The sequence below is a fragment of the Thiomicrorhabdus indica genome, from assembly GCF_004293625.1.
GTDB lineage: Bacteria > Pseudomonadota > Gammaproteobacteria > Thiomicrospirales > Thiomicrospiraceae > Thiomicrorhabdus > Thiomicrorhabdus indica.
Genome location: NZ_CP033040.1, coordinates 2,242,672 through 2,473,357 on the forward strand (window position 1 = coordinate 2,242,672; position 230,686 = coordinate 2,473,357).

Below are 230,686 nucleotides of genomic sequence, written 5' to 3' on the forward strand. Positions count from 1 at the left end.
ACAGCCTGTACCGGCATCCGTTGTGACATGCTCACCCAAAATCAATGGCACAATGCGCTCATAGAACGGATGCTGCAGACGAATCAAATCAAACTGCTCACCACGACCATAAGCAATCACTTTGTACTTATCAAAGCCCCAACGATCCATGGCGTCTTTAATCATCGCTTCAGCTAAGAACAAACGTTCTGGACCATGTTCGCCCTCAACTTGTACCACAGAGTATTCAAGCTCGGGATTAATCGAGACAGCTTGGTTCGCCGGCAAAGTCCATGGCGTTGTCGTCCAAATCACTACCGAAAGAGGCCCTTCTCCAGTATGGTCTTCAACATGATGACAACGTTCAAAGAAAGCCGCTTCATCAACCACCTTGAATCGCACATCGATCGATTTAGAGCGCTTGTTTTCGTATTCGACTTCTGCTTCTGCCAAAGCCGAACGACCACCAACCGACCAATAAACCGGCTTGGTGCCTTTGACTAAGTGACCGTTTTCAATGATTTTTGCCAAAGCACGGATTTCATCAGCTTCAAATTTAAAGTCTTTAGTTAGGTAAGGTTTTTTCCAATCCGCCATCACACCTAAACGCTGGAAATCAGCCATTTGGCCATCAACCTGCTTTTGAGCATAATTACGACATTCTTGGCGAAATTCAGTCGCGCCAATTTTCTGGCCAACCTTGCCTTTTTTCTTTTCAACATTCAGCTCAATCGGCAAACCGTGACAATCCCAACCCGGTACAAACGGAGCATCAAAACCGCTCAACCCTTTGGATTTGACAATCATGTCTTTCAAGACCTTGTTGACCGCGTGACCAATGTGAATATTGCCGTTCGCATATGGAGGTCCGTCGTGCAAAATAAACTTTGGACGACCGGCCATATGCTCACGCACTGTTTGGTAAAGGTCATCACTTAACCACTGCTCAACCTGTTTCGGCTCACGGTTAGGTAGATTCCCTCGCATAGGGAAATCAGTCTCCGGAAGGTTCAAGGTCGGCTTGTAATCTTTTTGGTTGTTGTCTTTGCTCATGCAATAACTCTCTTCACAATTAGCGGTTAGACCGCGGCTCAAAGTTTGAAAAATTCTCTTGCTTTTATAGCATCTTGAGCAATTTGCGCCTGCAGTTGCTCAAGACCATTAAATTTCATTTCGGGGCGAATAAACTTTCGTAAAATCACATCAATATGGTGGCCATATAAATCTTCAGACCAATCAAACAAATGCACTTCAATTGATGGACGTATGCCATCCACAGTTGGGCGAAGTCCAAGATTCGCCACCGCCGGCCAAGGCTTATCCGCAATCCCTAAAACCTCTACAGCAAACACCCCATGGACCGGCATCTGAATACGTTTGGGGTTCAAGTTTAGTGTTGGAAAACCTATGGTTCGTCCTAACTTTTGACCATGAATCACTCGACCATTGAATGAAAAAGATCGGCCTATCAGGGTTTCAACCGCAGCTAAATCTGGTTTTGATAACTCTGCACGAACTCGAGTGCTACTGACTCGATTGCCATCAAAGACATGAGTGGGCATTTTAACCACGCTAAAGCCACTTTTTTCACCAAAGCTCTGTAAGAACGCAAAATCGCCACCACGTCCTTTTCCAAAATGGAAATCATCCCCAACAATCAAATGTTTGACATTAAAACCATCAATTAACACAGAGTGCACAAACTCACCGGCTGTTAGGCCCGCAAATTTTTCATTGAAACGCACACAGATCACATAGTCGATTTCAGTACGATCAAATGCCTGCAATTTTTCACGCAAATTCATTAGGCGTACTGGGGCTTTCTCAGGTGAAAAAAACTCAATCGGCAGAGGCTCAAACACCATCACGACACTGGGTAGATTTCGCGTTACAGCCTCATTATGCAAAGCGTTTAACACTTGTTGGTGCCCTAAATGCACGCCATCAAAGTTACCGATTGTTAGCACACACCCTTTAGCAAGCTTTGCTTGATGAATTGCTAGATTGTGAAGACCGCGAATCAGTTGCATGAATGTCAATAGTTGTTGTGAATAAAATCAAAAATTTAGCGCGAAATTATAGCGCAAATAGCGGTTACTCTGTGCAATTTCCAATACTGGATATTTCATTTGCAGTTAACGCACGAATTCCACCGGCCGGTAAACTTTTATCAAGCACAATATCACCTATTCGATAACGATGTAATTTCATAACACGGTTATCACATTTAGCAAACATTCGCTTAATTTGATGATATTTACCTTCACTTATAACTACTTTCGCAACATTTGTCTCTATAACCTCTAGTTTGGCCGGTTGCGTCCACTGCTGCTCGTATTCAAAATAGAAACCCTTTGCAAAATCATCAATATCGCTGAATTTGAGTGGTTTTTCTAAAGAAACCAAATAATGTTTATTGATTTTTTTCCTAGGTTCAGAAATGGCGCGAGACCAAGAGCTGTCATTGGTCAATAACATTAACCCTGAACTCGAACGGTCTAAACGCCCAGCATAATGTAATGTTTCTTTATGCGCGCAAAATTCGTCCGGTACGAAATCGATCACTGTTTGAAATTGTGTATCTACCGTCGCACTTAACACTCCGACCGGTTTATTTAACATCAAATAACACGCTTCAATTGAATTTAGCCGTTGGCCATTAATCTCAATTTGATCGAATTGAGACACCATTTGCTGTTTAGACACAGCCGGTTGACGATTAATTTGAATCGCCCCTTTTGCCAGCAATAACTGAACCTCTCGCATTGAGATTTGGGCATGATGCGCAATAAACCGATCAAGCCTAGAACGTTTTAACCTTCTCACAATTACGCCTTGCGAATAAACCGTTTAGGATTAAGGCCTAGCGCTAATAAAGCTGCGCCATAAACACAAATAGCACCAATGACAATCATCATTAACCAACCTAAACGCTGCCAAACGTCAAACTCTAACCATTCATATGAAAGCGGATCCAGCCAAATAATGAAAACAACCATTGCTAGGTTTGCCAATCCAATTTGAACACTTAGCTTGAACCAACCTGCTTGTGGTGCAAATACTTTTTGCTTGCGCAAATACCAAAACAACAACCCAGCATTCATAAAGGCAGAAATCGACGTTGCTGCGGCCAAACCAACGTGTGCAAATGGGCCAATTAATAACAAGTTAAACACCATATTCGCTACAAGAGCAACAATCGCAACTTTTACAGGGGTTTTCATGTCTTTTCGCGCATAGAAGGCTGGCGCGAGAATTTTGACCAAAATAAAACCAAGTAAACCAAATGAATAAGCCATTAAGCTCATGCTTGCCATATTTACATCATGATTGGTAAAGGCTCCGTAATGGAAAAGGCTCACAACTAAGGGCTGCGCCAAAACCAAAAGCCCAAGCATTGCCGGCACACCGATTAAAAACACCAAACGCAAAGCTGAATCTAAATCTTCCTGAAATCCTTGCCAGTTTTCGTTTGCTGCTTTTTTAGACAGCCCTGGTAACACAACTGTGGCCAAAGCGACTCCAAACACTCCAAGCGGAAACTCCATTAGGCGGTCAGAATAATATAACCAAGAAACAGATCCCGTCACCAAAAACGATGCAAGAATGGTATCGACCAATAAATTAATTTGTGCAACCGATACCCCAAATAACGCAGGAATCATTAAGCGTTTAACCTCACCAACGCCAGGATCAGTTTTACGTGTTGGATGCGGTAAGAGCCCGAGTTTATACAAAAATGGCAAATGAAACAGTAGCTGTACCACTCCTGCAACCAACACCCCCCAAGCTAACGCCATCACAGGAATTTCAAGCAGCGGTGAAACAAATACAGCAAAAGAAATCAGCACTAAATTCAAAAAAACAGGTGTAAAGGCTGGTACGGCAAATTGGCTATAGGTGTTCATAATCGCAGAAGAAAAAGCGACTAGAGAAATCAACAGCAAATAAGGAAAAGTAATGGCCAGCATATCAGAAGCAAGATTGAACTTTTCAGGGTCATCAATAAAACCCGGTGCAAACACCATCATCCAAAGTGAAGATCCAAAAACACCAAAAGCGGTTAGCAATAGCAAAATACCACCGAGTCGAAAAGCAATCGCATCAACCAGTTGCTTGACAGCTTCTTTTCCCCGTTTTTCTTTCGCCTCCGCCAACACTGGCACGAACGCCTGAGAAAAGGCACCTTCAGCAAACAATCGACGAAAGAAATTGGGAATTTTGAACGCAACGAAAAACGCATCGGCCCCCGCCGTCGCCCCAAAATATTTAGCGATAATCACATCACGCAAAAACCCTAAAATGCGTGAAATCATGGTCATGCTACCAACGGTTACTGCCGCTTTAATAATTCGTTTCAAGGAGGACACCCGACAAGAAAAAACATGATTTTAACAGAGATAATGACAAAGGTTACCGGCCGGTAAGATTTTAAACAGCAACATGAATGCAAAGCACTCAGTATATTTTGGGTATAAAAAAACCGAAGGCTTTGAAGACTCCGGTTTTGCTTACGCTAATTAAAGCTTGGCAATTATGCCATTGCTTTGATGCGAGCGTTGATGCGGCTTTTTGAACGAGCTGCTTTGTTCTTGTGGATGATGCCTTTACGCGCCATGCCATCTAATTTTGATTGGGCAACACGGAACAACTCATTTGCTTGTTCTTTGTTACCTTCTGCAATCGCTGCAAGAACTTTTTTAACTGCAGTACGCATATCAGAACGCATTGCTACGTTATGTTGACGATTTTTTTCGGCTTGACGTGCGCGCTTAGCGGCTTGTGCTGAGTTTGCCATTTTTAAAACTCCATGGTTTTACGTGTTAACGATCCGTAGACCTATCATTAACTATTTCTAATTAACACAACATCGATTCTATTCGTAAACAAAACTCGATGACTACTTGTGATTACATCCACTGAAAAAATTTCAGAGCGCGAATTATCGCAAAAAAAAGAAAACAAGTCAAGAATTTACGAACATCAAACAAGGATAAACCTTGATAAACCTTTAATAGGCCACTCAAAAAATTGATATTAACCAGATTCAATCAACTTTACACCTTAAAATCTCGAATTTAGAAGCTGTTATGCTTTATTCTTACTCATTCGTAATCAAACTTATATAAGACTGTTCATAAAATGCATATTTCACTTAGCGCACTTTTTGGATTCATTCTCGGTATCGGCTTATTTGCATCAGCAGTGTTCTTTAACACCGACAATTATTTGATGTTTTTCAGCCTTTCAAGCTTACTCATGGTAATAGGCGGAACCATTGCCGCAGCGATGATTTCCTATGATGGCCGCTATGTCGCACTCGCTTTTAAAGAGATCTTATCGACCATGGTCTCTTCCAAAGTCAATCCAGTAAAGCTGTATGAAGATGTCGGTGAACTCATTGATTGGTCAAAAATCATTCGTACCCAAGGACTGGTGAAACTTGAACGTATTATTGAACTGCCAGACGAAGAAACCAGCTTTTTGAATCAATCATTCGTTTTTTTGCTCTCGGGTTACAAGGGCGCACACTTATACAATCTTCTACAACACTCTCGTGAATCTATTTACGAGAGCAATATGCGTCCAGCCAAAGTCCTGTTAACGATGGCATCGACGGCACCGGCATTTGGTATGGTCGGAACGCTGGTGGGTTTAATCATTATGTTGAACTCAATGGAGGGCGATCCTTCCAAAATCGGTGGAGGCCTAGCGGTCGCACTGTTAACGACCCTTTACGGGGTTTTGATGGCTCAGCTGGTACTCAAACCGGCGGCTCGAAAACTGGAACACAAACAAGACTTGGAAGCGCAACGCAACCTGATTCTGACAGAAGGAATCGTCTTACTCTCGGAAGGTGCAACGCCACTGGTGATCCAAGACACAATGAATTCTTATCTCCACCCTAACTTCCAGTTCCGCAAAGTAGCAAAACACTAAAGAAGTCATGGGAGTCCTCAAATGAAGAACGAAATACCCGTTTATGATTACAAGCCGGTCGAGCTCAAAAAGCCTAAAGAAGAAAATGACGAGTGGATGATCACCTATGCAGATGCCATGACCTTAGTCTTGGGGTTCTTTGTTTTGATCCTATCCATGTCAATGATCAACCAAAATCGATTTGAAGAGGTCTCTGAAGCAATCAACCAGGGGCTATTAAAGAAAAAAGAGCAGACTGAAATCAGCCCTCTGAAAGATTTACGCGCCAACCTTTCAGAAACTTTATTGGAGTTTCAAGTTTTACCATCTGAGGCGATTGAAGCCGGTGAGAACTATCTCAAAATCGACCTTCCTGGAAATATCCTATTTAAAACAGGTTCTGCAGATTTGGGATTAAAATCCAGTGAACTCATCGCTGCAATTGCCAACGACATCAAAGATTTTCCACTTCCAGAATTTAATATCGAAATTGAAGGTCACACCGATGACATTCCAATCAGCACTGTACGCTTCCCTTCCAACTGGGAACTTTCATCTAGCCGTGCGATTAGTGTGCTGCGAGTCTTTCTTGAACAAAATGTGGATGGAAATCGCTTAAAAGCGATTGGCTATGCGGACACAAGACCTAAAGCCCCCAATACCGACAAAATCGGCAACCCCATTCCTGCCAACCAAAAACTTAACCGGCGGGTAGAAATTAAGGTTGCAAAAAATGTATAAGCATCAGAAATTAAAAAGAGAATGTTATAAAGACTAAAGACGTGGCAAATTAAAATTTGAAAATGAGATTTTTTGCATCAAGGTCGAGGCGGATAAAGACGACGTGTACAGTTAGTACACGAGTTTTTATCCAACAAAGAGATTGAGCAAAAAAGACATTTTCACTCACGGTGGTAGGGGTGGTTATTTATTACCGACCAGGCCCGATAGATTTGCTCTGCAACTAAAATTCTGACCATTGGATGGGGTAACGTGAGCTTAGAGAGCCCCCATTTCCATTGCGCTGAATCTATCAAAGACTGTTCCAAACCGTCTGGCCCTCCGACAACTAAGGCGATATCTTGACCGCCTGCCAACCAATCTTCCATTTTATTTGCCAGCCCTTTCGTCGTCACTTGTTGACCATGCTCATCCAAAACAATTAAACGGGCACCTTTCGGTATTGCATCAAGAATTTTTTTAGCTTCTTCGGCTTTCATTTTATCCACCGAGTTCGTTTTGCCTCGGTTCGCCATCGGCAACTCAATAATATTCAAACTACAAGCCTTGGGAAGACGCTTGGCATATTCGTTATAGCCTTCGCTCACCCATTTAGGCATTTTCTGACCAACCGTTATAAAGTGAATAATCATTAAGAAAAGCCTAAAAGGTACCGGCCGGTATTATTCTTCACCGGCTTTATTCAAACGCGAGGCTTTAGATTTGATATCCCAAAGCTTCTCTAGAGCATAATGGGCACGCGCCCCCTCGGTCAAAATATGGACAATCATATTCCCCAAATCAACCAAGACCCAATCAGGTTCTGGACCACCTTCAACGCCTAAAGGCGGCTCACCGGCATCCTTAAATGCCTTTTCAAGATGCGAACCGAGCGCACGCACATGAGTTGTTGAAGTCCCTGTACAGACAATCATGCGATCTGCAAACGAACTCACACCTTCAATATCTATGACCTGAATATCGCGACCTTTGCTGTCATCCAGTGTCTTAACTGCAAGTGCTTCTATTTGTGTTAAATCTAAACTCATTTAATTTCTAGTCTCCTAATGAATTTCTTAAATCTGTATCAGGTCTTATTCAGACTGATACAATTTTTTATTTTGAATATATTGTACAACGCTATAAGGCGTTAAATAATCTGCACTTAAACCAGTGGACAAATTTTGACGAATCAACGTCGAACTAATATCCAACTGGGTGACCGATAACTCCTGAATCTGACCGGCCGGTAAAGAATATTGTTTTACACATAAGTCCAACCAAAGCTGTTCTTCTTCAGTGGGTTCCTGCATACCTTGCGCGGTTGCAGAACTTAAAATCTCTTGACCGGGTCGATGCAAAACTAAAATATTTGCTAACTCTAGAATTCGCCGCCACTGATGCCATGAGCAAAACTTAGCAAACGCGTCCGTCCCCATCATTAAAACCAAAGAATCTTCTGCAAACTTCGGCTTTAAAACTTCAAGCGTTTGCACCATGTAGGAAGGCCCTCCATGATCAATTTCAATCGTATCAAGTAAGAACCCAGGTTGCGATTCAATCGCCATCCCAATCATTTCACAACGCTGTTGAGCAGAGACCTGCGGTTGACCTTTGTGCACCGGCTGATAACACGGAATAAAGCGAACCTGCGCTAGATTCAATCTCTGCTTTGCTTCCAGTGCCGGACGTAAATGCCCATAATGAATGGGGTCGAAAGTGCCACCATTGATACCGATTAGTCGCAAAACTTACCCTTATTGACGGATTGTGCCATCGCCTAAAACAATATACTTTTGCGATGTTAAGCCATGAAGACCAACCGGACCACGCGCATGGAACTTGTCAGTACTGATGCCAATTTCAGCACCCAAGCCATACTCAAATCCATCGGCAAATCGAGTTGAGGCATTCACCATTACTGAGCTTGAATCGACTTCAGCTAAGAAACGACGTGAGGTTGTGAAATTTTCAGTAATAATCGATTCGGTATGCCCTGAACTAAATTGAGCAATGTGATCCATCGCCTCATTCACATCAGCCACCACTTTAATTGATAAAATTGGTGCTAAATATTCCGTTGCCCAATCTTCTTCGGTCGCAGAAATAGCATCAATAATTTCACAGGTCTTAGCGCAGCCGCGTAACTCTACACCTTTTTCAGCATACAAGGTCGCCAGCTCCGGCAATATTTCTGCCGCACGAGAATCAGCAACCAACAAGGTTTCCATAGCGTTACACACTCCGTAACGGTGCGTCTTCGCATTCAAGGCAACATCAATTGCTTTTTTCTTGTCAGCGGCTTCATCAATATAGACATGACAAATACCATCCAAATGCTTAATAACTGGTACACGCGCACCGTCTGAAATCCGCTGAATCAAGCCTTTTCCGCCGCGCGGTATAATCACATCCACAAATTCCGGCATGGCAATTAAATGTCCAACCGCTTCACGATCGGTTGTCGCAACGACTTGCACAGCTGTCGTAGGCAGGTTTGCCTCTTCCAAACCTCTGGCAATACATTGAGCCAATGCGCGATTTGAATGTGCCGCTTCCGAGCCACCTCGTAAAATCGCCGCATTTCCAGACTTTAAACACAAAGCAGCCGCATCGACCGTCACATTTGGACGTGATTCATAAATGATTCCAACCACACCTAAAGGCACACGCATTTTGCCAATTTGAATACCCGATGGACGATAGGACATATCCGAAATCTCACCGACAGGGTCTTGCAAACCAGCAATTTGACGAAGACCTTCGGCCATGCCTGCAATCGCTTTATCTGTTAAGGCCAAACGATCTAGCATCGCATCACTCAAGCCATTTTCTTTACCGGCGGTTAAATCCTTTGCATTTTCTGTCTGCAAAAATTTGGCCTGAGTTTCAATTTGCTCTGCAATCGCCAATAAAGCAGAATTTTTCTGATTCGTATCTGCACGCAATAATTGACGCGAAGCAGCGCGCGCTTGCTGACCCAATTTCGTCATGTAGGATTGGACATTTTCAATACTCATACAGTGCTTCCTGTTCTTTTTTATCTATTTGCGGTCAATAAAGGTGATTGTGGTTGAGCGATTTTCACGACAATTTCCGATAACCCTAACCAAATTTCTGATTCATTTAACGTTTTTTCAATGCCTTTAATTCTTCGATCCACTTGCAAAGCCAACCTCAACGCCTGATTCCAAACCTCAACAGTTCCTCTATTCAACGCCTGTCGATAGTCGCTCTGCTGAGTTGACCAGATTCGCATTTGCTTACAGGCTTGAGCAAAACTCATTCGACTCGACAACTGCTGCAATTCAATTAACACACGCAACTCTTTCGTCAACAGCCAAAGTACAATCGGTGGTTCAATGCCTTCTTGTTGCAAACGAAACAAACGCTGTAAACTAGCATTTAGCTGACCTGCCAGCATCGATGACGACAGTGCAAACAATTGATAATGCGCTTGATCCTCGACTCTGTCGACAATATGTTGCGCCTCAACCTGAACCATTTGACCGGCCGGTGAATTTTCAGTGCTAAGCAATAATGAAAGCTTTATTAGCTCTTGATCTGCCGCCAGCAAGTTTCCTTCGGTGCGCTCCGCAAGAATATTTGCGGCTTCCTGCGAGAGCTGCAAGCCATTTGTCGCTGCGCGTTGATGAATCCAATTAGGCACTTCTTGAGCAGGAACCTGTTTGGCTTGAACGACCACACCACAACCTTCAATCGCTTGCACCCATTTGGATTTGATTTGCCGAGAATCGAGTTTGTCACACAAAACAATCAAACAAATCTCGGAGTTTGAGGCAGATTGTTCTGCCCAAAACTGAAAAAACGCACTGCCTTCTTTTCCAGGGTTACCTTTGGGCATATTCAGGACAATAAACCGTTGCTGAGCAAACAGAGACGAAGACTGAGATTCCATCTGTAATCCCATCCAATCAAAACCTTGCTCAACATCAAACACTTCTCCACGCTCGAAATCCAATTCCTGCAATCGTTGTTTTAACCCTTGCGTGGCATCTCTTAAAAAAAGCGGCTCTTCACCATACAACAGATAAACCGATTGCGGCTGAAACTGTGGAGATTGAAGTTGTCGAAGAAAAGCACTCGCAAGAATCAATTTATCGACCTTCAGGTGTATTTACAACAGTTGGACTTGGTGACTCAATTGCTGCATAGGCATTTAACCTTTGCACCAATTGCTCCGCAAGTTCCCAAGACATATCATCAAGAAAAGCTTGTTTCTCTGAATCAGAAGCCAGAAGAGCTTGTGGATTGACCTGACGATCTCGCTGTGTTGTTACCGTTCCAGAGGTCAAAACCTTTCCATGATGGTCAAACAACTGATAGGACTGCTTCAGCACCAAAATTTCCGCCGTTGTTGAACCCAACGCTGACTGTGCGGTTTGTCTTGATTGAAAGTTAACCGGTGGCACTTCTAACCAAACATTATCTGAATGATTTTCTTCAAATTTTTGACTTGCACTCTCTTTACTGTCAACTAACTGGTAATTGACTTCAAAAGCGTCCAATTGCAACAAAATCGCCTGACCTTGCTTTGACTGTGCAGCCGAAGCATGAATCAACAATCGATGGTTTTGCCAATAGTCATGAGCCTGTTGTGTGATCGCCTGAGAAATACCACTTTGGCCTTTTAGATGAAAACCACAACCAGATAAACCGATACTCAACGACAGAACCATTAACACTGGCAATTTCATCATGCGATTAACCTTAATTTAACCCTTAACAACCAAGTTCACCAAACGCCCTGGGACGTAGATTTCTTTGATCATATCTTTGCCTTCGGTAAACTTCAACACAGCTTCATCGGCTTTGGCGGTTGCTAAAATCGTCTCTTTGTCAGCATCGGCTGCGACTTCGATTTTACCTCGAAGCTTACCGTTAACTTGAACCATCAACTCAATTTCAGATTTGACCAAAGCGGACTCATCTACTTGCGGCCAAGTCACATCAACGACCAAACCTTCTTTACCTAGCGACTCCCAAAGTGATTGCGACATATGCGGTGTCATCGGAGAAAGCATTAATACCAAGATCTCAACCGCTTCTTGCATTACTGCACGATCCGAATCACCGGCCGGTTGAAATTTGCTCAAATCATTCAGCAACTCCATACAGGCTGCAATCGCAGTATTGAACGTCAAGCGTCGTCCCATGTCATCCGCCACTTTTTGAAGTGTTTGATGTAGTTTCATTCGCAATGCTTTCGCTTCTTTACTCAAACCGTCTGAACTCGTCGAAGCCGCAACTACATCATTTTCAAGATGACCATGAACTAAGCGCCATACACGGTTTACAAAGCGAGAGCACCCTTCCACACCCTTGTCTGACCATTCAAGCGTCTGCTCTGGTGGTGCAGCGAACATAATGTATAAACGTAAAGTATCCGCACCAAACTGATCAATTAGCGTTTGCGGATCAATACCGTTATTTTTCGACTTCGACATTTTAATAATGCCGCCATACTGAACCTCGGTACCGTCAGTCTTTAGCTTACCGCTAACCACCGCGCCTTTATCGTCCATGACAGGCTCAACATCCAGCGGTGAATACCACGTCTGCTTGCCTGACTCATCGGTGGTAAACCAGCTACTCGCCAATACCATCCCTTGCGTCAATAAGTTTTTGAACGGTTCATCGGTTGACACCAAACCTTCATCACGCATCAGCTTGTGGAAGAAACGCGCATAGAGTAGGTGCAAAATCGCGTGCTCAATTCCACCAATATATTGATCGACTGGCAGCCAATAATCGGCTTTGTCTTTATCCAACATTCCCTCTGTGAAAGCTTTTGAGGTGTAACGAGCGTAATACCAAGACGACTCAAAGAAAGTGTCAAAGGTATCGGTTTCACGCTTGGCACGACCACCACACTGCGGACAAGTGCAGTTTTTGAATTCATCCAATTTTGCCAAAGGTGACCCTGCGCCATCTGGCACTAAATCTTCTGGCAATTTAACAGGCAATTGATCTTCAGGAACCGGAAGCGCACCACAAGCTGGACAATAAATCACCGGAATTGGACATCCCCAATAACGCTGACGGGAAACCCCCCAATCACGCAAACGGTAATTGGTTTGTTTTTCACCCAAGCCTTTTTCACCCAACACTTTTGCCATTGCATTCAGCGCTTGACCCGATTTCAAACCATCAAATTCACCCGAATTAAACAACACACCTTTTTCAGTGAACGCCGCCTCAGACACATCCACTGATTCCTCGCCTTTTGGCAAAATAACCGGAGTAATCGGCAAGTCATATTTTTTGGCAAACTCAAAATCGCGCTGATCATGGGCTGGCACAGCCATCACCGCACCCGTTCCATAATTCATCAATACGAAATTAGCCGCCCAAACAGGTACGATTTCACCAGTAATCGGGTGTTTCACTCGCACACCAGTGTCACAACCTTTTTTCTCCATGGTTTCCATATCAGCTTCTGCCGTAGAGATATGCGAACACTCTTCAATAAACTGCGCTAAAGGTTCATTCTGAATCGATGCTTTATGTGCAACAGGATGGTTTGCTGCCACTGCAACATAACTCACACCCATTAAGGTATCTGGTCGTGTGGTATAAACATCCAGCGTTTGATTGTCTTTGCCTTCAATCGGGAAAGAGATTTGCAGACCAGTCGATTTACCAATCCAGTTTTTCTGCATGGTTTTAACCTGTTCTGGCCAACCTTCAAGCTGGTCAATGTCGTTCAACAACTCTTCCGCATAATCAGTAATTCGCAAGAACCACTGTGCAATTTCTTTTTTCTCAACCGGTGCGCCCGAACGCCACCCTTTGCCATCCACAACTTGTTCATTTGCCAACACGCACTGGTCAACAGGATCCCAATTCACTTCAGACAGTTTGCGATAAACCAAACCTTTTTCCATCAGCTTGGTAAATAACCACTGCTCCCATCGGTAGTATTCTGGGTGACAAGTCGCCACCTCTTTGTCCCAGTCAAAACCAAGCCCCAGAGATTTTAGTTGGTTACGCATGTAATCAATGTTCGAGTAGGTCCACTCCGCCGGTGCACGATTGTTTTGCATTGCTGCATTTTCAGCAGGTAGACCAAACGCATCCCACCCCATTGGTTGCAACACATTTTTGCCTTGCATACGCTGGAAGCGAGAAATTACATCACCAATGGTGTAATTACGAACATGCCCCATGTGTAACTTTCCACTTGGATAGGGAAACATCGACAGACAATAAAATTTTTCTTTACTGTCATCCTCTGTGGCAACAAAGGTTTTGTTCTCATCCCAAACTTGTTGAATGGCGGCTTCTAATTTTTTTGGTTCGTAGTGCATCTCTGCCATGGCGTTACGTTTAATCCTTTGTCAAGTTCCATGCAGTTTTTTACCGGCCGGTAAAACTTTAAACTTCATGTAAACTCGTTGCTGTCATTAAATAAATAAGTCCAGTATTATATTAGATATAGCACAATAAATTGGGAGAAAATCATGGCTGAAAATAAAATGTTAAAAGCCTATCGCACACTACTGAATCATGCCCGTGACCAAGCGATGATTGCTGAATACCGAACTTGGCAAGTTCTCGGACATGCCATTGAAAAAGCCGAACAAGCAGACCACGATCTAGCCGAACTGACCGATAAAGAGTTTGAGCAGGTACAAAAGGATGTGCATGCCGATGTCATACAATTGGCAGAATACCTAAATGATGTTGAGCAAGGTGTGCAAGAGTTTTTGGATATGGACTTACCTGTACTGGAGCAACTCTTGATTGATAAAGCAATGAGTCTGGCTGACCCAACCGACATTACAGTTTTGAGAATGCGAATTCTGGCAGCATTAGATGAAAACCACCCTATGTTTGAGCAGCAAAAACACTGAAAGCCGCTTCGCTAAAATAAAATAATAACCGCGCACAGATCATGCTAGATTGTTTTAAAAAGACTCTTTAAACTCGTCCATGAGTCGATCGTCACAGAACCTCCTTGTTCTGTGACGCTTTTTAAAACAACCATCAAAACCTCCAAAAACAATCGCGTTATTCAGGCCTATTTTTCACCCTCTGCAATCCCAAAAACAACACTGCAAAAATCAAAATCAGCACAAATGCAATTGGTAAACGCTGCCACTGAGCATAAGGCGTCATACCTTCATAAGGCTGAACCTTACCTCGTAAAACGTTTTCTTCATAAGGCTCAATTTTTTGTTTAATACGACCATCCACGCCGATAATGGCGGTATGTCCGGTATTGGTGGCACGGGCAAATTCACGCCCCAACTCCAAGGCTCTCATCTGAACATCCTGTAACTGCTGTGCCGGCTCAAAAGTGTAAGCAAACCAAGCATCATTTGACACCGTGACCATATACTTAGCCTGTGGCAAACGGTTGGCCAATTCTTCACCAAATGCCGTTTCAAAACAGATACTGACACCGGCCGGTTGTCCACCCAGATTCAATACTTGGCCTTTTTCTGTTCCGGCACTAAAAGTTGCGTAAGGAATATCAAACAACCCCGTTAAAAACTTTAAGGCATCATCAAACGGAAAATATTCGCTAAATGGCACTAAATGCTGTTTATGGTAGCGGTCTTCAGGATTTCCGACATTAATCAGTGCATTGAAATATTCATCACTGTCATTTTTGTCATCAATCACACCCAGCAGGACATCTTTATCAAGCAACTGCACATCTTTAATAAATGAATGAAGCGCGCCCTTTTCAACAATTGAGTAGTAAGCTGGCACTGCCGTTTCAGGCCAGACAATCACATCAGCATCCAAATTCAATTTGGTTTGAGTAATGTAGGTTTTCAAGGTTGGAATAAACTTATCTGCCAACCACTTTTCCTCTTGCGGAATATTTCCCTGCATCAGAGCGACATCAACTTTTGCACCGGCCGGTTGAACCCATTGAATTTGCTGAAGCCCTGCTCCACCCAACCAAACAAAACCCAGTAAAAAACTTGCCGATAACCACTGCTTATATTTTAGTAACGCCACTAAAATTCCGGCACTCATTGCCACAGCAAGACTCATACCCCATACCCCAAAAACCGGTGCATAACCATCCAGCCAAGTATGCAAATGACTATTGCCACTGAGTAAAAACGGGTAACCTCCAAAAACCGAACCTCGCAAAAGCTCCATTAGCACCCAGATAGCAGGAAAACCCAGAATCACTGCCAACAATGGTTTATGGCGAAACTTGGCGGCCAACCACCCCGCCAACGCAGTAAACAAAGATAAATAAATAATAAAAGCGAGTGTTAAGAAAATTGCAATCGGTAAAAACACATCGGCATAAATATAGATACTGGAAAACAGCCAACTCGTACCAAAACCAAACAAGCCTAAGCCAAACCAAAAACCGGTTTTGGCACTTTGCTTGGCCGTATTTTCACCTAGCCAAAGTGCAAACAAACCACCCAAGCTCAGCAGAATAATGGGAGAAAACTCAAAAGGCGCAAACGCAGTCACTGCCAAACCACCTAATACAAATGACGAAATCTGATTTCGATTTGGTTTAAACCATCCAATCATCCACTTAAAAACGGAAATTAACTTGGTCACACTTTGCCCTTTCTTTTGTTTTGACAAAAAAAAGCCAAGCATTTGCTTGGCTCTTATTTCACACAGCCGCCAGACTATACAGCCGCTTCATCCAATGGTTTTTGATCATCATTCGCTGACTCTAGCATATCTGCTTGAAGAGGGGAAACCTGAAATAAGTCGGCACGACGATCGGTTGCCTGCAACACCTTAATCAACCAGTTTTCGGCTTCAACCTCTTCCCCAACAATCGGCACATGGCCTAGAATGTTAGCGACATAGCCGCCTAAACTTTCACTATTACCGTCATCAACTTGCGTTTTGAAGAAATCATTAAACTGATCAAGTGGTGTAATCGCTTTTACCGCGTAAATCTCACCTGCTCGCTTTTTAATATTTTCATCATGATCATCATGCTCATCTTCAATATTCCCAACAATCTGTTCAAGAACATCTTCAATGGTAATCAAACCCGCCAATTCATCATATTCATCAATCACCAATGCCAAGTGATTGCGCCCTTCTTTAAATTCACGCAAAAGTACGTTCAGACGCTTACTTTCGGGAACAAAGTTTGGCTCACGGCAGATTGCACGCAAATCTTCCTTGGTTTTCACTTCGCCTTTGACTAATGAACGAAACAAATCCTTTGCAAGCAAGACCCCAACAATCTCCCCCTCATCCATCACCGGATAACGAGAATGAGACGTTTCCAACATCTCTTCCAAAATTTCATCCAACTCTTTGGACAAATCAATTAACACAATCTGCAAACGCGGTAGCATAATGTCTCGGACTCGCGCCTCAGAAACCTCCAAAACACCTTGAATCATCAATAAGGCATCGGAGTCAATCACCCCTTGTTCTTGGGCATTTTGCAATTTTTCAAGAATTTCTTCTCGGCCCTCCGGTTCATCTGAAAACACTTTACTCAGACGACTTATCCACGAAGGACCGTTACTACTGTCACTCATATTAATTTTGATTTCCTAATCAATAAATTTTTTTTAAAAGCTACCGGCCGGTTAATTTTTATACATTTCACCAATGGCTTAAACTTCGCTCAAACTTCATAAGGGTTATCAAACCCTAACTTTTGCATAATTTTTATTTCAAGCGCTTCCATTTCTTGCGCGTCTTTTTCTTCTATATGGTCATAACCTTGCAAATGCAAGGTGCCATGCACCATCATATGCGCCCAATGTGCTTCAAGCGATTTGTTTTGTTCTTTGGCTTCTCGCTCAACCACTGCCGCGCAAATCACCAAGTCACCTAAATACGGCAGCTCTTCACCAAGCTCAACTAATCCCATTGGCTGCTCAAATTCAAACGACAACACATTGGTGGGTGAATCCTTGCCGCGGTAATCGCGATTCAGCTCTTGGCTCTCAACCTCGTCCACCACCCGAACAGTCATCTCTACCACTTGGTATGCAAGTTCACCCTGCAAAGCGGCGCGCACCCATTTATGGCACTGTCCGACATCGGGAATAGATAGCGGTTCGATACCCCATTGCAAATCAACGCTTAACATGGAGAACTCCTTTTCACAACGGTGAAAATTTAAAGACATTTAGACTGGTAAAATTTGATTACTGATTCGTATTATCACGTTTTTTTGCGTCAATTTGCTTGGCTTTATTTCGGTCATACCGATCATAAGCGTGCACAATTTTTTGCACTAATGCATGACGAACCACGTCTTTGGCTTGATAAAAGGTGAAACCAATACCACTGACACCTTCTAAAACCTCAATCACATGGCGCAAACCTGACTTTTGAGAACGAGGTAAGTCACACTGAGTAATGTCGCCCGTGACCACCGCTGTCGAACCAAAACCAATTCGCGTCAAAAACATTTTCATTTGCTCGGTCGTCGTATTCTGAGCTTCATCCAGAATAATAAACGATTCATTTAAAGTACGACCACGCATAAATGCCAAAGGCGCGACTTCAATCACGTTCTTTTCTAACAATCGCTCAACCGTTTCAAAACCAAGCATTTCAAATAACGCATCAAAGAGTGGACGCAAATACGGGTCGACTTTTTGACTTAAATCGCCAGGCAGAAAACCGAGCTTTTCGCCGGCTTCCACCGCAGGGCGCGTCAGAATAATTCGACGCACCTTTTCACTTTCCAAGGCGGCAACTGCGCAGGCAACTGCTAAATAAGTCTTTCCTGTACCGGCCGGTCCAATCCCAAAATTAATATCGTGTGACTGGATTGAAGCAATATAACTGGCTTGATTCAAGTTGCGAGTTTTAATGGTTTTGCGACGTGTTTTGATTAACTGCTGTTCTTCACTCAATGCCTGCATTTCATCAAATCCAAGCTCATGCAAAACCAAATGCAATTTTTCAGGCGTTAGCGTCTCAAACTGTGTCTGTTCATACAAATCACGAATGACTTGTTCTGTTTTCACTAGACGTTCCGGCAAACCAGTGACAGAAACCGCGAATCCGCGAGTATTAATTTCTACGCCTAAACGCAATTCAACTTGACCTAAATGCTCATGATTCCAACCGCAAAGGTTTTGCAACCGCTCGTTGTCCTCTGGGAACAATTGAAATTCAATGCTTTGTAATGCCGTCAAAAAAACGCCTCATTGGAAATATAAAACAAAAACAAACCGGCCGGTAAGATTTTAAGAAAAACTTTACCGGCCGGTACAAAACAATAATAAACGAAATTATGATTTACGTGCTAGTTTGAAAAGTTTACAACGCATGAAACTGCGGTGCAACGAACTTATCTGCCTCGGGTGTCGCAACGATTTCACCTTTTAACGAGTTGGTATAAGCCTCAGTGATTTTGACATCAATAAATTGGCCAATTAAATCCGGCGAGCCTTCCACATTCACCACACGATTATTCTCAGTACGCCCAGCGATTTCTGTAAATGAATTACGCGACAAACGCTCTACCAAAATTCGTTGAATTGTGCCGACCATGCCCTCAGAAATCGCGGCGGTCTGTTTATTCAGTTGTTCTTGCAAGAAATACAAACGACGTTTTTTCTTCTCCATCGGCTCTTCATCCGGCAAAGACGCCGCTGGTGTTCCCGGACGCGCTGAGTAAATAAAACTGAATGAGCGATCGTAGTTTAATTCTTCCACCAATTTCAACGTTTCTTTGAAATCATCACAAGTTTCGCCGGGGAAGCCCACAATAAAGTCACCCGACAAACTCAAGTTCGGACGATGTTCACGAATTTTTCGAATCGTGGATTTATATTCCAACACCATGTGATTACGTTTCATTAGCGCCAAAACACGGTCCGCACCCGATTGAATCGGCAGATGCAAATGCGACACCAGCTCAGGAATTTCTGCATAACAATCAATAATGCTTTGCGTCATTTCATTTGGATGTGACGTTGTATAACGAATTCGGTCAATGCCATCAATCGTACGCATCGCATGCATTAACACCGCCAAGTCAGCAATATCGCCATCCGCCATTTCACCACGATACGCATTCACATTTTGCCCAAGCAGGTTAATTTCACGCACCCCTTGTGCTGCCAAAGAGCGAATTTCCGCCATGACATCTTCAAACGGACGACTAACCTCTTCACCGCGCGTGTATGGCACCACACAGAAGGTACAATACTTTGAGCAACCTTCCATAATTGACACCATTGCCGACACGCCATTGACTTCCGGCTCGGGCAAATTATCGAATTTCTCAATTTCAGGAAACGAGATGTCAATCACGGCTTTTTTCTTTTTAATCGAATCATCACCACGCACACGCAGCGCTTCATCAATCATTGCCGGTAAACGGTGCAAGGTTTGCGGGCCAAAAATCACATCGACCGCTGGCGCACGTTGACGAATCACATCGCCTTCTTGTGAGGCAACACAACCGCCCACACCAATAATGCGATTCGGCTTTTTCGCTTTCCATTTACGCCAACGACCGAGTTCAGAAAAGACTTTTTCTTGAGCTTTTTCACGCACTGAACAAGTGTTCATCAAGACCACGTCCGCGTCGTCTGGATTCTCGACCAACTCTAGACCATAGGTTTTTTGCAACAGACTCGCCATTTTATCCGAGTCATACTCATTCATCTGACAACCATAGGTAATCACATGAAGACCACCCGTGAATGGAGTCTCTGTCAAAGTGGTTTGCAACGCGTCCTGTGCCATCAAAGTCTTTCCCTGCTGAAAAAATGAAAACGAAATCAATCCCAATAAAACTAGATTAAAACGCTAGGTCAATGAAAAACCTAGACATTTTCTTAAAATTTCAAGGTCGCGTATTCTAACATAAAGCCGGAAAAAGAAACGATAAGAAATTTTAGACAATAAAAAACCCGCCGAAGCGGGTTAAAATTATAGAAGTTTAAGTATTGTGGAATTAAAGCTTTTTACACAGAACAATAACTGTACCATCAGCATATGCGGCATCAGCTTGGTTTTGGATATCACCAGTTTGTCCATCTCCGTCATCAAATTTAGTATCGATATTTAATGCATCTGAACCATCAATATTTCCAGCACAAATCGCTTTGTCAAAACCAGTATTAGTTCCTGCAGTATCATATGAAAAATATCCGTCTATAGCATGAGAAGGGTTTCCAGTTCCTGTTCCCGTTAAAAAACCTTCATCTCTTAAATCATCCCAAAACTGCGTTACTCCAGTACTATCGGTATTATCACTGCTCGTATCATCTGGATATGAACCAGTTCTATCTCTGTAAGCATAATAAGCTGCAGTAATATTCTCAAAATCAGAAGTAACAGATTTTACTTTCGAGTTTTCAATCAACTCTTGACCTTTAAGTACACCACCCAGTAGTAGACCGATAATGACCAGTACGATTGCGATTTCAACGAGCGTGAAACCTTTTTGTTTTTTCGCCAACGATTGAACGTTCGCTTTGAAATTGTTTCTCATAATATGACCCTTCTCATGAATTTACAGAAAAACACGTATGTGTGCTTTTCATAATAGCCATCTCAACCAGAAAAAACAGAGTAAATTTTTTTTACTCGATTTGATTTATTGATTTAACACATCTTTTATAGGGATACTCACTTCAAATAGAGATGTCTGATTTTCAGTATTTGATCGAAATGTCACCAAACCGTCTATCTGCTTGAGCAGCTCTCTTGCAAGAAACAACCCCAATCCCATGCCACTTTCACTATTCGTCCAAAACGGTTCAAACATCCGTTCTATCGGAACCTGCTGCAAACTTATCTCAGAACTTTCTATCTGAACACTGAGTTCATCAGCTTGTTTCTTCACCCGAATTTTCAGCACCTCACTCCCTGAACCATGATCACGAAAGTTATTTAGAATGTTTTTAAAAACTTCTAACATCAATTCACGAGGAAGATACACATTCGCTTCCCCTTTAATTTGTGCAGCCAGTGCATTCACCTTCACGATATCTAAAATCATCGACTCAATATTGATCCATTCATTCTGTAAAACTTGTGAAGGTTGATAGGTCTGCGATAAGGTACGTTTCGCTCTTTGTGCCATAAACGGCACTGAGGCTTTCAAGCGGTTCATTAATTTGTTACAAGCCTCTTCAGCTTCGATGGTTTGCACTTGATCTGAAAGCAATTGTAGGAACTGCGCAATGTTTTTAATCTCATGCTGAACAAACAATTGGTAGCGCTCAAGTCGTTTTTGAGAAATAAGAATTTGCGACTGTTTGAGCATTAAATCCTGCTCAAGAATATGCTGAAAAGTGATAAGAATAACGCGAGCAATACTTTCTGGTTGCTGTCCTGAATAAGACAAATAGGCACTCACCTTAAATTTCATGTCATCGACGGACGCAGTAAATGCATAAAGGTAAGTTTGGTCCAGTGTTGAGCCTTTGGAAATTTTAAAGGTTTCACCAAACCAGTTGACATTCGCTTCAAGCTCCAAGCAACCGGAACGGTTAAGAAGTGGCCAAGATTGATGAAAAAACTCCAAGGCATCTTGCTGGCAGTTTTCGTTAATTTTGTAGAGTTGCGAAATACTGTGTCTTAATTTAAGTGTTTGGTATCGAAAATAGAGCGCCAGAACAACCAAAACAATGCCTAACAGGAGAATGAGAAACCATCCCTCGGAAGAGAGAAATTCAATAGTGGCCTGTATCCATTCCATGCTAATCTGAGAAAGCCTCGTCATCTCGGTCAATGGAATACTTCTTGATTAAGTAGTACACATTTTCACGCTTTAAGCCGAGCAAACGAGCCGTTTCATGCACATTGAACTGGGTTTGCATCAAAACCTGTCTTACCAACTTCTCTTCTGCTGAATTTCTGACATGCTTAACGCCTTCGCCCAAGGACACATCAATTGAAACCTTGTGTAGTCCTTCTTGATCCTTAAGCTTTTCTTCTTGATCATAAAACAGACAGGCTCTTTTGACAGCTTGCAACAAACTCAGGTTATCTACCGGTTTTTCAAGAAAATCAAACGCGCCATGTTTAAGCGCCAAATAGGAGGTAGCCTCGACGTTTTGCCCCGTTAAAACAATCGTCTTAATTTTAGAAATATGACGGCTCAGCCAGTCCAAAACCGCCAATCCCTCATCAGGTGAATGCTCCGCTGGAGGCATTCCCATATCCAACACAACTACCTGAATATCGTTTTCAGACAAACACGCAAGCGCCTGCTCTCTTGAAGCTGCCTCCAAAATAGAACAACCTTCAGATTCTAAAGAAAAACCCAGCATGCTTCGCAATGCTGGGTCGTCATCCACAATTAAGCAGTTCATAAATTCTTAGTTGCCACATTCTTCCCACTTACAAGTTTGGCGACCACCAGATTCTGAAAAAATTATTAACTCGAAATTAACGATATTGGCCTTTTCCAGGTTAGTAAGCTCACCCCACGAAGCAATATTTTCGAGAACCAACGTATCAAATCCATCACCTCCATTGATTGCTTTATCCACGCGACCAGATTCAGGGTCTTCGGTCTTTCCTAGCCATAACACATCATCCCCAGGGCCAAGATCAACACCGATCAAACCTAAGTCTAGAGTTTCCGTAACAGTTCTCTCAAACGACTCTTCTTGAGAGTAAGGTGTCTTTGATTGAGCATAACTATTATTCGATAATGAAAGAATTATGATTCCTAGTGCGACCATTAACTTAGTCATGATTTCCTCCTCTTGAAAGATTAATCTTCAAAATAGTAAAGGCGTCTGTAAATATAAACTGTTTCATTACCATTCTCTTGAGGGTAGCCATCATCCAACACCCACCATTCTTGATTACCATTTCTGTTTATCTCTTCAGAACCTGGGCTATTTTCATTAAAATTTTCGATTGCCGTTTGGGCGTCGTTTTCACTGTCGTACTCAACGGGTTCTCCAACATCTTGTGGAGTAGAATCATTTACATCTGTGCTCATAGAAGACTCAGTACCGGAATAGTCTGCTTGAATCCAGACCTTGTCATCACCTTCCCCAGCAGTTAAAAGCTCATGTAGCTCTCCGCTAATAACAAACTTATCGTTACCTGTTCCTAAATCAACCTCGGAGAATGCATCATTAGCAATGTAGACACTGTCATCTCCTGCACCTGTATCAAGTGCTGCATTTGAGCCATAATCACTGATTATGCCAGTTTTGTTGTCATAGGTAAGGCCAGAAGACAAATCATTTCCTATCAAAACATAGTCATCCCCTTTGCCTAAATCCAAAGCAGTGGTTACGTTCTGATCCACGGCTATGACATCTTGATTTTTTTCATCATGGTCATCATCTCCAGCGTCACCCTGTAAAGCCTGATAGTCACCCTCATTTAACGAATAATTTCTAAAGGTAGGATCAGGGATCTCTTCTTGAAGAATTGTTTCGCCACCCGTGCCACCGACAAACTGGTTATACGTAATTTTTTGGGATAACACCCTTGACTTAATTTCATAGCCTGTGATGTACTCAATTAGATCATCAAACTGAGCACCATCGGCATCACTAATTATTTGTTGGTGATAATAGGCATCTCCATCGCAATTCTCATTCTCAGCACCGGAAAGTCCTGAACAATCAGGGGATGTTGTCACCATTGTTGAGTTGAAGTTTTCGCCATAAGCGACTAAAACTATAGAAGCCGTGCTTGTGACCAAATGCGCATCACTTGGTGTTCCTGAACAAGCTGTAGCTGATTCATTACAAATAAAATAGTTTCCACTACCATCATTATTATAGATAGGAGGGGTGGCTAAAGAGAAAAATGCACCATCGTCGTTTCTATTACAAAAGAAACTCGCTGAATCTGTTGCATCACAGACAGTCACACTATCCGTTGCTTCGGAATTTACAACATATCGAATGGGGTTATTCCAACCATCAAAAGTATCACTTTGGCTTAAACCAATATCAACAAATGGAACAAGACCAATAGACACAGAACATTCTGCACCAGGATTAGCAGTAACTCTATTCTCTAGTCCATCATTGTCAGCATCAGGGCAAGGAAGGTACTTATTTATTTGAGAAAATTTGAGCAACTGCTCTTTAATATTTGAAAGATTATTTTCAGATTCTTGCTGATATTTAACTTTTTGGAAACTGCTCAGTCCAGTAATCGTTCCCGCTACAATAATGCCAACTATCCCAAGAACAATAGAGATTTCAACGAGTGTAAACCCTTTAGATTTAGTATCACTTTTTCGCATTTTAAATCTCCTAAATCCTTTAAGGTTTATTATCGGCAATTATTTGCTCTATTGTGCTTAATTCACCTTCTTCATAGACCGTATCTCCAGGGAAATTGGGAACCTTGGGTGGTACATTGTATAAAGCACCCTGAATATTACTCACATCAACATTTTCAGATGTTTGAGTTGAAAAGTTAGCAAAATCAATATTTACCTTTCCATTCTCATCTAACTGTACGTTATAAGTTTTGTATTCATACCATGTGTTATCACTATCGTCATTTTCATCATAAAAAAAGAATTGGTCTTGATAATTCGGATCAGATTGTAGTTCTTCTTTTGTTTTTCCACTCTCCCCTAGAAGCATATTTATCCCATCATCCAAATCGACCAAGGTTCCATCTTCCGAATGACCATAAAGCTCTTGATCTACATCTGAATTAAAAGCCACAACAAATTGGTCTTGAGTTTCTATTCTTCCACCACTATATTCTGCCCCTTGCCCTTCATTTAAAGCATCTGCATCTTCCCATCCACCTGTCACCTCCATATCAAATGATACGGTAACCATACGACCTGCATTTTCAGCGCCAAAATCCAGAGCCCCTGACACCACATTCACCCCTATTTCAGATGCAAAGCGGTCATCATCACCACTCCCTCCTGCAATACCGACAGTATCACTCGCCAGGAGATTTTCCTCACCCTCAGGTTCGATAATAGTCACATTTTCGCTTCCTCCAATGTCTACAACTTGGGGGTCAAGTTCTGAGTCTAGCTGCTCTTTTAATTCATTGGCTGAAATAGATTTGATACGATCATCAAAAAATGAACTCGGATTATTCGAATAAATTAGTTGGAGAAAGCTAGTGTCTGTATCCTGGTTTTCATCTTCTTGGCTAGAACCACCAGAAATATCCTCTCCATCTTGGTTATAAGCCACCAAAACTGCAATCAAATTCCCGCCAACTAAGTCAGAAGAAGATGAAATATTTAGGTTTCCAACACCTTGATTACCGACACCAGGTAAAGGAAAAGTGGTTAAATCAAATTGAGGTGGTGCGTTATTGTTTAAGAAACAGGCAGATTTCTGAGGACAATCGCAAGGTGGCGATCCACAATTTAAAGGAGTTAATACATTGATACTATCTTGGTTTACAGCGTAATGAAATTTATTCCCCCAACTGTCGGAGACTTCAGCTAATGATAATTGAAGATCATTGAAAGGCACTCCACCGTTGTGTCCCTGGCAAGTGTTACCGTTACGATCTTCAAAACCATCATTATCTGTGTCTGGACACGGCAAGTATTTGTTCGTTTTTACAAAGCTTAAAAGAGACGATTTAACCAGTGAAAGACGATTGTCCGCTTCTTTCCAATACACATGTGTTTGCTGCTCTGAATATGAAAGTAATCCTCCTACTCCAATTATGCCCATAATTGCAAGGACAATAGAGAGCTCCAAAAGTGAAAACCCTAGTTGCGTACTTTTTTTCATTTTGTCTCCCCTAAAAATTTTCATGCCCCCTCCAAACAGTCGATATTGAATGACTCATTTGAGACTACGGAGATGGAACAGGCATATCTGGCAAGCCTTTTTCAGAACGAATAATAGCGTATTTAACATCGTAACCAGTAAGCCAAAATAATTGGTCATCAAATTCTTGGCCTGAAGAAATATTTCTTCGAGCCTGCCAGAAATAATCATCATTGTCAGTATTTTCTGTCTCTGAAGGGCTGCGAGGAGCATTGCCATTATCACCATAGCTCACTACCACGGCAATCGCTGCATGTTCAATAATGTCATCATTGGGTGTAGAGCCATCGCAACTCGCTGTAACATCATTACAGATAACAAAGTTACCATTGCCTCTTCGAGGCCCTCCTAGAACCCCAATAGGTGGCGTATTGAAATCGAATCCAGAATTTGGTGTAAAACGATTACTAAAGTAACTTGCAGATGCGTTTGGGTTGGCAATATCATCCAACCCTGCCGCCTCATTATCTGTATCTTGATTAACTGAATAATAAAGACCACTCCACCATTCATCTTTATCACTTATACCTAAATCTAAATAAGGCAAACCACCATAGTGTCGAACACAAGCTTGACTATTATCAGTATCATCATTTTTTCTATTTTCGCGCCCATCTGCAGGCGTATCTGTATCAGGGCATGGTAAAAAACCGTTGACCTGGACAAAGGTCAGCAACACCTGCCTCGCATCGTGCATTAAAAGCTTATTCACTTTATGGCTATCAAACTCTCTAATACTTGACTGAGATAGCTTAATACCGTAGAGAATCACGCCAAGAATAACAATGGCAATACTTAACTCTAATAGTGAGAACCCTCTTTGCTTCATGTTCAACCCAGTAATTTATTCACAAAAAAACTCATGCCAGTTTTGCCCATTAAAGTTATCTTCTAAAGCACTTAAGTCACAATCACCAATAAAATCAGCAGACCCCGCAATAAATGCACAGCGATTGAACCAATGATTAGCGTTATCCTTCACCCTATTCGATTCACACAAATCTGGAACATTATTCCCACCTCTATCAGGCAAATCATTATTATTATCATCGTCAGCTATGCCATCACCATCATCATCTTTGGTTACATCCTTACTAACTCGGCTTAATACTGCAGCTCTCCACTCTTCCAGTGTAATTGAAATGACATAATCATTAAAAACATCTGGTGCACCATCTTTTGTAAAAAAATTCTCATCATCGTCGGCATTACCTTGGTCAAGATAGTTGCTTTGCGAAAGAGAAGACCTGTTTTGTCCTACAAGTGGGTCACCCGCATAAAAAAGTACCATAACAATGTCATTTCGCCCATCCACAGTTAAATTTGCATTCGCTGGCGATATTGAATTAAGGGGCAAAAATCTATGTGTAGAAATTGAATTACTTGTTACAAATCTCGAATCGACTGAAAACCAATATAGATTAGAGTCTATTGGGTTATCAACAAATGTATAACGGTTGTCACTTGATTTAATTGGAACAATACCTGTTACAAAACCATCACTACTGCCACAATTATTAACAACACCTGCAATAGGAATGCCATCAATATCAAAGCCATCATTCGGTAAACCATTGCCGTTTTTATCCGGGCAAGGAAAATAGCCTATCCCAGGTATTTCATCGAAATCTGGACTGCCAGATATTTCAGAGTAATAAATTTCCGGTTGCATAACCGCAAATGTCAGCATTTTTTGTTTGATTTGGTGTAATTCTCGAATATGCATATTGTGCATTTGAATTTGCATATTCTGTGCTCTAAGCCCAGAAATCGTTCCAAACCAAACTGCTGCTCCAACGACAAGCATCATCATAATAAGCAACACTATAAAGCCGCGTTGTTTTGATTGATGTCCAATGTGCTTTTGCATTATTTTCAACAATACTTAATCTCCCTTACCCATTTATAAGGTTTATCCTGCACCACAGTTTTGATCATAATCGATTGAAATCACTAAAGCTTTTAAAATCTCATACCCTGAATCATTTGGGTTCACCAAAGTGCCCATTGCAACATCATAGCAAGAGTTTAAATCTTCATAATGACAGATATATTCAACGTTATTGATTTTTGCTGCAACTATCTGGAAACCTGAAAGCCCTGAATAGACGTCTTGCGATACCACAACCAAATCTGTCCCAGCCTTACCATCGATTGCCCCAACCGACCCCAAGACACCTAAAATATCATCACCGGCTTTCAAGCCAAAATTACCAGAAATTGTCATATCTTTTGTGACTAAGTAAGCATTATTACCGCTAGTACTGATGTTAAGCTGGTTGCTATTGGAAAGCTCTTCATTAACAATCATTTTGTAGCACCTCCAATCTGAACCTCTATCACCACCTAAATTCAATGTAAATTGATTTAACCGATCCAAAACTTGCTGTTTGATTTCATAGGCGGAGATGGTCACGATTTGGTCATCAAAGAAATCGGCAGCCTTATCTGAAAACATACCGCGCCAAAGCTTTCGCTCATTTGCCCCAGTATTTGTACAATTCATTGCTTCTCTTAAACTCAGAGTTTTTCCAGCACATGTGTCTAAAGCCAAATTAGCACCATTTTCATTAAACGCCACCAATACCGCTGGAATAGATTGCACTTCATAATCTGACGCGCTGGCGCACTTAGCCGAGTCGCGTTTACAAACGGTATAACTGTTACTGGTGTAGGTACTAAAGTCGGTTGAGGAAGTAACAGGAGTATCCAAACCAAAATAGGGTAATGAAATATCTGAATTTCCAACACTATGCACAATCGTTTGATTGGCAAAATAGCTTGCTTCGGTATTGCCTTGAGACTCTTGAGTGGTCGAGCCATCATTAGACGACATATCTGAAAGGCTATTCACATCCGCATTGACACCATAGGCAAATACATTGTGCCATTCATCACTACTATCGGCTTTACTTCGACCAATCTCACCATAAGGAACGAACCCTGTTGAAGCTGTGCAAGTTCCATCTGGCTCTCGGTCTTCCTTGCCATCATAATCGCCATCATCAAAACTATCTGGACACGGCATATGATAATTAACCGTTACATAATCCAATAACGCTCGCTTGGTCTGCTCAAGTTTGGCTTTGGTGCTATTTTGATAAGCGTTATCGATAAATGCATTATAAGAGGAGACACCCCCTCCAACAATAACGCCTAAAACCCCTAAAACAATGGAAATTTCAACCAGTGAGAAACCTGTTTGTCGTCTTTGCTTCATATAGATTCCAAAGTTAATACTGAGACGTCAACTATTTAAGTTTACTCCTTTAGTCTTTAAAAAAAAGTCAATTTACTTATTGAAGTCTGCCACTCTGAATTAATGCATTCTTAGCTTGATTCATATCAAACCAAAGAACATAGTCTTTATTTCGGCTAGGTTCATCGAAAACAAAACCGGTATCACCATCACAGTTTTCCTGCTCCGCAGTCGTCAAATCAGATTGGGAACAGGTCAATGCATAACTTCCCAAACCGTTTTCTCCCCATGAAATCACCGTCGCAATCGCACCTTCTTCGATGGGTTGAAAATTCGCATCTTGAATTTCAATGCCATAAGACACCTTTAAAGTTCCTACCGGCCGGGTAGAAAGATGGTAATAAGGAGGACGATTTTGAAAATCTGTGGGATGAGCCGATACATTATCCACACAAGTTTCATTGCACACCGAATCACAATTACTGGCTGAACTCGCTGATTTGCAATAAAACGTTTCTGTTTCTGGACATAACCAAAAATCGGTTAAATCCTCACTGCCACTACTCGCAAAAACGCTGGTCGGCTCACAAACTCGGTTGATATATGTCGAACTTTCCGTGCGTTGATGCACTCGGTAGTACCAAGGGTTGCCCCAAGCATCCGCTTCAGAAAAACCGAAATCTGCATAGGGCAAGCCACCTTCTCGATCTTTACAAGTTCCATTTGTGTTCCGACTTTCATGACCATCGCCATTCGTATCGGGACAAGGCAAAAACCCATTTATTCGAAGAAACAAGTGCATCGATTCTTCAAGTTGTAACATCAATAAGTCCTGACTAATTCGACCTTTCGCCTGTGTAGTTTGAGTCCAGACATTTGGCACTGCCATAAATATCAGCGAGATAATCACCATGGCAATACTCAAGTCCAAGAGTCCTAAACCTTTTTGTAATCCAAAACGATACTTCACTGACCCACCTTACTTAAATGTACAACTGGAAATCCAACTCTCAACGCCTGAACCAAAAGGATTGTATTCTGGCAAAGCGGGATTAGAATCATTAAACGACTTTGCCCAATGCTGCTCGGTACTCAAGCCTGTAAACTCGCCTTCACCTTTCCAGCGCATGGCTTCAATACATAACCTTCTCGCTATTAACAATTTCCATTCCTCCCATGTAATACCGACAATCAAGTCAGAATCGTCATTTGATTGCGACAGTGCAACAGGCGCACTCGGAGAGATAAAAAAACGATCACCATCTTGGTTTTCAGGGCTGAGACCGTTATTGCCCGCATCAATTAACAGGGCAATGTAGCCATCAGTGTTATCTAAACTTAATCCTAGAGGCGTTGAAGCACTCTCGATGGTGTCAACCGATAAAGGCGTGAAGTATTGGCTTGAACCTGTATTGTAGTAAGCGCTTTGATAGGCAAAACGCTCATCAACTACCAAATAATATTTAGCCGGTTTTCCAAAATACACAAACCGACTTTTAAACCGACTGGGTAAAAACCCCATGCATGGCGAAGTGCCATCGCAATTTTCACCACCCGAACTTAACTCAGGGTCGGGTACAAAACCGGTTGCATCTGGATTAGGGGCTAAGCTGTCATAAGGATTACCGCAACTGCTCTCTGTATTGAGCAAAAGGCCATCCCCGTCTAAATCCGGACACGGAAAGTATCCCAACGAAGGCATTTTACCGGCCGGTCTTAAGGTACTATCAGAGTTCGTTTGATAAATTTCTGGCTGTAGAACCGCAAACTGCATCAAACGCTGTTTGGCTAATTTCATTGCTAAAAAACGTTGATCAATCTGCTTGCTTTTAAATATTGAAATTAATGCTTGTTGCTGACTCCCCACCCACAACACAACCACAATTGCGACCGCTGAGACAAGCAGACTAGAAATAACACCCATTTGTTTTGATTTAAACACACTTTATACTCATTTAAAAAACACAAGTGCATCTATTTATAACAAATTTAATAAAAAACAATGGTTAAAAAGTTTTATCCAGCATAAAAAAAGCCCGAATACTCAAACAAGATTCGGGCTTCATTTATAAGCTAAATAGCGCTTTATATTATAAAAACTTATTTAATTGTAATCGGCTCAAGCTGCCAAATATCTTCGTTGTAATCTCTCATGGTTCTATCTGTAGAAAACACACCACTTCTGGCTGTATTAATAATACTTTTCTTAACCCATAACTCTCTATTTTGATAGAGTTCAGCGGCCTGTTCTTGTGCTTCAACATAACTATCAAAGTCTGCAAGTGTGACCCAAGCATCACTGGGTGACGTCATTGAGTGAATCACATCATCAAAAATACCCGGTTCAAACTGGTTAAAATGCCCAACCGTTAAGAGCTTCATGACTTCTTGTAAATTGAAACTTCGATCAATATAGCTTTGAGGGTGATAATGATGACGTAGTTCTTCAACTTCGTGTGTTTGCAAGCCAAATAAAAAGAAGTTTTCCTCACCGACTGCTTCTCGAATTTCAACATTTGCGCCATCAAGCGTTCCAATCGTGAGAGCACCATTCATCATGAACTTCATATTTCCGGTGCCTGATGCTTCTTTACCAGCCGTCGAAATCTGCTCTGATAAATCTGCTGCTGGGCAAATTCTCTCCATGACCGAAACTCGATAATTGGGATAAAACACGACTTTTAATTTATCTCCAACTTGCGGGTCATTATTGACAACATGTGCAACATTATTAATCAATTTAATCAGCTTTTTAGCCATTGCATAACCCGGAGCGGCCTTACCACCGAACAATACCACACGATTGGTCCAGTTTTCAGTGTCTCCACGCTTAATACGGGCGTAAAGATGGATTACATGCAGCACGTTTAGCAATTGGCGCTTATATTCATGGATGCGTTTCACCTGAACATCAAACAGAGACTCAATGTTCAAAGTAACCCCTGTATGTTCAAAAACCGCATCCGCCAAAACTTGTTTATTATGCTGTTTTACCTGATACCAGAGATCACGAAATACTTTATCGCTCGCAAGTGATTCAATCTTAGAAAGTTCATCTAAATGGGTCACCCATTGTTCGCCAATCTTGCCATTCAGCAACTCTCGTAATTTTGGGTTACAACCTGCTAACCATCGTCTTTGAGTGACACCGTTTGTTTTATTATTGAACTTATGCGGCCACAATTGATAAAAATCATTAAACAAGCCCTCTTTCAACAAATTCGAATGCAACCGAGCAACGCCATTCACAGAATGACTTCCTACAATTGCTAAATACGCCATACAGACATTGTTATGTTCATCAATAATAGACATACGTCTTTGTCGCTCCAAATCCGCTGGCCAACGCATAGAAACTTCGGACAGGAAGCGCGAATTGATTTCATAAATAATTTCTAATGGTCTAGGCAGGAGCTTTTTAAATAATTCCACAGGCCACTTTTCAAGGGCTTCCGGCAATAATGTATGGTTAGTGTAGGCCATCATCTTTGTGGTCATACGCCATGCATCATCCCACTGCATTTTTTCTCTGTCCACCAACAATCGCATAAGCTCTGCAACCGCTAAACTCGGATGGGTATCATTCAATTGAAAAGAATTAAAATCAGCAAAGTCATCCAAACTTCCATACTGACGTTTCCACTGATCCAATACATCTTGCAATGAAGCAGAAACCAAGAAATATTGCTGCTTTAAACGTAACTGCTTGCCATTTTCGCTGGAGTCGTTTGGATACAACACCATGGTGATGTTTTCTGCTTTCGCTTCTGCTTCAACCGCTTCCGTATAGGAACCTGCATTAAACTCACTTAAATTAAATCCGTCGGGTGAAGAGGCAGACCAAAGTCGCAGAGTATTCACCGTATGATTTTTATACCCAGGAATGGGCACATCATAAGGCACAGCCTCAATCATTTCGGCATCTTCCCAGTGCGCCGTCATTTGTTTGGTCTGCGGATCGACATACAAGCGTGACTCCCCTCCAAACTTCACAATTTGCGTATATTCAGCACGCTGCACCTCCCAAGGATAAGGGCCTTCTCCTAACCAATGATCAGGTTTTTCAACTTGATATCCCTCTTCTATCACCTGCCGGAACATGCCATATTCATAGCGAAGTCCATACCCCATTACCGGAAGCTGTAGCGTTGCGCAGGAATCCATAAAACAGGCAGCCAACCGGCCTAAACCACCATTTCCAAGACCTGCGTCTCGCTCTGCATGTTCAATTTCTTCTAGGTTCAACCCGAGCTCATACATCGCTTGCTGGGCTTCACTATCAATGCCCAGATTCAGTAGATTGTTCGTCAAAGAACGTCCAATCAAAAACTCCATAGATAAGTAATAGGCTTTTTTTGTTTTTTGACGATTGTAGGCTTCCCAAGTCTTTTTCCAATAAACCATTAAGCGGTCGCGCGTGGCATAAGACAAAGCTTTAAAAATATAGTATTTTTCGGAGGATAGATTTCGACCAATGGTATGACACAGATATTTCAGGAAATCCTCTTCAATATCTTCCACTGACATTCCCGTTGTAGAAAGTAGTTTTTCCACCATGGCTTGGCGTTTTTGTAAAACTTCGCTTGGAAGGGCATTCTGCACCTGACTCACGATTCTTCTCCCTGATAGACTTTTAAATACTGCTGCGCACTATTACGCCAATCGAAACTCTGTTGCATACCGATTTTCTGCAACTTTTGCCATGTGCGTTTTTTGGCAAACAAGGCTAAAGCAGAATGGACAGCTTCCTCAAACGCATAAGCAGCCGGTTCGTAAAATACAAAACCTGTTGCGAGATGATTGGCTAAATTCTCACTGGTCGCAGGAATGACTGAATCGGCTAAGCCGCCGGTAAAGTTTACAATTGGAGGTGTACCATACGCCAAACTGTATAACTGATTTAACCCACATGGTTCAAAGCGTGACGGCATTAAGAACATATCAGCCCCAGCTTCGACTTCATGGCCTAATTTTTCCGAGTAGCCAATGTAAGTCCAAATGCGTTTTGGGTAGTGCTGAGAATACTCCATCAACTTTTCTTCGAAGTATTTCTCTCCAGAACCGACAAAAATAAAGTTAGCATCCGTGTGCTTTAATAAGTTTGGCAAGGCTTCTAAAACAACATCGACCCCTTTTTGCCAAACCAAACGCCCGACAAACCCAAATAAGGGAGCTTCCAACCATCTATCAAAGTTTGCAGAAACCTCTTCCTCGTTCACATGGTTCAGAATCGAAAACTCCTCTAACAACTTTGCCTTATTTTTCTTTTTCGCAGAAACTCGGCCTTTTTCCACACTGTATTGGTGGGCAATAAACTCATCCACTTCAGGATTCCAAACCTGATCGTCAATTCCATTTAAAATACCAATCAAATGTCCCTTTTGGCTGCGCTCCTGCAAAATACCCTCAAAGCCATAAGCGTACTCATTCAAACAAATCTCTTTGGCATAGGTTGGACTGACCGTTGTTATTCGATCGGCATATATCAATCCCGACTTAAGCATTGAAAAATGCCCCCAAAATTCAACCCCATTCATATGCCACAGAGACCAAGGCAATTCCAGCTGTGCAAAGAGTGACTCTGGATAATTACCCGGATAAGCCATATTGTGAATCGTAAAAACCGTTCGTGGACGATCCTGTTCAAGGCTCAAAAGCGCATTGACCAACCCTGTTTGCCAATCATTGGTATGCACAACATCCGGTTGCCATTTCACACCAACACGCCCCATGGCAATTTCAGCGACAACTTTAGAAAAAACGGCAAAACGCTCACCGTTATCCCACCAGTCCGTTCCATCCTGTGCTAAATATGGATTACCCGGCCGGTCAAAAAGTTCAGGGATGTCTACCAACCAAATCGGAACACCAAGGGAAGGAAAACTTTTTGCTTTCACTTCCAAAACATCCGCCTGATAGTGACGACCACACCCGCCTACTTCGACACGAGCAATGTGTTTCGGGGATTTATCAGCCACTTTGTCCAACACAGCCCGATAGGCTGGCAAAATAATACGCACTTGATTTTTCAAAGCTTTTAAAGCTTTTGGAAGACTTCCACTAACATCCGCCAAGCCACCAGTTTTGATGAGCGGGTGCGCTTCTGAGGTCGCAAATAACACTTTCATAAGTTCATCATTCTTTTCAAATTAGTTCAAAGGCTTAGTCGGTAATCACTGTTCTAACATCAGCACAACAGACGCTAATGGCGGTAGAGAAAGCTCAATCGAATATGGCTGATTCATCCACGGCAACTCTTGAGCTTCAAAACATCCCTCTAGCAGCCACTCACTTCCATAAAATTGTTCATCATCACTATTAAAGACCACTTGATACCGGCCGGTAGAAGGTACTCCAATACGGTAATGTTCTCGAGGGATTTGCGTAAAGTTAAACACGCACACTAAATGTTGTTGCTCACTCCATCGAAGGAAGCTCAAGATGGATTGCTCATAGTCATGACAATCAATCCATTGAAAACCTTCGCTTATAAAATCCCTTTCATGCAGAGCTGGAAGTTCGCGATACAAATGATTTAGCCGGCGAGTACATAGCTGAACACCGCGATTTAAAGGCTGATCACACAAATGCCAATCTAAGGCTTTGGACTCTGACCACTCTTGCCATTGCGCAAACTCTGACCCCATGAATAACAACTTTTTACCGGGATGCAGCAACTGATAACTCAATAACAAACGCAAATTCGCTGCTCGCTGCCAATCATCTCCAGGCATTTTTTCAATCAACGAACCTTTTAAATGGACCACCTCATCATGCGATAACGGCAAAATAAAGTTTTCAGAATACGCATACATTTGACTAAAAGTGAGTTCACTATGATGGTATGCACGGAAGACCGTTTCTTTTGAGAAATACTCTAAAGTGTCATTCATCCACCCCATATTCCATTTCATGGAAAAGCCTAACCCCCCCATCCATGTTGGACGCGACACCATGGGCCATGAGGTCGATTCTTCAGCCATCACCGTTGCACCCGGGCATTGTGAATGAACTTCATGGTTGAGTTCTTTTAGGAAATCAATCGCTTCTAGGTTTTCACGACCGCCATATTTATTTGGTAGCCACTGCCCATCATCTCTCGAATAATCCAGATACAGCATGGAAGCGACCGCATCCACACGCAAACCATCAATGTGAAACTCTTTTAACCAGTAAAGCGCATTGGCAATCAAGAAATTTCGTACTTCATTGCGTCCAAAGTTGAAGATGTAAGTGCCCCAATCTTGGTGCTCACCCAAACGTGAGTCTTCATGTTCAAAGAGTGCTGAGCCATCAAATCGACCCAAGCCGAATTCATCTTTAGGAAAATGCGCAGGCACCCAATCCAAAAATACGCCAATATCATTCTGATGAAAGATATCGACAAAATAACGAAAATCATCTGGCGTTCCAAAACGGCTGGTCGGTGCAAAATAACCGGTGGTTTGATAACCCCAAGATTGATCTAAAGGGTGTTCAGTGATCGGTAACAATTCAATATGCGTATAGCCCATCCACTTAACATACTCGACCAAACGATGCGCAATCTCTGCATAATTCAAAAAGCGTCCATCATCCGTTCTCTGCCAAGACCCTAAATGCACTTCGTAAATATTAATTGGCGACTTTTGCCAGTCATAGCTCTGTTGCTTAGACTGCCAATTTTGATCTTGCCACTGATAACTTGTCTCATAAACCAAACACCCAGTGTCTGGCCGTTTTTCCATAGACTGTACGAAAGGATCAATTTTGGTAAACACTCGACCAGACTGCGCATTGCGAATCTCAAACTTGTAAAGATCGCCCGCCTGAAGCCCCGGAATAAAAATTTCCCAAACCCCTGAACCTCCTAAAACTCGCATCGGATGACGAAGGCCATGCCAACCATTAAAATCGCCCACCACTGAAACTCGCTCTGCCGCTGGTGCCCAAACCGAAAAACGCACACCAGAGATGCCATCAACCTTCATAGGTTTCGCCCCCAACATGTTGTAAGCATGCCAATGACGTCCTTCTGAAAACAAATGCGTATCCAGTTCACCAATTTGCGGGACAAAGCTATAAGGTGAAACGACCGAATGAACTTGTTCGTCACTCTCTTGCCACGCTACAGAAAAATGCGGGCCTAATATTTGTTTTTCAGCTTCTTCCAGAAAAACAATAAACAAATCACTGCCCTCAATGCGATGCAAATCGAATCGCGTCGCTTCATCCACCGGCAGCCAAGCTGCTTCAGCACTTGGTAACCAACAACGTACTACCCAAGCACTACCGCTCAGAGTCGCCAATTGATGCAATCCCAAAATACCGTAAGGGTCATGATGGCAACCTTGTGCTAAACGTTCAATGTCATGTCTCAATACCAATTGTTGCTCAACCAAACGCTCGACCATTGGCACCCATTTTTGATTTTTTGCTTTCACAGTGCTGCTCTTTTCATTATTTCCAGTTGTCGTGTTTTGACCGGCCGGTGAAGATAATTTTGAATCTTCTTGGGTGGTTTTCATGTTTTTTGAAGTCATTTTATTGCTGCCCATTTGATTCCTTTAACTGAAATACTCTCTGAAAAGGAGTGAAGTTTTTGGATGCTGATCTTTTTTGAAAGTCGTTGTTTGCTCAATTATGACCGGCCGGTGGATTGAATTAATGTCGCGATTTTGTCTGCAAGTTCCTCGGTAAGCTGCCCTTCTTGCAATTGCCAATTCCAGTTATTTTCAATAGTACCAGGAGTATTCATTCGTGATTCCGCCCCCAAAGCCAACCAATCCTGCATCGGTGCTATAAACCAATTGGGCACACTTTTCAGACCAGCCATAATCAATGGCCAAGGCATTTGCACATCCACACCCACTTGTTCCAATTCCTTGTGAGTACTTTCTAGCTGTGACCAAATCCAATTCTGAGCTCCAGGTTCTAAACTCTCAAACCACCCCATAGTCGTATCATTATCATGAGTTCCGCTGTAAACGACTGAATTTTCAACCTGTTCATCTAACGCATGCGGATTATCCGGCAAACCATTAAACCCAAATTGCAGAACCGCCATACCGGGTAAATCAAACGCTTCTTTTAATGCCACAACTTCCGGTGTAATAATTCCTAAATCTTCGGCAACAAGAGGCATATTTGGCATGGATTCTTGCAAACTCTGTAGCAACCGTTCTCCGGGAACCTTCTCCCATACACCATTCATTGCAGTCTCTTCATCCGCTTGAATTTCCCAGCTTGCCTCAAGGCCGCGGAAATGGTCAATTCGTAACACATCCAGTTGTGATAATGCATGCTCTATGCGCAAATGCCACCAAGAGAAATTATCTTTCTCCATTTTTTCCCAGTCATAATGCGGATTCCCCCAACGTTGACCTGTTTCGGAAAAATAATCGGGGGGTACTCCTGCAACGACGGTTGGATTTAAAGATTGGTCTAATTTGAAATTTTCAGGATTTGCCCACACATCCGCACTGTCATAAGCGATAAAAATTGGCATATCGCCAAATAGCGTAATGGCTTTTTGGTTCGCATAAGTTTTTAATGCTTGCCACAGGTGTGACAACCAAAATTGTTGTTGCTTAATTTCCAATAACTGAATTTGATGCGCAGCCTTGAAAATCTCTAAAGCACTTGAATCCCGATACTTATATGCCTCTGGCCACTCGTTCCAAGCGCGATGTTCAAAATGTTCACGCAGCGCCATAAACAATGCAAAATCCTCCAACCAATGCGGAGGCGAATTTAAATAAGTTTCAAAAGCGTCTGTTGACCCTTCAAACTCTTTTTCAAAATCCGATTTCCAACCGGCCGGTAAAAATCTCGGGTTCATTGCAAACGCTGAAAGCGCGCTGTAAGGCGATAAATCATCATGTGGAGCATTGAGTGGAAGCATTTGCCAAATTTTCAGCTGAGCTCTTTCCATCCAATCAATAAAACGCCAAGCGTTTTGATCCAAACAACCGGCGGTTTGACTGCTTTCTTGCGGCAAAGAGGTGATATGCAAAACCACACCCGCTTGACGCTGCTTGTATCCAAAATTCTTTGAAGTCGGAGGATTTGGCATTTTCTTAACCTTTTACCGTTATTAATTCAGGCGAATTTCACTAAGGAACCTCTGATTGAATCAAATTGAAATTCTGCGAGACTTCCAGCTCGCTTATTTTAGGCGTGGCGCGCCGACCTTAGTTATTCTAAGGTCAAGAGTCACAACGACAAAGAAGTGGGCTGGAAGCCTCACCCACAAGGGCTTAGCCAAATCTGCCATCTCTGCGTTATGAAGTTTTGCAAGGTCTAGACATTGCTGCAACTTCACGCCTTAACCTGACAAATTTGGCGTTGCCAGAAATTAATTTGATTCAATCAAAGGTTCCCTAAGCATTTCGACGCATAGTGCCACCGTTTTCAACCCCATGACCACCATGAGAAATCGGTTGATTCAAAGCCTCGGGAATTTCTACTTCAAGCAGTTGATAGAGTTTTTTAAGATGTGAACGATACAGGTGATCAAAGTCTTTAACACTTTGAGCATTGTTATAATCCCCAAACCACCAGAACCAATCCGAACCTTCACAAATCGCTAATTGATCAATAATCGCCTGCGACTTTTCTTCAGTAAATGTTTGCGTTGCCATAACTTTATCGAAGCTTTCTTTTGCTGCAACCAGCAAATCCCAGCCAAGATTTTTGTCTTTATCGCCCATCCAAGTTGAGAAAGAACCATAGACCCAACTACCGGCTTTTAACATGGGAAGCTCTCGCACTTTGCAACCATCCTCAATGGCCTGACTAAAGGTCGTCATTTCAATTCTTGGATGGTCACTTAATACATCATAAAAAGCCATTAAGAAATGATAAGCATTATCTGGATAGTATTCCCACGCATTTTCCCCGTCCAGAATCACACTTACGACATGCTGGTCAGCCTCTTCTCCCAAAAAGTTAGCAATATTCGTCATATTTTGAGCAAAGTTATTCGCCGCATCTTCGGCACGCCAGTCCTTGTATTGGAAACCGATTAAATCCGACATACCATCATCTCTAAAGAACAGTTTTGCATGAGCATCTTTATGCTTAAGAGGAGAATACAAAGCCTTTTTACTGTTAATCAAATGCGGATTAATTTGCGATGCTTCACATGAATGCCGCCAAACACCTTCACCGGAAGCCGTCCATTGCAAGTTATAATCATCTAACAGCTTCACAGCTTCAGAACTCAAAGCCCCTTCCGATAACCACACGCCTTTGGACTTTTGACCAAAATAATGCTCAAAAACTTCTTGGCCTTTTTCCAAGTGCCAACGAGCACGCTCCTCACCACCTGGGTAGGCAGGCGCTTGTGGCAAAGGGGCATTTGGCGTGGATTCATGCAAACTATTAAAGTCCAACATGAGCGGTACAATCGGGTGCCCATAAGGACTCATAGAAAGCTCAATTTGGCCACGATCCAATAACGCTTTGTAACGAGGAATAATATTACGAATCGCATCAAACAAAATTTCCATAACAAGACGGCGATCTTTCTTAGAAAAGTTTTTCTTTTTCTGCATTAACAATGTAATTCGGTGATCATCACGGCGTAAGCTGATTCCCATCCAAGCAAGGTGATACCACATCAACAAATCAATGAAGAACTGTTCGCTTAAATACGACAATTGAACACAATGCGATACATCGTTAACCAAATCACAGTTTTGCAGCAGTTCGACCATTTCATGAAAATACGGTAAGGCATGAATAATGGTTGGAGCATGCGCTTTTTGACATAGAATCGCAATTTCTTGGCGCTGAGACAGCTGGCCGGAAATCGGCTCAACGCCAGCGAGTAAGTTAAGCAAACGGTCTTGCATTGGCTGACCATTGTCCAACCACTCCTCAATCTGCTGAGCGTAGTCATCCAACTGTTCCAATAACACAGGGGCAAAATTGACAACCACTTTTGCCTCGGGACATTTTTCCAAATGCCAAACCATATCGGTGTAATCTTTTATGGCATGCAAATACACCCAAGGAAGGTGATATTCACCATCTTCACCATCACGATAATGTGGTTGATGCATGTGCCAACAGACCACTAACTTAACTTTTTTCTCACTCATAAACTCGCCTTACTCCATTACTCAACCATACACACATCAAAACTTATCGAGTAATGTGCAAACGCTGCCCGAACATGTCTGGTGTAACTAAGACAATGCCCGAAGATTCTTCAAGATAGAAACGCTCAGCATCCGCAACAGGATCTTCGCCAATTACTGTATTGGGAGGAATAATCGTACCTTTATCAATCACTGCATTTTGAATACGGCAATTTCTCCCCACATCAACCCGAGGCAACAACACCGAATCTTTAATAAGTGAATAACTATGGATTCGTGATCCACTTGAAATAATAGAACGCTTAATTCTCGCACCAGAAATAATACAACCACCAGATACTAAAGAGTCAATCGCTTCCCCTCTTCGTCCTTCATCATCAAAAATGAATTTTGCTGGTGGCATTTGAGCTTGGTAGGTCCAAATCGGCCAATCACGGTTATACAAATTCAGTTCGGGTTCAATCGAACATAGATCCAGATTCGCTTTCCAGAAAGACTCAACGGTTCCTACATCTCGCCAATAGAGCGGATTCTCTTCCTTATCGACAAATGGATAAGCTTGTACATACTGGCTATCAATAATCGAAGGAATAATATCTTTACCGAAGTCACGCGATGAATCAGGGTTATCCCGGTCCTCAATTAGTTTTTGAAATAGGAATTCCGTAGAAAATATATAAATGCCCATAGAAGCCAACGCCATATCAGGCTTACCTGGCATCGGGTCAGGATTTGCAGGCTTTTCAGTAAACTTGGTAATTTCTAAAGAATCGTCAACGGACATCACCCCAAAACCACGCGCTTCGTCTATTGGTACTTCAATACAACCGATTGTCACATCAGCTCCAGAGTTAGCGTGAGCAAGCAACATATTGCTGTAATCCATCGAATAAATATGATCCCCACCCAAAACCATTACATACTGAGGTGAGTGACGTCGCATAATATCCAAGTTCTGATAAAGTGCATCAGCGGTTCCCTGGTACCACTCTTTATCAATACGCTGTTGAGCCGGTAACAACTCTACAAATTCACCGACTTCATAACGCATAAAACTCCACGCACGCTGGATGTGTCGAATCAATGAATGTGACTTATATTGCGTTAAAACCCCAATTTTTCGAATCCCTGAATTCACGCAATTCGATAAGACGAAATCAATGATTCGATACTTACCACCAAACGGCACAGCCGGTTTCGCTCGCCAACGCGTCAAATCTTTTAAACGACTCCCTTCACCACCAGCTAAAACCAATGCAAGGGTATTACGAGTCAATTCGGTACTGGTTTTTGTTTCACAATAATATTTCATGGAAATCCTCTATATGAATCATCAGGCATCCAAACGCTTCTGCAAGCATTTTTTGAATGATACGAATGTCCAAAACCATTTCGTCGATGACAGACTAACAACTAAGTGCATATGCACCAAAAAATCTTTTTATTTAACCGGCCGGTAAATATTTAGCTTGTACTCAACCATTCACATTGTGCTCTCATTTCACGCCAAACCCAACGATAAAACTATCACCAGATAGTGTTTTGAATATTTCATTGTTGCCTGCGAGCAATCAAACCTAGCAAAAAACAACCCAGATAAAGACATTCTCTAACACCTACCTGAAAATTACGTAGAAAACTGCTTGAATACAAAACTATCTTATTGTCTACATTAAGACAATCGGAGAATGACAGTTTTATGAAAAGAAGATCGAAGAGCACCTCCGCAAAAACACGCACGTAATCCATCGTATCACCAAAGCTTCATTGGAAGTAGCTGAGAATCAAAGTTGCTTGCAAATCCATCATAAATTCGCTGAATACTTGAGAATAATCAAAAAAAGTAACATCAAAAACATTAACGCTTAAAATTGTGAGCCAATTCGTTTTTTAACACTGTACTTATGTCATATCAAACATAGCTTCCGGATCAAATTCATTCTTCTAATTTACTTATCTCTATTTTTATGACTTCAATTCATATTAAAATGACCTAAATTTTTACAAACTGACGATAAAAGCTTCAAATTCCAACTATGAAAGTGAATTACCAACAAACCGCAAAACGTGTATTCGATATTGAAGCGCAAGCACTCACTCATTTAAAAACGCTGCTTGACGATGACTTTAATAAATCCATTGACGCCATCCTGTCAACTCGGGGACGAGTTGTGATTTGTGGCATGGGGAAATCCGGCTTGATTGGTAAAAAAATCATGGCAACTCTAGCCAGCACTGGCACGCCGTGTTTTTTTATGCATCCCGGAGAAGCATTCCACGGTGATTTAGGCATGGTTTCGCCAGAAGATATTTTCTTGGCCTTATCTAATTCAGGAGAAACCGAAGAGGTCATCAAACTGTTACCTTTCTTAAAAGACAATAACAATATCGTCATTGCCATGACCGGCCGACCCAATTCAACACTCGCGGAAAACGCGCACTATCACTTAAACATCGCTGTCCCGCAAGAAGCCTGCCCTCACCAACTTGCCCCCACCGCCTCCACTACCGCAACCCTAGCAATGGGCGACGCATTGGCTGTAGCCTTAATGGAAGCACGAGAATTTCAACCGCAAGACTTTGCCCGCTTTCACCCAGGAGGAAGTTTAGGCAGAAAACTTCTCAGTCGCGTCAAACACGAAATGAAAACTGAAAACTTACCAAAAGTCTCAACCAATGCCAGTGCACAGGAAGTCATTCATACAATGACTGAAGGTCGATTAGGCCTTTGTATTGTAAATGAAGGTGAAGGCATTATTACCGACGGCGATTTACGTCGACAAATGGAGCAAGATTTTTCTGGCCTAGCCGCAAAAACCGCACAAGATTTAATGAGCCATGGACCGAAATTAATCTCACCGAATGCGCGTTTGAGTGAAGCTGAAATATTGATGAGTGACAATAAAATCACCAGTTTACTTGTTGGTGAAATGGGGAATATTCAGGGCGTGATTCAGATTTACGACTTGAAATAAATGCCTAAAATATAAACAACAGAATAATGAGCATCAACGTGCGAAGCATAATCTACAACACCCTCATTCACTCAGCTTTGCCGATTGTAGCTGGAATCAGTTGGCGGAAATGTCGTAAAGCCGCCCAAACTGAACCGCGCCTCGAACATTGTTTTGCGCAAAAATTTGGAAAGTTACCGGCCGGTATAAAACAAAATGGTGTTCTAATCCATGCGGTTTCTCTTGGGGAAACTCGTTCAGTTCTCCCTCTTATTTCAGAACTGCAAAACCTTTATCCAGATATGCCTTTAACCCTAACGAATGGTTCCGTTCGAGGCGCTAAACAGCTGGTCAAAACCCTACCGGCCGGTATTCAATATAGCTTCCTGCCGCTCGATTATCCATTTGCCGTTAAACGTTTTTTAAAACAACTGCAACCCAAGGTGGTTGTGATTATCGAAACCGAAATCTGGCCAAACCTCATTCAAGCGTGCCACGATTTAAACATTCCCATACTACTGGTAAATGCCCGGCTAAAACGCAGCTCAATGCAGAGCTATCAAAAATATGGCGGACAATGGCTTTGCGACAAATTAAATCAAATCGAAACCATAGCATGTCAATTCAAAGCGGATCACGACAACTTTGCTCGACTTGGTGTCAATACGAATAAACTGCAAACTATTGGAAACCTAAAATTTGATATATCAATCTCAGACCAATTACGCCAACAAACCAATGCTTGGAAAGCGCATCACAATGGCTTTATTTGGGTCGCAGCAAGTACGCATGAAGATGAAGAAGCGCTCATGCTTGAAGCACATAAAAAGCTTTTAGCCAAACAGCCAAATGCAGTATTAATTTTAGTTCCACGGCAAGCTGACCGTTTTATCGAAGTCGAACAAAGCTTACTAAGGGAAACATGGCATTATGAAAAACGCAGTGACTGGCAATCATTAGAACAGCATACACTAAGGCAAACGACTCAGGTTGTCCTTGCTGACAGCGTCGGAGAGATGCTTTTTTGGATGGGAATCAGTGATGCGGCTTTTATTGGTGGCTCAATGGTCAATTTCGGCGGACACAATATTCTTGAGCCTGCTGCTTGGCAAAAACCGGTTCTCTCAGGTCCGTACTACCAAAATCTAGAAGCGCTCTATCAGGTGTTTATTGATGAGAATGCGATTCAAATTTGCGACACTCCTGAAGGGCTAGCATCCCAGCTTATCGCTCTAACTGACGATAAAACAAATAGCAAATGGGGAGAAATAGCCTTCCAAACGTTTGAACAAAATACAGGCGCCTTGCAAAAGGTTTTGTCACTCCTCGAGCCTTATTTATCAATCACTACAACTCAATAAAACAGCTCGTAGAATACGTTCATCCAAACAAAAAAACCAAGCATTTGCTTGGTTCTTTTAAAAAATCGTCAGGCTTTTAAATCGGTCAGAAACGCAATCACAAACAACTCCTGTCCAATAAATACCGACTAGAAATACTCTGCTTAGTGCTTACTTTCATAGGCTTTATGTGAAAAATAAAGCGCCAACGCAACCAACATAATCGCCAACGCATAGTAGAGCAACTCTAATGGTTCCTGTGGTTTGAGGAAAATGGCTTGCTCAAAGAACATAACGATTAAAATCATCAAGATCACTTTCGCGAGCTTATCTTTTAAATCATCCAGTGAATTGATAATCAAAATCTTACTCGAAGTATTTCCACTGGCAGGCCCAATCTTAGAGATAAACAACTCATAAAGACCCAATGAGAAAATCAACATAATGGCACCTAATAAAAACCCGTCCACCGAGGCAACGACATGAGCCACTGTAAGAGCTTTTAACTCGACACGTCCAGCATCATCCAATGCATGATAATGCGATAAATGCGCAATCGTGTAATAGACGTCAATCGAGGTCATATAAAACAGTGCAAAAGCAGTCAATAAACTTGCCACCACTGCAATCAATACGACAAACCGACTGTTCCATAAAAAGTTTTCAAATACTTTTTCTGCCATCGAATTAGAACGTGCATCAACACAAGCATTTTTTACATCACCTTCCGATTGCTCTGAAAACTGATCACTCGCCTTCTTATTCACCTTTTCATCTATCTTCTCATTCGCCATAAACTTCTCCCTGAAAGTAACCGGCCGGTAGACTTTGCTTAAGCTTCTTTTTCTAACATTTCAATGGTCAAATTGTGGTTCGTGTAAATACACAAATCCGCGGCAATGTTTAAACCTTTTTCAACCACATCTTTTGCGCTCAAATCGGTATTATCCATCAAAGCTTTGGCAGCAGAATAGGCATAATTGCCACCAGACCCAATTGCAATGAAATCTTCCTGCGGCTCAATGACATCCCCTGTCCCAGAAATCAGCAACATGTTCTCTTGATCGGCGACCAACATCATCGCTTCAAGCTTTCGTAAAGCGCGATCCGTACGCCAATCTTTGGCCATTTCTACAGCGGCCCGCATTAGTTGTCCATTATGGGTTTGCAAGCGTGCTTCAAAACGCTCAAACAATGTAAACGCATCAGCGGTCGCTCCAGCAAACCCAGCCAAAACCTGACCGTTATATAAGCGACGTACTTTGCGCGCATTGCCTTTCATGACCACATGGCCAAGTGTCACCTGTCCATCACCACCAATGACCATTTGATTACCACGCTTTGCACACAAGATGGTTGTACCGCGAAAATTATTCATATTGCTAGAGTTTTCAGTTTGATTAGTCAAAACTTGGTCTCCTAAACCTGTGAATCGTATTTGGCGACTATTCTATAGCAAATAAGCAGTATATAAACTTCTGAAGATAAGATTTTCGAGCTCAATCGCCCATATAATTTATTTGAAATGGAACATTAGTACGAGAACCAAAGGTACTTACGAAAAGCGACATCCCAAAAATCAATCATAAACTTACTTCTTTGCTCTGGGATGAGCTGAATCATAAACTTTTGCTAAATGCTGCAAATCCAACTTGGTATAAATTTGTGTTGTAGATAAATTCGCATGGCCTAACATTTCCTGAACTGCACGAAGGTCGCCACTGGATTCGAGAACATGAGTCGCGCAGGCATGGCGTAAACGATGCGGAGACACTTTCGTTGGCAAACCGGCTTGCTGCGCTCGTTTATCCAAGCTTGCTTGAATTGAACGTACACCCAAACGATTTCCATAACGATTGACAAATAGCGCTTGTTCATCAGGCTTTGCATGCAGTGCTCTAATAGATAGCCAAACCTTAATAGCACTCTTTGCTTTCGAGCCCATCGGAGCCAAACGTTCTTTACTCCCTTTTCCGAAAACTTTAACCCAACCAGAATCGATCCCTTGAGCAACCGCAATCACATCCAGCTGAGCACATTCACTCACACGCAAGCCACCAGAGTAGAGCAATTCAAAAATCGCCTGATCTCGAATGTTCTGCCAATTATCCATTTGAGGAGCATCATTATTGGAAGCTTTGATAGAATTTTCCTGCTCGCCAATCGAGAGCAGTTTGGTCGTTTGGTCAACATCCAAACTTTTTGGCAAAGGGGCAGGCTGTTTCGGAGCTTTAACACTTTTGGCGACATTTCGACTGACAACACCATTTTCCAAGAAAAAATTCAGTGCACTTCTTAAACTGGACAATTCTCGCGATAGCGTTCGCGGATGCACGCCTTGCTGAGAACGGTGTGCGAGGTAATCTTTAATGTGTGTGGTTTGAATATTCGACCATTGATCAAACGCCTCAATAAAGTCATTGGATGGCATTTCCGTATCCTGACAATAACTAACCTGCCAAAACGCTAAGAAGGATTGCAAATCTCTCCGATAATTTTTAAGAGTATGTGCAGAGCGATTTAACGACTGTAAAGCTTTAGTAAAATCATCAATCGTCACAATCCTCTCCTTCAAACAAAATCAAACACTCTCAACAAATAAATGTGACAGTTTCGAGGTCACCATCTGCCCAATAAATTTCAAAAACAGGGTTTCAGTCCCAGAATACTTTAAATCAAGGCTTCCCAACGCCAACACTCCCCAAACCGAGCTTTCACCTAAAGGAATGACGCATACCGAGGCAATCGAATCGTGTTGATAAAACAATCCTTGTCGCCACGCCTCTTCAATCGCACCACAAAGAGGCCGATCTATTTTAAGAGTGGTCGCTAATGCATTTGCCCAACGTTGATTCAACCCCAATTGCTTTAAACCATCCAAACTTTTATGGGGCAAATCAAATGAGTGCAAAGAGGTTTCATCGACCGAAAACAATATCTGCATTTGCTGATAAATACAATCAATCGCTTCTTGGTCAGTTTGAGTTCGCATCAGAGCAGCACTGAACGCTTGGATCTTCTCAAAAATTTGCGTATTGGCCATGGCATGACCGATAAACTCATTTACTTGTGTCTCAAATAAGTCTGATTTAGAACGCAAAATGGCAAGTTGTCTCTCCAGTAAACTGACTGTTTGACCGGTTTGAGGATGTGATAAAAGCATTTCACTCAACAAAGCTTCTCGCCCCTCAAAAAAACGGGGATTATGTCGAAGGTATTCTTCAACTTGAACCTCGAAATCTATCAAGGCATGACCTGACAAATTTTCAATACTATTGGATTCTTCAACAACGACTTCACTGTTTGAGTTCGTCTCATTAACCATCATGTCACTCGAAGCACTAAGTTTGCTAAGTCTATTCATTTTCTAATTATTCTTTTTGGAGCATCTCGAAACTCAAAGGTGTCCGACAAACCTAATATAATTTCTATCACTTTAATAATTTTTAGACTTCAATCAGACCTTCAAACACACTTACCGCAGGGCCAGTCATCCACACCGGAGATTCGGGCTGACCGCTCCACTGGATGAGTAAATCTCCTCCAGGTAAATGAATCGTAACTGAGTCTTCAATTTTATTCCAAAGGCGCATCACCACCATTGCCGCACATGCACCTGTGCCACACGCCAAGGTCTCAGCAGCTCCACGTTCATACACTCTCAAAGCAATTTCTGTCGGCGATAATACTTGTGCAAAACCAACATTGACTCGCTCAGGAAAGCGCGCATGAGACTCCATTAACGGCCCTAAAACATCAACAGAAGCTTGTTGAATATCTTCAACTTCTAACACGACATGAGGGTTTCCCATTGATACGGCTCCAATCATCACCGTTTGCTCCTCAACTTGAAGCGCATAAGAATCTGCTTGTTTTTCAGCCGTAAAAGGTAGGGCTTCAGGCGCAAAGTTGGGCACTCCCATATTCACTCGAACACCGTCACCTTCAATATAAAGCACTATAATGCCTGAAGCCGTTTCCACGGTAATTTCAGTTTTATCCGTCAAGCCTTTATCAAACACGAATCGAGCGAAACAGCGAGCACCATTTCCACACTGCTGAACTTCGGAACCATCTGCATTAAAAATACGGTATCGAAAATCCACCTGAGACCGATCCGTTGACTCAACCACCAAAAGTTGATCGAAGCCAATGCCGAAGTTGCGATCAGACCAGCTCTGAATCTGCCCTACAGAATAATCGAATGGCTTTTGAGTTGCATCCACAACCATAAAATCATTCCCTAACCCCTGCATTTTTGTAAAAGCAAGTTTCGCCACGCCAATCTCCGTCATTCCATACTCTAAAACCGTTATTCTAGCAAACCCGATGAATGCTGTTATACAATCCGAAAAACCATTTTTACAGTCTATCTGACTGTTTACCGGCCGGTGAAAAAAGCCACTCTGTTTACTAGGGAACCTCTCTAAATAATGAAGAGTGCTTTTGCACCTGAAAACCGGCCTCAAAAGCGCCTTGAATCGTTTTATAATGCCCCCATTATTAAAAGCAGTCAGCATTTCTGGTTTCGTTCATTTGATTTTACCCCGACAAAACCCCACTAATTTGCTGGCGGCTACTCTATACAACTATTAAGGATTACACTCGCTATGATGACACCTAAAGAGATTGTTCACAGTCTAGACACTCACATTGTCGGTCAAAATGAAGCCAAACGTGCGGTAGCAATTGCCCTGCGTAATCGCTGGCGTCGTAGTCAATTAGCGGATGACCTAAAAACCGAAGTCACACCAAAAAATATTTTAATGATTGGTCCAACGGGGGTTGGTAAAACAGAAATTGCACGTCGTTTGGCAAAGCTCACCAATGCACCCTTCCTGAAAATCGAAGCGACTAAATTCACTGAAGTAGGCTATGTCGGTCGTGATGTTGATTCGATCATTCGTGACTTGGCCGAAACAGCGGTCAAACTCACTCGCGAACAAGCGATGAAATCGGTCAAACGCCAAGCCGAAGATCGCGCAGAAGAAAAGATTTTAGACATTCTGCTTCCACCTGCTCGTGGTCGTGAAACCGATAGTTACGACAATATGGCCGACACTCGTCAAAAATTCCGTAAACGTCTGCGCGAAGGCGATTTAGACGACAAAGAAATCGAAATTGATTTAAGCACCGCTCCGAGCCAAGTCGAAATCATGGCACCTCCAGGCATGGAAGAGATGACTCAACAGTTACAAGGCATGTTTGAAGGACTTGGGCAAGGACGCAAAGAAAAACGTAAACTGCCTATTAAAGATGCGATGAAAGCGTTAATTGATGATGAAGCTGCCGCCCTAGTGAATGAAGAAGACATCAAGTCCAAAGCGATTGAAAATGTCGAACAAAATGGCATTGTCTTTATTGACGAAATCGACAAGGTTGCTAAAAACGCTGATAATTCAAGCGGCAGTGTTTCTCGTGAAGGTGTACAACGTGATTTACTACCTCTTATTGAAGGCTGTACGATTTCCACCAAGTACGGCATGATTAAAACCGACCATGTTCTGTTTATTGCTTCGGGAGCTTTCCATTTAGCAAAACCTTCTGATTTGATTCCAGAACTTCAGGGGAGATTGCCAATTCGCGTCGAGCTGCAGTCGTTACGCGTTGAAGATTTTGTTCGGATCTTAACCGAACCAAAAGCCTCACTCGTCACACAAGCGTGCGCACTTTTGGAAACCGAAGGCGTCAAACTCGATTTTACACCGGCCGGTATTCAACGCTTGGCAGAAATCGCACACCAAGTGAATGAAGGAACCGAAAATATTGGTGCGCGCCGTTTGCATACCGTTATGGAACGCCTTCTTGAAGAAGTCTCTTTTGAAGCCTCTGACATGTCAGGTCAAACTTTGGAAATCAATGCCGAATTTGTAGAGCAGCGTCTAGGTGAACTTTCAATTAACCAAGATTTATCGCAATATATTCTGTAGAGTTTACCTACTATGAGCCATCCAAAACCGACAGACATAAAATTGCATCAAAAATCCCGCTATCTTGAGATTCATTTCGATAATGGCGAACACTTTGATTTAAGTTGCGAGTTCTTGCGCGTCTATTCTCAATCGGCAGAAGTCACTGGTCATGCCCCAGGACAAGAAGTTCTTCAAGTCGGCAAAGAAAACGTCAATATTGATGCCATTACCCCTGTCGGTAATTACGCGGTAAAATTGCATTTTGATGATGGACATGACACAGGGCTGTATACTTGGGAACGACTTTACGAGCTTGGCAAAAACCAGCATAAATTTTGGATGGACTATTTGCGTGAACTGATGCGCGCCGGTCACTCTCATCCCGAACTCGACGCACTAAAAAAGCCAAAATCTTAGAGAACTTTACATGAGTAAGAGATAGAGCATAAATTGAGAAAAAATTCTTTCTAGCTAGGCACCGAGTGCCCTTTAGGAATCACAATGCTAGGGAGAATTTTAGCCAATTTTGGTTATTTACGATCTCCTGTTTATACTCTTTGAATGCAAAGATCTCTTAATTAAGGAACCACTATGAACGACAAGAAATCCACAATCGACTTCGGTTTTAGCGAAGTCCCAGTCAGTGACAAAGTGAAACGCGTCAAAGGTGTTTTTGATTCAGTCGCCGGCAACTACGACATTATGAATGATGTAATGTCTATGGGAATTCACCGTTTATGGAAGCGTCAAACCATTGATTTAAGTGGTGTTCGTCCAGGCAATAAAGTCTTGGACTTAGCAGGTGGAACCGGTGATTTGACCAAAGCCTTTGCAAAACGCGTAGGCAAAGACGGTAAAGTCGTTCTGGCAGACATCAATGAATCTATGGTTCGCGTGGGTCGGGACCGTTTAATTGATGAAGGCATTGGAGGCAATGTTGAATACACTATTACCAATGCAGAAGCCCTAGCCTTTCCTGATAATACCTTCGACATTGCGACCATTGCATTTGGGTTGCGAAACGTTACTCACAAAGACGTCGCTTTAGCGGAACTCTGCCGAGTACTCAAACCCGGAGGACAGCTATTGGTGCTCGAATTCTCAAAAGTCACCAACCCTGCACTGTCCAAGTTGTACGATTTTTATTCATTCAATATTTTGCCGAAAATGGGTAAAGTCATTGCCAATGACGAAGCCAGCTATCAATATTTAGCCGAATCGATTCGCATGCACCCTGACCAAGAAACCCTGAAAAAAATGATGTTAGATGCCGGTTTTGATAAAGCAGAATATCTAAACTTCACCCAAGGGATTGTCGCATTGCACCGTGGCTGGAAATACTGAACCGAGTGAACACTCTGATTCCAAGCTAATGCATTAAAATCATTTGTGTCTAAGGAGAATCTTGTGACCGAATTTGAAGAACCATCGTTCAGTGCTTCCGAGACAATTCCTCGTGGACAAATTGCATTTGCTCAGCTCTTGGAAACACTCTTTAATAGCGCAAAAACATTTGATGCTTTTCAAGCCGCGGACCTTTTCTCATTAGCACCTTCTGTGATTGAGATTGAAGTCCAACCTGCGCCTTACAAAGCATTTATTTTAATTAATGAATCAAGCCTTACTGTTCAAAGTCAGCTGAATGGCCAAGCAGACTGCCAAATTAAAGCTGGCATTTCTAATTGGGCAAGCTTAAATAGTTTCATTGATGCGAGCGAGCACCCTGTAGAGATCGAATTTGAGCGTTTCGAAATTCAAGGAAACCATGAACTTGCTGAAAATTTTTTACGTGCATTGAATCTCATGGAACTGGACTGGGAAGAAAAACTCTCTCAGTACACAGGGGATTTAATCGCTCATCAAATTGGTCAAAAAACTCGCCAGTGGCACCGCTATAAAAAATCTACCGGCCGGCAAATAATCGAAATGTTTGAAGAATATCTAAAACATGAGCTTCGAATCGGTCCAAGCCGTTTAGAAATGCAGACTTGGCAAACTCAGCTAGAAGAACTTGAACAACAAACTCAAACGCTTTTACAGCGTGCAAAACGCCTAAAGCCGAAATAATGAAAATAAACAAACAGATGCAATAAACATCTGACAAAACAACCCTTACAACAAACGCCAACCTGATTTACTTGCTTCGAGCGCTTCTATGACGAATTCCTTAAAACAATTTTTCCGCCTTATTAAAATCAACAGAGTATTGAGCCACTACGAAATCGATAAGATGGTTCTGGCCAATACCAAATACGCTTGGCTGGTTTGGCTTAATCGCATTTTGCCATGGAACTGGAAACGTGCTTCACAACTTAACCGAGGTGAACGCATTCGCCTAGCACTTGAGGAACTAGGACCAATCTTTATTAAACTTGGTCAAGCACTGTCCACCCGAAAAGACTTACTCCCTCACGATATTGCAATTGAGCTCTCTAAACTCCAAGACGATTGCCCACCTTTTGATCAAGATCATTCACGAGAAATTATCGAGCAAGCACTCAAACAACCCATTGAAGAAGCTTATGCCGAATTTGATCCTGTCCCAATGGCATCTGCATCGATTGCGCAAGTTCATGCCGCAAAATTGCACAGTGGTACAGATGTAGTGGTGAAAGTCGTTCGGCCAGACATCAAACCGGTCATTGAGCAAGATGTTGCAATCATGTATGTTCTGGCTGGTCTTTTTGAAAAAGCCGTAAAAATTGCCAAACGTCTGCATCCGGTTGAAGTCGTCGCCGAATTTGAAAAAACCATCTTAGATGAACTGGATATGATTCGCGAAGCGGCAAATGCAGCACAGCTAAAGCGTAATTTTGACGGTTCTGACTTGCTTTATGTCCCCGAAATTTACTGGTCACACACTTCTGAACGCGTCATGACGATGGAAAGAATCTACGGAATTCGTATTTCAGAAACTGAAAAATTGATTGAAGCAGGAATCGATTTGACAGATTTATCGGCCAAAGGTGTGATTATTTTCTTCACTCAAGTTTTTCGTCACAACTTCTTCCATGCGGACATGCACCCTGGAAATATTTTTGTCCTGCCTGATGGTCGTTATGCGGCAATTGATTTCGGTATTATGGGAACCTTGGCACCGGAAGATCAGCGCTACCTAGCAGAAAACTTTCTAGCCTTCTTTAACCGCGACTATCTGCGCGTGTCAGAACTACACATTGAATCTGAATGGGTGCCAAAAGATACGCGTGTGAATGAGTTAGAATCGGCGATTCGCTCCGTCTGTGAACCAATTTGGGATCGCCCCTTAAAAGATATCTCTTTTGGGCTGGTTTTGATGCGACTTTTCCAAACCGCTCGTCGCTTTGGAATGGAGATTCAACCACAATTGGTTTTATTGCAAAAAACTCTACTGAACATCGAAGGTTTAGGTCGTCAATTGGATGACGAATTAGACCTTTGGGATACAGCAAAACCTTTCTTGGAAGACTGGATGCAAGATCGAGTTGGACCAAAAGGTCTCGCGAAAAACATTAAAACCAATCTTCCTTTCTGGATGGAGCAAGCCCCTACTATCCCGGGATTGGTTCACAGCACTTTACACAAACTCTCTCACCAAGGTTTAACGATTCAGTCAGAACAGATTCAACATTTGGAAGCTAAAATTGAAGAACAGAATCGTCAGCAGCGTAATCGAGCCTTTGCAGTTATCTTAGGGATTGCAGGTTTACTGATTTTTGACCAATTGTATTACAGTGACTGGCAAAACCTTGCGTATGTGGCTTGGGCATTCGCGACTTGGCTAGTCATAAAAAAATAACATTGGAATAAGCAATGAATCAGTTTTCTCAAAACTTAAAGATGCGTTTACAACCCAAACGAAATGGTTCATTGCCCAAATTTACTAACCACTTCGCCAACCGCACTTCCAAGTGGATAGTTACCTCTATTCTTTCTGTTTGTTTGCTGTCCATTGTTTTACTCACTGGTTGCACAACCCCTTACCCACTCAATATGAGCGAAGAGCAGTGGCAACAGCTTTCCAAAGATCAACAAACTCAATTACTTCTCGAAGAACAAAAGCATCGCGCCGAACAGGCCAAAGCGCAGCAAATTGCCGATAATCGAGCTCGAGAGTTACGCTTACAAGCTGAAATTTCTGAACAGAAACGCCTAGAGAAACTATATGCTAATCCAGAAAATGGCGGTGTCTTACGCGTGAATATTGAAGGGGGTCAATGGATTGAGCGCAAAAAAAACTATCGCATCCAAGCCGATACTTTCCGCATTGCACGCGGCGAAAAAAAGCAAATTGAGCTTTCTCTAGTAAATCCCAAAGGCTACACCTACCGTCGAAATGTTTGGGTGGAATACAGAATAGATGGCGATGCACTTTATCTCAAAGAACATCGTTATGATGACAATCAAATGACTCTGTTAAATCGAAATCAGTGGGCTTGTGGCGACTATTACCGCTCAACATTAAAAGACAGTTATCAAACCATTAAGGTTCAACTGTCGGTATTTGAAACCGGTTCTCGCCACAATTGTCATGGTCACTCGCCAAAGTTCCGTATTCCGCCCATGAGATAGTATGAAATAGTCCCTTCATTTTGTTTGCAAATTTTTCGAATAGAATTCAAACTTCATAACCAAAATAAAAACGAGGAGTCCTTGATGCGATTCAACCTATTCCAAACCGACATTTGGTCCACCGCCAATGCCATAAAAACAAAACTTTCAATGATCGGTTTAGTGGTGCTCACCAGTTTCTCATTGAATACGTCAGCCAATGAAATTCTTCCTCTTGCCGTTGATTTACAAAAAAGTGGCCAAGTGGCTGCCAAAAATAAAGTACCTGTGGTCATTTTCGCCACCGCGACATGGTGTAACTACTGTAAAAAACTTGAACAAAATATTCTTGAGCCGCTTTTGGAAACAACCGACATAGAAAAATATGCTGAATTCAGCCAGCTCGTTATGGATAAAAGCCACTGGAAAATGAAAGACTTCCAAGGTCGTGAAATCGAGATGAAAACTTTACCAGATAAATTAGGAGTAATTGTTGCACCAACCACCCTCTTTTTTGATGGGGAAGGCAATCAAATCGCTGAACCGATTATTGGACTTACACTTGAAGAGTTTTATCCGGGGAACTTAGAACGTGGGATTAACAATGCACTCAAAGCCCTAGGCAACCCGAAAAGACTGGATATCTACAAAATGGTAGAAGAGAGCAAAGTCGATTATCAAGCACGATAATCAGAAGTTCCTTTGCAAAACTGGTCAGCATTGATTTCAAGACTGATAACCTTTTCTAGTTCTAAAGCCTTTTGGCTATTTACAACTAATTTCTTCGCATTCTTGGCTCACTAAACAGCGGAGCCAAGAGTTGTACATCCTTATCGATATCCATTTTCAGAATCAATTCATCATACGAATCAATTGGCCGAACATCGACAATCGCACTATCTGATTTTGGCAAATAAGTCACCAAAGTGACATCATAGCGCTCAATGACTTTATCTAAATCGCGTGCGCGATGCACTTTCAAAATAAACGACCCGGTCAATACCGCATTATGACCGGTTTGACGATTTAGCATCACAGGCATAAACTCAACCGACTGTTTGATTAATGGCGCGCACTGCTGGGTTCCATACCACGGTTCAGACGTTTGATACACATACCAACCACCATGTCGTTCAAGCAAAGGCATTTTCATACCGGCCGGTAAATCCTCAGGCGCTTTCATGGCCGCGATTCTTAAAGGTTGTAATTTATAGGATTCAAAACCGGCCATTTTTTGGACCAACTGACAAGCTTGCGTGTAAGCCAACACTTGGCCTGTGTTGAATGCAAGGCCAAACGCAACCAAATACGGCAACCCGCGAGTGAATTTCATAATTTTTGTTTTTAACAACACAACTTGCTCACAATTTATGAGTATGTAAATTTTATGATTGTTTTTTAAGTTTTCAGGCGTTAACTCACTATCAGCTAACGCCAACTTTCCCCTTCGAAGTAAGTCCTAGTCCAACTTAGCGAAAGCCTCTGAATAGCGATGAGCTGTCCGAGCGAAGCGAGTTCGAAATCGCCAGAGGCTAAGCGCTAGTTGGACTGAACGAAACGAGCTGGGGCTGTTTTCTTTCTTGGCTCTTCGCCAAGTTCTTCGTGTGGTTCGTTTCTCGACTTACCCCTTCGGGCGTCAAGTTCTTTGTGTCTTTTGTCAGTACAAAGAAATGAACAAAAAACTGTTAGTAAGGCTTCAAACTTAACACTAAAATCAAAAGTGAAAATTGAACCTTACCAATCACATAATTTACTTACCCCAATTTATTTATTAAACCGACTTAAAAATCACAAAACGCGAACAGTTTACGGCATTCTCAATTGCTTCAAGTTACCGTTTAAAGTCATCTTCGCTTGCGTTGGTGAAATTTGTGGCAACAAATGTGCAAAATCCGGCATTTGCTCAGCAGATTTCGCATTAACGACAACCTCACCCTCATAATACCCAAAATCAGCCGTTTTCGGTTTCGCCTTTAACACGCCCTTCCCATTGATTTCCCAACCAGACTCTTGTCCTGAAATACTCCACTCAATCACCTGAGTCTCTTCATTGGGCATAAAAAAAGTAACCGTTAATGGCGGCATTGAGACCCCCATAGTCGACAAATTTTTCACCAACAAACGCCCATCAATTGCCGTCACCAAAGAACTTGGTGACCAACTCACCTCCATTTTCTTTGAAGTAACATCCGCTTGCACTTCAAAAGGAACTCTCGCGAAAGGAGCCAACCATGCCAGAAAATTTTTAACATCCATCTCAAACGAATGCGTTTTGAAATGAACTTGTTCCTGCATCCAAGAACGTTCAATTTCACCTTGCCACTGCCCAAACTGCGTTTGCCACTTTAAAACTGGAGAAAGTGAATTCAATAAACTTGCTGGTGATTGTTCCCACTTAAGACGACCTAGGTTCAATTCCTCAGACTGCTTATCAAGTGCCCAATTTAATTGCGTCTCACCTTCCCAAATTCCCCCTTGAGAAGATTCAAAGGATAAGTTTTTCAAATCAGGCGGAAGCAACTCTTCAGCCGAATTTAAAAGCGGTGAAATGGGCAAGTGCCAAATCACAGAAAATACAAAAACAAGGCTTAACGATAAAACCCAAAACCATTTAGGAAGAAGCCCAGGGCTTTTAGATGCATTGGATGATGATTGTTCGTTCATAAAAATACTGACCAATTAATAATTTCATTTTCGTTGCCTAAAGAGCCTCTGTTAGCTAAATCGAGTCAGACGCTTAGGCAAAACGCTTACCAACGTTGGAAGGCTAAAACTTATGGTGCACAGGTTATTTCTGCATCGATTTTTCCTCGCTCAAGCTGTTCCAATTCAAACTGATCTATCTGAACCCCTTTCGCTTCAATCGCTTGCAACCACTTAAACACTTTTACTGCATTTGCTGACTTTAAAGAAACTTTGACACCTTTTGCTGTACCTTTCATTTCTTTTAAAGCATTCTGTGTTTTATATACCGAAAGTTGCTGATTTAGAAATGCCATTAATTGGTTATTGTCCGAAAATTCAGATTTAGGAGCCTTTGGTGTGGATGCCATCGCATAAGATGAAGTTTTCCACTCTGGAATTTGTTCATTCAGCCATTGCCATTGAGTTTGGGCAAGCTGCAAACGTTGTTGCGCTTCGCGCTTTTGAAGCTGAATGGGTTCCCACACGGTGCTGTAGAGTATAAATAACAGCAAAAAAACAGCTAAAAACCCTAATAATTTTTGCTCTCGAGGCGCCAACTGCAACCAATATTGACCGGCCGGTGAAGTTAGAAACCTCTGCTGACCAATCATAATCAAACGAGCAATCTTAGCGAACATATAATTGCGCCTCCACTAGATTAGGTTGCACACTTTTGGTGACGATTGAGATCGGAAACTGCGCAAAACGCTGCTTTGCAATGGTCGATAAACGACTGATTTGTTGACTATTCGCAGCTTTCAAATCCAACATTAACTGATTCCTAGAAGCATTCCATTCTACTCGCGCGACTTGAACATTTGGTGTCATTGCTAGAAGTTCTTCGACAGCAGATAACCATTTCATTAAACTGACTGTTTGCTCAGCTTTAACTTGAGATTTTAAACGACTCATAGTCTGAGACTTGATATTCACCACACGTTTCGCGTCGGGGAACATCTGTTTAAAAAGCTCTTCACTTTTCTGCTGATAAACCATGGTTTTTTCATTCAGCTGTTGGGTTTGTTGCACAGTTTCAACAAGCAAGAGAATTAACCAAAATCCAATCAACATCACCGAAATTAAGCTGACTTTTAAGACACCAGAACTCTGTTGATGCGTTGCATAAACCCCTTGCAGCAAATTAACCGCTCGAAGTTTTAATTTTTCACCGGCCGGTAAAGAATCTAAATCACTCGTAAGCCATTCAGAGTCGCTGACAACCGCCATATCTTCAAAACGAATAGATCCTGCCAAGGATTCACTTTCAGTGTCTTCAATTTCTGAAGGCTCTTTACCGGTTTCAGAATGCTTAGCAAGCATTTTCGAAACGCTGATTTGCCAAAGCGATGCCCCCCAATCCAATGGACAAGCAAAGCCGCTAAATTCAGTGGCACGAACGAATAATCGAGTTATATTCTTATCGTGCTCAAGTTCGACTGGTTGACTAAAAACACCCTTTTGAGGTTCGCCTGAAAATTGCAAACGAAAACAATCTGCAAGCAACAATGCCTTTGAACACCCTAATGCTTTCAAAGCTTGTTGCCACAAACGCATTTGTTCATGCGAAACCAAAGCCACGTCAAACCGAACTGCAGGAGTTTGTCCTTCAAAGGTGGCTATTTTTTGTTTAGCGAAGGTCGCAATAAAATAGTCTTCGATAGGTAACGCAAGACTCGCCTCTAAAGCAAAAGGCAATGCTTTTTGGCAATCTGAGACGCGCTTTCCAGGGACATCTACCTGAGTCAATACCACTAATTCAGTTGGCACCCACATGGCTTGAATTTGTCGGATTTGAGAAGGGGAAACCCCGTTATCCATCAAAATTTGATGAACGGATTCAGGATTCAATTGCCAGTCATTAGCGGACACCAGAATCCTTTGCGAGTCTGCATCTAGCAGGTTTGCCTGCGCATCCAGCATCAACGATTTGATAGGCAAAATCTGACGGTCATTCACATTTGAGATCTGGGGTTGTTCGGTCATCTTATTACTCGTCGGCAAAGCCAATCCATCTTTGTACTAATTGCACCTCATTCGCACTGCGATAAAACAAGGCATGAATCAAGGTATTACGTGCTCTGCCATAATCCAAAACACTGGTTAATTGAAAAAATTCACTACTGACACTTAAAAAACCGGCCGGTAAATCTTTTTGAATTTCTTGCGCACTAAATCCTGTTTGAGTTTGTAAAAAGGTCATAAACTCATCCACGGTTTCTGCTGGTTGTTGCGCCCTTTGCTGAAGCCATGCAGAAGCAAGCTCCGGACTCATCCATTGAGCCAATGATTGCAACACAATCGATGTCGCCGTATTGATATTTACCGGCGTGATTTTTGGCAAGGTGGTTAATCCTGCGCTCATAATCTGTTGTGACTGCCAATCCAAACGATAAAACGTTGGAAAATTATAAAGCTCTGCAACCGTTACTAACGGCTGGTTCGCCGCTGAAAAACTCGGCACCTGCAACTGGTATTGATCGCTTTCCGCTCCTAAAGGCAACGGCTCATTATCCGCATCCACCCAATCAGTCACAACCTCGGAAAATCCCGGCCACGCTTCCATGGCTTGCATCCTTGCAGGCATCGTTGTCACTCCCATGGCCTCGGTTTCAACCCCAGTATTCGTATTCGCGTCTTCGTTTTCTTCTTCAGGTAACCCCGTTCCCACACCTTGCAGCATTAAAGCCGCTAAATTATCCGACCAAGCTTGATGATCGCCCCCTAGTTGCCAGTAGCGATTTAAAATGGCTTGCCACAATTTTTTTTGTGTTGAATCTTCCGCCAGCACATTATTTAAATTTAGCTTTGATTGCGCATCAATCATCAAGCCGCCAATCGTCCCTTCTTCAAAACTCACTGGTGGCAAAGGCTGTGCCCATAATTCTTGTAAATGGTCAGTTTTATTATCCTCAATATCCAATTTCAAGCCGGACATGACCCAATCTTCAAGTCCCCATTGCACACTTAATGCTTGAGCTTGATGCAACATCACGCCGCTGCGTTGAATTTGGCTGTGCTGAGACGAAAACATTTGCGCGCTCAAAATCGAAACGATTGCCACGACCATGAGAACCGTTAGCAGAGCAAAACCTGACTGCGATTTTTTGACTCTTCTCATCCTGAAAGAAACCGCTTGCATTGAATTCATTTTGAAGCCGCCTCAGCAAAAGGATTCGGTGGCAAGCCATCACCTTGTTGCGATTCAGACGCTTGACTAAAGTCAGCAATCACACCGTCCGTTCCTCTCAGCAAGCGTTTTAATTTTTCACCATTTACCAGCTGAATTTGAATTTCAACGGCTTTTGGCAAAACCTGTACCGCGAAAGTGGTTTGATTACTTGCATTCTGCAATGGCGGCCAACTGCTTTGCCATTGATTACTTTGATCTAAAAATCGCCACCCAACTTGAGAAACGGATTTCAAAATAGGCATCAAAGTTGGTTCCGTATCCCCCGCTCTATCCATCACCGGCCAAGTCAAGCGATACAAGGTATCGTCCTGAAATCGATAGCCAACTCTCAACAAGCCATTTCTTGAGTTCGGTGTCATAAAACCAGCTAGCCGAGAAAACTCTAACCCCATATCCGAACGAAAACTCATTGCAGGCAAAACACCGTTCAAACCATCATTAATCGCTCGTGGTGTCATCTGTACTATATCTTGCTCAATCCACCAAAGTGCTCGCTGCTGTTTTTGCATGGTTTTTTGGTGCGCGCTTACCTTCTGTTCGGTCGACACCATTGCTGCAATTGATTGATAAGCCAACACCGAAATCACTGCAGATACCGACATCGCGATCAACAATTCAATAAGGGTAAAACCTGACTGTTGTTTGCGCATGACTTCTCTCATCTACTGCGAACGAATAATCGATGCTAGACTTGCCGCCACCGAGTCTTCGTTGTCTGCCTTTACCACAACCCGCACTTGCTGATAATTAGGCATCAGTGACGGGGTCGACTCAAGCTCTATCTGCCACTGACGCCCAGATTGCGAAAGTTTTTTGGGAATTTCAGAACTGGGAAATAATTGCTTTTGTAGCAATACATCTTGTGCGACCCAAGTTGCAGCCACCTTTTGCGCCAAATTTCCTTGATTACTTGCTGTCATTCCTAGAGCGCGACTTAAAGCCGCAAGCGCGACAGCGGCGACAACCAAAGCAATTAAAACTTCGATTAATGTAAACCCAGCTTGGCCTTGGCAACGTATTTGTCGTATTTTTTTGACAAAAGCTTGCACGCCTAACTCGCCTCTTTTTGAGGGCGTTCGGAGTCGTCGAGAAATTCCAATATTCGATTCCATTCAACTTGACGAGAAATTTCTTGCTCCTTGTCTTCAACAATCAATTCAATTTTTCCAGCGGTAGCTTCACCACTTGGCCAAAACAGCCAACCTTCAGCCGGTAACTGCAAATAAGCGGGCGCTTTAACCTCAAGCTGCCAAGTCGGTTCAATATTTTCCGGCCATTCATAATCTGCAATTTTAGTTTGGGCACGCCATTCACCGGATGCCCACGACCAAACTTGCAGTCCTTTTTTATCAGGTGTCAGTAAATAAGGCTTCCCTTCAAACACAGCCAAGTCCGCGACATTCATTAATAAGCCACGCAACTTAGCCTGTTGAGAGCGCAATTCATCCGAACTACCAAAACGAAATGACTGAGTCATAGCTGATAACAAAATCGCCACAACCACCAATACCACCATCAATTCAATCAGGGTAAACCCCTTCTCAATTTTAACCGGCCGGTAACTTATCTCTAGAGTCATTAACGTTTTCTACCGGCCGGTTACTTTTTCCAGTTTCCAATAGTGGCATTCACACCTTCACCACCATCAACACCATCTGCCCCAAGCGTATATAAATCAAAATCACCATGCTCACCCGGTGAAACATACAGATACGGATTGCCCCAAGGATCCGATGGCAAATTATCCAGTAATGGTTTCCAATTCTTTGGTTCTGGGTCACCATCTGGCTTTGTTACCAACGCCTCTAAACCTTGATCGGTTGACGGAAACTGGTAATTATCCAACTTGTAAAGCTGCAACGCTGAGCTAATGGATTGGATGTCTTGTTTCGCTTTTACCAAGCGTGCCTCATCAGGTCGATCCATCAGTTTGGGTACGACAAAACCTGCCAACACCGCCAAAATCACCACCACAACCATTAACTCAATCAGCGTAAAACCAGATTGTTTGTTTGTTTTCACTTGTATCTTCATAAAACTTTCCATTTAGACATTTTCGTACAATATACCTGTAACAACTATTTTCTAGAGTCGCTTTAAACTCATCCTTAAGTCATTTATACCCATATGGGTGCCCGACGCTCTGGAAAATTGTTGTTACAGACATCAAAGAAACCTCTCTCATCGCAGGCACAACTAACCCACCATTTGATTCATTTCAAAAATCGGCAACATAATCGCTAAAACAATCGTCAAAACCACCGCGCCCATGACAATAATCAACAAGGGTTCAAGCAAACTGACCAAAGTCTGTGCCGCTTGCTCAACCGCCACCTCATAGTGCTGAGCACCTTTGAGTAACATGGTATGCAACTGCCCTTTTCCTTCTCCAGTTTTAACCAAGTTCAGCAATAATGGAGGAAAGAAACCCGCTTGCCGCATAGCTGAGTGGACACTTTCACCCTGTCGAATTTTTTCCACCATTTCATCAACCGCTTTTCGCATAGGAGCCAAAGTCATCACTTCGGCTGAAATCACCATCGACTCTCGGACAGCGACTCCACTATCCACTAAAACTCCAAGCGTTCTAGCCCATCTTGAGGTGGCGGAATAAATCAGGAATCGCTTGATACCTGGCGTACGCATTAACAATGCATGAATCTTAAAACGCATACTCGGTATTCTTAACATTATTTGCAAAATGACCCACAACCCAATCACACCGCCAATAATTAACCACCAATAAACTTGGACAAAATCGCTGGCTGACAATAACCCTTGCGTAAGTGGTGGAAGTTCTTGCTGCATATTGTCAAAAACGGTCACCACCTTAGGCACCACATAAACCATCAAGAAAAATACAATCGCCACGGCGACAACAATCATCAGAATCGGATAAATCAGTGCGGTTTTTAATTTTTTATTCAGATGATCACGTTGCTCCAAATTGTCTGCCAACCGTGACATGACGGCGGTTAAATGCCCACTCTCTTCGCCTGCTTGAATAATCGCAATATAGTCTTGTGGCACTGTGTAATCACTGCGCATCAACGCTTGCGCCAATCCATAACCTTCATTGACATTCTGATGAAGTCCGCTGATAAAACGCAGTACCGTTTTACTTTCTGCTTGCTCTGATAACGCTTTCAATGCTTGGTTCAGAGGTGTGCTGGCTTCCAGCAAGGTATAGAGCTCTCGAGTAAACAGTGAAACTTCACTCACCGCCAATTTCTTTTTAAATAAACTACGCCCAGAGGTTGCAGAAGAGTTTGACGATTTGTTCAGTGCTTGAATATCAAGTGCCGTCAGCCCTTTTTCACGCAATAGTTGCCGTAAATGCCGTTCGGACTCGCCATCTAAAACACCTTTAACGGTTTTACCTTGCGCGTTTAACGCTCGATATTCATAACTGGCCAAAAGCCTCTCCCAAAACCTTGTTAAATTTTTTCGAACGAATTAATGAGCGGTCACTCGAATCACTTCTTCAAGCGACGTTACTCCTTCAAGCACTGCTTGATAACCACGTTGCTGAAGTGATGGACTGTCCCTTCGGATATATTTTTCAATTTCCGATTCCGAAGCATTGGAATGAATCAATTCTCGAACCTTATCATCCACTAACAACAACTCATAAAGACCTAAACGGCCACTATAACCCGTTTGGTTACAATGCTCACAGCCGCATGGATGACCAATCGTTGCAGACTCAACTTGTAATAGATTTAACTCTGCTTCATCAGCAGGTTTGAATTGTGCACAATGCGGACATAAACGTCGAACTAGACGCTGAGCTAAAACACCGACTAAACTCGAAGAAAGCAAAAACGATTCAATTCCCATGTCTCGCATACGGGTAATGGCACCGACAGACGTATTGGTATGTAAAGTTGATAACACCAAGTGTCCAGTTAGAGAAGACTGAACCGCGATTTCAGCGGTTTCCAAATCACGAATTTCCCCAATCATCAAAACATCGGGGTCTTGTCTAAGCAAAGCACGTAACCCCGTGGCGAATGTCATACCTGCCTTGGTATTCACCTGAGTTTGGCTAATCCCATCAATGTTGTATTCAACGGGATCTTCAATGGTCATAATGTTGCGTTGAGCATCATTCAACAACCCCAATCCAGCATACAGCGTTGTTGTTTTCCCTGATCCTGTCGGCCCCGTCACCAAAAAAATTCCATGAGCTTTCGACAAGCACTTGCGAACCGAAATATCTAGATACTCCGGCAGCCCTAAATCTTTTAAGTTCAGTCTTTCTGAGCCTTTGTCCAATAAACGCATCACCACACGCTCACCATAGCTTGAAGGCATGGTCGAAACACGTAAATCCACCGCTCGGCCACCCAATTTCAAAGCAATACGACCATCTTGTGGAATCCGTTTTTCAGCAATATCGAGCTTAGCCATCACCTTAATCCGCGACACGAGCATTGAAGCCAAAGCTGGTTGAGGCCGTAAAACCGTTTTTAAAACCCCATCAACACGAAAACGAATCCTGAGTTGATTTTCATATGGCTCAATATGAATATCCGATGCGCTGGCTCGAATCGCTTCCGCCAATACCGCATTCAATAACTTGATAATCGGTGCATCGTCGGCGCTGTCTAATAAATCTTCCGGCTCACCCAATTCAGCCGCAACCGTTGCCAAGTCTTCAGTTTCAAGATTTTCAATTTGTGCAAAATCTTCAGAGCTTGCACTGCCATTAACACCATACACTGACTGGAGCGCTTTCTGCCACTGACTCTCATCAAGTTTTTCTAAAACCAGACCAGCCGGTAAAGATGGATTGGCGGAACTCGAATGCCAACGTGCCTGAACATCCATCAAGCTGAGAAAATTGGTTTGCTCGGTGTAACACAGAGTCCATCCGCCTTCCTTTTGCATGACTAACAATTGGTTATCGCGGGCAAAGCCAAAACTTAATTCAGAAATCACTACCGGTGATCTCCTCAAACGCTTGTAAAGACTTCTCAGCAGGGCTCATATTTGCTTTAGCTTCCGTCGTTTGTTTAATTTCCACCTCAACGGTTTTCGGTGTATGTAAAAGTGTTGCACCATGCTGTTGGAATTGTGGCAGAGTTGGTAACTCTGGTTTTAAACTTGGCTCACGATCTTTCAGAGGCGTATTTAAAATTCGCTGTTGTTGTTCAAACATATAGGTGTATTTCTGCTGACTGTAGTAGTTACTCATTGCATTGTCACGGACAATGATGGGACGCAAAAACACCATTAAATTAACTTTTTCACGTGAATTTTCGGTACTTCTGAAAAGGCGCCCTAAACCTGGAATATCTCCTAACCCAGGAACTTTGGATTCAACTTCAGTCTCTTTTTCATTAATCAAACCTCCCAGTACAACGACATTGCCATCACCAACAATCACACGCGTCTTGATTTGACGTTTAGAGGTTTGTAAATCAACCGCCTCACCTTTATCCAAGACATCAGACACTTCTTGATCGATATCCAAATAAATTTCATCACCTTCATTAATTTGAGGCTTAACCTTTAATTTGAGACCAACGCTTTGACGCTCAATCGTTGTAAATGGATTCGTGACAGAATTTGTCGTCGAGGTATAACTTCCTGTACTGAATGGCACTTCACGCCCTACTAAAATCTCAGCCTCTTCGTTATCAAGCGTCAAGATAGAAGGTGTCGCCAAAATATTCGATGCGGTATCTTTGCGCAAAGCCTGCAACAAGCCTGCCCATCCATGATTATTAGAATTGATATCACCAACACCAATATTAATTCCCGTCGTTAACGCACTTACGGCTGTCGCAGGATCACTTAAATTCGCAGCAATTGCCGGCAACGCACCGGAAAAACTCACAATCCCTGCCCCCGTATCACCAAGAGCTGCCCATTCAATACCAAGGTTGCCAACTCGGTCTTCAGAAATCTCGACAAATACGGCTTCAATCAGCACTTGAGCACGACGAACATCTAATTGTTTAATCACTTCTAACAAGTTTTGCGTCACTGCCTGAGGGGCACTAATCACCAAAGCATTCATGCGCTCATCCGCTTCAATACGAATCTGGTTTTTTAAGGTTTTCTGATCTAAATCTGATTGAGCCGGCGGTTGCTCTGCATTGGCATTTTCAGAATTCGCGGCCGAAGCGGATGTTTTTTTATCACTTGCGGTTAAGGGATTCGTTGCAGACTTTTGACCGGCCGGTAAACTCTTTGAATTTGAACTATTGTCAGACTGCATACTCAATAAAGCAGTATTTTCAGAAATCTTTTGCAAAACGGGTAATAACTCAGCCGCTTTGGCATAACGCAAATAGACTACTTTCAACTGACCATTTGCATTAACAGGAATATCTAATTCAGCAATCAATGCACGAATTTGTATGCGTTTTTGAGGATCGCCACTTAACACAATTCGATTCGAACGCTCATCAACACTGTATGAAACGCCTGAGCCATTATTTTTTCGAGGCAGGAGCGCTTTTAAGGTTTTCTCTATTTCTTTTGCCGGCGCATGCTCCACCTGAAGCACTTCAAACTCACTATTTAAGTCTTTATCAACGCGTGCCAACACAGATTTTATTCGCTGGATATTGGAAACCATATCCGTAACAATTAACTTATTACTGTCAGCCAAACCAACGAGATGCCCTTCACGTGCCACCATCGGCCGCAAAATCGCCACGAGCTTAGTCGCCTCAACATTATTGACATTGAGCACTTCAGTGACCCACTCTTCTCCATTATCACGTGCTTGACGATAGGGAATTTTATCTTTCGCTAAATTTGCTGGAACCACTTTGATGACATTGTCATTAGGAATTGCGACAAAACCATGCACATCTAAAACAGCCAGTAACGTTTCATAAAGCGCATCCGGCTCCATCGCCTCAGGCGCGATTAGCGTCACCTTGCCTTTCACTCGCGGATCAATAATAAAATTTCTTCCAGAAATTTTAGCAACGGCTTCAATGACCTTAGAAATATCCACATCTTGAAAATTTTGCGACATTTCGCCCGAAGAGGGAGTGGTTTCCGCTAGAAGCGTTGAGGGCATCGAAGCGGCAAAAGCCAGAGATACGCCAAGAATCAGGGCTTTAAGCTTAAAAGGTGAAAAACGATTTTGTGAAATTTGATACATAATGACTTCTATTAATTTTTTTGGATTCACTGAAAACCATCAGCTTAACAGCGTTAATTATCCATTTTTAGCTATTGTAAATTCACATCGATGGTTTGCAAACTTCCATTCCTATTAACGGTAAATTGTGCCTGCGACAATTTCATCATTGACTGCCACTTGCTCATATCACTCGCCAGCTCAGTGACTGATTGGCCATTTACTGCTGTCAAACGATCACCGGAACGAAAACCTAATGCTTCGAAAATTGCTTTTTCCGACCTAGGCCATAATTGCAATGCTTGAATTTTGCCATTTTTTTGAATCGTTCGAACCCGAACATATCGATTAATGGCTATAGGAGAGGTTTTTAACTTTTGACGTAAATTATCAAGTTTCAGCTTTTGATTTTGGGTCAGCCCTTTTGATGAATTTGAAGATAACGATTGAGAGTTTATTTTTACTTCAGGCAAAGTAAGTTTTTCCATAGCGCCTTGGTTATCAATAACAACATAACTGCCAAAAACACTATGAACTGTCACATTGTTTTCAATTTCTTCACCAATGGCCAAAACTAAAGTCTGACTTCCTTTTTGAATAATCGCCACCTGTCTATTTGGCGTGACCAAAGTTCCCTTCAATGTCAATTTAAGGCGCGTTTTCTTTAAGTCACCTTGTTCAACGATTGGTTTTGCATTAACAACTCCCTCCGCTGAAACCATTACTTGTTTTCCAAAAAGAGTACCTTGCAAACTCTGCATTTGGGAAGTCTCGGACATAAGCGATTTTTCTAGTTGAGGTACGCTCAAAGAAAAGTCCTCGGATTGGCTTTGCCATAGCTGCATTGAAATTTTCACCGCTAACCAAACCAATACAAAAACCAACCCAACATTAAACCAGCGTATCATCTGAACAGCATTTATATTTAATCGACTCACTAAACCTTCCCAATTTGTCTCGAGCGACACTATAAAGACTAATAGTTTATAGAAAATGAAACTTTTATCACAACTAAATGAAATGATCAGAAAAAGATAGGATAAGACGAGAGAAGTGCTTTTTAGATACGTTTATAGAAACAAAAAAGCCCGAAACGCTATGTTCGGGCTTTAAAAATATGGTGGCTACACCGAACCAGGAAAAGACGATATAACCAATTGATAACTAATAACTTTTATAAAATAAAAAAACAAAGTACCGTCAAAAATACCGTCAGTAACTAATAGTAAAGATCCTCCAGTTGTTCTTGCATTTTTCTACCATCATCTTCATGAAATAATTTAAAAATTTTTTCAAAAACCAACTTAAGCCCTGACCAGTCGTATTCACTTATCAAAGAATTATCTAGCTTACAGCGGTTTAGTTTTTCTTTGAATTTTTTCTGAATCTCATCCTTATGTGTCATTTCCCCTTGATATTCTTGTAAGCCTGCATCCAATCCTGTCCACTTAACAGGATATAGACTACCATCATCGCTTTTTAAGCAATCAGCACCAAGGTACGGCTCGATACTTCCAGAAAGACCGTTTACATCCATGCTTACCATTCCAGTGGGACCAAGCGTTGGGTAATCTTCAAGCACTGGTAAATTCGGAAGATTGATGATTTTTATATTCTTCGAAATACTAGCCTTCGCAAGCCCCCTTAAAGCAGACCTCGCAGCAGTATCATTATCAAAAACAGCAATGATTTTATTAACAATCCCTGCCCCTGAAAATGTTTTAACCATATTTGCTAGGCTACCTGCGCCACCACCGACCTTTGCTCCATCAAAATCTATAAATGAAAAATAATCAGCAAGGTGTGGATAGAGAATACTTAAAGATTCAGATAAAACATAGGTATCAAACTTTCCTTCAGTGAGGATAATGCACCTACCTTTCTGGTAAAGATCTCGATAGAAAAGGTTGAAAGCATGCTCAACCAAGTCATCTTCTTCATTCAAATATTCACTTAATATCAACTCAGTAACATCATAGATAACCTCATGATCTTCAGGAACCACTTCTAGTACAAGTCTTAGAGGAATATTGAAATCAAACTCTGGAAAACCATACCAATCCTCTTTCAACATATATCTCATTAAGCCATCATAGCTACCTTCATCAATATCAAATTTACTTTTACCACTTTGGTACAACACCTGTAAGTTTGAAATCCACTTCTCTGAAGTCATTTCCCGAAGAATATCTATATTTTTTTGCAGATATGGACGGGGATTGTCATCTTCTTCTATCCATCGCTCGTAAGTAGAAATATTTTGTTCTAAAACGCTGTGAAAAAGTTCTTTAGAGTTATGTAATGAATACCCGATAAGATCTAGACGATCTCTTAATTCACTGACAGAAATAGAATAGTAAACTACATTGAACGTTTCTCCATCTTCTAGATAATCCTTCACTCTAGAAAGCCTTTTAGGGAGATTTTCTGAATTAGCAGGAACTGTTTTTCTATCAGACTCCCTAAATAATTGCATAATTTCAGGACTTACATCGTTTTTGGATGCCCCTATATAAAAGTCATTGACCCAACACTCTGCATAGCTACCCATTCTCTTGAAGACCCTTTATTTGTATAGCTGCTCTTTAAACAGTTCATGAAAATTTTCAATTTTATCCCTTACTTTATAGATGAAATCAATATCATTTTTTACTGTTTCAATATCAACTTTTTTGTATGTTTCAAAAATACCTTTCTTACTTGCTTTGGTTTTTACTGAAACAAGCTTATTTTCCTTTGAGCCTATCCAGTCTGCATGAGCATATCCATTTCTTCTTTTCGCACACTCAAACAATAACTTTTCATTCTCAATTAACTCTTCCCGTAAAGGAACTCCACTACAACATTCAAGAGCTTGGCCATATAGATTAATTAATGTTCTACATTTTTGGCTATACTGCATTTCTGCTAAAAACACCTGTATACGGTCATCCTGATATGGATCATGTGTCATCAAATCAGCTATCGCAAATGAAACTATATTTTCCAATGAATTGAAGAAAATAATTATCCAACCAATATGACTAGATACTTCCTCCAAATACTCTCGCAACTCACCCTCTTCCAAAAACTCAAAATTTTCGGAAGCTTTCAGCCTATCACAAACAATTTCATTCATAATTTTCAACGCCATTAATCATATTCAAATAGTATAAATACCAATACATCCTACAATAACACAAACTCTATGATTCCATAGCTTGGGGCAAGCGGGGCAGGTCAGTGTTTATAGGGGTTTCGGCTGCCCCAAGCATTTATCACAAAAAATAAAAAATCAGTCATCAGATTCCCCTAGCAGCTCCCCTAAAATTGCATACATTCTCGGGCGCTTTTTCGTCGAATTTGAAGGAAGCTTGCAATCAAAACGATCTGCATCATGTTTCAAGAAGCCTTTCTCTCGCAACTCTGATAAAGCCGTCTTGTAGCAGATTCCTTTACAGACCTCATTCTTAAACGTTTCCGGATAGATGTAATAAACATCTTGGCGGTTTTCATAATGCTTAAAGCCCGCTTTATCCCGAATCACGGTATTGAAGACAGGCTGACTAGATAAGGGCTGAGAACCGGTTTGAAGAGCCTCAAAACGACTATCTTCATTACGCTCAATAAAGCTTTTAACCTGATTCAACGCCTCCTCTGTTTCAGTATTTCCGGAGCCTCTATCTTCTAGCCATGAATTAAAACATTCAGCAATCGCTTTAATTGCATCCTCTGGCTCCCAAGAGACTAAACCAAACTCACTGGCTAATTCACCAGCCGCAGCAACAAGAGCAAACCGAGAAAGAACCCTAGAAACCTGACTATCATTTTCGGCTTGAATTCTATTTTTGAACTCGTCAAAAAAGAACTTTGCCCGCTCCTTATTTCGAGAATGGTTTTCAATATATTTTTCGATAAATGCCATTCCTAGCGAGCCATGATGATATTCCGCCTTGTCTTTTAAATGATCTGCTAACTCACTACCACTCGGAAATTCATGTAAGTTTTCAAATACCCCGAATTTCCCGGTATCTGCCGGAATATTTGCAATCTGGAGAGTTTGACCATCTTTCGGGCTTTTTCCGATACTTTGCATTATTGAACGAAGGTCAATTTCCCCATTAGACAAGAACAAAAGTCTCCACGTTTTGGTTTCTCGATTTTCAAAACCTTTATTACTTCGCTCTTTACCGGTACCGTTCGCCAACATATAAACGATGTTATCCATCTCATACTTATTGGCTTCCCCAATCTCGTCCAGAATCAAAGTATTGTCGTTATGGATTAGGGCAATTTGCTCTAAAGCATTACCGGTAGATCGCCAAGTTTTAAACCGGCTTCGATCACCCCAAACACTTACCGCAACATGGTTAATGGTACTCTTACCAATTGATGAACCACCAACCACATGAAAACCACCTCCGGGTACATTCAAATCCTTCAATAAGGTTCCGGCTAACGACAACGAAACAGCAAAGATTAACATCTTGAACATTTAGGTTTTTGACTTGAACATCAGTTAAGGGCAAGGCTAGGCTTCTTTATTGAAAAGGGTTATAGCGATTTTTGACGGTATTGAACAAAAATTAAATTTCAATACCGTCAATTTTGTGATGATGTCAACAGATTAAGTGAGATTACGTGAGACTCTAAAACGACCAGGAAGCCTTTAAACACGTTATTTTAGGCATAAAAAAAGCCGTCATAAGACAGCTTAATTTAGAAATATGGTGGCTACACCGAGATTCGAACTTGGGACCCCATCATTATGAGTGATGTGCTCTAACCAGCTGAGCTATGTAGCCAAAATGTGGTGCGTATTATAAGCATTGTTTGAATGCTGTCAATACTAATTTTATAAGTTTCTTAAAGTTTTTAGCTTTAGGTATTTCAATGCATTTAAGAAAGATACCGGCCGGTAATATTTGATAAAAAAGCACTAACCAAGTTTGTGTTTTTCTGGAAAATTCAGAACAACAAAACAGTTAAGCTTTTAAACAAATTTTATTTGAGCCTAAGATAAATTTTCAAAGGCAAAGCTGTTAAATGAAAGCGTACAACGAGTACGCGTCCATTTAACAATGCAGGACTTGGAAATTTAGCAACGGCTGAATTGAAATTTTAGACGTTAAAGCGGAAATGCATCACATCGCCATCTTGAACGATGTATTCTTTCCCCTCTAAACGCTGCTTACCAGCAGCTTTGGCGCCCGAGTCACCCTTATGCTCAATATAATCATCATAAGCAGTGACTTCAGCACGGATAAAGCCTTTTTCAAAATCTGTATGAATTACGCCAGCTGCTTGTGGCGCTGTCGCGCCTTTTTTCACAGTCCATGCGCGAACTTCTTTCACGCCGGCCGTAAAGTAAGTTTGCAAGCCTAATAATTCATAAGCGGCACGAATCACACGGTTTAGACCAGGTTCTTCTTGACCCATTTCCTCAAGGAAATCGACTTTATCTTCATCATCCAACTCAGCAATTTCAGATTCAATGGCTGCACAAACAGGAACAACAACGGCACCCTGTTCTTCAGCGATTTCACGGACTTTGTCTAGAAGAGGATTATTTTCAAATCCATCTTCATTCACATTGGCGATATACATCATTGGCTTAATGGTCAAAAGCTGCAAGTCACGAAGCAGCATTTTTTCGTCATCCGTCAATTCAACCAAACGAATCAATTTACCGCCTTTGATTTCTTCCAAAACACGCTCGTAAAGTGCCTGACGCGCTTGGGCTTCTTTATTTCCAGATTTACCCAGCTTAGCTTGTTTTTGAGCATTTTTTTCCAGAGACTCAGAGTCTGCCAAAACCAGTTCCATATTGATAATTTCAATATCCGAAATCGGATCAACCTTCCCCGCAACATGGACGATATCATCGTTCTCAAAACAACGTACGACCTGAACAATGGCATCCGTTTCACGAATGTTTTGTAGAAACTTATTCCCTAACCCTTCCCCTTTGGAAGCCCCTTCAACCAAACCAGCGATATCCATAAAATCAACTGTTGCTGAAAGAACACGCTCTGGATTCACGATTTCTGCTAGCGCATCCTCACGAGGGTCAGGAACCGCCACCACTCCAACATTTGGATCAATTGTACAAAATGGGTAGTTCGCCGATTCAATTCCGGCATTCGTTAATGCATTAAAAAGAGTTGATTTACCAACATTTGGCAGTCCAACGATACCGCATTTAATTCCCATCGAAGTCTCCTTAATCAGGGGTGGGTAAGAGAAAATTTAAGATTTGGTGTGCAGAATCATCATCGCTTTTTCGATGTCGCCTACTGCAAGTTCTGGAATGATTTTCGATGCTCGATAACAAGCATCATCAATGTCTTGACGGTCAGTTTTTGAAGGCGCTTTAAGCACATAATCGACGACTTGGTCACGATGCCCTGGATGATCTATGCCTATACGCAGACGCAAAAACTCTTTTCCCATGGCCGCAATCGTATCGCGCAGCCCATTATGACCACCATGACCACCGCCTTTTTTCAATTTTGCCACACCGACGGGCAAATCCAGCTCGTCATGCACCACTAAAATCGATTCAACAGGGATTTTATAGAATTTGGCTAGGGCAGAAATCGATTGTCCACTGCGATTCATAAACGTCGCAGGTTTTAACAACCAAACATCTAAACCGTTACTTTGAACTCGCGCCGCTTGACCCAAGAATTTGGTTTCTGGACGAAATACTGCACCGTATTGGCGAGCTACTTCGTCCACAAACCAAAAACCAGCGTTATGTCGGGTTAAATCATATTTGTCGCCCGGATTTCCAAGACCGACAATTAATTTAATCTTTGACATAAACGCTGGCTCTTTAGTTTAAGCAATTAAAGGCTTATTAACCTTTACGCTTAGGCTTACCGATGTTTACAACCGCTTGGTCGTAGTCAGTGTTACCGTGCGTCAGAGCTGTAATCACAACACCTTCAGGCATTGTTAGCTCAGAAAGACGCATTGAAGTACCTGCTTCCATTGCTGAAACATCTACATTGATTGATGCTGGAAGATCTTTTGCCAAACAACGAACTTCGATAGTTGGTTGTAGGAAAGACATTAGGCCACCCATTTTCACACCTGGTGCTGTCGACTTACCAGTGAATACTAATGGAACTTTCTTAGTAATCATGTTGCTTTCGCCAGCGCGCTGAAGATCGATGTGCGCAACTTCGTTGCTTGCTGGGTGACGTTGCATATCTTTTACAACGACTTGCTCAGAATCACCACCATTAACATCAACTGTGATAACACTGTTATACATATCATTGTTGTCAAATGCGTGAGCGATGAAGTTTGCATCAAATGCAACTGAAACCGCTGCTTTATCTGCACCGTAAATGATTGCTGGTACTTTACCCGCACGACGAAGGCGGCGGCTCGCACCTTTCCCTTCTTCCGAACGGATTTCTGCTGTCCAATTTAGACCCATTGTTCTTCTCCAAGATTGATAGTTATATTAGTGAAACTATCGATTAATAAAACCCACATTCGCGACCAAATATGAGCAGAGCGCGGATTATACTAAAAATTAAAAATAATTCCACTGAATTTTCAACCGGTTAGCCAGTTACATCATTGACATGATTCACCACCGGCCGGTAAGGTTTTACTAATGCCTAGAAACGCAAAACCCCAGACTAAGCTGGGGTTTTGTTTAGAGCGGTTATTATTACTTCAATGCTCCATTAAAGCGGTAACCGACTCTTCCAAGTTAATACGGCGGATGGTTTCACCCAGAAGATCTGACACAGAAACTCTGCGGATTTTCTTACAGGCTCTGGCATCGGCTGATTCTGGAATAGAATCTGTTACAACCAACTCTTTTAACACGGAGTTATTGATGTTTTCAACCGCCGGCCCAGAGAGTACTGCGTGAATTACATAAGCTGACACACTTTTCGCTCCACGATCCATCAAAGCTTTGGCTGCTTTGCACAAAGTACCCGCCGTATCGACCATATCATCGATGATAATGCAGTCGCGCCCTTCGATTTCACCGATAATATTCATTACCTGTGCAACATTCGCTTTTGGCCGGCGCTTATCAATAATAGCCATATCGGCATCAATCGCTTTGGCCACGGCACGCGCACGAACAACCCCTCCCATATCAGGAGAGACAATGGTTACATTTTCCAACTGCTGAGTTTTATTCATATCTTCAACCAACAAAGGTGAACCATAAATATTATCAACTGGAATGTTAAAGAAACCTTGAATTTGGTCGGCATGCAAATCAACTGTCACAACACGATCTGCACCCGCTTGGGTAATCATATCAGCGGATAAACGAGCCGTAATTGGAACGCGAGCCGAATGAGGTCTGCGATCTTGACGGGCAAAACCATAATAGGGGATAACAGCGGTAATACGACCTGCAGAAGCACGTTTGAGCGCATCAATCATGACCAACATTTCCATCAAATTGACGGCTGGTTCTGGTGTACAGGTGGGCTGTAAAACATAAACATCTTGTCCACGAACAGACTCTTTGATTTCAACCATAATTTCGCCATCGCTAAAACGACCGACATCGGCTTTACCAAGAGGAATATCTAAATAAGTGGAAATCTTTTCTGCAAGACTGACATTTGCGTTTCCCGCAAAAATCATGACATTTTTAGTCGCCATTAAAGGGCTCCTGTTGAAGACAAAATGATTTGGGGAATTCGAGAGGTAGATAATGGCAGGGATGGCAGGATTCGAACCTGCGGTACACTGGATCAAAACCAGATGCCTTACCACTTGGCCACATCCCTGTATATCTGCGTCGTTGAAGACAGGTGCGTATTATCCAGACTTTGAAATGCTTCGCAACCCTTTTTTAAAAAAAATTTAAAAAATTCTTCGAGATTACCTTTCTTCTCATCCAAGCAAGCAATTAGCAATGTATTTAACGAATTAGAAACACTTAAATTCCATTAAATAGTAGTACCTTAAACACGCATTTTTTAACACAGAAGTTAATCGTCTAAAAAGCCAGCCGGTACAAATTGCTTAAGCTTGGCAACGGATTCCCAATTTTTAAACTGATTATAGTACGTCTTCCAAAGTTTTTCCGCTTGATCCGTTTGGTTATTTTTTAAGTAAGCCTGAATAAGATGTGCAAACACCTCTTCATCCGCCTCAATATCAAACGCTGATTCTAAATATTCAACCGCTTTGGCATAATCTTGCAACTGATAATACAGCCACCCCATACTATCTAAAATAAAGTAGTTGTTCGGTTCAAGCTCAAGCGCTCGACTTAGAAGCACTTTCGCTTTATCGAGTTTTTGCTGGCGCTCTACATAAAAATATCCCAAACCGTTTAACGCTTCAACATTGTTCTCATTGAGTTCAAGAACCTTTAAAAGGATTGACTCATACTCTTCAAATTCACCAAAATTGAAATGTATATAAGACTTTGCCAACATGACTGGTGTATTACTCGGCTCAATTAGCAAAACCTGATCATAAATATCCAAGGCTTCTTGATATTTCTCTTGGTAACTTTTAAAAATTGCTTTAGCCCGCAACCGCTTGACTTTATTCTGCGGCAAATCAACTGAAATCTTTTCTAATTCCGCGTACGCTTGATCTATATCTCCTTGAGCAAAGAAAATCTCCGCTCGATGCAATAACGCATCCACTTGGAAAGTCGTTGTCACAACCTGACTAAAACTCTGCAACGCCTCATCAAAACGCTTCAACTCTTGCAAGCTAATCCCTTGGTAGTAATGAGAAATCGCTTTATAGCCTTTCTCATCCAGTAATGGTTGTAAATTCTGGATTGCTTTTTCGAATTGATTTTGTTCAATTTGTAACAGAGCAAGCGATAGCCTAGCTTTATGAGCTTCAGGCAGCTTTTCCAAAATCATCTTATAACGAGTTTCAGCGCCTGCATAATCTTCAGCCAAGACTTGCAAGCGCGCCATTCGCTCTTGAACGACAAAATCATCTGGAAAAGACTCTAAATAGCGACCTAAATCCTCGATCCCCACCTGAGTCTTAGAATTATCAACATACAACTTGGCCAATAGTTGGTAAATTTGAGGCTTTTGCTCTTTTTCAACTAACTTGCTAGCTTCCTGCAAAGCCTCCATTGCAAAGTCCGGCATATTATGAGTTGCAGCAACCATTGCCAACCCCAAATGTCCCGACCAAACATCCGGATGCATTTGCACAATCTTTTCAAAGAAAACCAAGCCGGCATCCACAGGTGCCGAAGCAGCTACTCGGCGAGAAGTCACCAATAAATCTTGTTCCATAGGTAATTCAGAGAGCGTCTGATAAGTATCCCACTCTTGCAACGCCTGTTCGACCTTACCTTCCTGCAAACTCAAAATAAATGCAGCTCGCCATGCCAAATCAGCGGAAGGCTCAAGCTCTTTCCATAAATCCGTTGCTTTTCGAATTTTTTCGACGTCGTAGGTCGCCATGGAAACTTCAAACGCTCGTTTAACTAACTTAGTATCAGAAGTATCTTTTGCCAATCCATAAAGCAATTCAAAGGCTGACTCATAACTTCCTCGTCGAAGTAAGATTTCTGCTTGTAGAATTTTCAACATTTGGGCAGAGTTGAGTCGATTATCAGCAATTGCATTGTATGCAGGCACGGGTTCTTCGTTTTCATTCTCCGCTTCTGACGTTTTAAGGTTTTGCGTATTCTGAGCCGCTGGATTTGAACTTAATGAGATATTAGGAGAATTCTTCGTCACTTCACTCGGTTCAATTGGACCCGTTACTACAGGATTTGAGCAGCCCTGCATAAATAATAAGACAGCAACCCATAAACCTTTTTTAACAAAGTTGTGGGATGGACGTTGAATTTCTGTCTCTGTGGTCATTCGGCTCATTGATTTACTCATTATTAATAACTGATAACTTTCAAAATACTAACACTATTTGTTAAATGCACACAATTGAATAGCTTGAGTTACCCATAAACGTCAGAGTGTTTTATAACTTCCCCTGCCTGAAAAAGGCTTTCAAACCCAACAAAATTTATAAAAGCGTCATTTTTTGAACTCAAAGAGAGCTTTGCACGAGTAAGAGATAAAGCATAAATTGAGAAAAAATTTTGTTGAACTAGGCAAAAAGTGCAGGGAATAGCCAGCTATTCTCAAGCTTTTTAACAAAGCTCGACAAGATTTTAGCCAATTTTGGTTATTTATTATTTCGTGCAAAGCTCTCTCAAAGCATGACAATTTATTTACCGGCCGGTGAAAAACACGGGAAAACTTGCAATTACCCTAATTATTTAGCATTATTACGCTCCTTTGATTGCAGATTTATTGCAGCTTTACGAGACCGAACTAAAGTTATTTTGTATGAAGCTAATTACGCTTGGTGTTAATCACGAAACGGCCCCCGTTGACATCCGTGAAAAAGTTTCATTTTCACCTGAACAGTCAAAACAAGCCTCTGTTGAGCTAAAAAAACAGGGGTTGGCCAATGAATGCATTATCCTCTCGACCTGCAATCGCACTGAAATCTATGTCACTCTTAAAGAGTCACAAAGCTCTGAACAGGTTGCTAATGACGATCAACCGTCCATCGTGACCATTGAACGCTGGTTAGAAAAATTCTTTGATATCGACCCTAAAACCCTGACGCCCTATCTGTATCGCCATCAAGAACTTGATGCCGTCAAGCATATTATGCGAGTGGCCAGTGGTTTAAATTCGCTGATTTTGGGTGAGCCGCAAATTTTTGGACAAATCAAAGACGCTTATAATCTTGCACACAAAAATGGCCACATAAATCAGTCTCTCGATACGCTTTTCCAGCATATTTTCAAGACGGTCAAACAAGTTCGCACCGATACAGCCATTGGCAACAGCCCGGTTTCAGTGGCCTTTGCGGCAGTCGCACTCTCAAAACAGTTCTTTGGTGATTTATCCGAGCAAACCGCTCTGCTTTTAGGGGCTGGAGAAACCATTGAACTGGTCGCTCGCCATTTAAAAGAAAGTAATATTGGTAAATTGATTATCGCCAACCGTACATTGGAAAAAGCCCATAATCTTGCAGAAACTTTAGCCGGTTACGGCATTCAACTGGAAGAAGTTGATGACCACTTGCATGAAGCCGATATTGTTATTGGCTCAACTGGCGCACCGCATGCGATCTTAAAACGCGATCAAGTTAAGCAAGCGTTGAAAAAAAGAAAATATCGCCCAATGTTTATGGTCGACATTGCCGTTCCACGTGACATTGAATCCAGCATCAACCAACTTGACAGCGTTTATTTGTACACCGTTGACGACTTACAAGAAATCATCGAAAGCAATAAACAATCGCGCCAAACGGCTGCACTGGAAGCAGAAGAAATTATTGACGTCCAAGCCAGTAACTTTATGGCACAGCAGCTGGCAATGGATCAAGTCAAACCTATTATCAAAAACTACCGTCAGCAATCCATGGAAATCAAGCAACAAGCACTTGAACACGCATTGCACCAGCTTGAACAAGGCAATGATCCTGAAAATGTTGTCAAATTGTTGGCGAACCAACTGACTAACCGCTTGCTTCACACCCCTACTTCTCAGCTCAAACAAGCTGGCATTGATAATAACAAAGGGTTGATTGAAGCCTCTGAACACCTCCTGATTTGTCGTGACCACCAAGCTTGCAAAGTCAAGCCTTAGCGTCTCTTGCAGTCACTATTCCCTAATTTTTAAGAGAGCCTTTTCGTGAAAGAATCTATCCGTTTAAAACTCGACAACCTTGTGGAACGCTTGGAAGAGCTGAATCACCTGATTTCCGATCCTGAAGTCATTTCAGATCAAAAGAAATTCACCGCATTGACTCGTGAGCACGCGCAACTAACCCCGGTGGTTGAAAACTATCAATCGTTTATTGAAACCGAGGCCGACTTGGAAGAAGCCGATGAAATGCTACGTTCCGGTGATGCAGATATGGCAGAAATGGCCAAAGAAGAGCTACCTGAACTCAAAGCTGCTTTAGAAAACTTTGAGCTCGAACTGCAAAAAATGTTGCTGCCAAAAGATCCTCGTGATGACAGCAATATTTTCTTGGAAATCCGTGCCGGAACCGGTGGAGATGAAGCTGCGATTTTTGCAGGTGATCTATTCAAAATGTATTCACGCTATGCAGAAAACATGAAATGGCAAGTCGAAGTGATTAACTCCAACGAAGGTGAGCATGGTGGTTACAAAGAAATCATCGCGCGTATTATTGGTGCCGGTGCCTACTCTCGTTTGAAATTTGAATCCGGCGCACACCGCGTGCAACGTGTTCCAGCAACCGAAACACAAGGTCGAGTACACACATCAGCCGCAACCGTGGTCATTATGGCCGAGGCACCCGAAGTTGAAGAGGTTGAATTAAATCCTGCTGATTTGAAAGTTGATACCTTCCGCGCCTCTGGTGCCGGCGGTCAGCACGTTAACAAAACCGACTCCGCGATTCGTATCACTCATATTCCAACTGGCACTGTCGTTGAATGTCAGGATGAGCGTTCACAGCACAAGAACCGCGCACGAGCAATGTCATTACTTGCAGCTCGCATTATGGATGCCAAACAACAAGTTCATGATGCCGCGATTGCACAAGAGCGTAAAAGCTTAGTCGGAACCGGTGACCGCTCAGACAGAATTCGAACCTACAACTACCCACAGGGTCGAGTCACCGATCACCGTATTAATTTGACGCTTTACAAGCTTGACGATGTCATGAACGGTGGTTTGAACCATGTTGTTGATCCGCTGATTCAAGAACATCAGGCTGAGCAATTGGCAGCATTGAATTCTGGTCAATAAATACCGTATGGCTAGCTTTTGAGAGGGTCTAATGGATAGTTCAGTCACAGCAACCACTCAAGGTTACACCATTGAACAGGTCATACAACTGGCAACGGATGCTCTATTTGGCCTGTCGGATTCACCCAAACTTGATGCGGAGCTATTACTTTGTCATGTTTTAGAGTGTGAGCGAAGCTACTTATATACTTGGCCGGAAAAAATTCTTGGCAACGATCAAGTCCTTGCGTTTCGTGAACTGTTGCAAAAACGCCAACAAGGCCACCCAATTGCCCACCTAATTGGCGAACGTGAGTTTTGGGGACTTCCGTTAAAGGTCACGCCTGACACCTTGATTCCACGACCAGATACTGAAGTCCTAATTGAGACCGCTTTAACTTTATTACCGGCCGGTCAAAATACTAACCTTAGAATCTTAGATTTAGGCACTGGAACTGGCGCCATTGCATTAGCATTGAAAAGCGAACGACCAAACGCTCAAGTCAGTGCCGTTGATTTCTCTGAAGACGCATTAAACATTGCAAAAATCAATAGCCAAAACCTGAATTTACCCATTCAAACCCTTCATAGCAGTTGGTTTCAAAGCTTACCGGCCGGCGAATACTTTGATTTAATTGCCAGCAATCCGCCCTATATTGAAGAAAACGATAAACACTTGACCCAAGGCGATGTTCGATTTGAACCGATCACTGCTTTAACCTCTGGTGTAGACGGTTTAGAGGACATTCGGCTAATCACAAAACAGTCGATTGATTATCTACTACCAGATGGTTGGTTAATTTTGGAACATGGCTACAATCAAGGTGAAGCCGTGCGAGAAATTCTTGCTGAAAATGGCTATCAAACTGTCGAAACACGCCAAGACTATGGTGGAAACGATCGCGTCACCTTTGGGCAAAAGAACGTTACTTAAGGAAAAGATAATGAAACCCGAACTGAATGATGAAGAACTCTCACGCTATAGCCGACAAATCCTGTTGTCTGAAATTGATTATGAAGGTCAATTAAAGCTGGCCAATTCACATGCAGTGGTTTTTGGATTAGGTGGATTAGGCTCCCCTGCTTCTCTGTATCTTGCTGCCGCTGGAATTGGCAAACTCACATTAATCGATTTTGATGAAGTCGACGACTCCAACCTACAACGTCAAATCGTTCATCGAGAAGCCAATATCGGTGAGTTAAAAGTTGAATCGGCAAAATCCAATCTTGCCAAGCTCAATCGTTTTATTGAAATTGAAACTGTCGGAAAAACACTAGAAGAACAAGAAATTGAAGCGCTTGTCTCATCTGCCGATGTGGTACTGGATTGCACGGATAATTTTGCCACACGATTCATGCTCAATCGGGTTTGCTTTAAAACCCAAAAACCACTCGTTTCAGGGGCAGCCATTCGCTGGGAAGGGCAATTGAGCACTTATGATTTTCGTCAGGAGAGTTCACCTTGCTATCAATGCCTCTATCCAAATGAAGGCGGTGAAGAATTAACTTGCTCACGAAATGGTGTCTTGAGTCCTGTGGTTGGCATGGTCGGCTCCATGCAAGCAGTTGAAGCGATTAAAGCCCTGCTTAATTTACCCACTTTAACCGGTAAACTGATGATTATCGATGCTTATAGCATGATGATTCGTACATTGAATTTAAAGAAAGACCCTGAGTGTACGCATTGTAGCCAATAAACCCAAATAAGCTTTACCGGCCGGTAAGAATAATTATTGCCCAGGCTGTTGGCGTGGAATCAAAGTCTGATTGCTCGTCGTCAATGGCTCTGATACACCTTGCTGAGATTTATCAACTTCGATAATGACTCGACGATTTAAAGAACGTCCATAAGGCGTATCGTTCGGTGCCACAGCCTCGTTATCCGCCTTTCCAATAATGCTAATCAAACTCTTGTCCACATCCATGTAGATAAAGGTTCTGGCAACCGTTCCAGCACGAGCAGCGGAAAGTTCCCAGTTTGAAGGAAACTGGAAATTGTTAATAGGCACGTTATCTGTGTAACCCGTGATCGTCATAAGTTGTCCACGCCCGACCAATGTCATAGCCAGCTTTTCTAACTCCTCACGAACATCGTCGTTAATCGATGCCCGACCACTTTCAAAAAAACTATCGGATTTTAGAGTAATAATAATCTTTTCGTCGGTTTCCTGAATATCAATGTCTTTTGGGTTCAGTTCTTTCAGAGATTCTTGAATTTCATCCAGAGTGACCGGCGGTTTAAGGTCAATCGGATTAATTACATCCGTCCCTTGGGTCTCACCTTGATTCTCAGCCTCATTAATCATGACGCTATCACCTTGCCCCAACACATTATCAACAAAAGCTTTACGCTGTTCAGGCTCAACAATCGCAATTAACCACATGACCAAGAAAAACACCATTAAAACGGTCATTAAATCCGCTAAGGCAATTTTCCAAGAACCTCCGTGCGCCCCTCCTTCATCATGTTCATGGTATCGACGACCCATAATTTTTCCCAAATAACTTAAAGATAACCGGCCGGTAAATATTCTTTCAAGAACTTCTCCCTAAAAGCATCCAGCCGTAAAGGTAAATCAACCAATTTCATCGCGCTCAAGGCAATATTCCGGTGGTAAAGACTGTCGTCCAATTTCCACCGCTAGACTTGGCGAAACACCATTGGCGTAAGCACTGATAAATTCTGCCGTGACTTCCATTAACATGCGATCTTGTCGAATCATAATTTCAACCGCATGCACAAACGGCGCTAAAACAGCAAACGCCATAAAAACCCCTGTCAAAGTTCCAACTAATGCAGCACCAATCGCTTTACCGATTGCAGCAATATCCATATCACCGCCCAGTAACTCCATAGTTAAGATAACCCCCATTACCGCAGCGACAATCCCGAAACCGGGTAACCAATCTGCGACTTTACCTACCGCCTTTGGCACTTCCGACATGGATTGAGTCGTAGCGCCAATTTGGTTGTAAAGATGGTCTTTAAAGTTTTGGTTCTCTGGTGGGTTCAACAAAAGATAGTTGAAATTATCAACAATAAACTTGGTTAAATCCTTATGCTTCATGACCCGAGAATAGTGCATAAAAATTGGACTTGCTTCAGGTTCAAGCAAGTGCTTTTCAAGGGCCAATATTCCAGATGAACGTGACAAACGTGCCAATTCCTCAAGTAGTCCCAAGGTCTCTTGATACAAACGTTTATTGACTCGATCACCCGAAAAATAGCGTCCCAAAAAATAAAATGTACGCTTCCAAACAACCACTGGGGTAGACGCCAAAAAAGTGCCCAGTGCAATTCCAAGGATGACCACCAATTCTGACGGATGCCATAGAGAGAGAAGATTGCCTCCCATCAGCACAAAACCGCCAAGGAAGCTGAGCATAATAATAATAATTCCGACTGGCTTAGCAATCATAAGTGTTACTCTGCAGTTAAATAATTGATTCTTGAGTAAGGCTTAAGCATTATTTATACCAGTTTATGGACGACACACGATTCTCAAACTATTCGCTAACTTCAATTGCAATGACTTTTTTCAAGGTTCTTGGTAGCACAATGCCTTTGTTTGCTCTGCGACTAAAAGCTTCTTCAATTGCAGTTGGCCCAAATTGCTTTTCGTACTTTTCAGTTTTCAGTGTCAATTTTTGACCAGGTGTAAACGCAAACACCGCATTAAGCTCAACGCCTTTAGGCATTTGAATCAGTTTATTGCCTTTACCTTTCGCAAGCACCGGCAATTCGCTGACAGGAAACACCAACATTCTTGGTTCAGAGGTTACGACCACAACCCATTGCTCATCCTCAGTTTTCGAGTCAACTTTTGGCGCAGGTAACACGCGAACATTTTTCAACCCGGCAACTTTGGGCAAACTGATAATCGCTTTTCCTGATTTGCTTTTTGAATTCAGACTTTCTAGCTCGCACACAAAACCAAAACCAGCAGAAGAACACAAAATGACTTTGTCAGTCGGCGCACCCAGTAAAACTTGCGTGAAATGGCTTTGACTATCGGGATTTAACCGGCCGGTTAATGGCTCACCATGCGACCGTGCAGATGGCAAACTGTGTGCAGGCAAACTATACGCACGACCTGTACTATCAATGAAGGCGGCATTTTGTCGACTATGCCCAATTGCTTGCGACAAGAATTGATCACCGGATTTATACCCGAGAAAAGCACCATCAATATCATGACCTTTTGCAGCACGCACCCAACCATTTTCTGACAATACAACCGTCACCGGTTCAGATGGCAATAAGTCTTGCTCACTCATGGCTGTGGCAACTCTTGCCTCAATCAAAGGTGACTTACGGTCATCACCAAATTCTTTCGCATCGGCTAACAGTTCTTTTTTCACCAATGTTTTCAAGCGAGCAGCAGATCCCAGAATTTTTTCAAGCCTGTCACGCTCCGCAGCAAGCTCTTCCTGCTCGGATTTAATTTTCATCTCTTCAAGTTTTGCCAAATGGCGCAGCTTTAATTCCAACACCGCTTCCGCTTGAATATCGGTCAAACCAAAACGCGCCATTAATACCGGTTTGGGCTTATCCTCTTCTCGGATAATCGCAATCACTTCATCAATATTCAAGAAGGCAATCAGCATCCCTTCTAAAATATGCAAACGCGCCAATACCTTGTCTAAGCGATACTGCAAACGTGCACGAACCGTTTCAGTACGATAGCTCAACCACTCACTGAGTATCATTTTTAAATTTTTAACTTGCGGTCGGCCATTTAAACCAATGACATTAAAGTTTCCGCGATAACTTTTTTCCAAATCCGTTGTCGCAAATAGATGCAACATGGTTGCTTCCACATCAACACGTTTCGAGCGAAGCTCAATGACCAAACGCACAGGGTTTTCATGATCGGATTCATCTCGCAAATCCACGACCATAGGCAATTTTTTATTGCGCATTTGCGTGGCAATCTGCTCTAAAACTTTTGCACCTGAAACCTGATACGGCAACGCTTCAACCACGACATTCACGCCATCTTCCACTTGATAAGCCGCCCTTTGACGAATCGAGCCATTGCCAGTGGTATAGAGTTTTTTCATCTCCTCTGGCGTAGAAATAATATGCGCTTGATTTGGATAATCAGGAGCTGGCATATACTCCATAAGTTCTTCTACGGTCGCCTTAGGATTTTGTAACAACTCCACACAAGCATTCACCACTTCACGTAAATTATGCGGTGGAATATCGGTGGCCATCCCAACCGCAATTCCAGAAGTTCCATTCAATAACACATGTGGAACACGCGCCGGTAAAACACTCGGTTCTTTTAAAGAGCCGTCGAAATTTGGTACCCAGTCCACCGTACCTTGCGAGGTTTCTTCAAGAAGTAATTGACTGAATTTTGACAAGCGAGCTTCGGTGTAACGCATGGCAGCAAATGATTTCGGATCGTCTAGAGACCCCCAGTTTCCTTGCCCATCAACCAAAGGATAACGAAATGAGAAGTCTTGAGCCATTAGCACCATGGCTTCATAACAAGCTGAATCACCATGAGGATGGAATTTACCCAAAACATCCCCTACGGTTCTAGCGGATTTTTTATGTTTGGAAGTCGCTTTTAGTCCAAGCTCAGACATCGCATAAATAATTCGACGTTGTACCGGCTTTAAACCATCGCCAATATGAGGCAAAGCTCTGTCTAAAATGACATACATCGCATAATCGAGATAGGCTTTTTCGGCAAACTCGGCAACACTGCGTTGTTCCACCCCTTCATAATTCAATGTCAAATTACTCACGCTCGGTTCTCTCCAACCAATTTCTTGAAACAATGTTATTCAATAAAAATTACTTTCCCATACCAGCAAGCACTTTAAAAAGACGCCATAAATCCTTCTCTGAAGGCTTTTATACCCGAATGGGTGCTGCGCAGACCATCTTGGTCTGAAATCTTTTTACAAGTGCGTATTGGTAGCGGACTGCATATTATGAACCAACGTTAATCGCTCATTTTGCCAACCGCGCAAGAGACAAATGACTTGGCTTTTGCGCCAGCGGCTTTTAGGCCTTCCACGGTGCCGGACTCAGGATAGCCCATTTTTAATAAAGTCTGCGCAATCTTTTCTCGAACAGAACCCTCTGGCTTAATATTGGGCGCTAAACTCAGTCTTACACAACCTGCTTCAACATCCACAGTGACAGTTTCAACTTCATCCATCGCTTCCAATTGCTTGCGAATACCGTTTGCACAACCACCACATTTAATATTTTCAACTTGAAATTCCATGGTCTCTCCCTCATCTTTTTAAAGGCTTAGCTCGATTGACTATTCTATAACGATTAGAATGTCAGATTCCATTAACAACCCTAATGAAGGCGCGCAATGTCAGAATTACAACAGTCATATCGCCACCTCCCCAAGCACTTTTATTCAGATGTTCTTCCTGAACCGGCGATAGACAGCCGTCTAATTGATCTTAACCCAGACATTATCGAGACGTTAAATCTGACATGGGATGAAAAAACCCTGCATGAGATGACCGCAGGCAAACTGACATCGAAACAGCCGCAACCCATTGCACAGAAATATACCGGACATCAATTTGGTTATTACAACCCCGACCTTGGCGATGGGAGAGGCATGTTATTGGGCGACATTCAAACCGATACCGGCCGGTATGATTTGCATTTAAAAGGCGCAGGGCAAACGCCATACTCCCGCCGAGGCGACGGTCGCGCAGTTTTGCGCTCATCGGTCCGAGAGTATCTGATTGGCGAAGCCTTACATTATTTAGATGTTCCAAGCTCTCGTTGCTTAAGCTTATGCCACAGCCCTGAACCTGTTCGACGTGAACGTTTTGAAGACCGCGCCACTTACATTCGTGTGGCAAAAACACACATCCGCTTTGGGCATTTTGAATGGTTAGCGGAACTTGGCTCTCGACAAGACTTTTACAAGCTAGCAGATTTTGTCATTGAAAGCGTCTACCCTCAATTACAAAGTTTACCGGCCGGTGACAAATATGTGGAATTACTCAAAACAATCGTTGCAAACACCGCCAAGCTCATCGCAAAATGGCAAGCGGTCGGTTTCTGTCACGGCGTGATGAACTCAGACAATATGTCCGTGGCCGGCGAAACCTTTGATTTTGGACCTTTCGCGTTTTTGGACGACTTTCAAATTCACTACATCTGCAACCATTCCGATACCGAAGGTCGCTACGCCTACAGTCAGCAACCCAATATTGGTTTATGGAACTGCCAAGTTCTAGCGCAAGCCTTTTTAACGATCATCGATCAAAAACATATTCAGCCAATTTTGGATACCTATGTCACCACTTACAACCAAACTTATTTAAATCATATGGGCGCAAAATTCGGCTTAGACCAAATTCAAGAAACTCAACGAGAATTCATTGGAAACAGCTTAATTCTGATGGATCAAAGCCAAATCGATTTTCACCAATTCTTTCACAAGCTGTCACGACTAAATCCTTCTAACCCTGAAAGTTTTTATCAATTTGTCGGACATTCAAAAGCATGGCGTAATTGGTGCGCTGAATATCTTGAACATGCTCAGGAAAATCCGCATGCAGACTCACTCAAACAGTCAAACTTAATTCGTACTCAAACAGCAAAATTTGTTTTACGTAATGGCATTTTGCAACGCATTATTGAACAATGCGAAAAAGGCGACTATGAGCTGTTAAAACAGACCCGAGAATGGCTAAAAACACCTTTCGAACCGGCCGGTGAATTAGTCGAACATTTCCCCGAATTTTTGCAGCCGCCTGCCGGAAATGAAAAAGCAATTGCATTAAGCTGCTCATCCTAGGGTCTGTTGACAATTCAGACTTGACTCTGTTGCTGCTTAAAAATGCAGCAATCACGACGCTCAGAGCGCCGTTTAGTGCGGCACATCCCTGTGCCTTACCCCTTCGGGGCTTACGCTTAAAAACGCTCCAAGCGTTTTTTTGGTTATTCCAAATAAGCGATGAGCAACAAAGAGTGCGACATTTTTAAGCGCAACCCGTAGGGCTCAAGCCATTTTTCTCGACTTACCCCTTCGGGCGTCGAGTTCTACGTTTGCCCCAGCAGTGTTAGAAATTCGCTCAAATAGAATAACTACAAGGTGAATTGGCTTTAGCCAAGAGAAGGCACTCTGGGGTGTTCCACGCTCTTTCTGCCTTGCTGGAACGAAAAATGGTTTGAGCAGAGCCTAATTATGAATTTTCAACAGACCCTAGAAGATGAGCGAAAAATTTCTTAAGGCAAAACAACTTCCTAGCATTTCTAATGCTAAACACGGGGGAGTTTTTTGCCAAGCCTATAAAGAAAACATACACTTAAAAAATCGAATACGGACAGGCGAATTTACCAAGAAAATTTTGGACGCACAGCATGCAACATCATCCAACAGAATTTAAGTTGAAACACCTTATCAGTGCATTGATTATCGCTCTAATCAGCGTCAGCCTGCTGTGCAGATATTCAGCTCTTTAACACTTCACTACCAACTTGATAAGAAAACTCAACTCGAAAACCTGCTCAAATATGAACAATCATCCATCCCAAACCTGTCACCGGCCGAACTCAAAAAACACCTGCACAACCAATGGCAAATCTTTCAACTCTCCTACCCCGCTACCGAATTAGCCATTGTCGAATTTTCTGACTCTGGTTCCAAAGTTATTTTTTCAAGTTTCCAAAACACCCCACAATCGCACCAAAGCTCTCTAAACGAACGAATTTTGCAACTTAGCGAAAAAAGATTGCTAGAAACGCCAAAAGATCAAGACTCAAGCATAGTCGAGTTTCTGAACCAACAGTGGCAAAGTTTTTTAGACAGTGAACAATTTCATTTGCAATCATTTATGCCTGAGAACGGTTGGTATCTTGCTAGCTATCAGCCACACAACTGGCTACCCCCATTTGCTCAAAAAAGTCTATCGACAACTCTTACAATTTTAGCAATCACCATTACTATGATTGCTTTCGCATTTTTCTTTAGTCTGCAAAAAACCACAAAACGGCTCAACAGCACTCAAGAGCGCTATCAACAATTTCTTAATCAAAATCTCGACTGGGTTTGGGAAACGGATACCCAAGGCATCATTATTTACAGCAGTGATCACAGCTTTAACCTGCTCGGAATCGATGCCAACCGACTCCTTGGTATTAGCCTTTTTTCATTGATTGAACAAACATACCACCCAGAAGAGATAAAAAAATTACGACACTCACTGACCCAAACAGACCCTTTTTTCAATCTGGAATTTGCGCTAAAACATTCGTCAAAGAAACGTGTCTATGGCGTATTTTACGGCCAACCTTTTTTTGACAATCATAATCAGCTTCTGGGTTTTCGTGGGACGTGTCGCAACATTAGCGCTTATAAAAAACGACAAAATGCGTTGATTGAACAGTTAAATTTTGATCCTGTCACGCAATTACCTAATCGAGTTTACTTAATGAACAGCCTAAATCGGCTCTATCAATCAAAGGTTGTAGGACAACACTACGCCTTGATATTACTCGACTTAAACGGCTTACAGGAAGTCAATGATTTTCATGGCCATCGGTACAGCACATTGGCACTGCACTTAAGTGCCGAACGCATTCGAAAAGCCGTCGCACAGAAAAATTTAGTCTGCCATCTGAACGGAACCGAATTTGCAGTTTTGATTCGCACCCCTCACGCCACCAAAAAATCCATCACCGCTCAAATGGAACTTTTGGCGGAAGAACTTATCTATGAACTTGAGCAAACAATGATTTTCGAAGAGCACAGCATCATGCTCAAGGCCAATATCGGTATTGCACTTATCCCAGAAAACGGTAACCAAGCACCTAAAATTTTATCGAGTGCAAACCAAGCGCTCTATGAGTCGAAACAAACTGGGTATGGTCGTTATCAATTTGCCTCGACCGATCCGACAAATTATGAACAAGCACACTACAAAACTGCGGAACAACTCAAAACTGCGCTGGAAAAAAACCAGTTCAAGGTGAAATATCAACTTCAAGTAAATACTTTGCAACAAAAAATCATAGGACTTGAAGCATTACTTCGTTGGCAGGATCCAGATACCCAAAAATCATACCGGCCGGTGAATTTATTCACATTGCTGAAGAAATGAATCAAATTATCGATCTCGATATGTGGATGCTTAAACACGTTTTTGATGATGGGCAACAACTTATCAGCCAGCTGCGATTACATCCACAAGAAACTGACAACCTGCCAACAATCGTAATAAACCTATCCAGTGATACATTGATTTCAGAGCGATTGAAACCGACCTTGCAACAACTTATAAAAACCACGGATTTTCCGGTTCAAAAACTGAGATTCGAGATATCTGAAAACCAACTGGTTCGTCATGCGAATAAAGCAGCCTGTGCCATCAACGAGCTATCTAAAATGGGCATTAAGTTTAGCATTGACCAATTTGGAACAGGCTGGTCAAACCTCTCTTATTTGCAATCACTTCCAATCAGCTTCATTAAAATCGACAAAAGCAACATCTCAGACATTGCCAATAATCCACAGAGTATGAAACTGACAAAAACACTCATCCAAATGGCTCATTCGCTGCAAATTGAAGTGATTGCCGAAGGCGTAGAATGTGATTCGCAAAAACACTTATTACAACAAAATGGTTGTATTTTCATGCAAGGCTACTTATTCTCGGATATTATAAGCTTGAGAAAAGTCCAATCTATCATCGAGCACAATCTAAATGACCAACCAATCCCTAACTGAAAAACGCTGTTCAGAACGCGTGTTAATTCGCCGGCCGGTGAAGTTCACTCCCTTAAAGCATACTGATGCAAGTGATCGCCGTTTGTCACCAAACGACACTCTTGAACATCAACAATGGAATAGTGCGAATTTAATTGATTTATCTGACTGCGGTATGGGACTCATATGCGACCGCGTAGCTCAACCCAACGAGTGTTGGCTTATCTCTCTGACCTTACCTACATACGATAATGATTCACCTCTGATTCTAAGAGCCAAAGTAATTCGTAGCGAAAAAATTCGTCAGCAATACCTTATCGGATTGGAAATGCTTCATCCAAGTGCTCACGATTTAATCGTCATTCATGATTTTTTTCGTTACCACCAACGTTTTTTTGCCTAAAATACCCCTAATGATGCGGTGTTCATCACCACACTCACCTTTCAAATCACGAATGAGAATCAACTATGCGGGTAAAAACTGACCGACGGGTCACATTAATTGGTAAAAACGGCCAAGCAAAAGCTCAGATGGTAGACATCTCAACCGATGGGGCTGGTGTATTAACCCCTCGAGGTGCAAAAGTCGGTACAGAACTTGAACTCGTGTTTGAAATTCCGACCGCAGAATATTTCCAAACGTTGAAGATTCTCGGTACAGTGACACATCGCCACCATGCCGAACAAGGCATTTACCTTGAACTGACTTTTGACGATTTATCGTTTCAAGAAGAGCGCTACATTCGAGAGTTCGTGGATTATAAAAACCGCCTTCATGCAATGGGAAAACGTTCCTACGGATCACCCTACTAAAACAGAGAATACAATTATGGATTGCTCTGAAAATCTATTTCATACAAATAGAACCGTATCTCTCAAGTAATGCTTGCATACCTTTTAGAGAGAATTGGTAATCATGTTTTCCCAATTTCCGGTGTTCAAAGCTGACCTGAATCACTTGCCCTTGCGAAAACTGATTCAACATTTCACGATACCCTTCATTCATTAAACGCAGTGCTTTTTGCGCACCTTCCGAGCTCATTTCAATTCGTAGCTTATTGGAGATTTCATCCGCATTTAGAGTCGGTTTAAGCACGGCTTGCAAACCTGAAACAGGTTGCGTTTTGAGACCTTTAACCGAATAAGAAGCCGACATGAACTTCGGTGTTTCGCTTAAAATTTCATCATCAAATAACAAAACTTGAAAGACAGGGAATGGCGACATCGTGGAGCAACCCAATCCAAAATAAGCGGCTTTATCAACCATCTTGGTAAACGCCTCCAACTCCATCACATCGCCATACATGTCGTTATACAAACTTATGTGATAATCTCCGAGCACTTCCGTTCGATCGGCTGCATGCACCGTGTAAACATTCGAAACCAATAAGCTTGATAATACGATGACAGAGTTTTTTAAAATCGCCGAAAAGAATTTACCGGCCGGTACAAAATTCATAAACGTCCTTTTTTGTCCATTTTGAACAGATGGTAGTTAAGCTTTATGATTGAACAGGAATAAAAATCCAATTCAAACCTGACTCAAATCTGCCAAATCCCCTTTTTCCTCAAGCCACTGCTTACGGTCACCGGAACGTTTTTTCGCGAGTAACATGTCCATCACCTCCAACACTTCAACCGCTTTATTGGCATCAGACTGAACCGCACTCTCCAGCGTTGCAAACCCTTCTTCCTCTTCAGCCAAAGGTTTAGGGGGTGATTTAGGGGTTGGTTCAGATAAATCTAAATGCGCTTGTATGTCCTCTTGATTCAACTCAAAGTCTGAATCTGGAACATTCACTTCTGGTAATTCTTCACCGGCCGGTAAGATTTGATCCGGCTGAATTTCTTGTTCAGCATTCATCTGCAACTGAACCAAACGACGACTTTCCGGCAACATGGTTGTTTCTCGCAATTGCGCAGGATTCATTTCACCCAATCCTTTGAAACGCGTCACTTGGATTTTCCCCTGCAATTTTTCCGCCGAAATTCGATCTAAAATCCCTTGGCGTTCAGCCTCATCCAATGCATAAAACACTCGTTTGCCTACATCCACTCGATATAACGGTGGCATAGCGACATAGATGTGACCTTGCTCAATGAGCTTTGGAAAGTGGCGAACAAACAACGCACAAATCAGTGTTGCAATGTGCAAACCATCGGAGTCTGCATCCGCCAAAATACAGATTTTTCCATAACGCAATCCGGTTAAATCATCCGATCCTGGGTCAACACCGATCGCGACCGAAATATCATGAATTTCTTGTGAACCCAACACTTGGCCAGAATCCACTTCCCAAGTGTTCAAAATCTTGCCGCGTAGCGGCATAATCGCCTGAAAATTTTTATCGCGCGCTTGTTTAGCCGACCCACCGGCTGAATCCCCTTCTACTAAAAACAACTCAGTCATCGCCAAATCGGTTTCGGTACAATCCGCTAATTTTCCGGGTAATGCTGGCCCAGAGGTAATTTTTTTACGCGTCACTTTCTTCGCTTTTTTCGAGCGGTTACTGGCGTTTTGAATCACTAAATCGGCGATCTTCTCGGCCACATCGGTATGTTGATTAAGCCACAAGCTCAACGCATCCTTGACCACTCCAGAAATAAACGGTACACACTCTCGTGACGATAAACGCTCTTTGGTTTGCCCTGCGAATTGCGGTTCACGTAATTTAGCTGACAACACAAATGCAACGTTCAACCACGCATCTTCCGGTGTAATTTTGACACCTCGCGGCAACAAGTTACGGAATTCACAAAATTCTCTTATTGCCTCTGTGACACCGGCACGCAATCCATTTACATGGGTTCCACCCTGCGGAGTGGGAATTAAATTCACATAGCTTTCTTGTAAGCCTTCACCCGGCTCCTGCAGCCAAGTAATCGCCCATGAAACGGCTTCATTTTCAGATTGCGACTCACCAATAAAACCGTCTTCCGGCAAACGTTCTCGTTCGGCTAGGGCATCATTCAAATAATCTTGAAGACCATTTTCATAGCACCACTCTTCTTTGGCTTTTGATTTTTCATCAATAAAGGTGATTTTAAGCCCAGGACTTAACACTGCTTTCGCTCTTAAAAGGTGTTTAAGCGGATTCAGAGCAAACTTAACGGAATCAAAAAATTTGGCGTCCGGCCAGAAACGAACAATGGTTCCAGTGTTTTTCTTGCCCACCTTGCCAGTGATTTCCAGTGACGAATCCAAGTCGCCATTTGCAAAAGCAATATGGTGCAATTTTGCATCGCGTTTAATTTCAATATCGACTTTCAGCGATAATGCATTAACCACGGAAATCCCTACACCATGCAAACCACCAGAAAATGCATAGCTTTTATTGGAGAACTTCCCACCTGCATGCAAGCGAGTCATAATGACTTCGACCCCAGAAACGCCTTCTTCTGGGTGGATATCGACCGGCATACCTCGCCCGTTGTCTTGCACACTCATCGAACCATCGTCGTGATGTGTCACAATAATCTGCGATGCAAAGCCAGCCAAGGCTTCATCCACACTATTATCAATCACTTCCTGCGCCAAATGGTTTGGACGCGTCGTATCGGTATACATTCCCGGACGTTTTCGAACAGGGTCTAAACCGGTTAAGACTTCAATTTCGGCAGCATTATAGTTTTCACTCAAAGCTTGGGCTCCTCAGTGCTAAAATAGCATATTGACTATCGCGATAAAGGTTTGGCAACTCGTGGCAGATAAACGTGAAAATGAAATTTTATTTTCCGCTGCCTATTTCCAAGCCAAAACCTAAAAAATCATACCATAGATTTCTGTTACAAAAATTCAAACCGTAGACAAACAATGAGCAATCCTATTCAGCTTGAACCCTCTTGGCTAAAGGTTCTTCAACCACAGTTTAACCTTGAATATATGCAACGATTAAAAGCTTATTTAGTTGCCGAAAAAAACGCTGGCAAACAGATTTTACCGGCCGGTAAACTTTGGTTTAATGCATTGAACTCCACGCCACTTCAATCAGTAAAAGTGGTGATTATTGGACAAGATCCTTACCCCAACCCCACCCATCCACATGGACTGTGTTTTAGCGTCCAGCCAGATGTAAAACCCTTACCAAAATCACTCATCAATATTAACCAAGAGTTATTGGAAGACGTTGGTGTCGATAATTCGCACACAGGGTATTTGCAGCCATGGGCAGAACAGGGTGTGTTGTTACTCAATGCGGTTTTAACGGTTGAAGCCGGCAAATCAAACTCCCATCAAAATATGGGTTGGGAACAATTTACCGACGAAGTCATTAAGCAGGTCAATCAACATTGCGACCATTGCGTATTTATTTTATGGGGAGCTTACGCCCAGAAGAAAGGTAAACAAATTGATGCCTCGCGCCACTTGGTTATTAAAAGTCCGCACCCATCGCCCTTATCGGCTTATCGCGGCTTTTTTGGTAGCAAGCCATTTTCCAAAACCAATGACTATCTGATGGCACATGGCAAAACCCCAATCAATTGGCAGTTGCCCTAAGGAATCTCTGATTGAATCAAATAGTTGCGAATAAACTTTATAAGAAGTTTATTGCTGAGCGCCCACTCCCCCTTCGAAGTGAGTTTTATTTCGAGCTTGGTGAAAGCTTCTGAATAGCGATTAAGTTGTTTCTAGACTTACCCTCTAAGAGGCGTCTAGTTCTTCGTTTGAGTGTAACGAGTTCGAAATCGCCAGATGGTGAACCTAGCGAGATAAAACGAAACGAGAGGGGCCAGCTTTCTTTCTTGGCTAGACACCAAGTTCTTTGTTTGATTCGTTTCTCGACTTACCCCTTCGGGCGTCGAGTTCTTTGTGTCTTTTGTCAGCACAAAGAAATGAACAAAAAACTGTTAGTAAGACTTCAAACTTAACACTAAAATCAAAAGTGAAAATTGAACCTTACCAATCACATAATTTACTTACCCGAATTTAACTTCAAATATTCTGTGCTTCCTGAAACCCAGCACTAATTAAAATCTCTACCCGTCGGTTAAGGTTCTTATTTTCCGCTGACGAATTGACCACCACAGGGTGATATTCGCCCATCCCCATGATTGAAAACTGCTCTGGCTGCAACCCACTATTGGTATAAAGTGCCTGCATCACCGCTTGAGCTCGCATAGCGCTTAAAAACCAGTTATTGCGCAACGGAGACAAAGGATCAACCGGATCATTATCGGTGTGACCTTCAATAATAACCTCCGACAACCACTCAAAGCCATTTTGCTTGGCTTTGGCGATGACCTTTGAAGGTTCTGCATTTTCACGAGCTTGTAAAATCGGCGTATCAGAAAGCAGTCTTCCCACTTCATTTAATTGGCTACTTAACAATTCAGTCGGTTGATAACTGGCCGACTCAAATGCCAGCGGATTTTGTATACGCAATAAAATACCTTGAGGCACTCTCGTCACATCAAGCAATGATAGATTCTGTAAGGAAACGTTACTTTGCAAGTACAAGTAGGATTGGTCAATTTGGCGTTCTGACCATTTTTGCAACTGATTAATCTCTGCCTTATTAACGACAATAATCATAATAAAAAAAGTAATCAGCAACGTGACCATGTCTGCAAACGCAAGCATCCATCCTTTTTTGGCACGGCTACGAGCACTCATAACTCGCCTCGTGCAATGACAGAATCATCTGAAATTGTGGATGGTGCTGGCGCTTTCAATACCTCAAAGCCGACCGGTTTAATGACTGGGGTAATATAAATTTCAATACGACGGTTTTGAGGGGCATTGGCATCACTTAGTGCGGGTTTAAAACCACCATAGCCCGCAATCGAAAACTGTGCACGTGGCATTAAACTATGCGTTTGTAAATAGCGCATGACAGCAAACGCGCGAAAACTACTCAATTCAACATTGTCTTTAAAGCGAGCATTTTTAGCCATGGGTCGCGCATCCGTATGACCAGCCACACGGATTTGCATCGTCAAAAATTTATTCTTTTTCTGTAAACGTTTACTCAAGTTCTGACGAATAGCATTGTCATCATTCAACTTTAGGTGCTGCAAAAGCCCTGCCACTTGCAATAAATAAGGAACAAAATCGGGATGGATTTTGGCTTGCGCAGAATCGAATTGAAGAATTTCCTGATTGTGTAATAACTGCGTATCAAAACTCAACCGTACGCCATGATTCAAAGTATTTTCAATACGTAACCAAGGCAAATCGTAGCTCGTCTTATACGCCTCAGATTCCATGTAAATATTTTTAACAAGCTTTTGATACAGCCGCTTATCATCAGAAAATTCCAATTCAACCAACAAAACACTCAGCAAGAAAAAAGCTAACAGCCCGCTAAATAAAGAAATGTAAATAATCAGCCAAGATTTCTTGGCACTGTGACTGGAATCACTTGCTCCAGATGCTCGCATTAAGCGTTTTAAGATGGATGAATGATGTTCACCAGAAACCAATTCTGTACCGGCCGGTAAACCTTTCTCGGACAGAACAGGATGGTTGTCATTGGTTTCAGAAGACAAATGCATATGATCAGCCAGAAGTCATTACGTTATGCTTTGATTTACCGCCTTTTCAATGATTTCCTCTTCAAGATAATCATTCAAATAAGACAATAAACGCTCACGAACCAATAAAGTCGATTCTTGCTGTTTAATCGCCATCACCGCTTCAATAATCATCTCGTTCTGCAACATTTCTGCATCACTTAAAATTCGAAGCTTGCCTGCGATAGGTAAAAACAATAAATTGGCAAAAAGAACACCGTAAAAGGTCGTAACTAGCGCCAAACCCATTCCCGTTAACAAACCGCCTAAGAGCTCGGTTGAATCCGAACCATAAGGAGAAGAGTCACCTCCACCAACCTGAACGGTCATCATCATAATCAACCCCATCACCGTGCCCAGCATTCCGAATGCAGGTGCATAGGTGGCGAGGTTTTCAAAGGCTTCTTGGCAGGTTTGATGTCGAAGGCGAGTTTGCAGTAGACGGGAAATTAGTTTTTGCTTTAGTTGGTCTTTGTCGCGATAAATTAGCATTTCGGTCATGGCAAAACGCAAAAAGCGGTTATCCACCATCTCGAGTTCTTTTTCGAGCGCTAAAACCCCTTTGTTTTTGGCGGTATGGCTGTAACTAACAAGATCGTCAATAAGCTCATCCGGCGTGACCGGTTCGTCTCGAAGCGTTTTAACAAAACCATGAAAAACACATAAAACTTGTTTAAAAGGATAATTGATAAGTAAGGCTGCAAGAGAGCCACCCAGCACGATCGCAAGTGCTTGAGGATTGAAAAAAGCGTCAATCAATTGCTGACTTTCAAAGTCATAAATTCCGCTTCCAATCATAATAAGACCGAGAATCAGTCCCAGCATTGTCGCAAGTTTACTCATGGTATCAGTGCTCGTTTTTTGACAGATACCAGTTTAAAGCAAAGCTTACGCCAATTGTAGTAACAAAATGTACTGGATATTTGTATGGGTTGATTTAACTATAAATTCGCTACACAAAGTCAAAATCTTCTCATCTAGCGCGAAGAACTCACTTTATCATCCGGCTTTATATCTGGAAGCGATTTTTGGAACCACTGTTCAATTTTCTGATTCAGCTCCGCAACACTCAGTTGCTCAAGTTCATCTGACTCAATCGGTTCGCGAATAAAAACTTCAATCGTCCCCGGCTTTTTAATAAAGCTGTTTTTCGACCAGTATTTCCCGGCATTGTGCGTCACAATATAAACAGGAACTTTTGCCTTCAGCGCCAACATGGAACCACCCACATTGATTTTTCCAAGCTCATTGGTTGGCATTCGAGTCCCTTCAGGAAAAACCACCACCCAATCTTCCCCATGCAAACGCTCAACACCCTCTTTCAGCATTTGGTTTAAAGCTTTTCGACCTGCAGAACGATCAATTGCAATCGGATTCAAAAGCTTCATTCCCCAGCCAAAAAAAGGAATACTTAATAACTCACGTTTTAAGACATAGGCTTGTCTTGGAAAAATCTTTTGGAATGCAAGGGTTTCCCAAGCCGATTCATGACGGGCTAAAATCAAGCTTGGTTTGCTGGGGTCAACTTTATCAAGTCCATGAATTTTGTATTTCACACCGCATGTGACACGTAACCACCAAATACAGAATTTAGCCCAATAATGCATAAATTGGTAGCGTGTTTTTACGGGAAACGGACGTGTCAGTTGCCCGAGAACTGAGAAAAGGAGCATTGAACTAATTTGTCCAGTTGCAAATAACAACGAGCGAATAAAGTAAATTATTTGCATAATAAATGGTCAACCAATTGAGCTAAATTTTCAAATACAGGTACACTTTCAAGAAACTCTGGCTGAGCTTGCAGAGTTTTCATACCTTTTCCTGTTTTCACTAAATAGGGATGCATGCCATGGTTTCTGGCAGCCTGCAAATCTCCAAGCGTATCTCCAACCATAGGTTTGCCTTCAAGCGATACATTTAATGCTTTCTCTATCGACTGCAACATACCAGTATTCGGTTTTCTAGAGGGCGAGTTGTCATTGGACAAGTAGGGAGAGAAGCTAATCCAATCAACACCTTCACTGCCTAACTCTCTCAAACCCATTCGCATTTTTAAGTGCATCGCGCTTAAAGTTGCTCGCGAGTAATAACCTCTACGAATACCCGATTGATTGGTCGCAACAGCAACTCTCCACCCTGCCGATTTTAAACGCGCGATTGCCTCCAAACTGCCATCAACCGGAATCCATTCATCGGCCGATTTAATAAAGGCGTCGGAATCGTAATTAATCACGCCATCGCGATCTAAAACAATAATTTTTTCATTCATATTTTATAGACTTAAAAAATCGAACAAGCTTTCATTTGAACCGGCCGGTAAACTTTTTAAAAAGAATCATTTGGCATGAACGACCCGAGTCGAGCGACTCTCGAACGAATTTACAACGCAAGGGTACAAGCCATGTTTTTAAAATAGTTTACTGGCCGGTTTTTCGCTTTTTCTTAAGATCAAAACAAAAAAATTCCCGCGTTTGCGGGAATTCTTAAAACCAATCAATGTTACGACAAACGCGAAATATCCGCGACTTGCAAGAACAATTGATAAATTTGATTCAATAAGGCTAAACGGTTATTTTTCACTTTTTCATCCTCTGCCATGACCATCACATTATCGAAGAAGTCATCGACTTGTGGTCGAATGGTTGCCAGCGAAGCCATTGCCGCTTGATAGTTATGCTCTGCAATCTGCTCGCTGACACTCTCACGCAAGTTTTCCAGGGCGCTCCACAAAGCGGTTTCTGAATCACCTTCAAACAGTCCCGTATCAACTGTTTCAGCAATCACACCATCGACTTTTTTCAGTAGGTTTGCAATGCGCTTATTAGCCGCAGATAAACTTTCCGCTGCATCCATTTGCGCAAAATAAGCCACCGCGGCAATACGCTGAGAAAAGTCAATCGGATGCGCTGGACGACACACACGAACAGCTTCAAACTGCTCGGCTGAAATCCCTTGATCAGCATAGTAAGCTTTCAAACGACTGATAATGAAGTCGTAAATTTCATCAATAAGAATCTCATTTTCAGTAGCACCTTTTTTTGTAACAGTAGCCGTTCCGCTTGTTCCCGAACGTTGCGAACTTTGATATTCAAGATGGAGCTTCCAACTTTCGGTAATCAATTGACGCAAATCTAAATCGAGTTTTTGCTCAATCATAATACGCAGCATACCCAAGGCCGCACGACGCAATGCAAATGGATCTTTATCGCCAGTTGGGATTTGACCGATACCATAAATACCCGTGATAGTGTCTAGCTTGTCAGCAATCGCTAAAGCCTGAGCAACGCCACCGGCCGGTAAATCATCCCCAGCAAAACGTGGTTGATATTGTGCGGACAAAGCTTCGGAAACTTGAGTATCTTCGCCCATTTCGGTTGCATAATAACGCCCCATAATACCTTGCAAATCAGGGAATTCACCGACCATTTCACTCATCAAGTCACATTTCGACAATCGCGCAGCTCTTTCACACAACGCTGATTCAACGCCCAATCCTCGACCAATTTTCACAGTCAGTGTTTCTAAGCGCTGAACTTTATCGAACAAGGTTCCTAACTTTTGCTGGAAAACAACCGTTTTTAAGCGGTTCAAGAAGTCATCTAAAGGATGCTTGCGATCTTGATCCCAGAAGAACTTCGCATCCGACAAACGAGGACGAATCACACGTTCATTTCCATCTTTCACCGATGCTGGATTTGAGCTTTCAATGTTTGAAATAGTAATAAATTTGGCCATTAATTTGCCATTGGCGTCCAACATGTGGAAATACTTCTGATGACCTTTCATCGCTGAAATCAATGCTTCAGATGGAACGCTCAGGAAGATTTCATCGAAGTCGCCTACAACAGCTTGCGGCCACTCATTCAAGGCTGTGACTTCATCCAACAAATCTTCATCAATTTGTGCCACGCCACCGTGTTCTTTGGCAGCAATTTCAACTTGCTGGCGAATCATATCGGCACGCGTTGAAAAGTCTGCTTGGACATAGCCTTGAGTACAAAGCGTATTGATATAGTCACCAGGATTCGCAATCGTGATTTTTTGAGGCGCATGGAAACGATGTCCTTGCGTGGTGTTTGAGGTTTGATGTCCAAGAATCGTCGCAGGAATCACATCAGAATCTGCCAACATCACCGCCCAATGCACAGGTCGCACAAATTCAACGTCTGACGCTCCCCAGCGCATACGCTTCGGAATCGGCAATTTTGCAAGAGACTGGGACACAATCGCCGGCAGTAATTCTTTGGCATCTTGCCCTGCTTGTTCCATGAAATACACCATCCAAGTGCCTTTCGGTGTTTCTTGCTCAGACAGTTCAGCAACCGTTACGCCACAACCACGAGCAAAACCTTCCACAGCTTTGGTTGGATTTCCGTCGGCATCAAAGGCGGCTTTTTTGGCTGGGCCCTTTCGCTCAACCGTTTTATCGGCTTGTTTCGCTTGCAGCTCTTGAACACGAACGGCTAGACGGCGTGGAGAAGCATAAAGACTCACTTCACCATAGCTTAATTCTGCATCAGCAAGACCCGCTTCAATGCCTGACCCAAAAGCTTCAGACAGTTTTTTCAGTGCCTTTGGAGGCAATTCTTCCGTTCCAATTTCGACTAGAAAATCAAATGTCGCACTCATTATTTTGCCTCCTGCGTAGATTTCACCAATGGGAAGCCTAATGCTTCACGCCCTTCGAAATAAGCTTCAGCAATTTGGCGAGCCATCGTACGAACACGACCAATAAAACGCGCACGTTCCGTCACAGAAATCGCATGACGGGCATCCAACATATTGAATGCATGAGAGGCTTTCAGTACTTGTTCATAAGCAGGTAAAGGCAATTTATCTTCAACTAACTTAGCGAAGATTTCTTCGCACTCATCGAAGGTGCGGAATAATTTTTCAGTATCGGCTTTTTCAAAGTTGTATCGTGACATTTCCACTTCATTTTGATGAAAAACATCTCCATAAGTGACTTTACCTTCTGGGCCGTCTACCCATGTCAAATCGTAAACGGAGTTGACCCCTTGCAAATACATTGCAATTCGTTCAAGGCCATAAGTGATTTCTCCCGTTACTGGTCGGCACTCCAAACCACCCACTTGTTGGAAGTAAGTGAACTGTGTCACTTCCATGCCATTCATCCAAACTTCCCAACCCAATCCCCAAGCACCGAGCGTTGGTGATTCCCAGTTATCTTCGACAAAACGAATATCATGCTCTAACGGGTCAATACCCAAAGCACGTAACGAATCTAAATACAGCTCTTGAATATTATCTGGCGAAGGTTTTAACATCACCTGGAATTGATAATAATGCTGAAGACGGTTCGGGTTTTCACCATAACGCCCGTCCGTTGGACGGCGACACGGTTGTACATAAGCAGCACGCCAAGGCTCAGGGCCAATTGAACGTAAGAATGTTGATGGGTGAAAAGTTCCTGCACCCATTTCGTTATCGTAAGGCTGCATGACCACACAGCCATGACTCGCCCAGAAAGCTTGCAAGGTTTGAATAAGCCCTTGGAAGGTATTGATATCTGTTGCTGCTTGTGCCGACACCGAAAAACCCCTTAGTGTTATTACAATGCACCGAGTGCATTCGTTTAAAATTGTAGATTTTGAAAATCGCAAAATTATAACGTATTTTGACGCTGGCTTTTGAATCGTTTAATGTAACTTTCGACTTGATTAAGTCCATTTGAAATTCACGCAAGACTTAAGGAAAACCTATGGAACTTGAACAACTTGAAAACCAGTGTCAAGAACACCTTAATGCCTTTGGTTTAAAGTGCCCAATGCCAGTCATTAAGTTGCAGCAAACCGCTCGTAAACTTGAAAAAAACGCAATTATTTCGATTGATTTTGACGACCCGGCCGGGGCTAAAGATATCGCAAATTGGGCAAAAGTAAACAAGCACCAGATTGAAAGTCTAATCGATTTGGAAAAAGGCCAACGTATTTACATGAGTGTGTTAGCAAATAAAGTCACCAAATAGCTTCCCATAAAGGTTTGAGCATTTAAAACCACCGCCCCAAGCGTTATAATTAAACTAATGTTCATACGCAAAATGCAAAGTTGCTGAAATTATGAAAAAACTTGTTCGTTCACGCCCTTTTCCATGGATGGCTAAATGGGTTGCCGTTCCATCGATAGCTCTTTGTTCGGCTTTCCTTATTAGCCTGCCGAGCAATTCGGACGCGAATCTGCCTATTGAGCCAATTAGAACCTCAATGCCTTTGCCTGCACCGAATGCTCTTCTCAGTCTTGAGAACGGGTCTATCAACACCGCACAAAACAAACAAAAAAATGCTCCTATCTCAGTAGAAATCAAAAAAAATGATTCTCTTAGCACCGCTTTAGATCGAGTAGGAATCACGAAACAAGTCATTCACAAATTAGCAACCAGTGAAAACAGCAAGCTGATTACATTTATTAAACCAGGTGATACGCTGAAAGTCTGGCTTGATAGCGACGGACAGCTGGAAAAAATCCATTATCCAAAATCGGCACTCACCACCGTTGAGGTGGTCAAAACTGATTTAGGCTTTCATATCCACAAACAAGTCAAAGATGTTGAAGTTCGAACAGTTGTAACACATGGTGAAATACTTGGTGCATTTTATCCTGCGGCAGAGCGTGCTGGCTTAAGCCCGAAAAGTATTATGGAATTAGCCGACATGTTGGCTTGGGATGTTGACTTTGCGCGTGAACTTCGAGGGGGCGATCGCTTTAAAGTCATTTATGAAAAACGCTACCTGAATGGTGAATACATTGGTGATGGTGACATTCTTGCTGCACAAATCACTACGGATAATGGCCAACAAATTCACAATGGTTTTGTGTTGCGTGAAAATGGTGAAATCATCGGCTATTACGATGAGAAAGGTAACAACCTGAAAAAAGCCTTTTTAAAAGCGCCAATGGATACCGTTCGCATTACCTCTCGTTTCAACCCAAAACGTTTGCACCCGATTTTTGGGGTTAAGAGACCTCATCGTGGAGTCGATTATGGTGCCAAAACTGGCACACCCATTCGAGTGACCGGAAATGGCCAAGTCACCTATCGTGGTTGGAGAGGCGGCTATGGTAAAGCGATTAAAGTTCGTCACACTAACGGCTATGAAACCTTCTATGCCCATATGTCCAAATATGGCAAGTTCAAAAAAGGCCAAATGGTGAAGCAAGGGCAAATCATTGGGTATGTGGGCAGTACCGGAAACTCTACCGGCCCCCACCTTCACTACGAATTCCGTATTAACGGTAAACATGTTGACCCACTGAAGCTTAAATTCCCAGCTGCAGGACCAATTGATGCCAAATATCGCGATCAATTTATGCAAACGTCTAGCTTTTTGTTGTCACAGCTGGATCGAATCAGCACAAATGAACAGTTAGTTCAGAACTTTGAGTAATCGGGTTTGACCACAAATACAGAACTCTATATTGGCCTCATGTCCGGCACCAGTGTTGATGCGGTTGACGCAGCACTGGTCGCTTTCAATGAAGCAGACTCTACGCCCAACTTTCTTGCTTTATATTCTCACCCTATTCCTGAAAACTTGAAAAAAAATCTGTTGGCTTGCAATCAACAAAACACACTTTCACTGGATACGTTTTGCCAGTTACAAGTTTCTACCGGCCGGTTATTTTCTGAAACCGCTCAACAACTTTTAAAACAGGAATCTTTACAGGCGCGTGACATTAAAGCCATTGGTTCGCATGGACAAACAATTTTTCATGCTCCCGGCATTGGCATGAGCCTGCAAATTGGTCACCCTGCAATTATCGCAAAACAGACTGGAATCACGACTGTTGCAGATTGTCGGATTGATGACATGGCTTTAGGCGGCCAAGGAGCCCCTTTTGCGCCTGCTTTTCATCAGTCTCTATTTTCTGAACCGTATCAAAACTCAGTGGCTGTCAATATTGGTGGTATTGCCAATATCAGTTTAATACCGGCCGGTGACTCTCAAGAAGCGCTACTGGGGTTTGATACAGGGCCTGGAAACTGTTTAATCGATGAAGCGTGTCAGCGTTTTTTTAATCAACCATATGATATCAATGGCAAACTAGCTGAATCAGGAAAAGTTCATAGAGAACTATTAGAGAAACTATTTACTGATGACTATTTTAAATATCCTGCGCCCAAAAGTACCGGCCGGGATAAATTTAACTGGCAATGGTTAAATCAGTTTGAAATAGACACAATCGAACCAAGTCATCTATTGGCAACGCTGACAGAACTCACAGCCATCACCATTGCAGAGGCAATTTCAACAAAAAAAGATTACTCAAAAGGCAATATTTGGGTTTGCGGCGGTGGTGCTTACAACCAATATTTAATGCAACGTCTGCAAGCACATTTACCCAATGCAAATGTTCAAAGCTCAAGCAAGAAAAAGATTAATCCAGTCGCTATTGAAGGAATGTTATTCGCTTGGTTGGCAAAACAACGATTAGAACACCGGCCGGTAAATTTAAAAGACGTGACTGGCGCCACAAGGAATGCGATTTTAGGAGGCGTTTGGCAACCCTAAGAAACAAGAACTGGGTAATGAATGGAATAACTTGTTTTCAAAAGCGTCGCAAGCCGAAAATGGCTGCGCCGAGCTCTCAAAGATCAACCAATAATGTGTTTTAAGAGTATCTTTTGAAAATCTGTTGTCGTCTTTAAAATGTGGATACTCCTACCCACGCTCATCCATTGGCAAATAGCATGCCGAGCCTTTCCCTTTATAGATTTGTGTCGGACGGAAAATACGATTGTTTTGTAATTGCTCACGCCAATGCGCCATCCAACCAGCGGAACGAGCCACGGCAAAAATCGGCGTAAACAGACCTGGATCAAAGCCCATCTCTTTATACAAAATACCCGAATAGAAATCGACATTTGGATAAACGCCTTTGTGTCCAAGAAGTTCTTCGCACACTTTTTCCACTTCCAAAGCTGTGGCAAAAGAAGCGCTTAATTTTTCAGATTTTCCTTCCAGCATTTTGCTGGATAACTTTTGCAAAATATTGGCACGAGGATCTTTTGTTTTGTACTCTCGATGCCCCATTCCCCAAATCACTTTCTTATCAGCCAAACGGCTTTCAATATAAGGGCGTGCATTTTCAGGCGAACCGATTTCATCCAGCATCTCAATCACTTTTTGGTTCGCTCCACCATGAAGCGGTCCTGAAAGCGACGCAATCGCTGAAGCAATCACAGAACAAGGGTTTGCAAGAGTTGAACCAGTGACCATAGTGGTAAAAGTCGATGCATTAATCGTATGCTCAGCGTGCAAAATCAAAATCGCATCCAACAAACGAGCCCAATCTTTATCAGGCTCCTCACCATTCAACATATACAAAAAGTTCTCAGCATAAGTTAAATCTTTGCGCGGCTCAATCGGGTCGAAACCGTTGCGCATGTGTTCCCACATAGCAACTAGAGTTCCCATGTGTGCGATGATTTTTACCGTTACATCATTAATGTAGTCTTGGTTTTCTGTTCCGCCTTTCATATATTCAGTACTTGGATAGAAACTTGCAAGACTGGCAACCACAACTTGCAACATGTGCATTGGATGAGTAGTTGACGGTAGGTTTTTCATGATTTCACGAATATTAAACTTCACACGACGATTTTCACGCATGTGTTGCTCAAAACGTTCCAGTTCATCAGCAGTTGGCAGTTCTCCGAACAACAATAACAATGTTGTTTCTTCAAACGATGAATGTTCCGCTAGCTCCTGAATGTCGTAGCCTCGATAAGTCAAAATGCCTTTCTGACCATCGATGTATGAAATCTGAGATTCCGTTGCCGGAACGCCCGCTAAACCTGGTATGTATTGCATAAGTTGCCCTGAATTTTTGAGTGCTTTAAACGCTGAACGAAGAGCCACAGCCACAAGTCGTCGTGGCATTTGGGTTTTCAATCACAAATCGAGCCCCCTGCAAATCTTCTAAATAATCAATTTTTGCACCCACTAAATATTGAAAGCTCATTGAGTCCACAAGCAATGTGACACCATCTTTGGTGACCACTGTGTCATCTTCTGCTTGCGATTCATCAAAGGTGAAACCGTAAGAGAAACCGGAACAGCCACCACCCGTAATATATACGCGTAATTTTAAATTCGGGTTTTGTTCGTCTTCTATTAAGCCGCTGACTTTTGCCGCAGCTGCTTCTGTAAAATCCAATGGTGTTGGGATATCAGACATGTTTAATGTTCCTCTTTTTGGGTATCAATGCAGTTTTTATAGATTACTGCTATTAGATTGAGTCCCCATATTTTCCACAATGAAGCCGCATAAACGTTAATTATAACAAAATTCAATAAACTTGACTGAGTGCAAGAATTTCTTAAACTCAAATACGATTTTAAACATTAGATTATGGTAACAATGCGACTTGATTCAAGCCCATAGTTTCATCAAGGCCACACATAATATTCATATTTTGAATGGCTTGTCCTGCTGCCCCTTTCACCAAATTATCAATCACGGATGTCACCACCACTTGGTCGGAGTTTTTTGGACGATAAATGGCAATACGGCACATATTTGAACCTTTAACCATGCGAGTCTCAGGGAGACTACCGGCCGGCATGACATCCACAAACGGTTCATCTGCATAAGCTTGCTCGTAAAGCGCCTGCAACTGTTCCTGAGACTGGTCACTGGTCATAGTGGCATAAATGGTATTTTCCATCCCACGCACCATCGGAATTAAATGCGGCACAAAGGTTAATCCCACCTCTTGTCCGCTTAATTCTTCGAGCTTTTCTTTCATCTCTGGTTGATGGCGATGTCCAGCAACCCCATAAGCTTTGAAGCTTTCCGACATCTCCGCCCCCAGCATCGCCACATTTGCACCACGTCCAGCGCCGGACACACCGGATTTACCATCCACAATGATTCGACTGGCATCGATTAAATTGTTTTTTAACAGCGGCAACAATCCCAATAAAGTACTTGTCGGATAACATCCTGGGTTGGCGACAATTTGAGCCTTTTGGATTTTTTCACGGTAATACTCAGGCAACCCAAAGGCCACTTTCTCAAAAAGCTTCGCCTGAGTATGCTCCATGCCATAGTAACTTGACCAGACATCCAAGTCTTCAATACGGAAATCCGCTGCTAAATCGATTACCTTCACACCTGCATCAGTCAACTCTTCAGCCATGCTCATGGCCACGCCATGTGGCGTGGCAAAAAACACTACATCACAAGTTTTCAACTTTTCTGCATCCGGCACTGAGTAACGCAAATCATAATGACCACGTAAATTGGGAAACATGTCTGCCAAAGCCACACCTTCTTCAGAACGCGAGGTAATCATCGTCACTTCAGCTTGAGGATGATTTGCAAGGATGCGTAACAACTCCACTCCGGTGTAACCTGTTCCGCCGACAATTCCAATTTTTACTGCATTGTGTGTTTGACCCATTGTTTCTCTCTTCTAGATTGCAACATGTGCTTAATACATAATATTTCAACTATTGTAATGCTTGACAGAAAATGAATCTAGGGACAATCATTGCTTGCAAGCGAAAGCGTTACCGGCCGGTGATATTCTTACCATTTCATTCAGGTTATGGATGGCTCTTTGGGTCAAAACTATAGGCGCTGTGGGTTTGGCTTTTAGAGACTTAAAAAGCATGAACGGCGATATCAGAGGATGAAATGTATGATGCATTCATCAATCTTATACTTGATCAGCGAAAGCGACATTCAATATTTTTCCATAAAGTTTGCTTGTCACCACTCATCAACCGGACTACCCTAAAGTGAATCATTGCTTGGAGGCTAATGCTATGAAATACTCACTGAAAGATTTTGATGTCACCGATGAAAAACTCTTTTTAAATCGTCGTCAATTTATTCGAGCAGGAGTTGCAGCAGGCCTATCGCTCTCTGCTTTCCCCACTCTGGCAGCACTGAATTTCAGTGCAAACCCAAATTACCAACCCAATTTAAAGCTTACCGATTCTGAGCACGCACTTAATTACAACAATTTTTACGAGCTGGGAACGGACAAATCAGATCCTCCTCGTTATGCACATTTACTCAAAACCGATAACTGGAAAGTTCGTGTTGAAGGTCTTTGCGCAAAACCACAAATTTTTGACATGGACGACTTATTAAAAATTGAACAAGAAGAGCGAGTTTATCGGTTCCGCTGCGTTGAAGGTTGGTCGATGGTCGTACCTTGGATTGGATTCCCGTTGAGCAAACTGCTGAACAAGGTTCAACCTGATTCAAGTGCAAAATATGTTGAATTTATCAGTATTCTTGATCGTGAAAACCTACCAGGGCAAAAATTCAATGTACTCAATTGGCCTTATCGCGAAGGACTGCGTATGGATGAGGCAATGCATCCACTCACACTTATGGCAACCGGACTTTATGGGAAAGAACTAGAAAATCAAAACGGTGCGCCAATTCGTCTAGTGGTGCCTTGGAAATATGGCTTTAAAAGTGCCAAATCGATTGTCACCATTCGCTTAACCGATAAAATGCCGACCTCCAGTTGGATGGAATCCGCACCAAGCGAGTATGGCTTCTACTCAAACGTCAATCCAAATGTGCCGCACCCACGCTGGTCACAAGCAAAGGAACGCCCTCTCGGATCTTTTTTCAAAAAGAAAACTCTCATCTTCAATGGCTATGCTGATGACGTGGCTGGACTGTATAAAGGTATGGACTTGAAGCAGTACTACTAGGATTACTTATGTCTGTTTCCATTCGAATTGTGATTTTCAGTTTCATTTGTGCGCTACCGGCCGGTTATCTTGTGCAGTCTTTGTTGACAGGTAATTTAGGGGCAAATCCTGCGGAAACACTGATTCATTTTACTGGCGACTGGACAATTTATTTTCTGCTACTCACTCTGAGCATTTCGCCTATCCAAGCCTTGTTAAAACCTAAATGGCCAATACCAATGCACTTAATTAGGCGTATTTTTGGGTTAAGTGCTATGGCCTATGCCATTTTACATCTAAGCAGCTACTTCACCTTTGATATGGTGTTTGATATCCAAGCAACGATTGAAGACATTTATGAACGACCGTTTATTTTATTGGGCTTTGTCGCATTTATTTTATTGATTCCGCTGACAATCACTTCAACGCAAGGTTGGCAGCGACGACTAAAGAAACGATGGCAACAGTTACACAAATTGGTCTACCCAATCACTCTATTTGGAATTATCCATTACATTATGCTGGTCAAGGCTGATTTATTATTACCGCTACTTTATCTAAGTATTTTTGGCCTGCTCATGCTTGCCAGAGAAGCCATAAAACTAAAGCACCGACGTTAAAATTTACCGGCCGGTAGAACTTATACCACAAGGAATCTATGCCTTATAAACACGCACATTCCTAGAAAAAACAGTTATAGATCGCCGCGCTTTGCTCGCGATGACTCAAACGGCGAGTGTCATTGCGAACCCTTTAAGGGTGAAGCAAGGGTGTAGCAAGGGTGAAGCAATCCAGAATAATCAGACCAGAAAATGACTACCCAGAGGAACGATCAAGCCTCGGCTTTTTTCCGAAATTGATCTTTGGTTTGCAATTCAGGCTCATGCACCAGCAAAGCACTGTGACCTTTCTGCCAAACCGGACGATTTTTCATCACGGCTTTAAAATAATCACTTTCCAAGTGTTTATTCAGCCAAGTTTTTAATGCCGGATAATTCGCTGATTGCCACCAAATTTTATCCACATGCGCAAACTGCCGAATAAATGGAAAAATGGCTAAATCCACAACTGATAACTCTTCGCCCAAAAGATAACTTGAAGACTGCAAAGCTAATTCCAATTTTTGTAAAAATACTTCACCCTTCTGACGGGCTTGTTTATTCTCAATCTCTGGAAAATCATCCGGATATTTGTAGGCATCTAAATGCCCTTTAAACTCAAAATCATTTTGTTGAAGCCAGTGGTTAATTTGATCTTTTTGACCGGCCGGTAACAAATCGGACTCCCTTAACGCCCACTGCATAATCTCCCAACTTTCATCAATCACTTTACCGGCCGGTAGATTTTCACTCTCTGGTAAAACCAATACAGGAACGGTTCCTTTAGGGGACGCTTGCAACATTGGTTCAGGTTTATCCCAAAAGACAATTTCTCTCTGCTCAACTTTAACGCCTGAAAAATAAATCGCCAAACGCGATCGCATGGCATAAGGACAACGACGATAGGAATATAAAATTGGATAAATCATTTTTTTCAATTCTTCTAGACATAAAAAAAAGACCGCCATTTTAGGCGGTCTTAAAAGTTTGTAAGTGAGTATTGAAGATAACCTAGATAACTAACTGTCAATGTCTAAATTATCATCACTTAACAAGTTATCAATAATATCTTGGTCACTATGTGCTCCACCATTGGTCAAATCCACACCTTCAAAGACAATCGTTTGTTTCGCAACAGCACCTGCTGCCCCATCAGGACTGATTTCTAGCGTTGTGTTACCAGTTCCACTATCATAGCTAAACTCAAGATATTCGGTTAAATCTGCACCCGCTGCCTCTTCTCCTTCCAAAAGGTCAGCAATATCCAGACGATCGCCAGAAGAACCGACTTCAAAGTCTGTAATGGTATCGGTACCGTTATCTCCAGCACGGTAAACAAAGGTATCTGAACCGGAACCACCGGTTAGAGTGTCATCGCCAGCACCACCGTATAGTCGGTCATTTCCACTTTCACCATCTAACGTATCATCCCCACCTTGGTCTGATCGAGTGACAAGCTGATCAAGATTACTTCTCAAGAAGTCCATAATTTCTTGATCTGATGGATTTGCAGATCCAGTATCTGCTGACACGGCATCAAGAACACCATCCCATCCTTCGTTTTCATGTCCTTGAATTTCAGGTGCATCACCAAAGATAATGTCGTCACCATAACCACCGGATAATACATCGTCTCCAACGTCATCAGGGTTGACCACGGTGCTTCCACCAGTTAAAGCAGCGTCTAACTCATCTGCAGTATGAATGATTGTAGGAACACCTTTATCTACATCAATCGAGGAGTTTTGAACAATATTATCAATATAAGCCCAGTCTTCTCCACCTCTTACATTCTCAACCTCAAATACTAATTGGTAATCACCCGTAACTGAAACCGCACTCGTTGAAATCGTAGTTCCATTGGAATCTGATCGAGTACCTGAGTCAATCACTGAGCCGTCAGAAACGGAAATCAATGACCATTTGAAGTAATCGTCAGATCCAAAATTATCTGTAGAATACTCAAACGTAATCCAATCATTAGCATTCATCGTGATAACTTTACTAGTCGCTTTGGAAGCTAAACTTGGGTCATGAGAAATATCTCCAATTACAAGATCTTTGTAGTAATCACTGATATACCCTTCTGAATTCGAATCACCTGAGAAAGTCCAATCACTTTCAGTATCCAAAGGCTCATCTGAGCCGCTAAAGTCGGCCAACTCAATTGTGGTATCAAAGGATTCTGTTCCAACCACATCGGTGTTATCAAATAGCGCCAATGTATCTTCAGAAACACCACTGCCAATACCAATCGCATGGACTTCTGAAATGGCTGATAATCCTTGGAAACCATCCACTGATTCCAAAATTACTTCATCAGTTGTATCACTACCATTACCACCACCGTTATAAAGGGTTGGATCACCATCGGTTAGGAAGTAGGTCAAATTATCATAACCATTTGATTGACTTGACAACCAATTTTCAGCCGCTTCAAAGCCAGCTTCATAGTTGGTACCGCCATCAGCATCAAAACCATCAATCGTCGATTTAATTTGATTTAATTGACCATTATTCAAGTCTTGAAGATTCGCAACATTCACCTCTGTTGAAGCACTTCCAGCGAAGGTCACTATCTGCAAATTAATATGGCCATCATGATCAGCAAGTTTATCAACAAAGCTTTTTAGCGAACTTTCAAGCAAATCCATTCTTGAACTCATACTTCCTGAAGTGTCTGCAATAATCGAAATATTGTAGTCTCCGGCAGGATTCACAACCGTATTGTTACCGCCTTTATCCCCAACGATAATGTCATCGAAAGTATCCGAACCGACTGTGTCACTGGTATTTTCTTTCACAATCAAGCTATCATCAAAGGTTAATGGAACTTGTGGATCAGGATCTACTGAATTAATTTCAACATTAATTGTTCCTGTGATCGAATCGCCATCGCCATCAACCGCATCAACGGTAAATTCAAGTTCTTGACCGGGTGCAGCGATTAAATCAATCGTTTCAAGACTTGTGATTTTAAGGTCAGCAGGACTCTCCACAACCGTCAATTTAACCGCTGTAAAGTCACTAGGCGCTTGAATTGAAATATCACCATTATTTTCTGCTGAAACAGATCCAGTGGCACCAGTAACAAGCGTTGATCCATTATAGAACTCGTAATTAAATGTGCCGCCTTGTGGCGCTTTTAACCCAAAGATTAATTGATCCACACCAGATTGAGAGTCATCGAAAGTAAATGTCAAAGCCTCACCCACAGCAAGACTGTTCGCATCACCTGCAATACCATTATTACTTGGATTGACTAAATCATTTATTCCACTTGCTGAAACACTAATACCTGTATAACCGTCATAAGTTTCAGATGGTGAGCCAGCGTTGGTATTATCAAATGCCATTTCATAAACAGTTTCTCCAGCATCCGCTTTCAATAACGTAAACTCATAATCTCCATCTTCTTCAAGGCTCAAAGTAAAGACATCATCAGTGCCATCATTTGCAGTCAGAGTTACCGTTCCGTCAGAAGCCGTCGAAGAGCTATAAGTCACCCCTTCAGGAGCCGTTCCACCTAAAGAGATATTACCCCATTCGTCTGCACCAGATAAGAATCCAGCATTAGTATCAGAGTCTGAATCACCATCAACATTATCAACCGTTAATTTCGTGAAGCTACCTGCTTCTGGTAAATCATCCGTGATGTCAACATACACCGTTTGGGTGACACTATTACCATCACTATCACTGACAACAATATCGACACTTGCGCCGTTATCTTTGAAGTCAGAGGTTACTTCATGATCATAAGCCGCGGTTTGGGTAAAGCTGACTTGCCCATTCGCATCAACAGAGAAACTACCAAAATTTGGATCGGTATGTCCTGCAGCAATCGCATAGCTATAACTACCGGAACCACCACTTGGCACCACAGAAGTCGTAAACACATTGTCTGCTAAATCTGGCGTTACCATGGAAGCATCATCTGCCAAAATATCGCTGGCCGAAGCGCTTAGGCCACTTTCCCCAAGAGTAATGGTTAAAGTCGTGGTTGAGGTATCACCATCAACATCTTTAATGGTGTACACAAATGTATCACTACCTGGAGATGAGTTTGCTTCCGCATGGTAATCATAAGAACCATCTGCATAGAGTGTTAAGTCCCCTTTTGCCCCAGCAATGCTTGAACCTACATTACCATTCACAATGGCGACACTTGTATCGCCCGTTGAATCGGCAACAATCCCTGTAATAGTTGGGATGCCATAATCATCACCACCGCTGGTATCGTTTGCCAACACACCTTGAGCAGCATCAACCTCCAATAAAGCGCCTTCAATAACACTATTACTGTCTAAAGTGGCTTCAGGTGAATCATCTGTGATGTCAACATTCACTGTTTGCGTAACACTACGACCATAGCTATCACTGACAACAATATCGACACTTGCGCCGTTATCTTTGAAGTCAGAAGTGATTTCATGATCATAGGCGGCAGTTTGTGTGAAAGACACTTGTCCATTCGCATCTACCGAGAAGTGTCCAAAACTTGGGTCAACATGAGTTGATGCAATTGCATAGCTATAGCCACCAGAGCCACCACTTGGCATGACATTTGTCGTAAACACATTGTCGGACGAATCAGGAGTAACCATAGAGACATCGTCTGCCAAAATATCTTCAGCAGATGCTGATAATGGTTCATTTCCATCATCTTCAAATCCAGCCGTAGCACTTGAAACGAGAATATCGCCATTAGTTGAGTTTGAAATATTACCGCTGAAAGCTTCATAGCCTTCTGGTAGCTCATCATTAATAGGCAATAATTCAACCGTTGCTGAATCTGCTCCAGTTAATCGCACAGTCCATCCATTATTCATAAAGTCTTGAATCTCAGAGGGACTTGTTAACCAATTTGTGCCGTTGGCATCAACAATTTTGACTTGTTCAATATCTTCAGGCTCTAAACTTTCGCCTTGATTTGAACCAAGTGTGAAACGTACTTCGCTGTCATCAGAACTAGCATCCACATTTGAACGGCTAATGGTAAAAAGCACCACATCTTCTGGAGCACTCGGAGGTTCAATTGAGGATTGCTCAGCATATTCTTCATTAGGGAAGTAATCATTCCCTAGAATCACTGGTTCCCAAGCGTGATTATCGGTTGCAACAATTTGAATACCAATATTTTGTTCAGGATAAGTAATGGTTAATGACGACACATCCAAATCGCCTTCTGCATCGCTCACGGTGTAGTTAATAACGGCATCGCCTTCAAATCCACCGGCCGGTGTAAAAGTAATATTACCGTCTGCATCATAACCGACAGTACCTGAACCCGATTGCAAGGTCGCTCCAACCAAAGATAAACCACCATCGGCACCGGAACTATCGTTTCCTAATACATTGTAGGTAATCGTTTGGTTTTGATTCGCCGTTGTGCTGTCAGCTAGTGCGACTGGTCCATCATCATTAATTTGAATATTCAATGCTGAGGCAGCAACATCTCCATCACTATCGGTCACCTCAACACTAAAGGCTTCTGGGTACTGGTCACCAGCTCCCACAGCACTTGGATCAGTATGAGGTGCGTTATCATTTAATTCATAACTCCAGCTATAACTACCAGACGCATCCACCGCAACAGATAAATCACCATAGACACCCGAAACAGTTCCTCCAGCGGTCATATCTTGGCCAGCGACAATCAAGCTTGCAACTGTATCACCACCTGTATCAATACCAAAGGTACCCGTAGTCATTGTGCTTCCACCACCAGAACCATCAGGTAAGGCACTCTCGCTGACAACACCCGATGCACCTAAAACAACAGGCTCACTGTCAGGCGCCACAGTTAAAGTTAGAATCGCTTCATCAGGGTCACCTTCTGCATCTTGCATCACATAACTAATGACGACTTCACCTTCAAAACCTGGAACAGGTGTAAAGCTGACATCACCATTCGCGTCATATTCAATCTGACCAGCATCTGCAGTTTCTAATTCGGCAGAAACCAAGGTTTTACCACCATCTGCACCGCTTAAATCATTATCTAAGACATTCACCGTTACACTGCTGTCTTCAGGAACATCGCCAGTATCATTCACCGCAATAGGACCATCGTCATTGATTTGGATGTCTAAACTTGACGTCACACTATCCCCATCACTGTCCTGTAATTCGAACGTAAATGTTTCACCAAGATATTGATCAGCTGAACCAATCGCAGTAGGATCTGTGTGAGGGGCATTTTGATCTAATGTGTACTCCCAAGTGTATGCATTTTCACCACTACGTATAACGGTTAAAACACCATAATCCCCAACAACGCTACCACCAAAAGTAACATCTTTACCATCGACTATAACCGTAGCAACACTGTCATTTCCGGTTTCAATTGGCACCGAGCCAGAAGTCGTTAAAGTTCCTCCACCGGTTCCATCTGGCAAAGCACTTTCATCCACTACCGCAGCAGTTGGAATAATCTCAAAAGTAGGCACACTGTCTGGATCGACCGTTAATAAAACTGTCGCAGTGGAAACATCACCATCAATATCGGTGATGCTATAAAGAAAACTATCTTCACCTTCAAAGCCAGGGTTAGGTTGATAGCTAAAAGAACCATCGGCGTTCACCGTTGCAACCCCACCGGAGGGTTCAGAAACTAAATTCCAAATATTACCGCCATCTTCACTAGGGTCATCATTTAAGGCCAAGCTTCCTGAAATCAGAGTATCTTCTGGAACTTGGAAAGCATCATCCACTGCGAGAGGTTGGTCATCTACCAGCGCATCATTAACAGCTTCTTCAAAAACTGCTTCTGTGTAATTAGCATTGTCATAAGTTGCAGGGTCAACTGTTTCAACCACACGAGTCAAAATAGGCACGCCACCCTCTTCGCTATATTCTTGTCCTTCCTGATCTGAAATATCACGAATTTCTAGACTCATGGCACCGCCTGCTTCAGCGCCACCACCGGCAGCAGGGGCTTCTACTTGATCAAGCAAATCCCCATCAGGATTATTTAAGTCTGCAAGAATCTCTTCTAAGGACTGATCTTGGATTGCATTCGCCACACTATTTTCTGATTCAAGAATTTCTTCATGCAAAGCTAACACTTGATTCTGTGCAACATCAACGTTCTGACCGTTCACCAATTGAATAACAATGGTTCCGTTTCCAGTCTGAATCTGATCTCCGGCATACAACTCGTCCGACACATTCACAAGTCGAGCATTACCTTGCGGGTCTCGAACCACCACTTCACCATCTACTTGGATAATACGTGCAATTAAAGTAGCCATGACAACACCTCCTAACAAGTGCTTATTACTCTTACCTACTATGCTACGCCCATCTCAGAAAAGTAAAATACACCTAAGTATTAAAGCGTATAAATATAATTTAATAGGGGTTATAAAAATAATTTACCGGCCGGTAAATAACCAAACAACTGTCATCTCCTCAATCAGAATGATAGTCATATTGCAGAATTTACATTCAATGACCACAAACAAAAATGAGTACATTATTACTCAAAAAATCTCATAAACACTCTATTATGAGTAAATAATTTCACATTTAATACAACACACCCTTTAAAATGAGTAAATATATACCCAGAAGAGACTCCGTATGAAAATCACTCTACAAGTGTTCCATAACCAAAAATGGCATGATGCTGCAGAGCTCAAAGCAGATACACCATCCCAGAATGTTTCTCTTGATTACCTCAAGCCTTACAAAATTGACTTCTTATTTGAACGATTAGAAACCGCTTGCTCAGTGAATTATCCTGTAGAAATTTTTCAGACCTATCAAAAACAAGGATGGTTTGGTTTTATTGAAGATATTCTACCGGCCGGTTCAAGTCGACGATATTGGATTCGACGTTTAGGGTTGGAAGGTGTTGCAAGATGGAAACAAGATATCATTTTGTTACAACAGGCAACCATAGCTCCTATTGGAAACCTCAGAGTGAAAGAAGCTGTTCCGGAAAAATTTGCAGATGACCTTCAAGAGCGTCGCTTTTCAGTTTCTGATGTCGTTGAACATAACATTGACTTTTTGGAATATGCTCAAGAAATGGGTGCCATGAGTGGTGGTGCAACGGGTGCTGCAGGCGAAGCTCCAAAATTACTTGTTCGTCGCAATGGCGAATCTGTTTGGATTGATACCTACCAAGACAACTTAACCAATTTAGATCAACACTACTTAGTCAAATTTCCCCGTGGCAAAGGACTCTTACGAGATCAGCAAATCCTTGAAGCTGAGTATGCCTATATTAAAGAACTCAATCGTCTGGGGTTTTCTGCCATTGATGCCTCAAAAACCCATTTACAAAAACAAGGCGATCAGATTTCACTCTGGTTACCGCGTTTTGATGTGTCTTATGACAAGGGTTACGTTGAGCACTATGGATTAGAGTCAATGTATTCCATATTAGAAAAACCGGCCGGTAGCTTATTGAATCATTTTGACGTTATACAATCCATTTGTGAAAAACTGCAAGAACTAAACGGTTTTAATGCCAATGAATTTACCAAAGAATGGGTCAAGCGAGACTTTTTAAATGTGATGTTTGCCAACAGTGACAATCATGGACGAAATCATGCTTTCCTGAAAAAGCATGGAAAAATTGAGCTTGCCCCAATTTATGACTTTGCTCCCATGAAAGCAGATTTAGAACAAATTGTCCGCTCAATCAAATGGGGAAGACCCTATGAATCCGGTGGTGACTTTGATTGGAAGGGCATCACACAGCAACTGAAAGAACATATTCAACCAACCGAACTATGGCAGGAGTTGCAAGCCTTAGCAGCCGAGTTAGTAGGCTTGAAAGAACGCTTGTTAGACTATGGAGTGAATGCCGAATTTTTAGAAATTCCCGTGTTAGGTATGAATTCCATTGAATCAAGACTGTCCAAATGGGAGTTATTATGACCAACCGTAAAAAGCTGAAGGATAATCAAAAACAAAAGCCACCAGAAGATTCCGTCGAAAACCACGAAACCTTGATGTTAAAAGCCTTACAGGACGTTTGGCAAGGAACAAAAACCGAAGGTGAACTTCTATGTTTTCTGCGAAAAAATGTCTTACAAATGAATCAAGAGCGCTATGCCAATCTGGTGGGTATCAGTCGAAAAACTCTTTCAAATATTGAAAATGGCAAAATCCAAGCAAATACCAAAGTACTCAATCAAGCCTTCAAACCACTTGGTCTTAAAGTCGGATTGATTCCGCGATTTGACAACCACTGGACTAAAATTATGCAGGCGATGAGCTCTCACAAAGAGATCCTCTAGCATTCGATCAAGTTTTTACCGGCCGGTAAACTTTTAAACAGGCAATAAAAAACCCTCGGACAACATTGTTATCCGAGGGTTTGTTTAGGCAAGATTAACGTCTAAGCTTATTCAGATTAGATTAGTTATCTTGATGTGGTTGATTAAGGTTTGCTTCCATAATCGCTTGCTCTTCCGCAGAAGGCATACCTGAAGAGTCAGGTGCCGAATTAGAATCAGTATCTGGCGTTGAACCAGAACTTGCAGCTGGTGCAGACTCTGAGTCATCATCAGATGCAGGCAACTCAACCGTTTGCTCATCATCGGATAGAACATCATCCTCTGTAATCGGCTCAGCAGTTGAGCTGTCTGAATCATCTGAGGATTCTTCACCATCGGTCGATGAATCTGCCAGATTATCAAAGTGCAACTCAGGCTCTGCTTCACCTTCATGAATAAAGCCTGCTAGATCAACTTCTAGCGCACCTTCACCTTCGGTATTCGAAGAATCATCAGAGCCATCTGATTCATTAGCATCAGAGTCAGAATCACCTTCCTCTGATTCGTCAATGACTTCATCAGAAGATTCTGTCGAATCATTGCTTTCAGAACGGTCATCATCAGCATCCTTTTCAGATGCTTCAGAATCGTCTTCAACATCCGACGTCATCGCTTCATCTGTTTCAGGTGTTTCTTCAGACTCTTCAGTCGTATCTACATCACCATCCGTGTCATCCGTTCCAACTTCAGAATCATCTGGTTCATCAGCAGCGACGTCACCGGTCTGCTCAGAATCCTCAGCATTATCCTCCGCTGTTGCAGACCCTTCAGCGGTTGAAGCAGCCGTTGTGGTTTGCTGCTGAGTTGAATCCTCTGAATTTTCATCAACTGAATCTTCAGCCTCTGCATCAGTTTCCTCTGCAGCTTCTTCAGTCTCGTCACCTTCAACAACTTCTTCTGAAGCTAATTCCTCGGTTTCCTCAACTGTATCTCCTGCAATTAGAGCTTCAAGCTCTTCAAGCGACATACCAAAGTCGATTTCATCGAAAGTAATCAATGCATCAGAACCAATGTCGTCCGAATTAAATTCAGCGACTAAGGTATCGCCAGCAAATAGCTGAATCACGTCACCTTCATCATAAGTAAAGGCACCATTTTCCATGACCCCAGACATGCCTGAAGAAGTTTGGTAACTCAAGCCATCAATCGCTTCAATCGCTAAAGTTGCCGTAACGATTGAATCATCCACATGCGCGTCAAACTCTGTTTGGCCACCGTAGGTTTCCAACATGGTTTTAACATGCGCCATCGCCTCTTCTTCAGTGACATAAGTTTCACCAGCCGCTTGGATCGCTGCTTTCAAGTCTGCTTCCGAAATTGAACGAAGATCAATATTCGAACCTGCAAACTTCGCGTGAACTTCTGGCGTAATCGTAATTGAGTACTCAGGATCCGCAACCTGATCAAGTGACTGTAGGAATACCGCCATGTTTTCAACATATTCGTTATTCAAGTCAGAACGATCTACATTGGCAAGGTCTTGCAAGAACACCTGACCTTCAGCTAAATCATTCGCAGCCGCAGTACCAATGACCACATCTCCGACCATAAAGGTCACCGAGTCTCCTTCAACATAGCTGAAGCTACCATTTGCATCAGTCAAGCCTGACACTCCAGAAGTCGTCACATAAGCTAGACCTTCTACAATACCGTCAACGAGTTGAGCGGTCACAGTATTTTCATGACCTGTAGTTGTTTCAGTTGCCGTTACAGAAATGGTAATGGCATCCAATGCAGCTTGAGTAAGTTGTGAAGTTGATGCCAATTTCACATCTGAAGCCGCTACTCCACCGGTTAATTCAACTGTGAAGGTTCCATCACCGTTATCAGTGACTCCAGTTCCTGTCACTGTCACACCGTTTGGCAAGTCACTAACCGTTACATCACTTAAGGTTTCTGAATCTGTATCTGTCAAAGAAGCACTCAAATCTAGCTCGTAACTATAGGTATTCACCGTCTGTGTCACTTCAGCACTAAAGTCAGAGACTTTGAAGTATCCACTAGTGCTTACAACTTTTACTGCATCAAAGTTTGAGCCAGCTGGAGCAGTGTAGTCATAAGATCCATTCCGATTTAATGTGATAGTGTCAACAACAGTTGCTCCATCCAGTATCTGAATATATCCAGAACCATTTGAATCCCACCAACCGTTATCTTCAAAATTAGAAATCTTCAGTGTAAAACTCAATGCATCATCACCCAAAGAGTAAGTTTTAGTTGATGACCAACCACCTATGTCGGAAGTTGAACTATCACTGACTGTTTCAACAGTTTGCGTTGAACTCACCGACTCTGAGGCAACTAAAGACTCACCATCCAAATTAGGTGCTGACGCAGTGGTATCCAATGCCGTGACATCAATATTCACATTAAAGGAGGCTGTATCGCCATCTGCATCGGAAACATTCACCGAGAAGACTTTCGCCGTTGTTCCTTCTGCAAACTCACCCGATTGTGCACTGTAAGAATATTCACCTGTGACAAAATCAAACATCAATGTGCCTTGACCATCAAGTTCAACCCCTTCAACAGGGAAATTGCCGCTGGTATAGGTAGTACCGTAGACTTCAATACTATCAATGGTAACTTCGTTGGTACCTGAATAGTTATCCGAAACATCACCACTCACAGACACTGTCGCGGTATTCGTCAATGTTTGAGCCAATTGAGTTTCATCTGACACCATAATTGGATCAACACCATCCTCAACTTGGATGTGCTCAAGATACTCATCCGACACATTTGAACCAATACCGACAACGTGAAGCGTATCTACATTGGATTCGATGAAATCTTTCCAATCCAAAATAGTTGAGTCTTGGTCACTATCTACATCACTAGAGTTTGAATTTGGATTTCCATCTGATAAGAAATAACCAATAGTTTGATCAGCGCCTTTTCCTGTAAAGTCAATCGTTTCTGTTTCATTCACCGCATCTTTATAATCAGTACCACCAGTGTTAATGTTTACAGGTGTTCCTGATGCGGTTAAACCACTTCCATTTAACTCAAGAGAGTTAATGTAAGCAATGGCATCATTTGCAGTCATCCATCCAATGTTATCGGCATTATCACCAAACAATGTCACATTAACTTCTGTAACACCCATAGATTGATACGATTGAATCGTTGAAACCAATGATTCCTGAGCAATCTCAAAACGTGTTTTATCAGTTCCAGATACACCAGAATCCATCGATCCAGAAACATCAAGGGTAATAATCAAGTTGGTATCAACACCACCAACCGTTAAGCTCACGCCTTCATCTTGAGCGGTAACTTCGCCATTTTCTGTAGTCAAGCATAGATTCCCACTAACAGCATCACCATCGGCATCCATAACGGTATAGGTAATGTTTTCAGTCACATCTGCACTCACGGCATCTTCTGGCATAAATGAATATGAACCATCCTGATTAATCGTAATCTCACCCGCATTTGTATCAAATGTCGCAGAAGTTGTTGAACTATCAAACGTTACAGTCTGACCGTTATAAGTCACTGAGTACAATTCTGGGTTTTCAATTCCATCAGCACCAAACGAATCGTTCGTTAAAACATTTCCATCAATCGTGTTAGGTGTTGTCGTAACGGTTGAATCTAGAGAATCAGACAAATCATCAATATCATCAAGAATAATGACATTGTCATCACTGCCATCATTCGTTGATTGCGTCTCACCTGTTGACCAAGCAATAGGTTCAAGCTCACTAATATCACTGCTGCTCAATCCGTTATAGCCAATTGCATAAGACTCATCAAAACCATTGTTTGTTAAGAAATTAATCCAGTCCGTTTCTTCAGATGAAACAATACCATCCGAACCAGTTCCATTATCATCTGTAGGCTCTCCATCAGATACAAACATCGCTATAAGCTTTCCACCACCTGCTGGAGGTGTCGAAAAATTATCTGTAACCGTTTGCAGCGCGGCATCATAATCTGTCCACCCACTGCTAGTTAGATTGTCAACCTGAGTCAAAGCAGCATCAAGATCGGTATACCAACCACCGTTAGAACCTGAACTATGGAAAGCCCCATTTGAAGCAAAACTGGTCAAGAAAACAGAATGCACAGCACCACTATTAAATAAACCCGTTAAACCTGTATGAATAGTATCTAAATCAGAAGAGCTTACACTTCCTGATGTATCAATCATTAGAACCAAATCTGCGCCAAGCGTAGAGGATTGCCCGCCTCCTGTTTCAAGACCAACAACACACTCATCTTGAACGACTGGCATATCATCATCAATTGACAACGTGAATGAGCTATTTCCAGAAATACCTGAAGAGTCTGCAACCTGAACATCAATGGTTAAGTCGATGTTGTTTTCATTCATCGCTGATGGATGTTGGACCGCCTGTAACAATTCAACTTCATAGCTCACTTGACCGTTAACTGTATCTACTGCTCCTAAGTCAATCGTGAACACATGACTTGATGCATCAGATGCATCTGAACCAGTATAGGCTACCAACTTGCTCGAAGACGCATCCCAAGTGGTTGAAACAGACTCTCCGCTTGAGGTCGTTAAACCATTTAAGTTAGCAATTGATAAACTAATTGGGTCAGTTGAAGCCAGTGTATTACCGGCCGGTAATACATAAGAAATTGTGCCCATTGTAACCTGAGCATCATCACCAACCGCTGAATCAGCGTTACCAGTCGCTAAATCATCTTCATCCACCATCGCATCATTCGAAACATTAACACCGATGTCATTGTCTGTAATCGCTGTCTCAACCGAGTTGTTCGCCGTGTCGATGCGCACATCTTCAAGACCACCATTGCCGCTAATCGAGTCAATCGTGATTGTGAACGATTCACTGGTTTCAAAAATGTTGTCGTCAATCGTGTCAATCTTGAAGCTCTCACTCGGAGTCGCTCCTGCTGGGATAATCGTGCTGCCAACACCTGTGAAGTCCGTGCCATCAACCGCCACACCACTGTAGGTGAAGTTCACCGTGATCGGTGCCGTGGTCGTTTGCGTCACACTCACTGTGTATTCCGCTGTCGTTTCACCTTCTACAACGGTCGCAGGTCCTTCAATGCTCACATACGCGGTTTGATCATCTGGCGTTGTCGGGACTGGCTCATCCGTAATCGCTGTGTCGACCGAGTTGTTCGCCGTGTCGATACGTACATCTTCAAGACCACCATTGCCGGTAATCGAATCAATCGTGATTGTGAACGATTCACTGGTTTCAAAAATGTTGTCGTCAATCGTGTCAATCGTGAAGCTGTCACTCGGAGTCGCTCCCGCTGGGATAATCGTGCTGCCAACACCTGTGAAGTCCGTGCCATCAACCGCCACACCACTGTAGGTGAAGTTCACCGTGATCGGTGCCGTGGTCGTTTGCGTCACACTCACTGTGTATTCCGCTGTCGTTTCACCTTCTACAACGGTCGCAGGTCCTTCAATGCTCACATACGCGGTTTGATCATCTGGCGTTGTCGGGACTGGCTCATCTGTAATCGCTGTCTCAACCGAGTTGTTCGCCGTGTCGATACGTACATCTTCAAGACCACCATTGCCGGTAATCGAATCAATCGTGATTGTGAACGATTCACTGGTTTCAAAAATGTTGTCGTCAATCGTGTCAATCGTGAAGCTGTCACTCGGAGTCGCTCCCGCTGGGATAATCGTGCTGCCAACACCTGTGAAGTCCGTGCCATCAACCGCCACACCACTGTAGGTGAAGTTCACCGTGATCGGTGCCGTGGTCGTTTGCGTCACACTCACTGTGTATTCCGCTGTCGTTTCACCTTCTACAACGGTCGCAGGTCCTTCAATGCTCACATACGCGGTTTGATCATCTGGCGTTGTCGGGACTGGCTCATCTGTAATCGCTGTCTCAACCGAGTTGTTCGCCGTGTCGATACGTACATCTTCAAGACCACCATTGCCGGTAATCGAATCAATCGTGATTGTGAACGATTCACTGGTTTCAAAAATGTTGTCGTCAATCGTGTCAATCGTGAAGCTGTCACTCGGAGTCGCTCCCGCTGGGATAATCGTGCTGCCAACACCTGTGAAGTCCGTGCCATCAACCGCCACACCACTGTAGGTGAAGTTCACCGTGATCGGTGCCGTGGTCGTTTGCGTCACACTCACTGTGTATTCCGCTGTCGTTTCACCTTCTACAACGGTCGCAGGTCCTTCAATGCTCACATACGCGGTTTGATCATCTGGCGTTGTCGGGACTGGCTCATCTGTAATCGCTGTCTCAACCGAGTTGTTCGCCGTGTCGATACGTACATCTTCAAGACCACCATTGCCGGTAATCGAATCAATCGTGATTGTGAACGATTCACTGGTTTCAAAAATGTTGTCGTCAATCGTGTCAATCGTGAAGCTGTCACTCGGAGTCGCTCCCGCTGGGATAATCGTGCTGCCAACACCTGTGAAGTCCGTGCCATCAACCGCCACACCACTGTAGGTGAAGTTCACCGTGATCGGTGCCGTGGTCGTTTGCGTCACACTCACTGTGTATTCCGCTGTCGTTTCACCTTCTACAACGGTCGCAGGTCCTTCAATGCTCACATACGCGGTTTGATCATCTGGCGTTGTCGGGACTGGCTCATCTGTAATCGCTGTCTCAACCGAGTTGTTCGCCGTGTCGATACGTACATCTTCAAGACCACCATTGCCGGTAATCGAATCAATCGTGATTGTGAACGATTCACTGGTTTCAAAAATGTTGTCGTCAATCGTGTCAATCTTGAAGCTCTCACTCGGAGTCGCTCCTGCTGGAATGTCAACACTGCCCACTCCGGTGAAGTCCGTGCCATCAACCGCCACACCACTGTAGGTGAAGTTCACCGTGATCGGTGCCGTGGTCGTTTGTGTCACACTGACTGTGTATTCCGCTGTCGTTTCACCTTCTACAACGGTCGCAGGTCCTTCAATGCTCACATACGCGGTTTGATCATCTGGCGTTGTCGGGACTGGCTCATCCGTAATCGCTGTGTCGACCGAGTTGTTCGCCGTGTCGATACGTACATCTTCAAGACCACCATTGCCGGTAATCGAATCAATCGTGATTGTGAACGATTCACTGGTTTCAAAAATGTTGTCGTCAATCGTGTCAATCGTGAAGCTGTCACTCGGAGTCGCTCCCGCTGGGATAATCGTGCTGCCAACACCTGTGAAGTCCGTGCCATCAACCGCCACACCACTGTAGGTGAAGTTCACCGTGATCGGTGCCGTGGTCGTTTGCGTCACACTCACTGTGTATTCCGCTGTCGTTTCACCTTCTACAACGGTCGCAGGTCCTTCAATGCTCACATACGCGGTTTGATCATCTGGCGTTGTCGGGACTGGCTCATCTGTAATCGCTGTCTCAACCGAGTTGTTCGCCGTGTCGATACGTACATCTTCAAGACCACCATTGCCGGTAATCGAATCAATCGTGATTGTGAACGATTCACTGGTTTCAAAAATGTTGTCGTCAATCGTGTCAATCTTGAAGCTCTCACTCGGAGTCGCTCCTGCTGGAATGTCAACACTGCCCACTCCGGTGAAGTCCGTGCCATCAACCGCCACACCACTGTAGGTGAAGTTCACCGTGATCGGTGCCGTGGTCGTTTGTGTCACACTGACTGTGTATTCCGCTGTCGTTTCACCTTCTACAACGGTCGCAGGTCCTTCAATGCTCACATACGCGGTTTGATCATCTGGCGTTGTCGGGACTGGCTCATCCGTAATCGCTGTGTCGACCGAGTTGTTCGCCGTGTCGATACGTACATCTTCAAGACCACCATTGCCGGTAATCGAATCAATCGTGATTGTGAACGATTCACTGGTTTCAAAAATGTTGTCGTCAATCGTGTCAATCGTGAAGCTGTCACTCGGAGTCGCTCCCGCTGGGATAATCGTGCTGCCAACACCTGTGAAGTCCGTGCCATCAACCGCCACACCACTGTAGGTGAAGTTCACCGTGATCGGTGCCGTGGTCGTTTGCGTCACACTCACTGTGTATTCCGCTGTCGTTTCACCTTCTACAACGGTCGCAGGTCCTTCAATGCTCACATACGCGGTTTGATCATCTGGCGTTGTCGGGACTGGCTCATCTGTAATCGCTGTCTCAACCGAGTTGTTCGCCGTGTCGATACGTACATCTTCAAGACCACCATTGCCGGTAATCGAATCAATCGTGATTGTGAACGATTCACTGGTTTCAAAAATGTTGTCGTCAATCGTGTCAATCTTGAAGCTCTCACTCGGAGTCGCTCCTGCTGGAATGTCAACACTGCCCACTCCGGTGAAGTCCGTGCCATCAACCGCCACACCACTGTAGGTGAAGTTCACCGTGATCGGTGCCGTGGTCGTTTGTGTCACACTGACTGTGTATTCCGCTGTCGTTTCACCTTCTACAACGGTCGCAGGTCCTTCAATGCTCACATACGCGGTTTGATCATCTGGCGTTGTCGGGACTGGCTCATCTGTAATCGCTGTCTCAACCGAGTTGTTCGCCGTGTCGATACGTACATCTTCAAGACCACCATTGCCGGTAATCGAATCAATCGTGATTGTGAACGATTCACTGGTTTCAAAAATGTTGTCGTCAATCGTGTCAATCTTGAAGCTCTCACTCGGAGTCGCTCCTGCTGGAATGTCAACACTGCCCACTCCGGTGAAGTCCGTGCCATCAACCGCCACACCACTGTAGGTGAAGTTCACCGTGATCGGTGCCGTGGTCGTTTGTGTCACACTGACTGTGTATTCCGCTGTCGTTTCACCTTCTACAACGGTCGCAGGTCCTTCAATGCTCACATACGCGGTTTGATCATCTGGCGTTGTCGGGACTGGCTCATCCGTAATCGCTGTGTCGACCGAGTTGTTCGCCGTGTCGATACGTACATCTTCAAGACCACCATTGCCGGTAATCGAATCAATCGTGATTGTGAACGATTCACTGGTTTCAAAAATGTTGTCGTCAATCGTGTCAATCGTGAAGCTGTCACTCGGAGTCGCTCCCGCTGGGATAATCGTGCTGCCAACACCTGTGAAGTCCGTGCCATCAACCGCCACACCACTGTAGGTGAAGTTCACCGTGATCGGTGCCGTGGTCGTTTGCGTCACACTCACTGTGTATTCCGCTGTCGTTTCACCTTCTACAACGGTCGCAGGTCCTTCAATGCTCACATACGCGGTTTGATCATCTGGCGTTGTCGGGACTGGCTCATCTGTAATCGCTGTCTCAACCGAGTTGTTCGCCGTGTCGATACGTACATCTTCAAGACCACCATTGCCGGTAATCGAATCAATCGTGATTGTGAACGATTCACTGGTTTCAAAAATGTTGTCGTCAATCGTGTCAATCGTGAAGCTGTCACTCGGAGTCGCTCCCGCTGGGATAATCGTGCTGCCAACACCTGTGAAGTCCGTGCCATCAACCGCCACACCACTGTAGGTGAAGTTCACCGTGATCGGTGCCGTGGTCGTTTGCGTCACACTCACTGTGTATTCCGCTGTCGTTTCACCTTCTACAACGGTCGCAGGTCCTTCAATGCTCACATACGCGGTTTGATCATCTGGCGTTGTCGGGACTGGCTCATCTGTAATCGCTGTCTCAACCGAGTTGTTCGCCGTGTCGATACGTACATCTTCAAGACCACCATTGCCGGTAATCGAATCAATCGTGATTGTGAACGATTCACTGGTTTCAAAAATGTTGTCGTCAATCGTGTCAATCGTGAAGCTGTCACTCGGAGTCGCTCCTGCTGGAATGTCAACACTGCCCACTCCGGTGAAGTCCGTGCCATCAACCGCCACACCACTGTAGGTGAAGTTCACCGTGATCGGTGCCGTGGTCGTTTGCGTCACACTCACTGTGTATTCCGCTGTCGTTTCACCTTCTACAACGGTCGCAGGTCCTTCAATGCTCACATACGCGGTTTGATCATCTGGCGTTGTCGGGACTGGCTCATCTGTAATCGCTGTCTCAACCGAGTTGTTCGCCGTGTCGATACGTACATCTTCAAGACCACCATTGCCGGTAATCGAATCAATCGTGATTGTGAACGATTCACTGGTTTCAAAAATGTTGTCGTCAATCGTGTCAATCTTGAAGCTCTCACTCGGAGTCGCTCCTGCTGGAATGTCAACACTGCCCACTCCGGTGAAGTCCGTGCCATCAACCGCCACACCACTGTAGGTGAAGTTCACCGTGATCGGTGCCGTGGTCGTTTGTGTCACACTGACTGTGTATTCCGCTGTCGTTTCACCTTCTACAACGGTCGCAGGTCCTTCAATGCTCACATACGCGGTTTGATCATCTGGCGTTGTCGGGACTGGCTCATCCGTAATCGCTGTGTCGACCGAGTTGTTCGCCGTGTCGATACGTACATCTTCAAGACCACCATTGCCGGTAATCGAATCAATCGTGATTGTGAACGATTCACTGGTTTCAAAAATGTTGTCGTCAATCGTGTCAATCGTGAAGCTGTCACTCGGAGTCGCTCCCGCTGGGATAATCGTGCTGCCAACACCTGTGAAGTCCGTGCCATCAACCGCCACACCACTGTAGGTGAAGTTCACCGTGATCGGTGCCGTGGTCGTTTGCGTCACACTCACTGTGTATTCCGCTGTCGTTTCACCTTCTACAACGGTCGCAGGTCCTTCAATGCTCACATACGCGGTTTGATCATCTGGCGTTGTCGGGACTGGCTCATCTGTAATCGCTGTCTCAACCGAGTTGTTCGCCGTGTCGATACGTACATCTTCAAGACCACCATTGCCGGTAATCGAATCAATCGTGATTGTGAACGATTCACTGGTTTCAAAAATGTTGTCGTCAATCGTGTCAATCGTGAAGCTGTCACTCGGAGTCGCTCCCGCTGGGATAATCGTGCTGCCAACACCTGTGAAGTCCGTGCCATCAACCGCCACACCACTGTAGGTGAAGTTCACCGTGATCGGTGCCGTGGTCGTTTGCGTCACACTCACTGTGTATTCCGCTGTCGTTTCACCTTCTACAACGGTCGCAGGTCCATCAATGCTCACATACGCGGTTTGATCATCTGGCGTTGTCGGGACTGGCTCATCTGTAATCGCTGTCTCAACCGAGTTGTTCGCCGTGTCGATACGTACATCTTCAAGACCACCATTGCCGGTAATCGAATCAATCGTGATTGTGAACGATTCACTGGTTTCAAAAATGTTGTCGTCAATCGTGTCAATCGTGAAGCTGTCACTCGGAGTCGCTCCCGCTGGGATAATCGTGCTGCCAACACCTGTGAAGTCCGTGCCATCAACCGCCACACCACTGTAGGTGAAGTTCACCGTGATCGGTGCCGTGGTCGTTTGCGTCACACTCACTGTGTATTCCGCTGTCGTTTCACCTTCTACAACGGTCGCAGGTCCATCAATGCTCACATACGCGGTTTGATCATCTGGCGTTGTCGGGACTGGCTCATCTGTAATAGTTGAGTCGACACTGTTCGCTGTCGCATCCGCTTCGATGTTCTCGAAGTTGCTATCCGTGATGTCACCAATCGTAATCGTGAAATCTTCTACGCCTTCCGCTAAGGCATCGTCAAGCGTGTCTAACGTGAATGTCGTGCTGTCACTGCCCGCTGGGATCGTGACGCTGGCAACACCTGTAAAGTCCGTGCCATCAACTGCTGTTCCTGAGTAGGTCAACTCGACGGTCACTGACGTGCCATCCGCTGGAATCGCTTGGGACAGACTGACTGTGTAATCCGTTGAGGTCTCACCTTCTACGATGTCTTGCTCGCCACTGATTGACACAAGTACCGTGTCTGGAATACCGAATATTGGAGGTTCACCAGAAGGTTGTTCAGAAGGGTTTTCTGTCGGAACCTCGGCTGTCGCATCCATAATAGTAGTTACTACTGTTCCACTATAGTCCACACTTTGGTAATCCGAAGCATTGCTAAATGAGTCATTTTCAAGACCCATCGTAAACTGCTCACCATTATCTGCTAAAGCATCGTCGTTCGCATCAATCGTGAACGCCGTTCCAACGGTCACAGTAATAGTAGAGGCTGAATTATAGTCACCGGTGCTCGCATCACCACGTGTCGCATCATCACCTTGTGCACCAACATTGACAGTTACCAAGCCACTTGGCTGACTTGCAAGAGGAATCAAATTACCATTTTCGTCATAAGCAAGAACAATATATTCTCCAGTCTCGCTTAGACCTAGAATATCGCCAGTTTCACCAATAGTAGTCACTTGGGCAGTAATCGGCTCACCAGTTTGAGCGTCATATCCAATCACAGCGTGAAGTTGCAATTCAATAGGGTCTGCCAATGGTGGAGGTGTCGGCTGAGGTGGCTCTGTAGGTTCTGGTGTAGGTTCCTCTGTCGGAGGCTGAGTTGGTTCTGGCGTCGGTGCTTCAGTCGGTGCTTCAGTCGGTGCTTCAGTCGGTGCTTCAGTCGGTGCTTCAGTCGGCGCTTCGGTTGGCGCTTCGGTTGGCGCTTCGGTTGGCGCTTCGGTTGGCGCTTCGGTTGGGGCTTCGGTTGGGGCTTCGGTTGGCGCTAACGTAGCAGGCTCTGCTTCTAGTGCAACCTGTTGAGCACCTTCTTCTTGAGGAATCAGTTCTTGCTCTTCAAATGCAGCATTATCAAAAGTTACTGGATCGACCGTTTCAACAACACGAGATAGAATTGGGACTCCGCCTTCCTCTTGAGTTTCCTGCCCTGCTTGATCGTCAAGATCACGAACTTCTAAGCTCATCGAGCCACCATCTCCAGCAGCGGCGCCTCCCGCAGCAGTCGCTTCTAAATTATCAAGTAAGTCACCATCCTGACTATTTAATGCGGCTAGAATATCTTCCAAAGTTGCATCAGCTGTTTGATTCGTGATGTCAGACTCATCTGTTGCGGCTAAGACTTTCTCATCTAGGACAATTGACTGGTTATCTTTTATTGTTAACAAATGTTCATTTGTAAATTGGATTTGCAAACTTCCCCGGCCGGTATCAACCTTATCTCCCATAAATAGTGGTTGCCCAGCATCAACTAAGCGCTTACTTCCATCCGCTGAAGTGATAACAACTTGCCCTTCGACTTGCAGAATACGACCGATCATTTGTTCCATAACAGACTCCAATTCAATTGAGAATTTAAAACTTTTAACATGGAATACTATAAAGTGGTGAAATTGAAAAACATCGTACTAAGGTACGAAACATTTGTATTTTTGTGGAAATTATCAATTCCAACTTTTGTTGCATTTCGTAAGACAAAACATGAAAAAAGTATGAGTAAGTATTTTTACTGCGCTATGATTTACTTATCAAATTCATCAATAAAGCAAGCACTGAAAGCACCATAAAAAACTTAATTTTCTACTTGGCTAAGATAAGTTTTTATATTGTTTTCCAACAAAACAACTTGCTTAATTTTTTTTAGTTTGGAGTTCGTTATGACCAATTTTTTCAAAAAAACAAAACTCGCTGTAGCGATTGCATTAATATCTGGTAGCGCATTTGCTCAAGCGCCAGAATCCAATATAGACCAAGTATTAAAAATGGCTATCGAAAAGAATCCTGAAGTCCAAGCTTCATGGCACAACTTCTTATCCTCTGGTCAAGAAGCAAAAAATGTTGCCGCAAGCAGTGATGCAACTGTCGATTTTTTTGCAGACTACAGCGCTAATTACAGCAATACAACAACGCTCGACAACACTTATCAAGGCCCAAGCGCACGATTATCTGCCTCAAAGATGCTTTGGGACGGTGACCGTATTGCTAACCAAGCACAATCATTTAAAAACACCGAATTGGTACGTTATTTTGAACTAATGGATTCGGTTGAAAATACCGCGTTAGAAGCTTACATTGCCTACCAAGACGTATTACGTTATCGAGAATTAGCTGGCTTGGCTCAGAAAAGTTACAACAGCCACCTAGAGGTGTATGACAAAATAGCAGAAGGTGTTGAAACCGGATTTACTCGCCGTGCGGATTTAGAACAAATCAATGGTCGTTTAGCTCTGGCTGAATCAAACTTACTCACTGAAAAAGCCAATCTACATGATGTCAGCGCACGTTTTTTACGAATTGTTGGTGAAGTCCCTGCAAAAGAATTAAAAAATGCTGATTTAAATACTGAAACTTTACCAAATTCTTTTGATGAAGTTATGAACTACGCTTACGACCACAACCCAAGCTTCCACGCAGCAATTCGCGACATTGAAGCAAAACTTTCGCAAGTTCAAGCTGCACGTTCAGAGGATAGCGGACGCCTAGATTTGACGGGGTCTTATAACATTCAAACTTATAATGACACTACAGGTGAAGATAATTTAGATAACTTACATACTGCAGAACGTGACGCAAAAGTGGCTCTAGAATTCCGTTACAACTTATACAATGGTGACCGAAACTCTACTGCTATTGAAAAAGCGCAGGAAGATATGAACCGCTCTGAATACATTCGTGACAAAGAATGTGTCGATATGCGCCAAACATTGCAAATTTCTTACAACGACGTAAAAAAAATCACCGAGCAGTTACCAATTTTAAACCAGCACAGAAACTCTTCTGATCGAGTTCGAGTCGCATTCAATGACCAGTTCTCAATCAATCAACGTTCACTTCTTGATTTACTTGATACTGAAATTGAATTCTTCCAATCTAGTCGCGCATATGCAAATGCTCATTATGACCGCAATGTTTCTGTCGCTAAAACACTTGCTGAAATGGGTAAATTGTTAAGCACATTACAACTTTCTCGTGGAAACATGCCAAACCTAAGTGACTTAGGCGCTGAGAAAATGGACGTCACACCAGAAATGATGTGTCCAATTACTGCCATCCCAGAAATGGACTTAGGCATTACGGACCCAAAGCCTATTGAAGTCGCTGAAGCTATGCCTCCTAAATTTGTTGCTCCTGCACAAGATAATATGGAAGGAAATACTTACCGTTTGGAAATTTTATTCAAATTTAATTCATCTGAAATTGATCACCAATATGACAATGACATCGCCGAATTAGCGAAGTTCATGACCGAGCACCCTGACACCCTGGTTGAAGTCCGTGGTCACGCCTCACTGGAGGGTCCAGAAGTTTACAACCAATGGCTGTCCGAACGTCGCGCAAAAGCTGTAGTTAACACCCTAGTCAAGGATCACAATATTGATCCAGCACGCTTAAGCAGCATTGGTTTTGGAGAAACTCAGCCCCTTATCAATGGGATGACTCAGGAAGCTCACCAAGCTAACCGTCGAATTGAAACCAATATTAAAAACAAATAGTTTGCATCCTTCTAGGTAAAAGTATTGTGACAAAGAAAAGCCCTACAACTTTTGTTGTAAGGCTTTTTTCTTATACAAATCCAAGAAGATTAAGTACTACAGGTAACTTTAGGAAAAAACCTAAAAAAGTTGATAAAGATTCATTTTTTTACATTGTTTCAATCATGAATAAGATTAAACTGAGTTCTTAATACTTTTTAAAAAACAAAGAATAAAACAAGTGCTAGAGCAAATTTTAAATTCACAAACAGAAAAATCTCAAAATCACAATGACGATGCATTAGTTGAATGTTTGTTAATTATTTCTCGACATCACAATCAAGAAATTTCCAGAGAAAGCCTAACATCAGGTTTGCCGCTCGTTGATGGAAAACTCACCCCTTCTCTTGTACATCGCGCATCAAAGCGTCTTCAAATGAGTTCCCAACTTCAGCAGCGTAAATTAAGTCAAATCAACCTCAATCTCTTACCTGCTATTCTCATTTTAAAAGCAGATGCCGATTCGACCGAGCAGGCTTGCGTCCTACAATCAATTGATAGATCACGAAATTTAGCCCAAGTGACCTACCCTGACTTACCTGACAGCCTTGTGGAAGTTTCACTTGATGAATTACAAGGCAACTATCAAGGTACTGTCATCTATATTCGCCCTGAATTTAAGTTTGACAGTCGTACTAACAAAATTGAGAAAAACTCCCTGCATTGGTTCTGGGGTGTCATTCGAGATAACCGCCATCTTTATCGAGACATATTGATAGCTTCAATTTTTATTAACCTATTTGCAATTGCAATGCCGCTATTTGTCATGAATGTGTACGATCGTGTTGTACCAAATCATGCAACCGAAACACTATGGATTCTAGCTGCCGGAATTGTAATCGTGCTTATTGCAGAATTATCCCTTAGGTTATTGCGCAACTGGTTCATTGATTTGGGTGCTAACCGAGCAGATGTAAGACTTTCATCAGCCATTATGGAAAAAGTCCTAGGCATGAAAATGACAGACCGTCCAAATTCATCTGGTTCATTTGTTTCCAATGTTCAATCATTCGAGTCAATTCGAAGCTTTATTGGCTCCCTGACCGTTGTAGCCTTGGTTGACCTACCATTTGTATTATTGTTCACGACAATTGTGGCTCTAATTCAACCCATTATGGCTTTACCTATTTTAATTGGGGGCTTTCTTATTTTGAGCTACGCCTTTTTTGCCCAAAATAAAATGCATGAATTATCGCTTGATGCAATGCAAGCTGGTTCAATGCGCAATGCCACACTTTATGAAGGTGTCTCCAATCTAGAAACGTTGAAAAGCTTTAATGTTGAGAGCAAAACGCAATCGGACTGGGAAAAATCCACAATTTTCTTAACGCGTAATGCCGCTAAAATGCGAATGATTTCAGCATCCATTACACAAGGTGCTCACTGGATGCAGCACCTTGTGGGAATCATGGTGATTATTCTAGGTGTCTATTCCATTATTGAAGGTAATATCTCTCAAGGTGCGTTGATCGCTGCCTACATGCTGAGCTCACGTGCCATGGGTCCTATTGGCCAAACAGCTGGATTGTTGTCGCAATACCACTACGCCGCAACCGCCTATCAGTCTCTTGAAGAAATCATGAGTAAAGAAAGTGAGCGGCCGGTAGAAAAGACTTGGATTGCCCCACCACTTGTTCGTGGTGAAATAGAGTTTCAAAATGTCTGTTTCAAATACCCAAATGATGAACGCATGGCATTGAAAGACGTCAGTTTTAAAATCAAAGCCGGTGAACATATTGCAATTCTTGGGCGCAACGGTTCTGGAAAAACCACACTAGAAAAACTTATCCTTGGTCTTTATCAACCAGAATCCGGCCATATTTTGATTGATGGCGTGGATTTGCGTCACTTCGACCCTGCACAGTTACGTCGAAATATCGGCTACATGCCCCAAGACATCAGCCTTTTCTACGGGACACTCAAAGACAATATTACTGTTGCATCCCCTTCCGCAACAGATGAGAACATTCTTAAAGCCACTAGTTTAAGCGGCTTGGACACATTTATCAGATCTCATCCAGCCGGTTTCGACATGCCTGTAGGTGAGCGGGGACAACTTTTATCCGGTGGGCAAAAACAATCCGTTGCCTTAGCTCGCTCTATAATCAATGATCCACCCATTCTGTTATTTGATGAACCTACTGGCTCTTTAGATTTTTCGAGCGAATCACAGTTCATTAAACAAATGGATGAAGCAACCCAAGGCAAAACATTAGTCACAATCACACACCGTACACCACTACTAAAATTAGTGGAAAGAATTATCGTTATGGATAACGGAAAAATCGTTGCCAATGGTCCAAAAGAAACCGTTCTGGAAGCCTTGAAGAAAGGGCGTGTTGGGAGTGTTAGCTAATGAGTCAGCATAAACAAACAACAGAAGAAGCGATGTTCAAAAAAGTTGGCGAAGTGTCCAACCAATTTGATCGAGTTGAAAAAGGTCTATTAGGTAAGTTATTTTCTAAAGGTGCACCTCCCGCCGCACAAAAGGACTGGGTGGTGGATGCGGAATGGGCAAGAATTCAGCAGCATCCCATTCGTGCCAAACGCCTACTTTATGTAGTAGTCCTGACAATTATCGCACTTATTATCTGGTCGGCTTATGCGCCTCTAGATGAGATTACTCGAGGCTCTGGAAAAGTCATTCCATCGCAAAAACTGCAAACAGTCCAATCTTTAGATGGTGGTATCGTCCAAGAAATTCTAGTGGAAGAAGGTCAAGAAGTTAGTCGCGGCGACTTATTATTACGCATTGACGCTACACGCTCACGCTCATCTTTCCAAGAAAATATTACGCAAGCACTCTCCCTTCAAGCTGAAATCATACGCCTGAAATCGTTGATTAATGAACAACCTCTAAATTTCCCTACACACCTTGTAGAGGAAGCGCCTGAAGTTGTCGATCGGCAACGTCAACTTTATTACTCAAACTTAAGACAGCGAGATGAAGAAGCCAACATTCTCGAATCTCAGCTGTTCCAACGTGAACAAGCACTTTTAGAGGGAATAGCTGCACGCAACCAACACAGAAAAAACATTAGCCTACTCAAACAGGAACTCGACGCTGTAAAACCGCTTTTAAACTCTGGTGCAGTCTCTAAAGTGGAAATCTTCCGCCTTGAACGTGAATTGAATGCATTACGCGGCGATTTAGCTCAAACCAACGCTTTAATTGAGCGCAGTCGTGGTGCGATTAACGAAGCGCAAAACAAAATTGACGAGCTCAAAGCAAGCACCATGACTAAATGGCAAGAACAACTTTCAGAGTCATCAACCAAGCTATCAGCCCTTCAGCAAGCTGCTAAAGGTTTAAAAGACCGAGTGAAGCAAACCGATATTCGCTCTCCAACAAAAGGGACCGTTCAAAGACTTCTGGCAAATACAGAAGGGGGAGTATTATCTCCAGGGCAAGCAATTTTGGAAATTATCCCTACCGATGATGTTTTGATTGTTGAGGCTAAAGTCGCGCCAAAAGACATTGCATTCATACGCTTTGGCCAGCCAGCAATGATTAAATTCAGTGCCTATGATTTTTCAATCTATGGAGGAGCTGAAGCAATGGTGATTAATATCAGCCCTGACTCCATCACCGACGAAAATAATGAAACCTACTATTTGGTTAAATTAAAAACCGATGCGAATAAACTGAATCCGCAAATCAAAGTTATTCCGGGAATGACCGCTCAAGCAGACATTATCACCGGAAAAAAAACCGTCTTAGAATATTTACTAAAACCCCTACTCAGAGCTTCATCACAAGCAATGACAGAACGCTAAAGAGCAAACTATGTTAGTAATTACTCAACCTGAATTTCACACCTCCGTTTGGCAAGCTGCACTTCCAAGTGCGGAAGTGATAGAGAATACATCCTTATCCCATAATAAAGAAGCTCGCATTAAGCTATTTGCTTCAAAGGAACTGGTATTATTGCTCAGCAATATTCCTGGCTGGGAAGAGTTAATGTCAGAACTTCGACAAAGCAAAACACCTTGGATCATTCTTAGTAGAAACACCTCAAAAGAAGAGTTTCGTAAAATTGTTGCCGCTGGCGCCCGTGGCTACCTTGATGCACTCAGCCATCCAGAATCTATAAAAACAGCAGTCAAAAGTGTTGAATCAGGCGCTTTGTGGATACCCGAACCTTATATGAGCCAGCTGGTACAATCCATTTCCCAAAAGTTGCCACAAATTAAAGAGCCCGATCTGTCAGAGCTGTCGCCAAAAGAGATTAAGGTTGCAGAATTGATTTCAACAGGCACTTCAAATAAAGAAATTGCGGAAATGCTTAATGTCACAGAAAGAACCATTAAGTCTCACTTAACGCAAATTTACGCCAAACTTAACATTCGTGATAGGATGCAACTCATGCTTTATATGCAAGGTCACCCCATTACTGCAGAACACGCTTAAGATTTTTCGGAAAAAGTTATGTATATTAAACGAGACACGGACCACAAAATTGCTGCCATCAGCCTTGAACAACTTCCAGAGTTTGATGAAATTTTAGATGATAATGCCGAAGAAATTTTTGAGTTTCTCAAGCGCTCTCCGCAAATTGCAAGACACCCTTATATTATGAAAACGCTAGACACGCTTGAAAAAGCCAAAGAATCACTTGCTAAATCGGATGAAGAGTTTATTCGTGTTCTAGAGGATGTAATTGACCTATTAACGGAAAAAGGGTTTATTCAATTCACTGAACTACCGGAAAAAGCTCAAGAAAAGCTCATGACACGTCAAACAATTCGGGCAAAAACCAACAAGCTGGATTTGGTGGAAGAAGAAGATGATTCGCTCAGTTTGCCATAGTGATCGCGAGTAAAATTTAACCTTTTTTCGAAATAAGATACCGGCCGGTAACATTATTTATGTTTACCGGCCGGTTTTGTTTTGCAAGCTTCTATTAAGAGTCTTTTGTCACGATAATGGCTAGCAAATCTACTTAACCGCAGGCCCCGTCACCCCATCAAAACCTAAATAAGGCAATTCAGAAATCATCGCTTCCTCTCTCACACCCTCGGCAATCACTTTTAAACCAATTGAGTGACCTAAACCACAAAGAGAACGAACAAAACCATTCGTCTGCGCATCTTGATTTTGGAGATTTTGCGTAAGTGCTGCATCCAATTTTAAATAATCCAAACCAATCTCTTGTAGACTTGGCAAGCTGCTGAAACTTGCTCCTGCACGATCAATACCAACCTGACAACCAAGCCCCTTAACGGTTTTAGAGAAGTCGATAAATTGATTCACCGCTTCCAAAACCGATTTTTCAGGCACCTCAATCCAAATTTTTGGACAGACATCAAGAGCAGACTGCAACGTTTCAACAATTTGCTCACGAATCTCAAAATTTTGAAGCGATTCGACGGAAAGATTAATTGCAACCTCAGAAACTTCGCCTTTTTGAGATTCAAGTTGCAGTTTCTCAACCACATTCTTAACTAACAACAAATCAAACAAAGGTAATAATCCTAAACGCTTAGCCCACGGTAAAAAGAAACTCGCGGCATGAGTCTTTCCATCAACTTGAATACGCATCATCGCTTCATGATGGATTAGGTTATTTTCACAATCTTTAACTGGGTAGAATTGCGGTTGAACCGAGTTTAAATTAATTACGGTCTCCAATAGTTCACGCCAACCTTGAACATTATCAGGTGCCTGAGCAGTTTCTTGAACCGCTTCCATTTCACGAAAAACAATTTCATAACTCCGCTGCAGTTCAGACTCTGCCAAAAGACCATCGATCTGTTGCAAAATTCGACCACGCCCTTCTGAATGCGGAAACTGTAATGCCGCTGCTGGCAAATGGAGAGACTCTAATTCAGGATGCTGGTTTGAAAAAATTTCCAAACGCTTCTCTAATGTTTTTAAAAAATCGTCAATATTCGTAAAGTTTGCAAGCAGAACCGTAAAATCTCTTCCGTTCAACCGAGCTAAGTAGGCCTCAGAAAAATTGCTTGAGAATTCTTCGGTAATGGACTGCAAGTGTGCAGTGAATTCTTTAAGTAATTTATCCGTTGGCTGGTGTCCAAGTTGTTGATTGATTTTACTCAAATCATCGAATCGTAGCATCACCAGAACATGACGTCCTTCTTGTTCGTGATTATTAAGCAATGCATCAAATTGATTCATAAAGTACTGGCGGTTAGCTAATCCTGTCAACTCATCATGTTGCGTTTTAAAACGCAAAACTTCTAAACGACGACTTTCTTTTTCTAACATCTCCTTAACACGCTGAGTCATGCTATTCATCGCTTTAACCACTTTTTTGAACTCTAAAGTTCTGGGGACTTCTGAAGTCACAAAACGACGCGATTGAATTGCCTCTGCTTGCTCTACAACATCATCCAATGGACGTGTTAAAACTCTCAATACCCAAGTTCCTAAAACACCAAGAACAATGGTTGCTACTAAAAACCAAACAAAGAACTGCCATGTAGTTTTCCAGAGCGCTTGATAAGCGAAGCGATCATCACTCTCGACATACAAAACCCCATATTGTTGCCAACCATTTTGAACTTGAGCAACGCCCTCATGAACGTTAAGCGATACCAAACCAGCAAACCACTCTGGATAAGACTTTTCGATCATTTCAGATTCATATTTTTTTGAAACCCGCATTTCACCATTCGGATCAATTAACGAAATGCGTTTATAGTTACCTGTGTCAAACTGGGCAGAAACTAATAACTCGACCGTGACGGGATCTTTATCCATTTGGCTCAAAACTAACGCAAGCGAACTGGCATTATCATTATTCTTTAGACTAAGTTGCTCTTGGTAATACGATTTTGCACTCAAGCTAGAAATCGTAAAACTACTAACAAACACCAAAATCATGAGCCCGGAAACTGCAAGCCATAACTGTTTAACCAAAGACATGAGTGACTACTCCTAATTAATCATTTCGTGGTGATGTTTTCACCTTCTACTGCAATGAAATCCCTTCTCTTGCAGTTTGTTCAAGAATTTTTTGCCATTTCGACAAACGAGCCGTTGGCTTTGAGGTAGAGCGCACATTCAAGCCAGCCCAAAGTCCTTGGCTATTAAAACTAAATACGGGTTTTAAATCATTTCGCATCGAAGCTTTCTGAACCAAAGACACTAAACTGTCTAAAATTAGCGGCTCTGCATTAGGCGTTGCATAGTAGCCAAGAACCATATGCGCTTCAAAAATCGGGCTTCTTGGCCCACCCATTTGGGCTTTAACATAGATTAGACGTAATTTTCTGTCTTCAATTCCTGCTAAACGAAGTGTAATGTACTTGGCAATCGCATAATCTTCGCAATCCCCTGTTCCTCTTGCTAATGTCTCAGCTAAAGGTGCCCAATAATCCTTTACACCATAATTTTTTTGATCAATTCGATAACGTAGAAATTCATCAAAAAAGCGATTCACATACTTTAATTTATCAACCTCGTCAGGCATGGCCTTAACTTGTTGCAGCATTCGCTCCCAACTTTGAGCATTTCTCACCGCGGACGATCCATACTGACGATTTACTTCTGCAAAAAATATTGACCAATTTACCCCAGGAGCAGCTAAACTCCAGTTGGCTGTCCACAAAGAAATCGCCGTCACTCCTAACAAAATCAGGATGATTCTCTGCAAACGAACAAAAAATACTTTTGAAGTAATTGCCACCACGAAATTGAATCTCAGAAATAAAATTTACAAACGAATTCGCGTGAAAATTCGAACCCTATTACCTAAAAACACTTAACTTTATGAGGTCAATCATACCGAAACTTTGGGATTTTTGTAAAAACTCCATAGTCAATTTACTTTAAAAAACACCATCTTCTAAGTAATTTTATAATGCATAACATTCATTATAGTTATTAAATAAAATATAAAAATTCAATATTAGTAAACAGATTCATTTTAGAACTAATGCAATAGCTTAAAAAACGGCTCAATATCTATTGAAATTATATGTAGCAAAAAATCTGTGGCTATGACACAATTAAACTTGTAAACAGATTTCAACCTTATTTAAATAGGGACAATCTGGGTGTTTAAGGTAACAATACAGTGTTAATTTAGAGAGTATTTCAAACTCCACAACACATTCTAAAGACCTTAAATTAGAAGTAAATTCAAACTAAAAAAGCAGTCAATTTACTTCATGACCAATAAATTAAATGGTCGATAACTGTCATTAGGGGGAAAATATGACATTTAACGAACGCGTAAAGCAGTACATTGAGTACAAAGGCATTATCAAACACCGTGTTGCAGAAGTAGCCGGCATCACTCCAAGTGCTTTCTTCCGTTTTCTAAACGGTACAAACACAATGAAATCTTCAAACATCGAAAAAATCAACGAAGTATGGCCTGAAATGGTGGCCTACGCATTCCGTATTGATCCAGACATCGCAAAACGCTCACGAAAACTTAAAATTTGTGATGCGGACTACCGCGAAGACGATTAATAAACGACTGCCTTAAACACCTAAAAACACTTTAAGCCCGATTTAGTCGGGCTTTTTTATGCCCACTCGCATATAAAAATATTGCCTCCGCCCAAAACATGCTTTCTAACCAATTCAAGTTCCCTTTTCAGTAAAACACTTGAGCTTTTATACAAAACCTATACAATCGACAAAAATAAAATCAATAACCGGAGCCGCTATGTATTATCACGGACGTAGCCATTTTGAGCATGGCGAATCAACTGCAACAGGAATTCTAATCACAAACCTTGGAACCCCTGATGCGCCAACCAAACAAGCACTAAAACCCTACTTGAAAGAATTCTTGGAAGATCCTCGTGTTGTTGAACCACCACCAGCTCGATGGTTATGGAAACTTATCCTGAATGGCATCATTTTGAATACCCGGCCGGCGAAATCTGCCGAAGCTTATGAAACCGTCTGGAACTCAGAAGGCGAAGGGGCACCACTTCTGAGAATTACTGAACGCCAACTTGCCGCCATTGAAGAACGAGTTCGCCCTCACTTTAGTGGCCGTGTGGAATTTGCTTTAGGTATGCGATATGGCAACCCTTCCATTGCATCGGCTTTACGAGAGCTTCATGAAAAAGGCTGCCAAAGAATCTTAGTATTGCCTCTTTATCCTCAATATGCAGGAGCCACCACTGCATCAACGCTAGATGCCGTCTCTGCAGAACTGCAAACTTGGCGCTGGGTACCGGAACTACGATTTGTTCGTAACTACCATCGCCACCCTGGCTACATTAAAGCTTTAGCCAATAGTATTCGTGAATATCAAGCAGAACACGGCAAACCTGAATTACTCGTCATGTCATATCACGGTGTGCCACAACGCTATTTAGATAATGGCGATCCTTATCACTGTGAGTGCCACATCACGTCTCGATTAGTTGCTGATGAACTTGGGCTAAACAAAGATGAATATCGAGTGACCTTCCAATCTTTATTCGGAAAAGAAGAGTGGATTAAACCATATACCGATGCAACGATGAAAGCTCTTCCAACAGAGGAAGGGATTAAAAATGTGCAAGTCATTTGCCCTGGATTCTCTGCTGACTGTTTGGAGACTATTGAAGAAATTGGGGAAGAAAACCGCGAATACTTTGAAGAGCATGGTGGCGAAAGTTTTGGCTATATTAAATGCCTGAACGACCGAGCGGATCATGCAGACGCATTGGCTGATTTAATTTTGCAGCATACGCAAGGTTGGTATGAAAGAGAAGGCTTTGATGCACAAGCAGACGAAGCTGAACGCGCGACAGTGAAAGCCAATGCCAAAGCCCTCGGGTGTCCTTATTGAAAGACTCACTTAGAAAAGAACGGCAAGACCAATAAAAAACACACCGGCCGGTTTATTTTTACCGGCCGGTGTTTTTCTATAACGTTTCTTTAGCTTAACGATATGCCGTTGTTTTGGAACGCAATGCTAGCTCTGAAGGATATGGATGGATTATCCACTGGGTTTCCAAATACTCAGAGCCATAGTGATTAATAAACTGCTCCAAAAGTTTCATAACACTGATAAATGGCACAATCCCTTTTCGAAACTCTTCCAATGTTTCAGTAAACAACTGCTTTTCTGCTGGCGTCACCTGATCTTTAAAATAGCCATACATATGCTGCATCACATTGACCATTTTGCCTTTAGACGCTCTCTCCTGTAACAAAATATTGAGTGCTTTTTCATAAGCCTCAAGCTGTTCTGTCAAATTCTCTTTTGTCGTCTTAGCAACGATTTTGCCCATTTCACGATATAGCTGCTCATCTTTGGAAAGCAACAAATACTTATGATCACGGTGAAACTCCTGAAACGCTTTGATTTTCGGCGCCTCATTCATCTGCTCTACAAACTCTCGCCAACGCGCTTTGGTAAACAAGTTCAACATGAAATTTTCCCGCAACCACGCATCTTGCAAACGACCTTCTTCTTCCACAAACAAATTTGGAATGCGTTGCTGTAAATTTTTAGTAAACAACCCTTGATCCATTGGATCTTGAGAACCAAACCATTCTCCCGTCGGACGGTAAACTTTAATTCGTTCCAAACCACAGCTTGGAGAGCGAGATTTCACCACCGCGCCATCTAAATTTTGTTTTTCCAGAAAGTCGATTTTTTTATCTGTATAGGATTGCAAGCCTTCCGTGTAATCGGTTCCGGATTTAGGCCCAATGACTCGAATTTGATTTTCAACATCCACCAGTCGAATCGTTTCACGTGGAGTTCCCATTACAGCCGCCTCAGGACAAAAGCGGAAAAAATCCGCATATTTCGACAACTCATATCGCACAAAATCATACTGTGCGTGCCCACCGTTATAACGGCATTCAGACCCATATAAACAATCGGATAAAGCGATACGTAAACGCGGAAATTCAGGCTTTTTCATTCTTTTCTCTCACTTTCTACCGGTAGGTAACCATTAATTTTGCATTGAGTTATTTACAACCACTTTCAGAAATTTTTTTTATGACAAACGAACATCCTCATAAGGCATTCAACTTAGGCCAAACGCACACCACCATCCACAGGTAAACTTACTCCTGTTACATAATCATTATTCATCAATGATTGAATAGCTTGCCAAATCACGACAGCCCCAGGCTCATGCGGCAAAAGTTGTTCGTTTAAGCGTTTGGAACGATAAGCCTGAGAATCATCAGGATGAAACATCAACAACCCTGGAGCAATACTATTCACCTTAACTTTTGGCGCAACCTGAATCGCAAAGCTTTTAGTTAAATTTTCCAATCCTGCCTTAGTCGATAAATACGCTGAGTATTGCCCACTTCCCATAGTCACTCGACTATCTGTTAAATGAACAATGTCAGATTTCTCTTCGGAGCAAGAATATAACAACGGCTTAAACGCAAAATTTAAATACCAAGGCACTTGTTGGTGTAATGTCACCATCTGTTCGAATAATTCAGGTGTTTTTGTGACTCGCTCATCATCCGCCCATATAGATGCATTATGAACAAGTAATCTCAAGCTTTTAACCTGTTTCAGAAACGCTTGAACAAACTGAAAGAGTTCATCTTTATCTGTTAAATCGACTTGAAACACTAAAGCGCCTAAATTTTTTAATCGCTTAATTTCTGGACATTGGGTGCGATACGTCACTATCACCGGATAATCTGTTCGGGTTAAAAACTTTTCTGCCAAAAACAATCCCACTCTTCGGGACGCGCCAGTAATCAATACCGCATTTTCTAACATTGAAAATTCCTTTAAAACGACGATTTAACCAAAGCAACTGTACACATTATTATACAAACCCTATACAATAGAGTTTAATGATTTTTAAGATCATGACTTTGCCAAAGTCTGAATTGTTGAGGTAATTATGAATATTTGCATCCTCGGTGGAACCGGCCTCGTCGGACAAGCCTTAAAACAACAACTTTCTAAGCAACACAAAGTTAACACTTATGGCAGAAGTGCCTTTGACTCTGAAGACACTCTACTGCAAAGCATTCGTGGAGCACAACTGATTATTTTTTTAAGCGGTGCAAATATTGGCCAACGCTGGAATAAAACCTACAAACAAGAACTCTGGGATAGCCGTGTCAAAACAGCCAAAATGCTCAGTACCGCAATTAAAAAATTGGAAACACCGCCTCAACGCATCTTCAGCGCCTCTGCCATTGGCTTTTATCCAGAGAACCATTGCGACCAGCCTCTAGATGAAAACGATACACAACCAGGAACAGGATTTTTAGCCGACTTATCACTTGCTTGGGAAGATGCTGCCAAAACTTTTTGCCCTTCAGACAAGCTCGTAATCACCCGTTTTGGTGTCGTGCTCGATAAATCTCAAGGCGCACTTTCAAAGATGTTGCCGGCTTTCAAATTAGGCCTAGGCGGTCCAGTCGCTGGCGGTAATCAATGTTTTAGCTGGGTCCATATTGATGACTTAGTCAACGCTTTTGAATTTCTAATCGCCAACCGAAAATTACAAGGGGTATTCAATATAACCTCACCCAATCCACTGACACAGCACAACTTTGCAAAAGCCCTTGCAAATACCCTTAACCGGCCATGTTTTTTACCACTACCGCTCTGGCAACTCAAACTCATGTTTGGGGAAGGAGCACAAGTTCTAACCCACAGCTCAGCTGTAGTACCAACTCGACTGCAAGAGCAGGGATTCCAATTCCTCTATCCAAATGCAACGCAAGCCCTACAAAACTTACTCAAAACATGAAAAAAATCTTAACCTATGAGAATTGTCTCCTATAGAGGCCAATTATTTTTTATAATATTCGGCTTCTAAATTTATAGAGACTTTGCTCAGAAATGGAAAATCGAAATCTTGATGTGGCTATTGTCGGTGGCGGAATCAGTGGTTCAGCACTTGCTTACATGCTTTCAAAATATTCAGATGTTAAAACCATCGGCATTCTTGAAAAGTATGAAACTCTGTCCCCTCTCAACTCCAATGCACGTGCAAACAGCCAGACACTTCACTGTGGTGACATCGAGACTAACTACACTCTTGAAAAAGCCAAGTTGGTGAAAAAACAAGCCAACATGGTGGTTCATTTCGCCGACCAAGTTGAAAAAAATGATTTTCTCTATAAATTCCCCAAAATGATTCTAGCCGTTGGCGACGAAGAGTGCGAACGCCTTGAAAAACGTCATCATGATTTTGCTGAAGACTTCCCTTACATGGAACTCTGGGATGCCGACAAAATTGCTGAAGTTGAACCCGCAGTTGCGTTAAAAGACGGAAAACCGCGTCCAGAAAAAATCTTAGCCTCCGGTTGCACGAATGAATACTCCGCCGTCAACTACGGCAATATGTCTAAGGCTTTAATTGCTGAAGCCCGCAAAGGTTCGGCTAATTTAAAAGTTTCTCTAAGCACCAAAGTCCAAAACATCCGTAAAACGGTCGAAGGTTATGAGTTAGATACCAACCAAGGTACCTTCAAAGCAAAATTTGTGGTGGTTTCTGCTGGGGGGCATAGTTTATTACTGGCCAACCAAGTGGGCTATGGTTTAGACATGTCCATTTTGCCTATGGCAGGAAGTTTCTACTACGTACCAAAAATGCTCAATGGTAAGGTTTATACCATGCAAAACGACAAACTGCCTTTTGCTGCATTACACGGAGACCCTGATCTAGTCGAACTGAGCAAAACACGTATTGGACCTACCGCTTTGGTACTTCCAAAATTAGAACGTTACACCGGTGGAACCTATCTCGATTTCTGGAAATCTCTCAAACTTGATCGCAAAGTCATTAAAGTTTTCTGGGATTTAATGAAAGACAAAACCATTCGTAACTATATTTTCCGTAACTTTGCTTTTGAAATCCCATGGTTACGCAGACGCCTTTTTGCTAAAGATGTTCAAAAGTTTTTACCTGATGTAAAACCGCAAGATTTGGAATATGCATCTGGCATTGGCGGTCTTCGCCCACAAGTCATTGACAAAACCACCATGCAATTGAAACTTGGTGAAGCGAGCATTGTGCCTGAAAATGAAAACCTAATTTTCAATATGACCCCCTCACCTGGAGCAACCACTTGTTTAGGAAACGCCTATCGCGATGCCAAAATAGTCTGTGAGAGATTAGGAGTCCCTATTAAACGCCAAAAGATTGTCGATGATTTACTCGGTGGAGAAGACCTCCCCGACTAAATCCTGTTAGAACATTCCATTCAACTCAAAGAGCACCGGCCGGTTACAAAAGGAATTCTTTGAGTTGTAAACAAAAGAGTTTATATGGCAGATATTTCATCTACGTCAGTACAAAAACCGCTCATCCTAACCGCGTCTCGTCCAAAATCAAAAGAAACCTCTTCAAAGAATCCCATACCAACCTATTTAATAACCGGCTTACTTGGCAGCGGCAAAACAACCACCCTCTTAGAACTGCTCAAGCAAAAACCCAAAAATGAAATCTGGGGCATCTTAATCAATGAATTTGGTGAAATCAGTCTTGATGACAAGCTACTGCAAGCAGCTGAAATTCAAAATGTCATTATCACCACCGTTCAAGGCGGTTGCATTTGTTGCACTGCAGGCCATCAGCTCAGCCAAGCTATTCAAAACTTTATCAACCAACAGAAACAACTTGATAAACTCTGGATTGAACCGACTGGTTTAGGGCACCCGGCCGGTATAATTGACACCTTAAACCAGACACCGCAAGTTCAATTAAGAACCACTTTAGCCACATTAACGCCAAAACAATTAACACCAGAACGCTGGCAAAAATCTGCCGTCATGCGCGATATTGCGAATTTGAGTGATATTATCTTGCTCACCCAGACAGACCTTGCCTCAAAAGAAGAGGTACAACAAGCTCTGAAAATCGTTGAACAGCTCTACCCAAAAAAAACTAAAGTTTGGTACAGCTATGATGCACTCAATTTACAAACCTTGATTGAGTTGCCGCCTATTGCATTTAAAATTCGCGAAAGTTCACATTTGGACCAACCCTTACAGACTCTCCAACTACATTCAAACCACCATCAACTTCAAAACATTTCGGTGCAACTTAGTGCCCGCTCAAAACAAATACTTGCTCTTGGACTCTCTTTTGACAGCAGAACTCAATTCAATCGCGTGCAACTTAAAAACTTTTTTAACCAACACTCAGAACAACTTATTCGAGCGAAAGGATTGGTTCGAACAGGAAAGAACTGGCAACTTTTACAATGGCAAGGATCACAACTTTCCCTCTCAGATTTTGCGTGGCGACAAGATAGTCGAATTGAACTACTGCTCAATCCAGAAGTCAGCTCACCTTTCTATCTAACCTCTGAAACAGAGCCCTCAACGCTTGAAAACAAAACACACACCAATCATTCGGAAAACGAATTACCGGCCGGTATTCTTTCTTTACTGAAATCATTTTTAGATTGCATACATTCTTGATAGTAAATACCTATTAACAAAATTGAATATTACTGCATTGCATGCAAAAAAGTTTGATAAACTCGGTTGCTATTTTAAAAATTGCAAAGTCGGCCAGCGCCTAAAGAATTCTTTTTTAGTTTCTTAAGGCTCATAAACGCCCTCTTTTACAAAGTCGAAGGAAATTGCATGACAAAGAACATGCCCGATATCGCTTGTCAGCCGCACCAAGGCCCACAAGGAAAACTCAACTGGGTCGGAATGAGCGGCATTGAACTGCCAGTTTTAGTCCAACAAGGAACGGATAAATCTCAAACCGTTCGCCTATCCTCACTCACCCAAGCCTATGTCAATCTAAATGATCCATTAAGCAAAGGCATTCATATGTCGCGCTTATATCTTTTATTGGATCAAATGGCGACTCAAGAAGCTTTAACACCTAAACGCGTTGAAGAAATTTTAAGTAAATTCATTGAGTCTCATGTTGATCTAAGCACTAACGCATTTGTTGAATTCAAATTTGACTACTATGAACGCCGTAACTCATTGAAAAGCTCAAACAGTGGTTGGAAACATTACCCTACAACCATTCGTGGTGAAATGCGAGAGGGTGAATTCAGCTGTGAAGTATCCATTGAAGTGCCTTATTCATCAACATGCCCATGTTCAGCCGCACTGTCTCGTCAATTGATTCAGGAAGCTTTCCAAGCCCAATTTGATGGCAAGCAGGTTAACTACGATGAGGTCATGCAATGGCTTGGTACACCAGAAGGCATTTGTGCTACGCCACACAGCCAACGTTCGTATGCTCAAGTAAAGGTTAAAGTTAACAATCAAGACACCTTGGTTTTATCTGATCTCATTAATGACATCGAAAATGCTTTACAAACACCTGTTCAAGCCGCCGTTAAACGGGAAGATGAACAGGAATTTGCACGCTTGAATGCATCAAATCTAATGTTCTGCGAGGATGCCTCACGTCGTCTGCAAACAGCATTAGATGAACGAGATCATTACTTAGACTTCTGGGTACGTGTAAACCACCTTGAAAGTTTACACCCTCACGATGCTGTGGCGATTGTTACCAAAGGCATAGACGGAGGTTATTCCGACGAACCGAACTTCATGGATCCCATGAAATAGTCTTTGGTGATATAAACCTCATCCGGTCATAAAAAACTTTCATTGAATTTGCATAAACTCAGTGAAAGACTCAGACAAAATAAAGGCTCTAAGATTATTTAGTCGACTCTGAATAATCTTAGAGCTTTTTTTATTCTTAAGTAACACTCTGGAAGTCTTTATGTTGTCACTAAACCATTTCCTTGTCTTCAAGTTTCAAATACTGTTCACAATCGTTTTCTTCAGTCTTCTCACAACACCTTTCTCACTTCAAGCGGGACAAGAGAGTGATTTTGAAAATAGCCACTGGCCGAAAGACGCTTGGTTTTTAGAATATGAATATGATGACTTCAGTGATGAAATTGAGTTCGCGAATCTTATTTATTTACCGCAAGACTTCTTAACCGAAAAAGCTTTTTTACTTAGATGCCAACCTTACTTCACCAATGTCAATGTCGCATTTTTAGAGGATGAAAGCACAATCCAAGAAGACGGTAAATATCATAATGACTCCAAGAAATACGCAAAACACGGTTTTGTTTACGATGAAAAACGACCTATTCGCTTGGCAGTCAATGACAAAACCTATCAGGATCAAGTGAGCGTTGGCGGCCAAAACCGAAACCTTTCAAAATGGCTAAAGCCGCTAAACCAAACCTTACCGGCCGGTTCTTTGCAGATGCGATTTTTTAGTAGCATCGTCTATGACAATATTCCAGAATTCACCAGCAATCGGAACAATGATTTAAGCCGCGCTTTTCACCAAGCCATTAACAAAGGACTCAAAGAAAATAGCAATATCAACTTTCGTTTAGATATGCCAAACAATATTACTCATGAATTTAAATTAAACCTCCAGCGCCTAAAAGCGTTTGCACCACCTGAAGTACTTGAATTTTGCTTTACCGGAAGAAAATTACGAGAAGACTGAATGAAATAAAACAGCCCTCCAATATGCTAAGTATTATCCAATCGATCTCTGTTCATCGCTTCATAAACATCAAAAATGGTTATGGCCATCGCCGCGAGTACAGGGCCGAAGAATAATCCAATCACGCCAAAGTGAATCAAACCTGCAAAGGTTGATAAAACCGTAATCAAGGTATGGTTGGCAACGGCTAAGTCCTGCCCAGCTGACCCTAAATTTTTGCTTAAATATTGAATCATGACCGGCCGGGCAATATTGTCGATTAAGAAACCCGTCACAACAACACCCCAAACTACCACCACAATCGCACTGGCCACCTCACCTTGCAAAAAAAGATAAGCAACCATCGGAATCCAAACCAGTGCTGCACCGACAATGGGAATAAAAGAAGTCACAGCGATGGCCATACCAATAAACATCCCCGGCAATCCTAAAAACCAAGCCAAAATTGCAAACGACAAACCTTGTAACACCGCGATTCCTAGGACACTAAGCGTCAAAATATTCGACAAACTTGAGAAGCGATTCATAATCATCTGATCAAAACGGTTCTCTAAAGGCGAAAGCAGCTTTATATGTTTGGCAATCGCATGACCGTCTCGATAAAAGAAAAACAATGCAAAGAGTGATAAGCCAATAAAGGCAATAAACGATGACGTTGTACCTAACACACCCTGCAACAATACCAATGTCGCTTTTTGAATGAATGCTAAAATACTAGCAGAGTGAGATTTCAACTGTTCCAAAGCATTCGCTTGCGCTGACTCGCTAATTGGCAAATAAGCTAAAGCCTCTCGATTTAACTCCAATAGGCTTTCCGTGTTTTGCTGTGCTAACCATGCTTGAGCCTGAGAATAAAAATGGCCTAGTTGTAAACTGGCCTCCACCAACAAATAACTTACAGGCGCCAATACCACAACAAACACAATCGAACTCATAACTCCAGCAGCCGAGGTTTTCCCACCTTGAAACCGCACCAAAAGTTTTTGGTAGTAAGGATAGCTGGCAGTTGCTAAAATCATCGCAAAAAATAGCGCTTCCAAAAATGGCTGGAACAACCAAATGAGACCGACAATGGCTAATAATAGAAGAATAATCAAAAACCCTTCTTCAAAGGCTCGCTTCTTTCTCACAAGCTTTCTCCTTTAATTTGAATGGCAACAGTTTACCGAATCTAACAATGAATAGTACTTATGAATACTGATATATCCGAAATCATTATCCGTCCAAGCGGCTCCTTGCAAATACTCTCCCACCAAGAAGCTTATCAGCTGTGTGATATGGGTGAACTCGGTCTAAATGAATTATTGCGTCAATGCACTTTAGCGGTTTTAAACACTGGAGCAAAAGAAGATAACGGTCTAGCACTGCTCAATAAATACAAAGACTTTAAGATCGAAGTCGGTGTTAAAGGCCGTGGTGTACAACTCACCTTATCCAATGCTCCGCGCCATGCATTTGTCGACAACCAACTGATTGAAGGATTAAAAGAGCATCTATTTTCAGTGATTCGTGACTTACTTTACGCACGCAACGACATTCTCGAAAAGGGGCAGTTTGATTTAAACACCTCAGCCGGCATAACCAATGCAATTTTCCATATCGCTCGCAATGCGGATTTGTTTCACTTAAACAGCATCCCTAATATTGTCGTCTGCTGGGGCGGTCATTCGATTCCCGAAAGTGAATATCAATACTCGAAACATTTAGGCTATGAACTCGGTCTGCGTGGCTTGGATATTTGTACCGGCTGCGGTCCCGGTGTCATGAAAGGTCCAATGAAAGGCGCACTTCTTGGTCATGGCAAGCAACGCATTAAAACAGGGCGTTATATCGGCATTTCTGAACCAGGTATTATTGCTGCTGAAGCGCCAAACGGCTTCGTAACCGAGCTATGCATTATGCCGGACATTGAAAAGCGCCTGGAAGCATTTGTTCGCTTAGGCCATGGCATTATTATTCTTCCGGGTGGCGCTGGCACCATGGAAGAATTGCTTTATTTGTTGAGCATTCGTCTTCATCCTGAAAATCAAGAACTTCCCATGCCAGTGATTCTAAGTGGCGGTCACGACAGTCGTGATTACTTCAATGCAATCACGGAGTTTTTGTGCGACACCATTGGTACCGTTGCATGTGACCATCTCGAAGTCATGGTTGAGCACCCACGAGATATTGCCACACGAATGAAAAGCGCCATGGAAGAAATTCGTCTAGACCGAAAGCGCAGCAGTGATGCTTATTACTTCAACTGGCGACTCAAATTGGAACTCGACCAACAAACGCCGTTTATTCCAACGCATGAATCCATGAGCGGACTTAACTTAAGCCGAGACCAACCACCGCACATCCTAGCAAGCCAACTGCGAAAAGCATTTTCAGGCATTGTTGCAGGGAACGTCAAAGCCGAAGGAATCCGTCAAATTGAACAATTCGGCCCATTCGAGCTAAGCGGTGATCCGCAAATTATGCAAGCGATGGATAAACTGCTGAACGCGTTTATTGAACAAAAACGCATGAAACTCGATAGCAGTGACTACAACCCTTGTTATAAGATAAAGCATTAGATCTTTAGGGTCTGTTGACAATTCATATTTGACTCTGTTGCGGCATAAAAATTCGGTAGTCTAGGCATTTATGCCCTTTGGGTACTCATTGTGCCGCTTAGTCACTCTAAGCAAGCGATGAGTAACAACGAATACTGGATTTTACGCTGTTCAACCTCTTTGTTCGCTTGTCGATAACCGTCCATGGCTATCGGCACCTGTTCAAGAAAGTACGAATAAACCTTTTACAACGCTATCTACTGAAATTTTCTCTCATAAAGATTTAAAATAATTCCACCGGCCGGTAAATTTTTAAAATTAACCGGCCGGTATCCGATTCCTAGCAAAATGAACTCAGCCCATGACATTTGAAGAACTACACCTTGACTCAGAACTCCTTGCCGCGATTGAACATCTTGGCTTTAAAAAGCCAACGCCGATTCAAGAAGCGGCTATACCGGTCATGCTTGAGCGCCAAGACGTTTTAGCTGGCGCTGCAACAGGAACAGGAAAAACTGCGGCATTTGTTTTGCCTGCGCTGCAGTTTCTTTTGGACGAACCACGCCCTGCGAAACATCCACGAGTTTTGATTTTATCGCCAACACGTGAACTTGCTTTCCAAACTCACAAAGTCATCAAACAGTTAGGGCATTTTTGCGAGATTCCTTCAACAATTATCACCGGCGGTTTTAATTACGCTGAACAGGTGCAAAAACTCAAAGCCCCTTGCGATATTTTGACGGCGACTCCGGGGCGCTTGACTAAACTTATGGCAGAAGAAGCGCTGAACTTATCCGATGTTGAAATGGTCATTATCGATGAAGCAGATCGCATGCTGGATATGGGTCAAGGCCCCACTGTATTATCCTTACTTGAGGCCATTCCAGAAGATTTCCAAGCAGGCCTTTTCTCTGCCACCCTTTCAGGAAGTGGTGTGCGTAAGTTTGCCGAAGACATTTTGGACAATGCAGAAGAGATTCAAATCAACCCACCTAACCAACAGTCAGAAAAAGTTGAACAATATATCTATTTGGCAAATGACAAGGAACACAAACAGCAACTTCTTCTTGAACTATTGAAAGATGATAGCTGTCAAAGTGCGGTAGTTTTCTCCAACAAGAAAGACAAAGCAGTGGAAATCACCGATTGGCTGCGTTCACAGGACGTGAATGCGGATGTGCTCCATGGCGATTTTATTCAGGCAGTCCGTCTGGAAAAAATGAACAAATTCAAAAGTGGCAGAATTAAAATTCTTGTCGCAACGGATGTTGCAGCACGTGGATTGGATATGACTCATATTACACATGTCATTAACTTTGATATTCCGCTACGAGGTGACATTTATATTCACCGCATTGGCCGAACGGGTCGTGGTCACAATGTGGGCGTGGCTATGAGCTTATGTGAACGTCATGAAATTCAAAACCTACAACGGATTGAATATCACCTTAACCAAAAATTACCTCACGCCAAGATAAAAGGCTTAGAACCTAACTTTAGCATTAAAGACGCACTGAAAAAACAGGCAAAAAACGCTAAGAAATCTAAAAAGACCAAGAAGAAAAAAGCTAAAAAATAAGCTTTACTCTGTTTAGAAACCAGCTTAACGTCAACAGACCCTAAGCTGGTTAGCTCCGACAAACTTTATCAAGCCTCTCCTGAACTTTTCTGTTCTTCTTTTGGTAACTTCGACAAATCATCAAAATAATAATGTGCCATACCAATCACACCTAACACAGGCATAAATAAACCTGCGAGTGGAAAGTTACTCAACAAAAACAGACTTCCCAGAAAGTTCGTTGGCGCCCAATTGGTCATACCTTTGGTTTCTTCAAAACGCGCCTGAGGCAAAATCACCTGACCGACATCCAAAATCACCGAATAACGGAAAAATAGGAAACCAAGCAACCAGAACCAAACAATATTCACCACCGGAATAAACAACATTGGAATTGTCACTAAAAATAACAATAACATCAGCAAACCAAACTTGAGCAGCTTCCAAAGCATATCAAGAGTTGATCCATGCCCCACATAATCCAGACCGGGGTAATGTTTATCTCGCACCACTTTAACTAAAGAATCGGTCATAAAACCGGTAATAATCATTGCAAATAGAAGTACCAAATAACTTCCTAAAAGCACACCCAAAACACCGGCAACCACAGCGGCTAAAAAGCCGATAATCCACAACAAAACCCCACCCACAAATGGAATTGCACCAATCGTTGATTCAGCCGCTGTCTGCCATTCGTCAAACTGCATCACAAGAGGGTTTTGTGTGACCACATCACTGAAAATCAAAAAACCAAAAATTCCATAGCCCATTAAAGAGACCATAACAATCGCAGCGGCGAATGGAATAAATAATCGCCATAAAATAGCCGGTTCCTTTATATCACTCAGCGTCTTTAACCATAAATCAAACACAGACTTCTCCAAATAAAATCTAACAAAAAAGCACGTAAACCGAAATTTACGTGCTTTAAAACATTACCGGCCGGTAAAAACTTCTCTCAAAACATTTATCATTTTTTTCAAAAGACGCTATCAACCCATCCTTGGGAGCTCTCTTACACCATCCTGGTGTTCGAAGCTTTTGAAAAAATAAATGCTTTGTGTCGCCAACTACTTCATCCAAATCGACTTAATATTCGTAAACTCACGAATTCCTTGCGCAGATAATTCTCGGCCATACCCAGAATTTTTAATCCCTCCAAACGGCATTCTTGGATCAGAAAAAGAAATACTGTTCACAAATGTCGCACCGGACTCCATTCCCCGAGCCATGGTTTCGGCCGTAGCCATATCCGTTGTAAAGATTGAACCGCCCAATCCAAAATCAACGCCATTCGCGATGCCTAATGCATGAGCTGGCTCTGATGATTTCAAAACAACAGCGACAGGGCCAAACAATTCTTCACTGAATGCTGGCATATTCGATGTAACATCTGTCAAGATGGTTGGCGCATAGTAGCAACCTTCGCGGTCTAACTGATAACCGCCAGTGACAATTTTCGCCCCAAGCTCCACAGACCTCATGACCTGATCATGCAATTCATCCAATAAATCTTGGCGCGCCATCGGTGCAAGCGTAGTCGATTTCTCCATAGGATTTCCTGCCACGAAATGCGACTCAACGGCTTCTTTAAACATTTCAATAAATTTGTCGGCTTGCATCTGATCGACAATAAAGCGTTTAGAGGCAATACAACTTTGGCCCATATTCTGAAAACGCCCTTTGACCGCAGCATCCACCGCCTCACGGAAATTAGCATCCTCTAAAACAATAAACGCATCTGAACCACCCAATTCTAAAACCGTTTTCTTAAGTTCAGATCCGGCAATCGCAGCCACTTTACGCCCTGCATTTTCAGAACCGGTCAAAGCAACACCGCGTACCATTTTGTGGCGAATCACCTGCTCAACCTTATCCGAGCCAATCATTAAATTCGAGAAAGTATGATCGGGGAATCCCGACTTACGAAAAACTTCTTCAATCGCCAAAGCACACTGAGGAACATTGGATGCATGTTTAAGCAAAGCGGTATTCCCAGCAAGCAATGCAGGCACCGCAAAACGGAAAACTTGCCAAAAAGGAAAATTCCATGGCATCACACCCAAAATGACTCCCAGCGGCAAATACGCCACATAGCTTTTGGATGCATCGGTTTCAATCATTTCATCCGCTAAATGAGAAGGTCCATTTTCTGCGTAATATTCACAAAGCCATGCTGATTTTTCGATTTCTGCCAAAGCTTCCCGATGGGTTTTACCCATTTCTAGAGTGATCAACTCAGCCAAAATTTCAGCATCATCACGTAGCGTATCCGCTGCACGTTTGATTAATAAACAACGGTCCTCAATGGGCGTTAACTTTCCCCAATCAGCAAACATATAACCGGCTTGAGTGATGACATAATCAACCGTTTCATCATCCCACGTTTCAAACTCTGCCAACAGTTCATTCGTAGCAGGATTAATAGATTGCATCATTGACATTTAATTCTCCTAAACCCTATCAAAAGAGCGAAGCATAGTGGTAATTATCGATTAAACAGTAAACGTTGTCCCGGTGTAAAGTCGGCAAACTCTCCCATGTAGTATTTCAACTCCCCGGAAACAATTGTACCAATCACACTATTGGTAAACTTATGGCCTTCCCATGGTGACCAACCGCACTTGTAAAGCACCTCGTCTTTTTTATCAACATGCGGCTTGTTCAGATCAACTAAGACTAAATCTGCCCAATAACCTTCACGGATATATCCGCGCTCTTCAATTTCAAACAGGTCTGCCACATTGTGCGCCATTTTCTCAACCACTTGTTCAAGTGTGAACACTCCCTGATCAACCAAATCCAACAACACATTCAGTGATTTTTGCACCTGAGGCAAACCGGCAGGTGCCGAAAAATATGGATTGTGTTTTTCTGCTTCCAAGTGCGGTGCATGATCCGTTGCTACCACATCAATTCGTCCATCAATCAATGCTTGTCGCACTGCATCTCGATCTTTTTGCGTTTTGATTGCTGGGTTACATTTAATGAAATGTCCTTTGCTTTCATAATCCGCGTCCGAGAACCAAAGATGGTGCGTACAAGCCTCTGCCGTAATTTTTTTACCTTTTACTGGACCCGGTTCAAACAGTTCTAACTCATCCGCCGTCGTAATGTGCAAAATATGCAAACGCGCCCCCGTTTCCTTAGCGAGTTTTACCGCCATGGAAGAAGACTTATAACAGGCTTCATGGAAACGAATCTTAGGATGTTCACCGGCCGGTATATCTTCACCAAACTTCTCTTTCCATTGCGCTTCACGTTCTTTAATCATCGGCGTATCTTCGCAGTGCGTCGCAATAATTGTTGGGCTGTGTGTAAAAATACCGCGTAACGCTTCTTCTTGGTCAACCAACATATTTCCTGTGGAAGATCCCATAAACACTTTCACACCACAGACATTACGAGGATTGACTTTTTTAATCTCTTCAACGTTATCGTTGGTTCCACCAAAATAGAAAGAATAGTTCGCCCAAGATTTTTTTGCCCCAATCGCATATTTTTCTTCCAACAAGTCGATTGTGACAGTAGGAGGCTTCACATTTGGCATCTCCATAAATGTCGTGGTGCCACCTGCAACCGCCGCTTTAGATTCTGTTGCAATATCCGCTTTATCAGTTAAACCTGGCTCACGAAAATGCACCTGATCATCAATAAACCCTGGCAACAAATGTAAACCGCTGGCATCAATGACTTGCTCCACCTGCGCATCAATGACGTCAGCAATCTTCGCAATACGACCATTTTCGACGAGTACGTCCGTGATTTTACTTTCACCTTCATTCACCATCGTAGCGCGTTTGATTAAAATTGATGTCGGTGCTTTTGCCATAAGTGCTTCCTCTGTCGTAAAAGTGTCAACCGTTGGTTGTTTACCGGCCGGTAAAGAAATTGGGTCTGAGCATTGTCAACGTTGACTTTACTCTATTGATAAATTTCAGCTTTATTGGCTTCATAAAATTCATTTAAACAGAGTCTAGTTTGTGAGTTGTCAACACGCTCTAGAGATTACTCGTTTTTAGGGAAACTCTCAAGCCTAATCAGCGCCCACGACTCTTTTATAGCCTTGACAATAGCTACTTATTTAAACGCCTTTAAACACACAGGAGTTTAATAACTTTTGCTTTATTCCACTCAACGAATCACTCATAATGATGAAAAGTAGACAATCAAATGCAATCTGGAATTTTCTTTTGTGGAAAAGCTCGCTATGATGTTTGCATGTTTTTTTTCAAGGCTTCCCCATTTGTTTTTATGTTTGTTCAACTAAGATTTTTTTTCCTATCAGTTTTGACCGTATTGCTCGTAGCGCCTTCTTCCTCTTGGAGCGATGCGTCGATTGCAAGCAACCTACCACAAAAACCGGGAAACGAAGCATCTAAAATCTGCGCATACATCGCCTCCTACGCTCCTGGCTATGAATGGCAAGACAGACTGGAAAAGTCACTGAAAAAAACCTTAAAAAACCATTGTACGATCAAAACTCATTACATGAACTCTAAAAAACTCTCGAGTTTTGAGCAATTAAAAGCCGCTGGTGATAAAGCTAAAGACTTTATTGAGAACATTAATCCTAGTCTCGTCATTGTTTCCGATGACAATGCAGTGCAATACGTTTTAAAAGAACATTACCGTAACATCACAACGTCATTTGTATTTTGTGGGGTCAACAATAGCGGTGGCAACTACGGATTACCTTATCGTAATACCACCGGCATGATTGAAACCTCCCCTTATCGCAACCTTTTCCAAATCTTATTCCGTGAATATCCTGGGAAAAGCCATATTGCCTACTTAACGACTACAGGAACCACTGCGGCAAAAAACATTGCAGAATTCCACAGCCTCATTAAAGAGCTTCAATTACCCAAAAGCTCTGCCTATCGCGTGCAATCCGAAGAAGACTGGAAACAGATTTTTACAAAATTGCAAAATGACCCAACAGTCGATTTTATTATTTTGGGGAATAACGCAGCTTTCCCTCAATGGAATCGAAAAGAAAATATTGAATGGGTAAAAACACATACCCGAAAAGTCACTGCTGCCACCCAGAAATGGATGATGGATTATGCAGCCATCGGCTATACTAAAGTTCCAGAAGAGCAAGGTGAATGGGCAGGATTGACTGCCGTTGAAATTTTAAAAGGGGTTCCCATTCAATACTTATCCGTCGTGCCGAACCAGAAATTTACCTTTTGGAAAAATGAATCTTTAATCCAAGAGCTGGAACCCCCACTCTCTGGAAGCCTTCTTAAACAAGCTCGTAGCTTCCAACCTCCGTCAAGTGCAACCCAAGAAGAGAAAGGTTTGCATCCATGAAACAGCGTCACCAACTTGACAAGTTATCACTGGGAGACTTAAGCCTTAACGGATTTGCTTTTTTGGGGATCTTCTTTAGTTTTATCGTTTTTTTCGCCCTCCAAATCTATTGGCAGTATAACGAAGCCAAACTCAACTTTGTTGAAAACACACACCTTCTTGAAAAGCGTTTTTTGTTAGAAGAGCAAAGCACTGAAACATTAATCAAGGCACTGGCACACTATTACTCTAGCCAAGTGGTTAAATCAGACAGTGACTTTAGCCACTTTGCGCAAAGCCTAATCCCACAACACCCCTATATAGATGCATTTGGAATTGCAAAAAAACTTAAAGATAGCGATCTGAATGCGTTTATCCAACAGCAACATAATCGAGGCTATGAATCATTTAGAATTCAAAACAAGCAACTCTTCCAAGAATCATCCACGAATTTCACCAACGACTATTTAGCCGTCACACAAGTATTACCCATGAGTCCGCAGCACTCCGTTTATTTGGGGGAAGATTTATTTAGTTTGCCAACCTTGCAGCATGAGTTTGCAAATCAAGTCGAACAGAACAGCATGGGACTCTACTGGTTAAGAGCCCTAATGACTGACCAACAACTGGTGTTACTCAACCACCCGATTTACACGACACCGCCAAGCAGTCTGACTGCTGAAGAGCGTGCGGAAAATGTCATTGGTAGCGTCTTCTTGTTTTTCAACATTTCACCGTTTATCGAACAAGCTGCTAACTCAGAAATTGCTTTTTTAGAGTCAATCGATTTACGAATTGACCATCACCCACTAAAACATTACTGGCCGATTTACCGCGATCTTTCTCACCTCTCCACTGAAGATCGAAGCCTCATCGATTCATTGATTTTCAATTTTTTTGACAATTTTCATTTCACAAATGAAATCAGTATTTCAGCGTTGCGCGATACCATCCGTTTAAAAATCGTCGCAAACTGGGATCAAAACGCATTAGATGTGATTTCTGCCACCTTATGGGGAGCAATCGGTGGGTTGCTATTCTTATTACTGAATTTCGTCATTAGCGTGTTTGGAACTTACACGAAACGCTTATTCAAAATGCAATCACGCCTAGAAGAAATTTTGCATACGTCACATGATGCGGTGATTATCACCAATAAATCAGGTGAGATTCTAAGTTGGAACCCTCGCTGCGAAGAACTGTTTGGCTATCACTATGACGAAATGATCGGTCAGTCACTGATTCAACTTTTTACACAGCTTTCAGAAAATAACCTACAAGACCCAGTAGAGCAAAAACTGCTTAAATTATTTTCAAAAGATTCACCGGCCGGTAAAGCTTTAACATTCAATGAAAAATTATTGGAACTTTACCTGCTCAATCGGGACAAAAAACGTATTCTGGTTGAGATTTCTTACTCGATTTTATCCGTCAATGATACCGAAGAGATCAGTCTATTTATCCAAGACATCACCTATCAAAGACAAACGGAATCTGAAATCAAGCAGTTGGCGTATTACGACCCTCTGACAAACCTAGAAAACCGGGTTCTATTTAAACAGAATTTTGAAAGTCTATTAAATCGCCCAAACACACCCGATTTTAGCGTGTACTTTATTGACTTGGATGGCTTCAAACAGATCAACGATACCCTTGGTCACAGCATTGGTGATGAGCTATTAAAAGTGATTGCTCGAAGAATCGTCAACACGATTCAAGGCGCACATTGTCCACATCATATCTGCAGGTTTGGTGGCGACGAATTCATTATCTTAATTGAAACCGCAGACGACAACCTCACTAAAGTACTCCTTGAACGCCTGTTGTTGAAAATACAACGCATGATTCGCATCGATGGCAATGAAATGCAAGTCAGTGCCAGTATTGGTGTCACCTTCTACCCTGAGCATGGTAAAGATATGGACACCCTTCTTCGTCATGCAGATACCGCCATGTATGAAGCCAAAGGGCTAGGAAAAAACACTTATTCAATTTATCAAAACGAGATGACCGAACAACTTTCTCGCCGCTTATTACTTGAAAAACACCTGAGACTGGCACTGGAATACAATGAATTCAGTCTAGTCTATCAGCCGCAGATGGATTTAGAATCCGGCCAAATAATTGGTGTTGAAGCATTAATTCGTTGGAACAACCAATCGCTCGGCTTTATCAGTCCTGACCAATTTATTCCGATTGCTGAGGAGAGCCGAATGATTATTGAAATCGGCGACTGGGTGGTCGACACCTGCATTCAGCAACTCATCAAGTGGCAACACACGCAAATGGATGGTCTCCACATCGCTATTAACGTCAGTAGCGTTCAGTTCAACTTCGCAGGATTTGTCGATGGCGTTTATGACAAAATGCGCAAAGCCGGACTGCCTTCAAAATTGCTTGAAATCGAATTGACCGAACGCACAGTTATGGACAATGCCGATGAAAATGTCGAACGCTTTAACGATATTCGTAACCAAGGATTTGGTTTATCGGTGGATGACTTTGGGACCGGCTATTCATCACTGAGTTATTTAAAACGATTCCCTCTAAGCATTTTGAAAATCGATAAAAGCTTTGTAGACGGTTTGCCAACCGATGATGACGATATTAGTATTGCCACGGCAATTTTGAATTTAGCTCATAGTTTAAACATCAATGTTGTCGCTGAAGGCGTTGAAACCATTGAACAACTGCTATTCTTAAAAGAGGCAAAATGTAACTATGCACAAGGCTACTTTATTAGCCGCCCACTTCCTGCCAAAGACTTTGAGGCTTGGCTTGAGCAGAAAACGCGCTGCTTCTATCAATCAGAAGAATTCCATCTCGCCCTGAAAAAAATTACCTCTTCAGAAATTGAAGGATTTGAAGCTAAGACAGCACTTACCAAAACGGATTTATCATCCGATGCGTAATGGACAAAAATACAACCCCTTTTTTTGGATGCTATATTTACTGATACGCTTTTATCAACTATTTATTAGCCCAGTTATTGGCCCTCGTTGCCGTTTCTATCCAACCTGTTCAAGCTACACGATTGAAGCCTTGAAAACCCACGGAGTGATTTGCGGCAGTTGGCTAGCCATTAAGCGGATAAGTTCTTGCCACCCAGGCAATCCAGGAGGCGTAGATCCAGTCCCAGAATGCGGTTGTCATTGCAAATCACACCGGCCGGTAGAAAGTTCAGATTCCAACTCTAAGAATCTCCCCTCTCATACCAGCAAAGATGAAGACTGACATCTAAAATTCATAATCAGCCTTTTCAAACACGCTAAACTAATATAATTAGTCGATTCTGAATAACTCGTTTAATTTATGGCAAAGCCAGTTTTTATACTCAACAAGGCAGAATGCAGAAATGCTATCTAGATAACATAAGGCATTCTAACGCAGTGGAGTGAAAACTGGCGCAGCCCCTTCGAGTGGGCGTTTAAGCAGATATTCTCGTTGTTGTGAATCTCAATAATGGAATAACCATTATCTTCAATCCACGCCTAGAGCCTATCTGCTTAAACATCCCACATAAATCTAAAACAGTTATTCAGAGTCGACTATTTAGTTAACCAATTAAAAGGTCGTGAAAACGGCCTTTCTCATATCAGAAAAACATTCTTCAAACAGGAACTTTCATGAACGACTCATCTGCACCTGATGCACTCGACTATCCTAAGTTTATCAACCGTGAACGCAGCCTTTTAGAGTTTAACCGACGCGTTCTCGCACAAGCCAAACGTGATGATATTCCTCTTTTGGAGAGGTTAAAATACCTGTGTATTTCAAGTTCTAATATGGATGAATTTTTTGAGGTCCGTCTGGCTAGTTTGTATGAAATGAGTCACGAACCCAATATGAGAACCAAACCGGATAACGCCAATCCAAATGAGGTTATTGATGAACTTTCAGATGTCGCACACAACATAGTGCAAGATCAATATGCGACTTTGAACCATATTTTAGTACCCGAACTGCAAAAGGAAGGCATCCGTTTTTTACGTCGAACACACTGGAATGACACGCAAAAAAGCTGGATTAACCAATTTTTTAAAGAGTCGCTGCAACCTGTTTTCAGCGCAGTCGGTCTCGACCCATCTCACCCATTCCCTCGCGTACTCAATAAAAGTTTGAACTTTATTGTCTCACTTGAAGGCAAAGATGCCTTTGGTCGATCCAATGGGTTAGCGATTGTGCCAGTCCCTCGCTCTCTACCTCGTATTATCAAGCTTCCCGACCATGCAACCGATGGTGACAACGATTTTGTTTTCTTATCATCGATTCTTCATGCTCACGTATCGGAGCTTTTCCCAGGGATGACTGTTACAGGGTGTTACCAATTCCGTTTGACTCGTAACACAAACCTATTTATCGATGAAGAAGAAGTCGAAGACATTATGAGTGCACTTCGAGGAGAACTATCAAGTCGTGATTACGGTGGAGCGATTCGTTTAGAAGTCGCAGACAACTGCCCTCCACATTTGGTCGAATACTTACTAGACCGTTTCCAACTGACTCGCCGAGCGTTATATCAAGTTCACGGGCCGGTAAATTTACATCGATTGAATGCAGTGCCTGATATGGCACAACGTCCTGACTTGCAATTTGAACCTTTTACGCCGAAAAAACTGTCTAAAAAGCTACCTCCTACAAAGGCATTTAAACTGTTTACCCGTCAAAAGAAAACAGACAGTATTTTTGAACAGATTGCCGCCAAAGATATTCTGTTACACCACCCTTATGACTCTTTTGCTCCGGTCATTAATTTCCTTAAGCAAGCCGCCAAGGATCCTGAGGTTTTAGCTATTCGCATGACGCTTTACCGCACAGGTGAAAAATCGGACATTATCAAAGCGTTGGAACGCGCAGCACAAAATGGTAAAGAAGTCACCGCAGTGGTTGAACTTCGTGCTCGTTTTGACGAAGACAATAACATTACCCAAGCCATGAAACTGCAGGAAGCTGGTGCCCATGTGGTTTACGGAGTGGTTGGCTATAAAACCCATGCCAAGATGATTCATGTCGTTCGTCGAGAAGCTGGAAAGATCAAATTCTACACGCACCTTGGGACAGGAAACTATCATCACATCACCACACGTTTCTATACTGATTTTGGTCTATTGACCGCGAATCAAACCATTGGAGAAGATGTATCCAAAGTTTTTCAGCAGTTGACAAGTTTGGGCGACACCAAAGGCCTGAGCAAATTACTGCAATCACCTTTCACATTGCAAAGTGGAATGGTCGAGCGCATTCAAAGAGAAGCAGACAATGCACGCAAAGGTTTACCGGCCCGTATTATTGCCAAAATGAATGGTTTAGAAGAAGAAGGTGTTATTGAAGCCCTTTATGAAGCTTCCCAAGCAGGTGTCAAAATTGATTTAATCATTCGAGGAATATGCAGTCTTCGTCCTGGAGTACCTGGATTGTCTGAAAACATTACCGTCACCTCAATTATTGGTCGCTTTTTAGAGCATCATCGAATTTACTATTTTGCCAATCATGGCAAAGATCCAGAACTGTTCTGCTCAAGTGCCGACTGGATGCGTCGTAACCTATTCTCACGTGTAGAGACTTGCTTCCCAGTACTTGATCACGAATGTTTCCAACAAGTTTACACTGAAGGTTTGGTCATTTATCTAGAAGATAATATCGGTGCCTGGCAATTACAGCCAGATGGTTGCTATAAATCCGTTAAAGAACTTAATCCAAACCTCCCGGACTTTTCCTCACAGCAGAGCTTAATCGATAAATACAACGCAAATTAGGTCGTTCCAGTACTCTGGCAAAGTTTTTTTGCCGGAGTCTGCAAAAAACTCTGTCAACTTTATACGTAACATTGCGAGTATTTTTACTCGAAATCCTGTTTTCAGACAAAAAATCAGGTTTCCTCACACAGAAAAAGCAAAAAAAGCGCTAAACTTAGCGACCATTAATTTTGCCTTTCATGAATGGAATGCGGTTTATGCCCAATACACAGACTTCAACCATAACGTCCGATACCCTTCAGACATCCTTTGCACTTTCACCTGAATCCATTGGAATCAGTCCTAAAGAAGATGCGTTCTATGCAGCGATAGATTTAGGCTCCAATAGCTTTCACATGATTGTGGCTCGACAAACTCACGGGCAAGTGCAAATAGTCGATAAACACAAGGAAATGGTTCGTTTACGGGCCGGCCTCGATTCAAAAAACAATCTCACCGTGAGTGCTTTTGAACATGGCATTGCCTGCCTAGAACGTTTTGGCCAACGCATAAAAGATATTCCGGCTGAAAATATTCGTGCCGTAGGTACCAACACTTTGCGAAATGCAAAAAACAGCAGAGAGTTCCTTGCTCAAGCAAGAAAAGCGCTCGGCCACAGCATTCAAATTATTGCCGGCCAAGAAGAGGCTCGTCTAATTTATCTAGGGGTTGCTCATGGCTTACCAAAAAGTGATGAACAACGCCTAGTCATGGATATTGGCGGTGGCAGTACCGAATACATTATCGGTAAAGGCATTCAAAACAGTCATTTGACCTCGACCGAAATGGGTTGCGTATCCATGACTCAAGCATTTTTTGATAATGACCAAATCACGCTTGAGAAAATGGCTGACGCCATTACCAAATGTCGTCAAATTCTTCGCCCCCATGTTCAGCAACTCAAGCAACAGAGCTGGGATTGCGCTTTCGGCGCCTCAGGAACCATTAAAGCTATTGGTCAAATCTTGGAACAGAATCAATGGAGTGAAGGTGGCATTACATTTACCGGCCTGCAAAAGCTCACAGATAAGCTGATTGCCGCTGGCGGCTGTGAAACCGCCAAAATAGAAGGATTAAAAGACGAGCGAAAACCGGTTTTAGCCGGAGGTTTAGCAATTTTAATGGCAACTTTTATGGAACTTGAAATTGATGTCATGCAAGTTTCTGCCAACGCTCTACGCGAAGGTTTGATTTACGACACACTTGGTCGACTCTATGCCGATGATGCGCGTAATAGTAGCGTACGAGCTTTGCAAAAATGGATGCGAGTGGACGAAGCGCATGGTGAACAGGTTGCGCAAACCGCCCTTTCGCTTTTTAAACAATCTCATAATGTTTGGCGCCTGCATGGTTCGGACTATAACTTTGCGCAGTTGCTCACTTGGGCAAGTCAGCTTTACGAATGTGGTAAAGCAATCAGCTATAAACGCTACCGCCATCACAGTGCCTATTTAATTTACCAATCAGAACTAGCCGGTTTCGACCAGCAAGAGAAACAAATTCTTAGCCTGTTGACGCTTCATCATCGCGGTAAATTCAATCGAAATTTATTCTCAGAATTTGACGAAGAACTGGCTCAACAACTGACCTATTTGACGTTGATTTTGCGTCTTGCCACACGAATTCATCGAGGTCGAGACCAAAACACACCAGAGCCAACACTCGTGATTATGGATAATGACCAGATTCACCTTGAATTTGAAAATAATTGGCTGGAAGAACATCCTCTCAGTCGATTGGATTTAGAAACCGAAGCCAAAAACTTGGCTGATGCAGGATTTGAGCTAACTCTGTGTTAAAAGCAGGACTCTATTCATGAGGTTTATTCATACTGTTCGCTTTGCGATGGCCTTTCATGGTTATCGCAAAGCGTGTAGTACGAATAAACTAATACAACCTTTTACCTAAGCGGGCTAATACACATCCATTTGAATACGCTTTTCTCTGCGCATTTGTTGCCAGTAATTCTCGGCTTCCGTTTCTGTCAAATTGAGCTTTTCAGCAAACCATTCTTGCCATAAGGCTTGCACCGCCACCGCCATTTTATCTTGGCTGCCACACAAATAAACAAGTGCACCCTGTTGCCAACTTTCCCAAACTTTATCGGCATTTTGCTTGAGCACATCTTGCACATACGCTTTTGGTTCCACTCTGGAAAATGCAAAATCGACGTTTAAAAACCCCTTATTTTTCCAAGCATTCAATTTTTCACAATGCAAGCATGTTTTTTCTGGATCTGTTTCACCAAAAAACAGCCAATTGTCGGTTGCTTGGTTGGCAACACGCTGTTCCATAAACCCTAGAAATGGCGCTAAACCTGTGCCACTAGCAATCATAATAATCGGAGAATCCTTACCGGCCGGTAACTTAAAGGTAGGATTAGATTTAATATCAATCGTCAAAACTTTACCGGCCGGTTGATTCGCCAACCAATTCGACACAACCCCTAAACGAGTCCGTCCAGAAGATTGATATTCAACGCGGCGATACAGAAGTCTTAACGGTGACAGTGATGAAGCAACGTCGTGAGTATTGGCACTCGCTATCGAGTAATAACGGGGAGCCAAAGGTGAAAGCAACTGCAAAAAGTCAGCACCCAAACGTTGTATTTCTGGAATATCTTCAAGTAAATCAACTACATCTTTTCCTTGCGCATAGTCCATCATCGCTGCACGATCTGACCAGCGATCCAACCCAATCTGAAACTGGCGTTGCAGTTTATTGAGAATCGCAGGGTTAAGTTGTGTAATTTCTAAACTCTCGACTAAAGCTTTACCGGCCGGTAAGTTTCCAAAACGTTTCAGCTCCACCTCGGCTTTGGAATCAATCTTCAATAAGGCTAAAACTTTCTCAACCAAACTATCAGGATTTAAGCCTGAAACCAACGCCCAATCACCTGGTTGATAATCAAATGCATGAGTCTCATTTAATGGAACCAACTCAATTGAAAAAATATCTTTGTCCGCTTGCGGCGTGAGTTGTTGATTCGATTGAATTTTGGCGAGAACAGCTGTCATAACAACATCCAACAAATTTAAGTATCGCTATGCTACCAAAATTTAGGAAATGAATACTTTGAAAGAGTGACAAACTTATGACAGCAAGCTGAGTTAACACAGCTTGCAATAGAGGAAATGAGGCAATAATAGCAAAACTACTGAAAGGACGTCTTAGGCACCCATCATGCGCTGCAAGAGTGTTGACGCTAAAGGCGATAACGCGACCAAAGTCACTGCTGAAGCCAGACCTGCAATAATCCCCACAGCGGCATTTTGTAAAACCGGCCCTCGATTAATATCCAAAGCACTCATCTGCTTTTCCATCGCAGAAAAAATCTTTACTTGCTTATTCATCAAACCATTTAGCGTGTGAATTTGCTTAAAGAGAAGTTGTTGCTCTTTTTCAATTTCAGAACGTGACTGCAAAGATTGCACTTTCACCTGTTGCAATTGACGATTTAAATCGCCCATAGTTGCATCCATCTGCTTAACGAGGCTTTGTAAAGATTCTTTATCTTGCTGAACCCACTCCAGTTCAGACGGCACAAAACTTTGACGAGGCATATCATTCATCATATCGTCATCAATATCCATATCACGGTGATAACCTCCTGATCTGGACGTTTGCGCGGAACCTCGTTTTAATGCCTGTTCCAACAAAGACCCCTGACTTCCACCCATTCGACTTTTTGATGCCAATGGTTCAACAGTTCTTAAATCAATCGCCATAACAAATTCCTCTTTATTTGCCCTAAGTTTCGTCTCTGCTGAGTCAAAATTTCCAACAGTTCAAATTTATTTGAGAGGGTTAAAACAGAATCTGTGCCAACTATTCACTTCCTCTTAATTTTTCCAAAAACCTTATGCAAGCTCACCCTTAAAAATCATAAGTTGGTACAATAAGCCACAATTTGTATCCGAACATTAAAAGAGACAGACAGCCTAAATGAAATACATTGGAGCCCATGTTTCAGCTGCCGGAGGAGTCGAAAACGCCCCCATCCGCGCTCACGAAATCGGTGCGACGGCCTTCGCACTCTTTACCAAAAATCAACGGCAATGGAAAGCCAAACCCCTCACCGATAAAAGCATTCGTGAATTTAAAGCCAACTGTCAAAAATTTGGCTTTGGGCCCGATCAAATCCTACCCCATGACAGCTACTTGATTAATCTTGGGCATCCAGAGCCAGAAAAACGTCAAAAATCCTTAGATGCTTTTATTGATGAACTGGAACGCTGTGAATTACTTGGTATTAGACGTTTAAATTTTCACCCAGGCAGCCATCTAAGGGAAATTTCTGAAACGGATTGCTTGGACTACATCGCTGAATCCATTAATGAAGCCCTTCAACAAACAAACGATGTGATCGCTGTACTCGAAAATACCGCTGGGCAAGGTTCTAACCTTGGTCATCGTCATGAACAGTTGGCACACATCATAGAAAAAGTAGAAGATAAATCTCGAATTGGTGTCTGCTTTGATACCTGTCACGCTTATGCCGGTGGTTATGACTTAAAAAACGACTACGAGGGCGTAATGCAAGATTTCAGCGATGTCATTGGTTTTAAATACCTACAAGGTATGCATTTAAATGACTCCAAAGCAACGTTAGGTCAAAGAGTTGATCGCCACCATAGCCTTGGCGAAGGTGAAATCGGCTGGCAATGTTTTGAAAAAATCATGCAAGACCCTCGCATCGATAATATCCCCCTGACGTTAGAAACCATAGAACCAAACATCTGGCCAGAAGAGATTGCTCAGCTTAAAACCTTTGCAGGAATCAGTTCGACTTAAATGCTTCAACATCTCAATATCATTAAGTCCTGTCAAAAGCACGCATGTCGCTATTGGCTATGAATTATTTCCTTAAGGAACCTCTGATTGAATCGAAGAATTTGACGAACAGTTTTAATTTTCTGAAGCGCCAGATTAAAAAGATTAATTGCTAGAATTCTGCACAAAGATTAACATTAACCGACTTGTAAAAAGGATCCCTCAACCAATGGATAAAAATCAATTTATCGATTTCGTCATGAATACCGGCGTTTTAAAGCTTGGCGAATTCACTCTAAAATCTGGTCGAAAAAGCCCATATTTTTTCAACGCAGGTTTGTTTAATACCGGACAAGAAATGGCCACCCTTTCACAAGGTTATGCCGGCGCCATTGCCAACTCTGGCATTGAATTTGACGTCCTATTTGGTCCAGCTTATAAAGGCATTCCGCTAGCGGCAACCACAGCGGTCTCACTTGCTCGTGACTTTGACTTGGATACACCTTATGCTTTCAATCGCAAAGAAGCAAAAGATCACGGTGAAGGTGGAAACATTGTTGGTGCACCACTGACGGGTAAAGTGCTGATTATTGATGATGTCATCACAGCTGGTACGGCAATTCGCGAAGCCATTGATATAATCACCTCAAATGGCGCAGAGCCAGCCGGAGTAGTAATCGCTCTGGACCGTATGGAAAAAGGTCAAAATGAACTGTCTGCCATTCAAGAAGTCGAAAAAGAATATGGTATTCCAGTGGTTTCAATTATTGATTTAAATGACATTATCGCTTACCTCGAGAAAAGTGATGAAGGTACTCGTTATTTAGACGCAATGAAAAGCTACCGTTCTGAGTACGGAATTGGTTAACTATTGACCGGCCGGTGAATAATCGGCCGTAAATTTATGAGGATCTTGCCTTGACGCATAAATTACGCGAATTGATTTTGCTCCGTCATGCGAAATCGGATTGGAAAGATGAGGACCATTCGGATATTGAACGGCCAATTTCATCCAAAGGAAAAAAGCAAGCGTCCAAAGTCGCCAAATGGCTTCAAGACAATGCACTAACCCCCGATTTAATTCTAGTTTCCCCTGCGAAGCGTGCGCAACAGACCTTTCGAAGAATCTGCAAAGAATGCCCTTCTGAATTTCAGACTCTTGATGAACTCTATTTAGCAGAACTCGACACTCTAAAACAAGTACTGGCAAACATCGACAATGTTCACCGAGTAATGATTATTGGCCACAATCCAGGCTTGGAACAGTTATACCGTTTTTTACTCCACCAAGATCCCAATCATGATACACAACTTTTCCCGACTGCTTCCATTGCGCATTTTATCCTTCCGGGTAGCTGGCAAAATTTAGAATCGGGTGACGGAAAGCTCCAGCAATTTATTCGCCCTAAAGATATTTCTCAGAAATGAATGTTTGGCTCTTTCCCATAGAAAACCTATTTATTAACAAGTTTTTAAAGTACTTTAAAATTTAAGCACTTTAGTAATCTATGCTACTATTTACGCGTATTTAATCATCCATATCCACAACATCAAATTGATGTTTTGTCTTAATATTTGAGGGGAACTTATGAAAAAGACATTTCTACCAATGGTCGCGATGGCGACACTTTCTGTAGCGGCATTCAACACACAAGCTGCTGATATTCCATCGGCAGGTTCAACCGCTTATGTCATCGATAAAGATGGCGATGTGGTTCGTGACCGCTGGGGTCGTTGTGTTCGTTCAATTGACTGGACTGTTGAAACATCCATTGATGCGTGCGAAGGTCGTACACCTAAGCCAGCACCAGTAGTTGCAGCCCCAGAACCAAAACCAATGCCGGTTATCGCACCAAAAGCACCTGTTGCAGAGCCAGCAGTTGTTCCAAATGTACCGGTTCAATTCCGAGGATTCTTTGATACTGATTCTTCTGAGCTAAAACCAGCCGCATTTGGTGACCTTGATACTTATGCAGACTACCTAAACCAAATGAACGACGCGTCTGTGAAAGTGACTGGTCATACAGATAGCCGTGGTGCTGAAAGTTATAACCAAAAACTATCTGAGCGTCGTGCAATGGCTGTCAAAAGTTACCTTGAAGAAAAAGGCATTGCCTCTGACCGTATCAATGCAAATGGTTCCGGTGAAACTCAACCTATTGCGAGCAACAAAACTGCAGAAGGTCGCGCTGAAAACCGCCGCGTAGAGGTTGAAATTGTTAAATAAGTAACGATTTCAAAACCTTTTAAGAGGTTGAAATCATTAAGCAATTAATGATTCCAAAACCTTTTAAGAAGCTGAATTTGTTTAGTTAACAAGCTTACTTCAATAAAAAAACCGCCTATTAGGCGGTTTTTTTATTCACATGGGATATCTATATTTACCGGCCGGTATACATCTTTTTATAGACTAACTCATTGCTTTTAACATCAAACTCACTCCAACCAAAATTGTCACAATTTCAAAGGCGCGTTTGACTAACTTATTTCCTTTAACAATGGCAAAGTGAGCACCAAGATAGCCGCCAATCAGAGAACCTAAAATCAACGCTGGCAACCAAGACCATTCTATTTCACCTAAAATCCCTAGAGTCAGAGCTCCTGATCCATTCCAAAAAATACCCACCAAAACCAAAGTGTAAGCAACGGCTGATTTGTAGTCTAAGCCAAACCAACGGACTAACCAAAGCGTCACAAACAAACCTGTGCCAGAGGTTAAAGAACCGTTTAATCCACCAATGACAAATAACACTAAACCACCCAATAGATAACCTCTGAGATCGCGGTTAGCCGCTTCAGTTATCTGTCCAAGCCCAGGTTTAAACCAAGAATACAAGCCGAGACCCAAAGTGAGTAAACCTAAAAGCCCCTGTGACACTCGATCATCCACTTGAAGAATAATGCTAGCGCCTAATACAACACCGGGCAATCCCATTGCCAATATAAAAGCCGAAAACTTCCAATCCAGTGTGGAAGACTTCATATGTCGAGCAGTGGCGCCAAGCCCTAAAAACACACTGGCAACTTTATGAGTTGCAAGCGCCACGCCAAATGGCAAGCCTAAAAACAACAGTGCCGGTAATTGCAACAGCCCTGCTCCACCACCCGCTAATGCCGAAAATAGATTAGCCACAAGAGAAATGACAAACAGTAAAAACTGATCAAAAAAATCCATTCATATCCTCAAAAACGCCTTTTCATTAGAATAAGTCGCCTTAAAATAAAAAAGGCACAGAGTTACGACAACCCCATGCCTTACACACCACTTTCTTTTTTAAGAAAATTTAGTCCGCTTTTGATTCCTGATGAACATGCACATCCATTTGAGGATAAGGAATTGAAATTCCTTCAGCATCAAATGCCGCTTTGACTTTTTCATTCATTTCCCACTTAACCTTCCAGTAATCACCAGATTTCACCCATGGTCGAACAATGAAATCAATACTGCTGGCACCCAATTCACCCAGTGCAATCACTGGCTCAGGTTCAGGAAGAATACGATCATCTTCTGCGACTAAACGCTGCAAAATTTCTTTGGCTTTTTTAATGTCATCGTCATAACCGATTCCAAAAACCATATCGACACGACGAGTTTCACGCGCAGAGTAGTTGGTAATTGAATCACTGTAAATGGAACCATTTGGCACAATGATTTCCTTGTTATCGCCAGTGCGGAACGTTGAACTGAAGATATTGATGGATTCCACTACACCCATAACACCGCCAGCTTCGACAAAATCACCACTTTTAAACGGTTTAAAGACTAACAGCATTACGCCAGCCGCAAAGTTCTGCATGGAACCCTGTAAAGCCAAACCAATTGCTAAACCAGCCGCACCAATCAATGCAACCAGAGATGTGGTGTCAACGCCTAATTGATCTAACGAAGCGACAATGACAAACAGTAATAAAATCGCACTGAGAATAGAGGTCACAAAATTGACCAACATTTCGTCCATTTTCCCAGAACGTTTCATCAGCTTTTTGACAAGTCCAACTACGAGTCGAACCACCATACGACCGACAATAAAAATAACGATGGCCAAAGAGATATTGATTCCCCAAGGAATCACATAATCATTCACCATCTGAGCTAAATCCAATTCCATTTACTATTCCTCTAATAAAATATAAGACACTAAAATAATTACTCAAAAGCCATGGAAAGGCAATAATTTTTAGACTCGCAAACGGTTTTATTCTGCAGTAATCAATGTCCCGACACCTTCATCGGTAAAGACTTCCAACATCACCGCATGTTCCACACGACCATCAACAATATGCGCGGCTTGCACACCGCACTCAACCGCATCTAGCGCACATCGAATTTTTGGCAACATCCCACCATAAATCGTTCCATCCGCGATTAAGGCATCAACACTTTGCGCGTTCAGACCCGTTAGCAATTCACCTTCTTTGTTTAATAAACCAGGCGTGTTCGTTAACAACATAAGCTTTTCAGCATTTAAAGCTTCGGCTACCTTTCCTGCAACTAAATCAGCATTGATATTGTAAGAATGACCATCTTTACCAACACCTACCGGTGCAATCACAGGAATAAAGTCATCTGAAATGAGCATTTCAATGACCTTGGTGTTGATCTTATCCACTTCACCCACATGACCAATATCAATAATTTCATCTTTTGACGCTTCAGGATCGGTTGGTTTCAAATGCAATTTCTTCGCGGAAATTAAATTACCGTCTTTCCCTGTCAAGCCAACAGAGTTTCCACCATGTTGATGAATCAGGTTCACGATTTCTTTATTGACCAATCCCCCTAATACCATTTCCACAATGTCCATGGTTTCAGTATCGGTGACGCGCATCCCTTGAATAAATTCTGATTCTTTACCAACACGCTCCAACAGGTTTCCAATTTGCGGCCCACCACCATGAACGACTACTGGGTTCATACCGACAAGTTTCATCAAAACAATATCTCGTGCAAAACCGGCTTTCAGTTTTTCATCGGTCATAGCGTTACCGCCATATTTCACCACAATCGTTTTACCTGAAAAACGTTGAATATAAGGCAAAGCCTCAGCTAATACGGACGCAATATTAGTAGCCTGTTCTTTATTTAAATTCATGGTCTGTTGTACTCGCATTGCTTAATCTCTAAAGTTGTTAAATTGCAACGGCATATCAATCTCTTCATTGCCACGCAAAAGCTGCATCACCGCCTGTAAATCATCACGTTTTTTCCCCGTGACACGCACACTTTCGCCTTGAATTTGCGCTTGTACCTTAAGCTTACTGTCTTTAATCAATTTGACAATTTTTTTGGCAATTGGCGCATCCAAACCTTCACGTAGGACAATATCTTGTTTCGCAGACTTTAACTGAACATTTGGATCTTTTTCCTCAACGCACTTAATATCAATACCGCGACGATTGGCTTTTTGAATCAAAATCTCAAACATCTGTTTCAACTGAAAATCTGATTCCGTACTCATTGTCACCGTAGTGTCATTCAACGTAAATTCAGACCCAGTCCCTTTAAAATCGTAGCGCGTCGTCACTTCCTTATTCGCTTGATCCACAGCATTCTGCAACTCATGCTTATCCAATTCCGACACAATATCAAAAGACGGCATTTGACCTCCAAATCAATTAAAATTCACAAACTCTTAATTCTATCACGAAGCCAAAACCTATGAGCCAACCGTTGCATCTACCAATTTCCAAAACCGCTGCCCAAATCGCTCCTTTTCGCGTTATGAAAATTCTTGGACAAGCCAAAGCACTTGAAACTCAAGGCCGCGACATCATTCACATGGAAATTGGCGAACCGGATTTTGCCTCTTTGCCTTGCGTGCATCAGGCCGCCATGCAAGCGGCTGAAAAAGGCATTACCCATTACACGCCAACTTTAGGTTTACCGGCGCTTCGAGAAAAACTCTCCGAGTTTTATCAAAACTTTTACAACGCAAAGATACCGGCCGGTAGAGTTGTGATTACCCCAGGTTCTTCTTCCGCATTACAACTTGTTTTGACCGCGATATTAAATCCAAACGATACCGTCTTAATGCCAGACCCTACCTACCCCTGTAATCGCCAATTTGTGGAGCTTCTACAAGCCAATGTAGAATCAATTCCGGTCGATGTGACCACCAATTACCAGTTGACCACCCAGCTTTTGGAAAAGCATTGGCAGCCCCACATCAAAGCGGTCATGGTCGCCAGTCCTGCGAATCCAACCGGCACTCTCATTGAGCAAGAAGAACTACTCAAAATGGCAAATTTCTTAGCTGAGAAAAATTGCTATTTTATTGTCGATGAAATCTATCAAGGTTTGGTTTATGACCGGCCGGCAGAGAGTATCTTGGGGCATGAAAAAACACCTGAAAATATCATTGTCATAAATTCTTTTTCCAAGTTTTTCGGAATGACAGGTTGGCGTTTAGGCTGGACAATCGCGCCAGCCCATTTAATCGACATTCTGGATCGACTTGGGCAGAATTTATATCTATCCGCGCCCACTCCTTCGCAATATGGTGCGCTCGCTGTTTTGGAACCCGAAGCATTAAGCGAGCTTGAAACCCGCCGGCAAACTTTTCAACACCGACGTGACCGTTTAATTTCAGCCATGCAAAACGCCGGTTTTAAGCTCAAAACTTTACCGGCCGGTGCCTTTTATATTTATTGGGATGTGTCTGCATTCACGGATGACTCCGAACAATTCTGTGCAGAACTTCTCGAACAAACCGGTGTCGCGATTACGCCCGGAACAGACTTTGGCAAATCTGGAGGCAAAACTCACGTTCGTCTAGCCTACACCAATAATCGAATTGAAGAAGCGGTCGAACGAATTGCACAGTTTACAAAACAACTTTCATAAAATACCGGCCGGTACAAAACAGTTTTTCTGCCGGCCGGTCAAGTTTCATGCGCGAGCATAATTTGCCCACTTATCACGCTGGCGTTTTTTGTACCATTCGTGATTCAGCAGCAACATAACGGGAAATGGAATCAGTAACAAAAGATATTCCAACGGCACAGTTGCCGTATTAAAAACGGTTTGTACCGGTGGTGCATACAAAATCAACAGCACAAAAAACACCTCAGTGCCAACACCAAACCAAATCATCTTGTTGGTGCCTTGCAAATTCCACAGAGAATCTTCCCAAGAACGCAATGTGAAAACATTCGCCATCTGACAAGTAATCGCGCCCAACAAAGTCATGGTCATCGCTTGTCGATGATATTCATCCGAAATATCCAAATCCCCATATTCCCAACCTGTGAGAAATAAAAAGCCGAGGAAGGCAAACATCGCGGCTCCAGCCTCAAACATTCCATTCATAAAATAACCACGCTTAAAGACTTCTCTATCTAAAATCTTTTCATCTTTGCCGACAGGTGGTCTTTTCATAATGTGTTTTTCAGGTTTTTCAGATCCTAACCCGAGACCAGGCAACTGGTCAGTCCCCAAGTCAATCAACAGAATTTGAATCACCGATAGCGGTAATGGAATCTTTAAGAAAAACGACAATATATAGGGAACAATTTCTGGGACATTAGAGCTCAGAATATAAGTCGTCAATTTCTTAATATTGAAATAAACCGTACGCCCCTCTTCGACAGCCGCCACAATCGATTTGAAGTTATCATCCAACAGTATCATGTCACCAGATTCTTTCGCCACATCGGTTCCAGACCCCATTGCAATGCCAATATCCGCCTTCTTCAGAGCAGGCGAATCATTCACGCCATCGCCAGTCATGGCAACGACCTCACCATTGTCCTGCAATAATTGCGCAATCCGCAGTTTTTGAGCAGAGGCCATTCGAGCAAACAACAAATGTTTGTCTCTAAGTTTGCCTCGCAATTGATCATCACCAAGATGATCTAGATCATGCCCCGTTAAAACCTCATCGATTTTCAAACCAACTTTTTCGCCAATTGCACGAGCAGTAATCGGGTTATCACCGGTAATCATCATGACGCGAATATGTGCCGAGTAACACTGTGCCACCGCTTCTTTGACGCCATTTCGCGGAGGGTCCATTAAACCAAGTAGACCAACAAACACTAAATCATTTTCACCATCACCGACTTTTGTGGCAATGGCCAAAACTCGATACGCTTGTGCTGCCATTTTTTCATTTTGACGGTTAATCTCTGCAATTTTGTCTGAATCCAACGGTTGAAGGCCACTGTCGCCTTGCCAGTGATTACACAAGGGCAAGACCGCCTCTAAAGCCCCTTTTACCGCTAAGCTTTCCTTATATTCACCGGCCGGTTTAACTAACGTGGACATCATTTTCCGCTCAGAGGAAAACGCGTACTCTTTCACCTTTTCCCAATCACCAAATTCTGCCTGTGCTTTTTGTGCAGCAACCAATAGTGCAATCTCGGTTGGGTCGCCAAATGAGGTTTTCGCTTTGTAATCAACTTGAGCATGGGTATTGATCGCTGCCAGTTGCAACACCCTTTGCAAAGTTGGAAAGGTCGTACTTTTCGATTCATGCGGTGATCGCCCCGGCTCTCCGGTAAATTGCCACTCGCCATCTTCATAATAGCCTTTTCCCGTAACCGAACAGCCGCAGCCATTGGGTAACCAAGCCGTTTGCACGGTCATTTCGTTTTGGGTCAAGGTTCCCGTCTTATCCGAGCAAATGACGGTGGCCGAACCCAAAGTTTCCACCGAGTTCAGGTTTTTAATCAAGGCTTGGCGACGCGCCATTCGCTGAGAAGCTAAAGACAGAGATAAGGTAATGGTCGGCAAGAGCCCTTCTGGAACATTTGCGACAATTAACGACAGTGCAAAAATCGCAGAAATTAATAACCCTCGATCTGAGAACCAACCCAATAAAAAGAAAACAACCCCGGCACCTAACGCCAATAAGGTCAGAATCTTGGTCATGTGCTTAATTTCTTTTTCGATCGGCGTTTCAGTTTTTCCAACCTCAGCGGTCATACGAGCAATTTTACCGAACTCAGTTGCTTCTCCTGTGGCAACCACCACCGCTAGACCATTCCCATTGGTAATCGCGGCACCGGCAAATACCATATTTTTGGCATCCAATTCACGGGTCGCATCACCATGGTTCAAATTTCGCAATGACGGCGTGGATTCACCATTCAGAACCGAAAGATTTAAATACAAATCATTCGATTCGAACAAAATCGCATCGGCTGCCACTTTATCGCCTTCACTCAAAATCAGAATATCACCCGGCACCACATCGCGCGCATCAATGGTCATTGTCTCGCCATCTCGCAAAACCATCGCTTCCGATTTAACTAGTTTTAATAAGGCCTCCATCGCTTTGTCGGCTTTAAACTTTTGCCAGAACGTGAAGGTTGCATTGATAAAAACCGCAGCGAATACCGCATATGCGAGGATGTCATTACCCTCTCCGGGTTGAAAATAGTGCGCTACCAGTGCTAACAGCCCTGCGACTTCCAGCAAAATAGGGAAAAAACTGATGTATTCTTTGAGATATTCAATTCGGTAATCTTTCTTTTTCGTCTGTGCAATTTGGTTGGGACCAAAGTCGCGTAAACGACGGTCAATTTCGCCATTATGCAACCCTTTCGGAGAGCTTTTGACCTCTGCAAAGACTTTTTCAATGGGCTGCTTAAATAACATTGCTCACCCCTTCCATGGATAGAAAACAATTGAATTGACGCTGCAGTGATCACCTATATCAGCGAGTTGCCTAGTGGGATAAACCCCAGAACGGATGACCAATAAGTCCATATTATTTTCGACAACATAGCGCTGTAATCCTTCTGCTCCCATCGGCTTTATCGCATTAATCACTTCAATATTTTCTTCTGAAATGCCCGCCATAATTGCTAGCTGCATAAAGGGGGCAGCCAGATATTTGAGCCCCGACTTGGTCGTCGCCTTGGCAAACCCTTTTTCCGAAGCCAGATAAATTCGACCATAACCGTCGCTATGCTTTAGCAGTCCTAACCAAAGAACAAACGTATGTGGATTGATTTGCTCTTTAGACACCAACATCAACCGGCCGGTACTTTTTACATGGGCGACATTTTTGATTTTCACCACTGCAATATCGGTCTCGATATCGGATTTAATAATATTTTCGCTGAATGAACGCAATTTGGAGTCTTGGCGTGTTGCACAAAATAGAGTGTCAACCGCGTAGAGTTGGCAAAAGTGTTGAAGCTGCTCAATGACATCGCCTTGCAACTCAATAAACTCAAACTCTACATTATGTGCTTCAGCAATTTCATGCAAACTTTCAACTGATTTTTGAACGCGTTCCTTTGATTCTTTACCGTTGTCTATAAATAGTGCCGTAAATGGCAAATTGACAGATTGGGCATAAGAGATCGCGTAGTAACTTGCTGACTCAGACAGCAAGGAACCATTAATCATGGAAACAACTTTCATCGTAACTCCAAAAAGCTCAATAAGAATACGTCTAAAAATAGCACTTAAACAAAAAACATACTAGTAAAAAAATCGTACAAATACGTAATGAAAAAAGAATTCATCGGGAGTGCGAAACAGACAAGAAAAGTTTGTGAATTCGCGAAGCGCGTATCTTGATTTCGATTATGTTGTTAGACATTAAATCGTTTTTTCAAAAAAAATATTTTTTTATGTCTAGATTCGTAAAATCAAATGGATATTCTATCTAACTGAACAAGCAAAAATACCTAGACGACTTTTTAGCTTATTTCATAACGATTGATTAGGGAACCTCTGATCGAATCAGAGTTTCTTTAGACTTCCAAGGGGAAAACCTGTGCTGGATAAACTGACACGCCACACGCAAGTGGTCGAGATCATCGGCGATATTATTAAGGTTAAAGCAGAAAATATTGCCTATGGCGACTTGGCCGTTGTCGAAAACCATGATGGCGAGCAATCCTTGGCCCAAGTTATTCGCCTAGAAGGCGATGTGGTTTCTATGCAGGTTTTCTCAGGTGCTCGAGGTCTATCAACCAAAGCACAAGTTCAATTTCTAGGCCACCCAATGCAGGCAACCTATTCACCCAATATTCTCGGCCGAGTATTTGGTGGCTCAGGAAAGGTTCTCGACAACGGACCATCCCTAAAGGCTGATCCTCAAGTTGATATAGGTGGGCCAACAGTCAACCCTGTTAAACGCGTTTTGCCAAGCAAAATGGTGCATACCAATATCCCAATGATTGATATGTTCAACAGCTTAGTGGAAAGTCAGAAGATTCCAATCTTTTCCATCGCCGGAGAACCCTATAACCAATTGCTGGCTCGTATCGGCATTCAGGCCGAAGCCGATATTGTAGTCTTTGCCGGTTTGGGTTTGATTTACGACGACTACCACTTTTTCCGAAAAACATTTGAAGACGAAGGTGTTTTTGCTCGAACCGTAATGTTTGTCAACCAAGCTTCCGACCCGATTGTAGAACGTCTATTGGTTCCGGATATGGCCTTGAAAGTGGCTGAACGCTTTGCGGTGGAAGAAGGCAAACGCGTATTGGTTTTAATGACCGATATGACCGCCTACGCCGACGCCATGAAAGAAATCGGTATTGCGATGGAATATGTTCCATCCAACCGAGGGTATCTGGGGGATTTATATTCACAGCTAGCCGTGCGCTATGAACGCGCTTGCGACTATCAAGGGGCTGGATCTGTGACCATTTTGACGGTCACCACCATGCCGGGGAATGATGTGACGCATCCAGTGCCAGACAATACCGGTTACATCACCGAAGGCCAGTTCTATTTGCATGACGGCATGCTCGATCCCTTTGGTTCGCTGTCACGCCTGAAACAGCAAGTCATCGGTAAGGTTACTCGTGAAGACCATTCTCAGCTAATGAATACCATGATCCGCTTTTACTCCAATGCCAAAGAGGCCGAGAAAAAACGCGCAATGGCGTTTGAGCTATCTGACTTCGATGAACGATGCTTGCAATTTGGAGAGCTCTTTACCGCTCATTTTATGGATATTGATGTGTCCTTACCGTTGAATGACGCGCTCGATCTTGGCTGGGAAATTCTTGCAGAGTGCTTCTCTCGCAATGAGTTATTAATGAAAGACGCTTTAATCGATAAATATTTCCCGGCCGGTAAAGAACCGGAAGCGCAACCGACCTTCGACAAAACTGGAACCAGCTGATTATGGCAGCGAAGATTGCACTCAATAAAACGGCATTAAAGCAATCCCGAGACAAGCTGGGAATGTATAAACGCTACCTGCCGTCTTTGGACTTAAAGCGCCAACAGCTGATGTTAGAGTTACAAAAAGCGCGCGCCGAAAAAGAGTCTTACATGCAGAAAATCGACAACCGACTTACTCAGGCAGAAGATTGGATTGGGCTGCTTGCGAACACCGATATTCAAGTCAATGGTTTAGTAAAAGTCACTGGCATTGATGAAAGTGAGCAAAATTTGCTCGGCGTCACCCTGCCGTTATACCTAGACACACATTTTTCGGTGGAAAGTTACTCTATGCTAGCAACGCCTTATTGGGTGGATGCGCTTATCAAAACCTTAAAAGAAGTCGCAATTCTTCGTGCCAAAGCAGCAATCAGCGCAAAAAGAACCGCCATACTGGAAGAAGCGGTTCGAAAAATCACTCAACGCGTGAACTTATTTGAAAAGCGCCTAATTCCTGAGACCAATAGCGATATACGCAAAATCAAAATTTTCTTGGACGATTCGGACCGTGCCTCAGTGATTCGTGCCAAATTTGCCAAGAAAAAAACTCTCAGCCGGATCGGATCGGGGGCTTAAGATGTCCATTGTTCGCCTCAATAAAGTGACAATTATGGGTCCTTTAGCTCAACGAAGAGAAGCCTTAGAAGAACTTCAGGAACTAGGTTGCATGCACCTACTTGATCTAAATCCTGAGCAAAAAGATGACATCCCCGTTTTTATCTCTAAAGAAGCTCGCGAGGCTTATCGTTACCTCAATAATTGTCCTTCAAAACTGCGCCAAAACCATGATGAGAAAAATTTTCAGTTTGATGTCGTACAAACTGAAACTTTAGAGATCAAAAAACGCATTCACGAATTGGAAAACGAGCAAGAGTTTCTTCGCAAAAGAATCAAAGAATTAATGCCTTGGGGCGAATTTTTGTTACAGCCTTACCAGGAACTCGAGGATCGACGCTTCTGGTTTTATATTGTCCCCCATTACAAAATGGATGAACTGGAAGACAGAGAAGAACCTTGGCAAGTGGTCTTTAAAGACAATCGTTTCAGTTATGTCGTGGTCATTGCTCGCGAAGAACCCATCAAAATGCCGGTTCCCCGAACACATGCTGGTTATGTGCCCTTATCCGAACTACAAGACCGTTTTGACGCCAACGAAGTCGAACTCGAAGAACTTTTTTGGCAAAGGGTCGGCCTAACTCGTTGGATTGACCAGTTCGGCAAACGGATTGATGCTGCCGATGACAGGGCCTCACTCGCTTTGGCAGAACAGATGACCCAAGAACAAGGCGAAGTGTTTATTGTTCAGGGCTGGGCACCGGTAGATCAAGAAGACGCGCTCAAAGCGTTGGCTAGCCAAAAATGCTTAGCGGTTCACCAAGTCAAAGCTAGCATAAAAGACCGCCCTCCGACACTCATGAAAAACAACGAGACTCTATCGGCCGGAGAGGACATGGTGAATTTCTATTCCACGCCTGCGTACTCGCAATGGGATCCATCAGGAATTCTCTTTGTTTCTTTCACGCTATTTTTCTCCATGATTATTGCCGATGCCGGCTATGGCTTGATTTTCGGGTTAATGTTACTGCTCTATTGGCGCCCACTATCGCGTGGCAAATCCTCACGTTTTAAATACCTGTTTGCCGCGCTGGTGACAGGAACCATTGTTTATGGCGTTTTGGTTGGAAGTTATTTTGGTCACTCCCCTAGCGAAGAGAGTTTTTGGCACCATTTACAAATACTTAACATGAACGATCATAGTCAGATGATGGCGTTTTCAATTATTTTGGGAATCAGCCATTTGATTTTGGCAAATGCCATGCAGTTCTGGCAAAACCGAGATCGAGAAAGTGCCAAGGCCAACCTAGGTTGGATTGCAATCTTTACCGGCGGGGTGTTAGTTTGGCAAGAAATCAACGCAGGCTTTGCTGTCATGGGCTTGGGCGGATTGGTGATTCTGTGGTTTAGCAGTCCGGATAACAGTCCTTTGAAGCGATTACTGGGCGGCTTGATGGCTCTGACCAATGTCTCACAGGCATTTTCCGATGTCCTCAGTTATTTACGTCTGTTTGCTCTTGGCTTAGCTAGCGCACAATTGGCGATTACCTTTAATAACTTGGCAGCCGATGTCATGCAAAGCATGCCGGGTATCGGCATATTCTTCGCAATTTTAATTTACATTCTGGGACACGGACTCAACCTAATTCTAGCGATCATGAGTGGTGTGGTGCATGGATTGCGTTTGAATGTGATCGAATTTTTTAACTGGGGACTGAAAGACGAAGGTTACCCTTTTCAACCTTTTATTAAACGTGAGGTAAAACAATGGAAGCGATCATCATCACCCTAGGGTGGATAGGAATTTATGCGCCGATGGCGCTCGGCGCCATCGGTAGTATTATCGGCTGTGCTCGCGCAGGTCAAGCGGCTTGTGGCGCCCTACTTGATACCGAAACCGGACACGGCCGGTTCATCGGGGTCTCGGCCATGCCATCCTCACAGACTATTTACGGTATCGTCATTATGTTTACCTTAGAGCGCGCAGTCAGTGTTGATAATGCTCCAGGGCTGTTTGCAGTGGGTGTTCTTTCCGGCTTTGCTTTGCTTTGGAGTGGAATGCGTCAAGGTGACGCTTGTGCTTCGGCAATTCATGTGAGTAAAAGCAAGCCTGAAGTCTTCGGTCTATCGATTGCACCTGCAGCGATTGTTGAAGGTTTTGCGGTATTTGCTTTCATCTTCGCCCTGGTATTAAGTGGCGGTATTCCGGCGTAATCTGTGCGTAATTTGCTTAACATGCCCAATAGCTTGAGGAGCTAGTCCATGTCCAATGAACAACTATCTTCTGGCGTACAAGACCTTGTTGATCGCCTCAGAGAAAAAGGCATCGAAGAAGGTCAACGTCGTGCAGAAGAAATTTCCGGCAACGCCAAAAAAGAAGCCCATGAAATCATTCATGCAGCAAAGCAAGAAGCTGAACAGATTCTTAATAAAGCACGTCACGAAAAAGAACAACTGGAGAAATCCGGGCGCGATGCCATGAACCTCGCGGCTCGAGATGCTATTCTGGAACTCAAAGAAACTTTGTCTCACCAGTTCAGCGAACAGGTTCACGGTTTAGTCTCTCACCATTTAAGAGATGAAGCCCTGCTACAACGAATGATTCTGGAAATTGCCGGCAAAGCTCGTCCGTCAGAAGCCTCGGGGAAAATGGAATTGCTATTGCCCGAAGACGTGGTTGGACTGAAAGAATTACGCCTGCATCCAGAAAACGTACAGGAAGGCACCTTAAGCTATTTTGTCTTATCCGTATCGGCCGAGCTGTTGCGTGAAGGGGTTACCATTGACACTCATGATGGTGATGGTATTCGTATTCGACTGGTAGAAGAAGATATTGAAATTGATCTGAGCACCCAAGCGATTACCAATCTGTTTTTGGAACATTTACTTCCACGCTTCCGAGCGCTGTTAGAAGGAAGCATCAAGTGACCAATAACGTCGTTTTTAAAGTCGTATTCAGACTAGCATGAAATAGGTCCAACTATGCCAAGCCATCAATACTTCACACTGATTTCCAGTTTGCCAAAATTACCGGCTCGCTTTGATGTGCGCAATTATGAACCCATAAACAAGCTACGCTTAGAGCAAAGATTGCAGATGCTTGAACCTGAGGATGCTAAAACGCTAGCGGCATTACAAGATTTTTTCCATTGGGAACACCACCCTCAACAGCATAACGATGAGGAAGTGGTGGAGGTTCTCAACAAATTTTTAAAAGAAACCAACCATCCATTTTCGGAAAACTTAGTCATGCATATGATGAATGTTCGGTTTATCAATGCGGCTTTACGCCTACGCCACGAAAAGAAACCCATGCCACCTTTAGTCAACAGTTGGTGGCATAGACACATTGTTCGTCACTGGGATCAAACAGATTTAGGTATGTCAGCTCGCTATCCTTGGATTAATGAACTGCACAGCCTGATTGAAGCGAATAATGTCAAAGCCGTACACCACAAAATGGTCGACATCCTCTGGCAGCATCTACTGAAAGAATCATTAAATTATACTTTCAGCTTTGAGGCGGTCATTATTTACAACGCCCGTTGGCATCTAATTCACGGCTGGCAAAAACAGAACGCCGAGCAAGGCAAAACCCAATTTAACTTATTTTTAGAAGAGGCCTTAGGTAATCATGTCTAAACAAATCAGTCCTTTTGCCAAAGTCACCGGCGTCAATGGCAATATCGTTACCATTGAACATCCTCATGGCCACTTGATGAAAAACGAAGTCGCTTATGTGCATGTCGGTGACGAAGCGTTAAAAGCAGAAGTGCTGCGTATCCGAGGCAAAACGGCCGATTTGCAAGTCTACGAAGAAACCGCAGGCGTGCAAGTCGGTGACAAAGTCGAACTCACAAACGAACTGCTTTCTGCTGAACTTGGCCCGGGGCTTTTGGGTAAAGTTTATGATGGTCTACAAAACCCTTTACACTCTGTGGCTGGCTCTCACGGCTTTTTCCTTCCTCGCGGTAAATATCTGGATGCACTCGACAACGTACACAAATGGGCGTTTAATCCGTTAGTTCGCTCCGGCGAAAAAGTCATTGCTAGCCAACCGATTGGTACAGTTCAAGAAGGTCGATTTACTCATAAAATCATGGTGCCTTTCAATCTAAAAGGCGAAGCGGAAATCACTTGGATTCAAGGCGGCAGTTTCAGTATTGATGAACCAATTGCTCGCATTCGTGACCAAAAAGGTCATGAAGAAGTCATTACCTTAAAACAGAAATGGCCAGTGCGAATCCCAATTCCTGAAAAACTCATCGAAAAACGCATTGCGGAACGAAAGTTCCCCGATGAACCGCTTGTGACCACTTTGCGTTTGATTGACACCTTCTTCCCGATTGCCAAAGGCGGAACCGCTTGTATTCCAGGGCCTTTCGGTGCAGGTAAAACCGTATTACAAAGCTTGATCTCGCGCTATTCATCAGCAGACATCGTGATTGTCGTCGCTTGTGGTGAACGCGCCGGTGAAGTCGTCGAAACCATTGAAACCTTTGCAGAAATGAAAGACCCGAAAGGCGAAGGCACTCTGATGGAACGCACCATCGTTATCTGTAACACCTCGTCGATGCCAGTTGCGGCGCGAGAAGCTTCAATCTATATGGGCGTGACCTTGGCAGAATACTACCGTCAAATGGGTTATGACACTCTGGTACTGGCGGATTCCACTTCTCGTTGGGCACAAGCCATGCGCGAAACCTCTGGTCGTCTGGAAGAAATCCCGGGAGAAGAAGCTTTCCCGGCTTATCTGGATTCGGCGATTAAGAATATCTACGAGCGTGCAGGCGTAGTGGAAACGTTTGATAAGCAAAAAGGCAGTTTAACTTTAATTGGTACAGTTTCACCGGCCGGTGGAAACTTTGAAGAACCAGTGACGCAATCAACGTTAAGCACGGTAAAAACGTTCCTTGGTTTGTCTTATGCCCGTGCTTATAAACGCTACTACCCAGCGATTGATCCGCTGATTTCATGGTCTCGTTACAGTTTGCAGCTAAAAGATTACTTTGATGAGCATATAGACCCAAACTGGACCAACAGCATTGAGCAAGTTCGCGAAATTCTGGTCAAAGCCGAGGGGATTGAACAGATGATGCAAGTGACCGGTGAAGAAGGGATTACTGAAAATGATTTTGTGCTGTTCCAGAAAGCCAAAATGCTGGATTTGGTCTATCTGCAACAAGATGCATTTGATCCGGTGGATGTCTCGGTTGACCTCAAACGCCAGCAAGAAAACTTCCTGCTATTGAAAAAAATCGTCGATACGGATTTTGAGTTTAATGAAAAATCTGACGCTAGTCAGTTTTTCACACGCATGACCGGTATCTTTAAAAATATGAACTACTCGGTCTATAACTCGGGCGAATATAACAAACACCTCAATGAAATTAATAAGATGATTGAAGCTTATTAAAGCCTATTAAAGTCTATTAACGGATTCCCACGCTTCTGCGTGGGAATCCATAAGCTTGTGCCAACCGATGATTGAAACTCTACCGGCCGGTAGCTTATCAAACGTTACTTCGTTCCCGTTGACCCAAAGCCACCTTGCCCACGCTCGGTGTCATCACCAAACTCTTCCACCTCGGTAAACACCGGCTGTAACACTGGCACAATCACCATCTGTGCAATACGCTCACCCACTTCAACCTCATAAGCTGTATTTCCACGGTTCCAGCAAGAAACCATTAAAGGCCCCTGATAATCCGAGTCAATCAAACCCACTAAATTACCCAGCACAATACCGTGCTTGTGGCCAAGCCCCGAACGCGGTAACAGCATCGCCGCCAAGCCCGGATCATCCAGATGAATTGCCATGCCGGTCGGAATCAACACTGTTTGCCCCGGCTCAATCGTCATTGGCTCATCAATGCATGCTCGCAAATCTAGCCCTGCCGAACCTTTGGTACCGTAATGCGGCATTTCGATTTCATTGCCTAAACGCTTATCTAAAATCTTATATTGAACCTGAATCGTCATCTGTTCTCTCCAATAGAATTACCAGTGCCAAGATTGTAGCAAACCGAAGCAAACCTAAAACAGATAAAAATACCATTTACATAGGCAATTTCAGAATCTCATCGCCTTTAACCAATCACCAACAAAGAACCTAAAATAAACAAATTTATAACCGTCCAAAATTGACAGAGAGCAATAGAACGCAGAAATTTCATCCATTATGAATAATGGATTTTCCTAGAGTCGTCTCTATGCTTTAAAATTTTGATACTTCAATGCCATGTCAGTGTATTTACCAAATACAGATTATTGTTTAGAAAGCCGGCTGAATCTCATAAACGGACGAACTTTGTTTGGCTACTTCAACATGCCAAAACATGCTATAAAACATACATGTTTCAGAGGCTTCTTTTCTTCACGACTACAGAGACGAATTTTTATCTATGTTTGACCGATTTCTCGCTTTTATCAATCACTGGTTCCATTTAACGTTTGAAAACGAAGCCTATGAAAAAGCCTATAACCGAGAATACCTAAAAGACAGTTTTCTCCAAAACAAATATGCGATTGCAGTCGGCCTCACCATCTACCTTTCCTATATTCCATTGTCGTATTCAATGGTGCCCGAAGATATTTATCCCACGGCTATATCCATACTTTTATTACCTGTCCTGTTCTCAGTCTTATTTTTATCGTTTTATAACAATGACAAATTTGAGCTTTACCGACCTTTGGCCTTATTTGTCTACTCACTGGTTATTAGTCTACCGCCGATTATTTTGTTGTTTTTTACCCAACCGGAAAACTATTCCATTTACATCATTAATATGGCTCCGCCGATTGTGGCAATCTTTATTGGCCTAGGACTCTCCTTTGCCATTGCAGTCGTTTCAGCGACTTTAGTTGTTCTGCTTCTAGTCGCTAGCGGCTTGTATCTACAAGTCCCGATTCTGGAACAAATTCATCTTGGACTGCTGATTACTTCGGTCTACTCACTCACCGCAATTGGGGCTTACATTCATGAACGCGCCAAACGAAAGCTGTACCTGAAGCAATTTAAAGAAGAAGAATTGATTCGAGAAACCTTTACTGATCCTTTAACAGGGCTTTACAACCGCCGCTTTTTACAACGCGAAATACAGAAAAAAGAGCAGGATCCAACCACCAAATTGGGCGTTTTACTGATTGATATTGATTTCTTTAAAAAATACAACGATCACTACGGACATCTTAAAGGTGACGAAATCATCAAGACGGTTGCCCAAACAGCTCAGGATTTCACTGAACTTAAAGAAGGTATGGCGTTTCGATATGGAGGTGAAGAGTTTGTTGTTTTTCTGGATGAATCCAATTTAGAAACGCTTTGCCAATTCGCTGACCATCTGCGTCAAAAAGTGGAAACACTTGCTATTGAACATCAAACTAGCGAAACAATAAACATCGTCACTCTATCCATCGGTGTTGCCTCCTCATTGGAAGGTGAATCTAACAACCTAACCAACCTGATTCAGCTAGCAGATACTCGCCTCTATGAAGCGAAAACTGCTGGTAGAAACACGGTTTTTTGTGGGTAAAAGATTTAAAACACGTAATATATTTTCAGAATGCCTAATGATGGCGACACCTAAAGAAGTATAGAAAGAAGTACAGAGAATCCAAGTCAAGATTGTAGTAAACCGTGATGAATCTCAAACAGATAAAACCCTGCCATTACAAAAAATGGGATCATCGCCAAGGGTAACTCAATAGCCGAACCGGTTTTAAAAGGAAACGGCGATTTAAACGCGGTTTTTGCCGGATAAAAAAGCGGAACACCGCGGTGTGTCATCCAGTCCCCCAAAATATGACTGGCGTAACCAATATTAAACGCCAACATCGCCTTGCAGGCGCAACCTTGAAGATAGAGCAAAGGCGTTGCCAGAACCATCAATATCAAAAGCGAGTGCGTCCAGGTTCGATGACCTAGCAAAGTTAAGGGAAGAAACAGCCAACGAATCAGCCAAAAACGCTTAAGCACCGAATGGCGAGCATCCAGATCAGGAATTAATGAGGCTGCCATCGCGACCGGAAGATAATAATAAACCTCTGGATAGTCAAACCCTATCCAAGGACTGCTGAGCAGATAAACACCACTGCCAAACACCACATGCGAAGCTGCCAGCATCTTAACCCTTCAGGATTGACAAAGCCGCGAATTATAATGGCTGACCAATAAAAAGTGTTACAAATTTCAAGTGAATAAATTAAAAGAAATTTCCGCTAAAAATTCTGCCAATATGTCTCAGTTTTCGTTAAGATCAATACAACAATATTTCATCCTAAAAAGTATTCGATTAGCTCACCAGCCCTAAAAATGAATTTAGGAGAATGCTTTTAGGGCGTATAAAAATTTTAAGCAATTTTAAAAGTCGTGAAAAATCAAATTACTACACTGCATTCAATTACTAAATATTTGATATAAAACGGCAATAAAAAACATACTTGAAGCATGTAATATATGGTTTTTAGGATGTCTAATAATAGTTAGGCCAAAAAATAAGGAGTAACAATGAAAAAGAATGTAAGGGGATTGATTGCCATGGTTGTATTGGGGGTTGCTTTATCAGGGTGCGATGAGTCTCCCAGAACACAAACGGCCTCATCTCAATCATCAACCTCGATGAAGCATAAGCCGCCAGCGGCATGCGATGCGTCAACGGTAATTACTGGAAAGAAATACAATGTTCTTGGTTCAGGGATCAATGTCAGAAAAGGTCCGGGCGCTTCGTATGAAAAAATAATCAACCAAAAGGCAACAAGCATTATCAAAACCACGCAGTACATTACTATCGACGATACCACTACGGTTTTTGAAGAATGCACAAAAGAAGGTTGGTCTTGGATTCATGTCACTAATCCAGATTGGCTCAAAGATTCTCACAGAGGTTGGGTGGCAAGTAAATTCCTCGATAAAGGGCAAAATATTGGCGGCGACAAGTACGCTAGTAAAATCAGTTCATCTGCCCTGTCTCCTTACACAAAACAGGGTTATCCTAAAACAATCGAAAAATATGGTTCGCGCCTATCAGAAATAGAATCGCTCAGAAGAAAGGCAGCAGAAATGGCTGTCGATAGCGGGAAATGCGACTACGTGATGATGTCAGAGTTAAGTGATAGCAAGAGCGCGCTTAATCACCTTCATTTCTGGGTGGATTGCAGGAACAAGCAGCGGATTTATCTTGATGAATTTCAAATCAAGAAAGGCGCACAGGTTTTAACCCAAGAAGAAAAATCATGGGATGAGTCAAGTGCGGTTATGGCGTGTCAGCAGGCGATTAAGGACCGTGCGCTCATTCCTAGTGAAGTAGACATCCACACAATACTGGGCACGTCGTTTTACAAGGCCCCAACAACACACAATGTCGTTCTTCGTATGGATTTTGATGCAAAGAACGCATTGGGTACAGAAATTCCATACTCAGCCACTTGTCATTTCGAGCCAGGTGAAGTCGGAACCATTGATATACAGGCAAGGCAATAATGGCCTAACAATGCCATAAACTCGGACCCCAAAAGGCACCGCTCCTTCGTCGCTATGCTTTTTGGGTCCGGTTATGGCTGGCGTTATATTTCAATCCAAAATTTATTTTTGAGAACAAAATGAATCCTATAGTTCACTATGATCTGGCATACAAATACCTTTCTACTGATACTCTGTCTTTGATTGTTAATGGAGGAAAGCTTTGGTTTAGTCGTGCAGACGTACTAAATGATACTTTTGAACTCAGCCCGTTTCTGATGCCGTTAAATTGGTCTGAAATCGTTGAATTGAAAGAAAGTCAACCACAAATAGCTGATGCACTCGTTTCAGAAGCTTTTAAAAAAGTTAGTAGTTCCTTGTACATAACATGTTTTTCAAAACATTATAAAGACCCAGAATCTCAAGTGATGTGGGCTCATTATGGCGATGCCCATAAAGGCTGTTGTATCTGTATTGACTTTTCTATTCTAAAAGATAACAAAAATTCAACAGGCCTGTATCCTGTCGAGGTTCAGTATGTAAACTCTTTGCTTGAAGAGCGTAACTCAAGAACACCCGAAAGTGATGATCTGGGATTGCTTATAGGTGCAACTAAAACAAAAATTTGGGAGTATGAAAAGGAAGTCCGATTTGTACTAGAGGCCAATAGTTTTGATACAAATAAATTTGAGTGTTCCGGTCAACTCACTCAGGACACTTTTCTTAAAGAATTTTCATACTCCACTGGTGACATATCATCATTAGCAGTATGAAGCCGTTCTAAGTTGTAATATTTCATATACTCTGCCACATCTTTTTTCATATGTTGGCGAGTGGGTTGAACAACTTTAAAAATCCAATCGTGCTTTAAGCTTCCGAAAAAACGCTCAACAACAGCGTTGTACCCTCAAGGGGTAGCTACTCCCAACACGCACCGACATCACCCATACTGGCTCTGATTTTGTAGTGTTTTAACAGCTTTCTAAAACGCTTACTGGTATATTGAGAACCACGATCTGAGTGAAAGACAAGACCTTTAGGTGGACGTCTCACGTTGTAAGCTTTTATCATCGCCTTCATCACTAAATCGGTGGTCATTCTTTTATCAATATGCCATCCGACGATACGTCGTGAATGCAAATCCATGACGATGGCTAGGTACATCCAACCTTGGCCTGTACGTAAGTAGGTTACATCGCCAGCCCAGACTTCATTGATATCCATTGGGTTGAAGTTCATATTTAGCAGGTTGTCAGCCACAGCATCAGAATGTTTACGTTTTGTCGTTACTTTGTAGGCCACTCGCTGTTTGACAACCAACTTGAGTTGTTTCATGAGTTTGCGCGTTTTGTAAAACGTCATCTCAAAGCCTTCTTTGCGTAAAGCCTTACAAAGTTCTCGGTAACCTAAGCTTTGTCGGCTGCGTTTAAACAACACTTTAGCTCGACGATATAGATGTAGCTTTTCAGCCGTTATGAGTTTGGCTGGTCGTTTTCGCCAAGCATAGTAATTTGAACGACTGACTTTCATCACAGAGCATAATCGCTTAACTGAAAACGTTTGGCTTTGTTGACGAATGAACTTGTACTTTACTTCATTTCTTTCGCAAAGAAGGCGCTGGCCTTTTTTAAGATTTCACGCTCCATTTTGAGCGTTTTCACTTCTTTTCGCAGCCGCTTTAACTCTGAACGATCATCTTCATCAAGCCCAACACCTAACTGTTCTTGTTCAAACTTGGCCTTCCAGTTATAGAGCAATTTAGCAGTAATACCCAATGATGTAGCGGCTTCTGATACGCTATAGCCTTGTTCCGTGACTAAAGCGAGTGCTTCTTTTTTAAACTCGTCAGAGTAACTTCTATTTTTTCGTTTTGTCATAAACACCTCAATAATTAAGACAATTGTCCATTATTAAAGTGTCCTGTCTAATTAAACCAGTTCAGAGTATGTTAATGACGACAAACAAAATATTTCCGTAGATTTTGACGTGTCTTATATTTCTAAAGTTATTTTCGGCCTTAAATCCTCAGCAGAAGAAATTGAAAAAATTGTTAAGGCTTTTTGTAATATCGGGCATCTGCCAGATTTTACTCGTTTAGATATTGACCCATTGACTTTAAAAATTATCGAAAAAGATACTGGACATAAAAAAGCAATACTTCAACATAACAATTCACTCCAGCCGACCGCTAAAAGCGGCGGCTGAGCTTAATCATTAGCCCCTACAGCATTTAAACATCAAGGTTTTGTCTCGCCCCCATGCTCCTGCGTGGGAGCGCGTATTTTGGATACAAGTTTGCTGGATATGCATTCCCACGCGGGAGCGTTGGAACGAGGTACCCCCAGCATAAAGGGAGTCAGCCCAAAATTAATTCCATTTCTTCCCGTCATGCAGTGCTTTTGTTTTTGAAACAGTGACTAAGGTATTTTTGTTAAAATTGCACTTAAACACCCAAATCAGGGAAATAAAAATGGATATTGCAGACATCTCGCAAATGAGCATCTCTGAACGTCTTCAAATCATGGAAGCGGTTTGGGATTCTTTGACTCATGAAAAATCAGACATCTCTCCTCCGAAATGGCATGAAGAGGTGCTTTCTCAAAGAAAGGAAATGATTGAAAACGGCGAAGCTACTTTCACTTCAATTGAAGAGTTGCGCTCAAAACATAAAGTATGAATATCAGAAAAATTCAAGTTCTAACTGAAGCTGAAAACGATCTTGAATCGGGAAGAATATTTTATGAAAATCAAGAACAGGGGATTGGTAGCTATTTCTGGGATTCACTGATTTCAGACATACAGTCTTTGACGATTTACGGCGGCATCCATTCTAAAATATTTGGTTATTATCGAATGACATCCAAAAGGTTTCCTTATTCAATTTACTATGATCTGAAAGGCGATACAGCTTTTGTGATTGCAGTTTTACCGGAAAAAAGAAATCCTGATTGGTTGTGTCAGAAATTAACAAACAATCGCTAATAAATCCCTATGCGTTCCCACGCGGGAGCGTGGGAACGAGCTAAAAACACAGAAACCTCAGTACCCAAAGGTCTGAGGCTTTGTTTTGTCAGAATCGGATTCTGGCTTAGGCGCTTAAGGCCGCGCTGACAATCGCTTGAGCTTGGTGTGTAGTGGGCTAATTGCGAAAGGCGCAACCAAGAAACTCGATTACCTCTGTAATCCCCATTCATTTGTGTCGTTCCAGTCCCTGAGAGAAATCAGAATAAAATTAAATCTTTACCGGCCGGTAACAGATAAGGGTGTTATTAGATCTACTGATTTCAGATAGTAAACCTTTCTAAAAAAACAGTGTTTGCCACAACCTTTTAGGCCTGCTTATAATGGTCGTTACTGCGCATGCTCAAAAGGATTCTCATGCCGGAACTTCAAAATCTTATGCTGGCGGGTGGCGGTCTCGGTCTGTTTTTAATGGGCATGGTCATTATGACCGACAGTCTGAAAAAACTCGCCGGAGACAAAATACGCGCCGCCCTGCTGCGTTTCACCCACACCCCCACCACCGGCGCTATGACTGGTGCGATCAGTACTGCAATCGTTCAGTCTTCCAGTGCAACCACACTCGCTGCCATCGGTTTTGTTGGCGCAGGCTTAATGACCTTCAGTAACTCTCTGGGCATTATCTTCGGGGCCAATATCGGCACCACCATTACCGGCTGGATGGTTGCATTGCTGGGCTTTAAACTGTCGATTGGCTCGATCGCTTCAATCATTATTCTTAGCGGTGTTTTTCTGCGGCTGTTTGCCAACTCGGGAAAACTTAAAAACAGCGGTCTGGCCATTGCCGGCTTTGGCCTACTCTTTATCGGCATCGACACTATGCAGACCGCTATGGCTGGTCTGGTTGATTATGTCGACTTCTCCAAACTGCCCGCCAATAATCTGCTGGGCATATTGCAACTGGTTCTTATCGGTTTGATTTTCACCACCATTACTCAGTCTTCTAGCGCAGGGGTTGCCTTGACCCTGACCGCTCTATTCAGCGGCATTATCGAATTTGAACAGGCGGTGGCGCTGGTGATTGGGATGGATATAGGTACCACCGTCAAATCGTTATTAGCGGTTATCGGCGGCTCAGTCGGTGCCAAACGAACCGGTCTGTCGCATGTGGTTTACAATCTAATGACCGCGGCTCTGGCACTGTTATTAATTGTTCCCTATGTGCAGGCCTGGGAATGGTTCCAACCCGGCGCACTCTATGAAAATGCCGAAATCGCACTGGTTGGCTTCCACACGCTATTTAACCTGCTCGGCGTGATTCTGATTCTGCCTTTTACCCGCTATTTTGCCCAACTGATTATTAAGCTTTTTCCACAGAAAAATGCCTATATCGACACCTTGGACAAACAGTTACTGCAGACACCAGAACTGGCACTGAATGCCGTTCAGAAAAGCTTAAATGGTTTGACCAAAGCTCTGATCAATGAATTGAACCTGATTACCAGCGACCACATAGCTAATCGCAAGACTGATCTGCAGCAGCTACAGCAAAACCTAGATGAAACCCAGTATTATCTGGATGAAATCCACCTGAATCAGAAAGATGGTCACCTTTGGCAGCGACTGGTGGAGATGATTCATATCGTTGATCACCTGCAACGTTTGCATGAACGCTGTGAGGAAGAATCCTACCGAGCAGAAGCGAGCAAACAATTTTCGACCTTGAAAGATACCGCCAACAAAATGAGCAAAGATATTGAAGTGTATCGCCGATTGACACTTGAGGAAAACTGGCAAGAAACCGTTGCTCTGGCACAAGAACTGAAAAAGTTTATCGACCAGGATGCCGAAGCCTTCCGTCACCAGATGGTGGAGCATATGGGTCAGGGAACAATTAATGCCGACCAATGCAGAGACGCACTGGAGGCAATTCGCTGGATGCAAAGAGTCAGCCATCATCTGGCACGTTTAAGCCACCATCTGCAGCAAATGCAGATTCGCTCAGGAAGCTCAGCCTGAATTCGTCTAAATTCCATAACGACTATAAACAATTCCTATGATGACACTAACACAATAATTTCAACAAGTTATGATGTAAGCCATTGCAAAGTTAATCGAAAAAAAGAAAACGCTGGCTATTTGAAACTTAGATGAATTTATTTTGAATCTCGACCAACAAAAGGTTTAAACTGAAAAATCGGTAGCGCCAAAATTCAACATGCCGTTCAACCGGAACCGGCGCTATTGATCCGATTAAAGTGGGTTTACGAAGAGAGGATTTTTCCCTGCGAAACCTGTTTAAGAAGTCAAACTGGCACAGCCTTTACGCAGGACGCATCCTGATAGTGTCAGTGAATATTGAGGTAGATAAATATGAGCACAATAGGTTATGCAATACTTGTTGATCTAGGAAGCATGAAAGTCTTTTCAATAAACAAAAGCACTCAAAATAGCATCTCGCTGCAAACCTACCAGGTCGAAGAAAACTTTGAGAGCCATGCCAAAATTTCCCAAATATACAGCGATAAAGCCGGTGACTACTCCAATTCCGTCAGTGACGTAGGTAGCTCTTACGAAAACAAAAGTGATATAGAGATAAAAAAACGCTCAATTGATCAGCTTGGCGACTTTATTAACGATTTTGCCCTGGAACATAAAGGCAAACTGTATTTGGCTGCATCAGCCCCCATTCACGCCAAAGTCAATGAAAAACTCAGCAGCGCAACCAAAGACAAGATTTGCAAATTCCTGTCCAAAGACTTGATTAAACAGAATGTCAGCAAAGTCAGCGCCGCTTTCGGACTATAAAGCCTCTAACCTCAAAACGAAAAGCTGACAGCGAACAGGCTTCTGCCATCGCCGTCAGCCTGTTCCCTCTGATTACCACCGATAGTCGATTCAGAATAAGGTCGCAGATAAGAACTAAGCGCTTAAAGCCGCGCTGACAATCGCTTGTGCTTCAGAGAGAATCTGTTGCAGATGTTCTTCGCCTTTAAAACTTTCCGCATAAATTTTATAGATGTCTTCCGTGCCGGATGGACGCGCTGCAAACCAGCCATTTTCAGTGGTGATTTTCAGGCCTCCAATCGCCGCATCGTTGCCCGGTGCATTAGTCAGTTTTGCAGTGATTAGCTCACCTGCCAACATGTCAGCCTTGACCATTTCCGGCGACAGATTTTTCAAAATCGCTTTCTGTTCACGATTGGCCGGAGCATCGATTCGCGTATAAACCGGATTGCCAAATTTAGCGGTTAATTCTTGATATAACTGACCTGGATCTTTTCCGGTCACTGCCGTCATTTCCGCGGCCAGCAGGTTCAAGATAATGCCGTCTTTATCGGTTGACCAAGGCCCACCATCTAAACGCAAGAAAGACGCGCCAGCCGATTCTTCTCCACCAAACCCAAAACTGCCAGTTTGCAGACCATCAACAAACCATTTGAAGCCAACCGGAACTTCAGACAAATTCAAGTTCGATGCCGTTGCGACTCGGTCAATCATGGAGCTGGAAACCAAAGTTTTTCCAACCGCTGCATTCTCCGGCCAGTTTGGACGGTGACTAAATAGATAATTAATCGCTACCGCCAAATAGTGGTTCGGATTCATTAATCCAACCGATTTAGTCACAATGCCGTGACGATCCACATCCGGATCATTCCCAAACGCCAAGTCATAATTATCTTTTAAGTCAATCAAACCCGCCATCGCGTATGGCGACGAACAGTCCATGCGAATTTTTCCGTCTTTATCGACATGCATAAACGAGAAAGTTGCATCCACTTTTGGGTTGACCACCGTAATATCCAAACCATAATACTCTGCAATCGGATGCCAGAAATCAACGGCTGCGCCACCCATTGGATCGACTGCCAACTTTATGCCAGCATCTTTAATCGCTTGCATATTAATGACTTTATCCAGCCCTTCAATGTAAGGCGTCATCAAATCTACTGCTTCAACGAATTCACTTTGCATCGCGTCACTTAGAGGCATGCACTTAACTTCCAAATTCTCAGCAATAATTTTATTCGCACGCTCCTGAATCCAATCCGTCGCATCTGTATCAGCCGGACCACCGTTTGGCGGATTATATTTAAAGCCGCCATCTTGTGGCGGATTGTGCGACGGGGTAATAATCACACCGTCCGCAAAGCCACCTTGTCGACCTTCGTTGTACATCAAAATCGCATTGGAAATAACCGGTGTCGGCGTATAACGACCTTTTGCTTGGATTTTGGTTTGCACATCATTGGCTGCAAACACCTCAATGGCGGTGGCATGCGCCGCTTCGGACAGTGCGTGGGTATCCATACCTATGTACAAAGGACCATTAATATTCTCTAATCGACGGTATTCGACAATCGCTTGGCAAACCGCTGCAATGTGCGTTTCATTAAACGTACGCTTAGTTGAACTCCCTCGGTGTCCAGAAGTTCCAAAACTCACCGCTTGTTCGGGATTACTCACATCCGGCTTCAAAGTGTAATAATCACTCATCAATTTTGGAATATTCTCAAGTAATGCATGTGGAGCTGGTTTACCAGCCAGAGGTGAAAGAGCCATAAACGCCTCACTGTGTTGGGTTGAATTAGTCGATTCGTAAAATTATGTATAAATTATCAGAGCCACTTTATTAAAACTCTGGATAAATTCCTAGTACCGAATGTTAGAAAACCGAGGTTAGAGTTTGTAATCCGCTCTAAAATTAGAGAAATCATATGCCTTATCAAGTTTACCGGCCGGTGAAACTTCTCAAAATTGACATAAACTCTTGATTTTTTCATAAGCAAAATCTGATATAAATAATGCCAATTCAAGATTACAAAAAACTTTACCGGCCGGTCAAAAAGGATTTAACAAATGTTTCAGAAAATTTCAGAATTAGAAACCCCTCAAATTTATCATCATTTAGTGCATGGTGTCGTTCCACGCCCAATTGCCTGGGTTTCAACTCTGAGTAAGGAAGGTATCAGCAATCTAGCCCCCTACTCGTTTTTCAGTGTTGCCAGCGTTAATCCTCCCGTTTTGACAGTGACGGCTGTGCCATCACGCGATAAGCTTGAAAAAGACACCTTAGCCAACCTTTTGGAGACCAAAGAATGTGTGGTAAATGTCGTTACTGAAGACGTGTTGGAAATCATGAATGAATCTTGTGCCGATTTTGCGCACAATCAAAGTGAAATCGATGCTTTGAATATTGAAACTCTTGCCAGCGAAATGATTCAACCGGCCGGTATAAAAGCTGCCAAGGTGCGTTTTGAATGCACCCTACGCGACACCATTGACATTGCAAAGCAACCGGCCGGTGGCGTTTTGATTTTGTTGGATGTTGTGGGCATTCACATTGATGACTCGGTTGCCGATGGCACTCAAATTGATGGCAAAACACTCAAAGCACTTGGGAAACTCGGAGGCAACGACTACAGCACGGTCAATGACCAAATTACTTTGGCTCGACCAAGCGCTCCAAAAACTTCTGCGTAAGATTTAGGTATCAATCCTATCAATTTAGGCTCTGCTTTAAGATCCACAAATTTTATTCAAACGTACTTATACACTTTTTCACAACTTATCCACAACCTCGTTTCGAACCACTTTCTGGTGAAAATCGAGGCTGTGCTAACCATAAAAAGTTTCATTTATGTCAAACAACAAACGCGCTTTAAGAAATAGCTTGATCCTTGCATTGGTCATTGCCGCCATTGCAGTTTATCAAGGCGAAACTCTTCTGACCACAGCACTCAGTTTCATCTTCAGCGGCCTCATTTTTTATGCGGCATTACGATTGTCTTACCAATTCAGTGCCAAACTTGCCGGCAATTCTGAGAAAATTAAGTCTGATAAATAAACCGATTTAATTGAATCGAATAAGAATTAAGGTTGTGAGGTTGAGTTATGTCTGTCCTTAAATTAAAAAAACTGGTAAGCCTTTCTGTCGTTTTTTCAGCAATGGTGCTTTCTGGCTGTAGTCAAATCACAGTCAATGAAGATTATGACAGCAAAGCCGATTTCCAAAGCTTACAAACCTTTCAATGGCTCCCTGCCAATTTAGCAACCAATGAAAAAATTGCTGAAACCAGAGCTCAAGAACCTTTAATGTCAGCACGCATTCAACATGCAATTGAAAAGGATTTAATTGCTAAGGGGTTGCAGTTTTCTCAAAACCAACCTAGTCATTACGTCAACTTTTATGTCAACAGCCACAAATATATGACTCCCGACTCGACTAGCTTTCAGGTTGGGTTTGGGCGTTATTACCATCGTTTTGGCACCGGCATGATGTTTGAAACACCACCTGACTATGTGGAAAACACGCGTTCAGACTTAATCATTCAAATGTTTGATTCAAGCGGAAAAGTCATTTGGCAATCCGAAGCCCGAATTGCGCTGGATATGGATGGCACACCGAAAGCTAAGGAAGCAGCGGTTCAAGCACTTATCACAGAAATGTTGAAGAACTTCCCACCAAAGTAAACGCATTTACAAACACTTCAAACGCTCAAGTAAACTGGTGCGAATTATCTTTTCGCACCTCTTTTCACGCTGTTAAAATTTGCACCGCTCACCCAATAAGCGCCAATTACAATCGGCAAAGCACCTAACACTTGAAACCAATGTGGCGCTTGGTCAAGCAACCACCACGACCACAGCATGGTCAACAAGGGCGAAAACGCAAACAGTGCATTCACTTTAGTGATGGGCAAACGATAAATTGCCTCAATCCACAGCACTTTCGACAAAAAGAAAATCATGATTCCCACAAAGAGTAAAGACGGCAGTTGTTGTTGAATCATTTCAAAACTGGGAGAATCTTCCAATAACCACGCCAAAACATAAATGACCGGTAAGGCTAACAATGAGCGCACCAACAAAACCGTTGGACTCGATACATACTCACGAGCACGCTTTTGATAAAGGTTGGCAATCGGAGCAATCATGGCAGCCAAAAGCACCAAAAAATCCCCCAATCGCAGATCGATTTTTCCAGGAAATAATACTAACAAGGCACCCAATGTCATCAAGGCTGCACCCAAAATCTGCTTCACTTGCAGACGCTCTCCGGGTTTTCGCCCCAAAAAAACATAGCTAAACAGAATTTGCAAAAACAGGATAATCGCCACATTAATTGCACTCGTGTACTGCAAAGCGACAAACGTCAACGCAAACAAACTGGTAATAAATAAGCTGGTCATCGCTAACGGAAAATAGGCTTTCCGATTTTTTAAATCAGAAAACTTTCGTCGACTCACCCACCAGAAAGCCAAGGCGACAACAGCAAATAACAAGCTATAAAAATAGGCGTGTAGCCCTCCTAAAGCCACAACACTAATGGCTGCGGCAATCGGAAACCAAGATTCCAGAAAAACCATTCCGGCTGCGAAACTTTCTCCTTGGCGTTGTCGTTGAGCTTCAATGACTGACATAGTTTCTTTTTCATGCTCCCTTTCATGAATTAGAACCGAATAAACCAAACTGTTAACCTATCAAACACTTCGGAGAGAGCTCAATGCGATCTCTTTAATGTTGAAACAAACGATGAACTACTTGATGTATTTCTCGTTCTAGTGCTCGGTTTAAAGTTCGTTCTACACGGTGTGGCGACGAATGTTGCCCAGAATGATACCCTTTTGAATAGTGATGATGGTGAGGTTTTTGATACGAATTTTTCCAATGTTTACGATGAGATGCTTTACCTCTCATAGGGTAGGTTTTGATGGTCACAGTAACCACTTTTTTGCCATAAGGCGTATGTTGCACAATTTTTTTATGTTGAACGATTGGCGACATTTGGTGATGACTTTTGTAACCATTCCCACCATGATTCCCACCGGCAATGGCCGGACTCATGATAGAAGTCATCCCAAGAGTCAAAACCGTTCCCAAAATAACATTTTTCATTGCTGACGTTTTCATAACACTCTCCTAAGGAACCGCTGATCGAATCAGAGGTTCCCTTATGAACCTGAAAGTTTTGAGCAAAACCAAACTCGTATTTCATACAACAATATGAATTAAATTAGGTTTGCCGACAATTTCAGTATGCGTTTGGATTGTGCAAATTTTATGGTTCAATCGCCGTCAACTCTGCCAACAACTTGAAAACAGTTTTGATGCACACTTTTGAATGCTTGATAGGATTTTTGAATATCATACGACTGTATAAATTCAAAGGCCGCTTGACCCCATAACACCCTTTTTTCATTATTTTGGAGTATTTCAGCCAAAGCTTCCACCCAAAGCGACTCATCATTAGCTTGGATGACTTGTCCATTTTGACCATTTTCAATCAAGCTTTGTGGTCCACCAACATCTGACACCATACACCCCAAGCCACTGGCTTGCGCTTCCATGATCACTTGGCCCAAAGTATCGGTCACCGATGGAAAAACAAACACTTCAGATGAGGCATACATTTGTGATAATTCTTCACCAACAATCGGCCCCAAAAAATAAATGTGTTCCGCTCGCAATCGATCTGCCCATTTTCGGTAACGGCCTTCACCAATCAAAACCAGATCAGCTTCAATGTGATAGGTTTCACGCATCATTTGCCAAACATTCACCAAAAATGGAATATTTTTTTCAATGTTGATACGCCCGACATAAAGCACTTTTAATCGGGAATCATTCAACCCAAAGGTTTGCCAAATTTGACGATTTTTATGCGCTGGTTGAAATTTCTGCAAATTGGTACCGGCCGGTAAAACCGAGGTTTTTTCATAGGCTAAACCAATGTCATGCGCCATCACTTCTCGGTAAGCATCTGAACGAGACAGCACCCATTCAAACGGCTCATAGAAACGTTGCATGACTTTATCCGTTTGTCGTTTTACCCAGTGCAAGCGCGTTAAATCGTAAAGGTAAGCCGGGAAGTCGGTGTGATAAGTACCCAACATTGGATAACCCAATGACTGAGCAACCGTTTTGGCTTTCCAGCCAAACGGCCCAGGTGTTGAGATATGCACCAAATCCGGCTTAAATTGCTGCAAAATGTCAGCAATTGCCGCTTTCTTGCAAAAAACCAAATCCAGTTCTTGATAAAACGGCATAGGCAAACGCCATCGGTATTCTAAATTATGAATGTAATCTTTATCAGGAATGGGCTTGGACGTACTGGTAATAATCTGCAAATCAAATTCTGCATCAGTTGCGGCCAACTCGCCCATATCTTGAATAAACCGTGACACGCCATTTAAATCGCCAAGGGTATCGGTAAACAGACAAACTCTCACAGCATTCTCCTGCACTGAAAACAAAGTTTCAGTCTAAAAAAATGCCTTAATTATTCGATGACATTCCATTGATAAAGTCGCGTCACATTTATGACAAACCTTACCGGCCGGTAGAGTTATTCGTAAATTAAAGAGTTGATTGATTTCCATATCTGGAGGTGTCGATAGCCAAGGACGGCTATCTTAAAGAGAATAGGAGGTTGAGTTGCGTCTTCTTGAATGAAAATGCATCAACGTGTTTTCATTGTTTTATTGCAAGGTAGGCACTGTATTTTAGGATTACGACTCCGCAATAAACTCCAACAGCTGGCGTGCTTGATCCTGCTTGGAAGAGGAACCCAAAGCCACTTCTCGCTCGCGAGTCATTAAAGTCAACGCATTTTCAGACTGATCAAATCCAAGCTTAGCTCCAACTTGATTCGCACAAATCATATCCAAATTTTTCCGCTGTAATTTGTCGCGTGCATACGCCAACACATTTTGAGTTTCTGCCGCAAAACCCACCACAAACGGTTTATCGTCTTGATTCGCCACCCAAGCCACAATATCTGGATTTTTGGTTAAGGTCAGTGTTAATTCATCTGAATCCGAGGACTTTTTGATTTTATGCTCTGCACTCATTGCACTTCGAAAATCGGCTACCGCCGCCGCGCTAATAAAGACTTGCGATTGCGCATAGCACTGTTTGACTTGCGAAAACATTTCCAAAGCAGAACGCACATCTACCCGATTGACACCGGCCGGTGTTTTTAAATTAACTGCTCCAGTGATCAGCGTGACTTTCGCCCCCAAAAAAGCAGCTTGTTCCGCAATCGCAAATCCCATTTTTCCAGAGCTACGATTGCCAATAAAACGCACCGGATCAATATCTTCAAAGGTAGGGCCTGCTGTAATCAGCAATGCTCGATCTTGCCAAAACTCACCGGCCGGTAACGTTTGTGATAATTGCTGTTGCGCAAATAACTTCCACGATTCAAAAATTTCTTCGGGTTCAGGCATTCGGCCCGCGCCAACTTCCCCACATGCCTGCTCACCCTCCGCAGGTTCAAGCACATAAAAGTCGCGACCTTTAAGCACCTGAACATTTTCTTGAGTTGCCGCATTTTGCCACATCAAACGATTCATTGCCGGAGCCAAAACGACCGGCCGGTCAGTCGCTAAAATTAGGGTACTTAATAAATTATCCGCCACGCCATTGGCAAACTTTGCAATTGAATTTGCTGTTGCTGGTGCCACAACAATCCAGTCTGCCCAACGCGCCAACTCAATATGCCCCATTCCGGCTTCTTGGTTGGCATCAAATAAAGAATCACGCACCGGTTTTCCAGACAACGCCTGAAAACTAAGCGGCGCAATAAACTGCTTCGCCCCTTCGGTCATGACCACCTGTACTTGATGACCCGCTTTAATGAATAAACGACACAGTTCCAAGGATTTGTAGGCAGCAATGCCACCAGTAACACCTAAAAGGATTTTCATATTCAATTCAGCTTGTTTTTTTAAAATAAAAAATCATTCTACTCGGTCTTATCTTTGGTTAAAGGGTTTTTCAAGTTCTACCGGCCGGTCATTTTTAGGAAAACAGCATGAAAAAGTTAAATGTTCTCAAATTCAGCCTAAGCGTTTTCATTACGATTTTTATCATTTCAGCAGTCGATATTTCACACGATTTTAAAGATTTTGGTCATATGAACGCTCATATTTGGGTGGAAATGTTTATGGGGTTGTTATCTTTCATAGCATTTTCAGTCATTTTGTTATCCATTCGTCAACAAGGAAAAAATCTGGAAACCGCCAATGAAGATCTAACTCAAGTTCAGCAAGAGCTCAAAAAAAGTCATGACAAAATACAAAAGCTCGCTGAAGAGTTTTCTCTCATGGTATTAGCACAATTTGAAGAATGGCAACTCACGAATACAGAGAAAGAAATCGGGTTATTACTGCTTAAAGGTTTAAGTACCGTGGAAATTTCAGAAATTCGCGATACTCGAGAAAAAACCGTTCGCCAACAAGCGTCCAATTTGTACAGGAAAGCAAAGTTAGCAGGCCGACATGAATTGTCTGCCTACTTTTTTGAGGACTTATTATTGAGCTCAACCTTTACTGAACCCAAACAAATTAATCAAGCTGCACTTTAGCCAAAGGTATCATCAAATAGATTCCCTGCCCAGTTAAACATATCTCCATAATTACGGGTGCTCGGGGCACTTGCATAAGGATAGTTTTCTGTACTGACCAGTTGCATTTGGCCAGTGGAAGCATTGAATTCATACACTGCCGTCAGCCAAGTAGCTTCTGTTCGAGACACTGGACTATAGCAAGCTGAGTTGGTTTTGGGTGCTGGATCAGGTGCCAATCCAGACAAAGAACGTAACACCGCATCTGCGCAGACTTTGGCTTCTGAGTTCCCTATATGGCCCGCTTTGGGTTGCCCTGTCCCTTGTGAATCACCAATCACATAAATATTACTGGCAAGTGTGGATTCATAATTCAACGGGTTAACCGGTGCCCAGTTACCACTATTTAAGCCTGCATCAAAAATAATCTGTCCCGCTTTTTGATTAGGAATGACATTTAAGACGCTGGCTGAAAGCATTTGCTCTGCGCCGCCATTAACCGAATAAGTTAAAGATTTGGCTTCAGAATTCACCGAAGTGACTCTGGCATTTGGAATATAGGCAATCCCATAACGAGCAAATTGTGCTGCAAAAGTTTCTGCCTCAACGGTAAAGTTTGGGTTCTCATCAAGCACAGTGACTGATGCCCCAAGCCCACGCACATTATTTAATTGATCGGCCACCACACAAGCACGCTCGTAAGGTCCCGGAGGACAGCGATAAGGTGCTGCGGGAATGGTCAACACAAAACTACCACCGGCCGGTAGACTATCCAATTGCGTTTTGAGCAAATTGGTTTGAACGCCAGCTTTCCAAGCGTGTGGCACTTTATTTTCATCATGGCCAGCCACAAAATCAAATTCAATACCCGGCGCCAAAATCAAGCGATCATAACTGAACGCCTGACCATTTGATAATGCAACCGTTTGATTGTTTTTATCAATGCTGCTCACTGATGTGTGCAAAATCCGCACGCCACGATTTTGGTGATCTTGATAGCCAAAAGTCAAACTGTCGATGGTTTTTTGGCCATTGAGCACCAAGTTACTCAAAATAGGCGAAACATAATTTTCATTCGGTTCAATTAAAGTTACTTGAACACCAATTCCTCCCCACATCTGTAAATATTTGGCCGCGGTTGCACCAGCAAAACCACCGCCCACAACAATAATATGAGGTAACTCTGCAGCGCTTACGTTTTGCATCACAGCCGGTAACCCAATCGCAGTTGCCGCACCGAATCCAAGTGATTTCAAAAAGCTACGACGTGAAAAATTTGCGGTTGATAAAGTTTTAGTTTTCATAGTTTACTCCTAGTCGTCACTTTCATCGTCGTCGTGATCGTCGTCTTCATCATCATGGTCGTAACTGTCATCATCGTCGTAGTCATCTTCTTCAAGATCATCGTCTCGGTCGTACTCACTTTCGTCATCACGCTCATCGTATTCATAATCCGAGTCGGAGCCACTGATTCCTGACAAATAAGCCGCTAAAGCCTGACGTTCTGCCACAGTGTAACCGACCGCTTGCGCGCCCATAATGTGGGTCACAGGATACTCATTTAATTCTTCGAGAATTTCTGAATAACTTTCACCCAAAATTGAATCCCAACCGTTTACAGATCGACCATTGGTGCCATGACATTGAAAACATTGCGAAGCCAAGAGACGACCATTCACAGGGGTATAATTCAAGGTATTCGCATAACTGACGCTGTCAGAAGCAACTGAAATATCCATATCAGCAAAACCGTCGTTATTCAAATCAACGGCTTCATCTGGCGACATAGGTAATGGAATGTATGCTAAATCCAGCGGTTGCTGCAAATTAATCACCGGATTACCATTAAAGGTCAAATTTGTAATAACCTGATTTACAGTTCCCTCATTGGTGACCATCGCAATGCGACAATCGACACTGACTGGCACATTTAAGGTGAAAGGGTGTTGATCAGTACCATTGAGCACCGAGCTCACTGAAGGATTCGATCCGTTACTGCAATAGGCTTGAATAATCGTGCCGGGAACCGTTCCGGTTACGGCAACAGTCTGAGTGGTGGTCGTAGTAGGTGCTGAATCAACGGTTGAATCTCCTCCACCTCCACCACAACCTGCCATCAAGACCACAACAGGAATCGCACTCAGTAGAACAGATTTTTTGGATATTTTTGAATGTTTTATTAGCCTTGCCATAGATACTCCTTAAGCTGTGCCATCGTCATTAGCTCCAAAGAACCAATAGAATTTCAGCTTTTAGTATCTATGCTAACAACCCACAAAAATAGAGGACAAAAGACGATTTTCACAAACGTCCAATACGAAAAAGAACTTTTAAAGAATATTTAACTCAATAACTCATCAAATGGTTCAAATGCCATAGGTCGTCCTTTGGCATTCACAGCGACACCAATGAATTTCGATTTCACCATTAATTGATCATCCGTTTTGCGATGCAAATTTTGCACAAATGCATATTTGATACGTGACTCACGTACTATCTCAACCGTAATATAGAAATCATCTCCCGGTTTCAATGGGGCTTTGTATTCCAGTTCTGCTTTCAAAACCATTAAGTTGATTTCCTGTGCCGCCAATTCAGCAAAATTTACATTGATTGAGTGCAAAAATTCATGACGTGCATGCTCCATATAATGCTGATAAATGGCATTATTAACGACCCCTTGCAAATCACACTCATAATCACGCACTTTCAAATCAATGGAAAACATTGCAAAACCTCACACTTTTAATTAACATTTTGATTATATTTCAATTTAGGAGACGACAATGTCGATATTGGATTGGCACGAGAATGACCGTCCTCGCGAGAAACTCCTAAAGTTTGGAGCCAATAGTCTAACCGATGCCGAGTTACTTGCGATATTTTTGAGGGTCGGCGTACAAGGCAAAAGTGCTGTCGAGCTTGCACAGGATTTACTTGATCATTTTGGCTCTTTGCATAATTTATTAACAGCCAATCAAACAACCTTTTGTAAAGCCAAAGGTTTGGGCAGTGCGAAATTTGCACAACTCAGCGCAGTGCTCGAAATGTCTCGTCGCCATTTTGAATCGGGGTTGCAACAGCTGGATGCTTTTACCTCTCCCGAATTAGTCGCACGTTTTTTAGAACATCAAATCGGCCACCATCATCGCGAACGCTTTGGCGTGTTATTTTTAAATCAACAACATGAGCTAATTGAGTACCAAACGCTTTTTGAAGGCACAATTAATCAAGCTAGCGTCCACCCCAGAGAAATCGCCGAAGCTGCTTTAAACACTCATGCCGCCGCAGTTATATTAGCGCACAATCACCCAAGTGGCGATCCCTCGCCAAGCGAGGCAGACATTCACCTGACAAAGCAAATCCATAACGCCTTAGACTTATTCGATATTCGAACACTTGACCATATTGTCTTAGGTGATACCGGCCGGTGGAGTTCTCTTGCAAAACTTGGCAAAATGCCCTAATTCACATCACTTGAATTACGTACTTCAACTTAAGTCATAAAACTTTCGAATAGCTGTAAACCACCGGCCATATTTCTGTAACAAAAGACCTCTAAGATTTCCCCGATTTCTAATTCAACATCTCAATGGGGAAAACAATGAAACTTAATAAATTAACTTTAGCACTAGCTTCGGTTATGACTTCCAGCGCACTTGTTCTGAGTGGCTGCCTGAGTGATAGCGATGATACTAAAACATTCAAGTCGATCGAGTTCACGAATACTGAAGCGCCTGCGACAGCTGAAAAAATGGCTCAAACCTATACAGAGTCTTCAGCGATTGTGACTTACACAGATGGATCAACTGAAGAATTCCCTCTAACTTATGAAAAACTTTTTGGAACATTAGATACCGTTGGTACGAACCCTCACCCAGCAGGTCAGCTTTATGACATAAACGGTTCTCCACTAATGGATCCAAACGGTGCACCATTAATTGCCGAAACGCCAGACTCAAATAGTTTGCTAAAAGTTGGTGACAAAATTTTCATGGTTTCTCACCTTGAATATGATTGGTTATATGCGGATGGATCACGTGCTGGATCACGTGCTCCAATGGGAATGATTCAAACTGAAATCTCTCAAGATGACGATGGTGATTTAGATGCAGTCGATCAAAAACCAATTGATTTTTCAGGCGTTGACGGACTTTGGATTCCTTGTTTTGGCTCGCAAACACCTTGGAACACTCACCTTGGTTCTGAAGAAGATTATGACATGCAGTACAACCCTCTGAATGGAAGCTATAGTCGTACAACAGCAGCCATTAACGCAATGTCAACGATGTATTTCAATAACACTCGTACAGCAAACCCATACCACTATGGTTATTTCCCAGAAGTAACGGTTAATGAAGATGGTTCAAATGAAGTGGTGAAGCACTACTCAATGGGTCGTGGTACTTGGGAAGCTGGTAAAGTCATGCCTGATAGTCGCACAGTTTATTACGGCGATGACGGTACCAACGTGGCACTATTCATGTATGTTGCCGACAAGGCCGGTGACCTTTCATCCGGTTCTCTATACGCTGGTAAAGTGACTCAAACAGGCAGCTATTCAGGCAACTTCGAATGGATCAAGCTTGGAAGTGCGACGGATGCAGAGGTTAAAACGCTTGCCGACACAACCACGTTTGACGATATTTTTGTCAACGAAGCATTTGATGAAACGACAGAGTCTTGCCCTGCCGGCACAACGCACATTCAAGCAGGTTCTACATTTGATGAGTGTCTTGCGGTTAAACCAGGAATGGAAAAAGCGGCTGCTTTCCTAGAATCTCGTCGTTATGCCGCTCTTAAAGGTGCAACGGTCGAATTCAACAAAATGGAAGGTATCGCGGTCAACTCTGCGGATAACCACCTATATATGGCAATTTCATACCTAGACAGAGGAATGCTTGATCAAGGTCTTCCTGCGAGCATGGAACACCTAAAAATGGAAAAAGTAAACGCTGGTGCCACTTTCACTCTTCCAATGTCTGGCGGTCAAACAGATTCTGATGGTAACACTATCGACTCACCACATGTTGTCACATCAATGATGGTTGAAGACATGCTAATGGGTGTCGATATCTCAGCTGATCAATTCGGTAACATTGCTGATCCAAATCGTATCGCTAATACGGACAACATCGCTTTCTCTGACAAAATGCGCACGCTATTTATCGGGGAAGATTCTGGAACGCACGTCAACAACTTTGTATGGGCTTACAACGTCGATACTAAGAAGCTTTCTCGTATCCTAACTAATGTTTCCGGTTCAGAAGCAACAGGTCTTCAAGTCGTTGATGATATGAACGGTCACGCTTACATCATGTCTAACTCTCAACACCACGGCGACTTCATCTCAACAATGAATGCCGATCTTGAAGCACAACTTGATGCTCAAAACATCAATAAATTTGATGCGAACTTCGGTTACATCAAAGGGATGCCTGCAATCAAGTAATTAGAAAACCTCTCATAAATCTCGTCTTCCAAAGACGATATGACAGTTAAAAAGCCAGCTATTGCTGGCTTTTTGTGTAACAAAGACAAATATTAGGAACCTCAATTATGAGAATTTTTTCATTTTCTTTAGGCATCAGTACTCTTCTGATATTATCTGGTTGCGGAAGTCAATCAGATTCAGAGCCAGCCAACCATCAAGAAGAGACGCCACCAACGCAATCCGCTTTAGTTGGCACTTACATCAATCCGATTATTTTTGAAGAAAACCCCTATCCTCAAATTCCTGCACAATGCTATACAGAAACCAGTCTAGGTACTCAAAATGCCTGCCTTTTCTGCCATACAAATGGACTTTACAAACTTGGTCTTGGCAACAATAATCCGCAAGCTGGCGCAATTCCTTTAGTCAATTTTCAAATCGACTATGGATTTGATCCGTACACTTTACAAGGACCCTCTGCGGCTATTAACTATTGGGAAAACACCCTCTACCCAGAAAAACTTGCAGCGGCCGTAGAATCCTTAGGTGAAACACCTAGCTCATGGAATATGACTCAATACATCCAAGAGGACAACTGGCAATCTGCTTATAACCAACGTTTTGGTGATAGCAAAGACTGGGATAGCGGCTATGACCAAGCATTTCGTCTACTGCCCGGCCTAAATCCAAGCGCCCTTCCAGCAGATAACGATGGTTTTGTGCGCTCGAACAACAGCGAAGAAGTTTTCTTTGAAGATGGACTTGGCGGAAACACAGGCTGGCGTGCCATTAACTTTATGCCCTATGGAATATTTTCTCCAATGACAGGATCTGTCTCAGGAATTTATATTCGTCTACCTGAAAACTATATGAAAAACGAGCTCAATCAGTTTGACTTGACGACCTACAAAATGAATCTAGACCTTCTCAGGGATGCCATTCAGAATCGTTTAAATGACCAAAGCTCACAAACCTACTATGGCATGGCAAAAAACGAAACAGTAATTGCAGGTAGCTACCCTCAGGGTACTGAATTCGCACATCCTCTGCATTATGTCGATACCGATGTTGACGGCTCTCATAGAAAATTTCCCGGCATGAGAGCAAACCGAGTTAAAGAAGTTCGTTATATGTACAAAGATGAAAACTTTAACCCGATGGAAGCTCGCCCAGGAGATGGTACGGGAGATACCATTTATGGCAATGACTCTCAAGGATGGGTAGATAATGGTTCTGGTTGGATACTGGCCGGTTACATAGAAGACACAAAAGGAGAACTTCGACCACAGACTCGTCAAGAATTGACTCAGTGCATTGGATGCCATTCTGGCCACCATTACGCTACCAAAGACCCAAATTTTACAAGCGGCACTGGAAATACCGTTGACAGCACTTGGTCTTTCCCTCGTGCGTTTAATTCGGATATTGGTTGGCAAGAAATGGACTATCTTGGAACAAAACTCGTCAACGGCAACGCCGTTTCAACGACTCCAGAACCTAAAAACCGCCATGCACAAATCGGTGAATTTGCGCTATTACTTAACTACAGCATCAGTGCCAATTTATACGGTGTTATGCCAGAGTCAATAGAGTCAAGATTGCAACAAACAATCACCATAGAAAATGGCTATTCAGACAATTGGAAAAAAATTGACACCACTTCTGCTGATAGCTACGAAACAAGCACTAAACTACGTCAAGCTCTTCTTAGAGAGTATGTTTCTAAAAGCGCTTACTTGAACTCGGATGGCACAATTAAGGGGTTTTTGCTATATCCTCCTCAAGAAGAAGCGTTGCAAAATGCCCAACGTTATCGCCAAGTAGTGGTCACTCAACGCTATAACCTTGGTAAAGATGTATTTGCCTCAACACCCATCAGCTACTTCCACTATCGCAGCTCTGATATAGCTGAAGTGAAATTAGATAAAACACCTTACCAATTCGGCGAAGTTATTTCAGAACGTTCAATTCAAATTGAAGATCCTACTCGCTTCGATTACAAGGCAGGAGACGGTATTACCTTAATTAAGGACAACCTTAAGTTTGAAAATGGAGGAACCTATTTCCCCGAATATGTACCTTATCTCCAGTAAACAATAAAAAACAGCCAGCTAAGGTTAATTTTTCGCTAACTTTATGAAAAATTTGAAATATACGAAAATTAAGTTCAAGGCAAACTTGCAATTTGATTAGGTTTCTTGGATAATTCCGCCTTCTTAATTCGTACTGCCAATTTTGACAGGCTGAATTGTAGAAATATTCGAATATTTTTATTTTAAGAATATCGAATGAATTCAATGAGTTAGCTACTCAAGAAATCTTGAGATATTCAAACTACTAGAAGGGATTGTGAAATGTCTAGAGTATGCCAAGTAACAGGAAAACGTCCTGTAGTCGGTAACAATGTTTCCCACTCTCACCGTAAAACTCGTCGTCGCTTTTTGCCAAACTTGCACTCGCACCGTTTTTGGTCAGAAGCTGAGAACCGTTTCGTAAAACTTCGTGTATCAACAGCTGGTATGCGCATTATCGACAAGAACGGTATTGACGCTGTGATCGCTGATATGCGTTCACGTGGTGAGAAAGTCTAAGGAGACTATCATGCGCGATAAGATCAAGCTAAAGTCCACTGAATCTGCTTATTATTATACAACTGATAAAAATAAGAAGAACATGGCTGGAAAATTCGAGATCAAGAAATACGACCCAGTGGTTCGTAAACACGTCTTGTTCAAAGAAGCGAAAATCAAGTAATCTCCATTACTTGATCTTCTTAAAAACCCGGAAGCCAAAAGCGACCGGGTTTTTTTATGTCTATTCAAAATGCCAGACTAGAGTGCTTGATACAATAAACAGCAATTCTACTCAGGACATGCCTTTTCATCTGTAATCACTTCTAAACGTAATTCATCTCTTCCTGAAGATTTTGCGGCATACATTAATTGATCTAGCTGTGAATATAAGCAACTACTATTGATCTGATGATTAAATGATTCGATAAATAACGCGCCAACCGACACTGTAACGACTTTATGCTGAGAGCCTGGGTTTGATAAGTTCAAGTCTCGGATCACCTGTTGGAATTTCTCCAAATGATTCTCAAACACAGAAGCGGTCTTAAACTCCGTGACAACAATAAACTCCTCTCCACCAATTCGGAAAATGAAATCACTGGCACGACCAAAACTTTTCTGAGTAGCTTTTGCCACTTCTACCAAAACTTTATCTCCCTGCTGATGCCCAAACCGGTCATTAATGGCTTTAAAGTAATCAATATCAAATAACAGCACCGATAACTTTAGATTTAAACGATTGGCCTGATGTATCAAAGGATCAAACATTTCATTAAATTGATGTCGGTTATACAAGCCGGTCAGAGCATCGTGAGTCGCCACTTCTTCAAGACGTTTTTTATCCGTAATATCGACTCTTGTAGCCCATGCACCGACAACTTTTCCTTTTTCAATTTTTGGAGAAGCCGTTAATTCCACCCAGTAATCTTCCCCATTGCACCCTTTAGCTCGTGCTTCGTGAGTGACCGACTCTCCTCTAACTACTCTTTGGTATAAGTGCTCATATTCTTGTTCATCAACCTCTGGATGGCGCAAAACAAAATGCGACTGCCCAACAAGCTGCTCTCGTTGACATCCGGTAAACCTTAAAAACGACTCGCTCACCCACTCCACCTTACCGGTTAGAAAATTGGTGTAGGTCGCCATAGACAGTTCATTGACCTGATTAATATAAAACGCTTGTTGTCTTTTTTGGCGTTGTAACAACCACAAAAGCCAGCCGAAAATAGATAAAACAGCCAAAAAACCGAGGGAAACCGCCACTAAGGTTGAGTGATCGGTTTTACGCACCAACTCTAACTGAATCCACTTTTTATAAATTGCATTACGCTCTTCCGGTGTAATGGAGCCCAACGCTTTTGTCATAATAGAAAACAAAAGAGGATCTTGATTATCAACGCCAATACCTAACTCAAAACGTGCGTCACCTTCACCCACAATATGTAAGCCATCAATACCATATCGCTTAATGGCAAAGTTAATTGACGCTAGGTTTCCCGAAAAGGCATAAGCATCGCCTTTTAGAACAGCTTCTAACCCATCTCTTTCCGTAGCAACCGGCATCAGATCGATTTGCGGATAATTATTCCGTAGCCACTCTTCTGACCAGTACCCACTTGGAACAGCAACCGTTTTTCCATGTAAGACATCATAATTTTCGATAAAATTCACATCTTTTTTTGCCACTAGCACTAGCGGAAACGAAAGGTAAGGCTTGGTAAAATTCATAAACATTTCTCGTTCTGGAGTCGCCACAGCACAAGAAAGAATTTTTGCTTCTCGATCTCGAGCGGCCTGCATCACATCTTCCCAAGGCTTTTGATGATAATGCTTAAATCTAATACCTAGCTTTTTCTCCATTAAAGAAAAATAGTCGGCTGCCATGCCAGAAAATTCACCCTTGCTATTTACAAACTCAAAAGGCTCCCAAAAAGAATCATTACCGATTTGAATTTCAGGATTCTCGTGTAAATATTGAATTTCTTCTGACGTAAGATTCAGAGTAGAAGGGTGAAAAATAAAAGCTTCGGGAATGAAGTTTTGATATTGAGATTCTGTCACTAAACCTGCTTGATAAGCATTTTTAGCGGCTGCCGCCACTTTTTGAGGCGAAATATCACCAACTTTCCCTACATCTGGCACCACAAACATGGCCGTTTCAGAAGCTTCTCCAAATAAAGCTTCTCGACTTTTTTTAACCGAATAATTTTTGACCATAAAATCCACAACAGAAGATGGCGATTGGAACGCATACTCCCAACCTTTCGCGGTGGCTTTTTTAAAAGCCTTCACCATTTGCCGATTGATTTGAACAGTCTCTTGATGAGAAACAATTACATCCCCTAGTGATTGAACACCAAAACTTTTGGGATCAAGCAGATGAAAAGGAACACCTAACTGTCGCAATATAAAAGGTTCATTGGTTTGGTAGGCAGAAAAAAGGTCAACATTGCCGTCAACAAAATCTTGAAGGTTACCTGTAGAAGGCACTGTTTTAATCGGCTGATTGACTAGTTTCTTAGCTTGATTAATCAAGGCAAGAACGTCAACACTCCCATGATCCATAACCGTCTTGCCAGATAACTGTTCAAGATTATAAATCGGCTCTTTAGAGAGCAAGACCATCGGAGAGGTTTGAAAATTAGCAAACACTAGGCGAATCGGTTTTCCATGAATAAAATCAGCAACCGAGCTACTATAAGCGACCGCAAAATCAGCACGCTTATTGACGACTTCTTCCACAGAAGAAATTCCTGGCTGCCAATCTTTCAAGGTCACATCTAAACCGGCCTCGCGATAGAAACCCTGCTGAATCGCTGCATAAAACCCAGCAAATTCAAACTGATGATGCCAATTAAGTTGAACGCTGACTGGCGTTAGAGGCTCTCTATTCTTTTCAATCAAGTCGACACTAGCAAAAGCTCGAAAGCTCAGCAAACTGACCAACAAAAACATAAACCAGAAACGAATGTAGAAAATATCTCTCATAGGCTTATTCTATACAGAAACCCATAAGACAGTAACAAGTATTCCAACACTCAAAACTACGACTACAACAGGCTATAAGGATATTAAACAACATAAATTCAAAACGACAAAAATCAATTAGTAATTGACATAAAAAGCAACCTTTAAGTCAACAAAAACAATTAAAACTAAACCGGCCGGTCAATTTATCCTATTCATTATTTAAGTCAATTTTTAAAAATTTTTCTTTGTGACAAGGCTTCGATGCCTCGCTTTTTAACTTCAACACGATTTCGACCATGGTCTTTTGCTCGATATAAGAGTTCATCGACTTCTTTAAAAATAGCATCTGCGTCCAAAGAGCGTAACTCCGAAGACTGCACACAGCATGCTCCCATGGAAATCGTTACTACGCCATCAATGCCACGAGCATTTTCAATCTTCAAATCAGCAACCGCTTGACGTAAATCCTCTAAGTTGGCTTCTAAGTCCTTTGCAGAATCACAACTTGCCACAATCAAAAATTCTTCACCACCCATCCGAAAAACTAAATCCTCTGAACGATCAAACATCGTTTTAAGAACTTTCGCTACACCAACTAATGCTTTATCGCCATATAAATGACCATAATCATCATTCACCCTTTTAAAGAAGTCGATATCAACCAAGACAAACATCACTCCTTTATCGGCTTGAATAGTTTGAGCCAAATGCTGATCAATGACCTCGTTATAAAAACGACGGTTGTATAACCAAGTTAATTCATCTCGAACCAGCAACTCCTCAATACGTTTTTGATCACTAATATCAACAGAGGTCATTAACGCCTTGGTTCTGCGACCTAGCCAATCACTTTCCGGAGTCAACTTAATTTTCAACCACAGTTTGCCACCGCCAGAGCGCTTAACAATGATTTCACCCTGCCATTCTTGACCTTGTCGTAACTGTTCATAAACCACTTCCGGCATTTCAGCATGTAAAGGAATAAAAAACTTTGTGCAACCATAACCAATAATTTCATCTTTGGAACGTCCCAATAATTGACTGAAACGATTAGACACCCACATGAAGGTTTGTGACTCCAAATCAATAAACGCCGCATTTGATAACTCATAAACTTGCGTTAAATATCTTTTTTGCATCCTTCTTTGGAACACAAATCCTACAATGATTAGCATAAGTAAAATAATTAATCCAATCGCAGGTAGCAAAAATTCAGAATTCAGGTTATCACCGACCTGCTTAACGCCTTTCGCTTGCAACCAGCGATGCTGAATTTCTTTTTTATCCAGTTCAGGCATCAAAACCAGCGCTTTTTGCAAGACTGAATACAACACCGGTTGAGAACGAGGAACACCGATGGAAACAGGTAAAGAGGTATCCAAGTTTCCGACAACTCGGATTCCTTGAACCCCATTTCGTTGAATGGCATCATTTAAAGTCGAAAAGCCAGCAATAATTCCATCAGCCCGATTGCTTTTTACGGCAGAAATGGCTAAGGCCATCGTCTCAAAAACCTGCAACTCCATTTCCGGATAATAGTGTCTTAGTAAGGTATGCAATCCATGATTGCTAACCGTTGCCAAGGTCAGCCCCATCACATCGTCAAAATTTTTCACCGGCCCAACATTTTTATCGGTTGCCAAAGCCAAATGCATCGTCATAAGCGGATCCGTAAACAACAAACGATGGTTTAAGCTTCGGTCAGCAATAACACAGGAAATCGGATGATCAAGATTTCCCTCAAGGATTTCAGGGTGAAGATGGCTCCAATCTTTCTGATGGGTTACAAGCCTCAGACCTAAATAACCTGTCATAGATTTTAAGTAATCATGACAAACCCCTTGCCATTGACCGGAAGCATCGAGAAAACTATAAGGCTGGACATTTGGTGAGAATGACACGGACAGAGAATTGAACCTTGACAAGTAATTTTGCTCATCTTTTGTAAAATCTGCCAATCTCGGATCAAATATCATTTGCTGCAAATTCAGCTTCTCAAACTGTTCAACCGAGATATAACCTAAATTTTTAGCATCTCTCAAAAATGCTTCAAGTTTATTGATATCCAAATCGCCAACTTTTGCGCCTGCCGGTCGAACAAAACGCTCAATTTGTTCAGCTTCTGCCTGCAAAGCTTCTGGGCTTTTTTGAATAGGATAATTATTCAGAATGACGTCGATAATTTCAGGTGTATGTTGTAACGCATATTCCCAACCTTTAATGGAGGCTCGTTTAAAAGCTTCAAGCTCTTCTGGGTTAGAAAATGCAAATTTCCTAGAGGTGAAGACATAATCTCCATAAGATTGAATCCCAAATGTTTTAGGGTCAACGATTGAATACTTAACTTGTCTTTGTTGCAACTCAAACGGTTCATTGATGGCATAGGCGGTATATAAATCGACTTTTTTATCGATAAAATCCTCAATATCTCCACTGGCTTGCGTAAAGTTTAACTTCGCTCCCGCTTCAACCTGTGCACGTTTTTTTAACATTTCCAGCGTATAAACCCCATTCGCATGCGTTAAACGCATACCATCCAATTGCTCTAAACGCTCTATTGGTTTATGGCTAATTAACACGGCTGGAGAAACTTGAAAAACAGGGAATAACAGCTGAAGCGGTTGGCCTTTGGCGTAATCAATTAGAATATTAGAATAACCGATGCCAATGTCTGCTTGATTCTCAAGAATCGCCTGACTGACATCAAGATTCGGACGCCACTCCTGAATACGGACATCCAGGCCGGCCTCTTTATAAAAACCTTTTTCTAAAGCCGCATAAAATCCGGCAAATTCAAATTGATGCTTCCAATTAAGCTGAAGTCGAACAGTCGTCAAATTTGAAGAATAAGGCGAATCAAAAGCAGGAGTCGGATCCGTAGAAGTTGCGATAGATGGATGAGCATTTACACCGAATGACAAGCCAACAAAGACACAGGCCAGAAAAAAATAAGAGGAGGTTAAGCTTTTGAACATTCTAAGTTTTTAGTCTTAAATCTAACGCAATAAATAAACCACCATAATTGAAAAACACCTAAATTCATAGACTTTCATCCATAAAATTTACCTATACGATAGGAATAGTCCAAAGCACAACTCAAATCTACCGCTTCTGTTTTTTGTTCTAGCTGAATCGGCTAGCGGTGTTTAAAGAGCTCAGTTAGAGCAAATTCATATTGCTTGAAGCAGAGATAGAACGCTTCAAAGGCAAATATACGGCTTAACCGGCCTTAGACCGCTGAAACATACAAGTGTTCTTTTGCCCAACGAATAGAGGGTGGCATTTTCTCTTCCGCGGTAACCTGAGGTCGAGTTTCAAAATCGTATTTTGCTTCAAACGCCGCATCAATGGTTGAAAAAGCTGCAATAATTTGGTCTTTATGAAAAATAACATAGTCAGAACCATGGAGCTCAATTGAAAATGGAGAACTGCTCATTTTGTCTCCCTCCCTTGTGAATCGCCTTTCAAGTTTGCTAAAGCACTATTTCTATTTTTTGCTTCGCTTGCAAAGGCGTATGAAATTTTTATCTAATTTTTGTGTGTTCAATTAACTTAACGACCGGCCGGTAAAAATTTTCAGTCATTTTTTAATGTGCCAACAACCAACGTACTTTTTAAATTGACACATGCTTGGTACAGAAGACTAATCTTTTAAAAAGACACCCATATGAATGCTTTATGACACTTCTAATCTCTAGCTTTCACAGGTATTTTCTGTATTTCCTTGCACGAGCTTAGATCGTAACGGTATTTTTCATGCAATTTTTAGCGAGCGATATGAATTCGTTTAAAATAGCTCGAAAACGTTACCGGCCGGTAAAAATTAAGAGGGCTTTGCACGAGTGAGAGATAAAGCATAAATTGAGAAAAAATTTTGTTGATCTAGGCAAAAAGTGCAGGGAATAGCTAGCTATTCTCAAGCTGTTTAACAAAGTTCAGCAGGATTTTAGCCAATTTTGGTTATTTATTATCTCGTGCAAAGCTCTCATTAAGCTTTACCTCAGAAACTAGGAAACAAACACCATGCCAGAATTGCCCGAAGTCGAAACCACTTGCAGAGGAATTCAACCTGCAAGTGAACAACAGATCATTACCAAAATTGTGATTCGAAATGGCAATTTACGCTGGCCGGTTCCAAACGAAATCCGTACCGAATTAATTGGACAGAAAGTAACTCGCGTTCACCGTCGAGGGAAATACATTTTGCTCAGCACCCCTATCGGCACTTTAATGATTCATCTAGGAATGTCTGGAACCTTAAGAACCTTACCGGCCGGTACAGATATCAAAAAGCACGATCATGTCGACATCTGCTTTGAAAATGATCAGATTTTACGCCTAAATGACCCAAGACGATTCGGTAGCGTCCATTGGCAACCTTTAGCCAAAGGTGAGATTGAAGCGCATAAATTATTGGCCAAACTCGCGCCTGAACCTTTAAGTGATGAATTCAATGGCGAGTACTTTTATCAAAAAGCCAAAACACGTTCCGTTGCAATTAAAAGCCTAGTTATGAACTCTGCTGTCTGTGTGGGTGCAGGGAATATTTATGCCAATGAATCACTTTTTATGAGCGGCATACACCCTCAAACCCCTGCTAAAATGCTCAGTCGCAAACAGTGTGATCTTCTAGTGAGCAATATAAAAACGGTTTTAGCCAAAGCGATTGAACAAGGTGGGACGACACTGAAAGACTTTATGAGCCCTGAAGGTAAACCGGGGTATTTTGTGCAAGAGCTGCAAGTCTATGACCGTGAAAATCAACCGTGTCGTCAATGCGGCACGCCCATTCAACGAATTATTTTGAATCAACGTGCCAGTTATTTTTGTCCAAACTGCCAAACGGCTCCCAAAAGTAATCAGCTGAAAAAACCGAAAGCCACAAGGAAACACCGCCAACCAACGCAGACAAAAATGTGAACAAAACGTGTCGGGATTTTGGCAATATCTTGACAAAACTTTCACTGTAACTTGCGTACTATTTCGTAGAGAACTATGATGAAATCTTTAAAACTTCGTCGAGGCTTTGTTATGCCAAGTCAATTTACCAGCCCTGCTAACCGTCGCCACAAAAAGAAATTACTCTTGTGGGTTATTGCGACGCTTGTTTTATTGGCTCTACTTGCAAGCTTGCAAGGTTGCAGCCAGCAAAGCAATCACCAAGCAACCCTTTGGCCCATGGATAAAACTTGCGACTTACATAAAGAAAGCTGTACTGCAAAGTATGAAGGGGCAGAAGCCACACTTAAAGTCTCCCCGCACCCTATTCCCATCGCTCGACCTTTAGGAATTGAAGTTGCCTTAAACGGACTCAACCCGACCTCTGTCCAGCTAGACATTTCTGGAATTAATATGTACATGGGATATAACCGAGTACCTCTTAAATCTTCCAAACCCAACCACTGGGTCGGAACCTCAATGCTTGCGTTTTGTACCGCTGAAAAAATGGAGTGGCAAATTACATTAATGCTGAAAATGGCGGATGGCAAAGAAGTACAGATTCCATACTTTCTAGAAACCGTGAATCGAGCTCCCTAGAAAAACTTTTTAGTTAATGAATCAGAGATTCAACAAACACCTCTATTCTGCGAGGACCACCGACTTAATTAAAGCGAATAAAGTCAATCCTTCCACAATACCCAATCGACTTGCGGAGTGCTCGGTTATCTCCGCAAACAACTTCTGACCATCCTGTAATTCAAGTCGTACCAGTACACGGTGATTTTCTTGCGGCAATAGTTCAATGACCATAGCAGGCAAATGATTAATAATACTGAGCTGTTCAGGATCGGAAAGCGCTAAGGAAACGTCTCTCGCCAAAACTCGCACACGCACCATCGACTTATTCAAGCCACCTAAATCCGACAGCCACAACGTATTATTACCCATTTGAACAGGGCGCAAACCTTGCTCAATCGGCATAGGCTTCCCTTGCAACACTGACACCGCACCTTCATCATCAAACAAAGGTGAATCAACGCGAGAAAGTGCTTTTTGTAGGCTTTCAACACGCTCAATTTGACCCTTCGCCATAAACACAATGTTCGTTGCCAAACGTTCTACTTCCGCCGGAGCATGGGTAATATACAAAACTGGAATTTGATAAGCCGACACAATGTCTTCAATCAGCGTCAGCATCTGTGCCTTAGAACGCCAATCCAATGCAGAGAGAGGCTCATCCATGCACAGCAGGTCAGGACGTGTCAGCAAGGCACGAGCAATTGCCACACGCTGCTTTTCTCCACCAGAGAGAAAATTTACACCGCGTTCTAATTTATCGGCAATGCCAACACGCGTTACAATTTCATCAAAGTCAGCAGGAGAAACAGACTTAGGCAATCGTTTGACCGAATACATAAGGTTTTGCTTTACCGTCATATGTGGAAATAATGCCGCATCCTGAAATACAAACCCAATATTACGCTTTTGCGTTGGCACGGCTTTGGAGCCATCCTGCCAAATGACATTACCAAACGTTAACTGACCGGTTGTTTTTTTATCTAATCCACTAATCGCTCTTAGCAAAGTCGATTTTCCAGACCCCGACCGGCCAAATAACACTGTCACGCCTTCCAGCGGTAACTCAAACTCACCTGAATTTAGTTCAAAATTCCCTAGTATCAGCTGAAGATTACCCTTTAGCCTAGTCATCCAATCTTCACTCCAAAACGTCGATTAATACCATAAACTAACATCAGCACGACCAAAGAGAAAATCAACATAATCGCTGAAAGCACATGCGCTTGATCGTATTCCAACGATTCGACGTGGTCAAAAATATCAATGGAAACCATTCTTGTCTCACCAGGAATATTTCCTCCAAGCATCAACACCACGCCAAACTCACCAACAGTGTGAGCAAACGTTAATGTTGCGGCAACCAAAAAACCTCGTTGCGAGAGCGGAATCACAATCGTAAAAAACCGATCAATGACATTGGCTCGCATTGTCGCCGCGGCATCGAGCAATTTCTGTGGTACCGCTTCAAAAGCATGCATTAATGGCTGCACTGCAAAAGGCAGTGAATAAAACACCGAACCAACAATTAACCCCTCTTTGGTAAAGGTCAACTGCCCTTCAAACCCAAAAAACCGTAAAAACTCAGTGACATGGCCATTAGGATTTAAAATAATGAGCAGATAAAACCCGAGTACTGTCGGCGGCAATACCAAGGGCAATGCAACCAAAGCCTCCAAGACAATTTTCGACGAGTGTTGCATTCGCGCCATCCACCAAGCCAGTGGCGTTCCGATTAATAGTAATATCGCCGTCGTCCAAGCCGCCACTTCAAGCGTCAACCAAATTGGTTGTAAGCTGACTTCTACACCAAAAATTTCTATCATCTGTTTACCTACAAAAAACTCGGCTGATCGCCGAGAAAAGAATAAAGACTTTGCCAAAAATTTTGGACAAAAACTTTATTCAGGGGGAATAACTATGGTTGGAATTAGGGGGTACTATAGCCGTATGCGTGAATAATCTCTAGCGCTTCAGAAGAACGAATATATTCCATAAACGCTTTAACAGCGGTATTCTTCTCACCACGTTTTAACACCAGAGCACCTTGTTTAATTGGCTTGTAATCTGCTTGCGGCACCACCCAGTACTGGCCTTTTTGGTAAATAGGACTTTGTGGGTCAACAATTTGCGAAAGAGCAATGAAGCCAATCGGTGCATTGCCAGTTGCTACATACTGGAACGCATGAGCAATACTCTCGCCATTGACGATTTTGCTCTTCACCGCATCATACAACCCTTTAGATTTCAAATAAGCTTGCGCTCTTTCGCCGTAAGGAGCAGTCTTCGGGTTA

187 protein-coding genes, 2 tRNA genes and 3 pseudogenes (2 of these 192 running past the window's edge) are annotated in these 230,686 nt (G+C 42.5%); 78 read left to right on the plus strand and 114 right to left on the minus strand.

What is annotated here, in order from left to right; genetic code table 11:
* From ileS to rpsT, 5 genes are all read right to left on the minus strand, one after another.
* Positions 1-1,032: the beginning of an isoleucine--tRNA ligase gene (gene ileS, locus D9T12_RS09870; protein WP_130538013.1), read on the minus strand. Its footprint begins 1,815 nt before the window's first position; the window shows 1,032 of its 2,847 coding nt (coding positions 1-1,032); the start codon lies at positions 1,030-1,032; its stop codon lies off the left edge, out of view.
* A gap of 38 nt (positions 1,033-1,070) precedes the next feature.
* On the minus strand, positions 1,071-2,009 hold the full coding sequence (gene ribF / locus D9T12_RS09875; RefSeq protein WP_130538014.1) for a bifunctional riboflavin kinase/FAD synthetase: 939 nt from the start codon (positions 2,007-2,009) through the stop codon (positions 1,071-1,073).
* 64 nt (positions 2,010-2,073) lie between these two features.
* Complete coding sequence (locus tag D9T12_RS09880; protein ID WP_130538015.1) at positions 2,074-2,805, minus strand: pseudouridine synthase; 732 nt, start codon at positions 2,803-2,805, stop codon at positions 2,074-2,076.
* A gap of 2 nt (positions 2,806-2,807) precedes the next feature.
* Complete coding sequence (gene murJ / locus D9T12_RS09885; RefSeq protein WP_130538016.1) at positions 2,808-4,340, minus strand: murein biosynthesis integral membrane protein MurJ; 1,533 nt, start codon at positions 4,338-4,340, stop codon at positions 2,808-2,810.
* 173 nt (positions 4,341-4,513) lie between these two features.
* Positions 4,514-4,777 carry a 30S ribosomal protein S20 gene (gene rpsT, locus D9T12_RS09890; RefSeq protein WP_130538017.1) on the minus strand — a complete coding sequence of 88 codons (264 nt, stop codon included), beginning with the start codon at positions 4,775-4,777 and terminating at the stop codon, positions 4,514-4,516.
* Between the two features lie 344 nt (positions 4,778-5,121).
* Here rpsT and D9T12_RS09895 point away from each other — a divergent pair, with 344 nt between their 5' ends.
* Entirely contained in the window at positions 5,122-5,919 is a 798-nt protein-coding gene (locus D9T12_RS09895; RefSeq protein WP_130538018.1) for a motility protein A, read from the plus strand.
* 21 nt (positions 5,920-5,940) lie between these two features.
* Positions 5,941-6,639: an OmpA/MotB family protein gene (locus D9T12_RS09900; protein ID WP_130538019.1), complete on the plus strand. Its 699-nt coding sequence runs from the start codon at positions 5,941-5,943 to the stop codon at positions 6,637-6,639.
* 161 nt (positions 6,640-6,800) lie between these two features.
* Here D9T12_RS09900 and rlmH read toward each other — a convergent pair whose 3' ends face one another.
* Genes rlmH through leuS form a run of 7 tightly spaced genes read right to left on the minus strand, consistent with a single transcriptional unit; the run spans position 6,801 to position 13,958 of the window.
* On the minus strand, positions 6,801-7,271 hold the full coding sequence (rlmH, locus tag D9T12_RS09905) for a 23S rRNA (pseudouridine(1915)-N(3))-methyltransferase RlmH (protein ID WP_130538020.1): 471 nt from the start codon (positions 7,269-7,271) through the stop codon (positions 6,801-6,803).
* Positions 7,272-7,301: 30 nt separating this feature from the next.
* Positions 7,302-7,667, minus strand: coding sequence for a ribosome silencing factor (gene rsfS, locus D9T12_RS09910; RefSeq protein ID WP_130538021.1), 366 nt, complete (start codon positions 7,665-7,667; stop codon positions 7,302-7,304).
* A gap of 45 nt (positions 7,668-7,712) precedes the next feature.
* Positions 7,713-8,366, minus strand: a complete 654-nt coding sequence (gene nadD, locus D9T12_RS09915; RefSeq protein WP_130538022.1) for a nicotinate-nucleotide adenylyltransferase — start codon at positions 8,364-8,366, stop codon at positions 7,713-7,715.
* A gap of 9 nt (positions 8,367-8,375) precedes the next feature.
* Positions 8,376-9,638, minus strand: a complete 1,263-nt coding sequence (locus D9T12_RS09920) for a glutamate-5-semialdehyde dehydrogenase (protein ID WP_130538023.1) — start codon at positions 9,636-9,638, stop codon at positions 8,376-8,378.
* A 20-nt stretch (positions 9,639-9,658) separates the two neighbouring features.
* Positions 9,659-10,735 carry a DNA polymerase III subunit delta gene (holA, locus tag D9T12_RS09925; protein ID WP_130538024.1) on the minus strand — a complete coding sequence of 359 codons (1,077 nt, stop codon included), beginning with the start codon at positions 10,733-10,735 and terminating at the stop codon, positions 9,659-9,661.
* Between the two features lies 1 nt (position 10,736).
* A complete protein-coding gene (locus D9T12_RS09930) occupies positions 10,737-11,339 on the minus strand; it encodes an LPS-assembly lipoprotein LptE (RefSeq protein ID WP_130538025.1) in 603 nt (200 codons plus the stop codon).
* A gap of 15 nt (positions 11,340-11,354) precedes the next feature.
* Complete coding sequence (gene leuS, locus D9T12_RS09935; protein WP_130538026.1) at positions 11,355-13,958, minus strand: leucine--tRNA ligase; 2,604 nt, start codon at positions 13,956-13,958, stop codon at positions 11,355-11,357.
* Positions 13,959-14,102: 144 nt separating this feature from the next.
* Here leuS and D9T12_RS09940 point away from each other — a divergent pair, with 144 nt between their 5' ends.
* Positions 14,103-14,495: a zinc ribbon-containing protein gene (locus D9T12_RS09940; RefSeq protein WP_130538027.1), complete on the plus strand. Its 393-nt coding sequence runs from the start codon at positions 14,103-14,105 to the stop codon at positions 14,493-14,495.
* 157 nt (positions 14,496-14,652) lie between these two features.
* On the opposite strand, the gene lnt is transcribed toward D9T12_RS09940, so the two are convergent.
* The 22 genes from lnt to glgC form a co-directional block, all read right to left on the minus strand.
* The gene (gene lnt, locus D9T12_RS09945; protein ID WP_240693176.1) at positions 14,653-16,185 is read right to left on the minus strand and encodes an apolipoprotein N-acyltransferase; all 1,533 of its coding nucleotides are present in this window, start codon (positions 16,183-16,185) and stop codon (positions 14,653-14,655) included.
* Positions 16,186-16,259: 74 nt separating this feature from the next.
* Positions 16,260-17,138 carry an HlyC/CorC family transporter gene (locus tag D9T12_RS09950; protein WP_130538028.1) on the minus strand — a complete coding sequence of 293 codons (879 nt, stop codon included), beginning with the start codon at positions 17,136-17,138 and terminating at the stop codon, positions 16,260-16,262.
* Positions 17,139-17,227: 89 nt separating this feature from the next.
* Positions 17,228-17,698 (minus strand): rRNA maturation RNase YbeY, encoded by a 471-nt coding sequence (gene ybeY, locus D9T12_RS09955; protein ID WP_130538029.1) that lies wholly within the window; start codon positions 17,696-17,698, stop codon positions 17,228-17,230.
* Positions 17,699-17,756: 58 nt separating this feature from the next.
* Entirely contained in the window at positions 17,757-18,758 is a 1,002-nt protein-coding gene (locus D9T12_RS09960) for a PhoH family protein (RefSeq protein WP_130538030.1), read from the minus strand.
* Positions 18,759-18,882: 124 nt separating this feature from the next.
* Positions 18,883-20,319 (minus strand): tRNA (N6-isopentenyl adenosine(37)-C2)-methylthiotransferase MiaB, encoded by a 1,437-nt coding sequence (miaB, locus tag D9T12_RS09965; RefSeq protein WP_130538031.1) that lies wholly within the window; start codon positions 20,317-20,319, stop codon positions 18,883-18,885.
* A 211-nt stretch (positions 20,320-20,530) separates the two neighbouring features.
* Entirely contained in the window at positions 20,531-21,070 is a 540-nt protein-coding gene (locus D9T12_RS09970; RefSeq protein ID WP_130538032.1) for a prepilin-type N-terminal cleavage/methylation domain-containing protein, read from the minus strand.
* 105 nt (positions 21,071-21,175) lie between these two features.
* Positions 21,176-22,282 (minus strand): sensor histidine kinase, encoded by a 1,107-nt coding sequence (locus tag D9T12_RS09975; protein WP_165395090.1) that lies wholly within the window; start codon positions 22,280-22,282, stop codon positions 21,176-21,178.
* 1 nt (position 22,283) lies between these two features.
* Complete coding sequence (locus D9T12_RS09980; RefSeq protein WP_130538034.1) at positions 22,284-22,898, minus strand: response regulator; 615 nt, start codon at positions 22,896-22,898, stop codon at positions 22,284-22,286.
* 6 nt (positions 22,899-22,904) lie between these two features.
* Entirely contained in the window at positions 22,905-23,285 is a 381-nt protein-coding gene (locus D9T12_RS09985) for a hypothetical protein (protein ID WP_130538035.1), read from the minus strand.
* Between the two features lie 20 nt (positions 23,286-23,305).
* Entirely contained in the window at positions 23,306-24,808 is a 1,503-nt protein-coding gene (locus tag D9T12_RS09990; RefSeq protein WP_130538036.1) for a prepilin-type N-terminal cleavage/methylation domain-containing protein, read from the minus strand.
* A gap of 19 nt (positions 24,809-24,827) precedes the next feature.
* Positions 24,828-26,288 (minus strand): type II secretion system protein, encoded by a 1,461-nt coding sequence (locus D9T12_RS09995; RefSeq protein ID WP_165395091.1) that lies wholly within the window; start codon positions 26,286-26,288, stop codon positions 24,828-24,830.
* A gap of 64 nt (positions 26,289-26,352) precedes the next feature.
* Positions 26,353-27,156, minus strand: coding sequence for a type II secretion system protein (locus tag D9T12_RS10000; RefSeq protein ID WP_130538038.1), 804 nt, complete (start codon positions 27,154-27,156; stop codon positions 26,353-26,355).
* 15 nt (positions 27,157-27,171) lie between these two features.
* On the minus strand, positions 27,172-28,206 hold the full coding sequence (locus tag D9T12_RS10005) for a hypothetical protein (protein WP_130538039.1): 1,035 nt from the start codon (positions 28,204-28,206) through the stop codon (positions 27,172-27,174).
* A 33-nt stretch (positions 28,207-28,239) separates the two neighbouring features.
* The gene (locus D9T12_RS10010; RefSeq protein ID WP_130538040.1) at positions 28,240-29,547 is read right to left on the minus strand and encodes a prepilin-type N-terminal cleavage/methylation domain-containing protein; all 1,308 of its coding nucleotides are present in this window, start codon (positions 29,545-29,547) and stop codon (positions 28,240-28,242) included.
* 76 nt (positions 29,548-29,623) lie between these two features.
* Positions 29,624-30,496 (minus strand): type II secretion system protein, encoded by an 873-nt coding sequence (locus D9T12_RS10015; protein ID WP_130538041.1) that lies wholly within the window; start codon positions 30,494-30,496, stop codon positions 29,624-29,626.
* A 9-nt stretch (positions 30,497-30,505) separates the two neighbouring features.
* Positions 30,506-31,468 (minus strand): hypothetical protein, encoded by a 963-nt coding sequence (locus D9T12_RS10020; protein ID WP_130538042.1) that lies wholly within the window; start codon positions 31,466-31,468, stop codon positions 30,506-30,508.
* A 158-nt stretch (positions 31,469-31,626) separates the two neighbouring features.
* Positions 31,627-34,083, minus strand: coding sequence for a glycogen/starch/alpha-glucan phosphorylase (locus D9T12_RS10025; RefSeq protein WP_130538599.1), 2,457 nt, complete (start codon positions 34,081-34,083; stop codon positions 31,627-31,629).
* Between the two features lie 50 nt (positions 34,084-34,133).
* Entirely contained in the window at positions 34,134-35,654 is a 1,521-nt protein-coding gene (gene glgA / locus D9T12_RS10030) for a glycogen synthase GlgA (RefSeq protein ID WP_130538043.1), read from the minus strand.
* A 45-nt stretch (positions 35,655-35,699) separates the two neighbouring features.
* The gene (glgB, locus tag D9T12_RS10035; protein ID WP_130538600.1) at positions 35,700-37,919 is read right to left on the minus strand and encodes a 1,4-alpha-glucan branching protein GlgB; all 2,220 of its coding nucleotides are present in this window, start codon (positions 37,917-37,919) and stop codon (positions 35,700-35,702) included.
* Positions 37,920-38,146: 227 nt separating this feature from the next.
* Positions 38,147-39,580: a 4-alpha-glucanotransferase gene (malQ, locus tag D9T12_RS10040; protein WP_130538044.1), complete on the minus strand. Its 1,434-nt coding sequence runs from the start codon at positions 39,578-39,580 to the stop codon at positions 38,147-38,149.
* 307 nt (positions 39,581-39,887) lie between these two features.
* The gene (locus D9T12_RS10045; protein WP_130538045.1) at positions 39,888-41,612 is read right to left on the minus strand and encodes a glycoside hydrolase family 57 protein; all 1,725 of its coding nucleotides are present in this window, start codon (positions 41,610-41,612) and stop codon (positions 39,888-39,890) included.
* 43 nt (positions 41,613-41,655) lie between these two features.
* Positions 41,656-42,924, minus strand: a complete 1,269-nt coding sequence (glgC, locus tag D9T12_RS10050) for a glucose-1-phosphate adenylyltransferase (RefSeq protein ID WP_130538046.1) — start codon at positions 42,922-42,924, stop codon at positions 41,656-41,658.
* Between the two features lie 724 nt (positions 42,925-43,648).
* On the opposite strand from glgC, the gene D9T12_RS10055 reads away from it, so the two are divergent.
* Both D9T12_RS10055 and D9T12_RS10060 read left to right on the plus strand, forming a co-directional pair.
* Positions 43,649-44,587: a KpsF/GutQ family sugar-phosphate isomerase gene (locus D9T12_RS10055; protein WP_130538047.1), complete on the plus strand. Its 939-nt coding sequence runs from the start codon at positions 43,649-43,651 to the stop codon at positions 44,585-44,587.
* Between the two features lie 38 nt (positions 44,588-44,625).
* On the plus strand, positions 44,626-45,927 hold the full coding sequence (locus tag D9T12_RS10060) for a 3-deoxy-D-manno-octulosonic acid transferase (RefSeq protein WP_165395092.1): 1,302 nt from the start codon (positions 44,626-44,628) through the stop codon (positions 45,925-45,927).
* A 143-nt stretch (positions 45,928-46,070) separates the two neighbouring features.
* Here D9T12_RS10060 and D9T12_RS10065 read toward each other — a convergent pair whose 3' ends face one another.
* From D9T12_RS10065 to dapF, 5 genes are all read right to left on the minus strand, one after another.
* Positions 46,071-46,700 carry a YqhA family protein gene (locus D9T12_RS10065; RefSeq protein WP_240693177.1) on the minus strand — a complete coding sequence of 210 codons (630 nt, stop codon included), beginning with the start codon at positions 46,698-46,700 and terminating at the stop codon, positions 46,071-46,073.
* 38 nt (positions 46,701-46,738) lie between these two features.
* Positions 46,739-47,284, minus strand: a complete 546-nt coding sequence (hslV, locus tag D9T12_RS10070; protein WP_130538602.1) for an ATP-dependent protease subunit HslV — start codon at positions 47,282-47,284, stop codon at positions 46,739-46,741.
* Positions 47,285-47,497: 213 nt separating this feature from the next.
* Positions 47,498-48,466 (minus strand): tyrosine-type recombinase/integrase, encoded by a 969-nt coding sequence (locus D9T12_RS10075; RefSeq protein WP_130538049.1) that lies wholly within the window; start codon positions 48,464-48,466, stop codon positions 47,498-47,500.
* A gap of 21 nt (positions 48,467-48,487) precedes the next feature.
* Positions 48,488-49,270 carry a DUF484 family protein gene (locus D9T12_RS10080; protein WP_130538050.1) on the minus strand — a complete coding sequence of 261 codons (783 nt, stop codon included), beginning with the start codon at positions 49,268-49,270 and terminating at the stop codon, positions 48,488-48,490.
* An 82-nt stretch (positions 49,271-49,352) separates the two neighbouring features.
* Positions 49,353-50,201: a diaminopimelate epimerase gene (gene dapF / locus D9T12_RS10085; RefSeq protein WP_130538051.1), complete on the minus strand. Its 849-nt coding sequence runs from the start codon at positions 50,199-50,201 to the stop codon at positions 49,353-49,355.
* A gap of 315 nt (positions 50,202-50,516) precedes the next feature.
* On the opposite strand from dapF, the gene hslU reads away from it, so the two are divergent.
* The 7 genes from hslU (at position 50,517) to D9T12_RS10120 (ending at position 57,038) form a co-directional block, all read left to right on the plus strand.
* Complete coding sequence (gene hslU / locus D9T12_RS10090) at positions 50,517-51,836, plus strand: ATP-dependent protease ATPase subunit HslU (RefSeq protein WP_130538052.1); 1,320 nt, start codon at positions 50,517-50,519, stop codon at positions 51,834-51,836.
* Positions 51,837-51,848: 12 nt separating this feature from the next.
* Complete coding sequence (locus D9T12_RS10095; protein WP_130538053.1) at positions 51,849-52,235, plus strand: gamma-butyrobetaine hydroxylase family protein; 387 nt, start codon at positions 51,849-51,851, stop codon at positions 52,233-52,235.
* Positions 52,236-52,409: 174 nt separating this feature from the next.
* The gene (ubiE, locus tag D9T12_RS10100) at positions 52,410-53,162 is read left to right on the plus strand and encodes a bifunctional demethylmenaquinone methyltransferase/2-methoxy-6-polyprenyl-1,4-benzoquinol methylase UbiE (protein WP_130538054.1); all 753 of its coding nucleotides are present in this window, start codon (positions 52,410-52,412) and stop codon (positions 53,160-53,162) included.
* 63 nt (positions 53,163-53,225) lie between these two features.
* On the plus strand, positions 53,226-53,885 hold the full coding sequence (locus tag D9T12_RS10105) for a ubiquinone biosynthesis accessory factor UbiJ (RefSeq protein WP_130538055.1): 660 nt from the start codon (positions 53,226-53,228) through the stop codon (positions 53,883-53,885).
* An 88-nt stretch (positions 53,886-53,973) separates the two neighbouring features.
* Entirely contained in the window at positions 53,974-55,596 is a 1,623-nt protein-coding gene (gene ubiB, locus D9T12_RS10110) for a ubiquinone biosynthesis regulatory protein kinase UbiB (protein ID WP_130538056.1), read from the plus strand.
* A gap of 14 nt (positions 55,597-55,610) precedes the next feature.
* On the plus strand, positions 55,611-56,369 hold the full coding sequence (locus D9T12_RS10115; RefSeq protein ID WP_130538057.1) for a hypothetical protein: 759 nt from the start codon (positions 55,611-55,613) through the stop codon (positions 56,367-56,369).
* Between the two features lie 84 nt (positions 56,370-56,453).
* Positions 56,454-57,038 (plus strand): thioredoxin family protein, encoded by a 585-nt coding sequence (locus D9T12_RS10120; RefSeq protein ID WP_130538058.1) that lies wholly within the window; start codon positions 56,454-56,456, stop codon positions 57,036-57,038.
* Positions 57,039-57,123: 85 nt separating this feature from the next.
* Here D9T12_RS10120 and D9T12_RS10125 read toward each other — a convergent pair whose 3' ends face one another.
* The 23 genes from D9T12_RS10125 to D9T12_RS10235 all read right to left on the minus strand — a co-directional run bounded on the left by D9T12_RS10125 (position 57,124) and on the right by D9T12_RS10235 (position 80,169).
* The gene (locus tag D9T12_RS10125) at positions 57,124-57,681 is read right to left on the minus strand and encodes a hypothetical protein (RefSeq protein ID WP_130538059.1); all 558 of its coding nucleotides are present in this window, start codon (positions 57,679-57,681) and stop codon (positions 57,124-57,126) included.
* 473 nt (positions 57,682-58,154) lie between these two features.
* Positions 58,155-59,012, minus strand: coding sequence for a hypothetical protein (locus D9T12_RS10130; RefSeq protein WP_130538060.1), 858 nt, complete (start codon positions 59,010-59,012; stop codon positions 58,155-58,157).
* Positions 59,013-59,122: 110 nt separating this feature from the next.
* Entirely contained in the window at positions 59,123-59,671 is a 549-nt protein-coding gene (gene gspM / locus D9T12_RS10135) for a type II secretion system protein GspM (RefSeq protein WP_130538061.1), read from the minus strand.
* Entirely contained in the window at positions 59,661-61,016 is a 1,356-nt protein-coding gene (gspL, locus tag D9T12_RS10140) for a type II secretion system protein GspL (protein ID WP_130538062.1), read from the minus strand. The genes gspM and gspL overlap by 11 nt, the downstream gene beginning before the upstream one ends.
* 4 nt (positions 61,017-61,020) lie before the next feature.
* Positions 61,021-62,181 (minus strand): type II secretion system minor pseudopilin GspK, encoded by a 1,161-nt coding sequence (gspK, locus tag D9T12_RS10145; RefSeq protein ID WP_130538063.1) that lies wholly within the window; start codon positions 62,179-62,181, stop codon positions 61,021-61,023.
* Positions 62,178-62,873 carry a type II secretion system minor pseudopilin GspJ gene (gene gspJ, locus D9T12_RS10150; RefSeq protein ID WP_165395093.1) on the minus strand — a complete coding sequence of 232 codons (696 nt, stop codon included), beginning with the start codon at positions 62,871-62,873 and terminating at the stop codon, positions 62,178-62,180. The genes gspK and gspJ overlap by 4 nt, the downstream gene beginning before the upstream one ends.
* A 12-nt stretch (positions 62,874-62,885) precedes the next feature.
* A complete protein-coding gene (gene gspI / locus D9T12_RS10155; protein ID WP_165395094.1) occupies positions 62,886-63,272 on the minus strand; it encodes a type II secretion system minor pseudopilin GspI in 387 nt (128 codons plus the stop codon).
* Positions 63,273-63,274: 2 nt separating this feature from the next.
* Positions 63,275-63,802 (minus strand): prepilin-type N-terminal cleavage/methylation domain-containing protein, encoded by a 528-nt coding sequence (locus D9T12_RS10160; protein ID WP_130538066.1) that lies wholly within the window; start codon positions 63,800-63,802, stop codon positions 63,275-63,277.
* Positions 63,803-63,822: 20 nt separating this feature from the next.
* Positions 63,823-64,257 (minus strand): type II secretion system major pseudopilin GspG, encoded by a 435-nt coding sequence (gene gspG, locus D9T12_RS10165; protein WP_130538067.1) that lies wholly within the window; start codon positions 64,255-64,257, stop codon positions 63,823-63,825.
* A gap of 162 nt (positions 64,258-64,419) precedes the next feature.
* Positions 64,420-65,640, minus strand: a complete 1,221-nt coding sequence (gene gspF / locus D9T12_RS10170; RefSeq protein WP_130538068.1) for a type II secretion system inner membrane protein GspF — start codon at positions 65,638-65,640, stop codon at positions 64,420-64,422.
* A gap of 39 nt (positions 65,641-65,679) precedes the next feature.
* Positions 65,680-67,167, minus strand: a complete 1,488-nt coding sequence (gspE, locus tag D9T12_RS10175; RefSeq protein WP_130538069.1) for a type II secretion system ATPase GspE — start codon at positions 67,165-67,167, stop codon at positions 65,680-65,682.
* The gene (gspD, locus tag D9T12_RS10180) at positions 67,157-69,352 is read right to left on the minus strand and encodes a type II secretion system secretin GspD (RefSeq protein ID WP_240693178.1); all 2,196 of its coding nucleotides are present in this window, start codon (positions 69,350-69,352) and stop codon (positions 67,157-67,159) included. Before gspD ends, gspE begins: the two co-directional genes overlap by 11 nt.
* A 71-nt stretch (positions 69,353-69,423) precedes the next feature.
* Positions 69,424-70,269, minus strand: coding sequence for a type II secretion system protein GspC (gene gspC, locus D9T12_RS10185; RefSeq protein ID WP_130538070.1), 846 nt, complete (start codon positions 70,267-70,269; stop codon positions 69,424-69,426).
* A gap of 281 nt (positions 70,270-70,550) precedes the next feature.
* A complete protein-coding gene (locus D9T12_RS10190; RefSeq protein WP_130538071.1) occupies positions 70,551-71,882 on the minus strand; it encodes a HEPN/Toprim-associated domain-containing protein in 1,332 nt (443 codons plus the stop codon).
* 15 nt (positions 71,883-71,897) lie between these two features.
* A complete protein-coding gene (locus D9T12_RS10195; RefSeq protein ID WP_130538072.1) occupies positions 71,898-72,449 on the minus strand; it encodes a hypothetical protein in 552 nt (183 codons plus the stop codon).
* Between the two features lie 156 nt (positions 72,450-72,605).
* On the minus strand, positions 72,606-73,805 hold the full coding sequence (locus D9T12_RS10200; RefSeq protein WP_130538073.1) for a DUF927 domain-containing protein: 1,200 nt from the start codon (positions 73,803-73,805) through the stop codon (positions 72,606-72,608).
* Between the two features lie 233 nt (positions 73,806-74,038).
* Positions 74,039-74,115 (minus strand) — tRNA-Met (locus tag D9T12_RS10205).
* Between the two features lie 316 nt (positions 74,116-74,431).
* The gene (gene ychF, locus D9T12_RS10210; RefSeq protein ID WP_130538074.1) at positions 74,432-75,523 is read right to left on the minus strand and encodes a redox-regulated ATPase YchF; all 1,092 of its coding nucleotides are present in this window, start codon (positions 75,521-75,523) and stop codon (positions 74,432-74,434) included.
* A gap of 36 nt (positions 75,524-75,559) precedes the next feature.
* Positions 75,560-76,135 carry an aminoacyl-tRNA hydrolase gene (pth, locus tag D9T12_RS10215; RefSeq protein WP_130538075.1) on the minus strand — a complete coding sequence of 192 codons (576 nt, stop codon included), beginning with the start codon at positions 76,133-76,135 and terminating at the stop codon, positions 75,560-75,562.
* 37 nt (positions 76,136-76,172) lie between these two features.
* A complete protein-coding gene (locus D9T12_RS10220; protein WP_130538076.1) occupies positions 76,173-76,760 on the minus strand; it encodes a 50S ribosomal protein L25/general stress protein Ctc in 588 nt (195 codons plus the stop codon).
* A 245-nt stretch (positions 76,761-77,005) separates the two neighbouring features.
* Entirely contained in the window at positions 77,006-77,962 is a 957-nt protein-coding gene (locus D9T12_RS10225) for a ribose-phosphate pyrophosphokinase (RefSeq protein WP_130538077.1), read from the minus strand.
* Between the two features lie 53 nt (positions 77,963-78,015).
* Positions 78,016-78,090, minus strand: a tRNA-Gln gene (locus tag D9T12_RS10230).
* 204 nt (positions 78,091-78,294) lie between these two features.
* Positions 78,295-80,169 carry a tetratricopeptide repeat protein gene (locus D9T12_RS10235; protein WP_165395096.1) on the minus strand — a complete coding sequence of 625 codons (1,875 nt, stop codon included), beginning with the start codon at positions 80,167-80,169 and terminating at the stop codon, positions 78,295-78,297.
* A gap of 474 nt (positions 80,170-80,643) precedes the next feature.
* Between D9T12_RS10235 and hemA the strand changes: the two genes are divergently transcribed.
* The 4 genes from hemA to D9T12_RS10255 are packed head-to-tail and all read left to right on the plus strand — an operon-like array spanning position 80,644 to position 84,770.
* Positions 80,644-81,960: a glutamyl-tRNA reductase gene (gene hemA, locus D9T12_RS10240; protein WP_130538079.1), complete on the plus strand. Its 1,317-nt coding sequence runs from the start codon at positions 80,644-80,646 to the stop codon at positions 81,958-81,960.
* A gap of 45 nt (positions 81,961-82,005) precedes the next feature.
* On the plus strand, positions 82,006-83,094 hold the full coding sequence (gene prfA / locus D9T12_RS10245; protein WP_130538080.1) for a peptide chain release factor 1: 1,089 nt from the start codon (positions 82,006-82,008) through the stop codon (positions 83,092-83,094).
* A 31-nt stretch (positions 83,095-83,125) separates the two neighbouring features.
* Positions 83,126-84,007: a peptide chain release factor N(5)-glutamine methyltransferase gene (prmC, locus tag D9T12_RS10250; RefSeq protein ID WP_130538081.1), complete on the plus strand. Its 882-nt coding sequence runs from the start codon at positions 83,126-83,128 to the stop codon at positions 84,005-84,007.
* 10 nt (positions 84,008-84,017) lie between these two features.
* A complete protein-coding gene (locus D9T12_RS10255) occupies positions 84,018-84,770 on the plus strand; it encodes a HesA/MoeB/ThiF family protein (protein ID WP_206199095.1) in 753 nt (250 codons plus the stop codon).
* 33 nt (positions 84,771-84,803) lie between these two features.
* Here D9T12_RS10255 and D9T12_RS10260 read toward each other — a convergent pair whose 3' ends face one another.
* The 4 genes from D9T12_RS10260 to D9T12_RS10275 all read right to left on the minus strand — a co-directional run bounded on the left by D9T12_RS10260 (position 84,804) and on the right by D9T12_RS10275 (position 89,324).
* Positions 84,804-85,562 carry an OmpA/MotB family protein gene (locus tag D9T12_RS10260; RefSeq protein WP_130538082.1) on the minus strand — a complete coding sequence of 253 codons (759 nt, stop codon included), beginning with the start codon at positions 85,560-85,562 and terminating at the stop codon, positions 84,804-84,806.
* An 87-nt stretch (positions 85,563-85,649) separates the two neighbouring features.
* Entirely contained in the window at positions 85,650-86,492 is an 843-nt protein-coding gene (locus D9T12_RS10265) for a motility-associated protein (protein ID WP_130538083.1), read from the minus strand.
* 88 nt (positions 86,493-86,580) lie between these two features.
* Entirely contained in the window at positions 86,581-88,836 is a 2,256-nt protein-coding gene (parC, locus tag D9T12_RS10270) for a DNA topoisomerase IV subunit A (protein WP_130538084.1), read from the minus strand.
* Positions 88,837-89,036: 200 nt separating this feature from the next.
* A complete protein-coding gene (locus D9T12_RS10275; RefSeq protein ID WP_130538085.1) occupies positions 89,037-89,324 on the minus strand; it encodes a heavy-metal-associated domain-containing protein in 288 nt (95 codons plus the stop codon).
* A 96-nt stretch (positions 89,325-89,420) separates the two neighbouring features.
* On the opposite strand from D9T12_RS10275, the gene D9T12_RS10280 reads away from it, so the two are divergent.
* The 4 genes and pseudogenes from D9T12_RS10280 (at position 89,421) to D9T12_RS10300 (ending at position 94,595) form a co-directional block, all read left to right on the plus strand.
* The gene (locus D9T12_RS10280; protein ID WP_130538086.1) at positions 89,421-90,872 is read left to right on the plus strand and encodes a protein adenylyltransferase SelO; all 1,452 of its coding nucleotides are present in this window, start codon (positions 89,421-89,423) and stop codon (positions 90,870-90,872) included.
* Between the two features lie 1,150 nt (positions 90,873-92,022).
* Positions 92,023-93,803 (plus strand): annotated as a pseudogene (locus tag D9T12_RS12575) (sensor domain-containing protein).
* Positions 93,781-94,185, plus strand: a complete 405-nt coding sequence (locus tag D9T12_RS10295) for a PilZ domain-containing protein (RefSeq protein ID WP_130538089.1) — start codon at positions 93,781-93,783, stop codon at positions 94,183-94,185. Before D9T12_RS12575 ends, D9T12_RS10295 begins: the two are co-directional and overlap by 23 nt.
* Before the next feature lie 65 nt (positions 94,186-94,250).
* On the plus strand, positions 94,251-94,595 hold the full coding sequence (locus tag D9T12_RS10300; RefSeq protein WP_130538090.1) for a PilZ domain-containing protein: 345 nt from the start codon (positions 94,251-94,253) through the stop codon (positions 94,593-94,595).
* 34 nt (positions 94,596-94,629) lie between these two features.
* Here D9T12_RS10300 and D9T12_RS10305 read toward each other — a convergent pair whose 3' ends face one another.
* Positions 94,630-95,241, minus strand: coding sequence for a hypothetical protein (locus D9T12_RS10305; protein ID WP_130538091.1), 612 nt, complete (start codon positions 95,239-95,241; stop codon positions 94,630-94,632).
* Positions 95,242-95,619: 378 nt separating this feature from the next.
* Positions 95,620-97,422, minus strand: a pseudogene (gene parE, locus D9T12_RS10310) (DNA topoisomerase IV subunit B); the annotation flags it as partial.
* Positions 97,423-97,596: 174 nt separating this feature from the next.
* On the opposite strand from parE, the gene ung reads away from it, so the two are divergent.
* Complete coding sequence (gene ung / locus D9T12_RS10315; protein ID WP_130538092.1) at positions 97,597-98,280, plus strand: uracil-DNA glycosylase; 684 nt, start codon at positions 97,597-97,599, stop codon at positions 98,278-98,280.
* A gap of 435 nt (positions 98,281-98,715) precedes the next feature.
* Here the strand turns inward: ung and D9T12_RS10320 are convergent, their stop codons facing one another.
* The 7 genes from D9T12_RS10320 to glyQ all read right to left on the minus strand — a co-directional run bounded on the left by D9T12_RS10320 (position 98,716) and on the right by glyQ (position 105,847).
* Complete coding sequence (locus tag D9T12_RS10320; protein ID WP_130538093.1) at positions 98,716-99,396, minus strand: OmpA/MotB family protein; 681 nt, start codon at positions 99,394-99,396, stop codon at positions 98,716-98,718.
* On the minus strand, positions 99,393-100,277 hold the full coding sequence (locus D9T12_RS10325; protein ID WP_130538094.1) for an OmpA/MotB family protein: 885 nt from the start codon (positions 100,275-100,277) through the stop codon (positions 99,393-99,395). Before D9T12_RS10325 ends, D9T12_RS10320 begins: the two co-directional genes overlap by 4 nt.
* Before the next feature lie 18 nt (positions 100,278-100,295).
* Entirely contained in the window at positions 100,296-101,138 is an 843-nt protein-coding gene (locus tag D9T12_RS10330; RefSeq protein WP_130538095.1) for a motility protein A, read from the minus strand.
* Between the two features lie 134 nt (positions 101,139-101,272).
* Positions 101,273-102,025 carry a lysophospholipid acyltransferase family protein gene (locus D9T12_RS10335; protein ID WP_130538096.1) on the minus strand — a complete coding sequence of 251 codons (753 nt, stop codon included), beginning with the start codon at positions 102,023-102,025 and terminating at the stop codon, positions 101,273-101,275.
* On the minus strand, positions 102,016-102,564 hold the full coding sequence (gene gmhB, locus D9T12_RS10340) for a D-glycero-beta-D-manno-heptose 1,7-bisphosphate 7-phosphatase (RefSeq protein WP_130538097.1): 549 nt from the start codon (positions 102,562-102,564) through the stop codon (positions 102,016-102,018). Before gmhB ends, D9T12_RS10335 begins: the two co-directional genes overlap by 10 nt.
* Positions 102,565-102,794: 230 nt before the next feature.
* Complete coding sequence (gene glyS / locus D9T12_RS10345) at positions 102,795-104,924, minus strand: glycine--tRNA ligase subunit beta (protein ID WP_130538098.1); 2,130 nt, start codon at positions 104,922-104,924, stop codon at positions 102,795-102,797.
* Positions 104,924-105,847 (minus strand): glycine--tRNA ligase subunit alpha, encoded by a 924-nt coding sequence (gene glyQ / locus D9T12_RS10350; protein WP_130538099.1) that lies wholly within the window; start codon positions 105,845-105,847, stop codon positions 104,924-104,926. Before glyQ ends, glyS begins: the two co-directional genes overlap by 1 nt.
* A 170-nt stretch (positions 105,848-106,017) precedes the next feature.
* Here glyQ and D9T12_RS10355 point away from each other — a divergent pair, with 170 nt between their 5' ends.
* The 3 genes from D9T12_RS10355 (at position 106,018) to D9T12_RS10365 (ending at position 108,826) form a co-directional block, all read left to right on the plus strand.
* On the plus strand, positions 106,018-106,284 hold the full coding sequence (locus tag D9T12_RS10355) for a sulfurtransferase TusA family protein (RefSeq protein WP_130538100.1): 267 nt from the start codon (positions 106,018-106,020) through the stop codon (positions 106,282-106,284).
* 91 nt (positions 106,285-106,375) lie between these two features.
* Positions 106,376-107,701, plus strand: a complete 1,326-nt coding sequence (locus tag D9T12_RS10360; RefSeq protein WP_240693179.1) for a M23 family metallopeptidase — start codon at positions 106,376-106,378, stop codon at positions 107,699-107,701.
* A gap of 6 nt (positions 107,702-107,707) precedes the next feature.
* Positions 107,708-108,826 (plus strand): anhydro-N-acetylmuramic acid kinase, encoded by a 1,119-nt coding sequence (locus tag D9T12_RS10365; protein ID WP_130538101.1) that lies wholly within the window; start codon positions 107,708-107,710, stop codon positions 108,824-108,826.
* Between the two features lie 150 nt (positions 108,827-108,976).
* Here the strand turns inward: D9T12_RS10365 and D9T12_RS10370 are convergent, their stop codons facing one another.
* The 3 genes from D9T12_RS10370 to argC form a co-directional block, all read right to left on the minus strand.
* Positions 108,977-110,128, minus strand: a complete 1,152-nt coding sequence (locus D9T12_RS10370; RefSeq protein WP_130538102.1) for a citrate synthase — start codon at positions 110,126-110,128, stop codon at positions 108,977-108,979.
* 25 nt (positions 110,129-110,153) lie between these two features.
* Positions 110,154-110,495 carry an iron-sulfur cluster insertion protein ErpA gene (erpA, locus tag D9T12_RS10375; RefSeq protein WP_130538103.1) on the minus strand — a complete coding sequence of 114 codons (342 nt, stop codon included), beginning with the start codon at positions 110,493-110,495 and terminating at the stop codon, positions 110,154-110,156.
* 172 nt (positions 110,496-110,667) lie between these two features.
* Complete coding sequence (gene argC / locus D9T12_RS10380) at positions 110,668-111,723, minus strand: N-acetyl-gamma-glutamyl-phosphate reductase (protein ID WP_130538104.1); 1,056 nt, start codon at positions 111,721-111,723, stop codon at positions 110,668-110,670.
* Between the two features lie 367 nt (positions 111,724-112,090).
* On the opposite strand from argC, the gene msrP reads away from it, so the two are divergent.
* Positions 112,091-112,999, plus strand: a complete 909-nt coding sequence (msrP, locus tag D9T12_RS10385; protein WP_130538105.1) for a protein-methionine-sulfoxide reductase catalytic subunit MsrP — start codon at positions 112,091-112,093, stop codon at positions 112,997-112,999.
* A gap of 8 nt (positions 113,000-113,007) precedes the next feature.
* Entirely contained in the window at positions 113,008-113,598 is a 591-nt protein-coding gene (locus D9T12_RS10390) for a protein-methionine-sulfoxide reductase heme-binding subunit MsrQ (protein WP_130538106.1), read from the plus strand.
* 212 nt (positions 113,599-113,810) lie between these two features.
* Here the strand turns inward: D9T12_RS10390 and D9T12_RS10395 are convergent, their stop codons facing one another.
* Positions 113,811-114,506, minus strand: a complete 696-nt coding sequence (locus D9T12_RS10395) for a glutathione S-transferase (protein ID WP_206199096.1) — start codon at positions 114,504-114,506, stop codon at positions 113,811-113,813.
* 90 nt (positions 114,507-114,596) lie between these two features.
* Positions 114,597-120,833 carry a retention module-containing protein gene (locus tag D9T12_RS10400; RefSeq protein WP_130538107.1) on the minus strand — a complete coding sequence of 2,079 codons (6,237 nt, stop codon included), beginning with the start codon at positions 120,831-120,833 and terminating at the stop codon, positions 114,597-114,599.
* Between the two features lie 331 nt (positions 120,834-121,164).
* Here D9T12_RS10400 and D9T12_RS10405 point away from each other — a divergent pair, with 331 nt between their 5' ends.
* Together D9T12_RS10405 and D9T12_RS10410 are read left to right on the plus strand one after the other, a co-directional pair.
* Positions 121,165-122,472: a type II toxin-antitoxin system HipA family toxin gene (locus D9T12_RS10405; protein ID WP_130538108.1), complete on the plus strand. Its 1,308-nt coding sequence runs from the start codon at positions 121,165-121,167 to the stop codon at positions 122,470-122,472.
* Positions 122,469-122,834 (plus strand): helix-turn-helix domain-containing protein, encoded by a 366-nt coding sequence (locus D9T12_RS10410; protein ID WP_165395097.1) that lies wholly within the window; start codon positions 122,469-122,471, stop codon positions 122,832-122,834. The genes D9T12_RS10405 and D9T12_RS10410 overlap by 4 nt, the downstream gene beginning before the upstream one ends.
* A gap of 121 nt (positions 122,835-122,955) precedes the next feature.
* On the opposite strand, the gene D9T12_RS10415 is transcribed toward D9T12_RS10410, so the two are convergent.
* The gene (locus D9T12_RS10415; protein ID WP_130538110.1) at positions 122,956-135,948 is read right to left on the minus strand and encodes a Calx-beta domain-containing protein; all 12,993 of its coding nucleotides are present in this window, start codon (positions 135,946-135,948) and stop codon (positions 122,956-122,958) included.
* Between the two features lie 327 nt (positions 135,949-136,275).
* Here D9T12_RS10415 and D9T12_RS10420 point away from each other — a divergent pair, with 327 nt between their 5' ends.
* The 5 genes from D9T12_RS10420 (at position 136,276) to D9T12_RS12510 (ending at position 142,960) form a co-directional block, all read left to right on the plus strand.
* Positions 136,276-138,111, plus strand: coding sequence for an OmpA family protein (locus D9T12_RS10420; protein WP_130538111.1), 1,836 nt, complete (start codon positions 136,276-136,278; stop codon positions 138,109-138,111).
* 220 nt (positions 138,112-138,331) lie between these two features.
* Positions 138,332-140,506 carry a type I secretion system permease/ATPase gene (locus D9T12_RS10425; protein ID WP_130538112.1) on the plus strand — a complete coding sequence of 725 codons (2,175 nt, stop codon included), beginning with the start codon at positions 138,332-138,334 and terminating at the stop codon, positions 140,504-140,506.
* Positions 140,506-141,927 carry an HlyD family type I secretion periplasmic adaptor subunit gene (locus D9T12_RS10430; protein WP_130538113.1) on the plus strand — a complete coding sequence of 474 codons (1,422 nt, stop codon included), beginning with the start codon at positions 140,506-140,508 and terminating at the stop codon, positions 141,925-141,927. Before D9T12_RS10425 ends, D9T12_RS10430 begins: the two co-directional genes overlap by 1 nt.
* 10 nt (positions 141,928-141,937) lie before the next feature.
* Entirely contained in the window at positions 141,938-142,561 is a 624-nt protein-coding gene (locus tag D9T12_RS10435; RefSeq protein ID WP_130538114.1) for a response regulator transcription factor, read from the plus strand.
* Between the two features lie 18 nt (positions 142,562-142,579).
* Positions 142,580-142,960, plus strand: a complete 381-nt coding sequence (locus D9T12_RS12510) for a hypothetical protein (protein WP_130538115.1) — start codon at positions 142,580-142,582, stop codon at positions 142,958-142,960.
* A gap of 129 nt (positions 142,961-143,089) precedes the next feature.
* On the opposite strand, the gene D9T12_RS10445 is transcribed toward D9T12_RS12510, so the two are convergent.
* A complete protein-coding gene (locus D9T12_RS10445) occupies positions 143,090-145,039 on the minus strand; it encodes a bifunctional diguanylate cyclase/phosphodiesterase (RefSeq protein WP_130538116.1) in 1,950 nt (649 codons plus the stop codon).
* 46 nt (positions 145,040-145,085) lie between these two features.
* The gene (locus D9T12_RS10450; protein WP_240693180.1) at positions 145,086-145,802 is read right to left on the minus strand and encodes a transglutaminase-like cysteine peptidase; all 717 of its coding nucleotides are present in this window, start codon (positions 145,800-145,802) and stop codon (positions 145,086-145,088) included.
* 530 nt (positions 145,803-146,332) lie between these two features.
* Between D9T12_RS10450 and D9T12_RS10455 the strand changes: the two genes are divergently transcribed.
* Together D9T12_RS10455 and hemH are read left to right on the plus strand one after the other, a co-directional pair.
* Positions 146,333-146,593, plus strand: coding sequence for a hypothetical protein (locus D9T12_RS10455; protein WP_130538117.1), 261 nt, complete (start codon positions 146,333-146,335; stop codon positions 146,591-146,593).
* A 199-nt stretch (positions 146,594-146,792) separates the two neighbouring features.
* Entirely contained in the window at positions 146,793-147,914 is a 1,122-nt protein-coding gene (hemH, locus tag D9T12_RS10460; RefSeq protein WP_130538118.1) for a ferrochelatase, read from the plus strand.
* 94 nt (positions 147,915-148,008) lie between these two features.
* Here hemH and D9T12_RS10465 read toward each other — a convergent pair whose 3' ends face one another.
* Positions 148,009-149,001 (minus strand): YbgA family protein, encoded by a 993-nt coding sequence (locus D9T12_RS10465; protein WP_130538119.1) that lies wholly within the window; start codon positions 148,999-149,001, stop codon positions 148,009-148,011.
* Between the two features lie 113 nt (positions 149,002-149,114).
* Positions 149,115-149,831 carry a dihydromonapterin reductase gene (gene folM, locus D9T12_RS10470; protein ID WP_130538120.1) on the minus strand — a complete coding sequence of 239 codons (717 nt, stop codon included), beginning with the start codon at positions 149,829-149,831 and terminating at the stop codon, positions 149,115-149,117.
* Between the two features lie 127 nt (positions 149,832-149,958).
* Between folM and D9T12_RS10475 the strand changes: the two genes are divergently transcribed.
* From D9T12_RS10475 to D9T12_RS10495, 5 genes are all read left to right on the plus strand, one after another.
* Positions 149,959-150,819, plus strand: a complete 861-nt coding sequence (locus tag D9T12_RS10475) for a TIGR01777 family oxidoreductase (protein WP_130538121.1) — start codon at positions 149,959-149,961, stop codon at positions 150,817-150,819.
* A gap of 92 nt (positions 150,820-150,911) precedes the next feature.
* Positions 150,912-152,258, plus strand: a complete 1,347-nt coding sequence (locus tag D9T12_RS10480; RefSeq protein WP_130538122.1) for an FAD-dependent oxidoreductase — start codon at positions 150,912-150,914, stop codon at positions 152,256-152,258.
* 84 nt (positions 152,259-152,342) lie between these two features.
* The gene (locus tag D9T12_RS10485) at positions 152,343-153,500 is read left to right on the plus strand and encodes a CobW family GTP-binding protein (protein WP_130538123.1); all 1,158 of its coding nucleotides are present in this window, start codon (positions 152,343-152,345) and stop codon (positions 153,498-153,500) included.
* 168 nt (positions 153,501-153,668) lie between these two features.
* Positions 153,669-154,622, plus strand: coding sequence for a GTP cyclohydrolase FolE2 (folE2, locus tag D9T12_RS10490; RefSeq protein WP_130538124.1), 954 nt, complete (start codon positions 153,669-153,671; stop codon positions 154,620-154,622).
* Between the two features lie 160 nt (positions 154,623-154,782).
* Complete coding sequence (locus D9T12_RS10495; protein WP_130538125.1) at positions 154,783-155,532, plus strand: hypothetical protein; 750 nt, start codon at positions 154,783-154,785, stop codon at positions 155,530-155,532.
* A 26-nt stretch (positions 155,533-155,558) separates the two neighbouring features.
* Here D9T12_RS10495 and D9T12_RS10500 read toward each other — a convergent pair whose 3' ends face one another.
* Positions 155,559-156,662: an AI-2E family transporter gene (locus D9T12_RS10500; RefSeq protein WP_130538126.1), complete on the minus strand. Its 1,104-nt coding sequence runs from the start codon at positions 156,660-156,662 to the stop codon at positions 155,559-155,561.
* A gap of 60 nt (positions 156,663-156,722) precedes the next feature.
* On the opposite strand from D9T12_RS10500, the gene ppnN reads away from it, so the two are divergent.
* Positions 156,723-158,093 (plus strand): nucleotide 5'-monophosphate nucleosidase PpnN, encoded by a 1,371-nt coding sequence (ppnN, locus tag D9T12_RS10505; RefSeq protein WP_130538127.1) that lies wholly within the window; start codon positions 156,723-156,725, stop codon positions 158,091-158,093.
* Positions 158,094-158,433: 340 nt separating this feature from the next.
* Positions 158,434-159,651: a DEAD/DEAH box helicase gene (locus D9T12_RS10510; RefSeq protein ID WP_130538128.1), complete on the plus strand. Its 1,218-nt coding sequence runs from the start codon at positions 158,434-158,436 to the stop codon at positions 159,649-159,651.
* Between the two features lie 68 nt (positions 159,652-159,719).
* On the opposite strand, the gene D9T12_RS10515 is transcribed toward D9T12_RS10510, so the two are convergent.
* The 3 genes from D9T12_RS10515 to D9T12_RS10525 all read right to left on the minus strand — a co-directional run bounded on the left by D9T12_RS10515 (position 159,720) and on the right by D9T12_RS10525 (position 163,462).
* Entirely contained in the window at positions 159,720-160,502 is a 783-nt protein-coding gene (locus tag D9T12_RS10515; protein ID WP_130538129.1) for an EI24 domain-containing protein, read from the minus strand.
* Between the two features lie 198 nt (positions 160,503-160,700).
* On the minus strand, positions 160,701-162,074 hold the full coding sequence (locus D9T12_RS10520; protein WP_130538130.1) for an NAD-dependent succinate-semialdehyde dehydrogenase: 1,374 nt from the start codon (positions 162,072-162,074) through the stop codon (positions 160,701-160,703).
* 44 nt (positions 162,075-162,118) lie between these two features.
* Complete coding sequence (locus tag D9T12_RS10525) at positions 162,119-163,462, minus strand: dihydroorotase (RefSeq protein ID WP_130538131.1); 1,344 nt, start codon at positions 163,460-163,462, stop codon at positions 162,119-162,121.
* A 341-nt stretch (positions 163,463-163,803) separates the two neighbouring features.
* Here D9T12_RS10525 and D9T12_RS10530 point away from each other — a divergent pair, with 341 nt between their 5' ends.
* The 5 genes from D9T12_RS10530 (at position 163,804) to ppx (ending at position 172,462) form a co-directional block, all read left to right on the plus strand.
* Complete coding sequence (locus tag D9T12_RS10530; RefSeq protein WP_165395098.1) at positions 163,804-164,949, plus strand: ABC transporter substrate-binding protein; 1,146 nt, start codon at positions 163,804-163,806, stop codon at positions 164,947-164,949.
* On the plus strand, positions 164,946-167,840 hold the full coding sequence (locus D9T12_RS10535; RefSeq protein WP_130538133.1) for a bifunctional diguanylate cyclase/phosphodiesterase: 2,895 nt from the start codon (positions 164,946-164,948) through the stop codon (positions 167,838-167,840). The genes D9T12_RS10530 and D9T12_RS10535 overlap by 4 nt, the downstream gene beginning before the upstream one ends.
* Positions 167,833-168,162 (plus strand): membrane protein insertion efficiency factor YidD, encoded by a 330-nt coding sequence (yidD, locus tag D9T12_RS10540; RefSeq protein ID WP_420824241.1) that lies wholly within the window; start codon positions 167,833-167,835, stop codon positions 168,160-168,162. Before D9T12_RS10535 ends, yidD begins: the two co-directional genes overlap by 8 nt.
* Positions 168,163-168,554: 392 nt before the next feature.
* The gene (gene ppk1 / locus D9T12_RS10545) at positions 168,555-170,684 is read left to right on the plus strand and encodes a polyphosphate kinase 1 (protein ID WP_130538134.1); all 2,130 of its coding nucleotides are present in this window, start codon (positions 168,555-168,557) and stop codon (positions 170,682-170,684) included.
* A gap of 197 nt (positions 170,685-170,881) precedes the next feature.
* A complete protein-coding gene (gene ppx / locus D9T12_RS10550) occupies positions 170,882-172,462 on the plus strand; it encodes an exopolyphosphatase (RefSeq protein WP_130538135.1) in 1,581 nt (526 codons plus the stop codon).
* A 114-nt stretch (positions 172,463-172,576) separates the two neighbouring features.
* On the opposite strand, the gene D9T12_RS10555 is transcribed toward ppx, so the two are convergent.
* Both D9T12_RS10555 and D9T12_RS10560 read right to left on the minus strand, forming a co-directional pair.
* Positions 172,577-173,680, minus strand: coding sequence for a flavodoxin domain-containing protein (locus D9T12_RS10555; RefSeq protein WP_130538136.1), 1,104 nt, complete (start codon positions 173,678-173,680; stop codon positions 172,577-172,579).
* A 153-nt stretch (positions 173,681-173,833) separates the two neighbouring features.
* Positions 173,834-174,391, minus strand: a complete 558-nt coding sequence (locus D9T12_RS10560) for a hypothetical protein (protein WP_130538137.1) — start codon at positions 174,389-174,391, stop codon at positions 173,834-173,836.
* A 217-nt stretch (positions 174,392-174,608) separates the two neighbouring features.
* Between D9T12_RS10560 and nfo the strand changes: the two genes are divergently transcribed.
* The 4 genes from nfo (at position 174,609) to D9T12_RS10580 (ending at position 177,663) form a co-directional block, all read left to right on the plus strand.
* Complete coding sequence (gene nfo, locus D9T12_RS10565) at positions 174,609-175,457, plus strand: deoxyribonuclease IV (RefSeq protein WP_130538138.1); 849 nt, start codon at positions 174,609-174,611, stop codon at positions 175,455-175,457.
* Between the two features lie 208 nt (positions 175,458-175,665).
* Positions 175,666-176,304 carry an orotate phosphoribosyltransferase gene (pyrE, locus tag D9T12_RS10570; RefSeq protein WP_130538139.1) on the plus strand — a complete coding sequence of 213 codons (639 nt, stop codon included), beginning with the start codon at positions 175,666-175,668 and terminating at the stop codon, positions 176,302-176,304.
* A gap of 50 nt (positions 176,305-176,354) precedes the next feature.
* Positions 176,355-176,864 carry a phosphohistidine phosphatase SixA gene (gene sixA, locus D9T12_RS10575; protein WP_130538140.1) on the plus strand — a complete coding sequence of 170 codons (510 nt, stop codon included), beginning with the start codon at positions 176,355-176,357 and terminating at the stop codon, positions 176,862-176,864.
* Positions 176,865-177,024: 160 nt separating this feature from the next.
* Positions 177,025-177,663: an OmpA family protein gene (locus D9T12_RS10580; protein ID WP_130538141.1), complete on the plus strand. Its 639-nt coding sequence runs from the start codon at positions 177,025-177,027 to the stop codon at positions 177,661-177,663.
* A 183-nt stretch (positions 177,664-177,846) separates the two neighbouring features.
* Here D9T12_RS10580 and D9T12_RS10585 read toward each other — a convergent pair whose 3' ends face one another.
* From D9T12_RS10585 to D9T12_RS10600, 4 genes are all read right to left on the minus strand, one after another.
* A complete protein-coding gene (locus D9T12_RS10585; RefSeq protein WP_130538142.1) occupies positions 177,847-178,611 on the minus strand; it encodes a sulfite exporter TauE/SafE family protein in 765 nt (254 codons plus the stop codon).
* A gap of 109 nt (positions 178,612-178,720) precedes the next feature.
* Entirely contained in the window at positions 178,721-179,545 is an 825-nt protein-coding gene (locus D9T12_RS10590) for a mechanosensitive ion channel family protein (RefSeq protein WP_206199097.1), read from the minus strand.
* 87 nt (positions 179,546-179,632) lie between these two features.
* Positions 179,633-180,547 carry an acetylglutamate kinase gene (gene argB / locus D9T12_RS10595; RefSeq protein ID WP_130538143.1) on the minus strand — a complete coding sequence of 305 codons (915 nt, stop codon included), beginning with the start codon at positions 180,545-180,547 and terminating at the stop codon, positions 179,633-179,635.
* 3 nt (positions 180,548-180,550) lie between these two features.
* Positions 180,551-181,036 carry a YajQ family cyclic di-GMP-binding protein gene (locus D9T12_RS10600; RefSeq protein WP_130538144.1) on the minus strand — a complete coding sequence of 162 codons (486 nt, stop codon included), beginning with the start codon at positions 181,034-181,036 and terminating at the stop codon, positions 180,551-180,553.
* 59 nt (positions 181,037-181,095) lie between these two features.
* On the opposite strand from D9T12_RS10600, the gene D9T12_RS10605 reads away from it, so the two are divergent.
* Positions 181,096-182,280: an aminotransferase class I/II-fold pyridoxal phosphate-dependent enzyme gene (locus D9T12_RS10605; RefSeq protein WP_130538145.1), complete on the plus strand. Its 1,185-nt coding sequence runs from the start codon at positions 181,096-181,098 to the stop codon at positions 182,278-182,280.
* Positions 182,281-182,325: 45 nt separating this feature from the next.
* Here the strand turns inward: D9T12_RS10605 and D9T12_RS10610 are convergent, their stop codons facing one another.
* Positions 182,326-185,037, minus strand: a complete 2,712-nt coding sequence (locus tag D9T12_RS10610) for a cation-translocating P-type ATPase (protein WP_130538146.1) — start codon at positions 185,035-185,037, stop codon at positions 182,326-182,328.
* A gap of 3 nt (positions 185,038-185,040) precedes the next feature.
* Positions 185,041-185,811 (minus strand): universal stress protein, encoded by a 771-nt coding sequence (locus D9T12_RS10615; RefSeq protein ID WP_240693181.1) that lies wholly within the window; start codon positions 185,809-185,811, stop codon positions 185,041-185,043.
* Between the two features lie 358 nt (positions 185,812-186,169).
* Here D9T12_RS10615 and D9T12_RS10620 point away from each other — a divergent pair, with 358 nt between their 5' ends.
* Genes D9T12_RS10620 through D9T12_RS10650 form a run of 7 tightly spaced genes read left to right on the plus strand, consistent with a single transcriptional unit; the run spans position 186,170 to position 193,543 of the window.
* The gene (locus D9T12_RS10620; protein WP_130538148.1) at positions 186,170-187,531 is read left to right on the plus strand and encodes a V-type ATP synthase subunit B; all 1,362 of its coding nucleotides are present in this window, start codon (positions 186,170-186,172) and stop codon (positions 187,529-187,531) included.
* A gap of 2 nt (positions 187,532-187,533) precedes the next feature.
* Positions 187,534-188,148: a V-type ATP synthase subunit D gene (locus tag D9T12_RS10625; protein ID WP_130538149.1), complete on the plus strand. Its 615-nt coding sequence runs from the start codon at positions 187,534-187,536 to the stop codon at positions 188,146-188,148.
* Between the two features lies 1 nt (position 188,149).
* Positions 188,150-189,919, plus strand: a complete 1,770-nt coding sequence (locus D9T12_RS10630) for a V-type ATP synthase subunit I (RefSeq protein ID WP_130538150.1) — start codon at positions 188,150-188,152, stop codon at positions 189,917-189,919.
* Entirely contained in the window at positions 189,895-190,341 is a 447-nt protein-coding gene (locus D9T12_RS10635) for an ATP synthase subunit C (protein WP_130538151.1), read from the plus strand. The genes D9T12_RS10630 and D9T12_RS10635 overlap by 25 nt, the downstream gene beginning before the upstream one ends.
* 48 nt (positions 190,342-190,389) lie before the next feature.
* The gene (locus tag D9T12_RS10640; RefSeq protein WP_130538152.1) at positions 190,390-191,055 is read left to right on the plus strand and encodes a hypothetical protein; all 666 of its coding nucleotides are present in this window, start codon (positions 190,390-190,392) and stop codon (positions 191,053-191,055) included.
* Positions 191,056-191,109: 54 nt separating this feature from the next.
* On the plus strand, positions 191,110-191,769 hold the full coding sequence (locus tag D9T12_RS10645; RefSeq protein WP_130538153.1) for a DUF2764 family protein: 660 nt from the start codon (positions 191,110-191,112) through the stop codon (positions 191,767-191,769).
* Positions 191,762-193,543, plus strand: coding sequence for a V-type ATP synthase subunit A (locus D9T12_RS10650; protein WP_130538154.1), 1,782 nt, complete (start codon positions 191,762-191,764; stop codon positions 193,541-193,543). Before D9T12_RS10645 ends, D9T12_RS10650 begins: the two co-directional genes overlap by 8 nt.
* A 104-nt stretch (positions 193,544-193,647) precedes the next feature.
* On the opposite strand, the gene dut is transcribed toward D9T12_RS10650, so the two are convergent.
* A complete protein-coding gene (gene dut / locus D9T12_RS10655) occupies positions 193,648-194,109 on the minus strand; it encodes a dUTP diphosphatase (protein ID WP_130538155.1) in 462 nt (153 codons plus the stop codon).
* A gap of 422 nt (positions 194,110-194,531) precedes the next feature.
* On the opposite strand from dut, the gene D9T12_RS10660 reads away from it, so the two are divergent.
* Entirely contained in the window at positions 194,532-195,662 is a 1,131-nt protein-coding gene (locus D9T12_RS10660; RefSeq protein ID WP_130538156.1) for a GGDEF domain-containing protein, read from the plus strand.
* An 86-nt stretch (positions 195,663-195,748) separates the two neighbouring features.
* Here D9T12_RS10660 and D9T12_RS10665 read toward each other — a convergent pair whose 3' ends face one another.
* Entirely contained in the window at positions 195,749-196,252 is a 504-nt protein-coding gene (locus D9T12_RS10665; RefSeq protein WP_130538157.1) for a metal-dependent hydrolase, read from the minus strand.
* Between the two features lie 384 nt (positions 196,253-196,636).
* Between D9T12_RS10665 and D9T12_RS10670 the strand changes: the two genes are divergently transcribed.
* A complete protein-coding gene (locus D9T12_RS10670) occupies positions 196,637-197,608 on the plus strand; it encodes an SH3 domain-containing protein (RefSeq protein ID WP_130538158.1) in 972 nt (323 codons plus the stop codon).
* 119 nt (positions 197,609-197,727) lie between these two features.
* Complete coding sequence (locus tag D9T12_RS10675) at positions 197,728-198,360, plus strand: DUF2971 domain-containing protein (protein WP_130538159.1); 633 nt, start codon at positions 197,728-197,730, stop codon at positions 198,358-198,360.
* Here D9T12_RS10675 and D9T12_RS10685 read toward each other — a convergent pair.
* Positions 198,297-199,464 (minus strand): annotated as a pseudogene (locus D9T12_RS10685) (IS3 family transposase). The gene D9T12_RS10675 and the pseudogene D9T12_RS10685 overlap by 64 nt on opposite strands.
* A 109-nt stretch (positions 199,465-199,573) precedes the next feature.
* Between D9T12_RS10685 and D9T12_RS10690 the strand changes: the two are divergent.
* The 5 genes from D9T12_RS10690 (at position 199,574) to D9T12_RS10710 (ending at position 203,356) form a co-directional block, all read left to right on the plus strand.
* Positions 199,574-199,792, plus strand: coding sequence for a hypothetical protein (locus D9T12_RS10690; protein WP_130538161.1), 219 nt, complete (start codon positions 199,574-199,576; stop codon positions 199,790-199,792).
* Between the two features lie 265 nt (positions 199,793-200,057).
* Positions 200,058-200,264 (plus strand): addiction module protein, encoded by a 207-nt coding sequence (locus tag D9T12_RS10695; RefSeq protein ID WP_130538162.1) that lies wholly within the window; start codon positions 200,058-200,060, stop codon positions 200,262-200,264.
* Complete coding sequence (locus D9T12_RS10700) at positions 200,261-200,569, plus strand: type II toxin-antitoxin system RelE/ParE family toxin (RefSeq protein ID WP_130538163.1); 309 nt, start codon at positions 200,261-200,263, stop codon at positions 200,567-200,569. Before D9T12_RS10695 ends, D9T12_RS10700 begins: the two co-directional genes overlap by 4 nt.
* A gap of 396 nt (positions 200,570-200,965) precedes the next feature.
* Entirely contained in the window at positions 200,966-202,567 is a 1,602-nt protein-coding gene (locus D9T12_RS10705; protein WP_130538164.1) for a Na/Pi cotransporter family protein, read from the plus strand.
* A gap of 354 nt (positions 202,568-202,921) precedes the next feature.
* On the plus strand, positions 202,922-203,356 hold the full coding sequence (locus D9T12_RS10710; RefSeq protein WP_130538165.1) for a host attachment protein: 435 nt from the start codon (positions 202,922-202,924) through the stop codon (positions 203,354-203,356).
* 114 nt (positions 203,357-203,470) lie between these two features.
* Here the strand turns inward: D9T12_RS10710 and pgm are convergent, their stop codons facing one another.
* Positions 203,471-205,111 carry a phosphoglucomutase (alpha-D-glucose-1,6-bisphosphate-dependent) gene (pgm, locus tag D9T12_RS10715; RefSeq protein ID WP_130538166.1) on the minus strand — a complete coding sequence of 547 codons (1,641 nt, stop codon included), beginning with the start codon at positions 205,109-205,111 and terminating at the stop codon, positions 203,471-203,473.
* 297 nt (positions 205,112-205,408) lie between these two features.
* Between pgm and D9T12_RS10720 the strand changes: the two genes are divergently transcribed.
* The 3 genes from D9T12_RS10720 (at position 205,409) to D9T12_RS10730 (ending at position 207,022) form a co-directional block, all read left to right on the plus strand.
* A complete protein-coding gene (locus D9T12_RS10720; protein ID WP_130538167.1) occupies positions 205,409-206,032 on the plus strand; it encodes a flavin reductase family protein in 624 nt (207 codons plus the stop codon).
* 157 nt (positions 206,033-206,189) lie between these two features.
* The gene (locus tag D9T12_RS10725; RefSeq protein WP_130538168.1) at positions 206,190-206,396 is read left to right on the plus strand and encodes a hypothetical protein; all 207 of its coding nucleotides are present in this window, start codon (positions 206,190-206,192) and stop codon (positions 206,394-206,396) included.
* A 47-nt stretch (positions 206,397-206,443) separates the two neighbouring features.
* Positions 206,444-207,022, plus strand: a complete 579-nt coding sequence (locus tag D9T12_RS10730) for a DUF4136 domain-containing protein (protein ID WP_130538169.1) — start codon at positions 206,444-206,446, stop codon at positions 207,020-207,022.
* Between the two features lie 44 nt (positions 207,023-207,066).
* Here D9T12_RS10730 and D9T12_RS10735 read toward each other — a convergent pair whose 3' ends face one another.
* From D9T12_RS10735 to coaBC, 4 genes are all read right to left on the minus strand, one after another.
* On the minus strand, positions 207,067-207,972 hold the full coding sequence (locus D9T12_RS10735; protein ID WP_130538170.1) for a DMT family transporter: 906 nt from the start codon (positions 207,970-207,972) through the stop codon (positions 207,067-207,069).
* Between the two features lie 94 nt (positions 207,973-208,066).
* Complete coding sequence (locus tag D9T12_RS10740) at positions 208,067-208,462, minus strand: hypothetical protein (RefSeq protein WP_130538171.1); 396 nt, start codon at positions 208,460-208,462, stop codon at positions 208,067-208,069.
* 155 nt (positions 208,463-208,617) lie between these two features.
* Positions 208,618-209,781, minus strand: a complete 1,164-nt coding sequence (locus tag D9T12_RS10745) for a glycosyltransferase (RefSeq protein ID WP_130538172.1) — start codon at positions 209,779-209,781, stop codon at positions 208,618-208,620.
* A gap of 279 nt (positions 209,782-210,060) precedes the next feature.
* Positions 210,061-211,260, minus strand: a complete 1,200-nt coding sequence (gene coaBC / locus D9T12_RS10750) for a bifunctional phosphopantothenoylcysteine decarboxylase/phosphopantothenate--cysteine ligase CoaBC (protein WP_130538173.1) — start codon at positions 211,258-211,260, stop codon at positions 210,061-210,063.
* Between the two features lie 107 nt (positions 211,261-211,367).
* Between coaBC and D9T12_RS10755 the strand changes: the two genes are divergently transcribed.
* Positions 211,368-211,919, plus strand: coding sequence for a helix-turn-helix transcriptional regulator (locus tag D9T12_RS10755; protein ID WP_206199099.1), 552 nt, complete (start codon positions 211,368-211,370; stop codon positions 211,917-211,919).
* Here D9T12_RS10755 and D9T12_RS10760 read toward each other — a convergent pair.
* From D9T12_RS10760 to D9T12_RS10770, 3 genes are all read right to left on the minus strand, one after another.
* On the minus strand, positions 211,916-213,202 hold the full coding sequence (locus tag D9T12_RS10760) for an NAD(P)/FAD-dependent oxidoreductase (protein ID WP_130538174.1): 1,287 nt from the start codon (positions 213,200-213,202) through the stop codon (positions 211,916-211,918). The genes D9T12_RS10755 and D9T12_RS10760 overlap by 4 nt on opposite strands.
* Positions 213,203-213,211: 9 nt before the next feature.
* On the minus strand, positions 213,212-214,090 hold the full coding sequence (locus D9T12_RS10765; protein ID WP_130538175.1) for a c-type cytochrome: 879 nt from the start codon (positions 214,088-214,090) through the stop codon (positions 213,212-213,214).
* A 149-nt stretch (positions 214,091-214,239) separates the two neighbouring features.
* Complete coding sequence (locus tag D9T12_RS10770) at positions 214,240-214,626, minus strand: acyl-CoA thioesterase (protein WP_130538176.1); 387 nt, start codon at positions 214,624-214,626, stop codon at positions 214,240-214,242.
* A gap of 58 nt (positions 214,627-214,684) precedes the next feature.
* Here D9T12_RS10770 and radC point away from each other — a divergent pair, with 58 nt between their 5' ends.
* The 5 genes from radC (at position 214,685) to rpmG (ending at position 220,086) form a co-directional block, all read left to right on the plus strand.
* Positions 214,685-215,365, plus strand: a complete 681-nt coding sequence (gene radC, locus D9T12_RS10775; RefSeq protein WP_130538177.1) for a RadC family protein — start codon at positions 214,685-214,687, stop codon at positions 215,363-215,365.
* A gap of 137 nt (positions 215,366-215,502) precedes the next feature.
* Positions 215,503-217,350 (plus strand): PhoX family protein, encoded by a 1,848-nt coding sequence (locus D9T12_RS10780; protein WP_165395099.1) that lies wholly within the window; start codon positions 215,503-215,505, stop codon positions 217,348-217,350.
* 107 nt (positions 217,351-217,457) lie between these two features.
* The gene (locus D9T12_RS10785; protein WP_130538179.1) at positions 217,458-219,425 is read left to right on the plus strand and encodes a hypothetical protein; all 1,968 of its coding nucleotides are present in this window, start codon (positions 217,458-217,460) and stop codon (positions 219,423-219,425) included.
* 261 nt (positions 219,426-219,686) lie between these two features.
* Positions 219,687-219,923, plus strand: a complete 237-nt coding sequence (gene rpmB / locus D9T12_RS10790) for a 50S ribosomal protein L28 (protein WP_130538180.1) — start codon at positions 219,687-219,689, stop codon at positions 219,921-219,923.
* A gap of 10 nt (positions 219,924-219,933) precedes the next feature.
* Positions 219,934-220,086: a 50S ribosomal protein L33 gene (gene rpmG, locus D9T12_RS10795; RefSeq protein ID WP_130538181.1), complete on the plus strand. Its 153-nt coding sequence runs from the start codon at positions 219,934-219,936 to the stop codon at positions 220,084-220,086.
* Positions 220,087-220,193: 107 nt separating this feature from the next.
* Here rpmG and D9T12_RS10800 read toward each other — a convergent pair whose 3' ends face one another.
* The 3 genes from D9T12_RS10800 to D9T12_RS10810 form a co-directional block, all read right to left on the minus strand.
* Positions 220,194-222,893, minus strand: a complete 2,700-nt coding sequence (locus D9T12_RS10800; protein WP_130538182.1) for a diguanylate cyclase — start codon at positions 222,891-222,893, stop codon at positions 220,194-220,196.
* 206 nt (positions 222,894-223,099) lie between these two features.
* Positions 223,100-225,850, minus strand: coding sequence for a diguanylate cyclase (locus D9T12_RS10805; protein WP_130538183.1), 2,751 nt, complete (start codon positions 225,848-225,850; stop codon positions 223,100-223,102).
* A gap of 254 nt (positions 225,851-226,104) precedes the next feature.
* The gene (locus tag D9T12_RS10810; RefSeq protein WP_130538184.1) at positions 226,105-226,311 is read right to left on the minus strand and encodes a hypothetical protein; all 207 of its coding nucleotides are present in this window, start codon (positions 226,309-226,311) and stop codon (positions 226,105-226,107) included.
* Positions 226,312-226,898: 587 nt separating this feature from the next.
* Between D9T12_RS10810 and mutM the strand changes: the two genes are divergently transcribed.
* Both mutM and D9T12_RS10820 read left to right on the plus strand, forming a co-directional pair.
* Positions 226,899-227,795 carry a bifunctional DNA-formamidopyrimidine glycosylase/DNA-(apurinic or apyrimidinic site) lyase gene (gene mutM, locus D9T12_RS10815; RefSeq protein ID WP_130538185.1) on the plus strand — a complete coding sequence of 299 codons (897 nt, stop codon included), beginning with the start codon at positions 226,899-226,901 and terminating at the stop codon, positions 227,793-227,795.
* 75 nt (positions 227,796-227,870) lie between these two features.
* Complete coding sequence (locus D9T12_RS10820; RefSeq protein ID WP_130538186.1) at positions 227,871-228,413, plus strand: hypothetical protein; 543 nt, start codon at positions 227,871-227,873, stop codon at positions 228,411-228,413.
* Between the two features lie 42 nt (positions 228,414-228,455).
* Here D9T12_RS10820 and modC read toward each other — a convergent pair whose 3' ends face one another.
* The 3 genes from modC to modA form a co-directional block, all read right to left on the minus strand.
* Positions 228,456-229,526, minus strand: a complete 1,071-nt coding sequence (modC, locus tag D9T12_RS10825; protein WP_130538187.1) for a molybdenum ABC transporter ATP-binding protein — start codon at positions 229,524-229,526, stop codon at positions 228,456-228,458.
* Positions 229,523-230,218 (minus strand): molybdate ABC transporter permease subunit, encoded by a 696-nt coding sequence (gene modB / locus D9T12_RS10830; RefSeq protein ID WP_130538188.1) that lies wholly within the window; start codon positions 230,216-230,218, stop codon positions 229,523-229,525. Before modB ends, modC begins: the two co-directional genes overlap by 4 nt.
* A gap of 104 nt (positions 230,219-230,322) precedes the next feature.
* A protein-coding gene (modA, locus tag D9T12_RS10835; RefSeq protein WP_130538189.1) for a molybdate ABC transporter substrate-binding protein crosses the window boundary here: on the minus strand, positions 230,323-230,686 show its final stretch. 401 nt of this gene lie beyond the right edge of the window; 364 of the gene's 765 nt are visible here — the last part of the coding sequence; its start codon lies beyond the right edge, outside the window; the stop codon is at positions 230,323-230,325.

What these genes read in the sequence shown, in the direction of transcription:
- ribF (WP_130538014.1), bottom strand. Translation starts at nt 2,009, where the DNA reads ATGCAACTGATTCGCGGTCTTCACAATCTAGCAATTCATCAAGCAAAG.
- rpsT (WP_130538017.1), bottom strand. Translation starts at nt 4,777, where the DNA reads ATGGCAAACTCAGCACAAGCCGCTAAGCGCGCACGTCAAGCCGAAAAA.
- D9T12_RS09895 (WP_130538018.1), top strand. Translation starts at nt 5,122, where the DNA reads ATGCATATTTCACTTAGCGCACTTTTTGGATTCATTCTCGGTATCGGC.
- D9T12_RS09900 (WP_130538019.1), top strand. Translation starts at nt 5,941, where the DNA reads ATGAAGAACGAAATACCCGTTTATGATTACAAGCCGGTCGAGCTCAAA.
- rlmH (WP_130538020.1), bottom strand. Translation starts at nt 7,271, where the DNA reads ATGATTATTCACTTTATAACGGTTGGTCAGAAAATGCCTAAATGGGTG.
- rsfS (WP_130538021.1), bottom strand. Translation starts at nt 7,667, where the DNA reads ATGAGTTTAGATTTAACACAAATAGAAGCACTTGCAGTTAAGACACTG.
- D9T12_RS09920 (WP_130538023.1), bottom strand. Translation starts at nt 9,638, where the DNA reads ATGAGTATTGAAAATGTCCAATCCTACATGACGAAATTGGGTCAGCAA.
- D9T12_RS09930 (WP_130538025.1), bottom strand. Translation starts at nt 11,339, where the DNA reads ATGATGAAATTGCCAGTGTTAATGGTTCTGTCGTTGAGTATCGGTTTA.
- leuS (WP_130538026.1), bottom strand. Translation starts at nt 13,958, where the DNA reads ATGGCAGAGATGCACTACGAACCAAAAAAATTAGAAGCCGCCATTCAA.
- D9T12_RS09940 (WP_130538027.1), top strand. Translation starts at nt 14,103, where the DNA reads ATGGCTGAAAATAAAATGTTAAAAGCCTATCGCACACTACTGAATCAT.
- D9T12_RS09950 (WP_130538028.1), bottom strand. Translation starts at nt 17,138, where the DNA reads ATGAGTGACAGTAGTAACGGTCCTTCGTGGATAAGTCGTCTGAGTAAA.
- ybeY (WP_130538029.1), bottom strand. Translation starts at nt 17,698, where the DNA reads ATGTTAAGCGTTGATTTGCAATGGGGTATCGAACCGCTATCTATTCCC.
- miaB (WP_130538031.1), bottom strand. Translation starts at nt 20,319, where the DNA reads ATGGCACAGGACGCGTTGCAAACCACTTTGACAGAGACTCCATTCACG.
- D9T12_RS09970 (WP_130538032.1), bottom strand. Translation starts at nt 21,070, where the DNA reads ATGAGAAACAATTTCAAAGCGAACGTTCAATCGTTGGCGAAAAAACAA.
- D9T12_RS09975 (WP_165395090.1), bottom strand. Translation starts at nt 22,282, where the DNA reads ATGGAATGGATACAGGCCACTATTGAATTTCTCTCTTCCGAGGGATGG.
- D9T12_RS09980 (WP_130538034.1), bottom strand. Translation starts at nt 22,898, where the DNA reads ATGAACTGCTTAATTGTGGATGACGACCCAGCATTGCGAAGCATGCTG.
- D9T12_RS09985 (WP_130538035.1), bottom strand. Translation starts at nt 23,285, where the DNA reads ATGACTAAGTTAATGGTCGCACTAGGAATCATAATTCTTTCATTATCG.
- D9T12_RS09990 (WP_130538036.1), bottom strand. Translation starts at nt 24,808, where the DNA reads ATGCGAAAAAGTGATACTAAATCTAAAGGGTTTACACTCGTTGAAATC.
- D9T12_RS09995 (WP_165395091.1), bottom strand. Translation starts at nt 26,288, where the DNA reads ATGAAAAAAAGTACGCAACTAGGGTTTTCACTTTTGGAGCTCTCTATT.
- D9T12_RS10000 (WP_130538038.1), bottom strand. Translation starts at nt 27,156, where the DNA reads ATGAAGCAAAGAGGGTTCTCACTATTAGAGTTAAGTATTGCCATTGTT.
- D9T12_RS10010 (WP_130538040.1), bottom strand. Translation starts at nt 29,547, where the DNA reads ATGAAGCAAAGACGACAAACAGGTTTCTCACTGGTTGAAATTTCCATT.
- D9T12_RS10025 (WP_130538599.1), bottom strand. Translation starts at nt 34,083, where the DNA reads ATGGTGGAAAAACTACTTTCTACAACGGGAATGTCAGTGGAAGATATT.
- glgA (WP_130538043.1), bottom strand. Translation starts at nt 35,654, where the DNA reads ATGAAAGTGTTATTTGCGACCTCAGAAGCGCACCCGCTCATCAAAACT.
- glgB (WP_130538600.1), bottom strand. Translation starts at nt 37,919, where the DNA reads ATGGTCGAGCGTTTGGTTGAGCAACAATTGGTATTGAGACATGACATT.
- malQ (WP_130538044.1), bottom strand. Translation starts at nt 39,580, where the DNA reads ATGCCAAATCCTCCGACTTCAAAGAATTTTGGATACAAGCAGCGTCAA.
- D9T12_RS10045 (WP_130538045.1), bottom strand. Translation starts at nt 41,612, where the DNA reads ATGAGTGAGAAAAAAGTTAAGTTAGTGGTCTGTTGGCACATGCATCAA.
- glgC (WP_130538046.1), bottom strand. Translation starts at nt 42,924, where the DNA reads ATGAAATATTATTGTGAAACAAAAACCAGTACCGAATTGACTCGTAAT.
- D9T12_RS10055 (WP_130538047.1), top strand. Translation starts at nt 43,649, where the DNA reads ATGAAAGTGAATTACCAACAAACCGCAAAACGTGTATTCGATATTGAA.
- D9T12_RS10065 (WP_240693177.1), bottom strand. Translation starts at nt 46,700, where the DNA reads ATGGCGAATGAGAAGATAGATGAAAAGGTGAATAAGAAGGCGAGTGAT.
- hslV (WP_130538602.1), bottom strand. Translation starts at nt 47,284, where the DNA reads ATGAATAATTTTCGCGGTACAACCATCTTGTGTGCAAAGCGTGGTAAT.
- D9T12_RS10080 (WP_130538050.1), bottom strand. Translation starts at nt 49,270, where the DNA reads ATGAATAGACTTAGCAAACTTAGTGCTTCGAGTGACATGATGGTTAAT.
- dapF (WP_130538051.1), bottom strand. Translation starts at nt 50,201, where the DNA reads ATGACGGAGATTGGCGTGGCGAAACTTGCTTTTACAAAAATGCAGGGG.
- hslU (WP_130538052.1), top strand. Translation starts at nt 50,517, where the DNA reads ATGATGACACCTAAAGAGATTGTTCACAGTCTAGACACTCACATTGTC.
- D9T12_RS10095 (WP_130538053.1), top strand. Translation starts at nt 51,849, where the DNA reads ATGAGCCATCCAAAACCGACAGACATAAAATTGCATCAAAAATCCCGC.
- ubiE (WP_130538054.1), top strand. Translation starts at nt 52,410, where the DNA reads ATGAACGACAAGAAATCCACAATCGACTTCGGTTTTAGCGAAGTCCCA.
- ubiB (WP_130538056.1), top strand. Translation starts at nt 53,974, where the DNA reads ATGACGAATTCCTTAAAACAATTTTTCCGCCTTATTAAAATCAACAGA.
- D9T12_RS10115 (WP_130538057.1), top strand. Translation starts at nt 55,611, where the DNA reads ATGAATCAGTTTTCTCAAAACTTAAAGATGCGTTTACAACCCAAACGA.
- D9T12_RS10120 (WP_130538058.1), top strand. Translation starts at nt 56,454, where the DNA reads ATGCGATTCAACCTATTCCAAACCGACATTTGGTCCACCGCCAATGCC.
- D9T12_RS10125 (WP_130538059.1), bottom strand. Translation starts at nt 57,681, where the DNA reads ATGAAATTCACTCGCGGGTTGCCGTATTTGGTTGCGTTTGGCCTTGCA.
- D9T12_RS10130 (WP_130538060.1), bottom strand. Translation starts at nt 59,012, where the DNA reads ATGAACGAACAATCATCATCCAATGCATCTAAAAGCCCTGGGCTTCTT.
- gspM (WP_130538061.1), bottom strand. Translation starts at nt 59,671, where the DNA reads ATGTTCGCTAAGATTGCTCGTTTGATTATGATTGGTCAGCAGAGGTTT.
- gspL (WP_130538062.1), bottom strand. Translation starts at nt 61,016, where the DNA reads ATGACCGAACAACCCCAGATCTCAAATGTGAATGACCGTCAGATTTTG.
- gspK (WP_130538063.1), bottom strand. Translation starts at nt 62,181, where the DNA reads ATGAATTCAATGCAAGCGGTTTCTTTCAGGATGAGAAGAGTCAAAAAA.
- gspJ (WP_165395093.1), bottom strand. Translation starts at nt 62,873, where the DNA reads ATGCGCAAACAACAGTCAGGTTTTACCCTTATTGAATTGTTGATCGCG.
- D9T12_RS10160 (WP_130538066.1), bottom strand. Translation starts at nt 63,802, where the DNA reads ATGACTCTAGAGATAAGTTACCGGCCGGTTAAAATTGAGAAGGGGTTT.
- gspG (WP_130538067.1), bottom strand. Translation starts at nt 64,257, where the DNA reads ATGAAGATACAAGTGAAAACAAACAAACAATCTGGTTTTACGCTGATT.
- gspD (WP_240693178.1), bottom strand. Translation starts at nt 69,352, where the DNA reads ATGTATCAAATTTCACAAAATCGTTTTTCACCTTTTAAGCTTAAAGCC.
- D9T12_RS10190 (WP_130538071.1), bottom strand. Translation starts at nt 71,882, where the DNA reads ATGGGTAGCTATGCAGAGTGTTGGGTCAATGACTTTTATATAGGGGCA.
- D9T12_RS10195 (WP_130538072.1), bottom strand. Translation starts at nt 72,449, where the DNA reads ATGAATGAAATTGTTTGTGATAGGCTGAAAGCTTCCGAAAATTTTGAG.
- D9T12_RS10200 (WP_130538073.1), bottom strand. Translation starts at nt 73,805, where the DNA reads ATGTTCAAGATGTTAATCTTTGCTGTTTCGTTGTCGTTAGCCGGAACC.
- ychF (WP_130538074.1), bottom strand. Translation starts at nt 75,523, where the DNA reads ATGGGAATTAAATGCGGTATCGTTGGACTGCCAAATGTTGGTAAATCA.
- pth (WP_130538075.1), bottom strand. Translation starts at nt 76,135, where the DNA reads ATGTCAAAGATTAAATTAATTGTCGGTCTTGGAAATCCGGGCGACAAA.
- D9T12_RS10220 (WP_130538076.1), bottom strand. Translation starts at nt 76,760, where the DNA reads ATGGGTCTAAATTGGACAGCAGAAATCCGTTCGGAAGAAGGGAAAGGT.
- D9T12_RS10225 (WP_130538077.1), bottom strand. Translation starts at nt 77,962, where the DNA reads ATGGCGACTAAAAATGTCATGATTTTTGCGGGAAACGCAAATGTCAGT.
- D9T12_RS10235 (WP_165395096.1), bottom strand. Translation starts at nt 80,169, where the DNA reads ATGAGCCGAATGACCACAGAGACAGAAATTCAACGTCCATCCCACAAC.
- hemA (WP_130538079.1), top strand. Translation starts at nt 80,644, where the DNA reads ATGAAGCTAATTACGCTTGGTGTTAATCACGAAACGGCCCCCGTTGAC.
- prmC (WP_130538081.1), top strand. Translation starts at nt 83,126, where the DNA reads ATGGATAGTTCAGTCACAGCAACCACTCAAGGTTACACCATTGAACAG.
- D9T12_RS10255 (WP_206199095.1), top strand. Translation starts at nt 84,018, where the DNA reads ATGAAACCCGAACTGAATGATGAAGAACTCTCACGCTATAGCCGACAA.
- D9T12_RS10260 (WP_130538082.1), bottom strand. Translation starts at nt 85,562, where the DNA reads ATGGGTCGTCGATACCATGAACATGATGAAGGAGGGGCGCACGGAGGT.
- D9T12_RS10265 (WP_130538083.1), bottom strand. Translation starts at nt 86,492, where the DNA reads ATGATTGCTAAGCCAGTCGGAATTATTATTATTATGCTCAGCTTCCTT.
- D9T12_RS10275 (WP_130538085.1), bottom strand. Translation starts at nt 89,324, where the DNA reads ATGGAATTTCAAGTTGAAAATATTAAATGTGGTGGTTGTGCAAACGGT.
- D9T12_RS10280 (WP_130538086.1), top strand. Translation starts at nt 89,421, where the DNA reads ATGTCAGAATTACAACAGTCATATCGCCACCTCCCCAAGCACTTTTAT.
- D9T12_RS10295 (WP_130538089.1), top strand. Translation starts at nt 93,781, where the DNA reads ATGACCAACCAATCCCTAACTGAAAAACGCTGTTCAGAACGCGTGTTA.
- D9T12_RS10300 (WP_130538090.1), top strand. Translation starts at nt 94,251, where the DNA reads ATGCGGGTAAAAACTGACCGACGGGTCACATTAATTGGTAAAAACGGC.
- D9T12_RS10305 (WP_130538091.1), bottom strand. Translation starts at nt 95,241, where the DNA reads ATGAATTTTGTACCGGCCGGTAAATTCTTTTCGGCGATTTTAAAAAAC.
- ung (WP_130538092.1), top strand. Translation starts at nt 97,597, where the DNA reads ATGAGCAATCCTATTCAGCTTGAACCCTCTTGGCTAAAGGTTCTTCAA.
- D9T12_RS10320 (WP_130538093.1), bottom strand. Translation starts at nt 99,396, where the DNA reads ATGAGTGCTCGTAGCCGTGCCAAAAAAGGATGGATGCTTGCGTTTGCA.
- D9T12_RS10325 (WP_130538094.1), bottom strand. Translation starts at nt 100,277, where the DNA reads ATGCATTTGTCTTCTGAAACCAATGACAACCATCCTGTTCTGTCCGAG.
- D9T12_RS10330 (WP_130538095.1), bottom strand. Translation starts at nt 101,138, where the DNA reads ATGAGTAAACTTGCGACAATGCTGGGACTGATTCTCGGTCTTATTATG.
- D9T12_RS10335 (WP_130538096.1), bottom strand. Translation starts at nt 102,025, where the DNA reads ATGCAAATAATTTACTTTATTCGCTCGTTGTTATTTGCAACTGGACAA.
- gmhB (WP_130538097.1), bottom strand. Translation starts at nt 102,564, where the DNA reads ATGAATGAAAAAATTATTGTTTTAGATCGCGATGGCGTGATTAATTAC.
- glyS (WP_130538098.1), bottom strand. Translation starts at nt 104,924, where the DNA reads ATGAGTGCGACATTTGATTTTCTAGTCGAAATTGGAACGGAAGAATTG.
- D9T12_RS10355 (WP_130538100.1), top strand. Translation starts at nt 106,018, where the DNA reads ATGGAACTTGAACAACTTGAAAACCAGTGTCAAGAACACCTTAATGCC.
- D9T12_RS10360 (WP_240693179.1), top strand. Translation starts at nt 106,376, where the DNA reads ATGAAAAAACTTGTTCGTTCACGCCCTTTTCCATGGATGGCTAAATGG.
- D9T12_RS10370 (WP_130538102.1), bottom strand. Translation starts at nt 110,128, where the DNA reads ATGCAATACATACCAGGTTTAGCGGGCGTTCCGGCAACGGAATCTCAG.
- erpA (WP_130538103.1), bottom strand. Translation starts at nt 110,495, where the DNA reads ATGTCTGATATCCCAACACCATTGGATTTTACAGAAGCAGCTGCGGCA.
- argC (WP_130538104.1), bottom strand. Translation starts at nt 111,723, where the DNA reads ATGGGTCAAACACACAATGCAGTAAAAATTGGAATTGTCGGCGGAACA.
- msrP (WP_130538105.1), top strand. Translation starts at nt 112,091, where the DNA reads ATGAAATACTCACTGAAAGATTTTGATGTCACCGATGAAAAACTCTTT.
- D9T12_RS10390 (WP_130538106.1), top strand. Translation starts at nt 113,008, where the DNA reads ATGTCTGTTTCCATTCGAATTGTGATTTTCAGTTTCATTTGTGCGCTA.
- D9T12_RS10395 (WP_206199096.1), bottom strand. Translation starts at nt 114,506, where the DNA reads ATGATTTATCCAATTTTATATTCCTATCGTCGTTGTCCTTATGCCATG.
- D9T12_RS10400 (WP_130538107.1), bottom strand. Translation starts at nt 120,833, where the DNA reads ATGGCTACTTTAATTGCACGTATTATCCAAGTAGATGGTGAAGTGGTG.
- D9T12_RS10405 (WP_130538108.1), top strand. Translation starts at nt 121,165, where the DNA reads ATGAAAATCACTCTACAAGTGTTCCATAACCAAAAATGGCATGATGCT.
- D9T12_RS10410 (WP_165395097.1), top strand. Translation starts at nt 122,469, where the DNA reads ATGACCAACCGTAAAAAGCTGAAGGATAATCAAAAACAAAAGCCACCA.
- D9T12_RS10415 (WP_130538110.1), bottom strand. Translation starts at nt 135,948, where the DNA reads ATGGAACAAATGATCGGTCGTATTCTGCAAGTCGAAGGGCAAGTTGTT.
- D9T12_RS10420 (WP_130538111.1), top strand. Translation starts at nt 136,276, where the DNA reads ATGACCAATTTTTTCAAAAAAACAAAACTCGCTGTAGCGATTGCATTA.
- D9T12_RS10430 (WP_130538113.1), top strand. Translation starts at nt 140,506, where the DNA reads ATGAGTCAGCATAAACAAACAACAGAAGAAGCGATGTTCAAAAAAGTT.
- D9T12_RS10435 (WP_130538114.1), top strand. Translation starts at nt 141,938, where the DNA reads ATGTTAGTAATTACTCAACCTGAATTTCACACCTCCGTTTGGCAAGCT.
- D9T12_RS12510 (WP_130538115.1), top strand. Translation starts at nt 142,580, where the DNA reads ATGTATATTAAACGAGACACGGACCACAAAATTGCTGCCATCAGCCTT.
- D9T12_RS10445 (WP_130538116.1), bottom strand. Translation starts at nt 145,039, where the DNA reads ATGTCTTTGGTTAAACAGTTATGGCTTGCAGTTTCCGGGCTCATGATT.
- D9T12_RS10455 (WP_130538117.1), top strand. Translation starts at nt 146,333, where the DNA reads ATGACATTTAACGAACGCGTAAAGCAGTACATTGAGTACAAAGGCATT.
- hemH (WP_130538118.1), top strand. Translation starts at nt 146,793, where the DNA reads ATGTATTATCACGGACGTAGCCATTTTGAGCATGGCGAATCAACTGCA.
- D9T12_RS10465 (WP_130538119.1), bottom strand. Translation starts at nt 149,001, where the DNA reads ATGAAAAAGCCTGAATTTCCGCGTTTACGTATCGCTTTATCCGATTGT.
- folM (WP_130538120.1), bottom strand. Translation starts at nt 149,831, where the DNA reads ATGTTAGAAAATGCGGTATTGATTACTGGCGCGTCCCGAAGAGTGGGA.
- D9T12_RS10475 (WP_130538121.1), top strand. Translation starts at nt 149,959, where the DNA reads ATGAATATTTGCATCCTCGGTGGAACCGGCCTCGTCGGACAAGCCTTA.
- D9T12_RS10480 (WP_130538122.1), top strand. Translation starts at nt 150,912, where the DNA reads ATGGAAAATCGAAATCTTGATGTGGCTATTGTCGGTGGCGGAATCAGT.
- D9T12_RS10485 (WP_130538123.1), top strand. Translation starts at nt 152,343, where the DNA reads ATGGCAGATATTTCATCTACGTCAGTACAAAAACCGCTCATCCTAACC.
- folE2 (WP_130538124.1), top strand. Translation starts at nt 153,669, where the DNA reads ATGACAAAGAACATGCCCGATATCGCTTGTCAGCCGCACCAAGGCCCA.
- D9T12_RS10495 (WP_130538125.1), top strand. Translation starts at nt 154,783, where the DNA reads ATGTTGTCACTAAACCATTTCCTTGTCTTCAAGTTTCAAATACTGTTC.
- ppnN (WP_130538127.1), top strand. Translation starts at nt 156,723, where the DNA reads ATGAATACTGATATATCCGAAATCATTATCCGTCCAAGCGGCTCCTTG.
- D9T12_RS10510 (WP_130538128.1), top strand. Translation starts at nt 158,434, where the DNA reads ATGACATTTGAAGAACTACACCTTGACTCAGAACTCCTTGCCGCGATT.
- D9T12_RS10520 (WP_130538130.1), bottom strand. Translation starts at nt 162,074, where the DNA reads ATGTCAATGATGCAATCTATTAATCCTGCTACGAATGAACTGTTGGCA.
- D9T12_RS10525 (WP_130538131.1), bottom strand. Translation starts at nt 163,462, where the DNA reads ATGGCAAAAGCACCGACATCAATTTTAATCAAACGCGCTACGATGGTG.
- D9T12_RS10530 (WP_165395098.1), top strand. Translation starts at nt 163,804, where the DNA reads ATGCAATCTGGAATTTTCTTTTGTGGAAAAGCTCGCTATGATGTTTGC.
- D9T12_RS10535 (WP_130538133.1), top strand. Translation starts at nt 164,946, where the DNA reads ATGAAACAGCGTCACCAACTTGACAAGTTATCACTGGGAGACTTAAGC.
- yidD (WP_420824241.1), top strand. Translation starts at nt 167,833, where the DNA reads ATGCGTAATGGACAAAAATACAACCCCTTTTTTTGGATGCTATATTTA.
- ppk1 (WP_130538134.1), top strand. Translation starts at nt 168,555, where the DNA reads ATGAACGACTCATCTGCACCTGATGCACTCGACTATCCTAAGTTTATC.
- ppx (WP_130538135.1), top strand. Translation starts at nt 170,882, where the DNA reads ATGCCCAATACACAGACTTCAACCATAACGTCCGATACCCTTCAGACA.
- D9T12_RS10555 (WP_130538136.1), bottom strand. Translation starts at nt 173,680, where the DNA reads ATGACAGCTGTTCTCGCCAAAATTCAATCGAATCAACAACTCACGCCG.
- D9T12_RS10560 (WP_130538137.1), bottom strand. Translation starts at nt 174,391, where the DNA reads ATGGCGATTGATTTAAGAACTGTTGAACCATTGGCATCAAAAAGTCGA.
- nfo (WP_130538138.1), top strand. Translation starts at nt 174,609, where the DNA reads ATGAAATACATTGGAGCCCATGTTTCAGCTGCCGGAGGAGTCGAAAAC.
- pyrE (WP_130538139.1), top strand. Translation starts at nt 175,666, where the DNA reads ATGGATAAAAATCAATTTATCGATTTCGTCATGAATACCGGCGTTTTA.
- D9T12_RS10580 (WP_130538141.1), top strand. Translation starts at nt 177,025, where the DNA reads ATGAAAAAGACATTTCTACCAATGGTCGCGATGGCGACACTTTCTGTA.
- D9T12_RS10585 (WP_130538142.1), bottom strand. Translation starts at nt 178,611, where the DNA reads ATGGATTTTTTTGATCAGTTTTTACTGTTTGTCATTTCTCTTGTGGCT.
- D9T12_RS10590 (WP_206199097.1), bottom strand. Translation starts at nt 179,545, where the DNA reads ATGGAATTGGATTTAGCTCAGATGGTGAATGATTATGTGATTCCTTGG.
- argB (WP_130538143.1), bottom strand. Translation starts at nt 180,547, where the DNA reads ATGCGAGTACAACAGACCATGAATTTAAATAAAGAACAGGCTACTAAT.
- D9T12_RS10600 (WP_130538144.1), bottom strand. Translation starts at nt 181,036, where the DNA reads ATGCCGTCTTTTGATATTGTGTCGGAATTGGATAAGCATGAGTTGCAG.
- D9T12_RS10605 (WP_130538145.1), top strand. Translation starts at nt 181,096, where the DNA reads ATGAGCCAACCGTTGCATCTACCAATTTCCAAAACCGCTGCCCAAATC.
- D9T12_RS10610 (WP_130538146.1), bottom strand. Translation starts at nt 185,037, where the DNA reads ATGTTATTTAAGCAGCCCATTGAAAAAGTCTTTGCAGAGGTCAAAAGC.
- D9T12_RS10615 (WP_240693181.1), bottom strand. Translation starts at nt 185,811, where the DNA reads ATGAAAGTTGTTTCCATGATTAATGGTTCCTTGCTGTCTGAGTCAGCA.
- D9T12_RS10625 (WP_130538149.1), top strand. Translation starts at nt 187,534, where the DNA reads ATGGCAGCGAAGATTGCACTCAATAAAACGGCATTAAAGCAATCCCGA.
- D9T12_RS10630 (WP_130538150.1), top strand. Translation starts at nt 188,150, where the DNA reads ATGTCCATTGTTCGCCTCAATAAAGTGACAATTATGGGTCCTTTAGCT.
- D9T12_RS10635 (WP_130538151.1), top strand. Translation starts at nt 189,895, where the DNA reads ATGGAAGCGATCATCATCACCCTAGGGTGGATAGGAATTTATGCGCCG.
- D9T12_RS10640 (WP_130538152.1), top strand. Translation starts at nt 190,390, where the DNA reads ATGTCCAATGAACAACTATCTTCTGGCGTACAAGACCTTGTTGATCGC.
- D9T12_RS10645 (WP_130538153.1), top strand. Translation starts at nt 191,110, where the DNA reads ATGCCAAGCCATCAATACTTCACACTGATTTCCAGTTTGCCAAAATTA.
- D9T12_RS10650 (WP_130538154.1), top strand. Translation starts at nt 191,762, where the DNA reads ATGTCTAAACAAATCAGTCCTTTTGCCAAAGTCACCGGCGTCAATGGC.
- dut (WP_130538155.1), bottom strand. Translation starts at nt 194,109, where the DNA reads ATGACGATTCAGGTTCAATATAAGATTTTAGATAAGCGTTTAGGCAAT.
- D9T12_RS10660 (WP_130538156.1), top strand. Translation starts at nt 194,532, where the DNA reads ATGTTTGACCGATTTCTCGCTTTTATCAATCACTGGTTCCATTTAACG.
- D9T12_RS10665 (WP_130538157.1), bottom strand. Translation starts at nt 196,252, where the DNA reads ATGCTGGCAGCTTCGCATGTGGTGTTTGGCAGTGGTGTTTATCTGCTC.
- D9T12_RS10670 (WP_130538158.1), top strand. Translation starts at nt 196,637, where the DNA reads ATGAAAAAGAATGTAAGGGGATTGATTGCCATGGTTGTATTGGGGGTT.
- D9T12_RS10675 (WP_130538159.1), top strand. Translation starts at nt 197,728, where the DNA reads ATGAATCCTATAGTTCACTATGATCTGGCATACAAATACCTTTCTACT.
- D9T12_RS10695 (WP_130538162.1), top strand. Translation starts at nt 200,058, where the DNA reads ATGGATATTGCAGACATCTCGCAAATGAGCATCTCTGAACGTCTTCAA.
- D9T12_RS10700 (WP_130538163.1), top strand. Translation starts at nt 200,261, where the DNA reads ATGAATATCAGAAAAATTCAAGTTCTAACTGAAGCTGAAAACGATCTT.
- D9T12_RS10705 (WP_130538164.1), top strand. Translation starts at nt 200,966, where the DNA reads ATGCCGGAACTTCAAAATCTTATGCTGGCGGGTGGCGGTCTCGGTCTG.
- D9T12_RS10710 (WP_130538165.1), top strand. Translation starts at nt 202,922, where the DNA reads ATGAGCACAATAGGTTATGCAATACTTGTTGATCTAGGAAGCATGAAA.
- pgm (WP_130538166.1), bottom strand. Translation starts at nt 205,111, where the DNA reads ATGGCTCTTTCACCTCTGGCTGGTAAACCAGCTCCACATGCATTACTT.
- D9T12_RS10720 (WP_130538167.1), top strand. Translation starts at nt 205,409, where the DNA reads ATGTTTCAGAAAATTTCAGAATTAGAAACCCCTCAAATTTATCATCAT.
- D9T12_RS10725 (WP_130538168.1), top strand. Translation starts at nt 206,190, where the DNA reads ATGTCAAACAACAAACGCGCTTTAAGAAATAGCTTGATCCTTGCATTG.
- D9T12_RS10730 (WP_130538169.1), top strand. Translation starts at nt 206,444, where the DNA reads ATGTCTGTCCTTAAATTAAAAAAACTGGTAAGCCTTTCTGTCGTTTTT.
- D9T12_RS10735 (WP_130538170.1), bottom strand. Translation starts at nt 207,972, where the DNA reads ATGTCAGTCATTGAAGCTCAACGACAACGCCAAGGAGAAAGTTTCGCA.
- D9T12_RS10740 (WP_130538171.1), bottom strand. Translation starts at nt 208,462, where the DNA reads ATGAAAACGTCAGCAATGAAAAATGTTATTTTGGGAACGGTTTTGACT.
- coaBC (WP_130538173.1), bottom strand. Translation starts at nt 211,260, where the DNA reads ATGAAAATCCTTTTAGGTGTTACTGGTGGCATTGCTGCCTACAAATCC.
- D9T12_RS10755 (WP_206199099.1), top strand. Translation starts at nt 211,368, where the DNA reads ATGAAAAAGTTAAATGTTCTCAAATTCAGCCTAAGCGTTTTCATTACG.
- D9T12_RS10760 (WP_130538174.1), bottom strand. Translation starts at nt 213,202, where the DNA reads ATGAAAACTAAAACTTTATCAACCGCAAATTTTTCACGTCGTAGCTTT.
- D9T12_RS10765 (WP_130538175.1), bottom strand. Translation starts at nt 214,090, where the DNA reads ATGGCAAGGCTAATAAAACATTCAAAAATATCCAAAAAATCTGTTCTA.
- D9T12_RS10770 (WP_130538176.1), bottom strand. Translation starts at nt 214,626, where the DNA reads ATGTTTTCCATTGATTTGAAAGTGCGTGATTATGAGTGTGATTTGCAA.
- radC (WP_130538177.1), top strand. Translation starts at nt 214,685, where the DNA reads ATGTCGATATTGGATTGGCACGAGAATGACCGTCCTCGCGAGAAACTC.
- D9T12_RS10780 (WP_165395099.1), top strand. Translation starts at nt 215,503, where the DNA reads ATGAAACTTAATAAATTAACTTTAGCACTAGCTTCGGTTATGACTTCC.
- D9T12_RS10785 (WP_130538179.1), top strand. Translation starts at nt 217,458, where the DNA reads ATGAGAATTTTTTCATTTTCTTTAGGCATCAGTACTCTTCTGATATTA.
- rpmB (WP_130538180.1), top strand. Translation starts at nt 219,687, where the DNA reads ATGTCTAGAGTATGCCAAGTAACAGGAAAACGTCCTGTAGTCGGTAAC.
- rpmG (WP_130538181.1), top strand. Translation starts at nt 219,934, where the DNA reads ATGCGCGATAAGATCAAGCTAAAGTCCACTGAATCTGCTTATTATTAT.
- D9T12_RS10800 (WP_130538182.1), bottom strand. Translation starts at nt 222,893, where the DNA reads ATGAGAGATATTTTCTACATTCGTTTCTGGTTTATGTTTTTGTTGGTC.
- D9T12_RS10805 (WP_130538183.1), bottom strand. Translation starts at nt 225,850, where the DNA reads ATGTTCAAAAGCTTAACCTCCTCTTATTTTTTTCTGGCCTGTGTCTTT.
- D9T12_RS10810 (WP_130538184.1), bottom strand. Translation starts at nt 226,311, where the DNA reads ATGAGCAGTTCTCCATTTTCAATTGAGCTCCATGGTTCTGACTATGTT.
- mutM (WP_130538185.1), top strand. Translation starts at nt 226,899, where the DNA reads ATGCCAGAATTGCCCGAAGTCGAAACCACTTGCAGAGGAATTCAACCT.
- D9T12_RS10820 (WP_130538186.1), top strand. Translation starts at nt 227,871, where the DNA reads ATGATGAAATCTTTAAAACTTCGTCGAGGCTTTGTTATGCCAAGTCAA.
- modC (WP_130538187.1), bottom strand. Translation starts at nt 229,526, where the DNA reads ATGACTAGGCTAAAGGGTAATCTTCAGCTGATACTAGGGAATTTTGAA.
- modB (WP_130538188.1), bottom strand. Translation starts at nt 230,218, where the DNA reads ATGATAGAAATTTTTGGTGTAGAAGTCAGCTTACAACCAATTTGGTTG.